The organism is Micromonospora sp. NPDC047740 (assembly GCF_043204735.1).
Lineage (GTDB): Bacteria > Actinomycetota > Actinomycetes > Mycobacteriales > Micromonosporaceae > Micromonospora.
Genome location: NZ_JBIDCT010000002.1, coordinates 288,358 through 508,684, shown reverse-complemented (window position 1 = coordinate 508,684; position 220,327 = coordinate 288,358). Strand labels below are relative to the sequence as shown.

198 protein-coding genes, 7 tRNA genes and 4 pseudogenes (1 of these 209 cut by a window edge) are annotated in these 220,327 nt (G+C 73.3%); 76 read left to right on the top strand and 133 right to left on the bottom strand.

Going from position 1 to position 220,327, the window contains the following annotated elements; translation table 11 throughout:
* Window positions 1-344: 344 nt before the first annotated feature.
* Window positions 345-686: a hypothetical protein gene (locus ACGF4F_RS06950; RefSeq protein WP_393075585.1), complete on the bottom strand. Its 342-nt coding sequence runs from the start codon at window positions 684-686 to the stop codon at window positions 345-347.
* Window positions 687-1,311: 625 nt separating this feature from the next.
* Between ACGF4F_RS06950 and ACGF4F_RS06945 the strand changes: the two genes are divergently transcribed.
* Together ACGF4F_RS06945 and ACGF4F_RS06940 are read left to right on the top strand one after the other, a co-directional pair.
* Window positions 1,312-2,430 carry a tyrosine recombinase XerC gene (locus ACGF4F_RS06945; protein ID WP_393075582.1) on the top strand — a complete coding sequence of 373 codons (1,119 nt, stop codon included), beginning with the start codon at window positions 1,312-1,314 and terminating at the stop codon, window positions 2,428-2,430.
* 88 nt (window positions 2,431-2,518) lie between these two features.
* Window positions 2,519-3,700 carry an aminotransferase class V-fold PLP-dependent enzyme gene (locus ACGF4F_RS06940; protein WP_393075579.1) on the top strand — a complete coding sequence of 394 codons (1,182 nt, stop codon included), beginning with the start codon at window positions 2,519-2,521 and terminating at the stop codon, window positions 3,698-3,700.
* Here the strand turns inward: ACGF4F_RS06940 and ACGF4F_RS06935 are convergent.
* Window positions 3,701-4,198 (bottom strand): annotated as a pseudogene (locus tag ACGF4F_RS06935) (murein hydrolase activator EnvC family protein); the annotation flags it as partial.
* Between ACGF4F_RS06935 and ACGF4F_RS06930 the strand changes: the two are divergent.
* From ACGF4F_RS06930 to ACGF4F_RS06920, 3 genes are all read left to right on the top strand, one after another.
* A complete protein-coding gene (locus ACGF4F_RS06930) occupies window positions 4,180-4,461 on the top strand; it encodes a hypothetical protein (RefSeq protein ID WP_393075576.1) in 282 nt (93 codons plus the stop codon). The pseudogene ACGF4F_RS06935 and the gene ACGF4F_RS06930 sit on opposite strands and share 19 nt — an antisense overlap.
* 62 nt (window positions 4,462-4,523) lie before the next feature.
* Window positions 4,524-5,237: a class I SAM-dependent methyltransferase family protein gene (locus ACGF4F_RS06925; RefSeq protein ID WP_393075573.1), complete on the top strand. Its 714-nt coding sequence runs from the start codon at window positions 4,524-4,526 to the stop codon at window positions 5,235-5,237.
* Window positions 5,234-6,340: a sulfite oxidase gene (locus ACGF4F_RS06920; protein ID WP_393075570.1), complete on the top strand. Its 1,107-nt coding sequence runs from the start codon at window positions 5,234-5,236 to the stop codon at window positions 6,338-6,340. The genes ACGF4F_RS06925 and ACGF4F_RS06920 overlap by 4 nt, the downstream gene beginning before the upstream one ends.
* A gap of 46 nt (window positions 6,341-6,386) precedes the next feature.
* On the opposite strand, the gene ACGF4F_RS06915 is transcribed toward ACGF4F_RS06920, so the two are convergent.
* The 23 genes from ACGF4F_RS06915 to ftsY form a co-directional block, all read right to left on the bottom strand.
* A complete protein-coding gene (locus ACGF4F_RS06915) occupies window positions 6,387-6,710 on the bottom strand; it encodes a DUF2469 domain-containing protein (RefSeq protein WP_007075222.1) in 324 nt (107 codons plus the stop codon).
* On the bottom strand, window positions 6,707-7,621 hold the full coding sequence (locus ACGF4F_RS06910) for a ribonuclease HII (protein WP_393075567.1): 915 nt from the start codon (window positions 7,619-7,621) through the stop codon (window positions 6,707-6,709). Before ACGF4F_RS06910 ends, ACGF4F_RS06915 begins: the two co-directional genes overlap by 4 nt.
* Window positions 7,615-8,100, bottom strand: a complete 486-nt coding sequence (locus tag ACGF4F_RS06905; RefSeq protein ID WP_357433690.1) for an NUDIX hydrolase — start codon at window positions 8,098-8,100, stop codon at window positions 7,615-7,617. Before ACGF4F_RS06905 ends, ACGF4F_RS06910 begins: the two co-directional genes overlap by 7 nt.
* 48 nt (window positions 8,101-8,148) lie before the next feature.
* The gene (gene lepB, locus ACGF4F_RS06900) at window positions 8,149-8,781 is read right to left on the bottom strand and encodes a signal peptidase I (protein WP_357433692.1); all 633 of its coding nucleotides are present in this window, start codon (window positions 8,779-8,781) and stop codon (window positions 8,149-8,151) included.
* On the bottom strand, window positions 8,778-9,659 hold the full coding sequence (gene lepB / locus ACGF4F_RS06895; protein ID WP_393075563.1) for a signal peptidase I: 882 nt from the start codon (window positions 9,657-9,659) through the stop codon (window positions 8,778-8,780). The genes lepB (ACGF4F_RS06900) and lepB (ACGF4F_RS06895) overlap by 4 nt, the downstream gene beginning before the upstream one ends.
* A gap of 193 nt (window positions 9,660-9,852) precedes the next feature.
* Complete coding sequence (gene rplS / locus ACGF4F_RS06890; RefSeq protein ID WP_357433696.1) at window positions 9,853-10,212, bottom strand: 50S ribosomal protein L19; 360 nt, start codon at window positions 10,210-10,212, stop codon at window positions 9,853-9,855.
* A 143-nt stretch (window positions 10,213-10,355) separates the two neighbouring features.
* Complete coding sequence (trmD, locus tag ACGF4F_RS06885; RefSeq protein WP_357433698.1) at window positions 10,356-11,132, bottom strand: tRNA (guanosine(37)-N1)-methyltransferase TrmD; 777 nt, start codon at window positions 11,130-11,132, stop codon at window positions 10,356-10,358.
* A gap of 15 nt (window positions 11,133-11,147) precedes the next feature.
* Window positions 11,148-11,690, bottom strand: coding sequence for a ribosome maturation factor RimM (gene rimM, locus ACGF4F_RS06880; protein ID WP_357433700.1), 543 nt, complete (start codon window positions 11,688-11,690; stop codon window positions 11,148-11,150).
* Window positions 11,690-11,950, bottom strand: coding sequence for an RNA-binding protein (locus ACGF4F_RS06875; RefSeq protein ID WP_172967834.1), 261 nt, complete (start codon window positions 11,948-11,950; stop codon window positions 11,690-11,692). Before ACGF4F_RS06875 ends, rimM begins: the two co-directional genes overlap by 1 nt.
* Window positions 11,925-12,374 (bottom strand): 30S ribosomal protein S16, encoded by a 450-nt coding sequence (gene rpsP / locus ACGF4F_RS06870; protein WP_357433703.1) that lies wholly within the window; start codon window positions 12,372-12,374, stop codon window positions 11,925-11,927. Before rpsP ends, ACGF4F_RS06875 begins: the two co-directional genes overlap by 26 nt.
* Window positions 12,375-12,611: 237 nt before the next feature.
* Complete coding sequence (locus ACGF4F_RS06865) at window positions 12,612-13,232, bottom strand: DUF402 domain-containing protein (protein ID WP_357433705.1); 621 nt, start codon at window positions 13,230-13,232, stop codon at window positions 12,612-12,614.
* A gap of 49 nt (window positions 13,233-13,281) precedes the next feature.
* Window positions 13,282-14,688, bottom strand: a complete 1,407-nt coding sequence (proS, locus tag ACGF4F_RS06860) for a proline--tRNA ligase (protein WP_393075557.1) — start codon at window positions 14,686-14,688, stop codon at window positions 13,282-13,284.
* A gap of 186 nt (window positions 14,689-14,874) precedes the next feature.
* Window positions 14,875-15,954 carry an amidohydrolase family protein gene (locus tag ACGF4F_RS06855; protein WP_357433709.1) on the bottom strand — a complete coding sequence of 360 codons (1,080 nt, stop codon included), beginning with the start codon at window positions 15,952-15,954 and terminating at the stop codon, window positions 14,875-14,877.
* 128 nt (window positions 15,955-16,082) lie between these two features.
* On the bottom strand, window positions 16,083-17,636 hold the full coding sequence (ffh, locus tag ACGF4F_RS06850; RefSeq protein WP_357433711.1) for a signal recognition particle protein: 1,554 nt from the start codon (window positions 17,634-17,636) through the stop codon (window positions 16,083-16,085).
* A gap of 199 nt (window positions 17,637-17,835) precedes the next feature.
* Entirely contained in the window at window positions 17,836-18,492 is a 657-nt protein-coding gene (locus ACGF4F_RS06845; RefSeq protein ID WP_387274363.1) for a response regulator, read from the bottom strand.
* Window positions 18,489-19,616 (bottom strand): sensor histidine kinase, encoded by a 1,128-nt coding sequence (locus ACGF4F_RS06840; protein WP_393075552.1) that lies wholly within the window; start codon window positions 19,614-19,616, stop codon window positions 18,489-18,491. The genes ACGF4F_RS06845 and ACGF4F_RS06840 overlap by 4 nt, the downstream gene beginning before the upstream one ends.
* A 20-nt stretch (window positions 19,617-19,636) precedes the next feature.
* Window positions 19,637-20,458 carry an ABC transporter permease subunit gene (locus tag ACGF4F_RS06835; protein ID WP_357433717.1) on the bottom strand — a complete coding sequence of 274 codons (822 nt, stop codon included), beginning with the start codon at window positions 20,456-20,458 and terminating at the stop codon, window positions 19,637-19,639.
* Window positions 20,448-21,350, bottom strand: a complete 903-nt coding sequence (locus ACGF4F_RS06830; RefSeq protein WP_357433719.1) for an ABC transporter ATP-binding protein — start codon at window positions 21,348-21,350, stop codon at window positions 20,448-20,450. Before ACGF4F_RS06830 ends, ACGF4F_RS06835 begins: the two co-directional genes overlap by 11 nt.
* Before the next feature lie 82 nt (window positions 21,351-21,432).
* Window positions 21,433-23,811: a [protein-PII] uridylyltransferase gene (locus ACGF4F_RS06825; RefSeq protein ID WP_393075548.1), complete on the bottom strand. Its 2,379-nt coding sequence runs from the start codon at window positions 23,809-23,811 to the stop codon at window positions 21,433-21,435.
* 10 nt (window positions 23,812-23,821) lie between these two features.
* Entirely contained in the window at window positions 23,822-24,160 is a 339-nt protein-coding gene (locus tag ACGF4F_RS06820; RefSeq protein WP_198940156.1) for a P-II family nitrogen regulator, read from the bottom strand.
* A 25-nt stretch (window positions 24,161-24,185) separates the two neighbouring features.
* Window positions 24,186-25,487, bottom strand: coding sequence for an ammonium transporter (locus tag ACGF4F_RS06815; protein ID WP_393075628.1), 1,302 nt, complete (start codon window positions 25,485-25,487; stop codon window positions 24,186-24,188).
* Between the two features lie 291 nt (window positions 25,488-25,778).
* Window positions 25,779-26,639 (bottom strand): phosphotransferase, encoded by an 861-nt coding sequence (locus ACGF4F_RS06810; RefSeq protein ID WP_393075545.1) that lies wholly within the window; start codon window positions 26,637-26,639, stop codon window positions 25,779-25,781.
* Window positions 26,640-26,649: 10 nt separating this feature from the next.
* Complete coding sequence (ftsY, locus tag ACGF4F_RS06805; RefSeq protein WP_357433727.1) at window positions 26,650-27,849, bottom strand: signal recognition particle-docking protein FtsY; 1,200 nt, start codon at window positions 27,847-27,849, stop codon at window positions 26,650-26,652.
* Window positions 27,850-27,994: 145 nt separating this feature from the next.
* Here ftsY and ACGF4F_RS06800 point away from each other — a divergent pair, with 145 nt between their 5' ends.
* The 6 genes from ACGF4F_RS06800 to ACGF4F_RS06775 all read left to right on the top strand — a co-directional run bounded on the left by ACGF4F_RS06800 (window position 27,995) and on the right by ACGF4F_RS06775 (window position 34,824).
* Window positions 27,995-29,707 carry an alkaline phosphatase D family protein gene (locus ACGF4F_RS06800; protein WP_357433729.1) on the top strand — a complete coding sequence of 571 codons (1,713 nt, stop codon included), beginning with the start codon at window positions 27,995-27,997 and terminating at the stop codon, window positions 29,705-29,707.
* Between the two features lie 13 nt (window positions 29,708-29,720).
* Entirely contained in the window at window positions 29,721-30,158 is a 438-nt protein-coding gene (locus tag ACGF4F_RS06795) for a MarR family winged helix-turn-helix transcriptional regulator (RefSeq protein WP_241825026.1), read from the top strand.
* A gap of 115 nt (window positions 30,159-30,273) precedes the next feature.
* Complete coding sequence (locus ACGF4F_RS06790; protein WP_393075540.1) at window positions 30,274-31,893, top strand: MDR family MFS transporter; 1,620 nt, start codon at window positions 30,274-30,276, stop codon at window positions 31,891-31,893.
* Between the two features lie 56 nt (window positions 31,894-31,949).
* Window positions 31,950-32,441, top strand: coding sequence for a universal stress protein (locus ACGF4F_RS06785; RefSeq protein ID WP_357433734.1), 492 nt, complete (start codon window positions 31,950-31,952; stop codon window positions 32,439-32,441).
* A 111-nt stretch (window positions 32,442-32,552) separates the two neighbouring features.
* Window positions 32,553-33,083, top strand: a complete 531-nt coding sequence (locus ACGF4F_RS06780) for a DinB family protein (RefSeq protein ID WP_357433736.1) — start codon at window positions 32,553-32,555, stop codon at window positions 33,081-33,083.
* A gap of 259 nt (window positions 33,084-33,342) precedes the next feature.
* On the top strand, window positions 33,343-34,824 hold the full coding sequence (locus tag ACGF4F_RS06775; protein ID WP_393075537.1) for a N,N-dimethylformamidase beta subunit family domain-containing protein: 1,482 nt from the start codon (window positions 33,343-33,345) through the stop codon (window positions 34,822-34,824).
* A gap of 18 nt (window positions 34,825-34,842) precedes the next feature.
* Here ACGF4F_RS06775 and ACGF4F_RS06770 read toward each other — a convergent pair whose 3' ends face one another.
* The 3 genes from ACGF4F_RS06770 to ACGF4F_RS06760 form a co-directional block, all read right to left on the bottom strand.
* On the bottom strand, window positions 34,843-35,460 hold the full coding sequence (locus tag ACGF4F_RS06770) for an HAD family hydrolase (RefSeq protein WP_393075534.1): 618 nt from the start codon (window positions 35,458-35,460) through the stop codon (window positions 34,843-34,845).
* Window positions 35,457-39,053, bottom strand: coding sequence for a chromosome segregation protein SMC (gene smc, locus ACGF4F_RS06765; RefSeq protein WP_357433742.1), 3,597 nt, complete (start codon window positions 39,051-39,053; stop codon window positions 35,457-35,459). Before smc ends, ACGF4F_RS06770 begins: the two co-directional genes overlap by 4 nt.
* A 312-nt stretch (window positions 39,054-39,365) precedes the next feature.
* Window positions 39,366-39,560, bottom strand: a complete 195-nt coding sequence (locus tag ACGF4F_RS06760) for a hypothetical protein (protein WP_073832502.1) — start codon at window positions 39,558-39,560, stop codon at window positions 39,366-39,368.
* Window positions 39,561-39,933: 373 nt separating this feature from the next.
* On the opposite strand from ACGF4F_RS06760, the gene ACGF4F_RS06755 reads away from it, so the two are divergent.
* Together ACGF4F_RS06755 and ACGF4F_RS06750 are read left to right on the top strand one after the other, a co-directional pair.
* The gene (locus ACGF4F_RS06755; RefSeq protein ID WP_393075530.1) at window positions 39,934-41,232 is read left to right on the top strand and encodes a CAP domain-containing protein; all 1,299 of its coding nucleotides are present in this window, start codon (window positions 39,934-39,936) and stop codon (window positions 41,230-41,232) included.
* A 148-nt stretch (window positions 41,233-41,380) separates the two neighbouring features.
* Window positions 41,381-42,250 (top strand): endo alpha-1,4 polygalactosaminidase, encoded by an 870-nt coding sequence (locus ACGF4F_RS06750; protein ID WP_393075527.1) that lies wholly within the window; start codon window positions 41,381-41,383, stop codon window positions 42,248-42,250.
* A 112-nt stretch (window positions 42,251-42,362) separates the two neighbouring features.
* Here the strand turns inward: ACGF4F_RS06750 and ACGF4F_RS06745 are convergent, their stop codons facing one another.
* The 9 genes from ACGF4F_RS06745 to rsmD all read right to left on the bottom strand — a co-directional run bounded on the left by ACGF4F_RS06745 (window position 42,363) and on the right by rsmD (window position 50,135).
* Window positions 42,363-44,582, bottom strand: coding sequence for an MMPL family transporter (locus ACGF4F_RS06745; protein WP_357433748.1), 2,220 nt, complete (start codon window positions 44,580-44,582; stop codon window positions 42,363-42,365).
* Window positions 44,583-44,816: 234 nt separating this feature from the next.
* The gene (mutM, locus tag ACGF4F_RS06740; RefSeq protein WP_357433750.1) at window positions 44,817-45,674 is read right to left on the bottom strand and encodes a bifunctional DNA-formamidopyrimidine glycosylase/DNA-(apurinic or apyrimidinic site) lyase; all 858 of its coding nucleotides are present in this window, start codon (window positions 45,672-45,674) and stop codon (window positions 44,817-44,819) included.
* Window positions 45,667-46,482 carry a ribonuclease III gene (rnc, locus tag ACGF4F_RS06735; protein WP_357433752.1) on the bottom strand — a complete coding sequence of 272 codons (816 nt, stop codon included), beginning with the start codon at window positions 46,480-46,482 and terminating at the stop codon, window positions 45,667-45,669. The genes mutM and rnc overlap by 8 nt, the downstream gene beginning before the upstream one ends.
* Window positions 46,479-47,438: a phosphate acyltransferase PlsX gene (locus ACGF4F_RS06730; RefSeq protein WP_357434295.1), complete on the bottom strand. Its 960-nt coding sequence runs from the start codon at window positions 47,436-47,438 to the stop codon at window positions 46,479-46,481. The genes rnc and ACGF4F_RS06730 overlap by 4 nt, the downstream gene beginning before the upstream one ends.
* A 132-nt stretch (window positions 47,439-47,570) precedes the next feature.
* On the bottom strand, window positions 47,571-47,744 hold the full coding sequence (gene rpmF / locus ACGF4F_RS06725) for a 50S ribosomal protein L32 (protein WP_073832497.1): 174 nt from the start codon (window positions 47,742-47,744) through the stop codon (window positions 47,571-47,573).
* A gap of 5 nt (window positions 47,745-47,749) precedes the next feature.
* The gene (locus ACGF4F_RS06720; protein ID WP_357433754.1) at window positions 47,750-48,313 is read right to left on the bottom strand and encodes a YceD family protein; all 564 of its coding nucleotides are present in this window, start codon (window positions 48,311-48,313) and stop codon (window positions 47,750-47,752) included.
* Window positions 48,314-48,431: 118 nt separating this feature from the next.
* Window positions 48,432-48,929 carry a hypothetical protein gene (locus ACGF4F_RS06715; protein ID WP_073832495.1) on the bottom strand — a complete coding sequence of 166 codons (498 nt, stop codon included), beginning with the start codon at window positions 48,927-48,929 and terminating at the stop codon, window positions 48,432-48,434.
* Window positions 48,930-49,086: 157 nt separating this feature from the next.
* A complete protein-coding gene (coaD, locus tag ACGF4F_RS06710) occupies window positions 49,087-49,575 on the bottom strand; it encodes a pantetheine-phosphate adenylyltransferase (protein ID WP_073832494.1) in 489 nt (162 codons plus the stop codon).
* Entirely contained in the window at window positions 49,572-50,135 is a 564-nt protein-coding gene (gene rsmD, locus ACGF4F_RS06705; protein WP_357434296.1) for a 16S rRNA (guanine(966)-N(2))-methyltransferase RsmD, read from the bottom strand. Before rsmD ends, coaD begins: the two co-directional genes overlap by 4 nt.
* Before the next feature lie 243 nt (window positions 50,136-50,378).
* On the opposite strand from rsmD, the gene ACGF4F_RS06700 reads away from it, so the two are divergent.
* Complete coding sequence (locus tag ACGF4F_RS06700; protein ID WP_357433757.1) at window positions 50,379-51,305, top strand: cell wall anchor protein; 927 nt, start codon at window positions 50,379-50,381, stop codon at window positions 51,303-51,305.
* A gap of 66 nt (window positions 51,306-51,371) precedes the next feature.
* On the opposite strand, the gene ACGF4F_RS06695 is transcribed toward ACGF4F_RS06700, so the two are convergent.
* Genes ACGF4F_RS06695 through ACGF4F_RS06685 form a run of 3 tightly spaced genes read right to left on the bottom strand, consistent with a single transcriptional unit; the run spans window position 51,372 to window position 56,146 of the window.
* On the bottom strand, window positions 51,372-52,304 hold the full coding sequence (locus tag ACGF4F_RS06695) for a serine hydrolase domain-containing protein (RefSeq protein ID WP_357433759.1): 933 nt from the start codon (window positions 52,302-52,304) through the stop codon (window positions 51,372-51,374).
* 36 nt (window positions 52,305-52,340) lie between these two features.
* Complete coding sequence (gene recG, locus ACGF4F_RS06690) at window positions 52,341-54,542, bottom strand: ATP-dependent DNA helicase RecG (RefSeq protein ID WP_357433761.1); 2,202 nt, start codon at window positions 54,540-54,542, stop codon at window positions 52,341-52,343.
* A complete protein-coding gene (locus ACGF4F_RS06685) occupies window positions 54,539-56,146 on the bottom strand; it encodes a DAK2 domain-containing protein (protein ID WP_357433763.1) in 1,608 nt (535 codons plus the stop codon). Before ACGF4F_RS06685 ends, recG begins: the two co-directional genes overlap by 4 nt.
* A gap of 198 nt (window positions 56,147-56,344) precedes the next feature.
* Between ACGF4F_RS06685 and rpmB the strand changes: the two genes are divergently transcribed.
* Together rpmB and ACGF4F_RS06675 are read left to right on the top strand one after the other, a co-directional pair.
* On the top strand, window positions 56,345-56,536 hold the full coding sequence (gene rpmB, locus ACGF4F_RS06680; RefSeq protein WP_073832489.1) for a 50S ribosomal protein L28: 192 nt from the start codon (window positions 56,345-56,347) through the stop codon (window positions 56,534-56,536).
* A 205-nt stretch (window positions 56,537-56,741) separates the two neighbouring features.
* The gene (locus ACGF4F_RS06675; protein ID WP_357433766.1) at window positions 56,742-57,995 is read left to right on the top strand and encodes an ATP-grasp domain-containing protein; all 1,254 of its coding nucleotides are present in this window, start codon (window positions 56,742-56,744) and stop codon (window positions 57,993-57,995) included.
* A gap of 130 nt (window positions 57,996-58,125) precedes the next feature.
* On the opposite strand, the gene ACGF4F_RS06670 is transcribed toward ACGF4F_RS06675, so the two are convergent.
* On the bottom strand, window positions 58,126-58,593 hold the full coding sequence (locus ACGF4F_RS06670; protein WP_357433768.1) for a GNAT family N-acetyltransferase: 468 nt from the start codon (window positions 58,591-58,593) through the stop codon (window positions 58,126-58,128).
* A gap of 62 nt (window positions 58,594-58,655) precedes the next feature.
* A complete protein-coding gene (locus tag ACGF4F_RS06665; protein ID WP_357433771.1) occupies window positions 58,656-59,603 on the bottom strand; it encodes a thiamine-phosphate kinase in 948 nt (315 codons plus the stop codon).
* A 154-nt stretch (window positions 59,604-59,757) separates the two neighbouring features.
* Here ACGF4F_RS06665 and ACGF4F_RS06660 point away from each other — a divergent pair, with 154 nt between their 5' ends.
* Window positions 59,758-59,991: an Lrp/AsnC ligand binding domain-containing protein gene (locus ACGF4F_RS06660; protein WP_073832485.1), complete on the top strand. Its 234-nt coding sequence runs from the start codon at window positions 59,758-59,760 to the stop codon at window positions 59,989-59,991.
* Entirely contained in the window at window positions 59,992-60,618 is a 627-nt protein-coding gene (locus tag ACGF4F_RS06655; protein ID WP_393075514.1) for a DUF3515 family protein, read from the top strand.
* A gap of 104 nt (window positions 60,619-60,722) precedes the next feature.
* On the opposite strand, the gene ACGF4F_RS06650 is transcribed toward ACGF4F_RS06655, so the two are convergent.
* Window positions 60,723-61,823, bottom strand: coding sequence for a D-alanine--D-alanine ligase family protein (locus ACGF4F_RS06650; protein WP_357433773.1), 1,101 nt, complete (start codon window positions 61,821-61,823; stop codon window positions 60,723-60,725).
* Between the two features lie 255 nt (window positions 61,824-62,078).
* Here ACGF4F_RS06650 and ACGF4F_RS06645 point away from each other — a divergent pair, with 255 nt between their 5' ends.
* On the top strand, window positions 62,079-63,404 hold the full coding sequence (locus ACGF4F_RS06645; protein ID WP_357433775.1) for an ATP-binding protein: 1,326 nt from the start codon (window positions 62,079-62,081) through the stop codon (window positions 63,402-63,404).
* Between the two features lie 18 nt (window positions 63,405-63,422).
* Here the strand turns inward: ACGF4F_RS06645 and ACGF4F_RS06640 are convergent, their stop codons facing one another.
* Window positions 63,423-63,653, bottom strand: a complete 231-nt coding sequence (locus tag ACGF4F_RS06640; protein WP_357433777.1) for a hypothetical protein — start codon at window positions 63,651-63,653, stop codon at window positions 63,423-63,425.
* A gap of 275 nt (window positions 63,654-63,928) precedes the next feature.
* Between ACGF4F_RS06640 and ACGF4F_RS06635 the strand changes: the two genes are divergently transcribed.
* Both ACGF4F_RS06635 and ACGF4F_RS06630 read left to right on the top strand, forming a co-directional pair.
* Window positions 63,929-64,774 (top strand): helix-turn-helix transcriptional regulator, encoded by an 846-nt coding sequence (locus ACGF4F_RS06635; protein WP_073832481.1) that lies wholly within the window; start codon window positions 63,929-63,931, stop codon window positions 64,772-64,774.
* A 6-nt stretch (window positions 64,775-64,780) separates the two neighbouring features.
* The gene (locus tag ACGF4F_RS06630) at window positions 64,781-64,981 is read left to right on the top strand and encodes a DUF397 domain-containing protein (RefSeq protein WP_357433780.1); all 201 of its coding nucleotides are present in this window, start codon (window positions 64,781-64,783) and stop codon (window positions 64,979-64,981) included.
* A gap of 19 nt (window positions 64,982-65,000) precedes the next feature.
* Here the strand turns inward: ACGF4F_RS06630 and ACGF4F_RS06625 are convergent, their stop codons facing one another.
* From ACGF4F_RS06625 to ACGF4F_RS06605, 5 genes are all read right to left on the bottom strand, one after another.
* On the bottom strand, window positions 65,001-66,053 hold the full coding sequence (locus ACGF4F_RS06625) for an ROK family protein (RefSeq protein WP_357433782.1): 1,053 nt from the start codon (window positions 66,051-66,053) through the stop codon (window positions 65,001-65,003).
* 438 nt (window positions 66,054-66,491) lie between these two features.
* Entirely contained in the window at window positions 66,492-67,277 is a 786-nt protein-coding gene (locus ACGF4F_RS06620; protein WP_357433784.1) for a putative protein N(5)-glutamine methyltransferase, read from the bottom strand.
* Between the two features lie 280 nt (window positions 67,278-67,557).
* Window positions 67,558-68,673, bottom strand: a complete 1,116-nt coding sequence (locus ACGF4F_RS06615) for a cystathionine gamma-lyase (protein WP_357433786.1) — start codon at window positions 68,671-68,673, stop codon at window positions 67,558-67,560.
* Between the two features lie 9 nt (window positions 68,674-68,682).
* Window positions 68,683-69,690, bottom strand: coding sequence for an NAD(P)H-dependent glycerol-3-phosphate dehydrogenase (locus tag ACGF4F_RS06610; RefSeq protein ID WP_357433788.1), 1,008 nt, complete (start codon window positions 69,688-69,690; stop codon window positions 68,683-68,685).
* A gap of 76 nt (window positions 69,691-69,766) precedes the next feature.
* Window positions 69,767-70,492 carry a lysophospholipid acyltransferase family protein gene (locus tag ACGF4F_RS06605; RefSeq protein WP_357433790.1) on the bottom strand — a complete coding sequence of 242 codons (726 nt, stop codon included), beginning with the start codon at window positions 70,490-70,492 and terminating at the stop codon, window positions 69,767-69,769.
* A gap of 110 nt (window positions 70,493-70,602) precedes the next feature.
* Here ACGF4F_RS06605 and cofC point away from each other — a divergent pair.
* The 4 genes and pseudogenes from cofC to ACGF4F_RS06585 all read left to right on the top strand — a co-directional run.
* Window positions 70,603-71,253: pseudogene (gene cofC, locus ACGF4F_RS06600) on the top strand (2-phospho-L-lactate guanylyltransferase); the annotation flags it as partial.
* 15 nt (window positions 71,254-71,268) lie between these two features.
* Window positions 71,269-71,466 (top strand): cold-shock protein, encoded by a 198-nt coding sequence (locus ACGF4F_RS06595; RefSeq protein WP_241825032.1) that lies wholly within the window; start codon window positions 71,269-71,271, stop codon window positions 71,464-71,466.
* 54 nt (window positions 71,467-71,520) lie between these two features.
* Window positions 71,521-73,815: an RNA degradosome polyphosphate kinase gene (locus ACGF4F_RS06590; protein WP_357433792.1), complete on the top strand. Its 2,295-nt coding sequence runs from the start codon at window positions 71,521-71,523 to the stop codon at window positions 73,813-73,815.
* A 40-nt stretch (window positions 73,816-73,855) separates the two neighbouring features.
* Window positions 73,856-74,737, top strand: a complete 882-nt coding sequence (locus ACGF4F_RS06585) for an NUDIX hydrolase (RefSeq protein ID WP_357433794.1) — start codon at window positions 73,856-73,858, stop codon at window positions 74,735-74,737.
* Window positions 74,738-74,934: 197 nt separating this feature from the next.
* Here ACGF4F_RS06585 and ACGF4F_RS06580 read toward each other — a convergent pair whose 3' ends face one another.
* The 3 genes from ACGF4F_RS06580 to leuC form a co-directional block, all read right to left on the bottom strand.
* The gene (locus ACGF4F_RS06580) at window positions 74,935-75,618 is read right to left on the bottom strand and encodes an HU family DNA-binding protein (protein WP_357433796.1); all 684 of its coding nucleotides are present in this window, start codon (window positions 75,616-75,618) and stop codon (window positions 74,935-74,937) included.
* 171 nt (window positions 75,619-75,789) lie between these two features.
* A complete protein-coding gene (gene leuD / locus ACGF4F_RS06575; protein ID WP_357433798.1) occupies window positions 75,790-76,377 on the bottom strand; it encodes a 3-isopropylmalate dehydratase small subunit in 588 nt (195 codons plus the stop codon).
* A 15-nt stretch (window positions 76,378-76,392) separates the two neighbouring features.
* Window positions 76,393-77,835 (bottom strand): 3-isopropylmalate dehydratase large subunit, encoded by a 1,443-nt coding sequence (leuC, locus tag ACGF4F_RS06570; protein ID WP_357433800.1) that lies wholly within the window; start codon window positions 77,833-77,835, stop codon window positions 76,393-76,395.
* Between the two features lie 49 nt (window positions 77,836-77,884).
* Here leuC and ACGF4F_RS06565 point away from each other — a divergent pair, with 49 nt between their 5' ends.
* Window positions 77,885-78,571 carry an IclR family transcriptional regulator gene (locus ACGF4F_RS06565; protein ID WP_073832469.1) on the top strand — a complete coding sequence of 229 codons (687 nt, stop codon included), beginning with the start codon at window positions 77,885-77,887 and terminating at the stop codon, window positions 78,569-78,571.
* Between the two features lie 175 nt (window positions 78,572-78,746).
* Here ACGF4F_RS06565 and ACGF4F_RS06560 read toward each other — a convergent pair.
* From ACGF4F_RS06560 to ACGF4F_RS06545, 4 genes are all read right to left on the bottom strand, one after another.
* Window positions 78,747-78,822, bottom strand: a tRNA-Glu gene (locus ACGF4F_RS06560).
* Between the two features lie 263 nt (window positions 78,823-79,085).
* Window positions 79,086-79,158: transfer RNA gene (locus tag ACGF4F_RS06555), tRNA-Glu, on the bottom strand.
* 136 nt (window positions 79,159-79,294) lie between these two features.
* Window positions 79,295-79,366: transfer RNA gene (locus tag ACGF4F_RS06550), tRNA-Gln, on the bottom strand.
* 106 nt (window positions 79,367-79,472) lie between these two features.
* Window positions 79,473-80,276 (bottom strand): fumarylacetoacetate hydrolase family protein, encoded by an 804-nt coding sequence (locus ACGF4F_RS06545; RefSeq protein WP_357433802.1) that lies wholly within the window; start codon window positions 80,274-80,276, stop codon window positions 79,473-79,475.
* Between the two features lie 330 nt (window positions 80,277-80,606).
* Between ACGF4F_RS06545 and ACGF4F_RS06540 the strand changes: the two genes are divergently transcribed.
* Window positions 80,607-82,052 (top strand): hypothetical protein, encoded by a 1,446-nt coding sequence (locus ACGF4F_RS06540; RefSeq protein ID WP_357433804.1) that lies wholly within the window; start codon window positions 80,607-80,609, stop codon window positions 82,050-82,052.
* 34 nt (window positions 82,053-82,086) lie between these two features.
* Window positions 82,087-82,977 (top strand): 3-methyladenine DNA glycosylase, encoded by an 891-nt coding sequence (locus ACGF4F_RS06535; RefSeq protein WP_357433806.1) that lies wholly within the window; start codon window positions 82,087-82,089, stop codon window positions 82,975-82,977.
* A 144-nt stretch (window positions 82,978-83,121) separates the two neighbouring features.
* Here the strand turns inward: ACGF4F_RS06535 and arfB are convergent, their stop codons facing one another.
* The 7 genes from arfB to ACGF4F_RS06500 form a co-directional block, all read right to left on the bottom strand.
* Complete coding sequence (gene arfB / locus ACGF4F_RS06530) at window positions 83,122-83,547, bottom strand: alternative ribosome rescue aminoacyl-tRNA hydrolase ArfB (protein WP_357433808.1); 426 nt, start codon at window positions 83,545-83,547, stop codon at window positions 83,122-83,124.
* A 9-nt stretch (window positions 83,548-83,556) separates the two neighbouring features.
* Complete coding sequence (locus ACGF4F_RS06525) at window positions 83,557-83,859, bottom strand: hypothetical protein (protein ID WP_357433810.1); 303 nt, start codon at window positions 83,857-83,859, stop codon at window positions 83,557-83,559.
* 121 nt (window positions 83,860-83,980) lie between these two features.
* On the bottom strand, window positions 83,981-84,841 hold the full coding sequence (locus ACGF4F_RS06520) for a trypsin-like peptidase domain-containing protein (protein WP_357433812.1): 861 nt from the start codon (window positions 84,839-84,841) through the stop codon (window positions 83,981-83,983).
* Between the two features lie 48 nt (window positions 84,842-84,889).
* On the bottom strand, window positions 84,890-85,849 hold the full coding sequence (locus tag ACGF4F_RS06515) for a VWA domain-containing protein (protein WP_357433814.1): 960 nt from the start codon (window positions 85,847-85,849) through the stop codon (window positions 84,890-84,892).
* Window positions 85,846-86,913, bottom strand: a complete 1,068-nt coding sequence (locus tag ACGF4F_RS06510) for a DUF58 domain-containing protein (protein ID WP_357433816.1) — start codon at window positions 86,911-86,913, stop codon at window positions 85,846-85,848. The genes ACGF4F_RS06515 and ACGF4F_RS06510 overlap by 4 nt, the downstream gene beginning before the upstream one ends.
* Window positions 86,910-87,959 carry a MoxR family ATPase gene (locus ACGF4F_RS06505; protein ID WP_073832460.1) on the bottom strand — a complete coding sequence of 350 codons (1,050 nt, stop codon included), beginning with the start codon at window positions 87,957-87,959 and terminating at the stop codon, window positions 86,910-86,912. The genes ACGF4F_RS06510 and ACGF4F_RS06505 overlap by 4 nt, the downstream gene beginning before the upstream one ends.
* A 219-nt stretch (window positions 87,960-88,178) precedes the next feature.
* Complete coding sequence (locus ACGF4F_RS06500) at window positions 88,179-88,718, bottom strand: hypothetical protein (protein WP_357433818.1); 540 nt, start codon at window positions 88,716-88,718, stop codon at window positions 88,179-88,181.
* A gap of 361 nt (window positions 88,719-89,079) precedes the next feature.
* Between ACGF4F_RS06500 and ACGF4F_RS06495 the strand changes: the two genes are divergently transcribed.
* A complete protein-coding gene (locus ACGF4F_RS06495; RefSeq protein WP_393075499.1) occupies window positions 89,080-90,072 on the top strand; it encodes an endonuclease/exonuclease/phosphatase family protein in 993 nt (330 codons plus the stop codon).
* Between the two features lie 45 nt (window positions 90,073-90,117).
* On the opposite strand, the gene cimA is transcribed toward ACGF4F_RS06495, so the two are convergent.
* Window positions 90,118-91,698 carry a citramalate synthase gene (gene cimA, locus ACGF4F_RS06490; protein ID WP_393075496.1) on the bottom strand — a complete coding sequence of 527 codons (1,581 nt, stop codon included), beginning with the start codon at window positions 91,696-91,698 and terminating at the stop codon, window positions 90,118-90,120.
* Between the two features lie 362 nt (window positions 91,699-92,060).
* Between cimA and ACGF4F_RS06485 the strand changes: the two genes are divergently transcribed.
* From ACGF4F_RS06485 to ACGF4F_RS06470, 4 genes and pseudogenes are all read left to right on the top strand, one after another.
* Complete coding sequence (locus ACGF4F_RS06485) at window positions 92,061-92,621, top strand: peroxiredoxin (protein WP_357433822.1); 561 nt, start codon at window positions 92,061-92,063, stop codon at window positions 92,619-92,621.
* Between the two features lie 2 nt (window positions 92,622-92,623).
* Window positions 92,624-93,154 (top strand): carboxymuconolactone decarboxylase family protein, encoded by a 531-nt coding sequence (locus ACGF4F_RS06480; RefSeq protein WP_393075492.1) that lies wholly within the window; start codon window positions 92,624-92,626, stop codon window positions 93,152-93,154.
* An 87-nt stretch (window positions 93,155-93,241) separates the two neighbouring features.
* A complete protein-coding gene (locus tag ACGF4F_RS06475) occupies window positions 93,242-93,700 on the top strand; it encodes a PRC-barrel domain-containing protein (RefSeq protein WP_357433826.1) in 459 nt (152 codons plus the stop codon).
* A 10-nt stretch (window positions 93,701-93,710) separates the two neighbouring features.
* Window positions 93,711-94,508: pseudogene (locus tag ACGF4F_RS06470) on the top strand (tyrosine-protein phosphatase).
* A 171-nt stretch (window positions 94,509-94,679) separates the two neighbouring features.
* On the opposite strand, the gene ACGF4F_RS06465 reads toward ACGF4F_RS06470, so the two are convergent.
* Both ACGF4F_RS06465 and ACGF4F_RS06460 read right to left on the bottom strand, forming a co-directional pair.
* On the bottom strand, window positions 94,680-95,777 hold the full coding sequence (locus ACGF4F_RS06465) for a branched-chain amino acid aminotransferase (protein ID WP_387274256.1): 1,098 nt from the start codon (window positions 95,775-95,777) through the stop codon (window positions 94,680-94,682).
* Between the two features lie 201 nt (window positions 95,778-95,978).
* Window positions 95,979-97,010 carry a 3-isopropylmalate dehydrogenase gene (locus tag ACGF4F_RS06460; RefSeq protein WP_393075488.1) on the bottom strand — a complete coding sequence of 344 codons (1,032 nt, stop codon included), beginning with the start codon at window positions 97,008-97,010 and terminating at the stop codon, window positions 95,979-95,981.
* Window positions 97,011-97,234: 224 nt separating this feature from the next.
* Here ACGF4F_RS06460 and ACGF4F_RS06455 point away from each other — a divergent pair, with 224 nt between their 5' ends.
* Both ACGF4F_RS06455 and ACGF4F_RS06450 read left to right on the top strand, forming a co-directional pair.
* Window positions 97,235-98,110, top strand: coding sequence for an FAD:protein FMN transferase (locus ACGF4F_RS06455; protein ID WP_357433834.1), 876 nt, complete (start codon window positions 97,235-97,237; stop codon window positions 98,108-98,110).
* A 339-nt stretch (window positions 98,111-98,449) separates the two neighbouring features.
* A complete protein-coding gene (locus ACGF4F_RS06450) occupies window positions 98,450-98,806 on the top strand; it encodes a hypothetical protein (RefSeq protein WP_357433836.1) in 357 nt (118 codons plus the stop codon).
* Between the two features lie 60 nt (window positions 98,807-98,866).
* Here ACGF4F_RS06450 and serA read toward each other — a convergent pair whose 3' ends face one another.
* The 5 genes from serA to ACGF4F_RS06425 form a co-directional block, all read right to left on the bottom strand.
* Window positions 98,867-100,465, bottom strand: a complete 1,599-nt coding sequence (gene serA, locus ACGF4F_RS06445) for a phosphoglycerate dehydrogenase (RefSeq protein WP_357433838.1) — start codon at window positions 100,463-100,465, stop codon at window positions 98,867-98,869.
* A gap of 427 nt (window positions 100,466-100,892) precedes the next feature.
* Entirely contained in the window at window positions 100,893-101,906 is a 1,014-nt protein-coding gene (gene ilvC / locus ACGF4F_RS06440) for a ketol-acid reductoisomerase (RefSeq protein ID WP_357433840.1), read from the bottom strand.
* An 89-nt stretch (window positions 101,907-101,995) separates the two neighbouring features.
* Complete coding sequence (ilvN, locus tag ACGF4F_RS06435; RefSeq protein ID WP_073832451.1) at window positions 101,996-102,511, bottom strand: acetolactate synthase small subunit; 516 nt, start codon at window positions 102,509-102,511, stop codon at window positions 101,996-101,998.
* A gap of 80 nt (window positions 102,512-102,591) precedes the next feature.
* Window positions 102,592-104,469: an acetolactate synthase large subunit gene (locus ACGF4F_RS06430; RefSeq protein ID WP_393075482.1), complete on the bottom strand. Its 1,878-nt coding sequence runs from the start codon at window positions 104,467-104,469 to the stop codon at window positions 102,592-102,594.
* A gap of 181 nt (window positions 104,470-104,650) precedes the next feature.
* Entirely contained in the window at window positions 104,651-107,101 is a 2,451-nt protein-coding gene (locus tag ACGF4F_RS06425; RefSeq protein ID WP_357433844.1) for a bifunctional diguanylate cyclase/phosphodiesterase, read from the bottom strand.
* 111 nt (window positions 107,102-107,212) lie between these two features.
* Between ACGF4F_RS06425 and ilvD the strand changes: the two genes are divergently transcribed.
* Together ilvD and ACGF4F_RS06415 are read left to right on the top strand one after the other, a co-directional pair.
* Complete coding sequence (gene ilvD, locus ACGF4F_RS06420; RefSeq protein WP_357433846.1) at window positions 107,213-109,060, top strand: dihydroxy-acid dehydratase; 1,848 nt, start codon at window positions 107,213-107,215, stop codon at window positions 109,058-109,060.
* A 76-nt stretch (window positions 109,061-109,136) separates the two neighbouring features.
* Complete coding sequence (locus ACGF4F_RS06415; protein WP_357433848.1) at window positions 109,137-109,859, top strand: hypothetical protein; 723 nt, start codon at window positions 109,137-109,139, stop codon at window positions 109,857-109,859.
* On the opposite strand, the gene ACGF4F_RS06410 is transcribed toward ACGF4F_RS06415, so the two are convergent.
* From ACGF4F_RS06410 to ACGF4F_RS06390, 5 genes and pseudogenes are all read right to left on the bottom strand, one after another.
* On the bottom strand, window positions 109,848-111,491 hold the full coding sequence (locus ACGF4F_RS06410) for a SulP family inorganic anion transporter (protein ID WP_357434299.1): 1,644 nt from the start codon (window positions 111,489-111,491) through the stop codon (window positions 109,848-109,850). The genes ACGF4F_RS06415 and ACGF4F_RS06410 overlap by 12 nt on opposite strands.
* Before the next feature lie 95 nt (window positions 111,492-111,586).
* Window positions 111,587-111,925, bottom strand: coding sequence for a metalloregulator ArsR/SmtB family transcription factor (locus ACGF4F_RS06405; protein ID WP_357433850.1), 339 nt, complete (start codon window positions 111,923-111,925; stop codon window positions 111,587-111,589).
* A 106-nt stretch (window positions 111,926-112,031) separates the two neighbouring features.
* Window positions 112,032-114,474, bottom strand: a pseudogene (locus tag ACGF4F_RS06400) (glycoside hydrolase family 2 protein).
* On the bottom strand, window positions 114,471-114,611 hold the full coding sequence (locus ACGF4F_RS06395) for a hypothetical protein (RefSeq protein ID WP_357433854.1): 141 nt from the start codon (window positions 114,609-114,611) through the stop codon (window positions 114,471-114,473). Before ACGF4F_RS06395 ends, ACGF4F_RS06400 begins: the two are co-directional and overlap by 4 nt.
* The gene (locus ACGF4F_RS06390; protein WP_357433856.1) at window positions 114,608-117,019 is read right to left on the bottom strand and encodes a GGDEF domain-containing phosphodiesterase; all 2,412 of its coding nucleotides are present in this window, start codon (window positions 117,017-117,019) and stop codon (window positions 114,608-114,610) included. The genes ACGF4F_RS06395 and ACGF4F_RS06390 overlap by 4 nt, the downstream gene beginning before the upstream one ends.
* Before the next feature lie 242 nt (window positions 117,020-117,261).
* Between ACGF4F_RS06390 and ACGF4F_RS06385 the strand changes: the two genes are divergently transcribed.
* Window positions 117,262-117,639, top strand: a complete 378-nt coding sequence (locus tag ACGF4F_RS06385) for a PH domain-containing protein (protein WP_357433858.1) — start codon at window positions 117,262-117,264, stop codon at window positions 117,637-117,639.
* A 45-nt stretch (window positions 117,640-117,684) separates the two neighbouring features.
* Here ACGF4F_RS06385 and ACGF4F_RS06380 read toward each other — a convergent pair whose 3' ends face one another.
* A complete protein-coding gene (locus ACGF4F_RS06380) occupies window positions 117,685-118,614 on the bottom strand; it encodes a 2-hydroxyacid dehydrogenase (protein ID WP_357433860.1) in 930 nt (309 codons plus the stop codon).
* An 83-nt stretch (window positions 118,615-118,697) separates the two neighbouring features.
* Between ACGF4F_RS06380 and ACGF4F_RS06375 the strand changes: the two genes are divergently transcribed.
* Together ACGF4F_RS06375 and ACGF4F_RS06370 are read left to right on the top strand one after the other, a co-directional pair.
* A complete protein-coding gene (locus ACGF4F_RS06375) occupies window positions 118,698-119,873 on the top strand; it encodes a PQQ-dependent sugar dehydrogenase (RefSeq protein ID WP_357433862.1) in 1,176 nt (391 codons plus the stop codon).
* A gap of 95 nt (window positions 119,874-119,968) precedes the next feature.
* Window positions 119,969-121,597 (top strand): metallophosphoesterase, encoded by a 1,629-nt coding sequence (locus ACGF4F_RS06370; RefSeq protein ID WP_357433864.1) that lies wholly within the window; start codon window positions 119,969-119,971, stop codon window positions 121,595-121,597.
* Window positions 121,598-121,601: 4 nt separating this feature from the next.
* Here ACGF4F_RS06370 and ACGF4F_RS06365 read toward each other — a convergent pair whose 3' ends face one another.
* The 3 genes from ACGF4F_RS06365 to ACGF4F_RS06355 form a co-directional block, all read right to left on the bottom strand.
* Window positions 121,602-123,959, bottom strand: a complete 2,358-nt coding sequence (locus tag ACGF4F_RS06365) for a pyruvate dehydrogenase (RefSeq protein WP_357433866.1) — start codon at window positions 123,957-123,959, stop codon at window positions 121,602-121,604.
* Window positions 123,960-124,129: 170 nt separating this feature from the next.
* Window positions 124,130-125,629 carry an Asp-tRNA(Asn)/Glu-tRNA(Gln) amidotransferase subunit GatB gene (gatB, locus tag ACGF4F_RS06360; protein WP_357433868.1) on the bottom strand — a complete coding sequence of 500 codons (1,500 nt, stop codon included), beginning with the start codon at window positions 125,627-125,629 and terminating at the stop codon, window positions 124,130-124,132.
* A 146-nt stretch (window positions 125,630-125,775) separates the two neighbouring features.
* Window positions 125,776-126,879 (bottom strand): hypothetical protein, encoded by a 1,104-nt coding sequence (locus tag ACGF4F_RS06355; RefSeq protein ID WP_357433870.1) that lies wholly within the window; start codon window positions 126,877-126,879, stop codon window positions 125,776-125,778.
* Window positions 126,880-126,981: 102 nt separating this feature from the next.
* On the opposite strand from ACGF4F_RS06355, the gene ACGF4F_RS06350 reads away from it, so the two are divergent.
* The gene (locus tag ACGF4F_RS06350; protein ID WP_357433872.1) at window positions 126,982-127,941 is read left to right on the top strand and encodes a helix-turn-helix domain-containing protein; all 960 of its coding nucleotides are present in this window, start codon (window positions 126,982-126,984) and stop codon (window positions 127,939-127,941) included.
* 7 nt (window positions 127,942-127,948) lie between these two features.
* On the opposite strand, the gene ACGF4F_RS06345 is transcribed toward ACGF4F_RS06350, so the two are convergent.
* The 14 genes from ACGF4F_RS06345 to ACGF4F_RS06280 all read right to left on the bottom strand — a co-directional run bounded on the left by ACGF4F_RS06345 (window position 127,949) and on the right by ACGF4F_RS06280 (window position 145,274).
* The gene (locus ACGF4F_RS06345) at window positions 127,949-129,271 is read right to left on the bottom strand and encodes an Ig domain-containing protein (RefSeq protein ID WP_357433875.1); all 1,323 of its coding nucleotides are present in this window, start codon (window positions 129,269-129,271) and stop codon (window positions 127,949-127,951) included.
* 230 nt (window positions 129,272-129,501) lie between these two features.
* Entirely contained in the window at window positions 129,502-130,977 is a 1,476-nt protein-coding gene (gatA, locus tag ACGF4F_RS06340) for an Asp-tRNA(Asn)/Glu-tRNA(Gln) amidotransferase subunit GatA (protein ID WP_357433877.1), read from the bottom strand.
* 76 nt (window positions 130,978-131,053) lie between these two features.
* Window positions 131,054-131,359 (bottom strand): Asp-tRNA(Asn)/Glu-tRNA(Gln) amidotransferase subunit GatC, encoded by a 306-nt coding sequence (gatC, locus tag ACGF4F_RS06335; RefSeq protein ID WP_148797891.1) that lies wholly within the window; start codon window positions 131,357-131,359, stop codon window positions 131,054-131,056.
* Window positions 131,360-131,500: 141 nt separating this feature from the next.
* The gene (locus ACGF4F_RS06330) at window positions 131,501-133,957 is read right to left on the bottom strand and encodes an EAL domain-containing protein (RefSeq protein ID WP_357433880.1); all 2,457 of its coding nucleotides are present in this window, start codon (window positions 133,955-133,957) and stop codon (window positions 131,501-131,503) included.
* Between the two features lie 164 nt (window positions 133,958-134,121).
* Window positions 134,122-136,275 carry an NAD-dependent DNA ligase LigA gene (gene ligA / locus ACGF4F_RS06325; protein ID WP_357433882.1) on the bottom strand — a complete coding sequence of 718 codons (2,154 nt, stop codon included), beginning with the start codon at window positions 136,273-136,275 and terminating at the stop codon, window positions 134,122-134,124.
* A 155-nt stretch (window positions 136,276-136,430) separates the two neighbouring features.
* Window positions 136,431-137,444 carry an ADP-ribosylglycohydrolase family protein gene (locus tag ACGF4F_RS06320; RefSeq protein WP_357433884.1) on the bottom strand — a complete coding sequence of 338 codons (1,014 nt, stop codon included), beginning with the start codon at window positions 137,442-137,444 and terminating at the stop codon, window positions 136,431-136,433.
* 31 nt (window positions 137,445-137,475) lie between these two features.
* Window positions 137,476-137,844, bottom strand: a complete 369-nt coding sequence (locus ACGF4F_RS06315; protein WP_198940144.1) for a VOC family protein — start codon at window positions 137,842-137,844, stop codon at window positions 137,476-137,478.
* Between the two features lie 36 nt (window positions 137,845-137,880).
* Window positions 137,881-138,885, bottom strand: a complete 1,005-nt coding sequence (locus ACGF4F_RS06310; RefSeq protein ID WP_357433886.1) for a methionine synthase — start codon at window positions 138,883-138,885, stop codon at window positions 137,881-137,883.
* Between the two features lie 568 nt (window positions 138,886-139,453).
* Window positions 139,454-140,527: a tRNA 2-thiouridine(34) synthase MnmA gene (gene mnmA / locus ACGF4F_RS06305; protein WP_357433889.1), complete on the bottom strand. Its 1,074-nt coding sequence runs from the start codon at window positions 140,525-140,527 to the stop codon at window positions 139,454-139,456.
* Window positions 140,528-140,564: 37 nt separating this feature from the next.
* The gene (locus ACGF4F_RS06300; RefSeq protein ID WP_357433891.1) at window positions 140,565-141,740 is read right to left on the bottom strand and encodes a cysteine desulfurase family protein; all 1,176 of its coding nucleotides are present in this window, start codon (window positions 141,738-141,740) and stop codon (window positions 140,565-140,567) included.
* Between the two features lie 189 nt (window positions 141,741-141,929).
* Window positions 141,930-142,889 (bottom strand): electron transfer flavoprotein subunit alpha/FixB family protein, encoded by a 960-nt coding sequence (locus tag ACGF4F_RS06295; RefSeq protein WP_357433893.1) that lies wholly within the window; start codon window positions 142,887-142,889, stop codon window positions 141,930-141,932.
* An 11-nt stretch (window positions 142,890-142,900) separates the two neighbouring features.
* Window positions 142,901-143,680 carry an electron transfer flavoprotein subunit beta/FixA family protein gene (locus ACGF4F_RS06290; RefSeq protein WP_357433895.1) on the bottom strand — a complete coding sequence of 260 codons (780 nt, stop codon included), beginning with the start codon at window positions 143,678-143,680 and terminating at the stop codon, window positions 142,901-142,903.
* A 389-nt stretch (window positions 143,681-144,069) separates the two neighbouring features.
* Window positions 144,070-144,474: a hypothetical protein gene (locus tag ACGF4F_RS06285; RefSeq protein ID WP_357433897.1), complete on the bottom strand. Its 405-nt coding sequence runs from the start codon at window positions 144,472-144,474 to the stop codon at window positions 144,070-144,072.
* A gap of 2 nt (window positions 144,475-144,476) precedes the next feature.
* On the bottom strand, window positions 144,477-145,274 hold the full coding sequence (locus tag ACGF4F_RS06280; protein WP_393075467.1) for a GNAT family N-acetyltransferase: 798 nt from the start codon (window positions 145,272-145,274) through the stop codon (window positions 144,477-144,479).
* A 41-nt stretch (window positions 145,275-145,315) separates the two neighbouring features.
* Here ACGF4F_RS06280 and ACGF4F_RS06275 point away from each other — a divergent pair, with 41 nt between their 5' ends.
* Genes ACGF4F_RS06275 through ACGF4F_RS06265 form a run of 3 tightly spaced genes read left to right on the top strand, consistent with a single transcriptional unit; the run spans window position 145,316 to window position 146,434 of the window.
* Window positions 145,316-145,702 carry a DUF202 domain-containing protein gene (locus ACGF4F_RS06275; RefSeq protein ID WP_357433901.1) on the top strand — a complete coding sequence of 129 codons (387 nt, stop codon included), beginning with the start codon at window positions 145,316-145,318 and terminating at the stop codon, window positions 145,700-145,702.
* Window positions 145,699-145,998, top strand: a complete 300-nt coding sequence (locus tag ACGF4F_RS06270) for a DUF202 domain-containing protein (RefSeq protein ID WP_357433903.1) — start codon at window positions 145,699-145,701, stop codon at window positions 145,996-145,998. Before ACGF4F_RS06275 ends, ACGF4F_RS06270 begins: the two co-directional genes overlap by 4 nt.
* 28 nt (window positions 145,999-146,026) lie before the next feature.
* Window positions 146,027-146,434, top strand: a complete 408-nt coding sequence (locus ACGF4F_RS06265) for a PLD nuclease N-terminal domain-containing protein (protein WP_357433905.1) — start codon at window positions 146,027-146,029, stop codon at window positions 146,432-146,434.
* A 79-nt stretch (window positions 146,435-146,513) separates the two neighbouring features.
* On the opposite strand, the gene ACGF4F_RS06260 is transcribed toward ACGF4F_RS06265, so the two are convergent.
* Both ACGF4F_RS06260 and ACGF4F_RS06255 read right to left on the bottom strand, forming a co-directional pair.
* Complete coding sequence (locus ACGF4F_RS06260) at window positions 146,514-148,136, bottom strand: acetolactate synthase (RefSeq protein WP_357433907.1); 1,623 nt, start codon at window positions 148,134-148,136, stop codon at window positions 146,514-146,516.
* Window positions 148,137-148,249: 113 nt separating this feature from the next.
* A complete protein-coding gene (locus tag ACGF4F_RS06255) occupies window positions 148,250-149,023 on the bottom strand; it encodes an enoyl-CoA hydratase-related protein (RefSeq protein WP_387419928.1) in 774 nt (257 codons plus the stop codon).
* 98 nt (window positions 149,024-149,121) lie between these two features.
* On the opposite strand from ACGF4F_RS06255, the gene ACGF4F_RS06250 reads away from it, so the two are divergent.
* A complete protein-coding gene (locus ACGF4F_RS06250) occupies window positions 149,122-149,640 on the top strand; it encodes a DUF6232 family protein (RefSeq protein ID WP_357433911.1) in 519 nt (172 codons plus the stop codon).
* Here the strand turns inward: ACGF4F_RS06250 and ACGF4F_RS06245 are convergent.
* Window positions 149,586-150,023 (bottom strand): nuclear transport factor 2 family protein, encoded by a 438-nt coding sequence (locus ACGF4F_RS06245; protein WP_357433913.1) that lies wholly within the window; start codon window positions 150,021-150,023, stop codon window positions 149,586-149,588. The two genes, ACGF4F_RS06250 and ACGF4F_RS06245, sit on opposite strands and share 55 nt — an antisense overlap.
* 271 nt (window positions 150,024-150,294) lie before the next feature.
* Here ACGF4F_RS06245 and ACGF4F_RS06240 point away from each other — a divergent pair, with 271 nt between their 5' ends.
* Together ACGF4F_RS06240 and ACGF4F_RS06235 are read left to right on the top strand one after the other, a co-directional pair.
* On the top strand, window positions 150,295-150,777 hold the full coding sequence (locus tag ACGF4F_RS06240) for a DUF6232 family protein (protein ID WP_357433916.1): 483 nt from the start codon (window positions 150,295-150,297) through the stop codon (window positions 150,775-150,777).
* Window positions 150,778-150,823: 46 nt separating this feature from the next.
* Entirely contained in the window at window positions 150,824-151,570 is a 747-nt protein-coding gene (locus ACGF4F_RS06235) for a hypothetical protein (RefSeq protein ID WP_357433917.1), read from the top strand.
* A gap of 38 nt (window positions 151,571-151,608) precedes the next feature.
* Here ACGF4F_RS06235 and ACGF4F_RS06230 read toward each other — a convergent pair whose 3' ends face one another.
* The gene (locus ACGF4F_RS06230) at window positions 151,609-152,061 is read right to left on the bottom strand and encodes a rhodanese-like domain-containing protein (protein WP_357433919.1); all 453 of its coding nucleotides are present in this window, start codon (window positions 152,059-152,061) and stop codon (window positions 151,609-151,611) included.
* A gap of 71 nt (window positions 152,062-152,132) precedes the next feature.
* On the opposite strand from ACGF4F_RS06230, the gene ftrA reads away from it, so the two are divergent.
* Window positions 152,133-153,101 (top strand): transcriptional regulator FtrA, encoded by a 969-nt coding sequence (gene ftrA / locus ACGF4F_RS06225; protein ID WP_357433921.1) that lies wholly within the window; start codon window positions 152,133-152,135, stop codon window positions 153,099-153,101.
* A 4-nt stretch (window positions 153,102-153,105) separates the two neighbouring features.
* On the opposite strand, the gene ACGF4F_RS06220 is transcribed toward ftrA, so the two are convergent.
* Both ACGF4F_RS06220 and ACGF4F_RS06215 read right to left on the bottom strand, forming a co-directional pair.
* On the bottom strand, window positions 153,106-154,005 hold the full coding sequence (locus ACGF4F_RS06220; protein ID WP_357433923.1) for a ribokinase: 900 nt from the start codon (window positions 154,003-154,005) through the stop codon (window positions 153,106-153,108).
* A 17-nt stretch (window positions 154,006-154,022) separates the two neighbouring features.
* Window positions 154,023-154,874, bottom strand: a complete 852-nt coding sequence (locus tag ACGF4F_RS06215; RefSeq protein ID WP_393075622.1) for an ABC transporter ATP-binding protein — start codon at window positions 154,872-154,874, stop codon at window positions 154,023-154,025.
* Window positions 154,875-154,949: 75 nt separating this feature from the next.
* Here ACGF4F_RS06215 and ACGF4F_RS06210 point away from each other — a divergent pair, with 75 nt between their 5' ends.
* Window positions 154,950-155,969, top strand: a complete 1,020-nt coding sequence (locus tag ACGF4F_RS06210; protein WP_393075457.1) for an ATP-binding cassette domain-containing protein — start codon at window positions 154,950-154,952, stop codon at window positions 155,967-155,969.
* Window positions 155,966-156,976 (top strand): ABC transporter permease subunit, encoded by a 1,011-nt coding sequence (locus tag ACGF4F_RS06205; protein ID WP_357433929.1) that lies wholly within the window; start codon window positions 155,966-155,968, stop codon window positions 156,974-156,976. The genes ACGF4F_RS06210 and ACGF4F_RS06205 overlap by 4 nt, the downstream gene beginning before the upstream one ends.
* A gap of 114 nt (window positions 156,977-157,090) precedes the next feature.
* Here ACGF4F_RS06205 and ACGF4F_RS06200 read toward each other — a convergent pair whose 3' ends face one another.
* Window positions 157,091-158,266 carry an ROK family transcriptional regulator gene (locus tag ACGF4F_RS06200; RefSeq protein ID WP_357433931.1) on the bottom strand — a complete coding sequence of 392 codons (1,176 nt, stop codon included), beginning with the start codon at window positions 158,264-158,266 and terminating at the stop codon, window positions 157,091-157,093.
* A 124-nt stretch (window positions 158,267-158,390) separates the two neighbouring features.
* On the opposite strand from ACGF4F_RS06200, the gene ACGF4F_RS06195 reads away from it, so the two are divergent.
* The 4 genes from ACGF4F_RS06195 to ACGF4F_RS06180 all read left to right on the top strand — a co-directional run bounded on the left by ACGF4F_RS06195 (window position 158,391) and on the right by ACGF4F_RS06180 (window position 161,996).
* Window positions 158,391-159,842: a glycoside hydrolase family 3 N-terminal domain-containing protein gene (locus ACGF4F_RS06195; protein ID WP_357433933.1), complete on the top strand. Its 1,452-nt coding sequence runs from the start codon at window positions 158,391-158,393 to the stop codon at window positions 159,840-159,842.
* 516 nt (window positions 159,843-160,358) lie between these two features.
* The gene (locus ACGF4F_RS06190; protein WP_357433935.1) at window positions 160,359-160,862 is read left to right on the top strand and encodes a hypothetical protein; all 504 of its coding nucleotides are present in this window, start codon (window positions 160,359-160,361) and stop codon (window positions 160,860-160,862) included.
* The gene (locus ACGF4F_RS06185; RefSeq protein ID WP_357433937.1) at window positions 160,859-161,356 is read left to right on the top strand and encodes a DCC1-like thiol-disulfide oxidoreductase family protein; all 498 of its coding nucleotides are present in this window, start codon (window positions 160,859-160,861) and stop codon (window positions 161,354-161,356) included. The genes ACGF4F_RS06190 and ACGF4F_RS06185 overlap by 4 nt, the downstream gene beginning before the upstream one ends.
* Window positions 161,289-161,996, top strand: a complete 708-nt coding sequence (locus tag ACGF4F_RS06180) for a TetR family transcriptional regulator (RefSeq protein WP_393075452.1) — start codon at window positions 161,289-161,291, stop codon at window positions 161,994-161,996. Before ACGF4F_RS06185 ends, ACGF4F_RS06180 begins: the two co-directional genes overlap by 68 nt.
* 200 nt (window positions 161,997-162,196) lie before the next feature.
* Here ACGF4F_RS06180 and ACGF4F_RS06175 read toward each other — a convergent pair whose 3' ends face one another.
* On the bottom strand, window positions 162,197-162,862 hold the full coding sequence (locus ACGF4F_RS06175) for a GNAT family N-acetyltransferase (RefSeq protein ID WP_357433940.1): 666 nt from the start codon (window positions 162,860-162,862) through the stop codon (window positions 162,197-162,199).
* 130 nt (window positions 162,863-162,992) lie between these two features.
* On the opposite strand from ACGF4F_RS06175, the gene ACGF4F_RS06170 reads away from it, so the two are divergent.
* From ACGF4F_RS06170 to ACGF4F_RS06155, 4 genes are all read left to right on the top strand, one after another.
* Window positions 162,993-163,688 carry a response regulator transcription factor gene (locus ACGF4F_RS06170; protein WP_357433942.1) on the top strand — a complete coding sequence of 232 codons (696 nt, stop codon included), beginning with the start codon at window positions 162,993-162,995 and terminating at the stop codon, window positions 163,686-163,688.
* Window positions 163,681-164,709: a HAMP domain-containing sensor histidine kinase gene (locus ACGF4F_RS06165; protein WP_357433944.1), complete on the top strand. Its 1,029-nt coding sequence runs from the start codon at window positions 163,681-163,683 to the stop codon at window positions 164,707-164,709. Before ACGF4F_RS06170 ends, ACGF4F_RS06165 begins: the two co-directional genes overlap by 8 nt.
* Before the next feature lie 64 nt (window positions 164,710-164,773).
* Window positions 164,774-164,962, top strand: a complete 189-nt coding sequence (locus ACGF4F_RS06160; RefSeq protein WP_073832407.1) for a DNA repair protein — start codon at window positions 164,774-164,776, stop codon at window positions 164,960-164,962.
* 122 nt (window positions 164,963-165,084) lie between these two features.
* Entirely contained in the window at window positions 165,085-165,603 is a 519-nt protein-coding gene (locus ACGF4F_RS06155; RefSeq protein WP_357433946.1) for a hypothetical protein, read from the top strand.
* Window positions 165,604-165,766: 163 nt separating this feature from the next.
* On the opposite strand, the gene ACGF4F_RS06150 is transcribed toward ACGF4F_RS06155, so the two are convergent.
* The 3 genes from ACGF4F_RS06150 to ACGF4F_RS06140 all read right to left on the bottom strand — a co-directional run bounded on the left by ACGF4F_RS06150 (window position 165,767) and on the right by ACGF4F_RS06140 (window position 168,003).
* A complete protein-coding gene (locus ACGF4F_RS06150) occupies window positions 165,767-166,495 on the bottom strand; it encodes a Clp protease N-terminal domain-containing protein (protein WP_357433948.1) in 729 nt (242 codons plus the stop codon).
* 101 nt (window positions 166,496-166,596) lie between these two features.
* Window positions 166,597-167,817, bottom strand: a complete 1,221-nt coding sequence (locus ACGF4F_RS06145) for a discoidin domain-containing protein (RefSeq protein WP_393075447.1) — start codon at window positions 167,815-167,817, stop codon at window positions 166,597-166,599.
* Window positions 167,818-167,927: 110 nt separating this feature from the next.
* Window positions 167,928-168,003: transfer RNA gene (locus ACGF4F_RS06140), tRNA-Lys, on the bottom strand.
* Window positions 168,004-168,183: 180 nt separating this feature from the next.
* Between ACGF4F_RS06140 and ACGF4F_RS06135 the strand changes: the two genes are divergently transcribed.
* Window positions 168,184-169,767 carry a multicopper oxidase family protein gene (locus ACGF4F_RS06135; protein WP_393075445.1) on the top strand — a complete coding sequence of 528 codons (1,584 nt, stop codon included), beginning with the start codon at window positions 168,184-168,186 and terminating at the stop codon, window positions 169,765-169,767.
* A 74-nt stretch (window positions 169,768-169,841) separates the two neighbouring features.
* Here ACGF4F_RS06135 and ACGF4F_RS06130 read toward each other — a convergent pair.
* Window positions 169,842-169,917 (bottom strand) — tRNA-Lys (locus ACGF4F_RS06130).
* 188 nt (window positions 169,918-170,105) lie between these two features.
* Here ACGF4F_RS06130 and ACGF4F_RS06125 point away from each other — a divergent pair.
* Together ACGF4F_RS06125 and ACGF4F_RS06120 are read left to right on the top strand one after the other, a co-directional pair.
* A complete protein-coding gene (locus ACGF4F_RS06125) occupies window positions 170,106-171,371 on the top strand; it encodes an Ig-like domain-containing protein (protein WP_393075442.1) in 1,266 nt (421 codons plus the stop codon).
* 219 nt (window positions 171,372-171,590) lie between these two features.
* Entirely contained in the window at window positions 171,591-172,889 is a 1,299-nt protein-coding gene (locus ACGF4F_RS06120; protein ID WP_357433956.1) for an Ig-like domain-containing protein, read from the top strand.
* A 100-nt stretch (window positions 172,890-172,989) separates the two neighbouring features.
* Here ACGF4F_RS06120 and ACGF4F_RS06115 read toward each other — a convergent pair.
* Together ACGF4F_RS06115 and orn are read right to left on the bottom strand one after the other, a co-directional pair.
* Window positions 172,990-173,065: transfer RNA gene (locus tag ACGF4F_RS06115), tRNA-His, on the bottom strand.
* Between the two features lie 102 nt (window positions 173,066-173,167).
* Window positions 173,168-173,758, bottom strand: coding sequence for an oligoribonuclease (gene orn / locus ACGF4F_RS06110; protein WP_357433958.1), 591 nt, complete (start codon window positions 173,756-173,758; stop codon window positions 173,168-173,170).
* Between the two features lie 74 nt (window positions 173,759-173,832).
* Between orn and ACGF4F_RS06105 the strand changes: the two genes are divergently transcribed.
* A complete protein-coding gene (locus tag ACGF4F_RS06105) occupies window positions 173,833-175,089 on the top strand; it encodes a glycosyltransferase 87 family protein (RefSeq protein WP_393075437.1) in 1,257 nt (418 codons plus the stop codon).
* Window positions 175,090-175,323: 234 nt separating this feature from the next.
* Here the strand turns inward: ACGF4F_RS06105 and ACGF4F_RS06100 are convergent, their stop codons facing one another.
* The 4 genes from ACGF4F_RS06100 to ACGF4F_RS06085 form a co-directional block, all read right to left on the bottom strand.
* Entirely contained in the window at window positions 175,324-176,325 is a 1,002-nt protein-coding gene (locus tag ACGF4F_RS06100) for a hypothetical protein (RefSeq protein ID WP_393075434.1), read from the bottom strand.
* Between the two features lie 149 nt (window positions 176,326-176,474).
* Entirely contained in the window at window positions 176,475-177,212 is a 738-nt protein-coding gene (locus ACGF4F_RS06095; RefSeq protein WP_393075432.1) for a YcnI family protein, read from the bottom strand.
* 15 nt (window positions 177,213-177,227) lie between these two features.
* The gene (locus tag ACGF4F_RS06090; RefSeq protein WP_393075431.1) at window positions 177,228-178,943 is read right to left on the bottom strand and encodes a copper resistance CopC/CopD family protein; all 1,716 of its coding nucleotides are present in this window, start codon (window positions 178,941-178,943) and stop codon (window positions 177,228-177,230) included.
* A gap of 44 nt (window positions 178,944-178,987) precedes the next feature.
* Complete coding sequence (locus tag ACGF4F_RS06085; RefSeq protein ID WP_357433965.1) at window positions 178,988-179,617, bottom strand: zf-HC2 domain-containing protein; 630 nt, start codon at window positions 179,615-179,617, stop codon at window positions 178,988-178,990.
* 123 nt (window positions 179,618-179,740) lie between these two features.
* On the opposite strand from ACGF4F_RS06085, the gene ACGF4F_RS06080 reads away from it, so the two are divergent.
* From ACGF4F_RS06080 to ACGF4F_RS06065, 4 genes are read left to right on the top strand one after another with little or no spacing between them, the layout of a single operon-like run.
* Window positions 179,741-180,328, top strand: coding sequence for a sigma-70 family RNA polymerase sigma factor (locus ACGF4F_RS06080; protein WP_357433967.1), 588 nt, complete (start codon window positions 179,741-179,743; stop codon window positions 180,326-180,328).
* A gap of 32 nt (window positions 180,329-180,360) precedes the next feature.
* A complete protein-coding gene (locus ACGF4F_RS06075) occupies window positions 180,361-180,885 on the top strand; it encodes a MauE/DoxX family redox-associated membrane protein (protein ID WP_357433969.1) in 525 nt (174 codons plus the stop codon).
* Window positions 180,878-181,594, top strand: coding sequence for a thioredoxin domain-containing protein (locus ACGF4F_RS06070; protein ID WP_357433971.1), 717 nt, complete (start codon window positions 180,878-180,880; stop codon window positions 181,592-181,594). The genes ACGF4F_RS06075 and ACGF4F_RS06070 overlap by 8 nt, the downstream gene beginning before the upstream one ends.
* Window positions 181,591-182,697, top strand: a complete 1,107-nt coding sequence (locus ACGF4F_RS06065; RefSeq protein WP_393075426.1) for a hypothetical protein — start codon at window positions 181,591-181,593, stop codon at window positions 182,695-182,697. The genes ACGF4F_RS06070 and ACGF4F_RS06065 overlap by 4 nt, the downstream gene beginning before the upstream one ends.
* A gap of 6 nt (window positions 182,698-182,703) precedes the next feature.
* Here the strand turns inward: ACGF4F_RS06065 and ACGF4F_RS06060 are convergent, their stop codons facing one another.
* The 4 genes from ACGF4F_RS06060 to ACGF4F_RS06045 are packed head-to-tail and all read right to left on the bottom strand — an operon-like array spanning window position 182,704 to window position 185,423.
* Window positions 182,704-183,477, bottom strand: coding sequence for an ABC transporter ATP-binding protein (locus tag ACGF4F_RS06060; protein ID WP_357433975.1), 774 nt, complete (start codon window positions 183,475-183,477; stop codon window positions 182,704-182,706).
* On the bottom strand, window positions 183,474-184,244 hold the full coding sequence (gene cbiQ, locus ACGF4F_RS06055) for a cobalt ECF transporter T component CbiQ (protein ID WP_393075423.1): 771 nt from the start codon (window positions 184,242-184,244) through the stop codon (window positions 183,474-183,476). The genes ACGF4F_RS06060 and cbiQ overlap by 4 nt, the downstream gene beginning before the upstream one ends.
* A 13-nt stretch (window positions 184,245-184,257) precedes the next feature.
* Complete coding sequence (locus tag ACGF4F_RS06050) at window positions 184,258-184,707, bottom strand: PDGLE domain-containing protein (RefSeq protein WP_393075420.1); 450 nt, start codon at window positions 184,705-184,707, stop codon at window positions 184,258-184,260.
* The gene (locus tag ACGF4F_RS06045) at window positions 184,704-185,423 is read right to left on the bottom strand and encodes an energy-coupling factor ABC transporter permease (protein WP_357433981.1); all 720 of its coding nucleotides are present in this window, start codon (window positions 185,421-185,423) and stop codon (window positions 184,704-184,706) included. Before ACGF4F_RS06045 ends, ACGF4F_RS06050 begins: the two co-directional genes overlap by 4 nt.
* Window positions 185,424-185,582: 159 nt before the next feature.
* Between ACGF4F_RS06045 and bcp the strand changes: the two genes are divergently transcribed.
* The 3 genes from bcp (at window position 185,583) to ACGF4F_RS06030 (ending at window position 186,904) form a co-directional block, all read left to right on the top strand.
* Window positions 185,583-186,053, top strand: a complete 471-nt coding sequence (gene bcp / locus ACGF4F_RS06040) for a thioredoxin-dependent thiol peroxidase (RefSeq protein WP_393075417.1) — start codon at window positions 185,583-185,585, stop codon at window positions 186,051-186,053.
* Between the two features lie 162 nt (window positions 186,054-186,215).
* Window positions 186,216-186,290, top strand: a tRNA-Leu gene (locus tag ACGF4F_RS06035).
* A gap of 83 nt (window positions 186,291-186,373) precedes the next feature.
* Window positions 186,374-186,904 carry a GNAT family N-acetyltransferase gene (locus tag ACGF4F_RS06030; protein WP_393075414.1) on the top strand — a complete coding sequence of 177 codons (531 nt, stop codon included), beginning with the start codon at window positions 186,374-186,376 and terminating at the stop codon, window positions 186,902-186,904.
* A 98-nt stretch (window positions 186,905-187,002) separates the two neighbouring features.
* On the opposite strand, the gene ACGF4F_RS06025 is transcribed toward ACGF4F_RS06030, so the two are convergent.
* Window positions 187,003-187,836 (bottom strand): class I SAM-dependent methyltransferase, encoded by an 834-nt coding sequence (locus ACGF4F_RS06025; RefSeq protein WP_393075411.1) that lies wholly within the window; start codon window positions 187,834-187,836, stop codon window positions 187,003-187,005.
* A 126-nt stretch (window positions 187,837-187,962) separates the two neighbouring features.
* Here ACGF4F_RS06025 and ACGF4F_RS06020 point away from each other — a divergent pair, with 126 nt between their 5' ends.
* Window positions 187,963-189,036, top strand: a complete 1,074-nt coding sequence (locus ACGF4F_RS06020; RefSeq protein ID WP_357433991.1) for an LCP family protein — start codon at window positions 187,963-187,965, stop codon at window positions 189,034-189,036.
* 69 nt (window positions 189,037-189,105) lie between these two features.
* On the opposite strand, the gene ACGF4F_RS06015 is transcribed toward ACGF4F_RS06020, so the two are convergent.
* From ACGF4F_RS06015 to ACGF4F_RS05995, 5 genes are all read right to left on the bottom strand, one after another.
* On the bottom strand, window positions 189,106-190,590 hold the full coding sequence (locus tag ACGF4F_RS06015) for a sugar transferase (RefSeq protein ID WP_393075408.1): 1,485 nt from the start codon (window positions 190,588-190,590) through the stop codon (window positions 189,106-189,108).
* 248 nt (window positions 190,591-190,838) lie between these two features.
* A complete protein-coding gene (locus ACGF4F_RS06010) occupies window positions 190,839-192,065 on the bottom strand; it encodes an endo-1,4-beta-xylanase (RefSeq protein WP_393075405.1) in 1,227 nt (408 codons plus the stop codon).
* Window positions 192,066-192,341: 276 nt separating this feature from the next.
* Window positions 192,342-193,259, bottom strand: a complete 918-nt coding sequence (locus tag ACGF4F_RS06005) for a glycosyltransferase (RefSeq protein ID WP_357433997.1) — start codon at window positions 193,257-193,259, stop codon at window positions 192,342-192,344.
* Between the two features lie 237 nt (window positions 193,260-193,496).
* On the bottom strand, window positions 193,497-195,326 hold the full coding sequence (locus ACGF4F_RS06000; protein ID WP_393075402.1) for an O-antigen ligase family protein: 1,830 nt from the start codon (window positions 195,324-195,326) through the stop codon (window positions 193,497-193,499).
* Window positions 195,323-197,194, bottom strand: coding sequence for a hypothetical protein (locus tag ACGF4F_RS05995; protein WP_393075400.1), 1,872 nt, complete (start codon window positions 197,192-197,194; stop codon window positions 195,323-195,325). The genes ACGF4F_RS06000 and ACGF4F_RS05995 overlap by 4 nt, the downstream gene beginning before the upstream one ends.
* A gap of 254 nt (window positions 197,195-197,448) precedes the next feature.
* Between ACGF4F_RS05995 and ACGF4F_RS05990 the strand changes: the two genes are divergently transcribed.
* The 6 genes from ACGF4F_RS05990 to hutH all read left to right on the top strand — a co-directional run bounded on the left by ACGF4F_RS05990 (window position 197,449) and on the right by hutH (window position 205,426).
* Entirely contained in the window at window positions 197,449-198,294 is an 846-nt protein-coding gene (locus tag ACGF4F_RS05990; RefSeq protein ID WP_357434003.1) for a MurR/RpiR family transcriptional regulator, read from the top strand.
* A 12-nt stretch (window positions 198,295-198,306) separates the two neighbouring features.
* Window positions 198,307-199,962, top strand: a complete 1,656-nt coding sequence (gene hutU / locus ACGF4F_RS05985) for a urocanate hydratase (RefSeq protein WP_393075397.1) — start codon at window positions 198,307-198,309, stop codon at window positions 199,960-199,962.
* Between the two features lie 115 nt (window positions 199,963-200,077).
* Window positions 200,078-201,277, top strand: a complete 1,200-nt coding sequence (locus tag ACGF4F_RS05980) for an allantoate amidohydrolase (RefSeq protein ID WP_393075394.1) — start codon at window positions 200,078-200,080, stop codon at window positions 201,275-201,277.
* Entirely contained in the window at window positions 201,274-202,626 is a 1,353-nt protein-coding gene (locus tag ACGF4F_RS05975; protein WP_393075619.1) for a formimidoylglutamate deiminase, read from the top strand. Before ACGF4F_RS05980 ends, ACGF4F_RS05975 begins: the two co-directional genes overlap by 4 nt.
* Window positions 202,623-203,900, top strand: a complete 1,278-nt coding sequence (hutI, locus tag ACGF4F_RS05970) for an imidazolonepropionase (protein WP_393075392.1) — start codon at window positions 202,623-202,625, stop codon at window positions 203,898-203,900. The genes ACGF4F_RS05975 and hutI overlap by 4 nt, the downstream gene beginning before the upstream one ends.
* Window positions 203,888-205,426 (top strand): histidine ammonia-lyase, encoded by a 1,539-nt coding sequence (hutH, locus tag ACGF4F_RS05965; RefSeq protein ID WP_393075389.1) that lies wholly within the window; start codon window positions 203,888-203,890, stop codon window positions 205,424-205,426. Before hutI ends, hutH begins: the two co-directional genes overlap by 13 nt.
* A 249-nt stretch (window positions 205,427-205,675) precedes the next feature.
* On the opposite strand, the gene ACGF4F_RS05960 is transcribed toward hutH, so the two are convergent.
* The 11 genes from ACGF4F_RS05960 to ACGF4F_RS05910 form a co-directional block, all read right to left on the bottom strand.
* The gene (locus tag ACGF4F_RS05960; protein ID WP_393075616.1) at window positions 205,676-206,956 is read right to left on the bottom strand and encodes a lipopolysaccharide biosynthesis protein; all 1,281 of its coding nucleotides are present in this window, start codon (window positions 206,954-206,956) and stop codon (window positions 205,676-205,678) included.
* Between the two features lie 102 nt (window positions 206,957-207,058).
* Entirely contained in the window at window positions 207,059-208,480 is a 1,422-nt protein-coding gene (locus tag ACGF4F_RS05955) for a hypothetical protein (RefSeq protein WP_393075386.1), read from the bottom strand.
* 323 nt (window positions 208,481-208,803) lie between these two features.
* A complete protein-coding gene (locus ACGF4F_RS05950; protein WP_393075383.1) occupies window positions 208,804-209,760 on the bottom strand; it encodes a glycosyltransferase in 957 nt (318 codons plus the stop codon).
* 54 nt (window positions 209,761-209,814) lie between these two features.
* Window positions 209,815-211,878, bottom strand: a complete 2,064-nt coding sequence (locus ACGF4F_RS05945; protein ID WP_393075380.1) for an acyltransferase family protein — start codon at window positions 211,876-211,878, stop codon at window positions 209,815-209,817.
* A gap of 170 nt (window positions 211,879-212,048) precedes the next feature.
* On the bottom strand, window positions 212,049-212,972 hold the full coding sequence (locus tag ACGF4F_RS05940; protein WP_393075377.1) for an AEC family transporter: 924 nt from the start codon (window positions 212,970-212,972) through the stop codon (window positions 212,049-212,051).
* A 28-nt stretch (window positions 212,973-213,000) separates the two neighbouring features.
* Window positions 213,001-214,179: a mandelate racemase/muconate lactonizing enzyme family protein gene (locus ACGF4F_RS05935; protein WP_393075374.1), complete on the bottom strand. Its 1,179-nt coding sequence runs from the start codon at window positions 214,177-214,179 to the stop codon at window positions 213,001-213,003.
* Window positions 214,180-214,181: 2 nt separating this feature from the next.
* Window positions 214,182-215,735 carry a tripartite tricarboxylate transporter permease gene (locus tag ACGF4F_RS05930; protein WP_393075371.1) on the bottom strand — a complete coding sequence of 518 codons (1,554 nt, stop codon included), beginning with the start codon at window positions 215,733-215,735 and terminating at the stop codon, window positions 214,182-214,184.
* A gap of 25 nt (window positions 215,736-215,760) precedes the next feature.
* Window positions 215,761-216,327: a tripartite tricarboxylate transporter TctB family protein gene (locus ACGF4F_RS05925; RefSeq protein WP_393075368.1), complete on the bottom strand. Its 567-nt coding sequence runs from the start codon at window positions 216,325-216,327 to the stop codon at window positions 215,761-215,763.
* Between the two features lie 2 nt (window positions 216,328-216,329).
* A complete protein-coding gene (locus ACGF4F_RS05920; RefSeq protein ID WP_393075365.1) occupies window positions 216,330-217,340 on the bottom strand; it encodes a tripartite tricarboxylate transporter substrate binding protein in 1,011 nt (336 codons plus the stop codon).
* Between the two features lie 35 nt (window positions 217,341-217,375).
* Window positions 217,376-218,743, bottom strand: a complete 1,368-nt coding sequence (gene gudD / locus ACGF4F_RS05915) for a glucarate dehydratase (protein WP_393075362.1) — start codon at window positions 218,741-218,743, stop codon at window positions 217,376-217,378.
* Between the two features lie 3 nt (window positions 218,744-218,746).
* A protein-coding gene (locus tag ACGF4F_RS05910) for an aldehyde dehydrogenase (NADP(+)) (protein WP_393075359.1) crosses the window boundary here: on the bottom strand, window positions 218,747-220,327 show its 3' portion. 21 nt of this gene lie beyond the right edge of the window; only the last 1,581 of its 1,602 coding nucleotides appear in the window; its start codon lies off the right edge, out of view; its stop codon occupies window positions 218,747-218,749.

Below are 220,327 nucleotides of genomic sequence, written 5' to 3'. Positions count from 1 at the left end.
ACCGGCCCTCACCGCCAACCCACGCCACCGGCATCCTCCCCGAGCCAACCCAAACGTGATGCGCCACAGGGTGAACACCGAAACGCTTCCCGGCCTTGGAGAGCCGAGAACGTTCCACACAGGCCAATCTATGATCATTGATCATCGATAATCAAATCGGTTAGCCTGGAGAGCGTCGCGGCACGCGTCGGGGTGGACCTACGCACGGCCACGCGGAAGCTGTCCATGCTGGAGGAACTGGCGCTGGTGGTACGCCGCGACGCCGGCTACGCCCTCGCGCCGCCCGACAAGCGTGCGGGCCCCGCCGCCAACACCACGAACACGCCGGCGTGACGGAGCCGGTCTCAGTCGCCCTCGAATCGGATCTCGACGTCCCGCCGGTCCAGGCAACGCCGCGCGAGCAGCGCCAACCGACGGATGTGGGTGACCTCTGCGGGCGTCCGGGCCAACTCGGCCAGGCAGCGCAGCTCGGCGAGCAGTTGCTGGGTCGCCTCGGCGTCCACGACCGACTCGCCCAACGGGTCGACGCGATCCAGCAGCGGCGTACGACCCCCGCCCCGCGCCCGCTTGAGCAGGTCGAGCAGCACGTCGTCCGGGTCAGCGACCACCTCCGACGCGACGTACGACGGCCGGTGACATACGGGCCCGGCCCGCACCACCCGGTAGAGCACGGCATCCACACCCACGCTTGCTTCCTCTCCCGGCCGCGTCGCTCGCCCGGATCGACGCCTGTCCCGACTGGCTCACCCTTTCGCGCCGCCGTGCCGGGGAATCACCCCGCCACGGCGCACCCCGGCCGCCACGGCGCAGGCGGCACCTGCCGGCAGCGGCGCGCCCGGCCTTCGAGGGCCTGGCCGGCGCCGCCACTGTCCTCTTCGTATGACCAGTTTCCCGTGCCCAGGCCCCGGTCAGCCACCCCGACCTGCGGCTGGAACCCGCCCGCCCGACGTACGCCGCCGTCCGGGCGGCCCCGGGGCAGGGCAACCACCCGGCCGCCCTGCCAGGTCGGCAGGCCCGGCAGGTCGGCAGGACCGACAGGTCGGCGGCAGGTCGGCCGGTCGACAGGTCGGCAGGTCGGCAGGACCGACAGGTCAGCGGCAGGTCGACCGGTCGACAGGTCGGCAGGCCCGGCAGGCCGGCGGCGGGGCGGGCGGCGTGGGCTGCTCTCCGGCGGTCGCGCCCGTAGGCTGAGCCGGTGTCCGCCGACAGCAGGGGCCGCCGGGGCCGCGGAAGTCTTCCACGGCACGCCGACGCGTCGCCGTCCCGGCTGACCGGGCCCGCGGCGAGGCCGAACTGGGGCCGGAGGTGCCGGTGAGCGGCGAGCGGCGCGGCACCAGGGCGGCACACGAGGCGCTGCCGCCGCAGCTACGGGAGGCGGTGGACGCCTTCGCCGACCATCTGGCCGGGGTACGCAACCGGTCCGCGCACACCGTGCGGGCGTACGTGACCGACCTGGTGTCCCTGCTCGACCATGCGGTACGGATGGGCTGCGCCGACCTGTCGGAGCTGGACCTCGCGGTGCTGCGGAGCTGGTTGGCGAAGCAGCGGACGATGGGCGCGGCACGCACCTCCCTGGCCCGTCGGGCCGCCGCCGCCCGCACCTTCAGTGCCTGGGCCCACCGGGCCGGCCTGCTCACCGCCGACGTGGCCGCTCCGCTGGCCAGTCCCCGCGCCCACCGGGACCTGCCCACGGTCCTGCGGGCCGACCAGGCCGCCGCCCTGATGGACGCCCCACGCGTCCGGGCCGTCGGCCAGGCCGCCGCCCGGGCGGACGCCCCGCACGTCCGATCCACGGCCGAAGGCCCGACCACCGGCGACGGGCCGACCGCCAGCGCCAGTCCGTCGGCGCGCGGGGGCTCGGGCGACAGCCGGGGCGGAGCGGCCGAGGGCACCGCGTCCGGTCAGGAGGGTCCCGGCGGCGAGGACGCGGCGCTGCTGCGTGACCGGGTGCTGCTCGAGCTGCTCTACGGCACCGGGGTGCGGATCAGCGAGGCGTGCGGCCTGGACGTCGCGGACGTCGACCACGCCCGCCGGGTGGTACGCGTGCTGGGCAAGGGCGGCCGGGAGCGCGCCGTGCCGTACGGGGTGCCGGCGCAGCGCGCGTTGGACGCCTGGCTCAGCCGGGGCCGACCGGCGCTGGCCGGCCCGGGCTCGGGGGCGGCGCTGCTCCTCGGCGTGCGCGGCGGGCGGCTCAACCCGACGACCGCGCGGCGGATCGTCGCCGGGTACGCCGATGCCGCTGGCCTTCCCCGCACCACCCCGCACGGGCTGCGGCACTCGGCGGCCACTCATCTGCTGGAGGGTGGGGCGGACCTGCGCGCTGTGCAGGAGTTGCTCGGTCACTCCTCGCTGGCCAGCACCCAGATCTACACGCACGTGTCGGTGGAGCGGCTGCGGGCGGCGTACCGGCAGGCGCACCCGCGGGCCTGACGGCCGGAAAGCTTCCCGCCGCCGCAAGGGCGGCATGCCCTCGCGGCGAACGGCGGGTTGATGATCCACGGCGGGCTACGATCAACGAATGACCGTCCCGCAGCCGCCCGAGCCGATCCCCGGTGCTCGGCTGCTCTTCTCCCTCGATCCGTCGGTCAGCCATCTCAACCACGGGTCGTTCGGCGCGGTGCCGATCGGGGTACAGCGGGCCCAGCAGCGCCTGCGCGACGAGATGGAGGCCAACCCGCTGCGCTTCTTCACCCAGGGCCTGGTCGACCGGATCGCGCACACCCGGCGGCACCTGGCCACCTTCCTCGGCGCCGACCCGGACGGCACCGCGCTGGTGGGCAACGCCACCACCGGTGTGGCGGTGGTGCTCCAGTCACTCGGCCTCCGTCCCGGCGACGAGGTGGTGACCACCGACCACGGGTACGGAGCGGTCGCCTTCTCGGTGGAGCGGGAGTGTCGCCGGACCGGAGCGGTGTCCCGGACCCTGCCGGTGCCGCTGACCGCCACCGACGAGGAGGTGGTGGAGATCGTCCGGGCCGGGCTGCGTCCGGGCCGGACCAAGCTGCTCATCGTCGACCAGATCACCTCGCCGACCGCCCGGCTCTTCCCGACGGCCGCGATCGTCGGGCTGGCCCGGGAGCACGGGGTGCCCGTGCTGGTCGACGCGGCGCACGCGCCGGGCATGTTGCCGATCAGCGTGGCCTCGATCGGTGCCGACTTCTGGGTGGGCAACCTGCACAAGTGGGCGTACGCGCCGCGGGGGACCGCCGCGCTGGTGGTGGCCGGGGCGTGGCGGGAGCGGATCCAACCGCTGGTCGTCTCGTGGGAGCAGGAGACCGGCTTCCCCACCCGGGTCGAGTGGCAGGCGACGCTGGACTACACCGCCTGGTTGGCTGCCCCGGCGGGCCTGTTCACCCTGCGCACCCTGGGCCTGGACCGGGTACGCGCGCACAACGCCGCGCTGGTCGCGTACGGGCAACGGGTGGTCGGGGACGCGCTCGGGGTGGCGCCGGCCGACCTGCCGGAGCCCGGCGGACCGACGGTCGCCATGCGGCTCGTCCCGTTGCCGCCCGGCGTCGCCCCGACGATCGACGCGGCGCGGGAGCTGCGCGCCCGGATCGCGGAACGGTTGGCCGCCGAGGTCTCGGTGGCCTCCTGGCACGGCCGGGGCTGGCTGCGCCTGTGCGGCCAGGTCTACAACACCCCCGACGAGTACGACCGGTTGGCCGCTCGTCTCCCCACGCTGCTGGCCCAGGGCTGAGCCGTTGAGCGGCAGCAGCCGCACCGGGCCGAGCCCGAGGAGGGCCAGCGGATCGAGGTACTCCTCGCCCCGGCGCAGCCCCCAGTGCAGGCACGCCTCGGCGGGGCAGCCGGGATGGCCGGCGAGCAGGGTGCCGATCGGCGTGGCGGCACTGACCGGGGTGCCGGCCGGCAGGCGGGGGTCGACCGGCTCGTAGGTGGTGCGTAACCCGGTGGTGTGTCCGACGGTGACCACGGGCCGCCCGGCCACCGTGCCGGCGAAGAGCACGACCCCGGCGCCGGCCGCACGCACGTCAGCACCCGGGGTGGCGGCCAGGTCGACGCCGCGGTGGCCGGGCAGCCACGGCTGCGGCGGCGGGTCGAACCGGCGTACCGGTCGGGGGGTGCCGGCGAGCGGCCAGCCGAATCGCGCGGCGCCGGACGGCCCGGGAGGCACCCGGTCGGCCGGTGGCCGATGGCCGGCGGCCGGCGGCCGGCAGGATGGGCGGCAGTGGTCGGATCGTCATCCGGTCGGACGAGCCCGCCGGAGTGGTCGGTGAGGGCGATCTCGTCGGCGGCGGCAACTCCCGGTTCATCAGCGGGACGGACGCCGCCCCGGTGGCGGCCCCGGCCGGCCGGGGCCGGACGGCGACCGGGACGACCAGCAGCAGGAGCCCGAGGGCCGCGGTGGCCCGGCGCAGCGGTTTCGGCACGCCGGACACCCTGCCGTCACGATCGGTGTCGCCGCGACCGGCCGGAGCGGTGCCTGTGGACGACTGGTGAGCTGTGGACGGCCCCCCGTGCACGGGACCGATCTGATAATCGACGGCCCCTATGCTGGCCGCGTGACGAAGGACTGGTACGCCTGGCACGCCGACTACGACCAGCCCGGCTCGGCGCTGTCCCGCCGTCTCGCCGAGCTGCGAAGCCGGATCCGGGACGCGCTGGACGCCGCGCCGGCCGGTCCGCTGCGGGTGATCAGTCTCTGCGCCGGCCAGGGTCGGGACCTGATCCCGGTGCTCGCCGCTCATCCCCGGCGGGACGACGTCACCGCCCGCCTGGTCGAGCTGGATCCACGCAACGTCGAGGTGGCCCGGGCGGCCGCCGCCGGGGCCGGCCTGCGCGGGGTGGAGGTGGTGGCGGGCGACGCGGCGCTGACCGACCGGTACGCCGATCTCGTGCCGGCCGACCTGGTCCTGGTCTGCGGCATCTTCGGCAACATCGTCGACGCCGACATCCGGGCCACGGTGCGGCACTGCGCCGCGCTGTGCGCCACCGGCGGCACGGTGTTCTGGACCCGGCACCGCCGCGAGCCGGACCTGGTGCCCGCCATCTGCGACTGGTTCGCCGAGGCGGGCTTCACCCCGGTCGCGGTGAGCAGCCCCGCCGACGAGGTGGGCGTGGGCGTGCATCGGTTCACCGGTATGCCCGACCCGCTGGAGACCGGCGTGCGGATGTTCGAGTTCGTCGGCGACGACCGGCTGACCCGGTCCGGCCGCTCGGTGGGCCAGGCCGCGCCTGCGACCCACCCCCTGACCGATCCGAGGGAGTCGAGATGACCACTGTGGACAACGTCAGCCACCCGTCCCGGGTGGCCGGGCCGGACGAGGCGATCAGCGCCGAAGAACTCCAGTTGGCCGCGCGCAACCACGGGATCCCGCTGGAGGCGCTCCGCTACGACGTGACCCCGGCCGGCCTGCACTACCTGCTCATCCACTACGACATCCCGGACATGGACCCGGCGGCGCACACGCTGACCGTCGACGGGGCGGTGCGGCGGCCGCTCACCCTGGACCTGGGCGCGCTGCGGGAGCGGCCCCGGGTCACCCACCGGGTCACCCTGGAGTGCGCCGGCAACGGACGGGCGTTGCTGCACCCGCGGCCGGTCAGCCAGCCGTGGCTGGTGGAGGCGGTGGGCAACGCGGAGTGGACCGGCACGCCGCTGGCGCCGCTGCTGCGCGAGGCCGGGCTCGCCGCCGACGCGGTGGATGTGGTCTTCACCGGGGCGGACCACGGGGTGGAGCGCGGCGTCGAGCAGGACTACCAGCGGGCGCTGCCGGTCGCGGACGCGCTGCGCGAGGAGGTGCTGCTCGCGTACGAGATGAACGGTGCTCCCCTGCTGCCCCAGCACGGCGCGCCGCTGCGGCTGATCGTGCCCGGCTGGTACGGCATGGCGCACGTCAAGTGGCTGCGGAACGTGCGGGTGCTGGCCGAGCCGTTTGACGGCTACCAGAACGCCGTGGCGTACCGGCTGCGGCAGGACGCCGACGACCCTGGCGTGCCGGTGACCCGGATCGAGCCCCGGGCGCTTGTCCGCCCGCCGGGCTTCCCGGACTTCATGTCGCGTACCCGGGTGCTGCGGCCGGGTCCGTGCACCGTGGACGGTCGGGCCTGGTCGGGGTACGCGCCGGTGACGGCGGTGGAGGTGACCTTCGACGGCGGTACGACCTGGGTGCCGGCGACCGTGGACGGGCCGACCGGGGGTGAGTGGGCCTGGCGGCGGTGGCACGTCGAGTGGCGCCCGACGCCGGGGCGCTACGCGCTGGGCGCGCGGGCGACCGACGCCTCCGGGCGTACCCAGCCGGTCGAGCAGCCGTGGAACCGGGGTGGTTTTGCCAACAACCTGGTGCAGCGGGTCGAGGTGGTGGTGCTGGCGGAGTGATCCGCCGTCGGCGGCGGGCGGCGCGTCGGCCGTCCCGCCGCCCCGGTCAGCCGCCGAATCCGGAGTCTGCGGGAAGCGAGATGTCGGGCTTTTCGAGCTCTTCCACATTGACGTCCTTGAACGTCATCACCCGGACATTCTTGACGAATCGCGCAGGCCGGTACATGTCCCACACCCAGGCGTCATGCATCTCGACCTCGAAGTAGACCTCACCGTCCGAGTTGCGGACGTGCAGATCGACCTGATTGGCCAGGTAGAAGCGGCGCTCGGTCTCCACCACGTAGGAGAACTGGCGGACAATGTCGCGGTACTCCCGGTAGAGCTGCAGCTCCATCTCGGTCTCGTACTTTTCGAGATCTTCCGCGCTCATCGCACTCCGCCTTCCATGACCACATCTTCCCCCACCGGCGCTGGAGGTCGCGGCTGCTCGCCCAACGCCACGCCGACGGTACCCCCTGGCGCGCCGGAACGCTCCATCGGCTCGTCCGGGCTCCCGGCGGGCCCCTCCTCCGGGCCGCCGAAGAGCGCCGCGACGGAGCCGCCGAACAGCGGCTCGTCCGGGCCCGGGCCACTGAACAGCGGCCCCTCCGTGTCGCCGGCCGCCGGCCGCCGCGAGCGGGGCGGCCGCCCGTCCCGGCCGGAGACGGTGGCGACGTTGACGTACGAGAAGCGGTGCTCCCGGCACGGCCCGAGCTCCCGCAGCGCGGCGGTGTGCTCAGGCGTGATGTAGCCCTTGTGCTCGGCGAAGCCGTAGCCCGGGTACCGCCCGTCCAGCTCGACCATGATCCGGTCCCGGGTGACCTTGGCCAGCACACTCGCCGCCGCCACGCAGGCGGCCACCCGGTCCCCCTTCCAGACCGCCAGCCCCGGCACGTCCAGCCCGTCGACGCCGAAACCGTCGCTCAACACGTACTCGGGACGGGTGGTCAGCGAGGCGAGCGCCCGGCGCATGGCGGCCAGGTTGCACACGTGCAGCCCACGCGCGTCGACCTCGTCGGCCGGGATGACCACCACGGCGTACGCCAGGGCCCGCGCCACCACCTCGTCGTAGATCCGCTCCCGGCTGGCCGGGGTGAGCAGCTTGGAATCGGCCAGCCCCTCGATCTCGCCACGGCGCCCCTCGGGCAGCACCGCCGCAGCGGCCACCAGCGGGCCGGCACACGCGCCACGGCCGGCCTCGTCGGCACCGGCCACGTGGCGGAAGCCCCGCCGTTGCAGGGCCCGTTCGAGGGCGTAGAGGCCGCCGTCGCGGCGCACCACCGTACGCGGGGGCGTCAGCACGGCTCACCCCCCGCGGCGGACCGGTCCCCGGCCAGCGCGGCGGCGAGCCGGTCCGGCAGGTCCGGCGGGTAGAAGCGCTCGGCGGTCGCGGACAGCTCCGCCAGCGACCACCAGCGGTGGCCGGACACGCTGGCCCGCTCGACCTCGTCGAAGCCGGTCGTGTCGACCTCCCAGGCGGGCACCCGGACCAGGAAGAACTCCTGCTCCTGGCGGTACCAGACGCCGTCGAACGGGAACTCGACCGTCTCCGCCCAGACCGGCGCGCCCAGCTCCGCCGGGGTGAGCCGCAGCCCGGTCTCCTCGGCCAACTCCCGGGCCGCGCCCGCGGCGGGGCTCTCCCCCGGATCCAGTCCCCCGCCCGGGGTGAACCAGTAGGCGTGCCCCGGTCGGCCCGGATCGGTGCCGGCGAACAGCAGCACCCGGTCGGACGCATCGACGAGCAGCACGCGGGCCGCGCGACGAGGGGTGTAGACGGTCACGGCCCAAGCCTGCCAGACGCGTCCGACGAACGCCCACGCCCTCCGGGGTCAGGGATTGGGAATCCCGTCGAACTGCTTCGGCACGGTGAGCCAGGTCGCCCGGCCGACCGGCCAGAAGATCGTGAAGGCCCGCCCGACCACCCGGTCCTCGGGGATGGTGGCCTCGTTGATGTCCTCGCCGGACTGCTGCCAGTGCTCCAGCGAGTCGCCGGAGGCCTGCCGATGGTCACCCATCACCCAGAGCCGGCCATCCGGCACGGTGATGTCGAAGTCCTGGTCGGCGGGCTTGTTGCCGGGGAAGAGATACGGCTCGTCGAGCGGCTTGCCGTTGATCACCAGCCGCTCCGCGCCGCCGGTGCGGTCGCAGCAGACCACGTGGTCACCGCCGACGCCGATCACCCGCTTGATGAAGTCCTCGCCCTCCGGATTGCCGCTCCAGTCGGTGGGCGCCTTGAAGACGATCACCTCGCCCCGGTGCGGCGAGCGGAAGTCGTAGACCAGTTTGTTGACCAGCACCCGATCGTCGATCTTGAGAGTGTTCTCCATCGACGGGGACGGGATGAAGAAGGTCTGCAGCACGAAGGCACGTACCAGCACTGCGACCAGGATCGCCACGCCCAGGAGGATGGGCAACTCCTTCCAGAAGGAGCTGCGCGGCTTTTCGGTCTGCTCGTCAATCACGGGAGGAGCCTACGTCCCCAGGCGCGGCGCAGTCGCCCCGAACTCGCGAGAACGGAGAGCGTGGCCGTGACCGGGAGGATCAGGACGACGCCGCCCACCGGGTCCGGATCGACGGGCACCGGTCCGGCCGGCGCGGCCTTGGGTTGCGGCAGGTCGGCGAAGGTCTGCGGGACCGGCAGGGTGGCCCACCGCTGCGACGGCCACACGATCATGAAGGCCCGGCCCACGACGTTGTCAATCGGCACCGGGCCCTGGCACCGGGCGTCCTGGGAGACCAGCCGGTGGTCGCCCATCACGAAGATCTGCCCCGGGGGTACGACCACCTCGGTGAACTGCCGGGAGCGGCACTCCTTCGGGTTCGGGGGCAGCTCGACCGGCGAGTCCTCCGACACGTACGCCCGCTCGTCCAACGGCACGTCGTTGACCACGACGCGGCCGTCGTCGCAGCACCAGATCCGGTCGCCCGGAACGCCGATGACCCGCTTGATGAAGTCCTTCTCGCCGGGGCGGCTGATCCCCACCAGGTCGCCGAGGGTGCGGCCGACCTTGCCGGCGAAGTTGGTCGGCGGCGCCGGGGCCTCCTGAGCCACCCACCGGTCGGTGCCCCGGAAGACCACGACCTCACCCCGGGCCGGGTCACGGACGTCGTAGACGACCTTGTTGACCAGCACCCGGTCGCCGATGAGGAGGGTGTCCTCCATCGAGCCGGAGGGGATGAAGAACGCCTGGAGCAGGAAGGTGCGGATCAGCACGGCCAGGCAGAAGGCGACCACCAGGAGCAGGGGCAGCTCCTGCCAGAGGGGCATCTGCCGGCGGGAGCGCCGGGCCCGCCGGCGTAACGGATCGACGGTGCCGTCCTCGTCAAGCATCTGCACCATGCCACTCTCCGGTCCGCGGAAACGACACTACCGCCCGGGAGTCTCGCCAGGAGACCCCACGGGCGGTAGTGGATCGCTGTGCCACCGCGTCGAGCACGCGCGGTGTGCCGTCCCCCTGCTCCCGTACGACCAGGGTAATGCGCTCCGGTCGATACCACATACGGGCAGGTCAGGCGGCGTGGCGCAAGGAAATTCAGCTCGCCGGCTGCTTCTCGCGCAGCTCCTTGATCTTGGCCTTCTTGCCGCGCAGCTCACGCAGGTAGTAGAGCTTGGCGCGCCGCACGTCACCGCGGGTCACGACCTCGATCCGGTCGATCGCCGGGCTGTTGACCGGGTAGGTCCGCTCGACACCCACGCCGAAGCTGACCTTGCGGACCGAGAAGGTCTCGCGCAGGCCGTCACCCTGGCGGCGGATGACGACGCCCTGGAAGATCTGGACCCGGGACCGGTTGCCCTCGACAACCCGCGCGTGCACCTTGACGGTGTCACCGGCACGGAAGTCGGGGATGTCAACGCGCTTCGACTGGGCGTCAAGGGCGTCCAGGATGTTCATCGCTGCGTCCTCGTGAGGCTCACGGCGCACCGTCAGTCGATGCGCGAATGGGTGATTCTGACCCCCGGGTGGTGGCCGGCGACGCCGACCCCGGTCGAGGGTCCTCGCAACCGCCCACGGCGTGGACGGATGCGGCAACCCCCCTACTTTGCCACATCCCCCGGCGACAGCTGAAATCCGCCCCGGTCCAACGCCGCCCGGTCCCGCTTGTCCAGGCTCTCCGGGGGCAGCGTGGCGATCATGTCGGGGCGGCGGGCCGCCGTACGCAGCAGCGACTCGTCGCGCCGCCAGCGGGCGATCTTCCCGTGGTCGCCGGAGCGCAGCACCTCGGGCACCTCGTGCCCGCGCCAGGTCGCCGGCTTGGTGTACATCGGCGCCTCCAGCAGCCCGTGGGCGTGCGACTCCTCGTCCAGCGAGCCGGCGTTGCCGAGCACCCCGGGCAGCAGCCGGGTGACCGCCTCCAGGATCACCAGCACCGCCACCTCGCCGCCGAAGAGCACGTAGTCGCCGAGGGAGACCTCGGTCACCCGCATCCGGGTCGCCGCGTGGTCGAGCACCCGCTGGTCGATGCCCTCGTACCGGCCGCAGGCGAAGAGCAGGTGCGGCTCGGCGGCCAGCTCGTGCGCCATCGCCTGGGTGAACCGGACGCCGGCCGGGGAGGGCACCAGCAGCCGGGGCTCCGGTTCGCCGCCGGCGGGGACGAGAGCGTCCAGCGCCTCACCCCACGGCTCCGGCCGCATCACCATGCCGGGCCCGCCGCCGTAGGGCGTGTCGTCGACCGTGCGGTGCACGTCGTGGGTCCAGGCCCGCAGATCGTGTACGGCCAGCCGCAGGCTGCCGTTCGCCCGCGCCTTGCCGATCAGCGACAGGTCGAGCGGGGCGAAATATTCCGGGAAGATCGACACGATGTCGACGCGCATGACGGCTGGCTCCAGCTACAGGTCGAGCAGGCCGCCGGGCGGGTCGACGACGACGCGACCGCCGGCGAGGTCCACCTCGGGCACGATCGCCTTGACGAACGGGATCAGCGCGGTCCGCCCCTCGGGGCGCCGCAGCACCAGCAGGTCGGAGGCGGGAGCGTGGTCGATCCGGGCCACCTCGCCCAGCCGCTCGCCCTGCCGGGTGACCACCGCGAGGCCGACGAGCTGGTGGTCGTGGAACTCCTCCGGGTCCTCCGGCGGAGCGACGTCGGCGCTGTCCACGCCGACCAGGGTGCCGCGCAGCGCCTCGGCGACGTTGCGGTCCGGCACGCCCTCGAAGGCGACCAGCAGCCGACCCTGGTGCCAGCGCGCCGACTCGACGGTCAACTCGGCCGGCACCCGGTAGGCCCCGGGCTCCGCGGGCGCGACCGCCCCGGAGTCGGTGCGCAGCACCGTCCCCGGGGCGAACCGTGCTTCGGGCTCATCGGTCCGCACCTCCACGGTGACCTCACCGCGGATCCCGTGCGGCTTGCCGACCCTGCCGACGATGAGAAGCATCAGTACGAGTCGACGATGTCGACGCGCACCCCGCGCCCACCGATGGAGCCGATCACCTGGCGCAGCGCCTTGGCGGTCCGACCGGACCGCCCGATCACCGTGCCGAGGTCCTCCGGGTGCACGCGGACCTCGAGCCGCTTACCCCGACGGGAATCGACCATCCGCACCCGGACGTCGTCCGGGTGGTCGACGATCCCCTTGACCAGGTGCTCCAGGGCGGGACGCAGCGCCATGTCAGGCCTGCTCGCCGGACTCTGCACCGGTCTGCTCCTCGGCCTGCGGCGCCTCGGCCGGGGCCTGCGCCTTGGCGGCCTTCTTGGCCGGCGCCGGGGTCTCGGCCACGCCGGCGGCGGCCTTCGCCTCGGCCTCGTACGCCGCCTTGCGGTCGGCCCGCTCCGGGGCGACCTTCAGCGGCGCCGGGGCCGGCAGGCCCTTGAACTTCTGCCAGTCACCGGTCAGCTCCAGCAGGCGCTGCACCGCCTCGCTCGGCTGCGCGCCGACGGACAGCCAGTACTGGACCCGCTCCGACTTGACCTCGATCACCGAAGGGTCCTCCTTCGGCTGGTACACACCGACGAACTCGATCGCGCGACCGTCACGCTTGGTGCGCGAGTCGGCGACGACGATGCGGTACTGCGGGTTGCGGATCTTACCCATCCGCAGGAGCCGGATCTTTACGGCCACAGTTGTTTCGCTCCTGTTGCGATCTCACCGGCCCGTACGGGCGGTGTGCGGGTGAGCGCCGACCGGCACAGTGGGGTTGGGCCGGAGGCTGCTCGGTGGACTGGCGGCGCGCCCGGGTTAGAGGGCGCCGGACGCGCGCCGGATACCAGCGAACCATTCTGCCAGATCCGGCCCCGATCTCTCACACCGGACCCGGACTGGTCACCCGCGTCGACTCCAGCGTGACGCACGACACGCTCAACGCACCGGCGGCCGGTCCCAGCCCGGCGGCAGCCCGTCCGGTACGTCCCATGCGACCGGCGGGGTGAAATCGCACCAGGTGCCGTCGAACGGGAACTCGCCCGACTCGGCGATCCGGATCACCCGCTCCCCCTCGGCCCGGACCGCCTTCTCGTCGGGCACCCAGTAGTCGTCCGGGAAGGCGAGGCGCTCGACGAACTCCTCCTCGTCCTTCCACTCCCAGCGGAGATCCGGGTGCACCACCACGTCGAGGTCCTGGTCCGTCATGTCGACCCCGGCCACCGCGCCGTCGTCCCAGCGGACGGCGGGCTCCTCCAGGTTGACGTACCAGTTCTTGAACCGGCCCCGGTCGTCGCGGAACCACCACACCGAATGGGCGGCACCGGTGGGCAGGAACTTCAGCACCGGCGGCCCGTTCCAGCGGCCCTGGGCGAGCCGGTACGACGAGGTGATCCACTCGGCGAACGGCATGGCCCGCATGCCCAGCCCCGCCTCGGTCACCTCGTTCGCCACCGGCGCGCCCCGGGCGATCCAGAGCAGCAGCCCCCGGTCGTCGTCGCGGACCACCCGGGCCGAGCGGACCCAACCGATCCGCCCGTGCCGCACGTTGCGGTGCATGATCAGCCGACCCGGCGCGAACCGGCCGACCGAGCCGCCCGGGCGCACCTCAGTAGGCGCGGGCGAGGACGGCGATCAGATCCGGCTCGTCCTCGGAGTCCGGCACCGAGCCGTCGGCCCGCAGCAGGCACCGGACGGTGACGCCCTGCGCGTTCGCGTCGGCCTCGCCCTGGACGCCGACCGCCGACCACGGCACCCGGGCCCAGCCGGTAGCCGCCGCCTCGATCGCCTCGGCGAGGGTGGCGACGTCGGTGGTGCGGGACTGCCGGAAGGCCAACGCCTGGTCGTGCAGCGACTGCTGGTCGGCCTCCAGCGCGGCGAGGACCGCGCCGACCACGTCGGCCACCGGCGTCGCGGCCTTCGAGCCGTCCGTACGCCGGACCACCACCGCGTTGCCGGCGGCCAGGTCACGGGGGCCGACCTCGACGCGGACCGGGTAGCCACGCAGCTCGGCGTCAACGGCCCGGCGGCCGAAGGCGGTGTCGGTCCGGTCGTCCAGCGCGACCCGGACACCGGCGTCGCGCAGCGCGTCGCGGAGCTTGGCCGCCGCCTCGGCCACGCCCTCGCCGTCCTTGACGATCATCACGTACGCCTGGACCGGCGCCAGCTTCGGCGGCACCCGCAGGCCGTTGTCGTCCCCGTGGCACATGATCAGGCCGCCGAGCATCCGGGTCGAGGTGCCCCAGGAGGTCGTCCAGGCGTGCTCCCGGCCACCCTCGGCCGAGGAGAAGCTGATGTCGAACGCCCGAGCGAAGTTCTGGCCCAGCTCGTGACTGGTGCCCAGCTGGAGCGCCTTCCCGTCACCCATCATGCCTTCGCAGGTGTAGGTGGCGGTCGCGCCGGCGAAGCGCTCGCGGGCGGTCTTCAGGCCGACCACCACCGGGATGCCGAGCACGTTGACCATCAGGTCCTCGTACGCCTCGTGCAGGATCCGCCGGGCGTAGGCGCGGGCGTCCTCACGGGTGGCGTGCGCGGTGTGCCCCTCCTGCCAGAGGAACTCGCTGGTACGCAGGAAGATCCGCGGGCGCAGCTCCCAGCGGACCACGTTCGCCCACTGGTTGAGCAGCAGCGGCAGGTCCCGGTACGAGTCGATCCACTTGGCCATGAACTCGCCGATCACCGTCTCGCTGGTGGGACGGACCACCACCGGCTCGGCGAGCTGCTTGCCCCCACCGTGGGTGACCACGGCCAGCTCCGGCGAGAAGCCCTCGACGTGCTCGGCCTCGCGCTTGAGGTAGCTCTCCGGGATGAAGAGCGGGAAGTAGGCGTTCTCCGCGCCGGCCGCCTTGATCCGGGCGTCCATCTCCGCCTGCATCCGCTCCCAGATGGCGTAGCCCGCCGGTCGGATGACCATGGTGCCCCGCACCGGGCCGTTGTCGGCCAGCTTGGCCTTGGCGATCAGGTCCTGGTACCAGCGGGGGAAATCCTCCGCACGGGGAGTGAGCACGCGTGCCATGAGCGCACATCCTATGCGCCGGGTGCGCCGCCGCAGCGCCCGGGAGGCCGCCCGCGCCGTGTCGCGTCGCCCCGAGCCCAGCGCCCCGCGCGAAATCCACACAGATTCCCGGAAAGAGTGCCCTTCCGCACCGGACTGAGCACTCTTCCCGGACAGACGCGGTCAGCCAGGCGGCAGGGGACGGGGTCAGCGCAGCACGCGGCCGCGCAGGACGATGCGGGACGGGGTGCGGACCACCCGGAGGTCGCGGCGCGGGTCCTCGGGATAGACGACCAGGTCGGCGAGGCCGCCCTCGACCAGGCCGGGGAAGCCGAGCCACTCGCGGGCGCGCCAGGACGCGGCGGCGAGGACGTCCTCGGTGGACATGCCGGCCCGCTCGTGCAGCAGCAACATCTCCTCGGCGGCCAGCCCGTGGTCGATGCCCCCGCCCGCGTCGGTGCCGACGTAGATCGGCACGCCCGCCTCGTACGCGGCCCGGACCACCTCGGGGAAGCGGTCGCGCAGGGCGAGCATGTGGTCGGCGTACCCAGGGAACCTGGGGCGGGCCTGGTCGGCGATGCCACCGAAGGTCTGAATGTTGATCATCGTGGGGACCAGCGCGGTGCCCTGACGGGCCATCAGGTCGATCAAATCCAGGCTGAGCCCGGTGCCGTGCTCCACCGAGTCCACCCCGGCCCGCACCATGATCTCCACGGCCGACTCGGAGAAGGTGTGCACCGCGGCGCGTGCCCCGGCGGCGTGCGCGGCGGCGACGGCGGCCGTCATGGTGTCCGCGTCCCAGGCCGGGGCCAGGTCACCGACGCCCCGGTCGATCCAGTCCCCGACCAGCTTGACCCAGCCGTTGCCGGCGGCGGCCTGCGCCGCCACCGTCGCGGCCACCTCGGCCGCGCCGACCTCCACCCCGATGTCCCGCAGGTAGCGCTTCGGCGGTGCGACGTGCCGGCCGGCGCGGGCCAGCCGCGGCAGCTCCGGGTCGTCGTCGAGTTCCGGGTAGGGGTACGGCGAGCCGGCGTCCCGGATGGCCAGCACCCCGGCGTCCCGGTCGGTACGCGCCAGCTCTCGGGCCTGGTCAAGCGCGGTGATCGGGGCGCCGCCCCGGGCGATGCCGATGTGGCAGTGGGCGTCGGTCAGGCCGGGAAGCACGAAGCCGCCGTCGGCGACGGTCTCCGCGCCGGGCACCGGTTCGAAGGTGACGCGGTCGCCGACCAGCCACACGTCCCGGACCTCGTCGTCGGGCAGGAGCACACCGCGCACATGCAGAGCCATGTGCACAGTCCTACCCGATCACTCCCCGTCCCGGGCGAGCAGGTCGCCCCGCCCGGTGGTGCGGGCGGGCACGACGACGGCCCCGCCACCACGGGGTGACGGGGCCGTCGGAGGTCGGCGACGCGCGGTCAGCGAGGGTTCTTGTCCCCGCCCTTGCCGAGCTTGTTGAAGTCGATCTTCGGGAGCTTGAAGCCCGGCGGCAGGCCCTGGCCACCGGCCAGGTCCCCCGGGTCCAGGCCCGGCGGGAGCTGCGGCATGCCGCCCGGGAAGCCGCCCGGCAGGCCGGCGCCGGTACGCGGCCGGCCGCCGCCCTTGGTGCCCTTGCGCTTGTTCTTCGGCGACTTGGTCGCCTTGCGCCGGCCGCCTCCGGGCAGGCCCATCATGCCGCCCATCTGCTTCATCATCTTCTGCGCGTCGGCGAAGCGGTTGAGCAGCTGGTTGACGTCCATCACGGTGACCCCGGAGCCGTTGGCGATCCGGGCGCGCCGGGAGCCGTTGATGATCTTCGGGTTGGTGCGCTCGCCGGGGGTCATCGACCGGATGATCGCGGTGACCCGGTCGAAGTGCTTGTCGTCCAGCTCGGCGAGCTGGTCCTTCATCTGCCCCATGCCCGGCATCATGGCCAGCACGTTGGCGATCGGCCCCATCCGCCGGACCGCGATGAGCTGATCGAGGAAGTCCTCCAGGGTGAAGGTCTCGCCGCCCATCAGCTTGGCGGTCATCTTCTCCTTCTGATCGGCGTCGAAGGCCGCCTCGGCCTGCTCGATCAGCGTGAGGACGTCGCCCATGCCGAGGATCCGGCTGGCCATCCGGTCGGGGTGGAAGACGTCGAAGTCCTCCAGCTTCTCGCCGGTGGAGGCGAAGAGGATCGGCTGCCCGGTGACCTCGCGGACGGAGAGCGCGGCACCACCGCGGGCGTCGCCGTCGAGCTTGGAGAGGACCACGCCGCTGATGCCGACACCGTCACGGAACGCCTCGGCGGTGCGGACCGCGTCCTGACCGACCATGGCGTCGATGACGAAGATGACCTCGTCGGGCTGGACCGCGTCCCGGATGTCGGCGGCCTGCTGCATCATCTCGGCGTCGATACCGAGCCGGCCGGCGGTGTCGACGATGACGATGTCCCGGGCGGCCCGCTTGGCGTGCTCGATCGAGTCGCGCGCCACCTGCACCGGGTCGCCGACGCCGTTGCCGGGCGCCGGGGCGTACACCTCGACGCCGGCCCGGCCGCCGAGCACCTGGAGCTGCCCGACGGCGTTGGGGCGCTGGAGGTCGGCGGCGACCAGCAGCGGCTGGTGGCCCTGGGCCTTGAGCCAGCGGGCCAGCTTGCCGGCGAGGGTGGTCTTACCGGAACCCTGGAGACCGGCCAGCATGATCACGGTCGGCGGCTGCTTGGCGAACTGGAGCCGGCGCCCCTCGCCACCGAGGACGTTGATCAGCTCCTCGTTGACGATCTTGATGATCTGCTGGGCCGGGTTGAGCGCCTGGGAGACCTCGGCGCCCCGGGCCCGCTCCTTGACGTTCGCGATGAACCCCTTGACCACCGGCAGGGCGACGTCGGCCTCCAGCAGCGCCATGCGGATCTCGCGCGCGGTGGCGTCGATGTCGGCGTCGGTGAGCCGTCCCTTGCCGCGGAGCTTGGTGAAGATCCCGGACAGGCGGTCACTCAAGGTGTCAAACACACGAACATCCCGTTTGTCGTCTTCGGCGGGCACGATCAGCCAGCGCGCACAAGGCCGGCTACCCGCAAGGGTAACGGTCCCGCCTCCCCACTGCTTCCCGCCAGCCGACCCCCGCGCGAGATCACGCTGGTCCGGGCCGCAGCTCCGCCCGCCCCACGGTGGCCACCGTGGTCCTGCCGGCGCCGAACCCGCCGGACGATCACGAGGCGATCAGCCCCGACTGGTACGCGAAGACCACCAGCTGGGCCCGGTCCCGGGCGCCCAGCTTGACCATGGCCCGGCTCACGTGGGTACGCGCGGTGGCCGGGCTCACCACCAGCCGCTCGGCGATCTCGGCGTTGCTCAGCCCCTCGCCGACCAGCCCCACCACCTCCCGTTCCCGGTCGGTGAGGGTGTCCAGCCGCGGGTGCGGCCGAGGCACCCGGGCCGGCCGGGTGGCGAACTCCCGGACCACCCGCCGGGTCACCGACGGGGACAGCAGCGCCTCGCCCTCGGCGACCAGCCGGATCGCCCGGAGCAGCTCGGCCGGGCGGGTGTCCTTGGTCAGGAAGCCGCTGGCCCCGTGCCGGAGCGCGTCGAAGACGTACTCGTCCAGCTCGAAGGTGGTCAGGACGACCACCCGGGTGCCGGCCAGCCCGGGGTCGGCGACGATGCGTCGGGTCGCCTCGATGCCGTCCACGCCGGGCATCCGGACGTCCATCAGCACCACGTCGGGGCGCTCCCGGCGGGCCAGCTCGACGGCGGCGAGCCCGTCGGCGGCCTCCCCGACCACCGCGAGGTCGTCCTCGCTCTCCACCAGGGCACGCAGCCCGATCCGGACCAGATCCTGATCGTCCGCGAGCAACACCGTGATCATGTGGCCTCCTCCACCGGCAGTGTCGCGTACACCCGGAAGCCGCCGGTGGAGGCGGGGCCGGCGGTGAACGACCCACCCAGCGCGGTGACGCGCTCCCGCATGCCGGCCAGGCCGTAGCCGGCGGTCCGGCCCGGCGGCGCGGCGGCGCCCCGGCCGGTGTCGGTCACCTCCACGGTGACCTCGGTGGGCGCGTACCGGAGGCGGACGATGGCGGTGGCCGGGCCGGCGTGGCGCAGCACATTGGTCAGCGCCTCCTGCACCACCCGGTACGCGGCCAGGTCCACCGCCACCGGCAACGCGCGGGGCTCCCCGTCGACCTCGACGGTCACCGGCACCCCGGCGCCGGCGAGCCGCTCGCGCAACTGCGGGAGCTGGGCCAGCCCGGGGGCCGGCGCCCGCTCGTCGACCGGCTCGTCGCGCCGCACGACGGTGAGGGTGACCCGCAGCTCGTCCAGCGCCTCCTTGCTGGTGCGGCTGATCGCGGTCAACGCCGCCTCGGCCTGCTCCGGCCGCTTGGCCAGCAGGTGCAGCGCGATCTCCGCCTGCATGTGGATGGCGGCGAGGCCGTGCCCGACCACGTCGTGCACCTCCCGGGCCACCCGCAGCCGTTCGGCGTCGGCCAGCCGGCGGGCGTCGTCCACCCGGTTGCGGGCCGCGCTCTCCCGGCCCAGCCGCACCGTGGTGCCCACCGCGAACGGCACGACCACCCAGGCGGCAGCGGGCATCAGGCCGAGCAGGCCGAGTGACCGGACGCCCACGAAGACGTGGAGCAGCAGCACGGCCAGGGCGAGGCCGCAGGCCACCGCCGCGGGCCGCACCGGCCGGTACGCGGCCACCGTGTAAACCGCGACGAGGAAAGAGAGCAGGATGGGCCCGTACGGGTAGCCGAGCACCAGGTACGCCGTGGTCGCCGCGGTGACCACGGCCAGGGTGGCCAGCGGCCAGCGCCGCCGAACGGCCAGGGCGAGCGCGGCCACCACGACCAGCGGGTACGTCGCCCGGCCGGTGCCCACTCCCTGGTTGAGGCCGGCCGGCGCGGTGCCAAACAGGCCGATGACGAGCAGGGCCAGGGCGACCAGGGCGTCGAAGACGCCGTCGCCCCAGCCGCTCCGGTTCCGGTCCACGCCGTCCCTCCCCGCCGGCCTCAGCCGATGTCCCGCCGGCGCAGCAGCGCCCCGCCGATCGCCGCGAAGGCGACCAGGTACGCCGCGACCACGAGGGCCGCCTGCCCGCCCCCGACCGTCGCCGCGACGCCGGGGGTGTCGCCGGGCGAGCCCAGCGCCGCGGCCAGCGACCCGGCGTTCGGGCCGGGCAGCCCCTTCTGCACCTGCGCCACCCAGTCGAGCAGCGGCGCGGCGATCGCGGCGAGCAGGTTCTGCACGGCGAGCATCCACACCAGCCCCAGACCGACCGGGAGCGCCACCGCCCGCAGGGCGACGGCGAGCACGGCACCGAGCATGGCCCACATCGTCGCGATGAGCCACCCCGCGCCGATCCCGGTGAGCAGGTCGCCGGCCGACGGCCAGTGCACCGGCTGCCCCTCGGCGAGCGCGATGAGCACGCTGGCCACCGCCCCGACCGCGAAGACGGCGAGCACCACGGCCAGCGCGGCGGCGGCGAGGGCGAGCAGCTTGCCGGCGTACACCTCCAGCCGGGACGGGCCCTGGGAGAGCACCGTCTTCCAGGTGCCCCAGCCGTACTCGCCGCCGACGGTGAGCACCCCGAGGATCAGCACGATCGAGCCGAGGAAGACCGGCAGGCCGCCGAGCGAGTTACCGACCAGCTGGTCGGGCAGCAGCATGGGCAGGGTCCGGTCGGTGTTCGGCCCGGTCGTCCCGCCGGCGATGCTGGCGTACGGGAAGACGTAGGTGAAGATCAGCGCGAGGACCAGTGTGATGGCCAGCAGCAGCCAGGTCGCCGGGCGGCGGACCAGCTTGATCAGTTCGGCGCGGAAGCTACGCGACATCGGCCGTTCCCTTCTCGATGAGGTCGAAGAAGACCTGCTCCAGGTCCCGTTCGCGGGGGCGCAGCTCGCGCACGGCGAGCCCGGCGCCGACCAGCTCGGTGTTGAGCCAGGCGGCCCGCTCCGGCTCGACGGCGAGCTCCAGCGCGCCGTCGACCACCCGCACCCGCTCGGCGCCGACGAGCGTCCGGACCCGTGCCGCCGCCTCGTCGAGCGGGTCGGCGAGCACCCGCAGCCCGGCCGTGCCGCGCAGCTCGGCGACGCTCCCCTCGGCGATCAGCCGTCCCCGGGAGATCACCCCGACCCGGTCGCAGACCTGCTCGACCTCGCCGAGCAGGTGGCTGGAGACCAGGACGGTGCAGCCGCCCGCGCCGAGCCGGCGGATCAGCGTGCGCATGTCCGCCATGCCGGCCGGGTCGAGGCCGTTGGTCGGCTCGTCGAGGATCAGCAGGCGCGGGTCCTTGAGCAGGGCGGCGGCGACGCCGAGCCGCTGCTTCATGCCCAACGAGTAGCCGGCGTACCGGTCGCCGGCCCGGTCGGTGAGGTCGACCAGGTCGAGCACGAGCGCCACCCGGTCGGCGCCGACCCCGGCGTAGCGGGCGAGCACCGTCAGGTTGTCCCGCCCGGAGAGGTACGGATAGAAGGCGGGCCCCTCGATCAGCGCCCCGACCCCGGTGAGTCGGCCGGCGCCGGGGGGACGGCCGAGCAGCCGTACCGTGCCGGCGGTGGGGCGGACCAGCCCGAGCAGCATGCGCAGGGTGGTGGTCTTGCCGGCGCCGTTGGGGCCGAGGAAGCCGTACACCTCGCCGGGGTGCACGGTCAGGTGGAGATCGTCGACGGCGGTCAGTGCGCCGTACCGTTTGGTGAGCCCTTCGGTGTGCACTGGCAGGTTCATGCCCCGAGACTGCCGCTTCCCGGGTCGCGCAACGTCGCCCCGCGAGCGGCACCTCACCTACGCCCCGGGACGTAGGCGGCGTCTACACGGCGGCGAGGACGGCGGCCTCGACGCGGTCCCGTTCGGCGTCGGAGGGCCAGCCGCCGACCAGGTAGAACGCGTCCACCACGTCGGCGCCGAGGGTGGAGATCCGGGCCGCCCGGACCTGGGCGCCGGCCTCGTCGAGGGCGCAGCTGACCCGGTAGAGCAGCCCGGCCGCGTCGGCGGCGCGCAGCTCCAGCAGCACCGCGTCGGTGGCCGCCTCGCGGTGCCAGACCACCCGCGGCGCGGCGGCACCCTGGCTGCGGGTGGCCAGGGCCCGGCCGCGCAGCCGCTGGGTGACCGAGACGTCGCCGGCGACCGCGCGGCGCAGGTCGGCGGTGAGCGCGATCGGGTCGGGCGCCAGGCCGTAGCGGGGCTGCACCCGGCACTCGACCAGGGCCCGGCCGTCGACCGTGGAGGCGTCCGCGGAGATCACCTCCAGCCGGTGCAGGGCCAGGCAGCCGGCCACCGTGGCGAGCAGGCCGCGTCGGTCCGCCGCCGCCACCGACACCCGGTCCTCCGCCAGGTGTACGACCGGCAGCGGCCCCGCGACCAGCGCCGGATCCGGGGCGGGCGGCGCCGGCACCACGCCGGTGTCCAGCGCGGTACGCACCCGGGCGACCAGCTCGGCGACGAGCCGCCCCTTCCAGTCGGACCAGGCAGCCGGCCCGGTGGCGGCGGCGTCGGCCCGGACCAGGGCGTGCAGCAGCTCCAGGGTGGTGGTGTCGCCGACCTGCTCGGCGACACCGGCGACGGTCTTCGGGTCGGACAGGTCGCGCCGGGTCGCCACGTCGGGCAGCAGCAGGTGCAGCCGGACCAGTTCGCCGATCAGCGCGGCTTCGGCCGCGGGCAGCCCGATCCGGGCGGCCACCGCCTCGGCCAGCGGCGCCCCGACGATGCTGTGGTCCACGAAGGCGCCGGCCGGCTCAGGCCCGCCGGCCCGCCCAGCGGCACCGTCGCCGGGCAGTCCCTTGCCGATGTCGTGCAGGAGCGCACCGAGCAGCAGCAGGTCGGGGCGGTCCACCTCGCGGGTGTGCCGGCTCGCCTCGTACGCGGTCTGCACCAGGTGCCGGTCGAGGGTGAACCGGTGCACCGGGTTGTGCTGGGGCAGGCTGCGCAGCCGGGTCCACTCGGGCAGCCAGCGGTCGACCAGGCCGTACCGGTCGCAGGTTTCCCAGGCGGGCACCAGGCCGGGACCGGCCCCGAGGAGGGTGATCAGCGCGGCCAGGGCGGCCGGCGGCCAGGGCGCGGGCAGCGGCGGGCAGTACGCGGCGAGCCACTCGCAGGTGGCCCGGGCGATCGGGAGCCGGGTGATGGCCGCGGCGGCGGCGACCCGCAGCGACAGGCTGGGGTCGGGCCGGGCGCCGATGGCGGTGCGGGCGAGCACCAGCTCGCCGTCGTGTTCGACGACGTCCCGGGCGACGGGGCGGCGCACCGGCCGGCCGTCGGTGCCCCGGCGGCGCCCGGAGCGGAGCCGGTCGGCGGCCCGCCAGGCGTCGTCGAGGGCGTGGCTGACGGTCCGGGCGTCCCCGGCGACCCGGCGCAGCAACGCGTCACCGTCGTCCACCACGCCCCCGGCGGTGGCGCCGGACGCGTCGAGCTGGAGTTGCCGCAGCCCGAGCAGCCCGGCGACGCCGTCGCGTTCCTGGGCGACGAGCCGGTCGACCCGGCGGCCGACCTGCTGGTGCAGGGCGTCGCGGGTGTCGAGGAGCCGCCGGTGGGCGGCGTGCACGGCGGGGCGCAGCGCGTCGGTCACGCCGGCGGTCGCGATGGCCCGCAACAGGCCGACGTCGCGCAGCCCGCCGGCGGCCTCCTTCAGGTCGCCCTCGAGGAGGAAGGCCAGCTCGCCGTGGGTCTCCCAGCGGGCGGCGGTGATCTCCCGCAGCCGCGGAAGCTGCCGGACGGCGGTGCGCCGCCAGTGGTCGGCGGCGGTGCGGACGAGCTGGTCGGCGAGGGCCGGATCGCCGGCCACGTGGCGGGCGTCGAGCAGGCCGAGGGCGACCTTGACGTCGTCCTGGGCGACGGAGAGCGCCTCGGCGACGGTCCGGACGGAGTGGTCGAGGCGCAACCCGGCGTCCCAGATCGGATACCAGAGCGAGGCGGCCAGCTCGTCGATGCCGGGCACCCCGGCGTGCAGCAGCACCAGGTCGACGTCCCCGTACGGCGCGCACTGCCGCCGGCCCAGCCCGCCGACGGCGACCAGCGCGATCCCCGCCCGCCGCGGAAACACCGACCGCAACCACCGGTCGATCGCCTCCGCCCGCTGCGCCCGCGCCTGGGCCCCGATCCCCCCGGGTACGCCGACGACCTCGTTGACCAAGGGGTCCGCGTCGCCGTTCCCGGGGTGTCCCGACGCGTTCTCCTTGATCAACGAGGTCATCGAGACATCCTCAGAGGGCGTCCAGGCCGCGCTCGCCCGTGCGGACCCGGACGACCTCCTCGACGCCGGTCACCCAGACCTTGCCGTCGCCGATCTTGCCGGTGCGGGCGGCGCCCACGATGGCGTCGACGATCTTGTCGACCTCCATCTCGTCGGTGAGCACCTCCACCCGGATCTTGGGCAGGAACTCGACCGTGTACTCGGCACCCCGGTAGACCTCGGTGTGCCCCTTCTGCCGGCCGTAGCCCTGGACCTCGCTGACGGTCAGGCCGGCCACGCCGAGGGCGTGCAGGGCCTCCTTCACCGCGTCCAGCTGGTACGGCTTGATGACCGCGGTCACCAGCTTCATGTCCATCCCCTCCATCACAGGAACGTTAACCGGCGACCTTCTCGCTGACCGGCGCGGCGGGCTCGTCCGACTCGTCGGTGGGCCCCGGGCCCGGCTTGGCGGCGCCGATCCCGGCCATCGCGAACGCGCCACCGGCGCTGCCGCCCGTGGTGGGCGACAGGTCGTACCCGCTCTCCGCATGCTCGGCGACGTCGATGCCCTCGACCTCCGCCTCGGCAGACACCCGGAACCCGATCGTCTTGTCGATCACGAAGCCGAGGGCGTAGGCGACCACGAAGGAGTAGACCGTCACGATCAACGCACCCAGCGCCTGCTTGCCGAGCAGGGTGGCGTTGCCCCCGACCAGCAGGCCGTCGCTGGTCACCAGCGAACTCACCGAGGCCGTGCCGAACAGGCCGATCCACAGGCAGCCGATCCACCCGCCGACGAAGTGCACGCCGACCACGTCGAGAGAGTCGTCGTAGCCGAGCCGGTACTTCAGGCCCACCGCGAGGGCGCAGACCGCACCTGCGACGAGGCCCAGCAGCACCGCCGCGGCCGGGGTGATGAAGGCGCACGCCGGGGTGATCGCGACCAGCCCGGCCACCGCGCCGGAGGAGGCCCCGACCAGGGTCGGCTTGCCGTCGCGTACCCACTCCACCACGAGCCAGCCGAGCAGCGCGGCGGCAGTGGCCACCTGGGTGTTGATGAAGGCCAGCGCGGTGACCCCGTCGGCGGTCAACTCGGAGCCGGCGTTGAAGCCGAACCAGCCGAACCAGAGCAGCCCGGCGCCGAGCGCGACCAGCGGGACGTTGTGCGGCTTGGCGCTCTCCCGGGGCCAGCCGACCCGCTTGCCGAGGACCAGCACCAGCGCGAGCGCCGCAGCGCCGGCGTTGATGTGCACGGCCGTGCCGCCGGCGAAGTCGAGCGCGCCGATGTCGCCGCCGATCAGGCCGCCGCCCCACACCATGTGCGCGACCGGGAAGTAGACCAGGGTGGCCCAGCCGAAGGCGAACACCAGCCAGCCGGCGAACTTGGTCCGGTCGGAGAGCGCGCCGCTGATCAGGGCGACGGTGATGACGGCGAACATCATCTGGAAGGCGATGAAGACGTAGAGCGGGATGCCGGTCTCGCCCCACAGGTCGCTCTCGCCGACGAACGTCTTGGTGCCCAGGTACTGCCCCAGGTCGCCGATGAACTTGCCGCCCTCGCCGAAGGCGACGGTGAAGCCGTAGAAAAGCCACAGGATACTGATGAGCCCGATGGACGAGAAGCTCATCATCATCATGTTGAGTACGCCCTTGGACCGGTTCAGGCCGCCGTAGAACAGCGCGAGACCCGGCGTCATGAGCAGCACGAGCGCAGACGACAGGAGCAACCAGGCGGTGTTGCCGGTGTCGATCTCCACGCTGCCTCCTCTCGGTGTGGATGTCCTCCTTCCGACTGAGTCCTGGCAGCGTCGCCCGTCAGCCGGTTGCGCGGAAGCTTGCTCGGCGGCTGTTTCCTGCACCGACACCGCTCGATTTCGGGCGGGTGACGGGTTGTTTCCGGCGTGTGAAGAACGCCGATCATGGCCGGGAAAACGGAAGGAGTGGCCGTTCCGGGGAGGAACCGGCCACTCTTTCCGCGGAATGGGAGGTCAGCGCAGGGCATACTCCAGGGCGTGCCGCTCGTAGTCGAGCAGCCGCAGGTCACGCATAGGGCGCCGGAGGTGCCCCTTGTGCACGATCCGGACGAACGCCGGGTCGCCCGCCGCGGCCATCCGCCGGATGCCCTCGACGTGGTCAACGACCCGCTTGCGGATGGTGCGGACCAGCCGGTGCCGGTCGCGCGGGATCAGCCCGTACGCGTCGGCGAACAGCCGCAGCCGGCGGGGCCGGTCCGGGTGCTTCCAGCCCAGCGTGATCGAGTCCCGGTCGGAGAAGATCGGCACCCAGGTCCAGGCCGCGTACGCCACGTCGTAGATCCGCGCGCCGGGCGAGGCCAGGTCGAAGTCGATCAACCCGAGCGTGCCGTCCGGCCGCCAGATCACGTTGTGCGGGGCGGCGTCGTGGTGGCAGATCACCTCGGTGTCCGGCGGGGGCGGGCCGAACGAGCGCCAGACCGCCCCCGGCGGCGGGTTGAAGCCGTACTGGGCGTCGTGGAACATCCGCAACATGGTCGCCACGGTCACCAGGGCCTCGTCGGTGACCCAGTGCGGGGCCAGCGGATACTCCCCGCACTCCCCCTCCAGGTACGACAGGACCTCCCGGTTCCGCTCGTCCATGCCGAGGGCGCGCGGGGCGCCGGTGAAGCCGACGTACTCCAGGTGCCGCAGCAGGGCGTGCACCGAAGGGGTCCACGGGCCGGCGTTGCGCCGGACCGTGTCGCCCACCCGGACCACGGTGCTCACGTTCCCGCCATGCAGCGGGATCTCCTGTGAAGTCACGTACGGTCTCCCGAGGCGCGGCGACGGGTGGCTGGGGTCGCGCCACCCGGCGTAGGCGCGATCGTCGGTCATCACGTCGAGGCTACGCGTCCCGGGCGAGCGGCTCGGTCCCGAGCAGCGCGTCGACGAACTGCACGGGGTCGAACGGGGCCAGGTCGTCCGGGCCCTCGCCGAGGCCGACCAGCTTGACCGGGATGCCGAGCTTGCGCTGTACGGCGATCACGATGCCGCCCTTGGCGGTCCCGTCGAGCTTGGTCAGCACCACCCCGGTGACGTTCACCACCTCGGTGAAGACCCGGGCCTGCTCCAGGCCGTTCTGGCCGGTGGTGGCGTCGAGCACCAGCAGGGTCTCGTCGATCGGGCCGTGCTTCTCCACCACCCGCTTGACCTTGCCCAGCTCGTCCATCAGGCCGATCTTGTTCTGCAGGCGGCCGGCGGTGTCGATCAGCACGGTGTCGACCTTGGTGTCGATGCCCCGCTTGACCGCGTCGAAGGCGACGCTGGCCGGGTCGGCGGCCTCGGGTCCGCGGACGGTTTCCGCGCCGACCCTGCTGCCCCAGGTCTCCAGCTGGTCGGCGGCGGCGGCCCGGAACGTGTCGGCCGCGCCGAGCAGGACGGTGTGCCCGTCGGCGATCAGCACCCGGGCGATCTTGCCGCAGGTAGTGGTCTTGCCGGCGCCGTTGACCCCGACCACCAGGAGCACCCCGGGCAGGCCCACCTTGGGGTCGGCGTTCAGCGACCGGTCCAGCGTCGGGTCGAGGGCGGTGACCAGCTCGGTGGCGAGCAGCGCGCGCAGCTCCCCGGTGGACCGGGTGCCGAGCACCCGGGTCCGCTCCCGGAGCCGGTCGACGATCTCCCGGGTGGCGTCGATGCCGACGTCGGCGGTGATCAGGCTGTCCTCGATCTCCTCCCAGGCGTCCTCGTCCAGGCGCTCGCGGCTGAGCAGGCCGAGCAGGCCCCGGCCGAAGACGTTCTGCGAGCGGGACAGCCGGGAGCGCAGCCGGACCAGCCGGCCGGCGGTGGGCTCGGGCACCTCGAGCGGCACCTCGACCACCGGCGGCACCTCGACCACCGGTGGCGGCTCGACCAGGACCCCGGTGGACACCTCCGCCTCGGGCGCCTGGACCGGTGGGCCGGCCAGGTCCTCCTCAGCCCGGGTCTCGACCTCCGTCCTCGGCAGCGGCGGCCCGGGGCGCCGGCGCAGCCGGGGCACCACGAGGCTGAGGCCGCCGATGATCAGCACGCCGAGCAGGGCGATGATGACGAGGAGGTATTCCTTCATGCCCGAAATCCTGTCAGATGCCGGCGGCGGCGTCCCACTCACCGCCTCCGCACACGGTCGAGCTGCGGGTACGCTCGCCGCAGCCAGGCGTGCCGAACCCGCCGGCCGGGTAGAACAGGTGAGCTTTTTCCCCTCGGAGGTGCCCGTGCCCAGCTCCCGCCTGCTCATCGGTCCGCTGCTGCGGCGGGTCGTCGGCACGCGGGCGACGGTCTGGGTGGAGACCAGCGCGCCCGCGGTGGTCACGGTCCGCACGGCCGGCGGCGCCACGGGCAGCGCGCCGACCTTCTCGGCGTACGACCACCACTACGCGATCGTGGTGGTGGCGGGGCTGGTCCCGGACAGCGCCACGACCTACGAGGTGCTGATCGACGACGAGGTCGCCTGGCCGGTCCCGGAGAGCCGCTTTCCGCCCAGCGTGATCCGTACCCGGGCCGCGGACGACCGGGACCAGCCAGTGAGCCTGATCTTCGGCTCGTGCCGGGAGACCACCCAGCACGCGACCGCCCGGAAGCTGCCCCCGGACGCGCTGGACGCGTACGCCCGGCGGTTGATGGCCGACCCGGACCCGGCCGCCCGGCCCGACCTGCTGGTGCTCCTCGGCGATCAGGTCTACGCCGACGTCACCTCGCCGACCGTGCGCCGGCTGCTCAGGCGGCGCCGGCGCCGGCCGAAGGGCGCCCCGGCGACCCAGGTGGTGAGCTTCGACGAATACACCAAGCTCTACCTGGAGTCCTGGCGCGACCCGGAGATCCGCTGGCTGCTCTCCACCGTGCCCAGCGTGATGATCTTCGACGACCACGAGGTGATCGACGACTGGAACACCTCGGCCTGGTGGCGGGCGGAGATGCGCGAGCAGCCCTGGTGGGCGGAGCGGATCCGCAGCGGGCTCGCCTCCTACTGGGTCTACCAGCACCTGGGCAACCTGTCCCCGGACGAGATCGCCGCCGACCCGGTGTACGCCAAGGTCACCGCCGCGGAGGACGCCACCGGGGTGCTGCACGAGTTCGGCGACCGGGTGGACAAGGAGGCCGACCTCGCGCACGACACCGAGCGCTGGCGGGCCGTGCAGTACCAGTGGAGCTACGCGCTGGACCTGGGGCGGACCCGGCTGGTCATGCTGGACAACCGCTCCAGCCGGGTGCTGGAGTCGGGCAACCGGGCGATGCTGCCGCCGGGCGAGTGGTCCTGGTTCCTCGACCGGGCGCACGGCGTCTACGACCACCTCGTCGTCGGCGCCTCGCTGCCCTGGCTGCTGCCGCCGGGCATCCATCACGTCGAGACGTGGAACGAGCGGCTCGCCGACTCCCGGCGGCCCTGGGTGGCGTCGCTCTCCGAGCGGATCCGGCGGGCCTGCGACCTGGAGCACTGGGGTGCGTTCCGGCGCTCCTTCGACGCCCTCGCCGAGCTGTTCGCCCGGCTGGGCAGCGGGACCCCCGCCGGGCCCGGGGCGCGGGTCGGCGCCGGGCCGGCGTACGCGCCACCGGCCTCGATCAGCGTGCTCTCCGGGGACGTGCACCACTCGTACGTGGCCCGGGCCCGGTTCGCCGACCGGAGCGTCCGCACCCCGGTGCACCAGCTCACCTGTTCCCCGATCCACAATCAGGTGCCGGCGGGGATGCGCCCGCTGATGCGGCTCGGCTGGCACCCCGGGCCGGCCGGGGCCGCCCGCGCGCTGGCCCGCTCGGCCGGGGTGCCCCGGTCGAGTGTGCGGTGGAAGAAGCTGGCCGGGCCGTACTTCGGCAACGCGGTGGCCACGCTGACCCACCGGGGCCGGTCGGCCGAGGTGGTGATTGAGGGCACCACCAGCGACGGCCACCTCCGTACGGTGGCTCGGCAGCAGCTCAGCGACCAGGCGTGAGTACGCTTCCCCCGTGGAGGATCACCTGCCGGAGACCCTGCGCGCGGTGGAGCACGAGTTGACCGCGCTGCTGCGCCGCGGACGGGCGCTGTCCTGGGAGATCGCCCGGGAGGTCCACCCCAACCTGGAGCCGAACGCGTACGGGCTGCTGCTCTGGCTGCGGCGGTGCGGCTCGATCCGGCTCACCGACCTGGCCGCCCGGCTCGGCATCGGCAAGGGCACGCTCAGCCGGCAGATCCACGGCCTGGAGGGGCTGGGTCTGGTCCGCCGTGACCCGGACCCGACCGACCGGCGGGCGGCTCAGCTCAGCCTCACCGAGGAGGGCACCCGCCGGTTCGACGCGGCGCGGGCGGCCCGACTCGGGCAGATCCGGCGCACGATGGAAAGCTGGCCGAAACAGGACGTCGAGGACTTCGCCCGGCTGATGCACAAGTTCAACGAGACCTTCTGATCCGGGGCTCGCCCAGGAATACCTCCGGTCGTCACCCGGTTGTTGCTTGAGGCAACCAAAGTTCTACGGTTGCCTGAGGCAACCCACCCCCGACCTGCTCCCGGAGGCAATCACGATGACCCAGGCGACAGCGCCCACCCGGGCGACCGCCGGCGACATGACCCACCGGCAGATCCTGGAGGCACTCTCCGGCCTGCTGCTGGGCATGTTCGTCGCGATCCTCTCCTCCACGGTCGTCTCGAACGCGCTGCCGCGGATCATCACCGAGCTGCACGGCGGCCAGTCCGCGTACACCTGGGTCGTCACCTCGACGCTGCTGGCGACCACCGCGACCACCCCGATCTGGGGCAAGCTCGCCGACCTGACCAGCAAGAAGGTCCTGGTCCAGCTCGCCCTCGGCATCTTCGTGCTGGGCTCGGTGCTGGCCGGGCAGTCGCAGACCACCGGCGAGCTCATCGCCTGCCGGGTGCTCCAGGGCGTCGGCGCGGGCGGCCTGACCGCCCTCGCCCAGGTGATCATGGCGACGATGATCGCTCCGCGTGAGCGCGGCCGCTACAGCGGCTACCTCGGCGCCGTGATGGCCCTCGGCACCATCGGCGGCCCGCTCATCGGTGGCGTCATCGTCGACACCGACTGGCTCGGCTGGCGCTGGTGCTTCTACGTCGGCGTGCCGTTCGCCGGGCTCGCCCTGATCGTGCTCCAGAAGACCCTGCACCTGCCCGTGGTGAAGCGCCCGGCGAAGATCGACTGGTGGGGCGCCACCCTGATCACCGCAGCCGTCTCGCTGCTGCTCATCTGGGTCACCCTGGCCGGCGACAAGTACGACTGGATCTCCTGGCAGAGCGCGGCCATGGTGATCGGGGCGGTGCTGCTCGGCGCGCTGGCCATCCGGGTGGAGCAGCGGGCCAGCGAGCCGCTGATCCCGCCGCGCCTGTTCCGCAGCCGCACCATCACCCTGGCCGTGGTCGCCAGCATCGCGGTCGGCGTGGGCATGTTCGGCGCCTCGGTCTTCCTCGGCCAGTACTTCCAGATCAGCCGCGGCCAGAGCCCGACCATGTCCGGCCTGATGACCCTGCCGATGATCGGCGGCCTGCTGGTCGCCTCCACGGTCGTCGGCCGGATCATCACCAACACCGGCCGCTGGAAGCGTTACCTGGTCGCCGGCTCGGTCCTGCTCACCGCCGGCTTCGCCACCATGGGCACGCTGCGCGCAGACACCCCGTACTGGCGGATCGCCATCTTCATGGCGCTGATCGGCCTCGGGCTCGGCATGACCATGCAGAACCTGGTGCTCGCCGTGCAGAACACGGTCGGCACGCACGAACTCGGCGCGGCCAGCTCGGTGGTCGCCTTCTTCCGTAGCCTCGGCGGCGCGATCGGCGTGAGCGCGCTCGGCGCGGTGCTCGGCCACAAGGTCAAGGACTACCTCGCCGAGGGGCTGGCCGGACTCGGCATCAAGGCGTCCAGCTCCGGCAGCGGCGGCACCCTGCCCGACGTGCACGCGCTGCCCGCCCCGATCCGGGCGGTCGTCGAGGCCGCGTACGGACACGGGGCCGGGGACATCTTCCTGGCCGCCGCCCCGTTCGGCCTGATCGCGCTGATCGCGGTCGTCTTCATCAAGGAGGTGCCGCTGCGCCGGCACAACGGCGACGCGATCTCGGCCGAGGTCGAGCGGGAGTCGACCGTCGCCGCCAGCGGCGGGGCCTCGGTGGCCCGGACCGGCATCCAGGAGTGACCCATGAGCGAGCGGAGCGAGCGAATCAGCCAGCTCAGCGCGTCGGAGGCGACGGCATGAGCGCATCCGTCGAGCGTGAGGAGTACGGCCCGGAGGCCCGGCCGCTGCCGTTCGAACGCGGCACAGACGGGCCCCGGGTGGTGCTGGTCGGCGTGGACGGCACCCGCACCTCGCTGCGGGCCGCCGCGTACGCGGCCGGGCTGGCCCGCCGGCAACGCTCCGGCCTGGTCGTGGTGTTCGTCAGTTCCCCGACCCCGTACGCCGGGATCATGACCGGGGTGGTGGCCGGGGCGATCCAGCAGACCCACGACGAGCTGGCCGCCGAGCTGCGCGACGAGTGCCGGCGCGGCGCCGAGGAACTGGGCCTGCCGGTCACCTTCCTGTGCCGGCGTGGGGACGCGTACGCCGAACTCTGCGCGGCGGCCGACGAGACCCGGGCCGACCTGGTGGTGGTCGGGGCGTCCGAGCAGGCCGGGCACCGGCTGGTCGGCTCGGTCGCCACCCGCCTGGTGCGCACCGGCCGGTGGCCCGTCGTGGTGGTGCCCTGAGCTGAGCGGAAGGGGGCCCCTCTCCATGCCTGGCGTGGTGAGGGGCCCCTTTCACCGCCGCGGGCGGTAATCGGGTCGCCGGTGTCGGACTCGCTCGCCAGGATGGCGGGCATGACCTGGAGAGCACCGGAGATCACCCGGAAGAACGAGCCCTACGTCGGCGACGAGCGCACCATGCTCGAAGGCTGGCTCGACTACCACCGCGACACCCTGCTGCTGAAGTGCGCGGGCCTGACCGCCGAACAGTTGAAGACCCCGAGCGTCGAGCCGTCCGGCCTCACCCTGCTCGGCCTCGTCCGGCACCTGACCGAGGTCGAGCGCTGGTGGTTCCGGATCCGGGCCGCCGGCCAGCCGCTCGACAGCGTCTACTGCACCGACGCCTCCCCGGACGGGGACCTGGACGACATCGCCGACGCCGACGCGGCGGCCGACTTCGCCGCCTACGCCGCCGAGGTCGAGGCGGCCCGGCAGGCCGCCGCCAACCTCACGCTGGACCAGACGTTCACCCGCCGACGCCGCGACGGCGGCGCCGACGAGATCAACGTCCGCTGGGTGTACGTCCACATGATCGAGGAGTACGCCCGGCACAACGGGCACGCCGACCTGATCCGGGAGCGGATCGACGGCGTCACCGGCGACTGAGCCGCGCGCATCCCCCGACCGGCCACCGGCACCCGACCAACGGGTCTCGTGATCCGCCCCACCGTCCACACTCCACCGGCCCCGGCAACCGGACGTGCGGGTGAACCGTCTGGCTCGGTGGACGGATCGTGGCCGGGCCCGTCCCCGCCGCTCACCCGCCCTCCGCGGGTGCCGCGACGGACACGGGGGCCGCTGAGGCGGGAGCGCGACGATGGTCGACGGGGGATGGCCGACGCATACCCGGAGAAGGAGTCTGGGCATGCTCGGGGCGGTCGGAGCGGCAGTGCTGCTGGGCGGCGAGGCGTGCAACCGACCGTCCCGGCCCACCTCGCCCGCCGACCCCCACTACGCGGGTGACCCGACGGGCCCCGCCCCGACGACCACCCCGGCGCCCGGCTCCGGCCGCCCGGTCACAGTGGCGGAGAATGCTCGGCCCGGCGCCGCCGGCTTCCGCCTGACCGGGCACTGGTTCAGCACGGACGAGGGCGGTGAGATCGCCGGCTACGCCCATGCCACCAGCGTCGCCCCCGGCGAGCAGTTGGCGTTCCGGGTCTCGGTCGCCCGGCCCCAGCGCTACCAGATCACCGTCTTCCGGGCCGGGCACTACGCCGGCAGCGGGGCCCGGGCGGTGATCGTCAGCCCGTGGCTCGACGGGATCCGGCAGGCGGCGCCGGACGTCGACCCCGCCACCGGCGCCGTCTCCTGCGCCTGGCGCACCGGCTGGCGGCTGACCGTCACCCCGGACCTGGTGAGCGGTCTCTACCTGGCCCTGCTCGCCAGCGCCTCCGGGCAGCACCAGTGGATCCCCTTCGTGGTGCGCGACCCGGCGCAGCGGGCGGCCGCGCTGATGGTCCTGCCCACCAGCACGTGGCAGGCGTACAACGGCTGGCCGATGGACGGGCGCACCGGCGCCAACCTCTACCACGGCTACGACGCCGCCGGACGTTGGACCACCGCGCGGCGGGCCCGGGCGGTCAGCCACGACCGGCCGTACTCCGGCAACGGGATTCCGCAGCTCGCCGCCCACGACATCGGCTTCGTCCAGTGGGTCGAGGGGCGGGGCCTCGACGTCACGTACGCCACCAGCGAGGACCTGCACACCGGGCGGGTGGATCCGGCCCGGTACCGGGCCGTTGTCTTCCCCGGCCACGACGAGTACTGGTCGGCGCCGATGCGCCAGGCGGTCGCCGTGGCCCGCAACGGCGGCACCAGCCTGGTCTTCCTGGCCGCCAACAACTGTTACTGGCGGGTCGAGTACGGCACCGGCGACCGGTTGGTCATGTGCGCCAAGAGTTCCGTGCCGGCAACCGGCCCGACCCCGGCCACCACCAAGTGGCGGTCGGCCGGGCACCCGGAGCAGCAGCTGATCGGCGCCCAGTACGTCAGCATCGTGGACGGCTACGCGCCGCTGGTGGTCCGCGCCGGCGGCCACTGGTTCTGGGCGGGCACCGGCGTCCGGGACGGCGACCTGATCCCCGAGGTGGTGTGGGGCGAGGCCGACCAGCGGACGCCCGGGGTCCCGCAGCCCGACGCCGTGGAGCGGACGTTGCTCGCCGACTCCCCCTACTCTCGGCTGGGCGCGACGCACCGGCAGCACACCCACCTCTACCGGGCGTCCTCCGGGGCCTGGGTGTTCATCGCCGGCTCGCTGGGCTGGACCCGGGTGCTCGCCGACCCGGCGGCCGCCGATCCCCGGCTGGCCCGGGCCACCCTGAACCTGTTGCAGCGGGTGGTGCGGTAGCGCGGTGGGCGGCCCGGCTCAGAACGCCAGCGCGGCGCGCAGGTAGCGCAGGTCCCCGGGGCCGGTCCAGCGGTGCGCGGAGAGGCCGGCCACGCGGGCGCCGGAGATCGACCGGTCCTCGTCGTCGACGAACAGCACCCGCGACGGCGATGTCTCCAGCGCCGTACAGGCCGCCTGGAAGTACTCCTTGGCCGGCTTGTTCACCCCGACAACCGAGGAGTTGACCACCGCGTCGAAGTCGTCGGTGAGGCCGAGGGCGGCCAGGTCGGCGTCGAGCTGGTCGGTGGCGTTGGTGCCCAGCCCCACCCGTACGCCCGCCTCCCGCACCTGGCGGACGAAGGCGAGCACCTCCAGGTCGATTTCGCCCCGGTAGCGCTGCCACTGCTCGACCGCGGCGCGGGCCCGTTCGGCACCCACCGACGGGGTGAGCGCGTCCGCCACGCTAACCATCCACTGGGCGTGGCTGACCTGTCCGGTGAGCACCGGCTGGAGCAGCCCCCACGACATGGCGATCTCGCCGAGGACGCCCTCGGTGAGCCCGTACTCCCGCTCGACGCCGGCGGCCACCGCCGGGTCCCACCGGCGCAGCACGCCGTCGAAGTCCACCAGGAGCGCCGTCGCGCGTTCCCGACTCACTCGTCTTTCTCCTGCCCGTCGTCGGCCCGGTTGAGCCGTTGGCTGATCACCTGGGTGACCCCGCTGCGCATGGTCACGCCGTACAGCGCGTCGGCGATCTCCATGGTCCGCTTCTGGTGAGTGATCACGATGAGCTGGCTCTTCTCGCGCAGCTGCGCCAGCAGCGTGATCAGGCGGCCCAGGTTCACGTCGTCGAGGGCCGCCTCCACCTCGTCCATGATGTAGAACGGGCTGGGCCTGGCGCGGAAGATCGCCACCAACATGGCTACCGCGGTCAGCGAACGCTCCCCGCCGGAGAGCAGCGACAGCCGCTTGATCTTCTTGCCGGGCGGCCGCGCCTCCACCTCGACACCGGTGGTCAGCAGATCCTCCGGGTCGGTGAGCACCAGCCGCCCCTCGCCACCGGGGAAGAGCACGGTGAACACCTGCTCGAACTCCCGCGCGGTGTCCTCGAACGCGCTGGCGAAGACCTCCAGGATCCGGTCGTCGACGTCCTTGACCACGGTGAGCAGGTCCCGGCGGGTGGCCTTCAGGTCCTCCAACTGCTCGGAGAGGAACTTGTAGCGCTCCTCCAGCGCGGCGAACTCCTCGAGGGCGAGCGGGTTGACCTTGCCGAGCAGAGCCAGCTCCCGTTCCGCCTTGGCGGCCCGCTTCTCCTGCACCGGCCGCTCGTAGCGGACCGGCTCGGGCAGCGGCAGGCCGTCCTTCTCCGCCGCCGCGACGTCCGCGTCGGTGGGCGGGACCAGCTGGTCCGGGCCGTACTCGGCGATCAGCGTCGCCACGTCGAGGCCGAAGTCCTCGGCGGCCTTCGCCTCCAACTGCTCGATGCGCAGCCGCTGCTCGGCGCGGGCCACCTCGTCCCGGTGCACCTGGCTGGTCAGCCGTTCCAGTTCGGCGCCGAGCCGCTTGGCCGCGCCGCGTACCTCGGACAGCTCGGCCTCGCGGGCGGCGCGGTCGCGGGCCACGGCGTCGCGCTGCTCCTCGGCACGGGCGATGGAGACGGTGAGCCGGGTCAGCGCCTCCCGGGCCCCGCCCACCACGGCCCGGGCGATGGCCGCGCCGCGGGTGCGGGCCGCCCGCCGGGCTGCCGCGCGCTCCCGCGCGGCCCGCTCGGCGTTCGCCTGCCGCGCGAGGGAGTCGGCCCGGCCGGCGATCGAGGAGACCCGCTCCTCGGCGGTACGCACGGCGAGCCGGACCTCCATCTCGTTCTGCCGGGCCTGCGGCACCATCGCGGCGAGCTGGTCGCGCTCCTCGGTGGACGGTTCGGCGTCGATCGGGGTGACCTCGGCCAGCCGCAGCCGCTCCTCCAGCTCAGCCAGCGCCTGCAGGTCGCGTTCCCGGGCCGCCTCGGCGCGGGCCCGGGACTCGCCGAGCCGGTCGGTCTCGGCCTTCGCCGACCGTGCGGCGGCACCCAGCTCGGCCAGCCGCCGGGCGGCGGCGTTGCGGTGGCTCTCCGCCTCCCGCTTGGCGGCGGCGGCGTGCTGTACGGCCTCCTTCGCGACGGCCACCTCGGCGCGCGCCTCAACGAGCTGCTCGCGCAGCTCGGCACTGCTGCGCTCGGCGACGAGCCGGTTGGTTCGGGCCTCCTCGACGGCCGCCTGCACCTCGATGTAGCTCGGCGCCTTGGCCGACCCGCCGGCCGCCGCGTACGCGCCGACCACGTCGCCGTCCGGGGTGACCGCGCGCAGCTCCGGGTTGCCGGCGACCAGCTCGGCCGCGGCCGACAGGTCGTCGACCAGCACCACGTCACGCAGGGCCCGGTGCACCGCCGGGCGGATCTCGGCGGAGCACTCCACCAGGTCGGGCGCCCAGTGGGCGCGGTCGGGCAGTTTCGGGCGTAGCGCGTCGGCCGGGCCGTCCATGCCGGGCCCGGCGGAGCTGCCGACCAGCAGGCCGGCCCGCCCGGCGTCGGAGATCTTGAGCAGGCGCATCGCCTCGACGGCCTCGTCCACGCCGGTGACGGCGACCGCGTCGGCGAGCCCGCCGAGCGCGGCGGCGAGCGCCGCCTCATGGCCGGGCGCGACGGTGAGCAGCCCGGAGAGGCTGCCCAGCAGACCGGGCACCTGGTCGGCGCGGGCCAGCAGCGCCCCGGCACCGTCCTTGCGGCGCAGGCCGAGGGCGAGCGCCTCCTCCCGGGCCTTCCAGGTGGCCGCGTCCTTCTCGGCGGCTCGCTCGGCGTCGGCGAGGCTGCGGACCCCGGCCTGCGCCTTCTCGTGGGCGGCCACCGCCTCGGCGTGCCGGGCGTCGAGGTCGGCGTTGTCCCGGTCCGCCTCGGTGGACTGCTCGGCGACCGCGTCGAGCTCGGCCTGGGCCGTCTCGGCGCGGGCCAGTGCGTCGGCGTGCGCGGCGGCGAGCCGTTCGATCTCCTCGCCGGCGCTGGTGGTGCGCGCCCGGGCCGAGTTGACCTGGCCGGTCAGCCGGGCCAACCCCTCCCGCCGGTCGGCGATGGCCTTGGCCGCCGCGACCAGTTCCCGCTCGGCGGCGGCGAGCTGCCGTTCCAGCTCCTGCCGGTGCTCGACCGCCTCGGCCAGCCGGATCTGGTCCTCGGTGAGCGCCGCGCGCAGCTCCTCCTCCTGCTCGCGGACCCGCTGCGACTCCGCCTCCAGCTGGTCGGGGTCGCGGCCGGGGCGCTCGTCGTCGGGGGTGGCGCTGAGGTGGCGCAGCCGCTCCCGGGCGAGCTGCTCGATGGAACGGAACCGCTCCTGGAGCGCGGAGAGCTTGTACCAGGTGTCCTGGGCCGCGGCGAGCAACGGGGCGTCCTCGGCGAGGGCGGCCTCCAGCTCACCGAGGCGGGCCTGCACCTCGGTGTGCTCCGCCTCGATCTGTTCGCGCCGCTCGCGCAGCGCGGTTTCGTCGGCGATCTCCTTGTCGAGCGTGGTCCGCAGGGTGTGCAGGTCGTCGGCGAGCAGCCGCAGCCGGGCGTCGCGCAGGTTGGCCTGGATGGCGGCGGCGCGGCGGGCCACCTCGGCCTGCCGGCCCAGCGGCTTGAGCTGGCGGCGCAGCTCGGCGGTGAGATCGGTGAGCCGGTTGAGGTTGGTCTGCATCGCGTCGAGCTTCCGCAGCGCCTTCTCCTTGCGCTTGCGGTGCTTGAGGACGCCGGCCGCCTCCTCGATGAACGCGCGGCGGTCCTCCGGTTTGGCGTGCAGCATGCCGTCGAGCCGGCCCTGGCCGACGATGATGTGCATCTCCCGGCCGATACCGGAGTCCGACAGCAGCTCCTGGATGTCGAGCAGCCGGCAGGAGTCGCCGTTGATCTCGTACTCGCTCTCGCCGGAGCGGAACATCCGGCGGGTGATGGAGACCTCGGTGTACTCGATCGGCAGCGCGCCGTCGGTGTTGTCGATGGTGAGGGTGACCTCGGCGCGGCCCAGCGGCGCCCGGCCGGCGGTGCCGGCGAAGATGACGTCCTCCATCTTGCCGCCGCGCAGCGCTTTGGCGCCCTGCTCACCGAGCACCCAGGCGATGGCGTCGACGACGTTGGACTTGCCGGAGCCGTTCGGGCCGACCACGCAGGTGATCCCGGGCTCCAGCTTCAGCGTCGTCGCGGAGGCGAAGGACTTGAAGCCCTTCACCGTCAGGCTCTTGAGATGCACCTTCTCGATCCTCGTCCGGTGGCCGCCGTACCGTCGCCGGCTGCGCGGACCTGGTGAACCCGCAGACTAACCCGCCGCCGGGGAGAGCTTGGTACGCGACCCACCCCGCGCCGGTCATGTCCGGTTCCCGGCGACGTCACGAAACTGCAAGATCGTATTCGCGGCCACGGTCGCCGCCGGCAATTTCCGGACGATCACCAGATCGGAAGATGTGGCGCGAAAAACAAAACCTACGCACAGAGCTGCGCGCCGGCACTACGGTGTCGGCGCGCTTTTTCGGGTGGTGCGATTCAGTTTTCCGACAGCTCGAGATCAGGTCAGTGCGGGCTCGGCCAGTCGGAGGAGGTCGTCAGCCTCCGCCGCAGCCGCCGCAAGCCGATCATTGTCGGCACGCAGACGCGTGATCTCGAACTCCAGTGCCTGAACCCTGGCACGCAGTCGGGTGACCTCGTCGAGCATACGCCGGTCGGGCGCTGCACCTACGTGGCCGTAGAGGGCCTTCGCCATGCTGACTCCTTGATATGCGCTGCCGGAAAGGCCGGCCAACGCGCGCCCATGATGTCCGCGGCTGTCATACCAGCAAAATGCGGGCATGACTGGGCGCGACTGGCGACACCTATATATTGAGCCTTAAACCCCTCCTTCGTCAAGTTCTCGCAGGCCGTAGATCATCTCCATGTCGACCTGTCCACTTGTCGGGGGGCTGCCGTGAGGCGCGGACACGCTCTGTCCGGACGCCTTTACTGTACGCCCGGAAATGTGTGAACGCCTCACCCTCCGTGTCGGGTTCCCCTTAACTCTTTCTTAGCCGCGTTGCCGCAGGTCGCGGCCCACCCGTAGCGTCAGCCCGGCCCGCAACCGAACCGTGGAGGCGACAGGCGTGTATCGCTGGACCGACCCGACCGAACCGGACGGCGTTCCCCGACGCCCCGAGCCGCCGACCGACGAGGGCCCGGCCTGGCTCACCGACCGGCCGGAGCCGCGGTCGGCGTACCTCTTCGGGGACGAGCCGGAGCGGCCGGGCGCGGACCGGACCGACGCGCCGACCGGCGTCTGGCGGGCCAGCGCGCCGGACGCTCCGTGGGCGGACACCGGGTTCGACCCGATGCCGGATCGGACCGAATTCCACCCCGCCGCCGGAGCGGACCGGACCGGCCACGCCCCGCCCGCCGACCAAGCCAGCGGGCACGCCCCGTTCGACCCGGCGACCCACCCGGGCGCACCGATCGCCCCGTTCGACCGGGCCGCCGGCTGGCACCCCACCGCGGAGCCCACCGGCGCCTGGCAGCCGGAACAGGACGCCGGCTGGCGCCCGGCCGGGGAGCCCACCTCCGGCTGGCAGCGGGCGGACGACCCGGCCGCCGGCTGGCATCCGGCGGAGGAGCCCACGGCCGCGTGGCGGCCAGTCACCGACCCCGCCGCCGAGGAGCCGGGCCGGCACCGGCAGAAGCGGCGGTTCCCGCGTCCGCTCCTGGTCGGCGGGGCCGCCGCCGTGGCGACCCTGGTGGCGAGCCTCGGCGTGGCCGCCGCGGTGCTGCCCGGCGGTGACCAGCGGACCGAGTCGACTTCCGCGGAGGAGCCGGTGGCCGCCGCCCCGCTCGTGCCCAGCAGCACCGAAGATGCCCCCGGCGACGCCGTCGCGGCGCCCACCACCCCCACCGCCGCCCCGACCAGCGCCCGGCCGAGCCCGACCCGGACGACCGCCCCGAAGCCGAGCCGGACCACCGCCCCGTCCCGGCAGCTCACGCGCAGCGCCGCACCCCCGGCCACCCGCAGCGCCGCCGCACCGAGCGGCATCAGCGCCGAACTCCAGCAGGTCGTCGACCTGGTCAACAAGGAGCGGGCCAAGGCCGGCTGCAAGGCGCTGACCGTCAACGCCAAACTCATGCTGGCCGCCCAGCGGCACAGCCAGGACCAGGCCGATCACAAGACGATGTCGCACGACGGCAGCGACGGCAGCGACGCCGGCGACCGGCTCGACCGGGTCGGCTACGCCTGGCGGGCGTACGGCGAGAACGTCGCCTGGAACCAGCAGACCCCGGCCGCGGTGATGGACGCCTGGATGAACAGCCCGGGCCACCGGGCCAACATCCTGAACTGCTCCTACACCGACATCGGTGTCGGTGTCGCGCGGAGCAACGGGCCGTACTGGACCCAGGACTTCGGCACCCCGCGCTGACCGGCGCGTCGTGACCGGGTCCGCACTCGTTTGACCGGGTGAGGTACGCCGCGGCCGACTGGCCGTACCGGCCGGACCGGTACGTCCGGGCCGGATCGGCGTACCCGCTGGGGGCGGTGAGGTGCCGCCCGCGACCCGGGAGCTGTCGATGCGGATCCGGCTGGCGCCGGCCGCGCCGCGCACCCGGCCAGCCCGTGTCCTCCCCCGCGGGCTGTGCCGGGGCGTGGCGGCCGTCATGACGGTGCTGCTGCTCGCCCCGGTACCCGGTTGCGAGCGGCCGCTCGTCCCGCCCGGCGCGCCCACCCCGTGGCCCACCGAACTGGCCCGGCGCTGGCAGTGGCAGTGGCAACTCACCGGCCCGCTGGACGTCACCGCCGACGCGGACGTCTTCCTGCTCGACCCGGTCCGCACCACCTCCGCCGAGACAACCGCGCTGCGCGCCCGGGACCGCCGGCTGGTCTGCCAGGTCAGCGTCGGCACCTACGCACCCACCGACCCGGACGCCAACCGCTTCCCGCCGGACCTGCGCGGCAGCCCGGTGACCGACCGCCCGGAGCGCCGTTGGCTGGACGTCCGCCGCTGGGACACGCTGGAGCCGGTGCTCGCCGACCGGTTCCGGCTGTGCCGGGGCAAGGGCTTCGGCGCGGTGGCGCTCGACGACGCCGACGGCTACCTGCACCGGCCCGGCTTCCCGCTCGACTTCGACGACCAGTTGCTGTTCAACCGGCGGCTGGCCGCCCTGGCCCGCCAGCTCGACCTCTCCCCCGGGCTGGTCGGGGACGTGCCGCAGGTGGCCGCGCTGGCCCCCGACTTCGACTTCGCCGTCAACCAGGAGTGCGTACGCCGGCGCGAGTGCGCCAAGCTGCTGCCCTTCGCCGACGCGCACAAGCCGGTCTTCCACGTGGAATACACCGGCACCCCGACCACGTTCTGCGTCACCACAGTCGGCTACGGCTTCGCCTCCATGCGCAAGGACCGGTCGCTGGACGCCTGGCGCGAGCCCTGCCCCCTGTCGTGACCGCCCCGCCCGGCAGCGCCGGTGGCGCGTGGCGGCGGGACGGGTCGGGCGGGCAGGCAGCGGCGGAGGGGCGGGCCGCGGATGCGGCCCGCCCCTCCGCCGGTGGCGTGGGTCAGCGGGCGCCGACCAGTTCCGGGGTGGGGGTGGGCGGATCGGCGGGCGGGGTGGCCGGCCGGGCGCGCAGGAAGCGCGGGGCCCACCAGTTCGCGTCGCCCAGCAGGGTCATCAGCGACGGCAGCACCACCGCCCGGATGATCGTGGCGTCCAGCAGGATCGCTGCGGCCAGCCCGATGCCGAGCTGCTTCATGTCGATGGTGCTCAACGTCGCGAAGATCGAGAAGACCCCGACCATGACGATCGCCGCGCTGGTCACCACGCCCGCCGACGAGGTGATCCCGTAAGCCACCGCGTCGCGGTTCGGCAGGCCGTCCCGGACGCCCTCACGGATCCGGCTGACCACGAAGACGTGGTAGTCCATGGAGAGCCCGAAGAGCACCACGAACAGGAACAGCGGCAGCCAGGTGACGATCGCGTCCATCGAGGTGAAGCCGAGCAGCCCCTCCGCCCAACTGCCCTGGAAGACCAGCACCAGCAGGCCGTACGCGGCGCCGGCGGAGAGCAGGTTCAGCAGGATCGAGGTGAGCGCGACCACCACCGACCGGAAGGTCCAGGCCATCACCAGGAAGGTCAACGCCAGCACGAAGGCGGCCACGATCGGCAGCTTCTCCCGGATGTGCTGCGCGTAGTCCTCGTTGGCGGCCACCGCGCCGCCGACCGCGTACTCGATGCCGGGGATGCCGCGCAGCGCGGCCGGGACCAGGTCCTCGCGCAGCTCGTGCAGCGAGCGCGTGGCCTCGTCGGTGCGGCTGCCGTACGGGGTGGCCACCTCCAGCACCGACACCCGGCGGTCGGCCGACACCTTGATCTTCGGGCCGTCCCCCTCGGCCGGCGCGAAGAGCGGATCGGCGACGGCCCGCCCGGCCAGGTCGGTCAGTGCGGCGTGCACCCGATCGGCCTGCTCGGCCGGCGCCCGCACCGCCACCGTGTGGCTGGTGCCGTTGCTCGGGAAGGCGGCGGTGAGCCGGTCGTACGCCTGCATGGCGGGCGTGCTGCGCGGCACGTCCTCCATGCCGGGAAACTTCAATTGCATGCCCAGCGCCGGGGCGGCCAGGGCGAGCAGCAGCCCGACCGAGACGATCAGGGTGGTCCGCGGGGCCCGCAGCGCGGGCTTCAGCACGGCCGGCCAGAACCGGGGCCGGGCCGGCTGGCCGTGCCGGCCGGTACGCGGGGCGGTGAGCCGCCACAGCAGCGGCACCCGGGGCCGGTCGACCCAGCGGCCGAGCTTGGCCAGCAGCGCTGGCAGCACGGTCAGCGAGCCGAGCACCGCGACCGCGACCACCAGGATCGAGCCGACGGCAAGCGACGAGAAGATGGCGTCCTGGGCGAGCAGCAGCCCGGCCATGGAGATGATCACGGCGGTGCCGGAGACCACCACGGCGTGCCCGGAGGTCTCCGCCGCGACCTCCACCGCGTCGAGTCGGGACCGCCCCTTCGCCCGTTCCTCGCGTTCCCGGCGGACGTAGAAGAGCGAGTAGTCGACGCCGACCGCCATGCCGATCAGCAGGATCACGCTGGCCGTGGTGTCGTTGGCCGGCACCAGGTGCGAGGCCAGCGTGGAGAGCCCCATGGCCGCGGCCACCGAGGAGAGCGCGAGCAGCACCGGCACGCCGGCCGCGATCAGCGCGCCGAACGCGATGATCAGGATGGCCAGGGTGACCGGCAGGCTGAGCAGCTCGGCCCGCTTGAAGTCCTTGCCCAGGGTGTCGTCGAGCGCCTTGTTGATCGAAGGCCCCCCGACCTCCTCGATCCGCAGCGTCGGGTGCGCCTCCTGCACCTTGGCGGTGGCGTCCCGCAGCGGCTGCACCCGGTCGGACGCGGTCTCCGGGTCGCCGGACATGGTGATCGGGAGCAGCAGCGCGCTGCCGTCCCGGGACGGCATCGGCGTACCCACCGAGCCGACCCCGTCGACCTGCCGCAGCCGGGCCGCCGCGTCGTCGGCGGCGGCTTTCGCCGCGGCCTGGTCGAGCGTTCCGGAGCGGGACGTGATCAGCACGTTCTCCGTCGCCGGTTCGTGGAAGCCGCCGCTGTCGACGATCAGCTCGGACCGTCCCACCTCGCCGGTCGCCTGGTCAGCTGCGGTCGCCTCGTTCAGGCCCGCGGCGTTGCCGCCCACGAAGCACACCGCCACGAACACCACCCACAGCGCGATGGCCCGCCACGGGTGCTCCGCACTCCACCGTGCCAATCGCACCGTCACCGGTCGCCTGCCCATACCCGGGTTCCCCCTCCAGACGTCGGCCCCGTGCCGACGGTCTGACGCTAGGGAGCGGGCGACGCCCGGACATCGGGGAACGGCCCCGGCTCGTCCCCCATCCGCCAGAACCCGGCCGGCCGGGCCGCGCGGGCTCAGCCAACCGGACAGAACGGCATTTTCAGGGTACGAGCGGGGGACGCGCCGGAAACCGCCCGGGACGGCACACCGGCGCAACCCCGAGCCGGCTCAGGGTCATCCCCGCAGCGCTCCTCGGGGGCGGGGCTGGCAGCGCGGGCAACTGTACGACGACCGGTTCATGAACGCCTCGCGGCGGATCGGCGCGCCGCACCGCGGGCAGGGCTCCCCCTCCCGGCCGTACGCGTTCAGCGACCGGTCGAAGTAGCCGCTCTCGCCGTTGACGTTGACATACAGCTCGTCGAAGCTGGTGCCGCCCTGCTTGATCGCCTCGCCGAGCACGTCCCGCACGTGCCCGAGCAGCCGGGTGGCCGCCGGACGGGTCAGCGCGTCGGTCGGACGGGCGCCGTGCAGCCTGGCCCGCCACAGCGCCTCGTCGGCGTAGATGTTGCCGACCCCGGAGACCAGGGTCTGGTCGAGCAGCGCCCGCTTCACCTCGGTACGCCGCCGCCGCAGCGCGGCCACGAAGTCGGCGTCGGAGAACTCCGGGTCCATCGGATCCCGGGCGATGTGCGCGATCTCCCCGGGCAGCTCCGCGCCGCCCTCGGACACCGCCAGCCCGCCGAACGTGCGCTGGTCGACGAAGCGCAGCTCCGGGCCGTCGTCGGCGAACCGGAACCGGACCCGCAGGTGCAGTTCGTCGGCCGCCTCGACCGGCTGCAGCAGCAGCTGACCGGACATGCCGAGGTGCCCGACGAGGGCGTCACCGCTGTCCAGCGGCAGCCACAGGTACTTGCCCCGGCGCCGGACGTCGGTGATCGTCCGGCCGGTCAGCACGTCGGCGAAGTGCGCCCCGCCGGGCTGGTGCCGGCGTACGGCCCGGGGGTGGCGCACCTCCACGGAGCTGATCGTCCGGCCGATGACCCACTGGGCCAGCCCCTGCCGGACCGTCTCGACCTCGGGCAGCTCAGGCACGGCCGGCGCCCGCTCCGGCCGCGTCGGCCGCACTGCCGGCGTCATCCGCCGCCCCCGGTGCGCCCTCCGTCGCGCCCAGCGTGGCCTGCTCCTTCTCGGCCTGCTCGGTCAGCATCCGCCAGGCCGACTCGGCGGCCCGCTGCTCGGCCTCCTTCTTGCTGCGTCCCTCGGCGCCGCCGTACCGGTTGCCGGCCACCACCACCCAGGCGGTGAAGGTCTTGAGGTGGTCCGGGCCGGTGCCCTCGATGCGGTATTCGGGAACGCCCAGCCCCAGCGCGGCGGTCAGCTCCTGCAGGCTGGTCTTCCAGTCCAGGGCGGCGCCCCGGCCGGCCGACTCGGCCATCAGCGGGTCGAACAGCCGGTGGATCACGATGGCCGCGGTGTCCAGGCCGTACTGGAGGTAGATCGCGCCGAGCAGCGCCTCCAGGGTGTCGGCCAGGATGCTGGCCTTGTCCCGGCCGCCGGTGGTCTCCTCGCCCTTGCCCAGCAGCAGGTACGCGCCCAGCCCCGCCGGGCCGAGACCGCGCGCCACGTCGGCCAGCGCGCGCATGTTCACCACGCTGGCGCGCAGCTTGGCGAGCTGCCCCTCGGGCAGGTCCGGGTGGTTGTGGAAGAGCGCCGTGGTGATCACCACGCCGAGGACCGAGTCGCCGAGGAACTCGAGCCGTTCGTTGGTGGGCAGCCCACCGTTCTCGTACGCGTAGGAGCGGTGGGTCAGGGCGCGCTCCAGCAGCTCCGGGTCGAGCGACACCCCGAAGGCCGCCTCCAGGTGGCCGACGGGAGCCCGCCGCCGCTTGTCGTTGGTCATGGTGCTACCTCGGTGTCGGTTCGGTCAGGTGCGAGATCGTGCGGCACGCCGTCGAGCAGGGCAGCCACGGTGTCGGTGGCGCCCCGCCGCCACAGGTGGGCCGCCAGGGCGATGCCGGAGGCGACGTCGTCGGGCCGGGCCGCGCCGTGGCAGACGACCACCGTACCGGCCACGCCGAGCAGGGCCGCCGCACGTGGCGCGCCGCCGCTCGCCGGGGGTCCGCCGGCCATCGCGTACGCGCCCTCGATCGCCTTGAGCAGCACGTTGCCGGTGAACCCGTCGGTGACCACGACGTCGGCGCGCGCGCCGAGGGAGACGTCGTACCCCTCGACGAGGCCGACGTAGCGGGCGCCGCACGGCAGGGGCACGGCGGCGAGGGCGGGATCGGCGGCACGGCGCAGCCGGTCACCCTTACCCGCCTCGGTGCCGACGGAGAGCAGCCCGACGCGGGGCGCGGCGACGGCGTGCGCCACGGCGGCGTACGCGGCGCCGAGCACGGCGTGCCGGGCGAGGGTGGCGGGACCGGGTTCCAGCGTGCCGCCGACGTCCAGCAGCACCACCGGTCCGGCGACGGCGGGCAGGGTGGCCACCAGCGCCGGGCGGCGTACCCCGGTCCAGCGGCCGAGGCCGAGCGCGGCGGCGGTGACGGTGGCGCCGGTCGAGCCGGCGGAGACGAGCGCGTCGGCGAACCCGTCGCGGACGGCGTTGACGGCCGCCCGCACGGTGCTCTCGGCGCGGGCGGCGGTGGGATGGTCGGCCATGCCGACGGCGGTCCGCACCGGGCGGACCGTGACGCGGGCGCGCTGCTCGGGGGCGAGCGCGCCGATCAGCCCGTCGGCGACCTCGGTCGGTCCGACGAGCAGCAGGTGCAGGTCAGGGTCGGTGCGTACGGCCCGCAGAGCGCCGTCAACCACGACGGCGGGAGCATCGTCCCCGCCGAGGAGGTCGACGGCGATCCGCGCGGTGCCCGGCTCCGACTGGACGCCGGCCGGGGGCCGGACGGCGGCGGAGGGAGCCGGGGCACCGGGCGTGAGCCAGGGTGCGCGCGCCACCCGACCTGTGGTCGGGGACGTCACTCGGCGTCCAGGTCAGACCTCGAGGACCTGGCGGCCGTTGTAGGTGCCGCAGACGGAGCAGGCGGCGTGCGGCAGCTTCGGCGACTTGCACTGCGGGCAGGCCACGGTCGCGACCGCCGCGGCCTTCCACTGCGCCCGACGGGCCCGGGTGTTGCTGCGCGACATCTTGCGCTTGGGGACGGCCACGGTTGTTACTCCTCTTTACGGGTCAGTTGCGACAGGGCAGCCCAACGCGGGTCGACCTGCTGGTGACTGTGGTCGGCCGGCAGTTCGTCCCAGTGCACCCCGCACTCGGGGCACAGGCCTGGGCAGTCCTCCCGGCAGAGCGGGTTGGTCGGCAGGGTGAGCACCACCGCGTCCCGCAGCGCCGGCTCCAGGTCGATCAGATCGCCCTGCATCCGGCCCACCTCGTCCTCGTCGGTCGTGGTGTCCGTGGTGCTGTTCTCGTACGCGTACAGCTCCTGGATCTTCACGGTCACCGAGTCGTCGATCGCGCGCAGGCAGCGGCCGCACTCGCCCTTGATGGGACCGCTGACGGTCCCGGAGACGAGCACACCCTCGGACACCGACTCCAGCCTCAGATCGAGGTCGAGGTCCGCGCCCGCCGGCACACCGATCAACTCCACGCCGAGGTCCTCCGGTGCCGGCACGACCCGCTTGACCGTACGCAACGCACCAGGCCGACGCGGCAGGTCCCTCGTGTCGAGGACCAGCGGCGACCTGGGGTCGAGTGAAGAAGGCACGTGTTTGGGCATAGTCAGACTCCGGCCGGTGAGAGGCCGACAAAGAAGGTTACCTGGGTGACCGCCGGACCGTCGAACCGGGGCGTCGCCCGCCAGGGTGCCGGCTGTCGGCCGCCGGCCCGGGCATCGCTCAGAAGGGTAGCGGCCGGTCCGCCTCGTCACCGGCGAAGGTGCCGATCTCACGCAGCGCGTGCATCTTGTCCCGGCCGCGCTCGATCGAGGCGAGGGCTCGGGTGAGGAACTGCTCGAAGTTGGCCAGCGCGGTGTCGACGTAGTCGTCCACCTCGTCCCGGAGGCGCTGCGCCTCGGCGCGGGCCTCGGCGATGATCCGGGCGCCCTCGTGCTCGGCCGAGACGGTGATCTCGTTCACCGAGACCAGCCGGGCGTGTTCCGCCTCACCCTCGCTGATGATCCGATCGGCCTCGCGCTTGCCGGCCTCCATGATCTTGTCCCGCTCCTCCAGCAGCGCGGCGGCCCGGCGCAGGTCGGCGGGGAGCTCGGCGCGCAGCTCGTCGAGAGCGGCGATCATCTCGCCCCGGTCGACCATGCAGTTGTTGCGCGACATGGGGACGGAGCGGGCCTGCTCCACCATGGCGATCAGTTCGTCGATGCGATCGAGCGGGTCCACCGGTACCTCACTCCTGTCGTTCGTCGGCCGACCTACATGATGCGGCCTGCGCCCGAATTCGGCGCTGCACACATCATGTCGCGCCCGCTCCACCGCACGCCGATCCACCCCCACCCGGCGCGTCGCGCGCCGCCGGGGGTCTGCCGCGAGGCCAGGGTCAGGGCCGGGCCTGCGGGGCGAGGCGGGCCACCAACTGCTCGCGGACCACGTCGGGGACGTGCGCCGAGATGTCCCCGCCCCACTTGGCCACGTCCTTGACCAGGCTGGAGGAGAGGAAGGAGTAGAGCGGGTTGGTCGGCATGAAGAGGGTCTCCACGCCGGCCAGGCCGATGTTCATCTGGGCCATCTGGAGCTCGTAGTCGAAGTCGCTGACCGCGCGCAGGCCCTTGATCAGCACGCTGGCCTGCTGGGCCCGGCAGAAGTCGACCAGCAGCCCGCGGAACGACTCGACCCGCACGTTGTCGTACGAGGCGGTCACCTGGCGGAGCATGTCGATCCGCTCCTCGACGGTGAACAGCCCCTGCTTCGACTGGTTGACCAGCACGCCGACGATCACCTCGTCGAAGAGCCGGCTGGCCCGGCCGATGATGTCGAGGTGTCCGTTGGTGACCGGATCGAACGAGCCGGGACAGACCGCACGTCTCATGATCGGCGACCGTACCAAAGGGTGGTCTCGCCGTAGCGGCGACTGCGCTCGGGCGTGATGCCTTCCACCCAGGTGACCGGCCCGGTGCGGCTGGCCCGCTCCACGATCACCAGGGCGTCCGGGGCCAGCCAGCCGCCGTCGACCAGCGCGGCCAGCAGCGCGGTGATCTCCTCGTCGGAAACGGCGTACGGCGGGTCGGCGAAGACCACGTCGTACGGCCCGCCGTCGGGCCCGGCGGCGAGCACCCCGGCCACCTTGCCGGTGACCAGGCGAGCGGCCGGGGCGGCCCGCAGCACGGCGATGTTCTCCCGGATCACCCGGGCCGCCCGGGCGTCGGACTCCACCAGCAGCACGTGCTCCGCACCCCGGGACAGCGCCTCCAGGCCGACCGCGCCGGAACCGGCGTACAGGTCGGCGAAGCGTGCGCCGTCCAGATCCAGTTCGGCCTGCACCGCGCTGAACAGCGCCTCCCGGACCCGGTCGGAGGTCGGCCGCGTGCCGGCGCCGGGTGGCGCGGCGATCCGCCGGCCGCCGAGCGTCCCGGCCACGATCCGGGTCACCGTCTGCTCCCGCACATGCCCCAGACGCTACGCGACGCCGGCCCGGGCGACCCGATCCCTACCAGAGGGCGGCCGGGTGGACACTCGCCGTACATTAAGGATCTCGAATTCATAACGAGCGTCTATGAGGCGTCGATCCATGTAACGCCCGACCTGTCGTTGTCGCTAGGGTCTGCCCGGTTGTCGGGCGTGAGGCTCCGGTCCGCCCGGCACACTCCGATTTTCCCCTCATCAGGAGTAGACGTGAACCGTCTGAACCTCCGGCGTGCCCTGGCGGTCACCGCCGGCGCGCTGATCGGCCTGGCCGGTGTGGCCACCATCGCCGGCCCGGCCATGGCCCACCACCCCGAGCCCTCCGGCACCTACTGCGCAGCCCAGGACGGCAAGGTCACCGTCAACTGGTCGGTCGGCAACAGCGAGACCGACATCGCCGGCACCATCACCAAGCTCGAGTCCACCGTGCCGGGTGACGTCACGGGCGACTTGGCCGTCGAGGCGACCCTGCCCAAGAAGGGCGAGGGCACGCTGACCGGCACCCAGACCCACACCTTCACCGGTGAGCTGCCCGAGCTGAAGCTGACCGTGGAGGCACGGTGGGAGCGCGGCGACCGGATCATCACCGAGGCGCGCAGCGTCGTCGCGCAGCCCGCCGGTGACTGCGCCCCGGCCGAGCCGCCGAGCACGCCGGCCTCGCCGGAGCCGAGCGCCAGCCCGGAGTCGCCGGCGTCGCCGGAGCCCACCCCGTCGGCCACCAGCCCGGCGGCCACTCCCTCCGCCCCGGTCGAGCCGGAGGAGCCGGTGTTCCGGCTCGAGGAGACCTGCGACACGATGACCTTCATCGTGGAGAACCCGGCGAAGGGCACCCCCTTCACCGCCACGTTGACCACGGAGAAGGGCGTCACCAAGAAGCTGGTCTCTGAGCCGGGCAAGACCACCTCGGTCAGCTTCGACGCGTACAAGGGCCTCAAGATCACCGTCAAGTACGACGTGGTCGAGGACACCGAGACCGTCGACTACACCCAGCCGAAGGACTGCGCGGGCCAGGGTGGCGGCCTGCCGGTCACCGGTCCGGCGGCCGGCGCGATCGCGGGTGGCGCGGCCGTGCTGCTCGCCGCCGGCGCGGTGCTGTTCGTGATGGCCCGCCGTCGTCGGGTCCGCTTCACCGCCTGATCCCGTTCGGATCTCCCGAGGGCGCGTCGACCACCCGGTCGGCGCGCCCTCGCCGGTTGCCGCCCGTCAGCGGGCGGCGAGGAGCCCGCCGAGCAGGACGGGATCGACCTCGGCCTGGTTAGCCAGCACCACCAGCCGTCGGTCCGAGTCGGGCAGCCAGGCGGCGAACGCCTTGAAGCCCGCATTATCCCCCGAGTGGTGCACCGCCCGCTCCCCGGCCAGCGGCCCGAGGAAGCAGCCGTAGCCGTACGCCTCACCGCCCCGGGTGGCCGCCGCGTGCGGGGTGGTCATCAGCGCCACCGAGGCGGGGGTGAGCAGCCGCCCCCGACGTGGCACGTCGAGCCAGGCGAGCAGGTCGTCGCCGGTGCACCAGACGTCCCCGGCACCCATGCTCACCGTGGCCAGATCCCAGGACGGCACCGGCCGACCGCCCTCGTGTCCGACCGCCACGTCGACGCGGCCCGCTGGGGCGCCGGCGAAGCTGCCGGTCATGCCGAGCGGCCCGAAGACCTCCTCGGCGAGGAACGCGGCGTAGGGCCGGCCGGACGCCCGCTCGACGGCGCGGGCCAGCAGGACGTACCCCGGGCTGCTGTAGTGCCAACCGGCGCCGGGGGCGAACAGCGGCGGCACGCCGGCGAAGACGGCCAGCAACTCGTCCGGCTCGACCGGACGGCCCAGGTCGATCATCGGGTACTCCGGCCAGTGGCCCAGGCCGGAGGTGTGGGTGAGCAGGTGGTGCAGGCTGATCCCGGACCAGTACGGCGGTGGGTGCGGCAGCCAGCGGCTCACCGGATCGGCCAGGCCGAGGGCGCCCCGCTCGGCGAGGAGCAACACCGCCGCCGCGGCCATCTGCTTGCTGATCGAGGCGATTTGGAACCGGGTCGCCCGGGTGCAGGGCAGCCCGGCGCTGTCGTCGGCGGAGCCGATCACCCGGTCGATGACCAACTCGTCACCACGGGCCAGCAGGAGCACTCCACGAGGGATGGGCAGGGTCGACATCGACCGATCCTAGGCACGGCCGGCCGATCGGTGGGGTCAGCCCTTCTCCAGGTACTCCGCGCGTTCCTCGTCGACCAGGGCCGCGACCGAGGCGGCCAGGGCCGGGTGCCCGGCCAGCTCCGGATCCTCCTCGACCAGGGCGATCGCCTCGGCCCGGGCGTCCCGGATCAGGTCGGTGTCCCGCAGCAGCGACAGCAGCCGCAGGTGCGAGCGGCGGCCCGACTGGGTGGCGCCCAGCACGTCGCCCTCGCGGCGCTGCTCCAGGTCCAGCTCGGCGAGCTTGAATCCGTCGGTGGTGGAGGCGACCGCGTCCAGCCGCTCCCGGGCCGACGAGCCCTCCATCGCCTCGGTGACCAGCAGGCACAGGCCGGGCGCCGAGCCACGGCCCACCCGGCCACGCAACTGGTGCAGCTGGGAGACGCCGAACCGGTCGGCGTCCAGCACGATCATCACGGTGGCGTTGGGCACGTTGACCCCCACCTCGACCACCGTGGTCGCCACCAGCACGTCCAGGTCGCCGGCGGCGAAGGAGCGCATGACGGCGTCCTTCTCGTCGGCCGGCAGCCGCCCGTGCAGCACGCCGATCCGCAGCCCGTGCAGCGGGCCCTCGGCGAGCAGCGGCGCCACCTCGGTCACCGCGAGGGGCGGGCGGCGGCCGTTGTCGTCCTCGCGGGGCGGTTCCTCCTCCGCGGCCGGTCCTTCCCCGATCCGCGGGCAGACCACGTACGCCTGGTGGCCGGCGGCGACCTCCTCGCGCAGCCGGCGCCAGGCCCGGTCGAGGAACGCCGGCTTCTCGGCGGCCGGCACCACGTGCGAGGCGATCGGCGAACGCCCCTGCGGCAGCTGGGAGAGGGTGGAGATCTCCAGGTCGCCGTAGACGGTCATGGCCACCGTGCGCGGGATCGGGGTGGCGGTCATCACCAGCACATGCGGCGGCTGGTCGGCCTTGGCCCGCAGCGCGTCCCGCTGCTCCACGCCGAACCGGTGCTGCTCGTCCACCACCACGAGACCCAGGTCGTGGAAGTCGACCCCCTCGTAGAGCAGGGCATGGGTGCCGAGCACAATGCCGGCCCGCCCCTCGGCCACCTCGGCGAGCGCCCGCCGCCGGGCCGCCGCGCCGAGCGAGCCGGTGACCAGCTCCACCCGGGTGGCACCATCGGCGGCGCCCAGCTCGCCGGCCCGGGCCAGCGGGCCGAGCAGGTCGAGCATGCCCCGGTAGTGCTGGGCCGCGAGCACCTCGGTCGGGGCGAGCAGCGCGGCCTGCCCGCCGGCGTCGACCACCTGGAGCATGGCCCGCAGCGCGACCACCGTCTTGCCGGAGCCGACCTCGCCCTGGAGCAGCCGGTGCATCGGGTGGGCGGTGGCCAGGTCGGCGGCGATCTCCCGGCCGACGGCCTGCTGGCCGGAGGTCAGCTCGTACGGCAGCCGGGCGTCGAACCCGTCCAGCAGGCCGCCCGGTTTCGCCGGGCGGGCCCGCGCCGGCCAGGCCGCCGCGCGGTGCTTGCGCTGCACCAGGGTGAGCTGCACGGCGAACGCCTCGTCCCACTTGAGCCGGCGCCGGGCCCGGTAGAGCTCCTCCTTGCTGGACGGCCGGTGGATCTCGCGCAGCGCGGTGCCGATGCCGACCAGGTTCCGGCTCGCCCGCACCGTGGCGGGCAGCGGGTCGTCCGGTGCGGTGAACGTGTCCAGCACCACCCGGACGCAGCGGGCGATCACCCAGGTCGGCACCGCCGCCGCGGCCGGGTAGACCGGGATCAGCGCGCCGGCGAACTCCTCGACCTCCTCGTTGGCCGCCGCCTCGCCGTCGCCCCCCTCCCCGAGCAGCACGTACTCCGGGCCGTTGAGCTGCCGCTTGCCCCGGAACTCGGTGACCTTGCCGGCGAAGAGTCCCCAGCGACCGGGGCGCAGGTCCCGCTCCCGCCACGCCTGGTTGCCGAAGAAGGTGAGGGTGAGCACGCCGCCGGAGCCGTCCCCGACGGTCACCTCCAGCAGGTTGCCCCGGCGCTGGCGCATCGGCCGGACCGCGGTGCGCTGCACCTGGGCCAGCACGGTCACCTGCTCCCCCACGTCCAGCGAGCGGATGTCGGTGTGCTCGCCGCGCTCGTCGTAGCGGCGGGGGAAGTGGTAGATCAGGTCGCCGGCGGTGTGCAGGTCGAGGTGACTGGCCAGGGCCTTGGCGGTCTTCTCCCCGACCAGCTTCTTCAGCGGCGTGTCCACCGTGGCCGGTTCGCTCGTCATTCGACCCCCACCAGGAGCGGATAGTGCGGCTGCCCGCCCTCGTACGCCTGCACCTCCACGAACGGCCAGGACCGCTCGACGTGCTCGCGTACCCGGTCGGCCAGTCCGTCCGGGGCGTCCGCCCCGCACAGCAGGGTGACCAGTTCGCCGCCACCGCCGAGCATCCGGTCGACCACCGCGGTGCAGGTGTCGAGCAGCTCGGCGCCGATCAGGTGCACCTCGCCCTCGACCAGCGCCAGCACATCGCCCGGCCGGCACGGCCCGGCGACCGTGAGCGCCTCCTTGCTGGCGTGGCAGACCTCGGCGTAGCGACAGGCGCCGGCCGCCTCGGCCATGGCGATGACGTCGTCCTCGAAGCGGCGGGACGGGTCGCGGACGGCGAGGGCGGCGAGCGCCTGCACCGGGGACCGGGTGGGCACCACGCTCACCTTCACCCCGAGCCGGTGCGCCTCCCGGGCCGCCGTGCTGGCCACCGACTGGGTGTTGGGGTCGTTGGGCAGCACCACCACCCGGGCGGCCCCGGTGGCGCGGATCGCGTCGAGCAGCTCGCCGGCGGACGGGTTGGCCGGCACCACCCTGGCCCCCTCCGCCCCGAACAGCTCGGCGATGCCGGCGCCGGTGGCCACCACCACGGCCGCCCGGCCGTCGGGCAGCGGGGGCGGCGGCGCCTGGTCGGCGAAGCGGGTCACCGTGATCCGGTGCGGGCGACCGGCGACCACGCCCGCCTCGATCGCCGCACCGACGTCGTTGACGTGCACGTGCACGTTCCATGTCCCGCTGGCTGGGCCGGCGTCACCGACGATGACGAGGGAGTCGCCGAGCGCGCCCAGCTCGGCGCGCAGCCGGACGACCGCCTCCTCGGTGGCGTCGAGCAGGTACTGCACCTCGTAGGCGTACACCGGGGAGCCGGTCTCCCGGGCCGCCGTGGCGGGCGGGCGGACCGCGGGCGACGCGGGCGCCGGCGGCCGAAGGTTCTCCCCGGTGACCACCTCGACCAGCGCGTCCAGCAGCAGGCAGAGGCCCCGGCCGCCGGCGTCCACCACGCCGGCGCGGGCCAGCGCGGGCAACTGCTCGGGGGTACGCGCGAGCGCGCCGGCCGCCCCGGCCGCCGCGGCCCGGGTCACCGCGCCCAGGTCGTCGCTGTCCGCCTGCACGGCGGCGCGGGCGGCGGCGGCGACCACGCTGAGCAGGGTGCCCTCGACCGGCTGGGCGACCGCGGCGTACGCGGCGGTGGTGGCCTCGGCCAGCGCGGCGGCGAGCAGCCGGCCGCGGACCGCCGGGGCGGCGGCGAGCGCGTCGGCCAGGCCCCGCAGAATTTGCGACAGGATCACCCCGGAGTTGCCCCGGGCACCGAGCAGCGCGCCCCGGGCCATCAGCCGCAGCGCGTGCCCGTGCGGGGTGTGCCCGTCCTCGGGGAGGGTCTCCAGGTCCATGGCGAGGGCCTGCTGCGCGGAGGTGAGGGTGAGCACCAGGTTGGTGCCGGTGTCCCCGTCCGGGACCGGGTAGACGTTGAGGTCGTCGATCTCACCCTGGTGTCGCTGGAGGGCGGCCAGCCCGCTCGCGCACCAGCGGCGCACCGCGGCGGCGTCGAGGGTGTCCAGCACGTCGGGAAGCCTACTGGCGCGCACCGACACGCGCCGAGGTCGACCGGTTCCCGTCGGCGTGTCCGACCGGCCGGGGCGGCGGTCCGGGCCCGGGCCGGGCCGGTTGGGCGTACCGGCGAGCCATCGGGTAACCTGGCCAGGTTGCCCGGGCAGCGCCTGGCGGCGACCTCATGAACGTTTCAAACTCAGGAGTATCCCGTGGCTAGCGTGTGCGACGTCTGTGGCAAGGGGCCGGGCTTCGGCCACAACGTGTCCCACTCGCACCGGCGGACCAACCGCCGCTGGAACCCGAACATCCAGTCGGTGCGTACCCCGGCCGGTGGCGGCACCACCAAGAAGATGCAGGTCTGCACCTCGTGCATCAAGGCCGGCAAGGTCACCCGCGCCTGACGCGGTAGCGCCACCCAGAACTCGTCGGTAGCCGGCGGACCGGAAGGGTCCGCCGGCTTCTGTCGTGTCCGAAAGCCGCTTCTGTCGTGTCCGAAAGCCGGAGCTGACGGGTGGCCGAACACCTGGCGACCGGGGGTGTGCGGCCCGATTAGGGTCGTGCTGCGCCGGCTGTCCGGTCCGGCGGCGGGGTGGGGAGGAACGACCGGTGGATCTGGACCTGGGTCGCGACGAGATGGTGGTGATCGGCGCGTCGCTCGGCTCACTGCGGTGGTTCGACCAGGAGCTGCCGGCCGGCAGTGTGGTCCTCGTCGAGGAGCCCGACGTGATCCGCCGGCGGGGCCTCGAACGCCTCACCGCCGAGCTGCCCCTCATCTCCCGGCTGGTGCCGGCCGCGTACCAGACTGGCCTCGACGGCGACGCGCTGCTCGCCCGGGAACCCGGCCTGGCCTCCGCCCGGCTCGTCGTGCCCGGCCTGGAGTACGCGGTCGGCGCCACGGCCCGGCTGGCCGAGCGGCTCGGCCTGCCCGGAGCCGGAGTACCGGCGGCCGATGTCTTCACCGACAAGCACCGGATGCGGCTGCTCGCCGACGCCGCCGGCCTGGCCAACCCGGCGTACGAGCTGGTCGACGACCCGGCGCGGGCGGCGGAGTTCGCCCGGCGCCACGGCGACCGGTGCGTGCTCAAGCCCACCCGCCGCTCCGGCAGCCTCGGCGTGCAGCTGATCGCCGACCCGGCGGAGATCGCCGCCGCCTGGGCGGCCAGCGCCACCCCGCAGGCGCCGGTGGAGGCCGCCGCGGGCCTGCCCACCGAGGTGCTGGTCGAGGAGCTGCTCGCCGGCTCGGAGCACAGCGTCGAGCTGCTGGTCACCGACGGCGAGACGATCTTCGCCAACGTCACCGACAAGCGGATCGTCGGCGGTCGGTTCCCGGTGGAGAGTGGCCACACCGTGCCGTCCGCGCTTCCCGAGGCGGAGCATCGGGCGCTGCGCGACGCCGCCGTCCGGCTCGCCGAGGCGGCCGGCTTCCGCAGCGGCATGCTGCACAGCGAGTGGATCCTGGTCGACGGCGTGCCGACGCTGGTGGAGTGCGCGGCACGGATGCCCGGCGACATGATCACCGCACTGGTCTCGATCGCCTACGAGTGCGGCTTCATCGAGGCGTACCTGCGGGTGCTGCGCGGCGAGCGGCCCGCGCTGCCGGCCCGGCCGGCCGGCGCGGCGGCCGTCGAGTTCCTGGTGGCCTCACCTGGGCGGGTCACCGCCGTGGACGGGGTCAAGGCGGCGCTGCGGGTGCCCGGCGTGCTCGACGTGCAGGTCGAGGTCGCCGTCGGAGACACGGTGCCGGAGCTGCTCTCCTCGGCCCAGCGCAGCGGATACCTGCTGGCCTGGGGCGCCGACGCCACCGGGGCGGAGAGCGCCGCCCGCAAGGCCGCCGACCAGATCCACATCACCGTCGGCTGACCCGCCCGTCGTCGGACTCGCGTCCGACGGGCGATGCCGTCAGGTCGGTGATTCGGCGGTAAACCACGCCGGCCAGCCCCGCCACATCGCCGACCTGCCGCCCGTACTCAGACTGCGCGGGCAGCGGCCGTCAGAGGGTGCGGCCGAAGGAGAGGCAGCCGGGGGCGTCCTTGTAGAAGCCGAAGTTCGGGATCCGCTCGTAGCCGGCCGAGGTGTACATGGAGATCGCCTCCGGCTGCTTGTCGCCGCACTCCAGGACCATCCGCTTGCGGCCCTGCTCCCGCGCCGACCGCTCGACCGCCGCGAGCACCGACCGGGCGACCCCCCGGCCCCGCGCGGCCGGCGCGGTGTACATCCGCTTCAGCTCGGCCGTCTCGCCATCGTCGCCGTGGCTGCGCCAGCCACCACAGCCCACCGGCTGCCCGTCCAGGTAGGCGATCAGGAAGGCGCCCGCCGGGGGCTCGAACTCGGCGGCGTCGACCGGCGTGTCGTCGCCGCTGCCGCCGTACCGCTGGCCGAGGTCGGCCAGGGCCGCCCGGATCAACGCCTGCGACTCGGATGCGTCGAAGCGCCGGGCCCGGATCTCGATCTCACTCACGGATGAAGGGTACGACCGCGGCCGGCCCCGAACCGGGGCCGGCCGGCGACGTCGGTCGCAGATCACTCCGTACGGCGGAAGTGGTCCCAGCCCGTCGGGCCCTCGTACGCGGCGCCGTCCACGGTCACCCCGGCGCCCTCGGTCACCTGCCCGATCGGCCGCCAGCCCGCCGGGAGCGTCGCCGCCGCGGGGAAGGTCGCCGCCAGGGCGTGGTCCTCGCCGCCGGCCAGGATCCAGGAGTACGGGTCGACCCCGAGCGCCTGGGCCGCGTCGCGCATCTGCCGGGGCACCTCGAACGCGTCCCGGGTCAGGTCGATCGCCACGCCGCTGGCCCGCGCCACGTGCCCCAGGTCGGCGAGCAGCCCGTCCGAGACGTCGATCATGGCGGTGGCGCCGTGCCGGGCGGCCTCCGGGCCGGCCGCGTACGGCACCTCGGGTCGGCGGTACGCCTCGACCAGCAGCCGGGGCGTGCGGAAGCCCCGGGACAGCACGGTGTAGCCGGCCCCTGCCCAGCCGGTGCGCCCGGCGAGCGCCACCACGTCGCCCGGGCGGGCCCCGGAGCGGACCACCGGCGGGCGGTCGCCCAGATCGCCCAGGGCGGTCACGGCGATCGTGATGACGGGGCTGGACGACATGTCGCCGCCGACCACGCCCGCCCCGACCAGGGCCGCCTCGGCGCCCAGCCCGTCGGCCAACTCCTCCGCCCAGCTCGTGTCCAGCTCCGCCGGGATGCAGAGGGCGACCAGCAGTGCGGTCGGAGTGGCGCCCATGGCCGCGATGTCGGCGAGGTTGGCGGCCGCCGCCCGGTGCCCGACGTCGCGGGCCCCGGACCAGTCCCGGCGGAAGTGCCGCCCCTCCACCAGCACGTCGGTGGAGGCCACCACCCGCCGGTCCGGCGCGGCGACCACCGCCGCGTCGTCACCGGGACCGAGCAGGCAGCTCTCCCCCTGCGTCAGCCGGGCGGTCACCCGGTCGATCAGCCCGAATTCCCCGACACCCGCGACCGTCATGCCGTCCCCTCGTCGCGCTCACTCGTCACTCGCTTCGCCCACGCCGTGGCCTCGCTCACCGCGTCCAACCGGCCACCGATACGGATCACGGCTGCTCCGTACGGTAGTTTCACCCTTCGGACCGCCCCAGGCGGCGACAGACGGAGGTCGAGTCGTGGTACAGGCGTACATCCTCATCCAGACCGAGGTCGGGCGGGCGCGTGACGTGGCCGGTCAGATCTCGGACCTTGCCGGCGTGGTGCGTGTCGACGCCGTCACCGGGCCGTACGACGTGGTCGTCCTCACCGAGGCGAACACCGTCGACGAGCTCGGCAAACTCATCGTCAGCAAGGTGCAGATGGTGCCCGGCATCACCCGCACCCTCACGTGTTCGGTGGTGCGCCTGTAAGTGGACAAGATCACTACCTCCCCCGCTGCCGACGAGGCCCGCACGGCCGACGAGGCCCCGCGCCGGGACCGGAGCACCCGCGGCGCCGCACTCTGGGCGACGCTGATCGCGGTGCCGGTGACCGTGGCGGTGGCCGGGTTCACCTTCGCCAAGCTGGCCCCGGACGAGCCGGCCGCCGCACCGCAGCCGTCGGCGACCGCCGTGCGGCCGCAGTCGACCGCCCCGGTCGAGATGCCCGCCCCGGCCCTGGCCGAACGGCCGGCGACGCTGTGCCGGGCCCTGCTGTCGCAGCTCCCGCCGAGCGTGCGCGACCTGAAGCAGCGGCCGGTCACCGCCGGCGCCGAGCAGAACGCCGCGTACGGCGACCCAGCGCTGACCGTGGCCTGCGGCGGCACCCCGCCGGTGATCCAGCCCACCGACGAGGTGTGGCGGGTCAACAAGGTCTGCTGGTACGCCGCGCAGGAAGCCGACGGCAGCGTGCTGACCACCGTCGACCGGGAGACCCCCGTCCGGGTCCGGCTGCCCAAGCAGTACGAGCAGCCGCTGCAGTGGGTCGCCCCGATCTCCGACGCCATCGTCGCGGCGGTCCCCTCGGCCAAGACCGTGCCGTCCGGCTGCTCCGGCTGATGTCGCGCCCCTGGGTGGGCGCAGATTCACGGAAAGAGTGGCCTTCCGCGCCGGAACGGCCACTCTTTGCGTGAATCAGGCCGGATCTTGAGCCGCGTGACGGGTCAGCGGCCGGCGCGGCGGAGGGCGGTGCGGATGAGGCGGTTGACCAGCTTCGGATACTCCAGACCGCTGGCCGCCCACATGCGCGGGAACATCGAGGTCGGGGTGAAACCGGGCATGGTGTTGATCTCGTTGAGATAGACGTCCAGCTCCGGTGTGACGAAGAAGTCGACCCGGGCCAGCCCGGAGCAGTCCAGCGCGGTGAACGCGCGGGTGGCGTACTCCTGCACCCGGCGGGCGACCGGCTCGGGCAGATTCGCCGGGACGTCGTACTCGCAGACCTCGTCGGCGTAGATGTACTTCGCCTCGAAGTCGTACCAGTCACGGCCGCCGATCATCCGCACCTCGGCCAGCACCGACGCCTCGGGGGCACCGCCGGCCTCCCCCTCCAGCACGCCGCACTCGATCTCGCGGCCGACGATCGCGCCCTCGACCAGCACCTTGGTGTCGATCTCGCGGGCGGTGGCGACCGCCGCGTCGAGCTGGGACCAGTCGTCGACCTTGGTGATGCCGAAGGAGGAACCGGCCCGGGACGGCTTGACGAAGACCGGCAGGCCGAGGCGCTCCTTGTCCTCCTCAGTCATTGTCATCCCGTTGCGCAGCACCACGTACGGGCCGACCGGGATGCCCTCGGCGACGCAGAGCTTCTTGGTGAACTCCTTGTCCATGGCCGCCGCGGAGGCGAACACGTTCGCCCCGACGTACGGGATGCCGGCCATCTCCAGCATCCCCTGGATGGTGCCGTCCTCGCCGTACGCGCCGTGCAGCACCGGGAAGACCACGTCCACGTCGGCCAGCGCCCGGGGGCCCTGCGTCGGGTCGAGCACCATCAGGCCACCCGCCGCCGGGTCGGCGCGCAGCACCAGTTCCGCGCCGGAGCCGGCAGTGATCTCCGGCAGCTTGCGATCCTGGATGGCCAGTTGGCCCGGATCGCCGCTGGCCAGCACCCACTGGCCCTGCCGGGTGATACCGACCGGGACCACCTCGAACTCATCCGGGTCCAGCGCGGCCAGCACGCTGCCCGCGCTGACGCAGGAGATGCCGTGCTCGGGGCTGCGGCCGCCGAAGACGATCGCCACACGGGTCTTGCCTGGGGTGGTCACTCCGGTCACCTCTTCGTTCGCGACTGCGGCTGGCCGTGCTCGCCGGTGGCGCTCACCCGGTTGACCCTACTGTGCGTGGCGAGCCCGGGCAGCCGATACCCGAGGAGACGGCACCTCGCCGCGCAACCGGTCAACGATCGATAACAGGGAGTAATCGGGCGACCGTCGCAGTCGAACGGCCGCCGCACCGCCGGTGGCGATGCGGCCCGAGAGGGTGAGCGGATCGGGGAGGCAGCGCACTAGGCTGCTCGTCCTGTGAGCTCCGATGCCCTCATCGACAGCCTGCTGGCCGCCCTCGACGCCCGGCCCGACGACCTGCCGCTGCGCCTGCACTTGGCCGGCCTGCTGTTGGACGACGGCCGGGGCGCCGAGGCCATCGCGCACATCGGGCAGGCGCTCGCCCGGGATCCGGCCAACGCGCAGGCCCAGGCCCTGATGCAGCGGGCACTCGGCGCGCCCGTACCTCCGGCGCAGCGCGCGGCGCCCACCGCCTCGCCGGAGCACGACCGCCCGGCGCCGCCCGCCCCCGCCGGCCCGTCCGGGGACGACCGCCCGACGCCGCCGGCGCAGCGCCCGGCGACCGCCGGTCCGTCGGGGGACGACCCGCTGGCCGCGTACGAGCAGGAGTTGGCCGACGTCGTGCCGCCGCGCTTCGCCCGGGCCGGCGACGAGCCGGAGCCGGTCCGCGGCGAGGCCGACCGGGTGTACGACGTGGAGTCCTCCTCGGTCCGGCTGGCCGACGTGGGCGGCATGTCGGCCGTGAAGGAGCGGCTGGAGCTGGCCTTCCTCGGCCCGCTGCGCAACCCGGAGCTGCGCCGGATGTACGGCAAGAGCCTGCGCGGCGGCCTGATGCTCTACGGGCCGCCCGGCTGCGGCAAGACCTTCCTGGCCCGGGCGGTGGCCGGGGAGATGGGCGCGAAGTTCCTGTCGCTGTCCATCGTGGACGTGCTGGACATGTGGATCGGCAACTCGGAGCGGAACCTGCACCAGCTGTTCGAGGCGGCCCGGCGCGATGCCCCCTGCGTGCTCTTCCTCGACGAGATCGACGCCCTGGGCCACAAGCGGTCGCAGGTCTCGTCGAGTTCGATGCGCACGCTGGGCAACCAGCTCCTGGCCGAGCTGGACGGCATGGAGGGCGACAACGAGGGCGTCTTCGTGCTGGCGGCCACGAACACCCCGTGGGACGTCGATCCGGCGCTGCGCCGGCCGGGCCGGCTGGACCGGGTGGTGCTGGTGCTGCCGCCGGACGCCGAGGCCCGTGCGGCGATCCTGGAGTACCACCTGCGCAAGCGGCCGATCGCCAACATCGACCTGCACCGGGTGGTCGCGGCGACCGAGGACTTCTCCGGCGCCGACCTGGCCCACCTCTGCGAGAGCGCCGCCGAGTTCGCGATGGCCGACTCGGTACGCACCGGCCAGGTCCGGATGATCGAGCAGCGAGACCTGGAGCGGGCGCTGAAGGAGGTCCGCCCGTCCACCCGGCCGTGGCTGTCCACCGCCCGCAACGTCGCCATGTTCGCCAACGAGGGCGGCGTCTACGACGACCTGGTCGCGTACCTGAAGCGGCGCAAGCTGTTGTGAGGCCGGGTGGCCGGGGGTTCAGTCCGGTTGCTCCGGGATTCGGGGGCGGCGCCCCACCGCGATGACCTTGACCCGTTGCCGCCCCGCCCGGACCATGCCCAGCGCCATGAAGGCGCCGGCGATCCGGTCCGCCGCCTCCCGGCTGTTCGCGCCGACCACCTGCCGGCGCCGCTCGGGGCTCGTCCGCTCGTTGCGCCCCAACCCTTCCATCGGGCGGACGTCGGTGAGGACCACGAGGAAGCGGGTCATGCCCGTCCACCCCCGCCCAGCGGGCGGCAGCCCGTCACCGTCATGCGATCCCCTCCCCGTGCTCTGGGCGGTAGGGGCACGCGGCGATCGGGTCGTGGGGGGAGTGAAAACCCGATCGCCGCGCGCCCCATCCCCTCCGGTCACTCACCACCACCGTCGCCACGACAACCGGTGGTGAGGACGCGAACACAGATTGACAGGTGGACACGCGTGAATGCAACTCTCATCGAACTTCTCTCATGCGCATCCTCCCCTTGATATGCGACCATCGATGCATGGCGCCGAAGACCGCCCGGGCCCGACGGCTCGGCATCGCCCTGCGTACCCACCGGGAGGCCGCCGGCCTGACCCTCGAGGCCGCGGCCGACGAGATCAACAGCACCCGGAGCACCCTGTCCCGGTACGAGAACGCGCAGACGCTGGTCAGCCCGGCCACCGTGCGCGCGCTGCTCACCCTCTACCGGGTCGGCCCCGACGAGATCGCCGCGGCGGTGCAGCTCGCCAAGGACGCCCGCAAGCCCGGCTGGTGGGTCTCCTACTCGTACCTGCTGGACCGGCGGACCATCGACTTCATCGCCCTGGAGGCGGAGGCGACCGGGATCGCCAACTTCGAGCCCTCGGTGGTGCCCGGCCTGCTCCAGACCGCCGACTACATCCGCGGCGTGATGCGCGGCGGCCCGCACACGCTCAGCGACGAGCAGGTGGAGCAGCGCGTCCACCTGCGCCTCGACCGGCAGCAGCGGCTCACGAGTGACGATCCGCCGATCCTCGACGCCATCATCGACGAGGGCGCGCTGCTGCGCCCGGTCGGCGACCGGTCCGTGATGGAGGGACAGCTACGACACTTGCTGAAGATGGCCGAACTGCCCAACATCACCGTGCAGGTGATCCCTCTCGCCGCGGGCTACCACCGGGGCACCCGGGGCTCGCTGCACATCCTGGAGTTCGCCGACCCCGAGGACCCGATCATCGCCTCGGTGGAGACGGTCGCCGGGCAGATGGTCCTGGACCGGCCGGGCGACCTGCGTACCTGCACCAAGATCATGGAGCACCTGCGGACCGTGGCGCTGAGCCCGCCGGCCAGCCGGGACCAGCTCCTCCGCCTGTTGAACGAGAGGTAGATCCGGATGAACGGCACGAACAGCCCCCGCCCGGCAGCGACCGGCTGGCGCAAGAGCAGCCACAGCGGCGACGAGGGCGCGTGCGTCGAGATGGCGTCGCTGCCCGAGGCCGTCGCGGTCCGCGACTCCAAGGACCCGGCCGGCCCGGTGCTGGTCTTCTCCCCGGCCGCCTGGACGGCGTTCACCGGCGCCCCACCGCGCGGCTGATCCCTGACCCGGCCGCGGGTCAGCCGGCGACCAGCGGGCCGGCGGCGGAGCCGGACCGGACCGCCTCCAGCGCCGCGATGGCCACCCCCCGCGCGCCGGCCATGTCCCGATCCGGCACCAGCGCGAAGGTGGCCACCGCGCGCTGCTCGGCGCGGAGCACCGTGTACTCCCGCACGGTGGCGAGGAACCAGTCGCGGAACTGCGGCGCCGCCTCCACCACGCCACCGCCGACGAAGTACGCCTGCGGGTCGGTGAAGTTCGCCGCGATGGTGAACAACCGGCCCAACGCCATCGCCTGCTGGGTGAACACCTCCCGAGCCAACGGGTCGCCCCGCTCGCCGTAGCCGCGCACCAGCTTCGCCGCCCGGCCCGGCGGCTCGGCCGCCAGCGGATGCCCCGGGAACCGGCCCAGCCAGTACGGCAGCAGGTTCCGCTCGATGGCGGTGAGCGAGGCGACGCTCTCCACGTCACCGGTGAAGCCGCAGGCGCAAACGGGGGGCGCCTGGCCCGGCGCCAGCAGCCCGTCGAGCGGGATGTGCACGTGCCCGAACTCCCCCGCCATGCCGGCCGCGCCGCCGACCACGCGGCCGTCCTCCACCACCCCACCGCCGAGCCCGGTGCCGACGATGGCGGCGACCGAGGAACGGCGCATCGCGTCCACGCCGAAGTGGACGTGGTGCGCGTACAGGGCCGCCGCGTTGCCGTCGTTGGCGTAGACCACCGGGAGGCCGAGCCGGTGCTCCAAGGCGCCCCGCACGTCGTAGCCCCGCCAGGCCGGCTGGGAGAAGTTGGTCGAGCCGCGCGAGGAGATGACCCCGGTGGCGCTCGCCGGGCCGGGGGTGTCCAGCCCGACGGCACGCACCAGTTCCCGAGGCACCCCGGTGCGCGCCACGATGCCGTCGAACGCCCGGGCCAGCGCCTCGATCGCCGCCTCCGGCCCGGCCTGGACCTCGCTCGGGATCTCCACCAGCCGGTCCACCAGGAACCGGCCGTCGACGGTCAGGACGGTGGCGTTGTTGCTGGTGCCGCCGTTGTCGAGACCCACCACCACCGGCACACCCGTGCTGCCCACGGCCACCCCTCCCCACCGAGCCTGGCCCGAGGCTAATTCGCCGTTCAGCGGCCCGCCATGCCCCGGACGGCCACTCGCCATCCGGTCCCCGCTCGACGGAAGCAACTCGCGTGGCCCCTGTTCGGCCGCAGCTCGCCATGGCCACCTGCCCCTCGCAGACGCTACGAACTTGATGTCGAAAATGGATCGGCGCCCGGCGTCGTGCATGGATCGGTGCCGGGGGGCAGGCTCGCCGCCGCGGCTGAATCGTTGACGACATCAAGTTCGTAGCGTCGGTCGGGATACACCGCGCTCGGACCGACGGCACCCTGCCGAGCTGGCTCCACCGGCCGCCGTGCGGGCGTGGCAGACCGACGCCCGGGGCGCCGGGCGGGAACAGAACGACGCCCCACTCCCGTAGCCGCCCGCCGGGCACCGCAGGGCCGGCCCGCGCGGCGCTCAGCCGGGCCGGCGGGCCGTGACGGCCGTGGCGTCCAACTCCTCGTCGTGCACCGCGGTCGGCACCAGGCCCGCGTCGGCCAGCACCCCGCAGAGCTCCTCGGCCTGGCCGGCGCTGGACTCCACGGCCAGGTGCCCGCCCGGGACGAGCCACTCGGCCGCGCCGGCCGCCACCCGGCGCAGCACGGCCAGCCCGTCGTCGCCGCCGTCCAGCGCCATCGGCGCCTCGTAGAGCCGCGCCTCCGCCGGCATCAGGGCCAGCGCGCCGCTCGGCACGTACGGGGCGTTCGCCACCACCAGATCCAGGCGGCCCCGCCACTCGGTCGGGATCGGCCCGAACAGGTCGCCCTGGTAGACGGGCACGCCGAGCGGGGCGAGGTTGCGCCGGGCGCAGGCCACCGCGGCCGGGTCGAGGTCGGCGGCGGCCAGCCAGCGGGGCGCGAGCCGGCCGTGCAGCACCAGCGCGGCGGCGCCGGACCCGCAGCAGAGGTCGAGCACGGCCGGTGCCGGACCGGCCACCGCCGCCGCCGCGGCGACCAGCAGGGCGGTCCGCCCCCGGGGCACGAAGACCCCCGGGTCGACGGCGATCCGCCGACCGCAGAACTCGGCCCAGCCGAGCAGGTGTTCCAGCGGCAGGCCGGCGACCCGGCGGTCGACCAGCTCGGTCAGGGTCGCGGCCGAGTCGGCGGCGGCGATCAGCAGGTCCGCCTCGTCCTCGGCGTAGACGCAGCCGGCGGCACGCAGCCGGGCGACGAGGGCGGGACGGTCGGGAGGGAACGGTGCCATGGCATGCCTTTCGGGAACGCTCGTCGGCGCTCCCGGCGTCGCCTAACCAGGGACGACGCGGATTCGGCGGGGAGCGCCGGTCCTTCGCTGGTGGATCGGGCTCACCTCCTCCGGTCGGGGCCGCGCGGGCCGTGGCTGTCCGTCACCTTAGCGGAGCTGACGCCGGCCGGCCGCCCCGGCACCGGCGCGCTGCGGTGTCAGTCCGCGCCGGGGTCAGTCCGCGCCGACGATCGGGCCGTCCCCGGGGTCGGGCCACGCTGGCGACCGAACCGTGCCGGGGTCAGGCCGCGCTGGCGTCCAGCGCGGCGGTCACGTCGGCGACCAGGTCGGCCGGATCCTCGATCCCGCAGGAGAGCCGGACGAAGCCGGGGGCGGTGTCGTCGCCCCACTGGGCCCGCCGGTCGGCGGTGGTGTGCAGCCCGCCGAACGAGGTGGCGGCGGCAACCAGCCGGGACGCGTCCAGGAACCGGGCCACCCGGGCGGCGTCGCCCAGGTCGAACGAGAGCACCCCGGGCATCCGTCGCATCTGGACCGAGGCGACCGGGTACGCCGGATCCTCCGGCCGCCCGGGCCAGCGCAGGCCGGTGACGTCGGCGCGGCCCGCGAGCAGCCGGGCGAGCGCCTCGGCGTTGGCGGTCTGCCGGGCCAGCCGCAGGTCCACGGTCGCCAGCGAGCGGTGCGCCAGCCAGCAGTCGAACGCGCCGGGAATGCCGCCGGTGGTGGTCCGCCAGGCCGTCACCGGGTCGAGCAGCTCGGCGGAGCGGGTCGCCACGTAGCCGAGCAGCAGGTCGGAGTGGCCAGTGAGCGCCTTGGTGCCGGAGGCGACCACCACGTCGGCTCCGAGATCCAGCGGGCGTTGCCCGAGCGGGGTGGCGGTGGTGTTGTCCACCGCGAGCAGCGCCCCGGCGGCGTGCGCGGCGGTGGCCAGGGCCGGCACGTCGGCCACGTCCAGGCCGGGGTTCGCCGGGGTCTCCAGCAGCACCAGGCGGACACCCTCGAACGAGGGGTACGGCCCGGCCGTCGGCACGAAGTGGACCCGCACCCCGATGCCCTCGAGGGTGGCGGTGGCGAACGCGCGGACCGGGAAGTAGCCGTCGGCGGGGAGCAGCACGGTGTCCCCGGGGCGCAGCAGCGCCAGCAGCAGCCCGGTGATGGCCGCCTGGCCGCTGGCGAAGACCCGGCAGTCCCCGCCCTCCAGCTCCCCGATGGCCGCCTCCAGCAGCCGCCGGGTGGGGTTGTCCGGCCGGCCGTACCCGTTGGGCGCCGCCGCCGGCCCCTCCCACGGGTCCAGGTGGTACGGCGCGGCGAAGACCGGCCCCGGTAGGAACGGTGCACCGGGCGCCGGGGCCGGCAGCCCGGCGTGCACGCTGCGGGTGCCGTCACCCCACTCGCTCATGCAGCCGCCTCACTCGTACGACTCGGGCTTCGCGGTCCGGCTCATCAGCGCGTCCACGGCGAGCCGCGGATCCATCCCCTCGTGGCAGATCCGCTCGATCTGCTCGGTGATCGGCATCTCCACCCCGTGCGCCCGGGCCAGGTCCCGGATGGCCAGGCAGCTCTTCACCCCCTCGGCGGTCTGCCGGGTGGCCGCCTGGGCCTGCTCCAGGGTCTCCCCCCGGCCCAGGTGCTCGCCGAAGGTGCGGTTGCGGGCCAGCGGCGAGGAGCAGGACGCCACCAGGTCACCCATGCCGGCCAGGCCGGCGAAGGTGATCGGGTCGGCGCCGAGCGCCACGCCCAACCGGGCGGTCTCGGCCAGCCCGCGGGTCATCAACATGGCCCGGGTGTTGTCGCCGAAGCCCATCGCGGTGGCGATCCCGTACGACAGGGCGATCACGTTCTTCACGGCTCCGCCCAGCTCGCAGCCGATCACGTCGTCATTGGTGTACGGGCGGAAGTACGACGTCCGGATCGACGACTGGACGAGGGCGGCCCGCCGGCTGTCGGTGCTGGCGACCACGGTCGCGGCGGGCTGCTCGGCGGCGATCTCCGGGGCCAGGTTGGGCCCGGAGACGACCACCACCCGATCGGCGGGCACCCCGGCGGTCTCCATGATCACCTGGCTCATCCGCTTGGTGGTGCCCAGCTCGATGCCCTTCATCAGAGAGACCAGCGTGGCGTCCGGATCCAGGTGGGGGGTCCACTCGGCCAGGTTGGCGCGCAGCGTCTGCGACGGCACGGAGAGCACCACCACCTCCGCCCCGGCGATCGCCTCCTCGGCGTCGCCCGTCGCGGTGACCCGGTCGGGCAGCCGGAGGTCCGGCAGGTAGTCCGGATTGCGGTGCTCGGTGCGGATCGCGTCGGCCACCGACCGCCGCCGGGCCAGGATCGTCACGTCCCGCCCGGCGTCGGCGAGGATCTTGGCGAACGCGGTCCCCCACGACCCCGCCCCCAGCACGGCCACATGCCCGCTCATACCGTCGCCTCCCTACGGTCGGCGACGCCATGAGGCACCACCGCGCTGAGCCGGCCAATTCGCTCGCTGCGCTCGCTCATTCACTCACCTCGCGGGAACGGGCGCGGGCGGGGCGCTCCCAGAGCGGTGGTGGGGTGCCGCCGCGAATCTCGGCGACCAGGTCACGGATCCGCAGCATGATCGTGTCGGTCATCTCCTCCAGCACCGCCCGGGTCGGCGTGGCGCCCGCCCAACGGCTCAGGTCGATCGGGGGCCCGGCGACCACGGTCACCGGGGTCCGCGGGCGCAGCCGCAACCGGGCCGCCCGCGGGTCGAACATCCGCTCCGGCCCCCACATGGCGACCGGGATCACCGGCGCGCCGGTGGCCAGCGCCAGCCGGGCCGCCCCGGTCTTGCCCTTCATCGGCCACAGGTCCGGTTCGCGGGTGGTGGTCCCCTCCGGGTAGATCACCACGGCGCCGCCCTCGCGGACCGCCGCGACCAGCTTGTCCAGCGACCTGGCCGCCTCGACCGAGCCGCGCTCCACCGGAATCTGCCGGCACCGGTGCAGGATCCAGCCGATCACCGGCACCCGGAACACGCTGGCCTTGCCGAGGAACTGCGGCCAGCGCCCGGAGTCGTAGATGAAGTGCGCGGAGACCAGTGGGTCGGCGTGCGAGATGTGGTTGGGCACGATGATCATGCCGCCGTCGCGACGCAGGTGCTCCATGCCCCGCCAGGTGCGCCGCGTCCAGACGTTCAACACCGGCTTGACCAACACCACGGCTAACCGTGGCCAGAATCCCACCTTCCGCCGCGCCACCCTGTCTCCTCCTCGCGCCCCACGCACCCACGCCCCGCGACGAAATCATGCCTGCTCGCCCTGGGTCCGGCCAGAGAGGGTACCGCCGTCCCCACTGGCAGGATGGTCACGTGCCCGAGCCGAGCTGGACCGTGGTGGTGCCGGTGAAACGCCTCGAGGCGGCGAAGAGCCGCCTGCGGGGCGCGCTGTCCGGCGTACCACACGAGGAGCTGGCGCTGGCGCTGGCGGCCGACACGGTCCGCGCGGTGCGGTCCTGCCCGGCGGTCGGCGAGGTGCTGGTGGTGACGGACGACTCGCGGGTGGCGGCGGAGGTGGCGGCGGCCGGCGCCCGGGTGGTGGCGGACCCCGCAGCCGGGCTGAACGCCGCCTTCCGGCACGGCGCGGCAGCCGCCGGCCCGCGCGCCGCGGTCGCCGGGCTCACCGCCGACCTGCCGGCGCTGCGCCCGGCTGAGCTGGCCGCGGCGCTGCGGGCCGTCCGCACCGGCCCGCCGGGGGTACGCGGGTTCGCGGCCGATGCCCCGGCCACCGGCACCGTGCTGCTCGCCGCGCCGCCCGGCGTACCCCTGGATCCCCGGTTCGGCCCGGGCTCGGCCGCGGCGCACGCGGCCAGCGGGGCGCGCCCGCTGCGCGGTGCCTGGCCCACGTTGCGCCGTGACGTGGACGTCTCGGCGGACCTGGCCGCCGCCGCCCGGCTGGGCCTGGGCCCGCGCACCGCCGCGCTGCTCGACGCCCGCGCGGCCGCCACCCCCGGCCGACCTGTCGGGTACGGTGCTGGCATGCAGGGCACGGTGGCCACCTACGACGCGGCGACCCGCAGCGGCGTGCTGCTCCTCGACGACGGCACCGAGCTGGCCTTCCCGGCGCGGGCCTTCGACGCCTCCGGGCTGCGGCTGCTCCGGCTCGGGCAGCGGGTCCGGATCGAGCGGGACGCGGCCGGTGCGGTCGTCCGGGTGACGTTGCCGACGATGGCCTGAGCAACCTGCCCCGAGTTCATTTTCCGTTCACCGGAATCGGGGAATCATGAGGGGGTGAGCACCCCTCGCGAGCAGCCCGAGAGCCCGCCGCACTTCCTGCACCCGACCGCGCCCCGCAACGGCGCCCCGGCCCGCGGCACCGACGGCCGCTTCCGCCGCGTCCGCGCACCCGAGGAGGACCTGCCCGTTGAGGCGTCGGCCCCCGACTCGGCGGGGCTGGAGGAGTCCCTCGACCCGGTCGAGGGGCCGGGTCCGGCGCCGGACGCCGCACCGCCGGCGGCGCAGCCGCTGCCCGAGGATCGTTTCCTCAACCGGGAGCTCTCCTGGCTCGACTTCAACGCCCGGGTGCTGGCGCTCGCCGAGAACCCGCGCACCCCGCTGCTGGAGCGGGCAAAGTTCCTGGCCATCTTCGCCAGCAACCTGGACGAGTTCTACATGGTGCGGGTGGCCGGGCTGAAGCGACGCCTCTCCGCCGGCCTGCCGGTACGCGGGGGTGACCGGCTGCCGCTGCGTACCCAGTTGGAGCTGGTCGCGGAGAAGACCGCGGACCTGGTCGCCCGGCACGCCACCTGCTTCGTCGACGAACTGCTGCCGAGACTGGCCGAGGAGGACATCCGGATCCTGCGCTGGAGCGACCTGGACGACCCGGAGCGGGAACGGCTGCGCACCTGGTTCCGGGAGCACATCTTCCCGGTGCTCACCCCGCTCGCGGTGGACCCGGCGCACCCGTTCCCGTACATCTCCGGGCGGTCGTTGAACCTGGCCGTGTCGGTCCGCGACCCGGACGGCGGATCGGAGCTGTTCGCCCGGGTCAAGGTGCCGAACAACGTACCCCGGTTCGTCCGGGTGGCCCGCGACCAGCCGGGCGTCCGGTTCCTGCCGCTGGAAGACCTCATCTCGGTGCATCTCGGGCAGCTCTTCTCCGGGATGCAGGTGGTGGAGTGCCACCTGTTCCGGGTCACCCGCAACGCCGAGGTCGAGGTGGACGAGGACCGCGACGAGGACCTGCTCCAGGCCCTGGAACGAGAACTGGCCCGGCGCCGGTTCGGTCCCCCGGTACGGCTGGAGGTGGCCGCGTCCATCTCCGACCACATGCTGGAGCTGCTCGTCCGCGAGCTGGACATGGACAGCCACGACGTGCTCCGGGTCCGCGGCCTGCTCGACCTCTCCGCGCTCTGGCAGGTGTACGGCGAGGCCGACCGCCCCGACCTCAAGGACCCGCCGTTCGTGCCGGCCACCCACCCCCGGCTCACCGAGGGCGAGGTGCCCCGCAGCGTCTTCGCCACCCTGCGCGACGGCGACGTGCTGGTGCACCACCCGTACCACTCGTTCGCCACCAGCGTGCAGCGCTTCATCGAGCAGGCCGCCGCCGACCCGAACGTGCTGGCCATCAAGCAGACCCTCTACCGCACCAGCGGCGATTCCCCGATCGTCGACGCGCTGGTCGACGCGGCGGCCGCCGGCAAACAGGTGGTGGTGCTGGTCGAGCTGAAGGCGCGCTTCGACGAGGTGGCGAACATCGGGTGGGCGCGCACCCTGGAGCGCGCCGGCTGCCACGTCGTCTACGGCCTGGTCGGCCTGAAGACGCACTGCAAAACCGCCCTGGTGGTACGCCAGGAGGGCAACCAGATCCGCCGCTACTGCCACATCGGCACCGGCAACTACCACCCGAAGACCGCCCGGCTCTACGAGGACTTCGGCATGCTCACCGCCGACCCGGAGATCGGCGCCGACCTGACCGACCTGTTCAACGTGCTGACCGGCTACAGCCGGCAGACCGCGTACCGGCGGCTGCTGGTGGCCCCGCAGGGCATCCGCAGCGGCCTGATCGAGCGGATCGAACGGGAGGTCGCCCATGTCCGGCTCGGCATGCCGGGGCTGGTGCAGTTCAAGGTGAACGCCCTGGTGGACGAGGAGATCACGGACGCGCTCTACCGGGCCTCCCAGGCCGGTGTCCACGTCGACCTGCTGATCCGGGGCATGTGCACGCTGCGCCCGGGGGTGCCGGGGCTGTCGGAGAACATCCGGGTCCGCTCGATTCTGGGCCGGTTCCTGGAGCACTCGCGGATCTTCCGGTTCGGCAACAACGGCGACGCCGAGTTCTGGATGGGTTCGGCCGACCTGATGCACCGCAACCTGGACCGCCGGGTGGAGGCGCTGGTGCAGGTGAGCGACCCAATCGCCCGGGCCGAGCTCGACCAGGTGCTGACCGCCGCGTTCAGCCCGGACGTGGACGCCTTCGAGCTGGCCGGGGACGGCAGCTGGAGCCGGCGTACGGGCACCGAGGAGGCGCCGCTGACCCACCTGCAGGAGCTGCTGCTGCACCGGGTCGGCGGGACGGCGAGCTGAGCGGCCCACGGCGGGCACGGATCGCGCATACGGTGAGCGGATGACGGACGACGAGCCGGTGCGGATCCGGGCGGCGGGCGGCGTCGTCTGGCGCCCGGCGGCGGCCAGCGTCGAGGTCTGCGTGGTGCACCGCCCCCGGTACGACGACTGGTCGCTGCCCAAGGGCAAGCTGGATCCCGGCGAGCACCCGCTGCGGGCGGCGGTCCGCGAGGTCGCCGAGGAGGCCGATGTCCGGGCCGTGCCGCAGGTCCGCCTGCCGACGATCCGCTACCGCAGCGAGGGCCGGCCGAAGGCGGTCGACTACTGGTCGATGCGGGCCGTGGCGGAGGGCGGCTTCCAGCCGGACACCGAGGTGGACCAGGTGCACTGGCTCCCCGTCGACGAGGCGGTACGCCGGGTCAGCTACCCGCACGACGGCGAGGTGATCGCCGCGTTCGCGGCGCTGCCGCCGGTGACCGCCACCGTGCTGCTGGTCCGGCACGGGCACGCCGGCAGGCGGGGCACCTGGACCGGCCCGGACGCCGGCCGGCCGCTGGACGCGGAGGGCTGGGCCCAGGCGCAGGCCCTGGCCGAGCTGGTGGCCCTGGTTCGCCCGGTACGCCTGCTCGCCGCCTCGGCCCGGCGCTGCGTGCAGACCCTCGACCCGGCGGCCGCCCGGCTCGACCTGCCCATCGAGGTGGCCGGTGACCTGGACGAACCGAAACCCGGCCAGCAACCGGACGAGTGCGTGTTGGCCGCGGCGGCCCGGCTGACTGAGCTGGCCGAGGCCGGCGACCCGGTCGCGGTGTGCAGCCAGGGCAAGGTGATCCCGGGCATGCTGGAGCGGCTGACCGGCGGGGCCGGCGACTTCACCACCCCGAAGGGCGGCGGCTGGCTGCTCGCCTTCACCGGCAGCCGCCTGCTGGCCGCCGACCGGCTGTAGGGGAAGAGCCCCCTGGCTGGCGCCGCCGTTGTGGAGACCCACCACCGGCACGCCCGTGCTGCTCCACGCGGTTGCCGGTGGGTGGCGGGTTCGGCGCGCGGACTGCTCCGGCCGGTCGACCGCGCCGCCGGTCTCCGGCGTACCCATGGAAAAGGGCGCCCACCGCGAGCGGTGGGCGCCCTTTTGGGCCGGTACGGTCAGCGCCGCGTGGCGGTCTTCTTGGCCGGCGCCTTCTTCGCGGGTGCCTTCTTGGCGGCCGTGGTCTTCTTCGCCGCCGTCGTCTTCTTCGCCGCCGTGGTCTTCTTGGCCACCGTCGTCTTCTTGGCGGCGGTGGTCTTCTTGGCCGCGGCGGTCTTCTTCGCCGCGGCGGTCTTCTTCGCCGCGGTCGTCTTGGCCGCGGCGGCCTTCTTCGCCGGCGCGGCCTTCTTCGCCGCGGTCGCCTTGGCCGCCTTCGCCGCCGTGGTCTTCTTGGCGGCACCGGCCGCGGCGGTCTTCTTCGCCGCGGTCGCCTTGGCCCCGGTCGCCTTGGCCCCGGTCGCCTTCGCTCCGGTGGTCTTGGCTGCGGCGGCGGCAATCTTCTTGGCAGCGGCCGTGGCCTTCGGCACCTTGCCGCTGGCCACCATCTCCTTGAAGCCAGCGCCCGGGCGGAAGGTCGGGACGGAGGTCTTCTTGACCTTCACCGCCTCGCCGGTCCGCGGGTTGCGCGCTGTTCGGGCGCCCCGGACACGCTTTTCGAACGCTCCGAATCCGGTGATCGCCACCTTCTCGCCCTTGGTGACCGCCCCCTGGACCTCAGCGAGGACCGCGTCGAGCGCGGCCGTCGCCGTCTTCCGGTCCCCCAGGCGAACGGCGAGCGCCTCGATGAGCTCGGCCTTGTTCACGACTTCCTCCCGATTGTGCAACTGACTCGACGCGAGCCATTCTGCGCGCACGGTATGCCCTGTGCTGCCGGGACACAAACATTCGGTGGAAAAAAGGCCTTGTGTCGTAACGGATTCGCCCCCACCGGCGAACCGGTGGGGGCGAAAACCGATGTGCGCTCGGGCGTACGGCTACGCCACCGAGGGCAGGAACGACGGCCGGGACGCCTCGTACGCGCCGATCTCGGCCTCGTGCCGGAGGGTGAGTCCAATGTCATCCAAGCCCTCCATCAGCCGCCAGCGGCTGTGGTCGTCCAGCGGGAAGGCCCAGGTGGCGTCCCCGGCGCGGACCTGGCGGGCGGTGAGGTCGACCGTGACCGGGGTGGTGGGGTCCGATTCCACGAGATCCCAGAGTTCCGCCACGGCTTTCAATTCCAGCTCGACCGGAAGGAGGCCTTCCTTCAGCGCGTTGCCACGGAAGATGTCGCCGAAGCGAGGAGAGATCACAGCGCGGAAGCCCCAGTCCCGCAGGGCCCACACGGCGTGCTCCCGTGAGGAGCCCGTACCGAACTCGGGGCCGGCGACCAGAATCGACGCTCCCGAATAGGAGGGATCGTTGAGGACGAATGACGGGTCCTCCCGCCACGCGCTGAAGAGCCCGTCCGCGAACCCGGTCCGGGTCACCCGCTTGAGGTACACGGCGGGGATGATCTGATCGGTGTCCACGTTGGACCGGCGCAGCGGCACCGCGGTGCCGGTGTGGGTGGTGAACTTGTCCATCTCTCGGCTGCCCTTCTACAGGTCGGCGGGGGCGGCCAGCCGGCCGACCACGGCGGTGGCGGCGGCGACCGGCGGGGATACCAGGTGGGTACGCCCGCCCCGGCCCTGGCGGCCCTCGAAGTTGCGGTTGGAGGTCGAGGCCGAGCGCTGGCCCGGCGACAGGGTGTCCGGGTTCATCCCGAGGCACATGGAACAGCCGGCGAAGCGCCACTCGGCGCCGGCGTCGGTGAAGACCTTGTCCAGCCCCTCCGCCTCGGCCGCTTCGCGCACGGCGGCGGAGCCGGGGACCACCAGCATGCGTACGCCGTCGGCCACCTGGTGTCCGCGCAGCACGTCGGCGGCGGCGCGGAGGTCCTCCAGCCGGCCGTTGGTGCAGGAACCGACGAAGACCACGTCGACGGCCAGGTCGCGCAGCGGGGTGCCGGGCTTGAGGTCCATGTATTCCAGGGCCCGGCGGGCGGCGGCCCGCTCCGGCTCGGTGACGAACTCCTCCGGGTCCGGCACGGCGGTGCCGAGCGGGGCGCCCTGACCCGGGTTGGTGCCCCAGGTGACGAACGGCGTGATCCGGCTGGCGTCCAGGGTCACCTCCGCGTCGAAGGTCGCCCCGTCGTCGGTGGGGAGCGTCTTCCAGTACGCCACCGCGGCGTCCCAGTCGGCCCCCTGCGGCGCGTTCGGCCGCCCCTTCAGGTACGCGAAGGTCGTCTCGTCCGGCGCGATCATGCCGGCCTTGGCGCCCCACTCGATGGACATGTTGGCGATGGTCATCCGCCCCTCCATGGAGAGGTCGCGGATCGCCTCGCCCCGGTACTCGACGATGTGGCCGCGCCCACCGCCGGTGCCCACCTGGGCGATCAGCGCCAGCACCAGGTCCTTGGCGGTGACGCCGGGAGCGAGCTGGCCGGTGACGTTCACCGCCATGGTCTTCGGGCGGGCCTGCGGCAGCGTCTGGGTGGCCAGCACGTGCTCCACCTCGCTGGTGCCAATGCCGAACGCGAGCGCGCCGAAGGCGCCGTGGGTGGCGGTGTGCGAATCGCCACAGACGATCGTCATGCCGGGCTGGGTGAGACCCAGCTGCGGGCCGATGACGTGCACGATGCCCTGGTTCTCGTCGCCCAGCGGGTGCAGCCGTACGCCGAACTCGGCGCAGTTGCGGCGCAGCGTCTCGATCTGTGTGCGGGAGGTGGGGTCCGCGATCGTGAGCAGGTCGCCGCGCCGGGACCGGAACGCCGGGTCGTCGTACCCGGTCGGGGTGTTGTGGTCCTCGGTCGCGATCGTCAGGTCGGTACGGCGGACCCGGCGACCGGCCAGGCGCAGCCCGTCGAACGCCTGCGGGCTGGTGACCTCGTGGAGCAGGTGCAGGTCGATGAAGAGCAGATCCGGCTCGCCGTCGGCGGATCGGACGACGTGCGCGTCCCAGACCTTCTCGGCCAGGGTCCTCGGTTGAGTGACTCCCACCATCTGGACATCCTAAATTCTGGGAGGTATGTTTCGGCTTGTGGGACACAGTATGAGCGGTGTCGGCGTTCTCGACAAGGCGGTGGTCATCCTGGCCGCCTGTGTCGACGGCGCCAGCCTGGCCGAACTCGTTGAACGCACCAAGCTGCCCCGGGCCACCGCGCACCGGCTGGCGCAGGCGCTGGAGATCCATCGGATGCTGGTCCGGGACACCCAGGGGCGCTGGCGCCCGGGCCCCCGGCTCGGCGAGTTGGCGAACGCCGCGCCGGACGTCCTGCTCACTGCGGCCGAGCCGCTGCTCGCCGCGCTGCGCGACGCCACCGGCGAGAGCGCCCAGCTCTACCTGCGCCGCGCCGACGAGCGCATCTGCGTGGCCGCCGCCGAGCGGGCCAGCGGCCTGCGGGACACCGTGCCGGTCGGCTCGGTGCTGCCCATGACGGCCGGTTCCGCGGCGCAGATCCTGCTCGCCTGGGAGCCGCCCGAGGCGGTCATGCCGCTGCTGCCCCGGTCCAAGTTCACCGGCCGCACCCTGGCCGAGGTACGCCGCCGCGGCTGGGCGCAGAGCGTCGGCGAGCGGGAGGCGGGTGTGGCGAGCGTCTCGGCTCCCATCCGCGACCGTACCGGCCGGGTGATCGCCGCGATCAGCATCTCCGGCCCGATCGAGCGCCTCGGCCGCCGCCCCGGCGAACGCCACGCCATGGCCGTGGTCCGCGCCGGCCAACGCCTCTCCGGCCTCTAACCCCCACCCTGCCCCCTCCCCTCCCCCAATCGCCGCGTTGATCAAGAAGTTTGCGTCGCCGATCGGGGCGTCGGTGACGTAAACCTCTTGATCACCAGGGGCGGGCGGGGAGCGTGAAGGGTGGGCGGGAACGGCGAACGGCCCGCCCACACCAGGTGGGACGGGCCGTTGAGCGTGGTAGCCCCGACCGGATTCGAACCGGCGCTACCGCCTTGAGAGGGCGGCGTCCTGGGCCGCTAGACGACGGGGCCAGGCACTTTTCCTGCTTCACCGCCCTGACGAGCGGTGCGGGGTTAGTCTAGCGGCACGCTCGGCGGGCACGGCAACGGGGATGGCCGCATCCTCCCGCCGCGCCGAGTCCGGCACCGGCAATCTGGGGCTGGCGACAACGCCCCGCTCCGGCGCGAACGACAGGCCGCCCGGTGCGGAGGCCAACGGCCGGCCGGGTACGAGCGGCAACACCGCCGGACACGAAACAGCCCGCCCCACGAGGTGGGACGGGCTGCCGACGACGTAGCCCCGACCGGATTCGAACCGGCGCTACCGCCTTGAGAGGGCGGCGTCCTGGGCCGCTAGACGACGGGGCCAGAACTATCTGCTTCCTCACCCGCTCGGTGAGGAAGCTGCACTCTATCAGAGATCACCTGCCGCCCCTCGCGCGAGGAGCGGAGCAAACTCCGCCAGAATCCAGCGTCCGAGGATTCTCACGAACCCGCGGCTGCGCTGGGGTACCAGGACTCGAACCTAGACTAACTGAACCAGAATCAGTCGGGCTGCCAATTACCCCATACCCCATTGGCCCCTTGCGGCGCCGGGAATGAACTTTACCCTCCCGGTGCCGGCAGGCCAAATCCAACCCCTCGAACCGCACCTGACCTGCGGAAACGAGACGTCGGACGCATCAGGCGACCGGCACCACCGGGTTGGTGAGTTCGCCGATCCCCTCGATCCGCACGGTGACCGTATCCCCGTCGGTGAGCGGGCTAACCCCCGCCGGGGTGCCGGTCAGCACCACGTCACCCGGGAGCAACGTCATCACGTGGGAGATGTACGACACCAGGGCCGGCACGTCGAAGACCATGTCCTTGGTCCGGCCGAGCTGGCGTACCTCCATCTCCTCGGGATCGCGACCCACCTCACAGCGGATCTCCAGGTCGGAGACGTCCAGCCCGGTCGTGATCCACGGACCGAGGGGGCAGAACGAGTCGAAGCCCTTGGCCCGGGTCCACTGCCCGTCGGAGCGCTGGAGGTCCCGGGCGGTGACGTCGTTGGCGCAGGTGTAGCCGAAGATGGCCCGCTCGGCGGCGGCCCGGTCGGCCCGGCGCGCCCCCGGGGCGCCGATCACCACGGCCAGCTCCGCCTCGTGCTCGACCTGCTTGGAGAAGATCGGCAGGCGGATCGCGTCCTGCGGACCGATCACCGAGGTGGACGGCTTCAAAAACAGCAGCGGCTCCTTGGGCACGTCGCTGCCGTGCTCGGCGGCGTGCTCGGCGTAGTTGCGGCCGACGCAGACCACCTTGCTCGGCAGGATCGGTGAGAGCAGCCGCACGTCGGAGAGCGCCCAGCGGGCGCCGGAGAACTGGATCTGCCCGAAGGGGTGCCCGTCGATCTCGGCGATGGTCAGGCCCTGCGGCCCGGCCTCCGGCTCGCCCTCGACGGCCCCGAACGACATTCCCTTGGCATGAGCAAAACGAGCGATACGCACCCGGCCAATCTATCCCCGCCACCGGCCGGCCCACGTCGGGCGCGGCCGGCCCGCCGCGCGGCTCCGCCGGACACCGGCCGCCACGAGCCACCGGCCCGCCTCCGGACCAGGCGGCGGGCAAGCCCGCCGGGCGCCGGGCGGGCCCCGACGGCGTGCGGTTCCGCCGGGCGCCGGAACGTCGCCGGACCGGGCGAGCCAGCGTACGTGGCCGGCGGCGGGCCGGGGCGAAAATGCCGACTTCGTACCCACCCGGCGGGGCCGGGCCCATAGCTTCGGGTCCGGAGGTGCGTTCGTATGCCTGCATCGAGACGGCACCACAGGACCCTGGCAGTGATCGTGAACTGCCTCGGCGTGCTCGCCGCCGTACCGGCGCTGCCCGGCACGGCACCCCGGGCGGCGGCAGCACCCGCCCAGCCGGGACCGGCCGCGGCGGCACCCGCCCCGGCGGAGCGCGCCACGCCGATCCCGACCGGGATGCCCGCGGCGCCGCCCGCGGTGCCGCCGGCGAGTCCGGCCCCGATCCAGATGTCCAAGCCGCCGGTCACCGTGGCGATGACCGCGGCCAACACCCCGGCGCCCGGCTACCAGATCGAGGTACGCAACGCCGGAAACACGCCGGTCGACACGACCGTACGGCAGGAGCTGCCGGCCGGGTCGCAGGCGACCACGGTGACCGCCGGCGGTCGGGCCACCCGCGCGATCGGGTCGTCCGGCGTGAACGAGGTCACCTGGCGGCTGCGGTTGCCGGCGCGGAGCACCACCACGTTGCACACCGCGCTCAGCACGACCACCCAGGGGCGGTCGGTGACCGCGCCGGCCTGCGCGTACGGGACCGACGGGACCCGGCCGTACGACTGCGCCACGGCGACCTGGACGGGACCGGGCGTTCCCGTGGCGAAGGTGACCGCGGCCCCGGTGTGGCGGCGACCGCCGGTGCTGCTGGGCGCGCTCGCCGCGGTCCTGGTCGTCACCGTCGGCGTGCTGTTGTGGTGGTGGCAACGCCGCCGGCAGCGCTCCCGCGTGGCGACGGGCGCCGGCGATCCGGCCCTCGCCCGCGGGGCGGGTGGCCCGGCCAGCCCCGGCCCGGGTGGCCCGGCAAGCCCCGGAGCGGGCGGCCCGGCGGCGGGTGCCCCGGCAACCCGTGGGACGGGCGGTCCGGTGCACCCCGTAGCGGGCAGCCCGGCGGGCCGCGGGACTGTCTACCCGCGCCGGGCCATGCCATCGCTGCCCGGGCAGCGCCGCAAGCCGCCGGTCTGGCTGCTGGTCGGGGTCGCGGCGGCGGTGCTGGCCGGCCTGGTCGGGGTGGGCGCCTGGACGGCCACCCAGCGGGTCTCCGCGATCGACACCAACAAGCAGCCGACCAGCGGCGCGTGGATCGGCCGGAGCGTCACCGGGGCGCTCGGCGTCCCGCTGCGGGAGGCGGCGTTCGAGTTCACCGTCTACCGGGTGGCCTGCGGCACGCAGGGCCTGCCCAGCGCCCAGGCGGGCGGCCGGCAGTGCCTGGCCACGGTCGGGGTGCGCAACCTCACGCAGGGCGAGCAGACCTGGCACGGTCAGCTGCAACGGGCGTACCTGCCGGGCGGCAACTGGGTTGCCGCCGACGAGGACGCCACCCGGGTGGCCAACCTCGGGCGGGACGTCTTCGCCCAGCCGGTCGCCGCGGGTAGCCGGGTGCTCCTGCCGCTGGTCTTCACCGTGCACGGCACCGACCCGCCGAGGCAGTTGGAGCTGCGCAGCGGGGTCTTCTCCGCCGGCGTGCGGGTGGACGTGCCCTGACCCGGGGTCGGGCGGCGGTCGTACCCTGGGGTCCGTGACCGCCGCCCTCGCCCCCGCCACCGTGCTCGACGCGGCCGACTGGCAGGCCCGGCGGCGGGCTCACGAGGAGCGGACGGACGCCTGGCTGACGCCGCACCTGGCCCGCCGGCGCTCCGGGGTGAAGCACCCGGTGGAGGACTTCCTCTTCACCTACTACTCGTACCGTCCGGCGCAGTTGCGCCGCTGGCACCCGGGCGCGGGCGTGGTGCTGCGCGACGCGGACCCGGCCGAGTTCGGTCGGGACTACCGCGCGGGCGCCGACGGCCTCACCCTCGACACCGGGCAGGTACGCGCCCGGCGCGTCGAGTCGATCACCTGGATCCGTACGCTGCTCGCGGCGACCGCCGGCCGGCCGGCCCAGTTCGGCTGCTTCGGCCTGCACGAGTGGGCGATGGTCTACCGGCAGACCCAGGACGAGGTACGGCACAACGCCTGGCCGCTGCGGCTCAGCCCGGCGGCGACCGCCGCCGTGGTGGAGGAGCGGGGCGTGCGGTGCAGCCACTTCGACGCGTTCCGCTTCTTCACTGCGCCGGCCCGGCCGCTGAACCTGCTCACCCCGACCCGGGAGAGCCAGCACGCGCTGGAGCAGCCGGGCTGCCTGCACGCCAACATGGACCTCTACAAGCATTCCTACAAGCTCTCGCCCCTGGTCCCCTCGGAACTCGTAGCCGACTGCTTCGAGCTGGCGAGAGCGATCCGGACCCTGGACATGCGGGCCTCTCCGTACGACCTCACCGAGCTGGGCTACTCGCCCGTCAGAATCGAGACCATCGAGGGCCGGCACGAGTACGTGCTGGCACAGCGGTCGTTCGCGGAACAGGCCGCGCCGCTGCGCACGCGCCTGATCGCGGAGTGCGACCGGCTCCTGGCCGCCTCGGACGGCTGACCAACGCTCTCAGTCACTCAGCTGCCAGAAGCCGGCGCGAGCAGCTGGGCTGTCCGACGGTGCGGGTGGGGAGACGTCGACGGGCACCGGCGCATTCTGGTCGGCGGCCCGGTGGGCCGCAAAATCGTTTCCGCGCCGGGCCGGTCAGTCGCCGTCCATTCGGCGGTCGCGCTTGCGCTGGGCCTGGCGCTTCTTGTCGGCCAGCCGGCGCTCCTTCGCGGCGCGGGACGGGCGGGTCGGGCGGCGGGGCTTGGCGGGCGGGGCGACCGCCTCCCGCAGCAGGCCGGCCATCCGTTCGCGGGCCGCCTCCCGGTTGGCCAGTTGCGCCCGGTGCTCGCTGGCGGTGACGGTCAGCACGCCGTCGACCAGCCGCCCGGCGAGCCGGTCCAGCGCGCGGGCCCGCAGCGGCTCGGGCACGCTCGGTGAGCCGGCCAGGTCGAAGCTGAGCTCCACCCGGGAGTCGGTGGTGTTGACCCCCTGCCCGCCCGGCCCCGACGAGCGGGAGAAGCGTTCCCGCAGCTCGCCGGCGGGGACCACGAGCCGGTCGGTCACCCGCAGTCCGTCGTCCACGCCATGAGGCTATCGCCCGCCCCGGTGACTCGGCGTGGGAGTTACGGTCGGGGTGGGCGTCGGCCCGGCCCGCTCGTGGTCCGACCCGACCGCCGCGTACGCGGCCGCGCCGACAAGCAGCAGGGCGATCACGCCGAGCTTGGTGATGACCGCGCGGATCGCCAGCCAGGCGGTCCGCCGGGTGCCCGGGACGATGTTACGGGCGGTCTTGTAGTCCTTCCAGCCACGCTTCGCGCGGGCGTAGGACGCGCCGACGCCGGCGCCGATGACCAGGCCCACCAGGAGGAGGGCCGCAATGACAGCTTGCTCCACCCACGCCAGTATCCATACTCAGCGTAATATTTCCATGGCCCGATGGTCCCACGCCGGATATCCGACAGTTCACCCCGATGCGGCGCGATGGTCCGGTAGGGCGGCGCAGGTCAACGTCCGGTCAGCCGCCCCGGCCGATGATGGTGTCGGCGGTCTGCTGGACCTGGTCGATCGGGATGGCGAACCCGATGCCGATCGAACCGGTGCCGTCGATGGTGGCGATGGCCGTGTTCACCCCGACCACCTCACCCCGCGCGTTGACCAGCGGGCCACCCGAGTTGCCCGGGTTGATCGAGGCGTCGGTCTGCACCGCGGTGTGCCGGCCGTTGCCGATGCGTACCTGACGGTTGAGCGCGCTGACGATGCCGGCGGTCACCGTGCCGGACAGGCCGAGCGGGGAACCGACCGCGAGCACCGGCTCGCCGACCCGGGTGGTGTTCGGCTTGGCCAGCGGCAGCGGCGACAACCCGGCCGAGGCGGGCACCTTGAGCACCGCCAGGTCGCTGCCCGGCTCCCGACCCACCACCTCGGCGGTGAACCGCCGGCCGTCGGAGGTCTCCACGGTCACCGGACCGGCGCCCCCCTTGGCCAGGATGTGGTCGTTGGTCACGATGTGCTGCTCGTGGTCGATGGCGAAACCGGAACCGCTGGCCGACGCCCCGGACCCGCTGCCGACCATCACCGAGACCACCCCCGGCACGGTCTTCTCGGCCGCGGTGACCAGTTCCGCCGGCACCGGCGCGGCGGACGCCGCCGCGGGCCCGGGCGCGTCCCGGCCGGCCACCCAGCTGCCGGCCGCCGCACCGGAGACCGTCGACAGGGCCACCACCGCGAGCGCGGTCAGCATCCGCCCGCGCCAGCCACGCCGCCCCGGACCCTGCTCGGACCCGGGTACGTCCCAGCGCCCGCGCCCGTCCGGATCCAGCTCGGGCGAGACGAACCACGGGCCGCGTGGCTCGCCGAGTCCGGTCTGCACTGCCATACCTGGCTCCTCACGTGTCGTGCCGTCGTCGCGGACGGGTGGTACGGGTCAGGGCAGCCGGGAGAACCACCGCAGGGATCCGGCGGCCGCACCCATGGCGAAGACCAGCCCCAGGCCGATGAAGCGGGCGGAGATGTCCTGCCGTTCCTTGCGATAGCCGACCGAGGTGCCGATGTCCTCGTAGACGGCGCGCAGCTCGGCGCTGGTGGACGCCTCGTGGAAGCCACCCCCGGTCTCGTCGGCGACCGCCTTGAGGGTCTGCCCGTCCACCGGCACCTGGATCGCCCGCCCGCCCCGGTCGACGAAGCCGGACGGGGTGCCGAAGGAGATGGTGTGCACCGGGACCTTCGCCGCCACGGCCTGGGCGGCGGCCTCCATCGGGTCCATGCCGGAGGTGTTCGCGCCGTCGGAGAGGATGATGATCCGGGCCGGCGGCGGATCCTTGGCCGCCTTGGCGTCCAGGCTCTTCACCGCGCCCAGGGAGGTGCTGATCGCCTCGCCGATGGCGGTGCCCTGGACGCCGGTGATCCCTTCGGCGAGCCGCCCGACGCCGTCGTGCAGCGCGTCCCGGTCGGTGCTCGGCGGGACCAGCACCGCCGCGCTGCCCGCGAAGGCGACCAGCCCGACGTTGAACTCCTTCGGCAAGCCGTCGACGAACCGGCGGGCGGCCTGCTTGGCGGCGGTCAGCCGATCCGGGTCGACGTCGCTGGCCAGCATCGAGGTGGAGACGTCCACCGCGACCATCACGGTGGCCCGTTCCCGGGGCACCCGCACTTCCGCGCTGGGTCGGGCGAAGCCGACCACCAGCAGCGCCAGCATGGCGAGGAAGAGTCCTGCCGGCACGTGCCGGCGCCAGACCGGCCGGTGCGGCGCGACCCGGTCCAGCAGTCGCAGGTTGGTGAACCGGACCGCGTACCGACTCTGCCGGCGCTGCATCATCAGGTAGCCGGCGACGAGCGCGGCGACGCCGAGCAGCAGCCAGAGCCGGGCGGGTGACTGCCAGGTCACGCGGCACCTCCCCGGTTCGGGGCCGGCGCGGCGGCCAGCCGGCGCTGGGCGTGCACGTGCCGCACGATGTCCGCACTCCAGTCCCGGTCGGTACGCAGCGCCAGGTGGTTGGCCCCGCACCGGCGCAGCGTGGCGCGTACCTGGTCGCGTTGGGCGGCGGCGGCCTGCGCGTACCGCTCCCGCAGGGTCCGGTCGCCGGTCCACACCTCGCGCCGCCGGCCGGTCTCCGGGTCGACCAGGGTCACCAGGCCGACGTCCGGCAGTTCCAGCTCGCGCGGGTCGGTCACCTCCACGGCGAGCACCTGGTGCCGGACGGCGAGCCGGCGCAGGAGGACCTCCCAGGGCGGCGCGGCGTCCGGGTCGTCGGGCAGCCCGTCGAGGAAGTCGGAGACCACCACCACCAGGCCCCGCCCCCGGGCCACCCGCCCGACCCCGTCGAGCCCGTCGGCCAGCCCGGGTGGGGCGGCGCCGGCGGCAGGTCGCGACGCGTCGAACTGAGGCCGCCGTTGCGGTGCGGCGTCCGCGGCAGCGGGCTGTCCCGCCACGTCGTATCCGCCGACGCGGGGCGCGGCCAGCAGGGTGCGCAGCAGCCCGAGCAGGTGGGTACGCCCACCCCGGGCCGGGAACCGGCGTACGCCCTCCGGGGCGAGCACCAGCGCGCCGAGGCGGCTGCCGACGCCGGCGGTGAGGAAGCCGACCGCTGCCACGGCGGCCACCGCGAGTTCCCGTTTGTCCAGAGTGGCCGTGCCGTACTCCATGCTGGGACTGGCGTCGACCAGCAGCCAGGTGGTCAGCTCCCGGTCGGCGTCGACCTCGCGTACGTGCGGGACGGTGGTCCGGGCGGTGACGGCCCAGTCCATCCGGCGTACCTCGTCCTCGCCGGGGCGGTACTCGCGGCTGCCGGCCACCTCGCTGCCCGGGCCGGGCAGCAGACCGCGGTACTGGCCGTGCAGCAGCCCGTCGAGCCGGCGGGTGACGGTCAGTTCCAGCCGGCGCAACCGCTCGTCGGGGGCGAGGTCCGCCAGGCCGGGATCGGGCAGGGTCGGTGCGGCCCGGCGCCTCATGCCGCCGCCAGGTCGGGCGCCGTCTCGGGGTGGCCGGCGACCACCCGCGGCGGCGGCACCGCCTCGATCAGCCGGCGTACCACCGCCTCGGCGGAGACGCCGTCGGCCACCGCGTCGAAGGAGAGCACCAGCCGGTGGGCGAGCACGTCGACGGCCAACTCCCGAACGTCCTCCGGAAGCACGTACTCCCGGCCCCGGATGAGCGCCTGGGCGCGGGCGGCGGCGACCAGGCCGAGGGTGGCCCGGGGACTCGCCCCGTACGCCAGCAGCGGCGCGATCTCGGGCAGCCCAAACCGGCCCGGGTCGCGGGTAGCGAGGATGAGCCGGACGACGTACTCGGCGAGCGCGTGGTGGACGAAGATGTCGCTGGCCCGGCGCTGGAGTTCTCGCAGCCGGGCCGGGTCGAGCACCGGCCGGGCCGTCGGCCGGTCGCTGCTCATCCGGTAGAGGATGGCCAGCTCGTCGGCGTCGGTCGGGTAGTCGACCACGATCTTCATGAGGAAGCGGTCCCGCTGCGCCTCGGGAAGCTGGTAGACGCCCTCCGACTCGATCGGGTTCTGGGTGGCGAGCACCAGGAACGGGTCGGGGACGGACCAGGTCCGGCCGCCGATCGAGACCTGCCGCTCGGCCATCGCCTCCAGCAGGGCCGACTGCACCTTCGCCGGGGCGCGGTTGATCTCGTCGGCGAGCACCAGGTTCGCCATGATCGGGCCCAGTTCGACGTCGAAGGCCTCGGTGGAGGCCCGATAGATCCGGGTGCCGACGATGTCCGAGGGGACCAGGTCGGGGGTGAACTGGATCCGGGAGAACGTGCCGCCGACGACGGTGGCGAGGGTCTGCGCCGCGAGGGTCTTCGCGACCCCCGGCACGCCCTCCAAGAGGCAGTGGCCGTCGGCGATCAGGGCGGTGAGCAGGCGTTCGACGAGGCGATCCTGCCCGACGATCACGCGTTTGACCTCGAAGAGGGTCTGTTCCAGCTCGGCGCTGCTCGCATCGGCATCCACCGGGCTGGGCACGCTGGCCAGGGTGTCCGAGATGTCCGTCACGGTGCTTGCTTCCCGAGCCGGCCCGGCGGCAAACGTCGGATTATCGGCCCCTCGGCGGTCGTTCCTGAGCCGGACGGGGAGGACACCCCCAGCCGGGCACCAACCGGGTGAGCGGGTGCGGGCGGCGCAGCTGGGCGCAGACGGGTCGCCGTCGCGGCGGCCGGGGGCGACGAACGGCGCTGGCCCCCGCCGGAGCGGGGGCCAGCGCGGCGGGGCGGGTCAGTTGGCGATGACGATGTGGAACGGCCTGTCCGCGTACCCGCCGGAGGAGCTGCGGGTCTGGACGAAGACCGCGTTCGGGATCAGGGTCCGGGGCGCGGCCGAGATCTCGCCGCCCGGGGGGACGTTGGCCGGGTCGTTGGTGCCGATGGTCGCGTTGTACGCCTTGAGACGCACGTCGTAGTCGAGCGTCACCTGATACTGCCCCGCGAACTGGCCCGGCAGATTGCTGGCGAACTTCGTGACAGCGGTGACGTTGGCCGAGTGCTGGAGCAGGGTGCCGTTGCTGCTGACGACGGCCCAGGCGACCGTGCCGGCGGCGGGCGGGGCGAGGGTCGCCCGCAGCGCGGACTTCGCCGCCCGGGCCTCGGCGGCGGTCACCGGGGGCTGCTGGCCGGGCTGCCGGGCGCCGGGCTGGGCGACCTCGGCCGGAGCCTTCGCCGCCGGGTGGGCGGCGGCCGCGATGCCCCCGCCGGCCAAGGTGAGGGTCAGGACGCCAAGCGCTACCACCGCCGCCTTGCGTCTGAGGAATATGGCCATGACAGGTCTCCCTTTTGTGACCGTGACGAGCTGGCCGACCCGCGATTGACGAGCCGGATGACTACTGCCGGAGAGCCGGGCACAGAAACCTGCGGGCCATCGGGAAGCCCGCGCGTTTTTTCCGCACCGTCAAGGTTGACACTCAACCTTCTGCACCCAGCTTGACCTGGTCTTACTACCGAGAGTCGCGACGTCTCAACCACGTGGAAGTTAGCACCGGAAAATGCTGAGGGTCAATAGCGCCCATTTGCGTGTCGACTCGCGATTGGCGACCCGAAAACTGTGAAAGGTGAATCGGAGACCATTCGTGAAATGGTGATGCGGGCACCGTGGCGGCACCCGGCGCGGTACGGTGACGGCCGTGATCACCACCACGGACGCGGGACGGGCCACCGTCCGGACGCGCCGGATCGCCACCACCGCCTGCTGGCTCACCGTCGCGCCGGTGGCCGCCTGGGCCGTGCTCCGGCTGGCCGGACTGGAGCGCGGGCCGCTGGTGCAGGCGGTCGCCTTCACGCCGTACGTCGCCGCCGCGTCCCTGGTGCCGCTGGTGCTGGCGCTCGCGCTGCGGCGCCGCGCTGCGGCGGTGGTCGCGGCGGTCATCGCGTTGGCGCTGGTCGGGGTGGTGGCGCCCCGCGCGGTCGCCGCCGGGCAGCCCGAGGTCGGTGGCCCCACGCTTCGCCTGCTCACCGCCAACCTGCTGGTGGGCGGCGCCGACCCGGCCAGGCTGGTCGAGCTGGTCCGCGCGCATCGGGTGGACGTGCTGGCCGTGCAGGAGTTCACCCCCGGGATCGCGGCCGAACTGGACCGCCTCGGGCTGGCCACCCTGCTCCCCTACCAGGAGCTCAACCCCGAGGTCGGCACCACCGGCTCCGGGCTGTACGCGCGCTTCCCGCTCAGCGAGGGCGGGTTCCGGCGCAACCCGGGCTTCGCCTTTACCCAGGCGTACGGGACCCTGGCGGTGCCGGGCGCGCCACCCCTGCGGGTGGAATCCGCGCACCCGGCCGCCCCGTACGCCGTCGAGGCGCTCCCCGACTGGTGGACCGACCTGCGGGGGCAGCCGCCCGCCACACCCCGGGGACGGCTGAGCATCCTGGCCGGGGACTTCAACGCCACTCTCGACCACGCGCCGCTGCGGGAGCTGATCGCCACCGGCTACGTCGACGCCGCCGACGCGGCCGGCGCCGGGCTCGCCGGCACCTGGGGCCCGTACGACGGGGACCTGATCCCGCCGGTCACCATCGACCACGTGCTGGTGGACCGGCGCATCGCGGTCCGCTCGGTGGCCGTGCACCCCGTCCCCGGCAGCGACCACCGGGCCGTCCTCGCCGAGCTGCGCCTGCCCGCCGCGTGAGCAGGGGCGTCTGGTTGACCTCAGGCGTTGAGCGGGACCCCCTCCTTACACCCGGGCCCGGTCCAGGCCGTAGGTGAGCGCGTCGACGAGGGCGTGCCAGCTCGCCTCGACCACGTTGGGGTGCACACCGACGGTGGTCCAGTCGCGGCCCGCGCCGGCGGTCTCCACCAGCACCCGGGTCACCGCGCCGGTGCCGTGGCTGCCCTCCAGGATCCGGACCTTGTAGTCGGCCAGCTCGAAGTCGCGCAGCTCCGGATAGTGCCGGGCCAGCCCCACCCGCAGCGCCTCGTCCAGGGCGTTGACCGGGCCGTTCCCCTCGGCGGTGGCGATCACCCGCTCGCCGCGTACCCGGATCTTGACGGTGGCCTCGGAGACCACCGCGCCGTCCTCGCGGTGCTCGACCAGCACCCGGTAGGACTCCAGGGCGAACGGCCGGGGCGCGGCGCGGCCGGGCAGCTCGGCGCGGACCAGCAGCTCGAACGACGCGTCGGCGGCCTCGAACGACCAGCCGCCGGCCTCCAGCTCCTTGACCCGCCTGGTGACGGTGGACAGCGCCTCCGGATGGCCGGCCAGGTCCAGCCCGAGCTCACGGCTCTTGAGCTCGATGCTGGCCCGGCCGGCCATCTCGGTCACCAGGATCCGCATGTCGTTGCCCACCACCGACGGGTCCACGTGGTTGTAGAGCAACGGGTCGACCTTGATCGCGCTCGCGTGCAGCCCGGCCTTGTGGGCGAAGGCGGCGGCCCCGACGTACGCCTGGTGGGTGTCGGGGGCGATGTTGGCGATCTCGGCGATGGCGTGCGAGACCCGCACCATCTGTTCCAGGCAGCCCTCCGGCAGGACGGGCAGCCCGAGCTTGAGCTGGAGGTTGGCGACCACCGCGAAGATGTCGGCGTTGCCGGGGCGCTCGCCGTACCCGTTGGCGGTGCCCTGGAAGTGCCGGACGCCGGCCTCGACCGCGGCGATCGTGTTGGCCACCGCGCAGGCGGTGTCGTTCTGGCAGTGGATGCCGAGCAGCTCCGGCGCCACGCCGGTGCGCGCGGTGACGTCGGCGATGGCGGCGGTGATCTGGGACGGCAGCATCCCGCCGTTGGTGTCGCAGAGCACGAACCGCTCGGCGCCGGCGGCCAGCGCCGTCTCCAGCACCGCCGCGGTGTACGCCGGGTCGTGCCGGTAGCCGTCGAAGAAGTGCTCCCCGTCGACGAAGACCCGCCGGCCCTGCCGCACCAGGTGCGCGACCGTGTCCCGGACCATCGCCAGGTTCTCCTCGGCGGTGGTGCGCAGCGCCCGCTCGACGTGCCGCAGGTCCGCCTTGGCGACCAGGGCCACCGCCGGGGTCTCCGCGTCGAGCAGCCCGCGCACCTGCGGGTCCGCGTCGACCGCCGCCCCGACCTTGCGGGTGGCCCCGAACGCGACCAGGATCGCGTGCTTCAGCTTCAGCTCGGTGCGCGCGCGCCGGAAGAACTCGGTGTCCTTGGGCACCGCGCCGGGCCAGCCGCCCTCGATGAAGCCGACCCCGAGGTCGTCCAGCAGGCGGGCCACCGCCAGCTTGTCGACCACCGAGTAGCTGAGCCCCTCGCGCTGGGCGCCGTCGCGCAGCGTCGTGTCGTACACCTGGAAGGTCATGGGAGTCCTCTTCTCGAGCCTTGAGGGGAGCAACAAAAAGACCCCCCGCGGATGCGGGAGGTCTGCGCGCTCGGCGAGAGGGAAGCCGGCGCGCTAGTTGCCAATAATCAGGGCGGAGCTGGTCACGGTCCGTACTCTGCCACCCCGATCCTGGTTTTGGGAGGCATAATCCACATGCCGGGACGGTGACGGAGGGTGTTAGCACCCGATTGAGGGACGACCTGCGGCAGAACCCCCCCGGCTCGTGATCGACTTCACAAGTCATCCGGCCGCTATCAAGCGGAAACGACGCTGCGGCAATATCTGGAACCGATCCAGTTACCGGCCTCGCGCCGCTGACAAGCCTTTGTCAAGGAGGACCTGTGCTCACTGTCGGTGACCGCTTCCCCGAGTACGAACTCACCGCCTGCGTGTCGCTGGACGCCGACAAGGCGTTCGAGACGATCGACCACAAGTCCCACCAGGGCAAGTGGCGGGTGGTCTTCTTCTGGCCGAAGGACTTCACCTTCATCTGCCCCACCGAGATCGCCGAGTTCGGCCGTCTCAACGGCGAGTTCGCCGACCGGGACGCCCAGGTGCTCGGCGTCTCCGTGGACAACGAGTTCGTCCACTACGCGTGGCGCAAGGACCACCCGGACCTGCGCGAGTTGCCCTTCCCGATGCTCAGTGACATCAAGCGCGAGCTGACCGCCGCCTGCGGCGTGCTCGGCGCGGACGGCGTCGCGCAGCGGGCCACCTTCATCGTCGACCCGGACAACGAGATCCAGTTCGCCATGGTGACCGCCGGCTCGGTCGGCCGGAACGTCTCCGAGGTGCTGCGGGTGCTGGACGCGCTGCAGACCGACGAGCTCTGCCCGTGCAACTGGAACAAGGGTGGCGCGACCCTGGACGCCAACGCGCTGCTCGCCGGCGCCGGGGCCTGACCATGGGCCTGGACGCGGTCAAGGCGGCTCTGCCCGAGTACGCCAAGGACATCCGGCTCAATCTCGGCTCCACCATCACCACCTCGACCCTGAAGCCGGAGCAGGCCTGGGGCACCGCCCTGGCCTGCGCGGTGGCGGCCCGCAACCCGGCGGTGCTCAGGGAGATCGCCGCCGAGGCGGCCGGTCACCTGACGCCGGAGGCGGTCGAGGCGGCCAAGGGCGCCGCCACCATCATGGCGATGAACAACATCTACTACCGGGCCAAGCACCTGATCGGCGACGAGCAGTATGCGTCGCTGCCGGCCCGGCTGCGGATGCAGATCATCGCCCGGCCGGGGGTGGAGAAGGGCGACTTCGAGCTCTGGTGCCTCGCCGTCTCGGCGATCACCGGCTGCGGGGTCTGCCTGGAGTCGCACGAGAAGACCCTGCGCAGCGCCGGGTTCAGCCGCGAGCAGGTGCACGAGGGGCTGCGCATCGCGGCCGTCGTGCACGCCGCCGCGGTGGCTCTGGACGCGGAGGCCGCCCTGTCCTGAGCGGTCGGTGTAGCGACCTCCGCACCCGGGTACGAAGGATGCGACAGCGCACATCCCCCGAGAAAGTCGAGAAAGGGAGTGAACGCCATGGAGCGGCTCGACCCTCGAACGACCCACGGGACGCCGGACCCGCTCACCTACGGTGATCAGAGCGCCTTCGTGGGCGGCACGCCCGCGGGACGCTTCGACCCGTGGAGCTACCGGGACGGGGCCGGGGTGACCGGTATCGACCTGGTCGGCTACAAGGTGGAGGCGACCGACGGCGGGATCGGCAAGGTGGACCGGGCCAGCCACGAGGTGAACTCCAGTTACCTGGTGGTCGACACCGGGCCGTGGATCTTCGGTAAGAAGGTCATGCTGCCGGCCGGCACCGTCAACCACGTCGACCACGACGAGCGGAAGGTATACGTCGACCGGAGCAAGGACCAGATCAAGGCCGCGCCCGAGTACGACGAGAGCACCGACACCGATCCGGCGTACCGGGACAAGCTCGGCGGGTACTACGACGACACCTACTCGTCGATCCCGCCGGGTACCGCCCGGTGACGGAGGGCGCCTGCCACTGACGGCCGGCGGGGCACATCGGGGCCCCGCCGGCCGTTACCGTGTCAGGGGTGGACGCCACGGACACCCCTCAGCGCAACCCCTTCCCCGCCCTGTTCAACTTCCGCGACGTGGGCGGGCTGACCGGCCACGACGGGCGGACCGTCCGCCGGGGCCGGCTCTACCGCTCCGACTCCCTGCACCGGATCGACGAGACCGACCGGGAAATGTTCACCGCCTCGGCATCCGTACCGTCATCGACCTGCGCCGCCCCACCGAGGTGGCCCGCGACGGCCGGGTGCCCGCATATGACGGCCTGACCTACCGGCACATCCACCCCGAGCACGACGACTGGGCCGGAATCCCCTACGACCCGCAGGAGAGCCTGCCCCGCTGGCTCGCCGACCGGTACGCGGCCCTGGCCGAGACGGGCACCGCCGGGCTGGCCGAGGCGATCGGGCTGATCGCGGACAGCGCCACCGCGCCGGTGGTGGTGCACTGCGTGGCCGGCAAGGACCGGACCGGGATCGTCTGCGCGCTCACCCTCGCGGTGCTCGGCGTGGCCGACGAGGACATCGTCGCCGACTACGCGTTGAGCACCGAGGCGTCCGAGCGGTTCAGCGCCTGGGTCGCCGCAGCGCTGCCCGAGGCCGCGCAGCCGCCCCGCCCGTACCTCGCCTCCCCCGCCGAGGCGATGACCATCTTCCTCACCGAGCTGCGCGCGGGCCACGGCTCCGTGGAGGGCTACCTGCACCACGCCGGCCTGACCGACGCGCAGCTGACCGCCCTCCGCGCCCACCTCCTCGCCTAACCCCCCACCCCAGATCTTGATCAAGAAGTTTGCGTCTGATTCCGGCGCGCCGACGCAGACTTCTTGATCAACGACAGGGTTCCGCCGGAAGCAGGCCGACGGTGGCGGGCACGACGAGATACGGCCGGCACCGCCGGAGACGGTGCCGGCCGTGCCGGATCCAGGGGCAGGTCAGAGGACTCGCTGCACCCAGCCGTGCCGGTCCTCGGCGCGGCCGCGCTGGATGTCGACCAGCCGCTGCCGCAGGGCCATCGTGGAGCGCCCGGACTCCCCACCGCCGATGAGGAACTCGCCGTCGGGGAAGCGCACCCCGCCAATCGGGGTGATCACCGCGGCGGTGCCACAGGCGAAGACCTCGCGCAGCCGGCCGCTGGCCGCGTCCGCCTGCCAGTCGGCGAAGCTGACCGGCCGCTCCTCGACCCGGTGCCCCGACTCGGCCGCCAGGGTGAGGATCGCGTCCCGGGTGATGCCCGGCAGGATGGTGCCGGTCAGCGGCGGGGTGACCAGGGTGTCGTCGTCGTAGACGAAGAAGACGTTCATGCCGCCCAACTCGTCGACGAAGCGCCGCTCCACCGCGTCCAGGAAGACCACCTGGTCGCAGCCCGCCTCGATCGCCTCGGCCTGGGCCACCAGCGAGCTGGCGTAGTTGCCGCCGCACTTGGCCGCGCCGGTGCCGCCCGGGGCCGCCCGGGTGTAGTCCGGGGAGACCCAGACCGTGATCGGCTTGACCCCGCCCGGGAAGTACGCCCCCGCGGGCGAGGCGATCACCGCGTAGAGGTACTCGTTGGCCGGCCGCACCCCGAGGAAGACCTCGCTGGCGAACATGAACGGCCGCAGGTAGAGGCTGCCGTCCTCGGCCTCCGGGATCCACTCCCGGTCGATCTCGACCAGCCGGCGCAGCGACTCGACGAAGGTCTCCGTCGACAGCTCGGGCATCGCCAGCCGCCGGGCGGAGGCGGCGAAGCGGGCGGCGTTCGCCTCGGGGCGGAACAGGGTCACCGACCCGTCCGCGCCCCGGTACGCCTTCAGCCCCTCGAAGATCTCCTGCGCGTAGTGCAGGACGGCGGCGGCCGGGTCCATCGGGATCGGCGCGCGCGCCTCCACCCGGGGGTCGTACCAGCCCTTCCCGTCGGCGTACCGGATCGTCACCATGTGGTCGGTGAACACCCGACCGAACCCGGGGTTCGCCAGCAGGGCGGCCCGGTCGGCGGCGGATACCGGCGCGGGATTCGGACGGATCTCGAAATCGAGCTTGTCACCACCGCTCATCGCGCTGACCTCCCTGCGGGTCCACGGCATGCGTTGTCGCAGGCCGACGTCATTGGTGCCAGAAACTTACCCCGAACGGTCGTTCAGCGGATAGCTCCTGCCCGCCACATCGAGCGCACCGAACGGCGACTCGGGATGGGCGGGCGGAGCGGGCCCGGGGACGGGTCTGGCGGCCCGACGCCGGGCCGTGGACGGCCCTGGTCAGGCTACGGCGTAGCCGGCGAGCCGGTCGCCGACCTCCTCGGTGCGCAGCGGCGCACCCGGCGTACGGCCGGCCAGCTCGGCGCCGACCGCGGCGGTGACCCGCGCGGCGGCGTCGGCGTGCCCGAGCTGGTCGAGCAGCAGCGCGGCCGAGAGCACCGCGGCGACCGGGTCGGCGACGCCGCGGCCGGCGATGTCCGGCGCGGAGCCGTGCACCGGCTCGAACATCGACGGGTAGCGCCCCTCCGGGTTGATGCAACCGCTGGCCGCCAGGCCGATGCCGCCGGTCACCGCGGCGGCGATGTCGGTGAGGATGTCGCCGAACAGGTTGTCGGTGACCACCACGTCGTACCGCTGCGGGTTGGTCACCAGGAACATCGCGGCGGCGTCGACGTGCTGGTACTCGGTGGCCACGTCGGGGTGCTCGGCGGCGACGGACTCGAAGGTGCGCGCCCACAGCGAGCCGGCGTGGGTCAGCACGTTGGTCTTGTGCACCAGGGTGACCTTGCGGCGCTCCCGGCGGCCGGCCCGGGCAAAAGCGTCCCGGATCACCCGCTCGACGCCGTGCCGGGTGTTGAGGCTCTCCTCGGTGGCCACCTCGGCCGGGGTGTTCCGGTGCAGCGAACCGCCGGCGCCGGCATACAGGCCCTCGGTCCCCTCGCGGACCACGACCAGGTCGACCTCGCCCGGCTTGACGGCGGCCAGCGGGGCGGACACGCCCGGCCAGAGCCGCGACGGGCGCAGGTTGACGTACTGGTCGAAGGCGAAACGGAGCTTGAGCAGCAGGCCACGCTCCAGCACGCCCGGCGGCACGGTGGGATCGCCGACCGCGCCGAGCAGGATCGCGTCGTGCCCGGCCAGCTCGTCGAGGACCGAGTCGGGCAGCACCTCGCCGGTGCGGTGGTAGCGGGCGGCGCCGAGGTCGTACTCGGTGGCCGTCACGCCGGGGAGCACGGCGTCGATGACCTTGCGGGCCTGCGCGACCACCTCGGGTCCGATCCCGTCTCCGGCCACCACCGCGATCCGTGCCACCACACGCTCCTCAACTCGTCGGTCCCGGCAACGGTACGCCGTCGTCCCGGTTCCCGGTACGCGCCTTCCAACATTCGGGATATCCGGATGCTCAGGAGTCTCCCAGGTGGCATTCATGGTGCAGTCATCTCCGCTGCCTAGGGTCGGAGACGTCCGGGTCGGACGGGGGCCCGGGACCGGCTTCGCCGCGGCGCTGCGGCGTCGTCAGCGAGGGAGCGGATGCGATGCGGATCGACGAGCAGCGACCGGCCCGGTGGGCCGACGAGCAACCCCGGACCCGGTGGATCGACCAGGCCGCCTTCCGCAGCCACCGCCCCGACCTGCGCCTCGGCGCCCGCAGCCACCGGCTGGACCGGGCCGGCGGCACCGCGGTCGACCGGATCAGCGTCCGGCACACCGTCCGCACCTCCACCGCCGAATACTCTCTGCTCTTGAACGCGCCCGAGTGGCTGGGCCACCGGGGCGTCGGCGAGGCGATGCGGGACGCGGTCGCCGAACTGCGCGCCATCGACCTCACGTACGGGCCGAACCAGCCGGACAGCCTGGTGTCGAAGCTGCGGCGGGGCGAGATCAGCCCCGAGTCGTACCCGCCGCTGGCGGACCTCGTGAACCGCTGCGCCGCGATGCGGGCGGCGACCGACGGGTGGTTCGACGCCTGGGCGGTGCCGGGCGGCTTCGACCCGGGTGGCCTGCTCAACGGCTGGGCGGTGGAACGCGCCGCGGCCCGGTTGCGCGCCGCCGGCGTCCACGACTACGCCGTGCTCTGCGGCGCCGACCTCACCGTACGCGGGCACGCCGCGCACGGCGGCCCGTGGCGGGTGGCCGTGCACCATCCCACGGACGCGCAGCGGGCGCCGCTGGTGCTGGAGATGACGGCCGGCGCGGTGGGCACCTCCGGGGTGTCCGGACGCCAGGGGCACGTGGTGGACCCGCACACCGGTGAGCCCGCCGACCAACTCGTCGCCGCCACCGTGGTGGGACCGGACCTCACGGTGGCCGACGCCTACGCCACCGCCCTGTACGCCGCCGGGCCGGCCGGGCTGGCCTGGTTCCGCAACGGTTCGGACTACCGGGCGCTCTTCGCCCACCGCCGGCGCTGAACGCGTCGACACTCGACACCCGTCGCCCCGTCTTCGCACCCGGGACGCGGGCCGCGATCGGCCCCCACGGTCTCGGCAACGACCGTGGGGGCCGGTCAGCGACGAGTGCGCGTGGCTCGCGCAACCGAGGGGTGCGGACCTGATTGGGCCGGGCGTCCGACCGCGCCACCCGAAGACGGGCCGGAGTCTCAACTCAGTCCGTGACCGCACAGGTACGCTAGCCAATCGACGTAACTCGACGCAAGAGGCTCCACAGCGGACCGTCATCCCAGCCCGCGCACACTGGCCAGCGGCGGGGCAGGCGTGACGGCGCGGACCGGGGATGGCACGCTGTCCGCCGTGAGTTTCGATCTGAGCGTGTGGGCCCTGCCGGCCGGAGCCACGCCCGACGACGTACGGGCGGCGGTGCAGCGGTGCCGCGAAGGACGGCACGGCGAGCGTCACCCCGACCCGAGGGTGGTCGGTTTCTACCGGGCGATCACGGCCGCCTATCCCGACCGCCCGGCCCGCCCGGGCACGCCCTGGGCGGTCGCCCCGCTGCACGCGGCCGCCGACCACGTGGAGATGAACCTCATCCCCACCTGCGAGGACCAGGTGCTGCTCGACATCGAGCGGCTGGCCGGCGAGCACGACCTGATGCTCTACGACGTCCAGGACGGCACGGTCTACCCGCCGCCCACCCGCGTCACCCGCTGATCGCCGGGTACGACGAGGGGCCCGGCCGTGCGGCCGGGCCCCGGGTTCGTCGTGTGTGGACTACTCGTCGCGCAGGTCGGCCGCGCTGGCCGCGACCGCGCCGATCGAGTCGGCGGCCGAGCTGAGCAGGTCCGCGCCGAGCGCCTGGTCGACGGTAAGCGTCATCAGCGTCTCGCCACCGGCCTCCCGACGGGCGACCTGCATGGCGGCGATGTTGACGCCGGCCTCGCCGAGCAGGGTACCGACGGTGCCGACCACGCCCGGCCGGTCGACGTAGCGCAGGAAGACCAGGATGCCCTCCGCGCCGATCTCGACGTCGAAACCGTCCACCTCGGTCAGCTTGAGGACGTCCCGGGCGCCAGCCTGGGTCAGGGTGCCCGAGACGCTGACCGTCCGCCCGTCCGGCAGGGCGCCGCGTACGGTCACCAGGTTGGGGTGGTCGATCGTCTCGGCCTGCGCGGTCAGGGTCACCTCGACCCCGCGCTCGGCGGCCAGGTGCGGCGCGTTGACGTAGGTGACCTGCTCCTCCACCACCGAGCTGAACAGCCCCTTGGTGGCGGCGAGCTTGAGCACCGACACGTCGTGGTTGACGATCTCGCCGCGCACCTCGACGGTGACGCTGGCGGCCACCCCGCCGGCCACCGCGGTGAAGGCCCGGCCCAGCTTCTCGGCCAGCGGCAGCAGCGGCCGGACGTCCTCGGCGACCACCCCGCCGGCCTGCACGTTCACCGCGTCCGGCACGAACTCGCCCTGGAGCGCCAGCTTGACGCTCTTGGCCACGGCCAGGCCGGCCTTGTCCTGCGCCTCGTGGGTGGAGGCGCCCAGGTGCGGGGTGGCCACCACGTTGTCGAAGGCGAACAGCGGCGAGGAGGTGCAGGGCTCCTTGGCGTAGACGTCGATGCCGGCGCCACCGACCCGGCCCTCGGCGATCGCGTCCGCCAGCGCCTGCTCGTCGACCAGGCCACCCCGGGCGGCGTTGACGATCCGCACGCCCGGCTTGACGATCGCCAGTTCCTTCTCGCCGATCAGACCCACCGTCTCCGGCGTCTTGGGCAGGTGGATCGAGATGAAGTCGCTCTCCCGCAGCAGCTCCTCCAGCCCGACCAGGCGGACGCCGAGCTGGGCGGCGCGGGCCGGCTGGATGTACGGGTCGTACGCGATCAACCGGGTGCCGAAGGCGGCGATGCGCTGCGCGAAGAGCACGCCGATGCGGCCGAGGCCGACCACGCCCACGGTCTTGCCCTGGAGCTCCACGCCGGTGTACTTGGACCGCTTCCACTCCCCCGCCTTGAGCGCCGCGCTGGCGCTGGCGGTGTTGCGCGCCACGGCGAGCAGCAGCGCGACGGCCTGCTCGGCGGCGGAGACGATGTTGGAGGTGGGCGCGTTGACGACCATGACGCCCCGGGCGGTGGCGGCCGGCACCTCGACGTTGTCCAGGCCCACGCCGGCCCGGGCGACCACCTTCAGGCGCGGCGCGGCGGCGATCGCCTCGGCGTCGATCTGGGTGGCACTGCGTACGATCACCGCGTCGGCCTCGGAGAGCGCGGACAGCAGGGCCGGACGGTCGGTGCCGTCGACGTGGCGCACGTCGAAGTCGTGCGCAAGCACCTCGATGGCGGCAGGGGCGAGTTCTTCGGCGATCAGTACGACAGGATTCATCGGTCCTCGTAGACGCTCGTATGCGGTCGGCCTGGCACGCCCGGACGCCGCGCTGCGTCCTGCGCTGAACCGTGCCGTGGCCGTTCGGTGCCGGCTACGCACCTATCAGCGATCGTAGGGTGCACCCCGGCCAGCATGTCCCGGAGTATGGGGTGAGCGCCCTCACACAGCCATCCGTATCGCGCTGCCGCGCCGGCTGGCCCGGCCCGCCCCGTTCCGGAGCGGCCCGCGGCTGGCCGAGGCGTTGGTCACCCGGTCCCAGCAGGTGAGCCTCCGCCGGCACGGCCCGGCACACAGCCGCCGCCGCGATCCGCCCGCCCCCGTCCACGACGAGGCCGTCCCGATCGAGGAGCGGGCGGGATGACGGCAGTGGCCGCGTCCGGCGCCGGGGAGAGCGCCGGGCGCGGCCACCCGGTTGCCGGAGCCGTCAGGCGGTCTCGGTGATGGGCCGGTCGACCCAGCTCATCATGGCGCGCAGCTTCTGCCCGGTCTCCTCGATCGGGTGCGCCGCGCCCTCGGCCCGCCACTTGGCGAAGTTCGGCCGGCCGGCCTCGTCCTCGGCGACCCACTCGCGGGCGAACTCGCCGGACTGGATCTCGCCGAGGATCTTGCGCATCTCCTCCTTGACCCGGGAGTCGATGACCCGGGGGCCGCGGGAGAGGTCGCCGTACTCGGCGGTGTCCGAGATGCTGTAGCGCATCCGGGCGATGCCGCCCTCGTACATCAGGTCGACGATGAGCTTCAGCTCGTGCAGGCACTCGAAGTAGGCCACCTCGGGGGCGTACCCGGCCTCGGTGAGCACCTCGAAGCCGGTCTGCACCAGCGCCGCGGCACCGCCGCAGAGCACCGCCTGCTCGCCGAACAGGTCGGTCTCGGTCTCCTCGGTGAAGGTGGTCTTGATCGCGCCGGCCCGGGTGCCGCCGATCGCCTTCGCGTAGGCCAGGGCCAGGCCGAAGGCGGTGCCGCTGGCGTCCTGCTCGACGGCGACCAGGCAGGGCACACCCTTGCCGTCGACGTACTGGCGGCGGACCAGGTGACCCGGGCCCTTCGGCGCGACCATCGCCACGTCCACGTCGGCCGGCGGCTTGATCAGGCCGTACCGGATGTTGAAGCCGTGGCCGAAGAAGAGCGCCTTGCCGGGGGCGAGGTTGGGCGCGATCGCCTCGGCGTACAGGCCGCGCTGGGCGGTGTCCGGCGCCAGGATCATGATCACGTCGGCCTCGGCCGCCGCCTCGGCCGGCGTGAGCACCCGCAGGCCCTGCTCCTCGGCCTTCGGCCGGCTCTTCGAACCGGCGGGCAGGCCGATCACCACGTCGACGCCGGAGTCGCGCAGCGACAGCGCGTGGGCGTGGCCCTGGCTGCCGTACCCGATCACGGCGACCTTGCGGCCCTGGATCAGACCCAGGTCGGCGTCGTCGTCGTAGTACACCTCAACGCTCATTTACTTCCCTTTCGTACGGCGGTGCCCGGCGGCCCGTCGTGGACTTGTGCGGTGGTTCCAGCGGCGCGCGGCGCCGGCACGGTCGGGTCTCAGGCGGCGCGCAGCGCCGGGCCGGCGGTGATGGAGCGCGAGCCGCGCCCGATCGCCACCGTGCCGGACTGCACCATCTCCTTGATGCCGAAGGGTTCGAGGTCGCGCAGCAGCGCGTCGAGCTTGTCCGGGGTGCCGGTGGCCTCGATGGTCAACGTGTCCGGGGCGACGTCGACCACCCGCGCCCGGAACAGGTTCACCGTCTCCAGCACCTGGCCACGGGCGTTGCGGTCCGCGCGGACCTTGACCAGCAGCAGCTCCCGGGCCACCGAGACCTGCGGGTCCAGCTCAACGATCTTGAGTACGTTGACCAGCTTGTTGAGCTGCTTGGTCACCTGCTCCAGCGGAGACGACTCGGCGTTGACCACGATGGTGATCCGGGAGACGTCCGGGTTCTCGGTCTCCCCCACGGCGAGGCTGTCGATGTTGAAGCCGCGCCGGGAGAACAGCCCGGAGACCCGGGCCAGGACACCCGGCTTGTTCTCCACGAGCACGGACAGCGTGTGCATGGTCATGCCACGACCTCGCTCCGCTCGGTCGCGTCATGACGCGACATGGGGCTGAGTTCGATGATTCGCTCGCTGCGCTCGCTCATTTACAGTTCGTCCTCGTCGAAGGCGGGGCGGACGCCCCGGGCGAACATGATCTCGTCGTTGCTGGTGCCGGCGGCGACCATCGGCCAGACCATGGCGTCCTTGCCGACCACGAAGTCGATGACCACCGGGGCGTCGTTGATCGCCATGGCCGCCTCGATGACCTTGTCCACGTCGGCGGCGCTCTCGCAGCGCAGGCCGACGCAGCCCAACGCCTCGGCGAGCTTGACGAAATCCGGGATGCGGTGCTTGTGGGTGCCCAGCTCGGTGTTGGAGTAACGCTCCCCGTAGAACAGGGTCTGCCACTGCCGGACCATGCCCAGGTTGCCGTTGTTGATCACGGCGACCTTGATCGGGATGCCCTCGAGCGCGCAGGTGGCCAGCTCCTGATTGGTCATCTGGAAGCAGCCGTCGCCGTCCACCGCCCAGACCGTGGTGTCCGGCTTGCCGACCTTGGCGCCCATCGCCGCCGGGACGGCGTATCCCATGGTGCCGAGGCCCCCGGAGTTGAGCCAGGTGTACGGCTTCTCGTACGAGATGAACTGGCTGGCCCACATCTGATGCTGGCCGACGCCCGCCACGTAGACGGTGTCCGGGCCGGCGATCTCGCCCAGCCGCTTGATCACGTACTGCGGCGACAGGGTGCCGTCGGCCGGCTCCTCGTATCCGAGCGGGTACCGCTGGCGCAGGTCGTCGAGCTGGTTCCACCAGTCGCCGAGGTCGGCCGCCGGTCGGGCCGCCTGCTCGGTGGTGACGGCGGCGATCAGCTCGTCGATCACGTGCCGGGCGTCGCCGACGATCGGCACGTCCGCGTGCCGGTTCTTGCCGATCTCGGCCGGGTCGATGTCGGCGTGCACCACGGCGGCGTCCGGCGCGAAGGAGTCGAGGCGACCGGTGACCCGGTCGTCGAAGCGGGCCCCGAGCGCCACGATCAGGTCGGCCTTCTGCAGGCCGTAGACCGCGGCGACGGTGCCGTGCATGCCGGGCATGCCCAGGTGCTGCCGGTGCGAGTCGGGGAACGCGCCGAGCGCCATCAGGGTGGTGACCACCGGGATGCCGGTCAGCTCGGCCAGCCGGCGCAGCCCCTCGGTGGCGCCGGCCTTGAGCACGCCGCCGCCGACGTAGAGCACCGGGCGGCGGGCGGTGGTCATCAGCCGGGCCGCCTCGCGGATCTGCTTGCCGTGCGGGTGCAGGGTCGGTCGGTAGCCGGGCAGGTCGAGGGTGGGCGGCCAGGCGAAGGTGGTCTGCGCCTGGAGGACGTCCTTGGGGATGTCCACCAGGACCGGGCCCGGCCGGCCGGTCGCGGCCAGGTGGAACGCCTCGGCCAGCACCTGCGGGATCTCGTCGGCGGTCTGCACCAGGAAGTTGTGCTTGGTGATCGGCAGGGTGATGCCCTGGATGTCCGCTTCCTGGAAGGCGTCCGTGCCGATCGCCGGACGCGCGACCTGGCCGGTGATCGCCACCATGGGCACCGAGTCCATGTACGCGTCGGCGATCGGGGTGACCAGGTTGGTCGCGCCCGGGCCGGAGGTGGCCATGCAGACCCCGACCTTGCCGGTCGCCTGGGCGTACCCGGTGGCGGCGTGGCCGGCGCCCTGCTCGTGGCGGACCAGGATGTGCCGGACGGCGGAGTCGTAGAGCGGGTCGTACGCCGGCAGGATCGCGCCGCCCGGAATGCCGAAGACGACGTCGACGCCGAGGGCCTCAAGTGACCGCACCAGCGATCCGGCGCCGGAGACCTGCGCCGAGGCGGGCTGCCGTACGGCCGCGGTGGACCCGTTGCGGGGGGTGGTGGCGTGGTCGGCGGCAGCGGCCGGCTCGGTGGCCGGGCGGGCTCGCCGGACGGAGTGGGCGAGGGTCTCGGGCGTGGGTCTCGTCATGGCGGTTCAAGCCTTCGGCTGGAGTGGGTGATGCGTTTCTCAGGGTGGAACGCGGGCGTCCCGGCGATGGTCCGACGGCAACAAAAACGGCCCACGTGCAGATGCACGGGGCCAGCGCACTCTCGCTCAGGGAGAGTGCGCTCAGGTAAGTACTCGCAGCGACCGGTTCGACGACATGTGGCTAAGCCTGACGCATCTCACGCGATGAGTCAACTGATCCCACATTTTGGTTAACGGACCTCGGCGTGTCGGCACCCGACGCGCCCCCGACAGCCGGTGCGACCTGCGCAGATCCCTCGTTCGGGGGACGCGGGACGGGCACCGACGCCGGTGGATCTGACCGGAGCCGGGGCAGCAGCGGGGAGGCCGGGCGGACCGGCGCGGGCGGCGGGGCCGGCGGCACCGAGGTGGGCCGGGCGCCGGGCGAGGTGGCCGCCTCCAGCATCGCCTCCAGGTGCTCGGCCGGCACCCCCCAGCCGAAGAGCGCGCCCTGCCCGAACCGGCAGCCGGCGGCCACCACCGCAGCCAGCTCCGTGGGGGTGGTCACACCCTCGGCGATCACCTCCAGGCCGAGCTGGTGCCCGAGGCGCATGACGATGTCCACCATCGGGGCGAACGCCGGGCCGTCCCGGCCGACCGGACGGACCGGCTCGTGCTCGGCGACCAGACTGTGGTCGATCTTGAGGATGTCGATCGGGAGCCGGCGCAGCTGCCCCAGCGAGGAGTAGCCGGCGCCGAAATCGTCCAGCGCGATCCGCACGCCGGTGCGCCGCAGCGCGGCCAGCCGGCGGATCAGCTCGTCCAGGTCGGTGGCGACCGCGTGCTCGGTGACCTCCAGCACCAGCCGCTGCGGCGGTACGTGGTGGGCGCGCAGCGCGTCGGCGACCTGGACCACGTACTCCGGGGCGTGCAGCTCCCGGGGCGAGACGTTGACCGAGACCCAGACGTCGTGCCCGTCGGCCAGCCAGCGGGAGAGCTGGTAGCAGGCCTGGTGCAGCACCCAGGCGCCCAGCTTCGAGATCATCCCGCACTCCTCGGCCAGCGGGATGAACTCGTCCGGCCGGACGTTACCCAGTTCGGGGTGGTGCCAGCGGAGCAGCGCCTCGGCGCCGACCGGCCGGACCGACGGCAGCGAGGCCACCGGCTGGAACGCCAGGCGCAGCTCGTCGCGCTCGATCGCGCCGCGCAGCTCGTGCTCGAGCATGGTGCGCCGGCGCAGCAGTTGGTCGTACGTGGCGTCGTAGCGCTCGACCCGGTTCTTGCCCCGCTGCTTGGCGTAGCGCAGCGCCAGGTCGGCGTTGCGCAGCAGCAACTCGACGTCGGTCTCCCCGCTGCTGCGGGCCACCCCGATGCTGACCGAGAGGAAGACCGGCCCGTCCGCCTCCTCGTACGGGCGGCCGAGCACCCCGAGCAGCCGCTCGGCGACCGGCCCGGCGTCGCTCGCGCCGTGCATCAGCACCGCGAACTCGTCGCCGCCGAGCCGGGCGGCCAGATCGCCCGGGCGCAGATTGCCGCGCAGCCGCCGGCCGACCTCGGCCAACACCGCGTCGCCGACGTCGTGCCCACGCATGTCATTGACGTTCTTGAAGCCGTCCAGGTCCAGCCCGAGCAGGACGCAGGGGACCCGGGCCTCGGCGCAGCGGTGCAGCGCCCGCAGCAGGCCACGCCGGTTGGCCAGGCCGGTGAGCGGGTCGGTGTGCGCCAGCTCACGGAAGTGGGCCTCCCGCTCGGCCAGCCGGTCGGCGTAGTTACGTACGTCGTTGAGGGCGAGATATTGCCGGGCCACCAGGGCGAAGCCCTCGACGCTGCCGGCGACGATGCCCATCGCGTCGAACCCGCCGCCCTGGACCAGGTGGTACATCGCCGACGCGGCCATCGCGAACATCGGCACGAAGGCGTACTCGCCGTCGCGGCGGATCAGGTCGACGTTCACCTGCCCGGGCAGGTCGACCCGGTGCACGGCCAGGGCGATGGCCAGCAGGCCCGCGGCCAGCACCGCGGCGCCGGCGTGCACCATCACCGGACCGCCCTGACAGAGCCCGGCGGAGACACCCAGCCCGCCGCCGGTCATCCCGGTCAGCCCGGCCCCCAGCAACGCGAGCCGGCCGCGCGGCGGCGCGGCCCGCAGCACCACGATCAGGGTCAGCCCGGCGGTGACCGCCGCGCTCACCGTGGCCAGCCCGATGGGTACGCAGGCGATCGGAGTGGCCGCGCCGAGCAGCCGGGTCGGCGGGCTGAACAGGACCCAGCCGACGAACCAGAGCGCGCTAGCCATGATCAGGCCGTCGAGCAGCAGCCGGGCGGCCGCCGTCCGGGTCGCCGCGGCGCCGGGCAGCCGGAGCAGCGCGACGCCGAGGGTGAGCGCGCTGAGCGTGCTGCCCACCGACACCAGGGTCGCCCAACCGGTCCGCTGCCCCTGCTCGTGGGCCCAGTGCGGCGTGGCGACCAGCGCGGCGGCCACCCCGACGAGGAGGGTGAGCAGGGCGATGCCGGCGGCCGCGGCGAGCAGCAGGTGGGCCTGCCGGTGGGGCCCGACCCGGCGGCGGGCCGACCCGGCGAGCAGCGCGGTACCGGCGGCGGCGGCGAGCCCGCTCAGCACCGCGACGGTGACCATCCCCGGGGACGACTGCACGACCTCAACTGTGCCGGATGTGAGCACCCCGTGGGGTGCCGGGTGTGCATCTGTTGGGACACGGCGCGCGCGGCCGCCGGGTGCTGCGGCGGCGGTGTCAGACTGGTAGTCATGCCTGAGCTGCGGTCGAGGACCTCCACCCACGGTCGGACGATGGCCGGCGCCCGGGCCCTGTGGCGGGCCACCGGGATGACCGACGACGACTTCGGCAAGCCGATCGTCGCCATCGCCAACAGTTTCACCCAGTTCGTCCCCGGTCACGTACACCTCAAGGACCTCGGCGGCCTGGTCGCCGACGCGGTGGCGGAGGCCGGCGGGGTGGGCCGGGAGTTCAACACCATCGCCGTGGACGACGGCATCGCCATGGGCCACGGCGGCATGCTCTACTCGCTGCCCAGCCGGGAGCTGATCGCCGACGCGGTGGAGTACATGGTCAACGCGCACTGCGCGGACGTCCTGGTCTGCATCTCCAACTGCGACAAGATCACGCCGGGCATGCTGCTGGCCGCGCTGCGGCTCAACATCCCGACCGTCTTCGTCTCCGGCGGGCCGATGGAGGCCGGCAAGACGGTGGCGATCGAGGGCGTGGTCCACTCCAAGATCGACCTGATCGACGCGATGATCGCCGCGTCGAACGAGTCGGTCACCGAGGACCAGCTCGGCCAGATCGAGCGCTCGGCCTGCCCGACCTGCGGCTCCTGCTCCGGCATGTTCACCGCCAACTCGATGAACTGCCTCACCGAGGCGATCGGCCTGGCGCTGCCCGGCAACGGGTCGACCCTGGCCACCCACGCCGCGCGCCGGTCGCTGTTCGTCGAGGCCGGCCGCACCGCGGTGGCGATCGCCAAGCGCTGGTACGACCAGGACGACGCCTCGGTGCTGCCCCGGTCGATCGCCAGCCGGGCGGCCTTCGAGAACGCCGTCGCGCTCGACGTGGCCATGGGCGGCTCGACCAACACGGTGCTGCACCTGCTCGCCGCCGCCCGGGAGGCGGAGCTGGACTTCGGGGTGGCCGACATCGACGCCATCTCCCGCCGGGTGCCCTGCCTGGCCAAGGTCGCGCCGAACTCGCCGCAGTACCACATGGAGGACGTGCACCGGGCCGGCGGCATCCCCGCCATCCTCGGCGAGCTCGACCGGGCCGGCCTGCTGCACCGGGACGTGCACGCGGTGCACTCCCCCAGCCTGCAGCAGTGGCTGGCCGACTGGGACGTGCGGGGCGGCTCGGCCACCCCCGAGGCGGTCGAGCTGTTCCACGCCGCCCCCGGCGGGGTGCGCACCACCGAACCGTTCTCCACCACCAACCGCTGGTCGTCGCTGGACACCGACGCGGCCGGCGGGTGCGTGCGGGACCGGGAGCACGCGTACAGCGCCGACGGCGGGCTGGCCATCCTGCACGGCAACCTGGCGCCGGACGGCTGCGTGGTGAAGACCGCCGGGGTGCCCGAGGAGTGCCTGACGTTCCGCGGGCCGGCCAAGGTCTATGAATCGCAGGACGACGCGGTGTCGGCGATCCTGGCCAAGGAGGTCGTCGCCGGGGACGTGGTGGTGATCCGGTACGAGGGCCCGAAGGGCGGGCCGGGCATGCAGGAGATGCTCTACCCGACCTCGTTCCTCAAGGGCCGCGGGCTGGGCCGCTCCTGCGCGCTGCTCACCGACGGCCGGTTCTCCGGCGGCACCTCCGGACTGTCCATCGGCCACGTCTCCCCGGAGGCCGCCTCGGGCGGCCTGATCGCGCTGGTACGGGAGGGCGACGAGATCGTCATCGACATCCCGGCCCGGTCGATCCACCTCAACGTGCCCGAGGAGGTGCTCCAGGCCCGCCGGGTCGCCGAGGAGAAGCGGGACCGGCCATACACCCCGGCCGACCGGCAGCGGCCGGTGTCCGCGGCGCTGCGCGCGTACGCCTCGATGGCCACCTCGGCCAGCGACGGCGCCTACCGCCGGGTGCCGGAGTAGCAGGAGGGTCCCCGGTCAACGCCTGCGGCATGGCAGGGGCCCCTTCCGAACGCCATTCCCGATAGGGTCGCACGTCGTGAAAGCGACCATGAGCTACGCGCGACGGATCCGGCCCGTGATCGACCGGGTGTACGTGGGTGCCCGCTGGGCGGCCCGGGCCCGGATGGAGGCGTTCTACGCGGAGCGGGGCGCGGACCTCGGCGCGGAGAACAGCTTCTACTCCGGCGTGCTGGCTCGGCCCATGCCGGCCGATGCGCTCGCTGACGGACTCGCCTACACCGACGGCGACATGAGCCGCGAGCTGGCCCAGGGCGTGCTGAAGGTGGACGCCGAGGGCACCTGGCACCTGACCGAGCTGGGCCGGGAGCTGGCGCTGTACGCGCAGCGGGCGACCGCCGAGGCCGCCGAGGAGCTGTGGTCCGCCGGGCCACCGATGCTGCCCGGCCTGGCCTCGGTGCCCCGGCTCGCCGAGCTGGTCGGCCGGGTGCTGGCGCACGGGCTGGCCACCGGCGGGCCGGCGTTCCGCGCCATGACCCCGCCGTACGAGCCGGACGACGCCTCGCCGGCGCTGCTGCTCACCACCCGGCTCGGCTCGCTGCGCCACCACCGGGCCGACGCGCACCGGGCGGCGTGGCGGGCCGCCGGGCTGACCGCCGAGCAGATCAAGGCGCTGCCCGACGGGCCGGAACGCGCGGCGATCGAGGCCGACACCGACCGCCGGGACGCGCCCGCGTACGCGGTGCTCACCGAGGACGAGCGGGGTGAGCTGCTCGCTGGGCTGGGCGCGCTACCGAGCTGAGGGCGCGGGCCCGAGGGCGACCGTGCGGGCGTACCGGATGGCGGCTGGGGTGTCCGGGAAGACCAGGCCCGCGCGGCGCAGCTCGTCGGCCACGCCCAGGGCGTCCAGCACCTGGTCGTGACCGGGGGTGATGCCGGAGAGCAGCACCACGATCCCGCGCGCCCGGAGCCGGTCGATGGCGTCGCCCAGCACCTGCGCACCGGTGGCGTCCATGGTGGACACCCGGGACATCCGCAGGATGACCACCCGCACGTCGGCGACGTCGGACAGTTCGAGCAGGAAGGTGTGCGCGGCGGCGAAGAAGAGCGGCCCGTCCAGCCGGTAGGCCACGATGTGCTCGGCCAGCAGGGCGTGTTCCTCGGCGCTGTGCTCGCCCTGGTCGAGCGGGACCTGCTCCAGCCGGGCGCTGCGGGCCACCGCACGCAGGGCGAGCACGACCGCCACGGCGAGGCCGACCGCCACCGCGGTGACCAGGTCCCAGATCACCGTGACGGCGAAGGTGAGCACGAGCACCACCGCGTCGCCACGGGTGGCCCGGGCGATCGCCCGGAGCGAGCCGGCCTCCACCATCCGGACGGTGGTGGCCAGCAGCACCCCGGCCAGGGCGGCCAGCGGGATGCGACCGACCAGCGGGGCGGCGGCCAGCACGATCGCCGCGAGGGCGACCGCATGGGCCAGCGCCGCCAGCTTGGAGCCCGCACCGGCGCGGACGTTCACCGCCGTCCGGGCGATGGCGGCGGTGGCCGGGATGCCGCTGAACAGCGGCGACGCCAGATTGGCCAGGCCCTGCCCGAAGAGCTCCCGGTCCGGGTCGTGCCGCTGGCCGACGGTCATCCCGTCCGCGACGGTGGCCGAGAGCAGGCTCTCCAGCGCGGCGAGCGCGGCGACCGCGAGCGCGCTGGGCAGCAGCACCCCGATCGCGCCGAGGTCGAGGAAGCCCAGCGAGGGGGCGGGCAGGTGCTGCGGCAGGGCGCCGATCCGGATCAGGTCGACCGGGGCGAACTCGGCGAGGGCCGTCGCCGCACCGACCCCGAGCAGCGAGAACGGTAGTCCGGGCCGCCACCGCGAGCCGAGCAGCATGAGCGCCGCGACGCTGAGGGCCACGGCCACGGCCGCTGGACGGGGGTGTGTGACGAACCGGGCGACGGCGTCCGCGGCCACCGCCCAGACCTTGTCGCCGTGGGCGTCGGTGATCCCGAGTGCGGCGGGCACCTGCTGGAGCGCGATGACCACGGCGATGCCGGCGGTGAAGCCCTCGATCACCGGGGCCGGCAGGTAGCGGACGTACCGGCCGAGCCGGGCGAGGGCGAGGGCGATCAGCACCAGCCCGGCCAGCGCGCCGACCATGAGCACCCCGCCGGCGCCGAAGCGCTGCACCACCGGCACCAGCACGACGGTCATCGCCCCGGTGGGGCCGGAGACCTGGAGGTTGGACCCGCCGAACACGGCGGCCACCGCCCCGGCGACCACTGCGGTGACCAGCCCAGCCTGCGCGCCCAGGCCGGAGGTGACACCGAACGCGAGGGCCAGCGGCAGCGCCACCACGGCGACGGTCAGCCCGGCGAGCAGGTCGCGGCGGGGTGAGCGGCGTACGGCCGCCCAGTCGGCCCGGCCGGGCAGCAGCCTGAGCAGGCGTGCCGCGACCTGGCGGCCGGCCCGCCGTACGCCGTGCTTGCGACTGGCGTCTGCGGCGGCCGGGGTGGTGTCCCGGCCCAGTGCTGCCGCGTTCACCGGTCGGTCCCGGAGGCGCGCAGTTCGTCGAGGAGGGCGTCCCGGTCGGTGAGGACCGCGCCGAGGATCCGCCGACCCGCAGCCAGCAGGTCGGCCACGTCGGGAGTGCTGAGGGAATAGATGACCAGCGGCCCGTCCCGGTAGGAGGTGACCATGCCGGCCCGGCGCAGCACGGCGAGCTGCTGGGAGAGGTTGGACGCCTCGACGTCGATGGCGGCGAGCAGGTCACGGACCGGCTTCGGCCCGTCCTGGAGCAGTTCGAGCACCCGGATGCGGACCGGGTGCCCGAGGGTGCGGAACAGCTCCGCCTTCGCCTGATACAGCGGCACCGACACGGCAACCCCTCCCAAAGCCCATGAAGACTTTAGCACTTGCAGAAACCTTCAAGTCGAGGTCGCAATCTCGGGCAGGGCCCGCACGACGGCGGCCAGCCCTTTCCCTTCACATGTCGTTGACGCAACGCAGCACCGGTCGGGTGGTCAGCGCGGCCGGGTCGAGCGGCACGTCCGCGCGCACGGTGAACGCCGCCGAAGCGCCCGGCAGCAGGGTGACGAGAGCCTGGTCGACCTCCGCCGACGGGTGCAGCCGGTCCGGGAAGAGCGTCAGGTCGCGCAGCACCGTCCGGGCGCTCACCTGCACCAGCTGACCGCCGTCGACCGGCTCGACCGTCGCGTCCAGCTCCGCCGCCGGCCACTCGATCTCGCGGTCCTCGGCGAAGAACCAGATCGCCCGCTCCGCCGAGTCCCAGGGCTCGGCGACGAGCAGCTCTCGCCGAGCCTCGTCCGGCCGCGCCAGCTCCGCCGGCAGCGCCACCACGGTCGAGGAGTACGCGGGAACATCGAGCTCCACCGCGGTCGTCGCCCTCGACTCCCACCCCAGGGTGAGCCGGGTGACCATGGCCGGCACCTGCCACGCCTCGCCGGTCTCGTTCACCGCCACCAGGGCCAGCCCCCCCGTCCCGCGGCTGCACGGTGAGCAGCCGGTCGGCGTACGCCCGGCGCAGCGCGTACCAGAGGGGCTTGCGGCGGCCGTCGCCGTCGACCGCCGACCACGAGGTGACCGGCCAGCAGTCGTTGAACTGCCAGACGACGGTGCCCATACACACCGGCCGGTGGGACCGGAAGTGCTCCACCCCGAGCTGGACGGCCCGGGCCTGGTTGAGCTGGGTGAGGTAGTGCCAGTCGTCGAAGTCGGCGGGCACCGGCAGGTGGGCGTCCAGCCCGCGCCGCAGCTTCAGGTCCCCGTCAATCGCCTTCTGGTGGTGGACCATGCCGGGTGAGTCGGGCGCCAGCGGGTTGTCGGAGAGAGCCCGGCGCAGGGTCGCGTACGCCGGGGGCCCCTGGTAGCCGAACTCGGCGACGAACCGCGGCACGTACTCCCGGTACTTCCGGTAGTCGTCGGTGTTCCACACATCCCAGATGTGCGTGGTCCCGTACGCCGGGTCGTTCGGGTGCACGTCCTCCCGGCCCGACCACGGGCTGCCCGGCCAGTACGGCCGGGTCGGATCCAGCTCGCCGACGATCCGGGGCAGCAGCACCAGGTAGTAGCCGCGCCCCCAGGTCCGCCCGGCGAGCGGTTCCTGCCAGTCCCAGTCGTGCCAGCCCCAGATGTTCTCGTTGTTGCCGGTCCAGAGCACCAGCGACGGGTGGGCGGCCAGCCGGGTCACCTGCTCCCGCGCCTCGGCCTCGACCTCGGAGCGGAACGGCTCCTCCTCCGGGTACGCGGCGCAGGCGAAGAGGAAGTCCTGCTGCACAAGCAGGCCAAGTTCGTCGGCGAGTTCGTAGAAGTCCGCCGACTCGTACCGGCCACCGCCCCAGACCCGCAGCAGGTTGACGTTCGCCCCGACCGCCTGGGCGAGGCGTTCGGCCAGCCGCTCCCGCGTGACGCGGTTGGGAAGGGCGTCGTCGGGGATCCAGTTGACTCCCCGGACGAAGACCGGCATCTCGTTGACGTGCAGGGTGAACGCGGAGCCGTGCGCGTCGGGGGCGGTGTCCAGGCGTATCGAACGGAAGCCGATCCGGCGGGACCAGCCGTCCAGCGCCCGGCCGTCCGCGGCGCGCAGGGTCACCTCGAGGTCGTAGCGCGCCTGCTCGCCGTACCCCACCGGCCACCATCGCTCGGGGTTGCGGACGGTGAGGGCCATCACGGCGCTGCACTCCCCCACCGGGACGGTGACCTCGGTGGCGCTGCCACCCACGGTGGCCTGCACGGTGACCGGCGCGTTCGCCACCCGCTCCACCTCGACGTGCAGCTCCACCCGGCCGGTGTCGCCGTCAACCGTGGCCAGCGGGCGGACGGTGGCCAGCCGGGCGACCGACCAGGCGTGCAACCCGATCTCCTGCCAGATGCCGGCGGTCACCAGCGTGGGACCCCAGTCCCAGCCGAAGTTGCAGGCCGTCTTGCGGATGAAGTGGAACGGCTCCGAGTAGGCGTTCGGCCGGTCACCGAGCCGGTCCCGGTGCGCCTCCGCGTAGCGGTACGGCGAGTCGAAGCGGACGGTCAGCGTGTTCGAACCGCCCCGCAGCAGCGGCCCGACGGCGAACCGGTAGCTGCGGTGCTGGTTCTCGGTGCGGCCGACCTCGCTGCCGTTGAGGGTCACCGTGGCGACCGTGTCCAAGCCGGCGCAGACCAGGTCCACCCGCTCGTCGTCGCCCGGCCACCAGTCGAAGGTGGTCTCGTAGACCCAGTCGGTACGCCCGATCCAGCCCAGCCGGGTCTCGTTGTCGTCCAGGAACGGGTCGGGGATGAGGCCGGCGGCCAGCAGGTCGGTGTGCACGCAGCCGGGTACGGTGGCCGGCACCGCCACCTCGGCGACCTCCGGCGGCACCTGCGGGCCGGGCGCGGCCCGCAGCACCCAACCCTCGTGCAGCGCTCGACGGCTCACGGCTTCACCGCGCCTTCCATGATTCCTCGGACGATCTGGCAGCCACCGATGAACAGCATCACCAGCCGGGCGAACGGTGGCAATGCACGCGCCTGCTGCTGGACGGTGCAGCGGCCGACCATCGCCGGCCGGGTCATCGCGGGGTGGAGGGGAACTCCTCGAACCACGCCTCCACCCGCTCGGCGGTGGCCGGGCGGGCGAGGGCGAAACCCTGGCCGTAGCGGCAACCGGCGCGGCGGGCCCCGGCCACCTGCGCCTCGGACTCCAGTCCTTCGACCACCACCTCCAGGCCCAGCCGGTCGCCCAGGTTGGCCACCACCTCGATCAGCGGGCGCTGCCCCTCGGTGGCCGGACCGACCAGGTGCGGGCCGACCTTGAGCAGGTCGATCGGCAGCCGACGGAGCTGGGCGAGGGAGGCGTGCTCGGCCCGGAAGTCGTCCAGCGCGGTCCGCACCCCGAGGGAGCGCAGGCCGGCGAGCCGGGCCACCACGGTGGACAGTTCCGCCCCGACCGCGGGTTCGGCCACCTCCACCACGAGGCGTTCCGGCGGCACGTCGTACGCGGCCAGCGCGGTCGCGGTGCGGGTGACGAAGTCCGGCGCGGCAAGCTCCCGGGGCGTGACGTTGACGGCCATCCACAGCTCCCGGCCCCCGTCGGACCAGGCGGCGAGCTGCCGGCAGGCTCGGTCGAGCACCCACCGCCCCACCTCGCCGACCAGGTCGAGATCCGCCGCGACGGGCAGCAGTTCGTCCGGCAGCACCGTGCCCAGCACCGGGCTGCGCCAGCGCAGCAGCGCCTCGGTGCCCACCGGGTGCCGGTCGGCCAGGGCCAGCACCGGCTGGAAGACCAGATCCAGCTCGCCCCGGGCGACCGCGCCGGGCAGCTCCCGTTCCAGGTCCAGCCGGCGGACCAGCTGCTCCTCGAGGTAGGCGTCGTACCACTCGACCCGGTCGCGGCCGAGCTGCACCGCGCGGCGCCGGGCCAGGTCGGCCTGGCGCAGCACGTCCTCCGCGTCGCCGCCGGTGGTCTCGGCCAGCCCGACGCTGACCTGGAGCCGGATCGCCCCGGCGGGCCGTGGGTAAGGTGCGGCCAGCGCGGCCAGCAGCCGGGTGCCCAACGCGTACGCGAGCACCGGCCCGACGTCGGTCAGCACGGCGAACTCGTGATCGGCGAGGCGGGCCACCAGGTCGGCGCTGCCGCAGCCGGCCCGGATCCGGCCGGCGACCTCGACCAGCACCGGCGCCTCCACGGCCCGGCCGTCCGGCGCGTGCAGGTCGATGACCAGCAGCGCGCCACCCGTCCGCCGGGCCAGCCCGCGTAGCAGCCCGGGCCGGTCGACCGGGGCCACGGCGGCCGCCGGGCCGGCCGGCGGGTCGTCGCCGACCAGGTCGCGCAGTCGCGCCTCGCGGGCGGCCAGCCGGGCGACGCGCCGTCGCTGGTCGGCGGCGGCGAGCAGTTCCCGGAGCACCATCGGCGGGATGACCGCCAGCCCCAGGGCGATCGCGGTGCCGGTGAACTCGCCCACCGTCCACAAATGATGACCGGCCGCGAGCGCCGCGATGCCGGCCGGCGCGGTCAGCCCTGGCCAGGCGACCGGGAACCCGCCGGGTCGGGGTCGCTCCCCGGTGGCGCTGCGCCGGGCGCCGCCGGCGGTGAGCAGCGCGCCGACCAGCAGCAGGGGCGCGACGCCCAGGACGGCGCGGTCCGGCGCGCGGTAGGCGAGCAGCACCACGAGGAGGGCCAGCCCGGCGAGGGTGGCCGCCGCACCGGCTTGGCAGCGCGCCGCGCCCGGGCGGCGACGCCGGTCCGCCAGCGCGGCCACCAGCAGCACCGCCAGCCCGGTCGCGCCGGCGACGCTCGCGGTACGCGCCACCGACGGCACCTCGCCGGGCGGCAGCAGCACCCAGCCCGCGAAGACCAGGCTGACGCCGAGCCCGAGGACGTCGACGACCCGCCGGAGCCGCTCGGCCCCGGTGAGCCGGGAGCGGCCGGGGAGCCGGAGCAGGGCCACGGCGTACAGCGGGGCGGTGACCGCGAGGCCGGCCAACGCGACCGGCAGCCGGTGCGCCGGGTCGGTCAGCGGCAGCACGGCGATGGTCAGCCCGGCGGCCAGCACCGCGGCGTCGAGGATGGTGGCGACCCGACGGGTCAGCGCGGCACGCCGGGCCTGCCGACCGGTCCGCGCCCCGGCGGGGCGGGCCGGGTCGCGCACCGGCGGGTTCGGCCCGTGCTGGCCGGCCGGGACCAGATCGCCTTCGGCGCGGCGGGTCGGGTCGTCGGCTCCCGGTAGGCCCGGTCCGGCGGGGCAGGTCGGGTCGGGGGCCGGCGGCAGGCCCGGCCCAGCCGGTGTGGGCGGGGCGCTGGCCAGCCAGGCGAGCCGCACGCAGGCCAGTGCGCAGCCACCCGCCACGGCGAGCGCCACGCCGGACAGGGCCGGGACGAGGCCGGCGGCCCCGGCGAGGACGAACAGCGTGCCGGCGAGCGCCACGACGAGGTCGGCGAGCGGTGGCCGGCGATGATCATCGGCGGGGTGGGTGACGGGCACGGCGGACGCCTTCGTGAGGGGGACACGGGGCGGGAGCGACTGCGGACGGGCGGGGTCAACGGTGGGCGGCGGCGACGGGCATGACCAAGGCCGGGCGGGAACCGGCACGGCCACGCCGAGAAACGATCCCGGACAGGGCTGGTTACGCCATGCCGCCCGTGATGCCGCTCACATCTATGCCACCCGCCACCGGCCTCCCGCCCGGCCGGCACCCGCCCGGCCAGGGGTGCGATCATCGGAGGGTGAGCCGCGCCGACACCATCCGTTTCCGCCACAACCAGGCGATCCTGGTCGCCGCGATCGTCGCGTTCCTCGGCGCGCTACCCCTGGCCACCGCCCGCTGGTGGCTGCTCTGGGTCCTGCTGATCCCGCTGGCGGTCGCGCTCTGGGCCTGGCGGGGCGGCACCGACGCGGACCCCCGCGAGCTGCGGCTGCGGGCACTCGCCGGGCAGCGGCGGATCCCCTGGGCGCGGGTCGCCGAGCTGACCGCCGACGCGCGGGGCCGGGCGGTCGTCCGGCTCGACGACGGCGAGCTGCTGGTGCTCCCCGCGGTACGCGCCGCCGACCTGCCCCGGCTGATCTCCGCGACCGGGCACGAGCTGTCCGACACCGCCGGCTGAGCCCGACCCCGGCGGGAACGGCCGGGACGGGCTGAGCCGGCCCGGTCAGTAGCCGTCCACCACCCGGTTCACCAGCGGCTCCCCGGCCACGAACCGGCGCACCTGCTCGCCCACCAGCCGGTACGCACGCGGCAGCAGGCCGCGGACCGAGCCGGCGACGTGCGGGGTGAGCAGGACGTTCGGCAGCTCCCACAGCGGATGGTCGGCGGGCAGCGGCTCGGGATCGGTGACGTCCAGCGCGGCCCGCAGCCGGCCAGAGGCCAGCTCGGCGACCAGCGCCGGCGTCCGGGCCACCGGGCCGCGGGCGGCGTTGACCAGCAGCGCGCCGTCCGACATCGCGGCGAGGAACTTCTCGTCGACCAGTCCCCGGGTCTGCTCGGTCAGCGGCACCAGCAGGACCACCACGTCCGCCTCGGGCAGCAGGGTGGGCAACTCGTCCACCCCGTGCACCCCCTCGGCGGGGCGCGCGGTCCGGGCGACCAGGGTGAAGGTCACCTCGAACGGGGCCAGCCGGGCCTGCACCGCGGCCCCGATCGACCCCGCCCCGACGATCAGCACCCGCTTGCCGGCCAGCTCGTCGGTCGGGGCCACCGCGTCATACGCCCACTCCCGGCGGGCCTGCGCCCGGGCCAGCGGGCCGAAGCCGCGCAGCACCGACAGGATGGCGGTGACCACCCACTCGGCGGTGCTGGTGTCGTGCACGCCGCGGGCGTCGCAGAGCGTCACCCCGGCGGGGATCTGCCCCACCCAGGCGTCCGCCCCGGCGGACAGGAGCTGCACCACCGCCAGGTCGGGAAGGTCGGCCAGGAGCGGGGCGGCGGCCGGACCGGCGGAGAGGAACGGCGGCACCCAGAACCGCACGCCGGCCGGGGAGGACGGGAGCCGGGCGGGGTCCTCCAGCAGCTCCACGGTGACGCCCGGAGGCAGCTCACCGAGGAGGGCGGGACCGGCCCGGTGCGGGATCCAAACCTTCACGATCGCCGACGATAGTCGCCGACGGGCGCGGCCCTGCTCGCGGTGGCCGTCCGCGCGGCCTCAGCCCGGCTACCCTGGGTCGGGTGAGCGCGCCTCCCCCGTACCCCCGCACCGGTCGCCGTCGGGCGGCGCTGGCGGCGTCCTGCGCGGCGCTGCTGCTGGGCACCGCCGGCTGCGCCTTCGGCGAGCCGGATCCCGACCCGGCCGGCCAGCCGCCCAACCTGCCGACACCGTCGGCGACCGCCAGCCCGGGCGGCGCCGGCCAGCAGGTGGTCACGACGGTGCTGGCCAAGGGCCTGGCGGTGCCGTGGGCGATCGCGTTCCTGCCCGACGGTGGCGCCCTGGTGACCGAGCGGGACAGCGGCCGGATCCTCCAGGTCGGCCCGGAGTCCGGGCCGGAGGGGATGAACGTCACCGTGGTGCAGAGCGTGCCGGACGTCGCGCCCGGCGGCGAGGGCGGGCTGCTCGGCATCGCCGTCTCCCCGTCGTACGCGAAGGACCGCACGGTATTCGTCTACTACACCGCCGCGCAGGACAACCGGATCGCGAAGCTGGAGCTCGGCGGGCGGCCCACCCCGATCCTCACCGGCATCCCCAAGGCCGGCAACCACAACGGCGGCGGCCTCGGCTTCGGCCCCGACGGCTACCTCTACGTCAGCACGGGCGACGCCGGGAACACGGCCAACGCGCAGGACCCGAAGAGCCTCGGCGGCAAGATCCTGCGGATCACGCCCGACGGCAAGCCGGCTCCGGGTAACCCCACCGCCGGCTCCCCGGTGTGGTCGCTCGGGCACCGCAACGTCCAGGGCTTCGCCTTCACGCCGGACAAGCGGATGTACGCCGTCGAGTTCGGCCAGAACACCTGGGACGAGATCAACCAGATCAACAAGGGCGGCAACTACGGCTGGCCGCAGGTGGAGGGGCGCGGCGACGACAAGCGCTACGTCAACCCGGTCGTGCAGTGGCGGACCGGCGAGGCCTCCTGCTCCGGGCTGGCCGCGGCGGAGCGCCTGCTGGTCACCGCGTGCCTGCGCGGGCAGCGGCTCTGGCTGGTCGAGCTGGCCCCGGCCGGGACCGTCCTCGGCCAGCCCCGCGAGCTGCTGACCGGCAAGTACGGCCGGCTCCGGGCCGCCGCGGTCGCCCCGGACGGCTCGGTCTGGGTGACCACCTCCAACCGGGACGGCCGGGGCAAGCCGGTCCCGGAGGACGACCGGATACTGCGGCTGGTCTTCGCCGACGGCGGGGCCGGACGCAGCTGACCGGTCACGCCGGCCGGCACCGACCGACAGGTGAGAATGTCCGGGCATGGCCCGGGTTTACCAAGATCCAGCATTGGGCAGGTCAGAATCTGAGCATGGACGGCCAGGAGAACGAGCAGCGCAGGACCGGGGACGAGACGGCCCCGGCGATCGGGCGCGCCCGCCGCTGGGCGTCCCGACGGTGGTGGCCGGGACGGCCGAGTGTCCGACTGCGCCAACTCGGCGCGGTGCTGGCCCTGCTCGTGGTCACCCTCACCGGGATCATCGCCGGCACGTACGCCGGTGGGCACGTGGGCACCGACATCGGGCCGTTCCGCGCGCACCTGAGCCTCAGCCCGTCGCTGAGCGGTGGCACCACCATCGACATCCCGCCGCTGGGCGCGTTGAAGCTGGACAGCCACAACGGACCGACCTACCTGACCGTGGAGCTGGGCGCGCTGGACCAGCGGCGGACCGAGGCGCTGATCGACGACCCGGCGAGCATCAGCCGGGCCAGCCAGTCCGCCGTGGAGGACGTCCGCACCGGCGTGATGCGCCTCGGGCTGAAGACGCTCGCCTCGGCGGTGCTGGCCACCCTGCTGCTGGCCGGGCTGGTCTTCCGGGACGTACGCCGGATGGCCTGGGCCGGCGGCCTGGCGCTGGTGGTCACCGCCGGGAGTCTCGGGCTGGCCGCCGCCACCGTCCGCCCGCAGTCGATCGAGGAGCCGCGCTACGAGGGGCTGCTGGTCAACGCGCCAGCGATCGTCGGTGATGCGCGGCGGATCGCCAACGACTACACCAAGTACGCCGAGCAGCTCCAGCGGCTGGTCGGCAACGTCAGCAAGCTCTACACCACCGTCTCGGCGCTGCCGGTGTACGAGCCGGCCCCCGGCACCACTCGGGTCCTGCACGTGTCCGACATGCACCTCAACCCGACCGGCTGGTCGCTGATCCGGACCATCGTCGAGCAGTTCGGCATCGACGTGGTGATCGACACCGGCGACATCACCGACTGGGGCAGCGAACCGGAGGCGTCCTACGTCGGCTCGATCGGCCTGCTCAAGAAGCCGTACGTCTACATCCGCGGCAACCACGACTCGGCGCGGACCGCCGCGGCCGTGGCCAATCAGCCGAACGCGATCGTGCTCGACAACTCCACGACCACCGTGTCCGGGCTGACCATCGCCGGCATCGGCGACCCGCGGTTCACCCCAGACAAGGAGACCTCACCGGCCGGCAGCGGGCTCACCGCGCAGGTCGCCGACCAGGTGATCGGGGTCGGCGAGCAGCTGGCCACCACGGTGCAGAACTCGCCGACCAAGGTGAACATCGCCCTCGTGCACGACCCGGCCTCGGCCGGGCCGCTCTCCGGCACCTGCCCGCTGGTACTGGCCGGGCACCTGCACGAACGGCAGGTGCTGAAGCTGCCGCAGTCGCCGGGCAAGGAGCCGACCACGCTGATGGTGGAGGGCTCCACCGGCGGCGCCGGGCTGCGCGGCCTGGAGGGCGAGAAGCCCACCCCGCTGACCATGACGGTGCTCTACTTCGACCAGCAGAAGCTGCTCCAGGCGTACGACGAGATCACCGTGGGCGGCACCGGCCAGTCGCAGGTCAACCTGGCACGGCACGTGATCAGCGACCCGGCGAAGGGCGACCAGGTGCCGGTCACCCCGACTCCCACCCGGGGCGCCCCGGTGCCGTCCGGTCCGACCCCGGGCAGCCCGACCGCGAGCCCGACCCGCTGAGGCGTCAGCGCAGCGAGAGCGCGGCCAGGGCGGCGTTGACGATGCTGCCCGGCAGCAGGTCGTGCAGCTCGTACAGCTCGTGGACGCTGCCCGACTGGCCGAACTCGTCCACCCCGAGCGGCACCGCCGGGGCGCCGAGCGCCGAGCCGAGCCAGGCCATCGCGTGCGAGGCGGCATCGTGCACGGTCACCACCGGCACCCGGTCGGCGAAGGCCGACCGCAGCGCGCCGGGCACGCTCGGCACGGTCGCCGTCCGGACGCCCTGACGCAGGGTCCGCTGCCAGGCCCGGTAGAGCCGGTCCAGCGAGGTGACGTCCACGACGTGCGCGGCCACCCCCTCCTCCGCCAGCTCCGCGGCGGCCGCCAGCACCTCGGGCAACACCGCGCCGGAGGCGGCGAGCTGCACGACCGGGGCGTCGACCAGCTGGGGGTACGCCTCGTGCGCGTCCACCAGCCGGTAGGCCCCGGCGACCACCTGCCGGCGCAGGACCGCGTCGCCGATCCGGGCCCGGGCCGCCTCGAAGGGCGCCTGGTCGACGGGGCGGGTGCTGAGCCGGAAGTAGTACGCCCCGTCCTCGGTGGGCGCGGCGGTGGCGGCGGGTGCGGCTCCCCCGGCGATCTGGCCGAGCGCGTCGCAGAGCAGCCAGTCGAGGCTGCCGGCGTACGCGGGCTCGATGAAGGTGACGCCGGGCAGCTCCAACCCCACCGAGGCGGTGATGGTGGACTGGTGGGCGCCGCCCTCCGGGGCGAGGGTGATGCCGGACGGGGTGCCGGCGACCACGAACCGGGAACCCGAGTAGGTGCCGTAGAGGAAGGCGTCCAGGCCGCGCAGCACGAACGGGTCGTAGACCGTGCCGACCGGCAGCAGCGGCTGGCCGGACAGGTCCCAGGACAGGCCGAGCTGGCCGAGCAGCAGGAACAGGTTCATCTCCGAGATGCCCAGCTCGATGTGCTGGCCCGCCGGGCTCTCCGTCCAGCGCAGCATCCGGTCCTCGGTCCAGGAGCGCTGCGCGGTGGGGGCGAAGACGCCGGTCTTGTTGATGAACCCGGCCAGGTTCGTCGAGGTGGCCACGTCGGGCGCGGTGGTGACCAGGTAGGGCGCGACGTCGGCGTCCCGGGCCAGGTCGACCAGCACCCGGCCGAAGACCTCCTGGGTGGAGACGGGCTTGTTGGCGCGTACCTTGGTGGTCTCCGGGACGGTGACCCCCAGCGCCCGCTCGCGCGGCGCGCGGGACAGCGCCTCCCGGCGCTCGCCGGCCCGGATGCCGGCCGGGGAGGCCGGGTCGAGGCGGTCCCACTCGGTCTCGCGGGTCAGGCCGTGCGCGGCGCGCAGCGCGTCGACCTGCTCGGTGCTGAGCAGCGCCGAGTGGTTGCGCGGGTTGCCGGCGATCGGCAGCCCCCACCCCTTGACCGTGTACGCGAAGACCACGCTGGGCCGGTCGGTGACCGCGTCGCACTGGGTGTACGCGTCGAGCATCGCCTCGAGGTCGTGCCCGCCGAGGTCGGTGACGAGCGGGCCCAACTCGTCGTCGGGGATGTCGGCCACGAAGGCGGACACCTCGGCCGGCGCGCCGTCGAGGAACTGCTTGCGCAGGGCCGGCCCGGCCAGTCCGAACAGCGACTGGTACTGCTCGTTCGGCATCAGGTCGATCCAGTCGCGCAGCGCCTCGCCGCCCGGCCGGGCGTACGCCTCGGCGAGCTTGCGGCCGTACTTGACCTCGACGACGTGCCAGCCGGCGGCCTCGAACTGGCCGCGCCACTGGTTGATCCGGATGCCCGGGACGACCCGGTCCAGCGACTGGCGGTTGAAGTCGACCAGCCACATCACGTTGCCCAGCCCGGTGGTGGCCGGGTCGGCGACGGCCTCCCAGATGTTTCCCTCGTCCAGTTCGGCGTCCCCGATCAGCGCGATGAACCGGGAGTGCGGACGGGCGCCGAAGTGCGCGTCGACGTAGCGGCGGGTGACCGCGGCGAACAGCGGCGCGGCGGCGCCCAGGCCGACCGAGCCGGTGGAGAAGTCCACCCCGTCCGGATCCTTGGTCCGCGACGGGTAGGACTGCAGGCCGCCGCGCGCCCGCAGCTTCGGCAGGTACGACCGGTCCAGGTTGCCGAGCAGGTACTGGATGGCGTGGAACACCGGCGAGGCGTGCGGCTTGACCGAGACCCGGTCCTCGCCGTCCAGGTGGGCGAACCAGAGCGCGGTCATCGCGGTGACCAGGGAGGCGCTGGACGCCTGGTGGCCGCCGACCTTCACCCCGTCACCGGTGTTCCGGTCGTGGTTGGCGGCGTCCACGATGCGGGTGGCGAGCCAGAGCACCCGCCGCTGGATCTCGTCGAGGACGTCGAGGTCGTGCTGGTTCACGGTGACTCCATCCGGGCGTCGCCGTTGACGCCCTTCGCGGGGGGTGCGCGGGTCGGCGCGCTAGCCGGGGGGATACGGGAAGGGCCGCCGCCGGATCGCGACGGCGGCCTTCACGGGGGTGTCAGGCGGGGATCCCTGCTGAGCACCAGGCGTCAACAGGGCCCTTCGCCTCAGCCCTGGACGCCGAGGCGCGCCAGGATCAGCTCGCGGACGGTCCGGGCGTCCGCCTGGCCGCGGGTGGTCTTCATGACCGCGCCGACCAGGGCGCCGGCCGCGGCGACCTTGCCGCTGCGGACCTTGTCGGCGACCTCCGGGTTGGCGGCGATCGCCTCGTCCACCGCGGCGGTGAGCGCGCCGGTGTCGGAGACGACCTCCAGGTTCCGGTTGGCCATGATCTGGGTCGGCGAGCCCTCGCCGGCCACCACGCCCTCCAGGACGGTACGGGCCAGCTTGTCGGTGAGCTTGCCGGCGTCGACCAGGCCCTGCAGCTCGGCGACCTGCGCCGGGGTGGCCCCGGCGTCGGCCAACTCGACACCGGTCTCGTTGGCCCGCCGGGACAGCTCACCGAGCCACCACTTGCGGGCGGCGGCCGGGGTGGTGCCGGCGGCCACGGTCTGCTCGATCAGCTCGACCGCGCCGGCGTTGAGCACCGACTGCATGTCCAGGTCGGACAGACCCCACTGCTCCTGCAGCCGGCGGCGGTGCAGCCGGGGCAGCTCCGGCAGGGCGGCCTTCAGCTCGGCCACCCAGGCCGGGTCCGGCGCGAGCGGGACCAGGTCGGGCTCCGGGAAGTACCGGTAGTCGGTGGCGGTCTCCTTGGACCGGCCCGGCGTGGTGTCGCCGGTGTCCTCGTGGAAGTGCCGGGTCTCCTGGGTGATGCTGCCGCCGGCGTCGAGCACCGTGGCCTGGCGCAGCATCTCCGAGCGGACCGCCCGCTCGACCGAGCGCAGCGAGTTGACGTTCTTGGTCTCGGTGCGGGTGCCCCACTCCTCGCCCGGCTTGTTCAGCGAGGTGTTGACGTCGCAGCGCAGCGAGCCCTCCTCCATCCGGACGTCGGAGACGCCCAGCGAGCGGATCACGTCGCGCAGTTCGGCGACGTACGCCCGGGCCACCTCCGGCGCGAGCGCGCCGGTGCCGGGGATCGGCTTGGTGACGATCTCCACGAGGGGGATGCCGGCCCGGTTGTAGTCGACCAGCGACTCGGTCGCACCGTGGATCCGGCCGGTGGCGCCGCCGACGTGCAGCGTCTTGCCGGTGTCCTCCTCCAGGTGCACCCGCTCGATGCCGATCCGCACGGTCTCGCCGTTGACCTCGACGTCCAGGTAGCCGTCGACGCAGAGCGGCTCGTCGTACTGGCTGATCTGGAAGTTCTTCGGCATGTCCGGGTAGAAGTAGTTCTTCCGGGCGAACCGGCACCACTCGGCGATCGAGCAGTTCAGCGCGAGGCCGATCCGGATCGTCGCCTCGATGGCGGCCTTGTTGGCCACCGGCAGCGAACCCGGCAGGCCCAGGCAGACCGGGCAGACCCGGGTGTTCGGCTCGCCACCGAAGTCGGTCGGGCAGCCGCAGAACATCTTGGTGTTCGTGCCCAGCTCGACGTGGGTCTCCAGGCCGATCACCGGTTCGTAGCGCGCGACGACCTCGTCGTACGCGGGCAGTGTCGTCGTCATCTGAGCTCCAGGCGCGATCCGGACGGAACCGGTCCAGCCTAGTCGGGCCGGCGGCGGTCACCTCGCCCGGGTTTCCACCCGGGCCGGTGCGTGTCCGGTCCGGCCGGGCGCCCGCCCGAGGTGTGGTCCCCGGGCGGGCCCCGAGGTCAGCGCTCCTCGACCAACCCGAGGTACATCACCTGCGGGTCGACCGGATTGAAGGCGAGACCGGCGATGCCGTCGTGGGAGTTGTGCTGCGAGGTCAACCGGCCGGTCGACGCGTCGTACCGGTAGAGATCGGTGCCGTAGCCACCGAACCACGTGCCGTAGGCGAAGTACAGCACGTCCGGGTCCACCGGGCTGGGCCACAACGGGGTGCCGTTGATCAGGGTCGCCTGCGCGCCGTCGAGCGCCGACACGAAGCTGCGGCCCCCGTCGGTCGAACGCCAGATGTGCCGCGCGGAGTTGTCGTTCTGGCTGAGGTCGTAGCCCTCCAGCCACACCGTCCGCGGATCCGCCGGCGAGAAGGCGACGGAGAAGCCGTTCGCCTGGGGGGTGGCGCCGACCCCGGCCGACCGGGTCCAGCTGCGGCCGCCGTCGAACGTGACGTAGCTGCCGTGGCCCATGGTGCCCACGATGAGGTGATCCCGGTCGGCGGGATCGACGGCCGCCTGGTAGACGAACTCGTCCTGGCCGGCCGGCACCCCGACGGCGGCCCAGGTGGCACCGCCGTCCTGGGAGTCGTAGACCTGCCCGGCCTTGCTAACGGCCCGCAGGTCCCGCGCGTCGGTCCGGTCCACCGCCAGTCCGACCACGCCGTCGCCTGGGACCGGGCCGGCCACCTCGGCGACCTGGTCGCCCTGCACCCGGTAGATCGGCTGATCGTTCACGCCGTACGCGTAGGCGTTCCCGTCCGGCCCGGCGGCGAGGAAGTACGCCGCCAGGCTCAGCCCGGTGTCGGCGATCTGCTGCCAGGTGCAGCCGGCGTCGGTGGACCGCTGGATCGCCGTCTTCGAGATGGCCACCAGCGTGTTCGCCGTGCTCAGGGCGACGAGCCTCGGGTAGGCGACCGGGGTGAGGGGGGTCGTGGTGCGGGCCAGGACGCCACCGTCGTTACGCGTGAAGGTGACCGAGCCGTCGCCCTGCACCATGCCGCACTGCGGGCGGTGCCACCCGTCGGCAGCGGCCGCGGGCGCCACGGTGGCGAGGTTGACGGCACCGGCGGCCGTGACGGCCAGCGCGAGTACACCGCTGAGTCGGGAGAAGATCATGAAGCATGTCTAGACGTGGACATGCACCGATCGCCACAGTTTCGGGTGTCCGAGCCCGGCCATGGCCTGTGTCGGACACCCGCGAGGCGGGAAGGGGCTCGGATGTTCGAGTCGTTGGGTCTGACCCCGGTGGAGGAATCGGTCTACCTGGCCCTCCTGCACCGACGGCAGTCGAGCGTGCCGGAGTTGGCCCGGCAGGTCGGGGAGAGTGTCCGGGTGGTCCGCGCGGCGACCGAACGCCTGGCGGAACTCGGCTTCGTCAGCCGGCTGGTCGGTGCCGGCACCCGGCTGCTGCCGACCCGCCCGGACGTCGCGGTGAACGCCCTGGTCGTGCGGCGCACCGAGGAGTTCACCCAGGTACGCCGAGCCGCCGAACGGATGGCGGAGGAGTTTCCGCAGGAGCTGCCGACCAGGCCGGACGAGCTGCTGGAGATCGTCACCGGCCGGGCTGCCGTCGAGGCCCAGTTCGTCCAGCTCACCTACGGCGCGACGAAGGAGCTGCTGGTCCTGGATCGCCCGCCGTACGCCCAGGAGGTGGCGTCGGCGAACGTGTCCGAGAACGAGCTGCTCGGCCGGGACGCCAGCGTGCGGGGCATCTACGCCCCCGAGGCCTTCGAGCTGCCCGGCGCCTACGAGCAGGCGATGGCGGCCGTCGCGGCCGGGGAACAGGCGCGGGTGCACACGGACGTGCCGCTGAAGCTGGCGATCGGCGACCGCTCGGTGGCGCTGCTGCCGCTGGCCAGCGAGCGGGCCATGGACGCCGCGCTGGTGATCCGCGCGCCCATGGTCGTGTCGGCGCTGGTGAAGCTCTTCGAACTGCTCTGGGCGCAGGCCACGCCGCTGCCCGCCTGGGACCCGGAGCAGCCCGCGACGGGGGCCGACGAGCCGGATCTGCGGCTGCTGGGCCTGCTCGCCACCGGGCTCAAGGACGAAGCCATCGCCCGCGAACTCGGCGTGAGCGTACGCACCCTGGGACGCCGCTCGTCCGCCCTGCTGGCCGCGCTCGGCGCCCGTACCCGCTTTCAGGCCGGGCTGCAGGCCGGGCGGCGGGGCCTGGCCTGACCGGGCGTCACCCGCGGGTCAGGGATCGCCGGCGGCGCTCGTAGGCCAGGAGGAGGAGCATCCCACCGACGGCGATCACCGCGACACCCAGCAACAGCATGGTTCGCGTGTCGGATCCGGTGACCGGGAGCCCGGGCCCGGCCGTCGCCGACGGCGACGCCGATGACGGGGACGGCGATGCCGATGACGTGGGCGTCGGGGACGGCGAGGACGGCGCTGCGTCGATGACGAGAGTGACCTCGTCGGTGGCGCTCGACGCGGTGCCGGTCGCCTTCACCGTGAAGGTGAAGCTGCCCTCGGCCTCGGGGGTGCCGCTGAGCACGCCGTCCGGGCCGAGGTCGAGCCCGTCGGGCAGGTCACCGGCGTCCAGCTTGAAGGTGATGTTGGAGTCGCCGGTGGCGGTGAACCGGAACGAGTAGGCCTCGCCGACCGCGCCCTTGGGCGGCGCTCCGGACGTGATGGTGGTGGCCGGCTTGGCGATGACGACCGTGACGTCCTGCTCGGCGTAGAAGCCGTGGTCGTCACTCATCCGGATCTCGAACGAGTAGCTGCCCGTCGCCGTCGGCGTTCCCGAGAGCGTCCCCGCCGACGCCAACGCCATCCCCGGCGGCAACGCACCCGCCCGCAACGACAGCGTGTACGGCCCGGTGCCGCCGGAGGCCTTGAAGGTGTGCGTGGGGTACGGCTGCGCGGTGTACCAGGGCGAGGTGGGCACGCCCGAGGTGATGGTGATCGTGGGCGGCACCACCTCGACGGTCACGTCCTGCTCGGCGTAGAAGCCGTGGTCGTCACTCATCCGGATCTCGAACTGGTAGCTGCCCGGCGTGGTCGGCGTACCCGAGAGCGTCCCCGCCGACGCCAACGCCATCCCCGGCGGCAACGCACCCGCCCGCAACGACAGCGTGTACGGTGCCGTGCCACCCGACGCCGTGAACGTGTGCGTCGGATACGTCTCGTAGGCGGTGACCCGGGAGGCGGGGGTGCCTGAGGTGATGGTGATGGTCGGTGCCACCACCTTGACGGTCACGGTTTGCTCGGCGAAGTCGCTGTTCGCGTCCGTCATCCGGATCTCGAACGTGTACTCGCCCGGGGTGGTCGGCGTACCCGAGAGCGTCCCCGCCGACGCCAACGCCAGGCCCGGCGGCAACGCACCCGCCCGCAACGACAGCGTGTACGGCGCCGTGCCACCCGACGCCGTGAACGTGTGCGTCGGGTATTCCTCGTAGGCGGTGACCGGGGACGCCGGCGGACCGGAGGTGATGGTGATCGTCGCGGCAGCCGCTGGCTGTGCCGTGCCGAGCAGCACCAGCAGGAGTGCCGATACGATCATTATCGGTCGCAGCGTCTTCATCGCCCGTCCAGGATTCGATCAAGGTAAGCCGGGGATTCGCGTTCACCAGCGCGAAGCGACCTTATCCAATCAGGACAGCCAGGAAGGCGTAATGGACCGAACGGTGACCGCGTGTTGCCGATCGGTGTTGGCTTCGGCTGCCGCGGCGCCCGTTCCCGGACGTGACCGCGCCCCTCGCGGGGCGGCCGGTCGGCCGCCCCGCGGGCGGGTCACAGGGCCGGCGGGGCGAACGTGCCGACCGTGGACTCCAGCGCGGCGGCCACCCGGTACATCCGGTCGTCCGCCATCGTCGGGGCCATGATCTGCAGACCCACCGGAAGCCCCTCGGAGAGGCCGCACGGGACCGAGATGGCCGGCCCGCCGTACAGGTTGGTCGGGATGGTGAACAGGTCCGCCAGGTACATCTGGTACGGGTCGGCGGTACGCGCCCCGATCGGGAAGGCCACGAACGGGGTGGTCGGCGAGATCAGCGCGTCCACCTGCTCGAACGCTGCGGTGAAGTCCCGGGTGATCAGGGTGCGGACCTTCTGCGCCTGCCCGTAGTAGGCGTCGTAGTAGCCCGACGAGAGCGCGTACGTGCCGATCATGATGCGCCGCTTGACCTCCGGGCCGAAGCCGGTCTCGCGGGTCAGCGACATGACCTCCTCCAGCGACCGGTTGCCGTCGTCGCCGACCCGCAGGCCGAACCGGACGCCGTCGAACCGGGCCAGGTTGGAGGAGCACTCGCTCGGCGCGATCAGGTAGTAGGCCGGCAGGGCGTACTTGAAGTGCGGGCAGGAGACCTCGACGATCTCGGCGCCCAGCTTCGCCAGCGCCTCCACCGACTCGCGGAACGCGGCCATCACGCCCGGTTCGGCACCCTCGCCGGTGAACTCGGTGACCACACCGAGCTTCACGCCGGTCAGGTCGCCGGTCGCGCCGAGCTTCGCCGCACCCACCACGTCCGGCACGGCGACCGGGATGGAGGTGGAGTCGCGCGGGTCGTGCCCGCCGATCACCTGGTGCAGCAGCGCGGCGTCCAGCACCGTACGGGCGCACGGACCAGGCGTGTCCAGAGACGAGGAGAACGCGACCAGGCCGTACCGGGAGGTGCCGCCGTAGGTGGGCTTGGCGCCGACCGTGCCGGTGACCGCACCGGGCTGGCGGATCGAGCCGCCGGTGTCCGAGCCGATCGCCAGCGGCGCCTCGAACGCGGCCAGCGCGGCGGCGCTGCCGCCACCCGAGCCGCCCGGGATCCGGGTCAGGTCCCAGGGGTTGTGGGTCGGACCGTAGGCCGAGTATTCGGTGGAGGAGCCCATGGCGAACTCGTCCATGTTGGTCTTGCCGAGCATCACCGTGCCCGCGTCGCGCAGCCGCTGCACGATCGTCGAGTCGTACGGCGGGCGCCAGCCCTCCAGGATCTTCGACCCGACCGTGGTCGGCACACCCTTGGTGGTGAGCACGTCCTTCACGGCGACCGGCACGCCGGCCAGCGGGCCCAGTTCCGCGCCGGCGGCCCGGCGCTCGTCGACGGTGCGGGCGGCCGCCAGCGCGCCCTCGGTGTCGACATGCAGGAAGGCGTGGACCTGGTCCTCCACGGCGGCGATCCGGTCCAGGTGGGCCTGGGTCACCTCGACGGCGGAGGTCTCCCCGCTCGCCACGAGCCCCGCGATCTCGCTCGCGCTCAGCTTGATCAGGTCGCTCATGCCGACACTCCGCTTCGCTCCGTGCCGCCATGAGGCACCACCACGCTGATCCTGATGATTCGCTCGCTGCGCTCGCTCATGAAGCCACATCCTCATCCAGGATCCGCGGGACGCGGAACCGCTGCTCCTCGGCGTCGGGCGCACCCGACAGCGCCTCCTGCGGGGTCAGGCACGGCGCCACCACGTCCTCGCGTAGGACGTTGGTCAGCGGCACCGAGTGGGAGGTCGGCGGGATGTCCGCCGCGGCGACCTCGCCGACCTGGGCGACCGACTGGAGGATCACGTCCAGCTGACCGGCGAAGGTGTCCAGCTCCTCCTCGGTGACGGCGAGCCGCGACAGTCGCGCGAGGTGCGCGACCTCCTCGCGGGAGATGGCGGCCATCGGGTGCCCCCTTCGTGGCTGTCCTGCTGCGTCTTCGGTGTGCCGGCCGCGCGTTCGTCGGTGGCGATGACGCGCGGTGACCGCAGCGAGTCTATTGTCCTGCGGTCGGGTCGGCGCCTCCGACTCCCCCTCCCGGCCCCGTCACCGGGCCGGTCGGCGCGGCCCCTCCGCTTCCGCGGCCGACACCGGGTGGACCGGACGGTAGCGGGACAGCCAGGTGACCAGCTCCTCGGCCGGCATCGGGCGGGCGTAGAACCAGCCCTGGGCCACGTCGCAGCCGGCGGCGTGCAGCAGCCGCCAGGTGCGCTCGTCCTCCACGCCCTCGGCCACCACGCGCAGCCCGAGCGCCCCGGCCAGCTCGATCATCGACCGGACGATCGCCGCGTCGTCCGGGTCCTCCGCCATCCCGAGGACGAACGACCGGTCCACCTTCACCTCGGACAGCGGCAGCCGGCGCAGGTGCTGCAACGACGAGTACCCGGTGCCGAAGTCGTCCAACGCGATGCCGACGCCAATGCGATGCAGCTGGGAGATGCTGGCCAGCACCCGCCGCGGGTCGGCCATCAGGGCGCCCTCGGTGATCTCCACCTGGAGCCGGTCCGGCGGCACGCCGTACCGGGCCAGCCGGTCGGCGATCTGCTCGGCGATCTCGCCGGTGTGCAGGTCACGGACGCTGACGTTGAGCGCGGCGCGCAGCGTGAGGCCGGCCGCCGACCACTTCGCCAGCTGCTCCGTCACGTCGTCCACCACCCGGCGGGTGAGCAGCCGCATCACCGCGCTCTGCTCGGCGACCTGGATCAGCTCCCCCGGGTCGACCATGCCGCGGCGCGGGTGTCGCCAGCGCAGCAACGCCTCGACCCCGACGACCTCGCCGGTCGCGATGGCGATCTGCGGCTGGTAGTACATGGTGATCTCGCCCGGATCCCCGGCCGGGTCGTCCCCGCCGCCGACGTTGCGGACCGGGCCCTCGCCGAGCGCCTCCGGGAACCGGTCACCCGCGGCGCCCACCGACGCGTTGGCGCCGACCGTGCGGGCGGCCCGGCGGCGGATCGGATCGGCGTTCGTGACGATCCGGTTGATCAGCTCGTCGTCGTGCCGCAGGTCGACCCGGGCCGGTCGGCGACGCAGCCGCCACCGCCCCGACCCCTGGCCCGGCCGGGCAGCGACGCCGCGCCGGCCGCCGTTGCGGGCTACGCCGTCGGCCCGAGCCGGGGCGGGCAGGCCGGGCGCGGCGGCGAGGGCGGCGCCGTCGCCCCCGCGTACGCCGGGCGGCGCCGCGACGGGCGGGGTCGGCGTGCACTCCAGCACCCGGCGCAGGTCGGCCAGGAGGCCGAGCCGTTCCGCCGAGTTGTGGTCGGACTCGGCCGCGTAGACGGCGACGGTGTCGTTGCGGTGCTTGGCGTCGTACATGGCCACGTCGGCGTGGCGCATCAGCGTGGCGAAGTCCTCGCCGTGCTCCGGGAACATCGCGACACCGATCGAGCCGCCCACGTCCAGCGGCAGCCCGTCCAGCGGGACCGGCTCGGCGAGCGCGGCGACCACCCGGTCGGCCAGTTCCCGGGCCTGGTCGGCACCGGTGAGCCGGGGTACGACGATGGCGAACTCGTCGCCGCCGAGGCGGGCCACCAGGTGATCCTCGTCCACCACGTCGGTCAGCCGGGCGCTCACCTCGACCAGCAGCCGGTCCCCCACCGCGTGCCCGAGGGCGTCGTTGACGTGCTTGAACCGGTCCAGGTCGAGCAGCAGCAGGGCGAGGTGGGCGTCCGGCTCGCTCCGGGCGGCGCGCTCGGCGTGCAGGTGCACCTGCTCGGCCACTTCGGCCAGCAGCGCCTTGCGGTTGGGCAGCCCGGTGAGCGGGTCGAGGGCGGCCAGTTGCTCCTGCTCAGCGGAGAGTCGGGCCATCCGGTAGACGGCGAAGAGCGGCACCAGCACCAGCGGGATCAACGCGGCGCTGGCCCGGGCGGCGGCGACCAGCACCGGGGCGAGCAGCAGCAGCGAACCGGTGGAGAGCAGCTCGTAGGCCAGGCCGAGGCGGACCCGGGGCCACCAGCGGGCGCCGAAACGCAGCCGGATCGCGAAGGTGACCAGGCCGTAGTTGACCGTGAACCAGGCTGCGGCGGCACCGCCCACCGCCGCGACGTCGGCCCAGTGCAGCCGCCCGCCGTCGAAGAGGTCGCCGGCACCGAGCCGGGTGACCAGGTACGCGGCACCGAGCGCGCAGGCGTACTGGGCGGCGTTGAAGCCGGTCCGCCAGAGGGCGTATCCGAGCCGCCAGCCGGAGACGGCCACCGCCACGGCCTGCACGGCGACGGCCGGGCCGAGCCCCCAGCCGAGCAGGATCGCGAAGGTGAAGCAGGTCGACGGGAAGACCGCCGAGGTCCGGCGCCGGCCGGGCGGGACGAACGGGCGGGCGTCACAGGCGACGGCGAGCGCCGCCATGGTCCAGAAGGCCGGCGGCATGTCCGACAGCCGTTCCGGCAGCCCGGCCAGCGGACCGGCCGAGACGAGCACGGCCAGCACCCCGACCACGGCGACGAAACCGAAGAACGGCGTACCCCGCCCAGGCGGCACGGAGTTACGCGGGTCGCCGGTCTCCATCGCACCTCCCGGGAGCGGCCCTCCGGCGTGCGCCGTCACACGCCGTACGCCAATGAAACGCCCTCAGGGCCCGATTCCCGCCACGACAGTCACGAATCGGTCGTAGTCGTAATTAACTTGGTATCCGCGCCTCGACCCCGCGGAGATCCACTTCGAGCCCGCCCTCACTCCTCGACGCGGGCCACCGCCCGGGCCGCGTCCGGGCCGGACTCCAGCAGCACCCGGAAGCCCTCCTCGTCGAGGACGGGCAGCTTGAGGCTGGCCGCCTTGTCGGCCTTGGACCCGGGGTTCTCCCCCACCACGACGAAGCCGGTCTTCTTGGAGACCGAGCCGGTGACCTTGCCGCCCCGGCTCTGGATCGCCTCGGACGCCTGGTCGCGGCTGAACCCGGCCAGGGTGCCGGTCACCACCACGGTCACCCCTTCGAGGGGGCGCGGCCCCTCCTCGCCGGCCTCCTCGGCCATCCGCACGCCGGCCTCGGCCCACTTGCGCACCACCTCGCGGTGCCAGTCGACGGCGAACCACTCCTTGATGCTGGCGGCGATGGTCGGGCCGACCCCGTCCACCGAGGACAGCTCCTCCTCGCTGGCCGCCTCGATCGCCGGGACGGACCGGAAGTGCCGCGCGAGGGCCTGCGCGGCGGTCGGGCCGACGTGCCGGATGGAGAGCGCGACCAGCACCCGCCACAGGTCCCGCTCCTTGGTCACGGCCAGGCTCTCCAGCAGCTTGGTGGCGTTGCTGCCCAGGGTGCCGTCCTTGTTGACGAAGAACGGAGAGCGGGCCAGCTGCTCGGCGTCCAGCTGGAACAGGTCGCCCTCGTTGGTGATGATCTGCGCGTCGAGCAGCGCGGCGGCGCTCTTCTCGCCGAGCACCTCGATGTCGAGCACCTTGCGGTCGGCCAGGTAGACGACCCGTCCGCGAATCTGGCCCGGGCAGGTACGCGCGTTGGGGCAGCGGATGTCGACGTCACCCTCCTTGGCCGGCGCGAGCGGGGTGTCGCAGGCCGGGCACGTGGTGGGCATGACGAACGGGTGGGCGTCGGCGGGGCGCAGGTCGACCACCGGGCCGAGCACCTCGGGGATGACGTCGCCGGCCTTGCGGAGCACCACGGTGTCGCCGATCAGCACACCCTTGCGCTCTACCTCGCGGGCGTTGTGCAGGGTGGCGTACGCGACGGTGGAGCCGGCCACCTTGACCGGCTGGAGGACGGCCCGCGGCGTCACCCGGCCGGTCCGCCCGACCTCGACGTCGATGTCGAGCAGCTTTGTGTTGACCTCCTCCGGCGGATACTTGAAGGCGATCGCCCAGCGTGGCGCGCGGCTGGTCGAGCCGAGCCGCCCCTGGATGGAAACCGGGTCGACCTTGACCACGACGCCGTCGATCTCGTGCTCGACGTCGTGCCGGTGCTCGGCGTAATAGGCGATGTACTCGGCCACCCCGGCGAGGTCGGGCACCACCCGCCAGCGGTCGCTGGTGGGCAGCCCCCATGCCTTGAGCGCCGCGTACGACTCGGACTGCGCCGTCGGCTGGAAGCCGTCCCGGGCGCCGATGCCGTGCACCACCAGGCGCAGCGGGCGGGAGGCGGTGATCCGGGGATCCTTCTGGCGCAGGCTGCCTGCGGCGGCGTTGCGCGGGTTGGCGAACGGCGCCTTGCCCTGCTCGACCAGGCCGGCGTTGAGGTCGGCGAACGCGGCGACCGGGAAGTAGATCTCGCCGCGCACCTCCAGGAGGTCGGGCACGTCCGGGAAGTCGTCGGACGGGGTCAGCCGGGCCGGCACGTCCCGGATGCTGCGCACGTTGGCGGTGACGTCCTCGCCGGTGCGACCGTCGCCCCGGGTGGCGGCCCGGACCAGTCGGCCCTTCTCGTAGGTCAGGTTGATGGCCAGGCCGTCGACCTTGAGCTCACAGAGGTAGGGCGCCGGGCCGCCGGCGTCCCGCTCGACCCGCTCGGCCCAGGCGGCCAACTCCTCGTCGGCGAAGGCGTTGTCCAGCGAGAGCATCCGCTGGGCGTGGGTGACCGGGGTGAAGTCGGTGGAGAAGGTCCCGCCCACCCGCTGGGTCGGCGAGTCGGGGGTGCGTAGCGCCGGGTACTCCTCCTCCAGCGCCTCGAGCTCGCGCAGCAGCTTGTCGAAGTCCGCGTCCGGGATGGTCGGCGCGTCGAGCACGTAGTAGCGGTACTGGTGCTCGGTGAGCTCCTGGCTCAGCGTGGCGTGCCGCTCCCGGGCCTCCGGGGTCGGCTCGGCGCCCGCCGCCGCCTCCTGGGCGGGGCTGACCGTCTGGGGAACCGCGTCCTCGGACCCGCTGCCGCTCTCGGACACCCTAGTCGACCTCCCGTGATCGTGTGACCTCCGCACCGTAGCGGGCAGGGCTGACAACCGTCCTCCCACCCGCCCTGACCAGGCACGCGACACCAGCATGCGCCGAGCCCCCGGCCCCCGACCACCCGCCGGTTCACCGGCCGGGGGCGGGCCGGTCAGTCGTGGGGGGTGGCGAGGGTGGTGAGCTGGTCGGCGTACTCGATGCGGGTGGACCAGTCGGCGGGCCACGCGGACATGCCACGGGCGGCGCCGAGGAAGGCCCCGGCGAGCGCGGCGATGGAGTCGGAGTCGCCGGCGGTGGTGGCCGCCCGGGCCAGCGCGCCGACCGGGTCGTCGGCGTGCCGCAGCGCGCAGAGCAGCGCGGTCGCCAGGGCCTCCTCGGCGATCCAACCCTCCCCGGTGAGCCGGCACGGGTCGCCGCCGTCGTCCGGCCGGGCCAGCGCCGTGTCGAGCCGGCCGAGTACCCGCAGGCACTCGTCCCACCCCCGGGCGATGAACTCCTCGGGCGTCGCCTCGCCGGGGCGCTGCCACAGGTCGCCGAGCCAGTCGGCGCGGTAGACCGTCCGCTGCTCCCGGGCCCGGGTGGCGAGCAGGTCGGGCAGGTCGGTGAGCGCGGCGCCGTCGCGCAGCAGCCGGACCGCGTACGCGGTCAGCTCGCTGGCCGCCAGGCCGGTCGGGTGCCCGTGGGTCAGGCCGGCCTGGAGCTGGGCCAGCCCGGCGAGCGTGTCGAGGTCGACGTCGAGCAGCCCGACCGGGGTGACCCGCATGTTCGCCCCGCAGCCCTTCGAGCCGGCGACCGTCGCCTGCTGCCAGCGGACGCCCCGGTCCAGCTCGGCGCAGGCCCGCAGGCAGGTCATCCCCGGCGCGCGGTTGTTGTCCGGGCTGACCGCCCAGGCGAGGAACCGCTGCCGCAGCAGCGGCTCCACCACCCCCGGCGTGTACGCGGGCGCGTCGTGCAGCGCCCAGGCCACCGCGAGCGCCATCTGGGTGTCGTCGGTGACCAGCGCCGGGTCGCCGGTCAACTCCCGCGGGCCGGCCGGGCCGTAGCGGCGGACGATCTCGGCGACGGTCAGGAACTCGGTGGGCCGGCCCAGGGCGTCGCCGTAGGCGAGACCGAACAGCGAACCGGAGGAGCGGCGCGGCGAAGAGTCGATCACGGTGGCGATCATGCACCGCCGCCGCAAGCCGCGCCGCTCGCGGTCAGTCCCAGCAGAGGCAGAACGGATGCCCGGCCGGGTCGGCGTAGACCCGGAAACCCTCACCCTCGCCGGGCAGCCGCCGCGCCCCCAGGGCCAGCGCTGCCTTCTCCGCGGTCTCGATGTCGTCCACCGTCACGTCGAGGTGGAACTGCTGCGGCCGGTCCGGGTCGGGCCAGTCCGGCGCGCGCAGGCCGGGCGCCTGCTGGAAGGCGATCCGCGGCTGGTGCCCCGGCGGACCGCCGAGCACCACCCATTCGTCGCCGTCGGAGTTGTCCTCGATCAGCGGGAGGCCGAGCAGCTCCGCGTAGAAGCCGGCCAGCGCGCGCGGATCGGGGCAGTCGATCACCACGGAACGCAGCTGTCCAATCATGCCGGTCATCCTGCCCGGTAGGTGCGACAGGAAACCTCAGTCCTCGGCCAGCCGTCGGCCGGCGTCCCGGCACGCCGCGAGGACCGCCCGGGCGTACGCCGGGGCGGCCCCGGCCAGGCCGCAGGCGGGGGTGACCACCACCTGCTCGGCGAGCCGGCGGCGGGGGAAGCCTAGTTGGTCCCAGACCCGGCGTACCCGGTCGGCGACCTGGGCCGAGGTGGGGGCGCGACCGCCGGGCGGCGGCAGCGCGGGCGCGGCGCCGGCCAGCAGCCCGAGCCCGGCGTCGATCGCCTCGCCGAGCGGGTCCAGGTCGGTGACCAGTCCGAGGTCGAGGGCGACGCCGGCGGCCCCGGCGGTCCGGATCAGCTCCAGCGGCACCTCGGGCGCGCAGCAGTGCAGCAGGGTCGGCACGCCGGTCGCCTCGATCACGTCGCGCAGCAGCGCCCTGGCGACCTCCGGTTCCACCGCAGGGTAGGTGCCGAAGCCACTCTCGGTGGGCACCCGGCCGGCCAGTACCGCCGGCAGGGACGGCTCGTCGAGCTGGAGCAGCACCGACGCCCGGGGCAGCCGCCGGGCCACCGCCTCGACGTGCCCGCGCAGCCCCTCGGCGAGCGAGCCGGCGAGGTCCCGCACCGCGCCCGGGTCACGGATCATCCGGCCGCCGATCGGCAGCTCCACCGACGCGGCCAGGGTGAACGGGCCGGCCGCCTGGACCTTGACCGGGCCGGCGTACTCCTCGGCCTGCTCGGCGAGCTGGTCGAGGTCGCGCTCCATCAGGTCGCGGGCGCGACGCAGGTCCTTGCCGGGGCGCGGCGCGACCCGCCAGCGGGCCGCGAACAGCTCGACCGGCAGCTCGACGAGCAGCCCGGCGGTCCGGCCGATCAGGTCGGCACCGGGACCCCGGGCGGGCAGCTCCGGCAGGTGCGGCAGGGCGGGCAGCTCGCCGAGCACGATGCGCTGCGCCTCGGCGATGTCGGTGCCGGGCAGCGAACCGATGCCGGTCGCCGCCCCAGCGGGCCAGGGCCAGGGCTGATCACTCACCGCCGCAGACTATCCGCTGCCCGGCCCGCTTCCGGCGGGGACGCCGCCCCGGGCGAAGAACGGCACGCCAGCGGTGTCCACGTGGCCGGCACGCAGCCCGAATTAGGGCGTGTCTCCCGGATCTCGTCGAGCCGAGACGAGGCCCAGGCGGCGATCCGACAACGCCGCCGGGCGCCGCCTGGGCTCGTCGCAGGCCGGCGAAGATCCGGGAGACGCGCCCTAGTCCCCGCAGCCGCTTTCGAGCTGACATCACGAACGACTCAGCGCCACCGCCGCACGACCCGACCAGGCCTCCAACCCTGACACCCGCACCCGCACCCGCCGGCACCCGCACCCGGCAGCGGCAGCGGCAGCGGCAGGCTGAATCGTTTATGACATCAGCTCGAAAGGACGCGCAGGCACAGTCGCCGGCGCGAGGAGGGCTTCGGGGCGCGACGGCCGGCGGCACCGAAAAGACCAGGGCCAGAGCTATGGTCACCGCCGACCGACCACGCCGGACGCCCAGTGCCCATCGCGGAATGCCGAAACGCGCACCGACCGCGAGAGCTTGAGCGGGAGCAGCGGGGGCTCAGCCGGTGATGGTGGCGGAGCCGAGCACCACGTCCCCGGCCGGGTCCGGCCGGTATGCCACCACGGCCTGCCCGGCGGCGACCCCGCGTACCGGGCGCCGCAGCTCGGCGTGCAGCCCGTCGGCGTCCAGCGACACGGTCGCCGGCACCACGTCGCCGTGCGCCCGCAACTGCACCTCGCACTCGACCGGGCCGGCAGGCCGCTCGCCACCGGTCCACACCGGGCGGGTGGCCCGCACCTGGGAGACCTCCAGCGCCTCGGCCGGCCCGACCGTCACGGTGTTGGTCTTCGGGGTGATGGAGAGCACGTAGCGGGGGCGGCCGTCCGGGGCGGGCCGGTCCAGGTGCAGGCCGCGCCGCTGCCCGACGGTGTACTGGTAGGCGCCGGTGTGGCTGCCCACCACCGCGCCGGTGAGCGCGTCGACCACCTCGCCGGGGGCCTCGCCGAGCCGCTCGGCCAGGAAGCCCCGGGTGTCGCCGTCGGCGATGAAGCAGATGTCGTGCGAGTCCGGCTTGTCGGCCACCGCGAGGCCGCGCCGGGCGGCCTCCGCGCGTACCTCGGCCTTGGTGGAGTCGCCGAGCGGGAAGATCGACCGGTCGAGCTGCGCGCGGGTCAGCACCGCGAGGACGTACGACTGGTCCTTGGCCAGGTCGACGCTGCGCCGCAGCAGACCGTCCGGGCCGAGCCGGGCGTGGTGGCCGGTCACCACCGCGTCGAAGCCGAGCGCCACCGCCCGGTCCAGCACCGCGGCGAACTTGATCTTCTCGTTGCAGCGCAGGCACGGGTTCGGGGTACGTCCGGCCGCGTACTCGGCGACGAAGTCGTCCACCACGTCCTCGTGGAAGCGGTCGGCCAGGTCCCAGACGTAGAACGGGATGCCGAGCACGTCGGCGGCCCGACGGGCGTCCCGGGAGTCCTCAAGGGTGCAGCAGCCCCGGGCACCGGTGCGGTAGGTCTGCGGGTTGCGGGCCAGCGCCAGGTGCACCCCGGTCACGTCGTGCCCGGCCTCCACCGCGCGCGCCGCCGCCACCGCGGAGTCCACCCCGCCCGACATCGCCGCCAGAACCCTCACCGGCTCACTCCCCTCGTCCTCACCGAGGGTATCCGGGTCAGCGGGGGGTGCGGAGAGCGGCCGCGCGGCGGGCTCGCTCCACGGCGGCCGGCAGCGCGGCGATCAGCGCGTCGACCTCCGCCCGGGTGCTGGTGTGGCCGAGGGTGAACCGCAGTGACGAACGGGCCCGGTCGTCGTCGGCGCCCATGGCCAGCAGCACGTGCGAGGGCTGGGCCACCCCGGCCGAGCAGGCCGAGCCGGTCGAGCAGGCGATGCCCTGGGCGTCGAGGAGGAGCAGCAGCGCGTCCCCCTCGCAGCCGGGGAAGGAGAAGTGCGCGTTGCCGGGGAGCCGCTCGACCGGGTCGCCGTTGAAGATCACCTCGGGGACCGCCTGCCGGACCCGTTCCACCAGCTCGTCGCGGAGGGCGGCGATCCGGGCCGCGTACTCCTGCTGGCCCTTCACGGCGGACTCGACGGCGACCGCGAAGGCCACGATGCCGGCGGTGTCGAGGGTGCCGGAGCGGACGTCGCGCTCCTGGCCGCCGCCGTGCAGCACCGGGGTGGCGGCGACGTCCCGGGCCAGCAGCAGGGCGCCGACACCGGTCGGACCGCCGAGCTTGTGCCCGGTGACGGTGAGGGCGGACACTCCGCTCGCGGCGAAGTCGACCGGCACCTGCCCGACCGCCTGGATCGCGTCGGTGTGGAACGGCACCCCGTGCTCGGCGGCGACCGCGGCCAGTTCGGCGACCGGCTGCACGGTGCCCACCTCGTTGTTGGCCCACATGGTGGTGACCAGGGCCACCCGCTCGCCGTGCGCGGCCAGCTCGGCGCGGAGCCGCTCCGGGTCGAGCCGGCCGGCGGCGTCGACGGGCAGCCAGCCGACCTCGGCGCCCTCGTGGCCGGCGAGCCAGTCCACCGCGTCCAGCACGGCGTGGTGCTCGACGGCGCTGGAGACCACCCGGGTCCGCTCGGCGTGGGCGGTGCGGCGGGCCCAGAAGATGCCCTTCACCGCGAGGTTGTCACTCTCGGTGCCACCCCCGGTGAAGATCACCTCGGAGGGGCGGGCACCGAGGACGGCGGCCACCCGCTCACGGGACTCCTCCACCCGCCGCCGGGCGCGCCGGCCCGTCGCGTGCAGCGACGACGCATTGCCCACCTCGCGGGCCGTGGCGAGGTACGCCTCGAGTGCCTCATCGAGCATCGGGGTCGTCGCCGCGTGATCCAGGTATGCCATCCCGCTCAGCCTAACGGCCCAGCGCCGTGCCGCCGGACGCCGGACCGCCCGTCGATCCCGGGCCACGCCGGATGTTCCCAGTCGGTACGCTGAACGGGCCCACGTCGCCGACAACTCGCCGAGGGCAACCCTGACGGGCTGATCGGCGGGCCGGCTCAGCTCCCCGGCCCGCCGATCAGCTCCCTTCGGTCACTTCCGCTTGCGGATCTCCTCCGCGGCCTGCGGGACGACCTTGAACAGGTCGCCGACCACGCCGAAGTCGGCCAGCTCGAAGATCGGCGCCTCGGCGTCCTTGTTCACCGCGACGATGGTCTTCGAGGTCTGCATGCCGGCCCGGTGCTGGATCGCGCCGGAGATGCCCAGCGCGATGTAGAGCTGCGGGGAGACGGTCTTGCCGGTCTGGCCCACCTGGAACTGGTGCGGGTAGAAGCCGGAGTCGACCGCCGCGCGGGACGCGCCGACGGCGCCGCCGAGCAGGTCGGCCAGCTCCTCGACCAGCTTGAAGTTGTCCGCGTTGCCGACACCGCGACCGCCGGAGACGACGACCGAGGCCTCGGTGAGCTCCGGGCGGGAGCCCTTCTGCTCGGCGACCCGCTCCACGACCTTGGCGAGCTTGTCGGCGTCGGTGACCGACACGGTGAGCTGCTCCACCGCCGGGCTGGCCGGGGCCGGGGCCGGGGTGAGCGAGTTCGGCCGGACGGTGACCAGCGGCAGCCCCTTGGTGACCTTGGACTTGACGATGGTGGAGCCGGCGAACGCGACCTGGGTCGCGGTGCCGTCGGCGGCGAGGGCGACCACGTCGGTCAGGATGCCGTTGTCCAGCTTGACCGCCAGGCGGGCGGCGATCTCCTTGCCCTCCTGCGACGAGGCGAGCAGCACGGCGGCCGGCTGCACCCGCTCGACCAGCTCGGCCACCACGGTGGCCTTCGGGGCCACCAGGTAGCCGTCGATCTCCGCACCCTCGGCGGCGTAGATCTTCTCCGCGCCGTACTCGCCCAGCTTGGCGCTCAGCGCCTCGGCGGCACCGGCGCCACCGAGCACGACCGCGCTCGGGGTGCCCAGCTCGCGGGCGAGGGTGAGCATCTCCAGGGTGACCTTCTTGACGCCGAACTCCCGGGTGGCTTCGACGACGACGAGAACCTCAGACATGTCCAGACCTCTCACACGAACTTCTCGGTGGCGAGGAACTCGACCAGCTTCACGCCGCCCTCGCCCTCATCGGTGATCTTCTCGCCGCCGGAGCGCGGCGGGCGCTTGGTGTGCTCGAGCACGGCGCTGGTCGCGCCGTCGAAGCCCACCTCGGCGGGGGCGACGCCGAGGTCAGCCAGGGAGAGCGTCTGCACCGGCTTCTTCTTGGCGGCCATGATGCCCTTGAAGGAGGGGTAGCGCGGCTCGTTGATGGTGTCCCAGACGGAGACCACGGCCGGGGTGGCGGCGGTGACCACCTCGTAGCCCTCCTCGGTCTGCCGCTCGACGGTCAAGGTGGAGCCGTCGACGGTGAGCTTGCGCGCGCCGGTCAGGGCGGCGACCCCCAGCCGCTCGGCGATCATGTGCGGGAGGACCTGGACCCGGCCGTCGGTCGACTCGGCACCGCAGATCACCAGGTCTGCGCCGAGCTGACCGAGGGCGGCGGCGAGCACCTTGGAGGTGGCCACGGCGCAGGACCCGTGCAGGGCGTCGTCCACCACGTGCACGGCCTTGTCCGGGCCCATGGAGAGCGCCTTGCGGATCGACTCGGTCGCCCGGTCCGGACCCATGGTCAGGATGGTGACCTCGCCGCCGTGCGCCTCCTTGATCTTCAACGCCTCCTCGATGGCGTACTCGTCCATCTCGTTGATGACGTTGTTCGCCGAACCGCGGTCGACGGTGTTGTCGTCAGGACGCAGGTTGCGGTCCGCGCCCGAATCGGGCACCTGCTTGACGAGTACGACGATGTTCATCGCGCTTCGACGACCCTCCTGTTTGGTGTAGCGATCACTCGCCCGGTCACGGGCGCAGCCTCCCGCGTGACTTAACGATCGGTCAACTGCGGGCTGCTGTGCGGTTGCCCACGGGACCTATGTTACCCACAAGTAGCATCGCCCCTCCGGGCGCTCAGAGTGACACAGGTCACCGGGCGCCCGAGTGCCGGGTAGGCTCACAAACCGGGAGGTGAGGCATATGTCCGAAAACGGCGTATCACCGGGTCGGCGCGACCCGGCGGGAGGCCTGCGCACCTCCCGCCGGCCCTGCCGCCGGATGATCCCGGACACCTACCGGTGCGCCTGCGGCCGCGTCCGCGACCGCTGTGTCCGGGCCAGCGTCCGCGCGCTCTGGTCCGCCGAGCCGGTCAGGCGGGCCCGGCCAGCGCACCCCTGATCTTGTCGATCACCGCCGCCTCACTGGTCGACTTCCCCCGGTGGGCCTGCGCCACCCGCTCCGCCGCGGCCAGCACCACCGACCGGTACGTCTCGACGTCCGCCGGCGACTTCGCCCGCAGGATCTCCACCGCGCGGCGCAACGCGGGCAGCACCGTCGCCTCGATCTCCAGCGCGGAGTCCCGGGGCAGTTGCGGCAGCCGGCCCGCGGTGAGTGCCTCCTTCACCACCCCGCTGGCGCCGCCGAGCGCCCCGGACGCCGCGAAGCTCTCCCGCACCAGGGACAGCATTCCCGGCTCGGCGTTGGAGACCAGGAAGACCGCGCCGAAGGCTCCGGTCCTGAGGGTCAGCCGCTCGTCCTCCGTCAACGGTTCCATGATCACGGAGTGTAGACGTACGGAGTGGTCGTGGTGACCGCGACAAGCCCCAGCCGCTCCAGGATCGGGCGGCTGTCCGGCGAGCAGTCGACCTGCACCAGCGTCTTGCCGCGCTGCTCGGCCAGCCGCGCCCGGTACGCCACCAGCGCCCGGTAGATGCCCTTGCCCCGCCACTCGGCCAGGGTCGAGCCGCCCCAGAGCGTGGCGAAGCTGGTGTCGGGCAGATAGCGCACCCAGCCGGCGCTGACCACCACGCCGCCCGCCTCGGCCACCACCACCGTGATCGACTGCGGGTCGGCCTCGATCTCCTTCGCCAACCCGGTGACCAGGTGGCTCCGGTCGTCGTTCCAGACCGCCTCCTCCATCGCGGCGATCCGCTCCAGGTCCTCCCGGTCGGTCACCTCACGCAGGCGTACCCCCTCGGGCAGAACCGGGACGGCGGCGGCCAGGGCCGCGACCGGACCGACCACGACGGTCTCCAGATCCTCCGGCACGAAGCCGGCAGCGCTCAGCCGGTCGCCCAGGTCGGCCGGCTCGTCGTGGCCGTTCAGCTTCCACTCGACCGCCTCGCCCCGGCCGCGGAAGAACTCGACCTGCCGGGCGATCAGCGCGTCCAGCTCCGCGCCGGCCAACCCGTCGAGGGTCCGGTACGTGATGAACCCGCGATGGTCCAGGCCGACGATGCGGACCAGCGGGCCGTCCCGCTCGACGGTCACACCGGCCCGCGGCGGGTTCGGGATCTCCGGGCGGATCTGTGCGTCATAGGCATCGCGCAGGCTGCGCGCGTCAAGATCAGTCATCCCCCCAGGCTAGGCACCGGGTAAAGCGGATAATCGACGACATGTGGGAGGCGATCAGGCGCTGGTTCGACCCGCGCGAGCTCCGATCGGTCGGCACCACGCCCGACTACCGCTTCTCCCTGGCCAACGAGCGGACCTTCCTGGCCTGGCTGCGTACCGGCCTGGCGCTGATCGCCGGCGGGCTGGCCGCCGCGCAGTTCCTGCCCCCGCTCCCCCTGGCCCACCTGCGCGAGGCGATCGCCATCGCACTGCTGCTGCTCGGCGGCACAGTCGCGGTCCGCGCGGTCGACCACTGGGCGCGTACCGAGCGGGCGATCCGGCTGGGCGAGGAACTGCCCGCGTCCCGCTTCCCGGCGATCCTGGCCCTCGCCGTCGCCGTCGGCGCGCTGCTGCTGGTGGTCGCGGTCCTCGCCCGGGCGATCCGGTGACCGGCGACCCCGGACTCCAGCCGGAACGGACCCGGCTGGCCTGGCGGCGTACCCTGCTGACCCTCACCGGGGTCACCGTGCTGCTGGTCCGGCTGGCGCTCACCGGCGGCGCCACGGGCGCTGCGCTGGCCGGGCTCGCCGTGCTGGCGTGGCTGGGCGCGCTCGCGGTGAGCTGGCGGCGGGCCACCGGCACCGGGGCATGGCGGCCGCCGCGCTGGTCGTTCCCGCTGACCGCGCTGACCGCTGCCGGTCTCGCGCTGCTCGGCGTCGTGCTGGTGGTGGCCGGGCTGCGCTGAACGGCGTCAGTGGTCCATGATGTCCGGCATGTATCGCCTGTACGGGCTCCTCTTCCTGGCCCAGATCGTGCTCGCCGTCTGCGCACTGATCAGCTGTCTCTCCGCCGAGGAGGGTGAGATCCGGGCGCTGCCCCGCATCGCCTGGGTGCTCATCATCCTGTTCTTCCCGCTGATCGGTTCGGTCGCCTGGTTCGCCGCCGGGCGGGAGCAGGCCGGTCGCCGGCCCCGCACCGCCTGGCCGATGGGGAACGGCTTCTCGGAACAGGACCGCCGCCGGCCGGTGGCGCCGGACGACGACCCGGCGTTCCTGTCCTCCCTGGCCGAGCGGTCTCGCCGCGACGACCAGGAACTCCTCCGGCGCTGGGAGGACGACCTGCGCCGGCGCGAGGAGGAGCTGCGCCGCCGGGAGGGCGACCGGGACCGGCCGGAGGTCTGAGCCCCGCTGGTAGTCCGCTCACCCGACGACCCGACCGCCGTCGCCGGTCACTCCGGCGACGGCGGTCGCCGGCCGTGGGTCAGGCCAGGTTGGACGAGCGGGGGTACGCGTCGGACGGGTCGGTCAGCACGTTGACCAGGTACGGCACGCCGGCGTCGAAGGCGCGGGTCAGGGCCGGGCCGAGGTCGGCGGCCTTCTCCACCGTCTCGCCCGCGCCACCGAGTGCCTCGACCACCTTGTCGTAGCGCAGCCCGGGCTGGAGGTCGGCGGCCACGTCGTAGCCGTACATGGCTCGCATCGGGTGCTTCTCCAGCCCCCAGATGCCGTTGTTGCCGACCACGATGACCACCGGGAGCCGCTGCCGGACCAGGGACTCCACGTCCATCAGCGAGAAGCCGGCGGCGCCGTCGCCCATCAGCACGCAGATCTGTCGGTCGGGGTGGCTGACCCGGGCTCCCATGGCGTAGCCCATGCCGGTGCCGAGGCAGCCGTACGGGCCGGGGTCGAGCCAGGTGCCGGGCTGCGCCGGCTCCAGATACTTCCCGGCGTACGACACGAAGTCGCCGCCGTCGCCGATGGTGATCGCGTCGGCGGCGAGCACCCGGCGCAGCTCGCCGTAGACCCGGGCCGGGCGGATCGGGTCCGTCTCGGCGGCCATCTCCTCGGCGTCGCGGGCCTTCGCGGCGTCCTCCGCGGTGCGCAGCTGGGCGATCCAGTCGGCGTGGTCGGCCCGGTCGCCGGAGTGCTCGGCGAGCGCGGTGAGGATGAGCCGCAGGTCGCCGGCGGGGCTGACGGCCGGCTGGACGTGCCCGGCGCGCTGGCTGGGCGCGTCCACGATGTGGACGACCGGGGCGTCGCCGAAGTCGCCGAAGCTCAGCCGGAAGTCCAGCGGGGTGCCGACGACCACGACCACGTCGGCGCCCTTGAGGGCGACCCGGCGAGCCTTGGCGAAGGCCAGCGGGTGCTCCGGCGGCAGCGCGCCCCGGCCCATGCCGTTGGTGAAGACCGGCACCTGGAGGGACTCGGCGGCGGCGCGCAGGGCCTCGGTGGCGTCGCCCGCGTACACGTCGGAACCGGCGATGATCACCGGGCGGGCGGCGCCGGCGATCAGGCCGGCGGCCCTGGCGACCTCGTCCGGATCCGCCTCCAGCGGGGCGACCGGGGTGACGGCCGGCAGGTCGGCCTCGCCGACCGAGAAGACCGCTTCGAGGGGGAAGTCGAGAAACACCGGGCCGCGGTGCGGGGTGAGCGCCGCGGTGAGGGCGGCGGTGACCGCGCGCGGGATGTCGTCGGCGCTGAACACCGTCTCGGCGTGCTTGGTCACCGGGGCGACCAGGGGCAGGTGATCCATCTCCTGCAGGCTGCCGGAGCCCCAGCGGAACTGCGGGGCCCGCCCGCCCAGCACCAGCACCGGCGAGGCGTTGAAGAAGGCGCTGGTCAGCCCGGAGACACCGTTGGTCACGCCGGGGCCCGCGGTGAGCACGGCCAGGCCGGGGCGGCGCTGGAGCTTCGCCACCGCCTCGGCGGCGAAGACGGCGGACTGCTCGTGCCGGACGTCGTAGATCGGGAATCCGGTCCGGTGCGCGGCGTCGTAGAGCGGGAAGACGTGCCCGCCGGAGAGGGTGAACATCTCCCGTACGCCGTGCGCGCGCAGCGCCGCCAGCGCCAGTTCCCCGCCGTGCCCCTCGACCCGTTCCGTCATCGCCACTCCCCTTCGTCCCAGGACCGGAGTCACACGTTACTGACCGGTAGGCGGAATGTGAACCGGCCTCGGGCCGGCGACGGAGGTGCGCCGCCGACCCGGGGGCAGGCGGCTCAGCGGCCGGTGAAGTCAGGCTTGCGCTTCTCGACGAACGCGGCCATGCCCTCGCGCCGGTCGTCGGTGGCGAAGAGCGCCGCGAAGAGCTGGCTCTCCCAGGCCAGGCCCGAGTTGAGGTCCATGTCCAGGCCACCGTCGACGGCCAGCTTGGCGGCCCGCAGGGCCTGCACCGGGCCGGTCAGGAACGGCTTCACGTAGGCGACGGCGGCGTCGTAGACCTCGGCGGCCGGGACCACCCGGTCGGCCAGGCCGATCCGCAGCGCCTCCTGCGCGTCGACCATCCGGCCCGTCATGATCAGGTCCTTGGCCCGCGCCGGGCCGACCAGCCGGGCCAGCCGCTGGGTGCCGCCGGCGCCCGGGATGATGCCGAGCTTGATCTCCGGCTGGCCGAGCTTCGCATCCTCGGCCACCACCCGCCAGTCACAGGCCAGGGCCAGCTCGCAGCCACCGCCGAGGGCGTACCCGGTGATCGCGGCGACCACCGGCTTCGGGATCCGGGCGATGGCGCCCAGCGCGCTGGAGAGGTCGGCGGCGCGGGCGGCCATGTCCACGTAGGACATGTCGGCCATCTCCTTGATGTCCGCGCCGGCGGCGAAGACCTTCTCCCCGCCGTACACGATGACGGCGCGGACCTCGGCGTCCGCGGTGGCCTCGGTCGCGGCGGCGCGCAACTCCTCCTGCACCTGGGTGTTGAGCGCGTTCATCGGCGGCCGCTCCAGCCGGATGGTGCCGATGCCGTCCTTCACTTCCAGCCTGACGAACTCGCCCACGCTGCCCTCACTTCCTCGTCGAAGTCGCGTGCCAACCTTACGGCCCGGGTCGTTGGGGCAAGTAGTCTGGTAGCTGCCCTGCCACCGGGAGTAAGGCCATGATCACGTATTACGACGACAGGTCCGTGCAGGTCACCTCGACCGCCGTGCGCGTCGACGGCCGGGCGTTCCCGCTCGCCGAGATCAGCGTGGTGTGGCACCGCCGAGGCAGCCGCTCCTGGCGGGTACTGGCCGGCCGGGGCGCCATCGGAGCGGCCCTCGCCGGCCCCGTGGCGGCCGCCGTGCTCGGGGTCGCGCTGGCCATCTGGCTGCGGCCCGCGCCGGTGGTGACGATCGCCATCGTGGGCGCCTCCGTGCTCGTCGGCCTCGGGGTCGGGCCGCTCGCCGACGTCCTCTTCGAACACCTCGACCGCTCCTACGACCGGGGCAGCCGGGAGCTGGAGATGTGGGCGCGCTGGCGGGGCCAGCCGGTGCGGCTGCTGCGCAGCGGCGACGCACTTCGCTTCGGCCAGATCTACCGGGCGGTGCAGCGCGCCATGGAGAGCGGGCAGGTGCCCCGCCGTCAGAAGGCGATCGGCTCGTCCGGCAGCAGCCCCAGGCCGCGCAGCAGGCCGTAGGTGTCCTGCTCGCCCCAGAACTGGACGATCCGCCCGCCGGCCAGCCGGTACATCTTGCAGGCGCTCTGCACGGTCGTCGCCCCCGTGGCGTCCCGCCGGTACGTCTGCGCCAGCGAGACGACCACCCGGTCCTCCGCCGCGAAGAGCTCCAGGATCTCCTGGCTGATGACGGTCAACCCGGGCGAGGAGACGGCGGCCTCGGGGTAGTGCCGGCCGCGCACCGCCGTGCCCGAGCCGTAGATCTCCACGTCCTCCGCGACCACCTCGGCCAACTCGGCCAGGTCCTTGGTGACGAACGTCCGCAGGTACCGACGGACCACCTCGACGTTGCGCTCCTGCTCGTTGAGGCCCGCCGGGGCGCCGGCGTCGTTCCGGTCCGTCATGCGCTCGGACGCTACCCGGCCGATCGTGTTTCCGTTGTCCCCGCGGCCGGTCGGGGTTTGGAGCCGGAACCCCGAGCCCGGACCGCAGGCACTCCTGTTCGCCCCCCTTTGGAGCTGATGTCGCAGACGATTCGGGCCCGCAGCCGCGCTCGGGCGTGACATCGCAAGCGATTCAGCTCCAAAGGGGGTGCGCAGCCATCGGGCCGCCGCCGCCCCGCCGACGCGGCTCTCGCCAGCACCGGGACTTGAAACCGGGTGGTTAGGCTGAGTGATGACTTTCTATTACCGGGACGACGCGGTACAGGTCACCTCCGAGGCCATCCACGCGGGCGGGCACGTCGTCATCCTCGCCGACGTCACGTACGTCTGGCACGCGCGCGGACCAACCACCCTGGCCGTCCGGTCCCGGGTCCTCGGCCGCGGCGTCCTGGTCCTGCTCCTGTCGCTGCCGCCGCTGGTGGCCGTGGTCTGCGTACTGTCCCTCGCCTGGGCCGCGCAGGACCGGGGCAACTGGCAGCTGGCCCTGGTCGTCCTGGCCGGCTGCGCGATCGCCGCGCTCGCGCTCACCCCCTTTCTGGAGGTGCCGCTCGGCTGGCTGGACCGCTCCTACGACCGCGGCAACCGGGTGCACGAGCTGTGGGTGCAGCACCACGGGCGGGAGGTGATGCTGCTGCGGACACCGGACGCGCTGCGGTTCGGGCAGATCTACCGGGCGGTGCAGCGCGCCGTCGAGCAGCAGGGGGAGCGCCGCTGACCGCTCCACCCGGCGATGCTGGTCGGGGCAACGCACACTGGTGGGCATGGCGATTTCCCTCCCCCGCCCCGGCGCCGTCGTCGGGCTCACCCGTTCCGCCCTGGACCAGGCGCTCGGCTCGGCCGCCGCGTTCGCCGCCGTGCCGTCCCGTGCCTTCGCGGTGCTCGACGACGTGGAGGTGCTGCTGCGCCGGATCAACGGGGTGGTCGACCGGATCGAGGGCACGCTCGACCGCACCGACCGGGTGCTCACCGACGCGGAGGCCGCGGTCCGGGAGGTCGGGGTGATCAGCGCCGCCGCCACCGGGGCCATCGAGACGGCCACCGAGGTCGCCACGGCCGCCGCCGCGGTGGTCGGCGAAGCCGAGCGGGTCTCCGCCGCCGCCGGCGTGGTGGTCGGCGAGGCCGACCGGGTGGCCCGGACGGCGGGCGCGGTGGTGGCCGAGGCCGAAGCGGCGTCCGGCACCGCCACTGAGCTGCTGGCGGCGTACGAGCCGGCGCTGCGGCGGGCCGCGCCGATGGCGGCCCGGTTCGTCGAGCAACTCACCCCGGAGGAGGTGACCGCCGCGATCCGGCTGGTCGACGAACTGCCGAAGCTGAAGGAGCACCTGACCTCGGACGTGCTGCCGATCCTGGCCACTTTGGACCGGGTCGGCCCCGACCTGCACGACCTGCTCGCCGTCACCCGCGACCTCAAGCTCGCCGTCGCCGGCATCCCAGGCCTCGGCATGCTCCGCCGCCGCGGCGAGCGCCTGGTCGACGACCCGACCGACCGGGACGCCGCAGCCAACTGACCGGGCCGACCGGGAGCTGCGGCCGAACGCACCGGGGCTCAGCAGTCGCAGGTCACGGCGGCGCGGGGCGCGGTCAGCTCGTCCACCCGGCGGCGGACGGTCCCCTCCGGGGTTACCACCGGCAGGCCCTCCCGTGCCCAGTACTCGAAGCCGCCGATCATCTCCTTCACCCGCCAGCCGAGCCGGGCGAACTCCAGCGCCGCCCGGGTGGCCCCGTTGCAGCCCGGCCCCCAGCAGTACGTCACCACCGTCGACCCGGCCGGCACCACCTCGGCGGCGCGGGCGGCGATCTCGGCCGTGGGCAGGTGCACCGCATCCGGCAGGTGCCCCTGCCGCCAGGCCGCGGCCCCGCGCGAGTCGACCACCACCAGGTCGGGCGTGCCTGCCGTCAGGGCGGCGTGCACGTCGCTGACGTCGGTCTCGAAGCTGAGTCGGGCGAGGAAGTGGGCGGCAGCGGTCGCCGGGGCGGCCGGCGGTACGGAGAACGTCATGCCCCGATCCTGCGGCTCCGGCCGGCAGCGGCGGGAGTGGCGTGATCGTCGTCCTTCGCTAAGATCCCGCCATGGCTCCCGTGGACCGTACCGTGGCGGTGCTGGCGTACCCGGGGATGTCGGTCTTCGAGACCGGCATCGTGACCGAGGTGTTCGGGCTGCCCCGCCCCGAACTGGAGGTCGACTGGTACCGGCTCACCGTCTGCGCGGAACGCCCCGGGCCGGTGCCGGTCGTCGGCGGGGCCGCCCTGCACACGCCGCATGGCCTGGCGACCCTCGCCGAGGCCGGCACGGTGATCCTGCCCGGGGTGCCGGACGTCACCGCCGACCCTTCGCCGGAGCTGGTGGCCGCGTTGCGTCGGGCGCACCGGCGAGGCGCCCGGCTGATGTCGATCTGCTCCGGCGCGTTCGCCCTCGCCGGGGCGGGTCTGCTCGACGGCCGGCGGGCCACCACCCACTGGCGGTACGCGGACCTGCTGGCCCGCCGTCACCCGGCGGTCACCGTCGACCCGGACGTGCTCTACCTGGACGATGGCGACATCCTCACCAGCGCGGGCAGCGCCGCCGGGCTGGACCTCTGCGTGCACGTGGTCCGCCGCGACTTCGGGGCGGCGGTCGCCAACGCGGTGGCCCGTCGGCTGGTGATCCCGCCGCACCGGGAGGGTGGGCAGGCCCAGTTCATCGAGGCGCCGGTGAGCGTCGACCCGGACGACGACCGGATCGCCGCCAGCATGGCCTGGGCGGTCCGCCACCTGGCCGAGCCGCTGACCGTGGCGGCGCTGGCCCGGCAGGCGCACATGTCGACCCGCAGCTACCTACGGCACTTCGCCCGGGCCGCCGGCGCCAGCCCGATCCGCTGGCTGATCGACCAGCGGGTGCGGGCCAGCCTCGCCCTGCTGGAGACGACCGATGCACCGGTGGCGGAGATCGCCGCGGCGGTGGGCTTCGACAGTCCGGTCACCTACCGGCACCACTTCGGGCGGGCGATGCGCACGTCGCCGTCGGCGTACCGGCGGGCGTTCCGGGCCGGCGTGGCGTAGCCGGTCAGGCCGGCGGGGTGTACAGCTCGTCGATCTCCACCCGACGGGGCATCGCCACCGACGCGCCGAGCCGGCGTGCGCAGGCCGCGCCGGCCGCCGCCGCCCAGTGCACCGCGTCGACGAGGTCCCGGCTCTCGCCCCAGCCGACGGCGAGCGCGGCGGTGAAGGCGTCCCCGGCGGCGGTCTCGTCGACCACGTCGACCTTCACGGCCGGGACGTGCACGGACGTGCCGTCCCGGTCGCCGTACCAGGCGCCGTCGGCGCCGAGGGTCAGCACCGCCCGGGGCACCAGGTCGAGCAGTGCGTCCGGCTCGTCCCGGCGCCGTCCGGTGAGGGCGTGCGCCTCGGTCTCGTTGACCACCAGCAGGTCCACCGCGGCGAGCAGCTCCGCCGGCACCGGTCGGGCCGGCGCCGCGTTGAGCACCACCCGGGTGCCCGCCGCCCGGGCCGCAACGGCCGCCTCGGTCACCGTCTCGACCGGCACCTCCAGCTGCGCGACCAGCACGTCCGCTGCGCGTACGGCGTCCAGCTCGCCCTGGGTGAGGCCGGTGAACGCACCGTTGGCGCCGGGCGTGACCAGGATGGCGTTCTCCCCCGCACCACCCACCATGACCAGGGCGACGCCCGAGGCCCCGTACACCACCCGGAGCTGGCTGGTGTCGACGCCGGCCGCGGTGATGCGGGCCTTGAGGGTGACCCCGAAGGCGTCCGAGCCGATGGCGCCGAGAAAGAGGCAGGAGGCGCCGGCGCGCACGGCGGCGATGGCCTGGTTGGCGCCTTTGCCGCCGGGCAGCATCACGAAGTCGCTGCCGAGCACGGTCTCGCCGGGGCGGGGCAGCGCGGCGGCGGTGCCGACCAGGTCCATGTTGGCGCTGCCCACCACGGCGACCCGGGTCTGCGGCACGGTGGCCCCTCCTCCAGTCACGCGGCCCGGGCGGTCCACCGGTCGCCGGTGCGCTGCACGACCAGCGGCAGGCCGAAGGTCTTCGACAGGTTGTCGGCGGTGAGCGTGTCGGCGAGCAGACCCTGGGCCACCACGCCGCCCTCGCGCAGCAGCAGGGCGTGGGTGAAGCCGGGGGGGATCTCCTCGACGTGGTGGGTCACCAGCACCAGCGCCGGGGCGTCCGGGTCGTACGCCAGCTCGGCGAGCCGGGCGACCAGGTCCTCGCGCCCACCCAGGTCGAGCCCGGCGGCCGGCTCGTCGAGGAGCAGCAGCTCCGGGTCGGTCATCAGGGCGCGGGCGATCTGCACCCGCTTGCGCTCCCCCTCCGACAGCGTGCCGTACGCCCGCTCGCCGAGGTGGCCGACGCCGAGCTGGCGCAGCAGCGACTGGGCGCGCAGCTCGTCGGTGCGGTCGTAGTTCTCCCGCCAGCGGCCCACCACCGACCAGGCCGCGGTGACCACGACGTCGGCGACCCGTTCGTCGCCGGGAATCCGCTCGGCCAGCGTGGCGGTGGAGAGGCCGATGCGGGTCCGCAGCTCGTTGACGTCGGTGCGGCCGATCCGCTCGCCGAGGACGTGCGCGGTGCCGGTGGTCGGGTGCAGCCGGCCGGCGGCCAGGTTGAGCAGGGTGGTCTTGCCGGCGCCGTTCCCGCCGAGCACCACCCAGCGTTCGTCCAGCTCGACCCGCCAGTCGAGGTCGTGCAGCAGCGCGGTGCCGGAGCGTTTGACGCCGACCCCGTCGAGGCTGACCACCACATCCAGGTCATGAGTCACCGGTCCATCCAACCACGCAGCCCGTGCGCTGCCCCCCACGGGCGGGGTCACCGCCATAGGGTGGGGCACCGTGTCGTTGGTCACCACACCCGGAGGATGGTTCATGCCCGACGCCTGCCAGGAGCCGCAGGGATGAGCGCGGTCATCGAGATCGCCGGTCTCCGCAAGACGTTCCACACCCTGCGCCAGGGGCGCCGGGTCGCCGCCGACGGTTTCGACCTGCTGGTCGAGTCGGGGCAGATCCACGGTTTCCTCGGGCCGAACGGCTCGGGCAAGACCACCACGCTGCGCGCCCTGCTCGGGCTGGTGCGGGCCGACGCCGGCCGGATGAGCGTGCTCGGGGCCAGTTCCCCGCAGCGGCTGCCGGAGGTGGCCGGGCGGGTCGGCGCGATCGTCGAGAGTCCGCAGTTCTTCGGCAACTTCACCGCCCGCCGTACGCTGCGGCTGCTCGCGGTGGCCGGGGGCGTGCCCACCGGCCGGGTGGACCAGGTGCTGGAGCAGGTCGGCCTGCGGGATCGGAGCGAGGAGCGGGTCAAGGGCTACTCGCTGGGCATGAAACAGCGGCTGGCCGTCGCGTCGGCGCTGCTCAAGAGCCCGGAGCTGCTGATCCTCGACGAGCCGGCCAACGGGCTGGACCCGGCCGGTATCCGGGAGATGCGGGACCTGATGCGCACCCTCGCGGCGTCCGGGGTGACCGTGCTGCTGTCCAGCCACATCCTGGCCGAGATCCAGCTGATCTGCGACCACGTGACGATCATCAGCCGGGGCCGGCGGGTGGCGTACGGGCGGGTGGAGGAGGTGCTGGACGGCTTCGACCAGCACGAGTGGCAGGTCCGGGTGGCCGAGCCGGAGCGCGCCGTGGAGTTGCTGGCCCAGGCCGGCATGTCGGTCACCGCCCATCCCGAGCACCTGTTGGTCGCCGGGGTCGACGACCCGGAGCTGATCAGCCGCACGCTGGGCGAGCAGGGTCTCTGGGTGCGGGAGCTGATCCCGCTCCGCCCGGACCTGGAGAGCGTCTTCCTGGAGCTGACCGGCACGACCCCGCACCCCACGGTGCCCCGGCAGGTGGACGGGTCACTACGCCCACCGGCCGGATCGGACGACGTGGTGATCGACCTCGACGCGCGCGAGAGCCAGGAGGTGGACGCGTGAACCTGGTCCGTGCCGAGTTGGAGCGGCTGACCGCCCGCCGCTTCGTGCAACTGATGGTGGTGCTGCTGCTGGTCGCCTTCGCGGTGACCGCGGGGACCACGCTGGCCGGCTCACACCAGCCCTCCGCCGAGGAGTTGAGCCGGGCCCGGGCGCAGGCCGCGGAGCAGATCGCGCAGCTGGAGGCGGCGCACGATCGCTGCCTCGCCATCAAGGCCGGGACCGTGGAGCCGCAGGAGCACGACTACGTGCCCAAGGACTGCGCCGAGGTGGACCCGGGGCGGATGGAGCGGTTGCCGACCACCTCGGACTACCTCAGTGGAGTGTTCGTCTTCGCCACCGAGGCCAAGCCGCTGCTCTACTTCCTGATCGCGTTCCTGGTGCTGTTCGGCTTCCTGGTCGGGGCCTCCTACATCGGCGCCGATCTGAACTCGGGCGGCGTGGTCAACCTGCTGCTGTGGCGACCCCGCCGGTGGGCGGTACTCGGCGCCAAGCTCGGCACGCTGCTCGCCGGGCTGCTGGTGTTCTCCGCAGTGGCGTCGGCGGCGTATCTGACGGTGTTCTGGCTGATCGGCCAGACGGTCGGTTACCCCGGCCCGATGGACGGGTCGTTCTGGGCGTCGCTGGGCGCCCAGCACGGGCGGGGGATGGCGCTGGTGCTGATCGCCGCGGCGGTCGGCTTCGCCATCGCGACGCTGGGCCGGCACACCGCCGCGGCGCTCGGCACGGTGGCCGCGTACCTGGTGGTGTGGGAGCTAGGGGCGCGGCTGGTGCTGCAGATCCTCGACGCGGCCCGTCCGGACCAGTGGATGCTCTCCAGCTACCTGGGCGCCTGGCTCAGCGGTGAGGTCGAGTTCTGGGACCGCAGCGCCTGCCACGGCGACATCTCCGGCTTCTGCGAGGGCCTGTACACCCTGACCTGGCGGCCCGGGCTGGCGGTGCTGCTCGGGTTGGCCGTGGTGCTGGTCGGGGCCGCGTTCGCCGCGTTCCGCCGCCGTGACCTGATCTGAGCCGGGCCGGTGCGGCCCGCGGCGACGGGGGCCGCACCGGCAACTCCTTGCAGACGATCGCCAGCTCGTGAAGAATTCCTTCACATGGCGGCGTGGGCGACGACGGGCGGACGGTCAACCGACCGTCGAGCCGAACACCTCGTCGCGCACCGCGTCGAGCGCGGTGCGCAGCGCCCCGCGCAGGATCGGCTCCTCGGTGAGCCCGGTGGTGACCACCCGCGGCCGGACCAGGGTGATCGCCGCCACCTCGTGCTGCACCCGCTCGGCCAGCGCCGCCCCGCCCGCCTGCCCCACGTCGCCGGCGAGCACCACCAACGGCGGGTCGAGCACCACGCAGGTGCTGGCCACCCCGAGGGCCAGCCGCCGGGCCAACTCGTCCAGCATCGGCCCGCCGGCCGTGCCGGCGGCGATGGCGGCACGCACCGCGTCGGCCGCACTCTCCGCGGCGAAGCCCTGCTCGGCGGCCACCGCACGGACCGCGTCGGCGCCCGCGAGCTGCTGGAACGCCGGCTTGGCCCGCTTCGAGACGTCCCGCGGAATGGGTACGCCGGGCACCGGCAGGTAGCCGATCTCGCCGGCCGCGCCGCTGCTGCCGTGGTGCAGCCGGCCACCGAGCACGATCGCCAGGCCGACGCCGGCGCCCACCCAGACCAGGACGAAGTCCGAGACGCCCTGCGCCGCGCCGGACTGGGCCTCGGCGACGGCGGCCAGGTTGACGTCGTTCTCGAAGACCACCGGGGTGTGCAGGTCCTCGCGGAGCGCGGCGAGCAGGCCGCGGTGCCAGCGCGGCAGGTTGAACGCGAAGGTGATGTCGCCGGTGCCCGGGTCCACCAGGCCGGGGGTGCCGAGCACGATCCGCCGTACGCTCGACAGCTCCGCGCCGGCGCTGCTCGCCGCCTCGACCACCGCGTTGTGCACCACGCCCACCGGGTCGTCGGTGTCCTTCGTCGACTGCTCGACCCGGCCGATCACCGCCCCGGTGATGTCGGCGCAGGCCGCCACCACCCGCTCGGCGTCGACGTCCACGCCGACCACGTACGCGCTGCCGGGCCGGACCGCGTAGAGCTGGGCGTTCGGGCCCCGCCCGCCGGCCTGCTCGCCGACCCGGGTGACCAGGCCGCGCTCTTCCAGCCGCTCGACGAGCTGGGACGCGGTCACCTTGGAGAGCCCGGTCAGCTCGCCGAGCCGGGCCCGGGTGAGCGGCCCGCGTTCGAGGAGCAGTTCCAGCGCCGCGCGGTCGTTGAGCGCCCGCAACAGGCGGGGGGTGCCGGGCAGCCGGGTCGCACTCATGCCAGGTCCTCTATTTTCAGTAAAGTTTGCTAACCACAAAAAGTCCTGCCGAGGGGTGTCCGCTAGCGTATCGGCCGCTCCGATCCGGAGTCGTCGGACGACCCGGCAGGGAAAGGGGAAACTCGTGGGCCTGGATCCAGGACTCCGTCGGCTGGCGCTGGGCACGTTGCTGGCCGCGTACCCCGGCCCGGTCCCGCCCGACTGGGCGGTGGACCTGCTCGCCGAAGGGCTCGCCGGGCACACCCTGTTCGGCACCAACATCCACGACCCGGCCCAGGTGGCGGCGACCACCGCCGAGCTGCGCGCCGGCCGCCCGGACGCGATCATCGCGATCGACGAGGAGGGCGGCGACGTCACCCGGCTGGCCCACGCCACCGGCAGCCCGTACCCGGGCAACGCGGCGCTCGGCGCGGTCGACGACGTGACGCTGACCCGCCAGGTGTACGCGGCGATCGGCGCCGAACTGGCCGCGCTCGGCATCACCCTCGACCTGGCGCCGACGGTCGATGTGAACACCGCCGACGAGAACCCGGTGATCGGCACCCGCTCCTTCGGGGCCGACCCACTCCGGGTGGCCGCCCACTCGGCCGCCGCAGTGGCCGGCCTCCAGTCCGCCGGCGTCGCCGCCTGCGCCAAGCACTTCCCCGGCCACGGCGCGACCGTCGCCGACTCGCACTACGAACTGCCCACCGTCGACGTGCCCCCGGCGGTGCTGCGCGCGCGGGACCTGCCGCCCTTCGCCGCGGTGGTCGACGCCGGGGTACGCGCCGTCATGACCGCGCACATCCGGGTGCCGGCGCTGACCGACGACGGTCCGGCCACGTTCAGCCGGGCCGTCCTGGTCGACCTGCTGCGCGGCGAGTACGGCTTCACCGGCGCCGTGATCACCGACGCGCTGGAGATGAAGGGGGCCGCGCTGGCCGCGGGCGGGGTCGGTCCGGCCGCCGTACGCGCGCTGGCCGCCGGCGCGGACCTGCTCTGCATCGGCGCCAAGGTGGACGCCGACCTGGTGGAGTTGGTGGTCGAGGAGATCGTCGGCGCGCTCGGCGACGGTCGGCTGGACCGGGCCCGGGTCGAGGAGGCGGCGGGCCGTGCCGCCGAACTGGCCGCCTGGACCGGGACGGCCGGCACGCCGACCAGCGGCCCGGACGGCCTCGGCTACGCCGCCGCCCTGCGCGCGGTACGCGTCGAGGGCGACGTCACCGGCCTGACCGCGCCGCTGGTGGTGCAGGTGCACGCCGCCTCGACCATCGCCGAGGGCCGGGTGCCGTGGGGGCTCGGGCCGCACCTGGCCCGGGCCGAGGAGGTCCGCGCCGTCGCGGGCGAGACCGACCCGGACGAGCTGCGCCGGCGGGCCGGGGACCGACCCATCGTGCTGGTCGGCCGCCACCTGCACCGGCTGCCCGGGGCGCGGGAACTGGTCGAGGCGCTGGCTGCCGCGCACCCGGTGACCGTGGTGGAGATGGGCTGGCCGGGTGCCTGGCGGCCCGCCGGCGCCCGCGCCTTCGTCACCACGTACGGCGCCAGCCACGCCAACGGCCGGGCCGCGGCGGAGGTGCTCGGCCTGACCGGCTGAGCCGCCCCACCGCGGCGATCGCCCGCCGAGCGCGGGCCGGGCCCTCCGCTCGGCGTCGTTGTGTCGGACGCCCCCGCCGGGCGCTGCCCACACGGGCGCCCGCCCGGTGAGCGTTCGTGGGCGACGGACTGGTGACTGTGCGGCCCTACAGAGCTGATGGCGCAAACGATTCAGCCCGGTCGCCCGGGCCGAGTCGTTCACGCCATCAGCTCGAAAGGGCCCGACGAGGACCACCTCCGCCGGACCGATCCGTTCACGTCATCAAGTTCGTAGCGCCGGGCAGGCAGCTCCGACGGCATGCTTTCCGACTTCGCCGACCGCCGGCTCCCCTTCGCAGCGTCGCGGCGGGGCCCTTCGACGGGATCGGTTGCGCCTTCCCGACCGCCGCCTCCCCGGCGCGGCCGGTGGTTCGGCCGCGCGGTCTCGCGTCGACGCCGCCCCTCTCTTGAACACGTTCAAATCCTGTCGTACGCTGAGCGCGACCTCGATTTGAACGCGTTCAAGAAGGGCGACGAGATGGACGTGAAGGTCTGGATGTACCTGGCCTACCTCGCGGTCAGCATTGGTCTGACCGTCTGGGTGGCCCGGGCGCTGTCCCGCAACGGGTTGGTCTTCCTGGAGGACGTCTTCGCCGACAAGCGGCTGGCGGACGCGGTCAACAGCCTGCTGGTGGTCGGCTTCTACCTGCTCAACCTCGGCTACGTGACGGTGGCGATGAAGGAGGCCGACGCGGTGGGCACCACCAGCCAGGCGCTGGAGGAACTGTCCATGAAGGTGGGGTGGGTGCTGCTGGTCCTCGGCGCGCTGCACTTCTTCAACGTGTTCGCGCTCGGCCGGTACCGGCGCGGTCGGCTCCGCCAGCAGGCGGCCGCCGCCCACCCACCGCTCGCCCCGGTGGGCTACCTGCCCGCGCAGCCCGGCGCCCGGCCGGTCAACCCCGCGGGCTTGGCGCCCCAGGCCGGCCCGACACCATCCAGCGGGCCCACGCCACCGGCCGGCCCGACGCCACCGGTGCGATGACGCTCGTACCAGGCGGACCGGCGGATCCCACCGGGCACGGGGCCGGTGGGATCCGCTGGTTCACCGTCCTCTACGACGCGCACTGCCCGCTGTGCCGGGCCGCCCGGCAGTGGCTCGCGTCGCGCGCTCAGCTCGTACCCCTGGAGTTCGTGCCGGCCGGCTCGGCGGAGGCCCGGCGGCGCTTCCCCGGGCTGGACCACGACGCGACCCTGCGGGACCTGACCGTGGTGGCCGACACCGGCGCGGTGTACGCGGGCGACGGTGCCTGGTTCGCCTGCCTCTGGGCGCTGGCCGACCACCGCCGGACCGCGGACCGGCTGGCCCGCCGCGACCTGCTGCCGCTGGCGCGGCGGGTGGTGGCGACCGCCTCCTCGGTACGCGAACTGGTCCGCCAGCCCTGGCCGGACCCGGGATACGGTGACCACGATGACCGAGCAGACTGCGTCGACGACCGGTGCGGATGGCCCGACCACCGGGGCGACGGCCCGGGGTGAGCAGACCCGGCAGCTGATCCTGGACACCGCGATGCGGCTGTTCCGCGAGCGGGGCTATGCCCGCACCACCATGCGGGCGATCGCCCAGGAGGCTGGCGTGGCGGTGGGCAACGCCTACTACTACTTCGGCTCGAAGGAACACCTGATCCAGGAGTTCTACGCGGGCACCCAGCACGAGCACCGGGCGGCGGCCGCGCCGACGCTGGCCCGGGAGCGGGAGTTCGCCGCCCGGCTGGCCGGGGTGCTGCACGCCGGGGTGGACGTGCTGACGCCGTACCACTCGTTCGCGGCCACCTTCTTCAAGACGGCGGCGGAGCCGACCTCGCCGCTCAGCCCGTTCTCGTCGGAGTCGTCCGAGCCACAGGAGGCGTCGATCGCGCTCTTCCGCGAGGTGCTGGAGGGCTCCACCGCCCGGGTGGACGCCGAACTGCGGCCGGCGCTGCCGGAGCTGCTCTGGCTGGCGTACATGGGCGTGGTGCTCTACTGGGTGCACGACCGCTCGCCGGGGCAGGTGAAGACGCGGCAGTTGATCGACGGTGCGGTGCCGCTGGTCGATCGGCTGGTGGGGCTGTCCCGGCTCCGGGTGCTGCGCCCCGTGACCCGCCAGGTGCTCACCCTCATCCACACGCTGCGTCACTGACCAGCGAAGGCCGCCAGCTCCGACTAAACCGCAGGTCAAGTCCATTACCGGACAGCACCCAACCGCCGATCACCCCTTGCTACGGCAGCAGGCCAACACTTAGCGTTACCCGTGACGGGGCCTGGGAGGAGAGGCTGCGGACCGTGGATCCGGCCCGGGATTCACGGTCCGCGCCCACCCGTATCCGCGCCCACCGGTGGTCAGCGGGGGAAGACGCCGTACGAGGTCCAGCCCCGGTCCGGGAAGCCGGCCGCCTCGGCCACCCGGGCTGAGGCGTGGTTGTCGAAGTTGTGCAGATAGGTGGGCACCGCTCCCTCGTCGAGCACCCGCCGGGCCGCCTGCGCGACCAGCCGCCGGGCCAGCCCTCGTCCCCGGGCGCCCGGCACCGTGCCGACGGCCAGCTCGTGCCCGTACGTGTCGTGCCGCTTGATCCCCGCGCCGGCCAGGTACCGCCCGTCGGCGTCGCGTACCACCAGCACCTCCCCGTCGAAGAGCCGCAGCCAGGGCGGCAGACCGGGCGCGGTCGGCGGGATCCACTCGCCGGCGTCGGGCAGCGGTGCCGGGGCGGTGCTCCACCGGAACCTGCCGGCGTGGGTGGTGAACTCCGGCAGCCCGACCGCCGCCGGCAGGGCGGGCAGCAGCTCGTCGAGCGGCCGCGCGGACCCGAGGGCCCGGACCGCGGGCACCCGGTCGGGTGGCACCGAGAGGATCGCACAGTCGGGCGACGCGACAGCGAGGGCGGGCCGCAGCCGGCCGTCCCAGGCCGGCCGGGCCCGGCGGTGCGAGCGGACCACGTGCAGCCCGGGCCCGGCCGGCCACTGCCCCAGCCAGGTCGCCAGGTGCAGGAACAACCGCCGGTCCAGCACGCGGCACACCTCCTCGCCTGGCCGCCACGCTTGTCGTGATCACGGTACGCCCGCCCCGGCCGTAAGTAACTCGCAATAGATCCACTAACCGGTCCGTCGATACGCTGACCCCCACGACGGGAGGTACGCGGTGGCGCAGCGGGTACTGGTGGTCGACGACGACCGGACGGTCGCCGACGTGGTCTGCCGCTACCTGGAGCACGCGGGCTACGAGGTGAGCCACGTCGGGGACGGGGCCGCCGCGCTCGCCGCCGTGGCCCGGCACCCGCCCCAGCTGGTGGTGCTCGACCTGATGCTGCCGGTGCTGGACGGGCTGGAGGTGTGCCGACGGCTGCGCGAGCGGCCGGACAGCTTACCCATCGTCATGTTGACCGCGCGCGGCGACGAGGCCGACCGGATCCTCGGCCTGCAACTGGGCGCGGACGACTACCTGAGCAAGCCGTTCTCCCCCCGGGAACTGGTGCTGCGGGTCCGCTCCGTGCTGCGCCGGGTCGGCGGCGAGCCGCCCGGCGTACCCGCCGAGGTGCTGACCGACGACGGCCTGGCGGTGGAGACCGGGCCCCGGGTGGCCCGGCTGCACGGCCGGGAGCTGACCCTGACGCTGCGCGAGTTCGACCTGCTGGCGCACCTGATGCGGCACCCGGCGCGGGCGTTCCGAAGGGCCGAACTGCTGGAGCGGGTGTGGGGCTGGAGCTTCGGCGACCAGTCCACCGTGACGGTCCACGTGCGACGACTGCGGGAGAAGATCGAGGCGGACCCGGCGAACCCGCGCCGGATCGTCACCGTCTGGGGCATCGGCTACCGCTATGAGCCGGGCGATGCGTGACCTGGCGCTGATCTTCGGGGTGGCGCTGGTCGCGGCGCTCGGCGTCGGGCTGGTCGGCGCGATCGCCCTGCGGCTGTTGCGTGGGCGGTCGATCATCGGACACATCGTCGTGCTGCTGACCGTCACGGTGAGCGCGGTGGTGGCCGGGGTGGCGGTGGTCGCCGAGGCGATGTTCCTCTCCCCGCACGACCTGGAGGTGGTGCTGATCACCGTCTCGGCCGCCGCGGTGGTGAGCCTCGCGGTCGGCTGGCTCTTCGGCCGCCGGCTGGCCGCCGCCGCGGTCTGGGCGGACCAGGCGCGGGAGCGGGAGCGGCGGATCGAAAAGGGCCGCCGGGACCTGGTCGCCTGGGTCTCGCACGACCTGCGTACCCCGCTCGCCGGCCTGCGGGCGATGGCCGAGGCGCTGGAGGACGCGGTGGTCCACGACCCGGGGACGGTGGCCGAATACCACCGCCGGATCCGGTTGGAGACCGACCGGATGACCCGGCTGGTGGACGACCTGTTCGAGCTCTCCCGGATCAACGCGGGCGCGCTGCGGCTGTCGCTGTCCGCGGTGCCGCTCGGCGACGTGGTCTCGGACGCCCTGGCCAGCACCGCGCCGCTGGCCGCCGCCCGGCGGATCCGGCTGGTGGCCGCCGAGTCGGGCTGGCCGACGGTGGCCGCGAGCGAGCCGGAGCTGGCTCGGGTGGTGGGCAACCTGCTGCTCAACGCGGTCCGCTACACCCCGGAGGACGGCACCGTACGGGTGGATGCCGGCCGCGACTCCGACATCGCGTGGCTGGCCGTGACGGACACCTGCGGTGGCATCCCCGAGGGGGACCTGCCCCGCCTGTTCGACGTGGCGTTCCGGGGTGAGCCGGCGCGGACCCCGAGCGCCGGCAACGGCGGCGTCGAGGGATCGGGCGGGCTGGGGCTGGCCATCGTCCACGGTCTGATTGACGCGCACGGCGGGCGGGTAGACGTACAGAACGTCGCCGGCGGCTGCCGATTCGTCGTCCGGTTACCGGCGACGGGAACCTGACGCATCGACGCTGCGTCATATCCATTTCCATACATGGACAAATTTCTTTGGGACGGTAAGGGTCATGCCGAATCAGCCGAATGACCGGTACCAGCAGGAAATTGAGCGCAGCTGGCCGGCTGCCGGGCCGGCCGAAGGGTTTCCGGCGCAGCCGGCCCACCGGGAGGCCCGGAGCGCCGGCCAGCTCTCCTGGGCGGAGCTGAACGCGCTGCCGGCCGGCACCTCGACCCGGCACGGCCTCAACAGCCGCTGACGTCCGGCCCGCCGGACGGGGCGGCGGCGACACACCCGGGCGCTCCACCCGGGATCTTCGCACATGTGTGCGGTAGCGTCTTGTGGTCCGAATCCCGGTCTACGACAGGAGAAGCTCCGCGCATGGGCAAGAAGACGATCCACGTCTCCGACTTCAGTGGCACGGTGCTGCGCGCCGACGACGAGGTGGTCAAGGTCGTCGTGCTGGAGCACCCTGACCTGGTCGCCGGGCCCGTGCAACTGGACGCCACTCCCGTCGAGGTGGAGAGCATCGACGACGCGGCGCTCGACGTGGCGGTGGTCGAGATCCACGACAAGCACGGCGGCGGCGAGCCGCGCCGGGTGGTGCTGACCGCCAGCGAGTTCGACGCGATGGCGACCGACGTGCCGATGGCGCAGCTCCTGCGTACCGCCGAGCGGGTCAAGCCGCCGAAGGCACGGCGGAGCGCGGAGAAGGTCGACTACGGCACCATCGAGCACGCCGGGAAGCCGCATCGCGGCCGGGTCACCGAGGAAGAGGCCCGGCTGGTGCGCGAGCGCCTCGACGAGGTCAACAAGCGACTCGCCGACGCCGGCATCCGCCAGATCGACCCGGCCGACCCGGAGCACGCCGAGCGGTACGGCTTCCCCATCGCCGACTGACAGCCCCGCCACGCCGGGTACGCGCCCCGAGCCGCGTACCCGGCCGGCGGTACCCGTGCCGTCGGTGCCCGCCATGGGCACCGTCGTGCCAGCTCCGACTCTGCCGGCCGGGAATCGTCCGGGGCTCCCCCCAGGCGGGGGAGCCGGATCCCCCGCGGGCGGATCAGCGCCGCCGCGCGATCTCGGCGAGGGCGCCGCTGACCGCTGCCTCCATGGTGGTTTTCTCCAGCCCCAGGCCGGTCAGCACCCCGTCGCCGCCCTCCTCCTCGATGAGAGCGAGCAGGAGGTGCTCGGTACCGATGTAGTTGTGGCCGAGCCGCAGCGCCTCCCGGAAGGTGAGCTCCAGGACCTTCTTGCCGCGCGCGTCGTAGGGAATCAGATCCGGGAGCTGGTCGGCCTTGGCCGGCAGAGCCGCGGTGAGCACCTCCCGCAGCCGCTCCTGGGGTACGCCCTGCGCCTCGATCAGCCGGGCGGCGAGCCCGTCCGGCTCGGCGAGCAGGCCGAGGGCGAGATGTTCCGGACCGATCTCGGCGTTGCCGGCGGTACGCGCCTCCTCCTGCGAGGCCAGCACCACGTTGCGCGCCCGCGTGGTGAAGCGGCCGAACCCGGCGTTCGGGTCGAGCGCAGCGGCCGTCTCGGCCTTCGCCGCGGACCGCTTCTGGGCGGCCTGCTTGCTGACCCCCATGCTGCGGCCGATCTCCGTCCAGGAGGCGCCCGAGCGCCGGGCCTGGTCGACGAAGTGGCCGATCAGGTGGTCGGCGATGTCGCCCAGGTGGTCGGCCACCAGCACGGCGTCGGCGAGCTGGTCCAGCGCGTCGGCGTGCGCCTTCTTGATGCCTTCGATCAGGTCGTCGAGGCGTACGGGATGGGTCATCTTCAAAGGCTCCGTCATACGTCAACCATAAGTTGACGGCCGCCCAGCGTCAACCACTGGTTGACGGGGTGGGAGCGCAGCCGGCCCCCCGGCTTTTCAGCCGGTCGGGTCAACGGCGGTTACGACCACACCGCAAGTTCGTTCAGCTCGGCTATCTCATAACCGCGCTGCTGGGACAGCCGGACGTACCTGGCGTTGACTCCGGCCGGCAGGGCGACCTTGAGGAAACGCGACCAGCTGGCCTCGGCCCGTTGCGACCAGGCGCTTCCGTCGTCGCTCGTTTCGATCACGACCGGGCTGGAAGCGGACAGGCCATGCGCGAAAACCGCCGCGACCGGACGGCGGGCACCGAGGTCGATCTGCAGGAAGATATTGGCTTGGCAGGCTTTTGCCGAGCTGGTCGGCTGAGGGGTTGACGGGACCTCGGAGCCGTTCATTGGCTGGCACCCCTGGTGCCGATAGGACGGTCCGTACGCGCCGTCGGTCAGGGAACACGGTACGAGGGGTATCGGCCGGCCCCGCTGGTCGGCGACCGCGCACTCCTGGTCACGTGACCGGGGCGGCCCGAGAGCCCCGACCAACCCGACGCGCTGACTGTCATGGAGCGTGGTGAAGGTCGTGCCGTTGTCCCTGACCTGGGCGGTGGCAGTGAGGTAGAGGTAGCCCCGCAGATCCCCGATGGCCCGCGCGTCCAACGCCTCGCCCGGCCGCACGTCCTCGGCCTCCCACACCACGTCGTTGGCTTCGTTGTCGGCGACTGCGGTGGCCTTGTACCGCGGGGATGCTCGATCCGTCAGGGCTGGACGGCCCGACCACTTCACGCTGACCTCTCTGGGGTCTGGACGTACGGCCAGGTCCGCCGGCTCCCAGAAGGCAAGCGCCGGTACGACGAGCTGGGTGCGCTGGATCTTGAACCGGGCATGCAGCGCCGGCCCGCTCGCCGTATCGCCAGGAAGTTGGGCGCTGAGCCCCATGGTCGACGCGGTATTGAACGTGCCCTGGGTATCCCGACCGGTGAGCCGGAACGTGTACGTGCCGGCACTGTCGGTCTTCGCCTTACGGACGCCCTTGCACACGTCCACGGCGCGAGCCAGACACAGCAGCCCAAGACTCGTGACCGTGGCCAAGATGCCGCCGACGACCTCTGCGGCGTCCGGTTCCTTGTAGAGCACGACGCTCACCCCGGCCGCCGGTGCACCGTCGGATCGAGTCAGCCGCCCGGAAACAGTCACCTCGGCGTCGTCAGGAACCTTGCTGGCCGTACAACCCGCGACGAGCAGGGCAACCAGGGTGAAAGAAGCGACCAGCCGGCGGCGAAGAATGGGACCGGAGGCTCGCATGACGGAATCGTATAGTGAAATGCGTTTCCACCGCTCTCACCCCGCGATGGATGCTCAGCGGAAAGCGGTCAGGCCCGGTCCACGTGGTCCGGGCCTGACTGTGTTACTGCTGGTGCGCCGCCAGGGACTCGAACCCCGAACCCGCGGATTAAGAGTCCGCTGCTCTGCCAGTTGAGCTAGCGGCGCTCGCTGGCAACGGGGAGAAACGGTAACACGCCCCCGACCGGAGACGGCGGGAGTACCCGCACCCGCTACGGGCGGATCACCCGTGGGTGCAAAGCCAGGAAACCGACCTTGCGGCGTTCCTATGCTGGTCCCGGCCGGCGCATGCGGGTCAGGCGACCGAGGCTGGGGAAGGACGATGTCATGGCCATGCTGAGCCGCCGGGACATGCTCAAGCTCGGCGTCCTGGGGACCGCCGCGGCGACGTTACCGTTCGAACGCGGCGCCACGGCGGCCAACGGCGTGAGCCGCATCGCGGAGAGCAGGCTGCCCGCGCCCTTCACCGTTCCGTTCGCGTCGCCGCCGGTGGCGAGGCCGGTCTGGCGGGCCACCGACGACGGCTACGACTTCTACGAGATCAAGCAGCAGGCCACCCAGGCGGAGGTCCTGCCCGGGTACAAGAGCGACCTCTGGGCCTACAACGGGGTCCCGGCCGGCCCGACGATAAAGGTGCGGCGCGGGCGGCCCGCGGTGGTCCGCCAGATCAACAACCTGCCCGGCCGGCACCCGACGCTCGGCTACCAGGTGATGACGTCGACCCACCTGCACGGCTCGGGCTCGTTGCCGCAGTACGACGGATATGCCAACGACGTCACCGGGCCGGGCCAGTGGAAGGACTACCACTACCCGAACCACCAGGATGCTCGGACGCTGTGGTATCACGACCACGGCCTCCACCACACCGCGGAGAACGCCTACATGGGCCTCGCGGCGATGTACATCATGACCGACGAGTTGGAGCAGGGCCTGCCGATCCCGCACGGCGACTACGACGTGCCGCTGATCATCCAGGACACGATGTTCGACGAGCGCGGCAGCATGATCTACGACGACCACGGCCACTCCGGGCTCTACGGCGACGTGATCCTGGTCAACGGCAGGCCCTGGCCCGTGATGAAGGTGGAGCGCCGCAAGTACCGCTTTCGTTTCTTGAACGCCTCGCTGTCCCGCGGGTACACCTTCCGGCTCAGCACCGGTGACCCGTTCTGGATCATCGGCACGGACGGCGGCCTGATGCAGTTCCCTCAGCGGACCACGACGTTCCGGCAGAGCATGGCCGAGCGGTACGAGGTCGTCATCGACTTCGCCACGTACCGCACTGGTGAGCGGATCGTCCTGGAGAACCTCGGGGTGCAGAACGCCGTCGACTACGACGGCACCCGGAACGTGATGGCCTTCGACGTGGTCGGCGATGCCACCGATCTGCGCGGCAACGCGATCCCGGACCTGCTCAACCCGAAGCCGCCGGCGATGGACCTGGTCGAGACGCCGAACCTGAGGACCCGCCGGTTCGAGTTCGTGCGGGCCGACGGCCAGTGGGCGATCAACGGCAAGACCTGGCACGACGCGGCGGACTCCGGGTACGAGTACGTGTGGGCGGACCCGGGCCTGAACGACACCGAGATCTGGGAGTTCGTCAACACCTCGGGCGGCTGGTTCCACCCGGTGCACGTCCATCTGATCGACTTCAAGATCCTGGATCGCAACGGCAAGCCGCCGTTCGACTACGAGCTCGGTCCCAAGGACACCGTGTACGTGGGCGAGAACGAGACGGTACGGGTCATCGCAAGGTTCGGGCCGCACCAGGGCAAGTACATGATCCACTGCCACAACCTGGTGCACGAGGATCACGACATGATGGCCCAGTTCCGGGTGGGGCCTCCCGGCGGGGGCGATGACCCGGTCAAGGCCGCCCCCTGCCGTGACCTGCCCGCCCCGGAGTTGTGACGGCCGAAACCTTCACGTCCCCAGAAATGACGTCTGGGCACCCATCCGTTGAGGATGAATGCCCAGATGTTTGCTGGTGCGCCGCCAGGGACTCGAACCCCGAACCCGCGGATTAAGAGTCCGCTGCTCTGCCAGTTGAGCTAGCGGCGCTCGCTGGCAACGGGGAGAACATTAGCACGGCCCCCGACCCGGGTTCCAATCCGATCCCGGGCTCCCCCCTTCGGCCGAGCTTAACGGGCAGAACCGTACAAAATCTCCCGCCCGCAGGCGCAAGGGGCCCAACGCCATGGCAGCGATACGGCACGATGTGCGCCAGGCACGCGAGAACAGAGGTGGGGATGGGCAGGTTCGGGCGGGCCGGGGCGATGCTGGGCGCTCTGGTTCTCACGGCGTCGCTGGCACTGACCGGCTGCGGGGGCGACGAGAAGAAGCCGGCAGCCGGGGCTGACGGGCAGCAGCAGGTCGTACCGGGCGCCATAGCGGGCAGCCCGACCAGCGAACCGGCGGGCACAGCTGCGGCACCGTTGAAGGTGAACCCGACCGACGGGTCGGACAAGCGCCCGGTCAGCACCGAGATCAGCGCGACCGTTCCCGGCGGCGGGAAGGTGTCGGAGGTGGTGCTCACCGCGGCGAACGGCACCACCGTGGCGGGCCGGCTGCGGCGCGACGGCTCTTCCTGGGTGCCCTCCGCCCCGCTGAAGTACGCCACCCGGTACACCGCCACGGTCACCGGCACCGGCACCGACGGCCAGACCCACCAGGGCACCAGCACCTTCACCACGATGGCCAAGCCGAAGTCGATGATCGGCTCCGGGCTCTACCTGTTCAGCGGCAAGACGTACGGCGTGGCGATGCCGGTGGTCGCCGAGTTCTCGCCGGGCATCCCGAAGAAGGACCGGGCCGCGGTGCAGAAGCGGATGTTCGTGCAGACCGATCCGCCGCAGCCGGGCGCGTGGCACTGGGTCGACAACGGCACGCAGGCGTACTACCGGGCACCGGAGTACTGGAAGCCGGGCACCACGATCACCGTACGGCTGGCGCTGGCCGGGATCCCGCTGAGCAACGGCCGCTACGGCAACGTCGACCGGAGCGCGACCGCGAAGATCGGGCGCGCCTTCGAGATGAAGGTCGACAACGCGACCAAGAAGATGAGCGTGTACGAGAACGGCGCCCTGGTCCGCACCCTGCCGGTGAGCCTCGGCAAGAAGAGCACCCCCTCCTCCAGCGGCACCATGGTGGTGATGGAGAAGAAGGAGTCGACGGTCTTCGACACCCGGGACGACCCGGACCCGCAGAACCGGTACGTCACGAAGATCGACTTCGCTCAGCGGATCACCTGGGGTGGCGAGTACATCCACGCCGCGCCCTGGTCCGAGGGCGTGCAGGGGCGTCGGAACGTGTCGCACGGCTGCGTGAACGTCTCGATGGCGAGCGGACGGTGGCTGTTCGGCCAGACCCTGGTCGGCGACCCGATCACCGTCCGGGGCACCGAGCGGAAGCTGGCGCCGGGCAACGGCTGGACGGCGTGGAGCATGAACTGGTCGCAGTTCGTCGCGGGCAGCGCGCTGCCGGTGCCCGACGGGGGTTCGGGACCGGCCTTCTGAATGATCGGCGGCGGCGCGGTGGCACCCGCCGGGCCACCGCCTGCGGCCGTCAGGCCGCGCCGGACCGAGGCAGAGACGAGCCCGGTTCATGAAGCGCCGTAACATACCCGAATCGTTACGTCGCGCCCGGCGTGTTTCGGTTCACTTCCGGCAACGGGTAAGGGTACCCGCGCGTCTGTAGAGGACGATGGGACCGGGGATGACGACTGTGGGGGAACCATGCGAGCTAGCCAGGATGAGTTGATCCGGCGCGGCACCGCCCGGCGCGGCACGGGGCGCCGGATGTTCGCTGCCGCGGTGCTCGCCGCCGCGATGGCGCTGACCTCCGCCTGCACCGGCGGCGGTGGCGGCGGCGACAAGCCGTCGAGCTGGCATGGCGGGGAGGAGGGCCCGAAGGCGGCCGCCACCATCAGCGAGCCCGTGGCCGACGCCAAGGACGTGCCCGCCTCGACCGCCATCACCTTCACCACGAAGGAGGCGAAGGAGACCGCCGTCGAGCTCAAGGACTCCGCCGGCACGGTCGTCGAGGGCGCGCTCGCGGAGGACGGGAAGAGCTGGCTCCCCGCCGGTGCCCTGAAGTACGGCGAGACGTACACCGCGACGGTGACCGCGACCGGCGACGACGGCAAGCCGGCGACGGCGACCAGCACCTTCACCACCATGGCCAAGCCGGGCAAGCAGGTCCGGGTCAGCAGTTTCCTCGCCGACAACCAGGTGGTCGGCGTGGGCATGCCGCTGATCGTCAGGTTCAGCCGGGCCATCCCGCAGGACTACCGGGACGACGTGCAACGCCGGATGACGGTCACCGCGAAGCCGGCCCAGGAGGGCATCTGGCACTGGGCGAGCCCCACCGAGGTGCGCTACCGGCCGAAGACGTTCTGGCGGGCCAACAGCACGGTGTCGTACCGGGTGCAGGCGGGCGGGCTCCCGCTCGGCGACGGCTGGTACGGCCGAGCCGACCTGACCGTCGACATCAAGATCGGCCCGTCGTTCGTCATGACCGTCGAGAACCGCACCAAGCGGATGACGGTCACCAAGGACGGCAAGGTGATCCGGACGATCCCGGTGAGTCTCGGCAAGAAGACCACCCCGTCGTCCAGCGGCACCATGGTGGTGATCGAGAAGCTCCGCAAGACGGTCTTCGACACCCGCGAGGAGCTGGGCCCGGAGGAGGGCTACCGCACCGACATCGACTTCGCCCAGCGGCTCACCTGGGGCGGCGAGTTCATCCACGCCGCGCCCTGGTCGGAGGGGGTGCAGGGCCGGGTCAACGTCTCGCACGGCTGCGTGAACGTCTCGATGAAGGAGGGCGCCTGGCTCTTCGCCAACACCCGGATCGGCGATCCGATCACGGTGAAGGGCACCGAGCGCAAGCTCCAGAACGGCAACGGCTGGACCGACTGGAACATGAGCTGGGACGAGTACGTCAAGGGCAGCGCTCTGCCGTACGAGCCGCCGGCGCAGCCCGGTGACGACACCAGCCCGAGCGCGGACCCGAGCGCCACGCCGAACGCCTGACCAACGCGTACCCGGAGCCCCTTCCCGACGGAGGGGGCTCCGGCGCTTCTCGGCCCTGAAACGGCTGAGGCCCCCTCCCGGAAGAGGGGGCCTCAGTTGCTGGGGTGACTGATGGGAATTGAACCCACGACAACCGGGACCACAACCCGGTGCTCTGCCAACTGAGCTACAGCCACCATGCTCTCCGCGCCGGTCGACCCGGGCGGGGCGCGGACTAATAATAGCCACACCCCTGCCGTCCCCGTCCACCGGGTTCCGGTCGGCCGCCGGGCGGAGGCTCAGAGCTGGGCGGCGATCGCCTTGGCGCTCTCCACGTCCGGGCCGGGCAGCGGGACGAAGATGGTCCGCCGGTAGTACTCCAGCTCCCGGATGCTCTCCCGGATGTCCGCCAGGGCCCGGTGGGCCAGCCCCTTCTGCGGCTGGCCGAAGTACACCCGTGGGTACCAGCGCCGGCAGAGCTCCTTGATCGAGGAGACGTCGATCATCCGGTAGTGCAGGTGCGCGTCGAGGCGGGGCATGTCCCGGGCGATGAACCCACGGTCGGTGGCGATCGAGTTGCCGCACAGCGGCGCGCTGCCGGAGTCCTTGACGTACGTGGTGATGTAGTCGAGCACCATGTCCTCGGCCTCGGCGAGGGTGACCGTGGAACGGCGGGCGGCCTCGGTGAGCCCGGACTTGGCGTGCATGGTCTGCACGATCTCCGGCATCCCGTCCAGCGCCGCGTCGTCGGCGTGGATGACCACGTCCACGCCCTCCCCGAGCACGTTCAGGTCGGGGTCGGTGACGAGCGCGGCGACCTCGATCAGCGCGTCCCGGCCGAGGTCCAACCCGGTCATCTCACAGTCGATCCAGACGAGAAGATCAGCCACCGGATCAGACTACGCGCCACCGATCCGCCCGCGCCTCGGCACCATGGCAGAGATGGACCAGTAGGGTTTGCCCCGTGCCAGCCGAACCTGTCGCACCACCCGCCGTCACCGAGGACGATCCGGGCGGCCGTACGGCCCGTCGGCTCGTCACGGTGGTGGCGCTCGCGGCGGTGCTGCCGGCGCTCTACCTGCCCGGCACGGTCCACGACTTCTTCGACCTGAAGATCTACATGCGGGCGATGGACTGGTGGGCGGCCGGCCACCCGCTCTACGACTACGTCCAGCCGGACCGGGTGCAGGGGGCGCTCTACTTCACCTACCCACCGTTCGCCGCGCTGCTGCTGCGGCCGTTCGCGCTGTTACCGCTCGGCGCCACCGTGACCATCTTCACGGTGCTGACCGTGCTGGGCGTGGTGGTGACGACCCGCTGGCTGGTGATCCCGGTCATCAAGCGGCACGACCTGCCCCGGCTGTTCACCCTCACGGTGGCCGTGCTGCTGGTGTTCGCGGTGGAGAGCACCCGGGAGACCCTCACCTTCGGGCAGATCAACATGCTGCTGGTGGTGCTGATCCTGGCCGACCTGCTCTTCGCCGTACCCGGGGGGCGGTCCTGGGCCGGGGTGGGCGTGGGGTTGGCGGCGGCGCTCAAGCTCTTTCCCGGCATCTTCGTGCTCTACCTGCTGGCCACCCGGCGCTGGCGGGCGGCGGTGGTCGCCTCGGCGACCGCGGCGCTGGCCACCCTGCTGGCCGCGGCGGTGGCGCCGAGCGACTCGTGGCGGTTCTGGACCCACGAGCTGTGGGCGACCGACCGGGTGGGTCGCACCGACTACACCGGGAACCAGTCGCTGTTCGGCCTGCTCAGCCGGATCACCGCCCCGGAGAAGCCGGCTCAGCTGCCCTGGCTGCTGCTGGTCGTCGTGGTCGCCGGGTACGGGCTGTGGCGGGCCGCCCGCGCCGCCCGGGCCGGGGACGCGTTGGTCGGGGTCACCCTGACCGGCCTGGTCGGCGGCCTGGTCAGCCCGATCACCTGGACGCACCACCTGTACTGGTTCATCCCGGCGGTGGTGGTGCTGGTCGACTCGGCGCTGGACGCCGACCGGGGCACGGTGGCGGGTGCCCGGCGGCGCCGCTGGCAGCTCAGCGTCGCGATCGGCGGCGCCTTCGTGATCATCTACGGGGTGGTCACCTTCCTGGACTGGGGGGTGGCGCCGGCGCGTACCGACAGCTTCGGCGAGTTCGTCGCGCGCAACGCGTACGTGCTGCTCAGCCTGGTGCTGCTGGCGGCGCTGCCAACCCGGCGGCCGGCCAGGGACCGGACCGGGGCAAGCTGAAACTTGCACCAAATGGACAGACATCGCGACCAGCGGCGTTCGGCGCTAATCTGGTCACAACTACCTCAAGTTTCTCCCAGGTAGCACCGATTCCCCCGGTGACGGTGGCCCTCCGCGTCGGCAGCGCGGAGGGCCACCCGCCGTTGTCGGCCTGACACAGGGCCGGTTTCCCGAAACCACGCCCCAGGCAGCCGGCCCGAGGGGGTGGCGACACCACGCCGCAGGAAGCCGGCGCTATCCGTCGGCGGGCTCCAGCGCGTCCGGCCCGGCGTCCAGCGGCGACGCCGCCCGTGGCGGGACCTCCACCGGACGGGGGGCCGCCGGCATGGCGGCCGGGGGCCAGGACCACGCCGGATCGGCGGGCAGGTCCGCCAGGGTCTTCGGGCGCCCGCTCGGCACCGGGCCGATCGCGGCCCGGGACCGCGCGGTGGGCGCCGAGCCGACGGCGACCAGCTGCCGCTCCGGCCAGGCCGGCCGCTCCCCCACCCCGTCGGGCGTACCCAGCCCGCTGAGCGAGCTGACCCCGAGCCGTCCGGCGAGCACCGGCACCTGGTCAGGCTCGACGACGAAGACCACCTCGCGCGGGCGGACCGGGCGCAGCAGGAGCAGCACGGCGAGCACCACCAGCAGCACCCCACCGGCGAGCAGCGCCCACGCCATCCCGGGGAACCAGCCGGCGCGCAGCTCGGCACGCAGGTCCAGGGCGAGGTCGGCCCGCGCGTCCGGCCGCATCACCACCAGGCTCAGCGACCGGCCGGCCAGCTCGGCGGGGCTCCACTCCAGCGCGCCGATCCCCTCGCGTGCCCAGAAGCCCTGCTCGGCGGGGACGGTGGCGGCGGTGCCGGCGGTGGCCGGGCCGGCAGGCTCCAGGCGGACCGGCAGCGGGCCGCGGGCCAACGCGACCCGGCTGACGGTGGCGTGCGGGGCGGCCGCCAGCCAGCGGGCCACCTGGTCGGCCGGGGCCAGGCCGAGGAAGGCCGGCCCGTCGGCGGTCCGCGCGATCAGCCGTAGGCGGGCCTGTGCGGTCCGGGCGAAGGGCGCCTCGGCGCGGAGCAGGTCGTCCACGTCGGTGACCACGACGGCCTGCCCGGGCGTGCGGATCGTCTCGAAGCGGGCGCCGAAGCCGCCGTCCGGGTTCGCGTGCCGGGCCGCGGTCCAGAGCCCGGCCCCCACGAGGAGCGCCGGGATTCCCACAGCCAACAGCAGCATGCCGGCGATCGTTCGCACGAACCGCATTCGCGTCCTCTCCCTCGGTAGCCAACCACCCGCCGACCTTACCGACGCGAACCGCACAATCGCCGGATATCCACGGCAAGCACCCCCAGGACCGCAGAAAGCACGCCGGCCCGTCGGAAGATCCGACGGGCCGGCGGCACCTGCGCAGGTCAGGACTTCGGCGTGGGCTCCCGACGGGTACGCAGGAAGGCGAGCCCACCGAGGACCAGACCGGCGAGGCCGGCGACCAGACCGACCACGCCGAGGGCCGTGCCGGCGCTCCCGTCGGAGTCGTCGTCACCGCCGGACGCGGCCGGCGAGGCGTTCGCGGCCACGTTCGCCGCCGGCGAGGCGGACGGCGACGCGGCGGTCAGCTTAAGGACCGGGGCCGGGTGCTCCGGCTCCTCCTTGCCCGGCGTCGGTACCTCGATCCAGCGGGACACATTACCGTCCGAGTAGGTCTGGATCACCTTGAACACCATCTGGTCGACCTGCGGCAGCGGCCCCATCGACACCGGGAACTCCTGGAACTCGCCCGGCTTGACCCCGCCGCCCGACGCCGCGGTGAAGGTCAGCTTGGCCACCGCCTCGGTGAGCTGGCTGCCGTGCACGTCGATCGGCGGGTCGACCTTGCGCTTCTCCGCCTGCACCGTCCACCCCGGCACCGGCATGGTGGAGACCGAGCCGACCGGTGCGTCCTCCGGCAGGAAGACCTCCACCTTGGTGGTCGAGGCCGTGTCGCTCTCGTTCGGCACCCGGAAGGCGAAGCGGCCGTAGCCACCCTGGGTCGCCTCCTTCGGGTTGACCGTGACGTGCGCCGAGGCCGGCCCGGCGAGGCCGAGCACGGCGGTGGCGACGGCGGCGAGGGCGAGCGCGGCCGCGGTGGCGGGACGCCGAAGACGGAACATGGGCGGAAGCCTCTCCTACTTGATCGGCACGGTGGCGGTCACCGTGGCCTGGTCGATGTCGGACGTGCGGACGGTGAATCGGAACACCCACTGCCCCGCCGCCGGCAGGTTGATCTCACCGGTGGCGTGGTTGTCGGTCAGCGGCAGCAGCGGGATCTCGATCGGCTCGATCCCGGCCGACGGCAGCGCGGCGGTGGCCTTCCACTCCTGCACCGGCTGCGGTCGGTTGTCGCTGGTGTACGCGTACAGGTGCATCGAGTTGTTGCCGCGCTGGGCCGGGTCCAGCTCCACCTGCAGCGAGTAGAGCGGGCTGGTCAGCGTGGTGGAGAAGTAGCCGGTGGGTGTACCGGCCACGTTGGCGGCCTCGGTGCGGGCCGGCGTGGTCTGCACCAGGTTGGCCGTGACGCCGAGCACCACCGCGGTGATCGCCAGCTCGGCCACCACCGCCCGGCGCATCGAACCGGGCCGGCCCGCCGCGGTGCGCCGCCGCACCAGCGACCGGGAGTACGCGGCCACCCCGATCACCAGCACGAACAGAGCGATCTTGGCGAGCAGCAACTGCCCGTACGTGGTGTCGAAAAGCGCCTGCGGGGTGGCCACCTCGATCAGCCCCTGCACGGTGCCGGCGAGCAGCAGCGCCGCGACCGCCAGGGCCGCCCAGCGGGACCAGATCGGCAGGATCGCGTCCAGCTCCCGCTCGTCGGCCCGGCGCAGCAGGAAGACCGCGAGCATCACCAGGCCGCCCAGCCAGACGGCCATGCTGCCCAGGTGCACCGCGTCCACCACGACCGAGACCGCCGGCACCGGCGAGGCGGCCGGGTGGCCGGCCAGCGGCCAGGTGAACAGCGCCGCCCCGCCGAGGATGGCCAGGATGATCCCGTCGGTCCGGCCGACCGGCCCGGCAAAGAGCGGCCGCAGCAGGAACGCCGCCGCGGCGAGCAGACCGAGCCGGACCAGGTGCGCGGTGCCGTACGCACTGCCCAGCACGTCGCCGAAACCGGACCCGGTGACGGCGAACAGGCCACCACCGGCCGTGTACGGCACCTGCAACCACAGCTCGGCCACGGTCGCGACGGCCAGCAGGCCCAGGCCCGACCAGGCCAGCCGGGCCGGCCCGCGTCGGGACAGCCGGCGCGGCCAGAGCAGGGCCAGCACCAGGGCCGGGCCGACCAGCAGCAGCAGACCCAGGTAGCCGACGTACTTCGCCACCTTCACCGCGTTCTCCACCACCGGATTCGCGCGGCTGTCCGTACCGGTGTCGGTCGGTGGCGTCGACGGGGCGCCCACCGAGTAGGTGAAGGCGCCGGAGACCGGGTGGCTGTCGGCGGAGATCACCCGGTAGCTGACCAGGTAGGTGCCACGCGCGCCGGACGGGTCGACCGGGATGGTCACCACCGTGTCCTTGAACGTCGGCTCGCCCCGGTCGGCCCGGGAGCCGTCGGGGGCGATCACCCGGATCTTGCCCGGGACCTTGCGGACCCCCTCGCTGAAGGTCAGCACCACCTCGGCCGGCGCGCCGGGCACCACGGCGGAGGCGGTCGGGCTGGTGCTCACCAGCACCGCGTGGGCGCTGGCCGGGGTGGCCGGGGCGACCAGCAGGGCGACCAGGACGACCAGCAGGCCGGCGACGATCCCCAGCCGGGCGGCCCAGTGGCGGTCGGCGGCGGCCCGTCGGTCGGCCCGGCGGCGGTCGGCGGCGGGCACGGGCCGGCGGCGTACGGCAGCAGTCATGACCAACATGCTTCCCGACGCGACCGGCGATCGGCGACCCCTGATCATCCGCGTCCGGCGGCGAGCGCGGTGGAGCGGGGCCGGTCCGGCTCGCCGCTGACCCGGCCCAGCGCCCAGAGCAGGCCGGCCTGCACCACGGCGGCCAGGTGGCCCAGCTCGTGCACGGCGGCGGTGGTCGACGCGGCGATGTCCACCAGGCTGGTGCCGGCCAGGCAGACCGCCAGCACCAGGGCCACCGGCAGGAACGCCCGGGCCCGCTCCGGCCGCCAGGCGGCGAGCGCGAAGCCGACCGCGAGGGCCGCGTCGAAGGAGGCCATCTCCCGGCTGGTGTGCGGGTCCGCGTCGACGCCCAGCCCGGCCAGCAGGATCGGCAGCGCGATGGCGAACTGCGCCGCCGCGGCCACCGCCACGGCCACCCGGAGCACCTGGCGCCGGGCCCGCCCGGCGGCCGCGGCACCGGCCCGCGCCGCCGCCCGGTCCGCGGCGACGGCGGCCAGCACCGGGGCGGTCAGATCGGGTACGTCCACCGCCTGCAACCGGGTGAGCCGGGTCACCCGCTCGGCGTGGGCCAGCCAGGAGCGGCAGCCCGGGCAGGACCCGGTGTGCGCCTCCAGGGCCGCCGCCGGGGCCTGCGGGTCCTCCCCGTCCAGCCGGGCCGAGAGCGCCACGCGCACGTCGTCGCACGTCATGAGCGGGTAGTCGGAGAGCCGAGGGGAAAAGTTCCCGACGTGGGCGGGACCACGGAAAGGGCCGAAGGACCCTGCCCGACCCCGGTACGCCGCGTAACCTCGTCAGTCGTGATCCCCGCCCCGCGCGACAGCTCCGCCGGCCACCGTGCGGCGGGGCTCGACGCTGCGCCGGATCCGGCGACGCACTGGGCGCTGGCCGCCCGCGACGGCGATCCGGTGGCCCAGGCCGCCTTCGTCCGGGCCACCCAGGCCGAGGTGTGGCGCTTCGCCGCCGCCCTGGTCGACCCGGACAGTGCCGACGACCTGACCCAGGAGACGTACCTGCGGGCGTTCCGGGCGCTGCCCGCCTTCGAGGGACGGTCCACCGCGCGTACCTGGCTGCTCGGCATCGCCCGGCGGGCCTGCGCCGACCACCTGCGCACCGTGGTCCGCCGGCGGCGGCTCGACGAGCGGCTCGCCGCGCACGCGGCCACCGAGCGGCCGTACCCCGACCCCGCCGGGCAGCTCGGCGCCACCGACCTGATCCGCCGGCTGCCCGCCGAACGGCGCGGCGCGTTCGTGCTCACCCAGCTGCTCGGCCTGTCCTACGCCGAGGCCGCCGCCGTGGAGGGGGTGCCGGTGGGCACCATCAGGTCCCGCGTCGCCCGGGCCCGCAGCGAGCTGATCGACGCCGTCGGCGACGCCCTCGCCGGATGATGGCGGAACTTTTCTCGGATCCGGGGCGACCAATGACCGTGACCGCACCGAGCACCCGGGCCATCCGCTGGCCCGCCGTCCGACCCTGGCTCGGCATCGCCGTCCGGCTCGGGCTGGCCGCCGTCTGGTTGTTCGCCGGCGCCACCAAGGTCGGCGACCTGGCCGCCTCCGGTCGCGCCGTCAACGCGTACCAGGTCATGCCGTACGAGGTGGCCACCGTGATCGGCGCCGCGCTGCCCTTCGTGGAGCTGGCGCTCGGCGTACTCCTGCTCGTCGGGCTGGCCAGCCGCCTGGTCGCCGGCGTCTCCACGGCGCTGCTGGTGGTCTTCATCACCGGCATCGCCTCGGCCTGGGCGCGCGGCCTGGCCATCGACTGCGGGTGCTTCGGCAGCGGCGGCCAACTCGCCGCCGGGCAGGCCCCGAGCTACCTCCCGGAGATCCTCCGGGACCTGGGATTCCTGGTCATGGCCGGATTCCTGCTGATCTGGCCCCGCACCCCGTTCTCGGTGGACGGCTGGCTGGCGGGCGCGGCACCCGAGGAGGGCGAGGATGAGTAGTCGGAAGGGCCAGAAGAAGGCGGCCCAGGTGGTCCGCGCGCAGATCGCCCGGGAGAAGCGGCGCACCCGCACGATCATCACGTCGATCGCCGCGGTGGTGGTGCTGGTGATCGCCGGGCTGATCGGCTGGGCCGTCTACTCCAGCCAGCAGTCGAAGACATTCACCGCCCCGCCCGGCGCCAACGCCGGCGGCACCGGCATCCTCGACGGGAACGGCCCCGTCACCATCGACCTGTACGAGGACTACCTCTGCCCGGTCTGCAAGCAGTTCCAGCAGGTCAACGGGGCGACCATCGACGAGTTGGTCAGGGACCACAAGGTGCGGGTGATCTTCCACCCGGTGGCCTTCCTGAACCGCTTCTCCACCACCCAGTACTCCACCCGCGCCTCGGCCGCCGCCGGCTGCGCCGCCAAGGGCTCGAGGTTCAAGGAGTTCACCAACGAGCTCTTCGCCAAGCAGCCGCCGGAGGGCAGCGCCGGGCTGAGCGACGCCGAGCTGATCGACATCGGCGCCGGCGTCGGGCTGAACCGGGACGACTTCGGCGCGTGCGTCAACAACGGCACGTTCAAGGCGTGGACCGCACACGTCACGGACGACGCCAGCAAGTCGGGCGTCACCGGCACCCCGACCATCAAGGTCAACGGCAAGGAGCTCACGGACAAGAGCCCCGAGGGGATCAAGGCAGCGGTGGCGGCGGCCGGCAAGTGAGCCCCCGACCGCTGCGCCGGGCGGCGGTGGTGCTCACCGCCGCTCTCACCGCACTCCTCGCCCTCGCCGCCCCGGCCGCCGCGCACGGGGCGGACGCCCCCGACGGCACCAACTACCGGGCCGCGGTGATCGAGCTCAGCCCCGCCCCGCCCGGACTCACCGCCCGGATGGTCGAGGCGGGCGCCCGGCTCGAGCTGACCAACCACACCGGGCGGGACGTCGAGGTGATCGGCTACTCCGGCGAGCCGTACCTGCGGATCGGGCCGGGCGGGGTATATGAGAACACCCGCTCCCCCGCCACCTACCTGAACCGGACCATCGCCGGCGACACCCAGCTCCCCCCGCAGGCCGACCCGGCGGCGACGCCGACCTGGCAGCGGATCTCCGCCGGGCCGACGGCCCGCTGGCACGACCAGCGCACGCTCTGGCTGGAGTCGGCGCCGCCGCCGCAGGTCACCGCCGACCCGGCCCGGGAGCAGCAGGTCCGCGCCTGGGTGGTGCCGCTGCGCACCGGCGACCAGCCCATCGAGGTACGCGGCACGCTGGACTGGGTGCCGCCGCCGGACGCCTACCCGTGGTGGGTGGCCGCCACGCTCGGCTTCCTGCTGATCGGCGCGGCGGGGCTGGTCCCCGCCGGCTCGACGGCCGGTACGCGCTCGTTGCGGGCGGCGGGCGCGCTGCTCGCCGCCGGCGGGCTGGCCACGGTGGCGCTCACCGTCGGCCGGGCGCTGGACGCCGGGGCCGCCGGCGCCGGTGGGGTGCTGCTCGAGCTGGTCAGCGGGCAGGTGTGGACGCTGCTCACCGGGCTCGGCGCGCTCGCCGCCGGCGGATACGCCCTGGCTCGCCGGGAGGCCGCCGACTTCGCGCTCGCCCTGGCCGGGGCCTGCCTGGCCCTCTTCGCCGGGGTGGCGAACCTGGCCGTGCTGTCCCGCTCGGTGGTGCCGGTGCTGTGGCCGGCGGGCCTGGCCCGGGTGCTGGTGACGGTGATCCTGGCCACCGGGGCGGGTGCGGTCGCCGCCGGCGTCCTGCGCCTGCACGCCGCCTCCCGCGCCGCGCGGCACACACCGGGCGACCCACGCCCCACCGCAACGCTGGCCCGGTGAGGTGGGTCAGGCGGGGCGGGCTGCGGTGCGGGGGTCGAAGCCGTAGGGAAGCTCGAGGCGGTGGGCCGCCAGCAGGGCGTCGTCGGTGAGGATCTCGGGCGTGGGGGCGTCGGCGACGATCCGGCCGGCGTCCAGGATCACCGAACGGTCGCAGAGTTCCGCCGCGTACGGCAGGTCGTGGGTGACCATCAGCAGGGTCACCGGCAGCGCACGCAGGATCTCCGCCAGCTCCCGCCGGGCGGCCGGGTCGAGGTTGGACGACGGCTCGTCGAGGACCAGGATCTCCGGGTGCATGGCGAGCACGGTGGCCACCGCCACCCGGCGGCGCTGCCCGAACGAGAGGTGGTGCGGCGCCCGGTCCCGGTGCTCGCTCATCCCCACGGCGGCCAAGGCCTCGTCGACCCGGGCTGCCAGCTCCGCCCCGCGCAGCCCCAGGTTGGCCGGCCCGAACGCGACGTCCTCGGCGACGGTGGGCAGGAACAGTTGATCGTCCGGGTCCTGGAAGACGATGCCCACCCGGCGGCGGATCTCGGCGAGGGTGTCCCGGTCCCGGCCCACCGTCAGGCCGCCGACGCTGACCGTCCCCTCCGTCGCGGTGAGGATGCCGTTGAGATGCAGCACCAGCGTGGTCTTGCCAGCGCCGTTCGGCCCGAGCAGCGCCACCCGCTCCCCGCGCGGCACGGTCAGATCCACCCCGTGCAGGGCGACGTGGCCGTCCGGGTACGCGTACCGGACGCCGCGTACGTCCAGCGAGGGAGGTGTCTGCACGTGCCCGATCATCTCAGGACGACCGCGACGGCGGCGATGGTGGCCGCAGCCAGCGGCACCGTCGCGGCGGCCACCCACTGCCCGGCGGTGGCCGCGCCGGCGCCCTGCCACACCGCCGGCATCCGCCCGGTGTAGCCACGGGAGACCATCGCCAGGTAGACCCGCTCGCCACGTTCGAAGGCGCGCAGGAAGAGCGCGCCCACCCCGGCGGCGAAACCGCGGAGCTGCCAGAGGAACCGTGGATCGTCGCCCCGGGACACCCGGGCCACCCGCATCCGCCGGGCCTCGCCCACCAGCACGTCCAGGTAGCGCAGCATGAACGTGGCGATCTGGGTGAGGATCTGCGGGCAGCGCAGCCGGTCCAGGCCGACGATCAGGTCACGCGTCGTCGTGGTCGCCGCCAGCAGCAGCGACGCGAGTACGCCGAGCGTGCCCTTGGCCAGGATGTTCCACGCGCCGTGCAGCCCGTCGACGGACAGGCTCAGCCCGGCCACCTCGACCCGCTCCCCGGTGCCGAGGAACGGCAGCGCGAAGGCGAAGAGCACGAACGGCAGCTCGATCAGCGCCCGGCTGAGCAGCCAGCGCGGCCCGACCCGGGCCAACGCCGCCACGGCGGCGACCAGCAGGGCGTAGGCGCCGAAAGCCCAGTACGCCTCCCGGGGCGTGGCGACCACCGCGACGGTGAAGAGCACCATCGCGGCGATCTTCACCTCCGGCGCGAGGCGGTGCACCGGTGAGGCGCACTCGCGATAGAGCACGTGCACGTGCCCGGCACCCATGACGGCGGGTCCCTCAGCGGGTGCCGGCGGGGCGCGCGCCGGCGTCCCGTGCCGCCGACCCGGTCCGGGCGCCACCGGCCGGATCGGTCGGGACGCCGTTGGCCGGATCGGTGAGGGCGCCGTTGGCCGGGCCCCGGCGGCGGGCCAGCCAGAACAGGCCGCCGCCCAGGGCGAAGGTGAGCAGCACGCCGATCACGCCGGAGATGCCGGTCGAGAGGAACCCGTTGCCGACGCCCCGGACGCCGTAGTCGGCCAACGGGCTGTCGGCCAACTCGTGGTCCTTGGCCTGCTGGGCCGGGCAGCTCCCGCCGGTGATCTCGTCCTCGGCGTTCACCGTGCAGCCCTTCAGCAGCGACGAGTCGAGCCCGTCCGGGTGCGACGAGGCGTAGTTGCTCACCACGCCGGCGAGCAGCAGGGCGACCAGCAGGCCGCCGAGGATGAAGGGCCAGGGACGCTTGCTCATCGGACACCTCCGGCGGCCGGGACGGCGGGAGCCGGCACAGCCGGCTTGCGGGCGCGCAGCGCGTACACCAGATCGGGACGGACCTTCGCGACGGTGACCACCGTGGTCGCGGTGATCAGGCCCTCGCCGATGCCGATCAGCAGGTGGACGCCGGCCATCGTGCCGGCCAGGCCGGCGAGGTTGCCGCCCAGGTCGGCGGTGCCGCCCAGCCAGTACTGCAGGACGAAGCCCTGGCTGGCGACCACCACGCTGACCAGCGCGGCGACGAAGCCGGTGACGCCGAGACCGGCCGTGGTGCGCGGCAGCACCCGCAGCAGCAGCGCGATCAGCAGGTACGCGGCGGCGGTGCCGAGGATCGCCATGTTGGTGATGTTGAGGCCGAGCATGGCCACCCCGCCGTCGCCGAAGACGAGCGCCTGCACGACAAGGACCACGGCCACGCAGAGCGCCCCGACCCACGGCCCGACCAGCAGCGCGGCGAGGGCGCCACCGAGCAGGTGGCCACTGACGCCGGCGGTGAAGATCGGGAAGTTGAGCATCTGCACGGCGAAGATGAACGCGGCCACCAGGCCCGCCATGGGGGCCAGCCGGTCGTCGAGGTCGCGGCGCCCGCGCAGCACGCAGAAGGCGAGCACGGCGAGCGCGAACGCGGCGAAGATCGCGGCGACGGGACCGTCGATGATCCCGTTCGAGATGTGCATCGCCAGTGTGTCCACTCGACCTCCCCGGACGCGGCGGGACGATCCACGCCGACACGGTCAGCTTATTTGCGACGACCTGTTGTTGCCAATCCCTTGCAACAAGCCATGGTGACCATCACGCCACCGCGCGTCGCCACCGTCCCGGTCCGGCCATGCGGCGGTATCGTCTGCGCCATGACCGACCGCCTCAGCCCCGGCGACCCCGCCCCCGAATTCACCCTCCCCACCGACAGCGGCGGGAGCCTCTCCCTGGCCGACCTGCGTGGCCGCAAGGTCATCCTGTACGCGTACCCGGCCGCCATGACGCCCGGCTGCACCAAGCAGGCGTGCGACTTCCGCGACTCGCTCGCCTCGCTCCAGTCCGCCGGCTTCGAGGTGGTGGGCATCTCGCCGGACAAGCCCGAGAAGCTGGCGAAGTTCCGCGACCGGGACGCCATCACCTTCCCGCTGGTCGCCGACACCGACAAGGCCGTGCTGACCGCGTACGGCGCGTACGGCGAGAAGCAGCTGTACGGCAAGACGGTGACCGGGGTGATCCGCTCGACCTTCGTCATCGACGAGGATGGGAAGATCGAGCGGGCGCTCTACAACGTCAAGGCCACCGGGCACGTCGCCAAGCTCCGCCGGGACCTCGGCCTGGACTGAACCTGTCCAGACCGCCACCTACTCCGGCAACCGCCTGGCGGCTGTGGTGGCTCCGGATGTGGTCTACGATCCGGAGGCTGTGACACCGACCGGCTTCCCCGATCGGCAGACGCCTGCGGCGTAGGCCAGAATGGCCGTGGAAGACGACAGTGTTCACGTGAAGGGGCCGTAGCCCAACTGGCAGGAGGCATGCGGTTTAGGTCCGCACCAGTGCGGGTTCGAGTCCCGCCGGCCCTACGTCTCCATGGCGCCGCGTCAGCTGGTGTCGTGAAGGTCACGAAGGTGGGTTCACGCCGCGCCATTCCCGCAGGATGGCGGGCGTGAACCTGCGCTTCGTCCTCGACCCCGAACTCACCCCCGAGTTGCGCGAGCAGATCGTCGCGCTCTGGGTGGACGTCACCAACGCCGGCGGCGCGGTCGGCTTCGTCGCCCCGGTGACGGCGACCGAGGTCCAACCCCTCGCCGAGGAGACCTTCGCGGGTCTGGCCGACGGGCCGGACCGGCTGCTGGTGGGCTACGCGGGGGACCACCTGGTCGGCATCCTGATCATCTCCGACAACCGGTTCCACCTGAAGACGCACTGGCGGGTGCTCAAGCGGGTGATGGTCCATCCCGACACCCAGGGCCGGGGGTACGGCGCGGCGCTGATGCGCGAGGCCGAGCGGATCGGCCGGGAGTTGGGCCTGGCGGCGCTGCACGTGACGGTGCGGGACGGCCTGGGTCTGGGCGCGTTCTACGGCCGGCTCGGCTACCGGGAGGTGGGCCGGCTCCCCGCCGCGCTGCGCCTCGTCCCCGGCGACGAGCGGGACGAGGTCTTGATGTGGCTCGACCTGGGCACCGCAGCGGCCTGACCATTCCGGCAATGTCGGCAGCCGCAGCCGGGCGGTCGATGCTGCCGGAGCTCTGGCGGCCCGGACAAGCGGCCTGACCGAGAGTTAAGGCGCGACCGTCACCAGGCGACGCCGATCCCGTCGCCGGGGTACCAGTGCCGGGCCGGGGTCTCCCGGTATGCGAGGAACCGGCGACCGGTGCGTTCGGCGTGCTGGGCGAGGACGTTGGTGATCGTGGCGTTGTCGGTGAGCAGCATCGCCGCGGGGGCGAGTTGCGGCTCGATCGCGGCGAACTCGCGCTGCTCGTGCCCCCGGCTGTGGTCGCTGTCGTGCAGGAAGAGGTCGACCGGCCGGTCCAGTGCGTTGATGGAGGCGATGGAGTCGCCGATGACGAGGTCGACCACGTCGGCCCACGGGGTGGTTTTGGCGAGGTAGCCGGCCTCGGGGTTGATGTCGAGCGAGGTGAGGCGGCCGGGGTGCCCTTCGGCGGTGTTGCGCAGCAGGGCGGCGGCCAGGACGCAGCTGCCGAGGCCCTTGTCCACGCCGGTCTCGACGACGTGGGCGGGTTTGCGGGCGCGGACGATGGCGTACCAGCCGATCCGGCGGGCGTAGCGGACCTGCCGGTCGGCCAGGCCGCGCCGGGACGCGGTGACGGTGGCGGTCTCGATGTGCCCGCGCAGCTTGTCGTCGCCTTCGAGTTCGGCGAACCAGCCGCGCACCTGCCCGACGGGGACGTCGCAGACGACGCTGACGAACCAGGCGAGGTGGTGCTGGCTCAGGCTGGTCAGGTCGTACGTGTAGTTGTGATGCTCGCGAGAGGTGAGCAGCCAGCGGGCGGAGGCGCGCAGCACCTTGCCGTCGTGCCGGGCGACCTTGGCCAGGCGGGTCGGGAAGGCGGCGACCGGGGCCAGCCGGGTGCGGGCGATGGCCCGACGGAGCTTCGTTGCGTCCACCTGTGCGGTTTTATCAGGTTGGGGTGGCGACTGGCGAGGAAAGTTTTGTCGCCAACCGGGTGGCCGGCAGGTGGCCGGTCGGACGAGGGTCCGCGCGGCAGAGCGTGAGTAAGTAGCATCGCCCGCATGTTTCCTGGCCAGCAGCACGCCGATCAGCCGGCGTACGTGGATCCAACCGGCCCGACCCAGGTTCCGTCCGAGGTGGAGCCTGCCGCGCAGAAGCGTCCCCGGCGTCGCTGGCGGCGCGTCCTGCTCATCACCTTCCTGGTGGTGGTGCTTTTGGGTGGTGGCGGCCTGATCGCCGGTGGCATCTACCTGAAGTCGGTGGAGTCCGGCATCGACCGGGTCGACGCCTTCACCGGGGTGCCCGAGGCGGAGCGGCCGGCGGCCGGCGCCCAGGGGGCCCAGAACCTGCTGATTCTCGGCAGCGACTCGCGTGACCCGGAGAAGACCGAGGGGTCGCGTACGGACTCGATCATCGTGGCGCACCTTCCGGCCGACCGGTCGAGCGCCCAGCTGATCTCCATCCCCCGGGACACGTGGGTGTCGGTGCCGCGATCGGCGGACGGCCAGCACGGCGGTCGGGAGGCGAAGATCAACGCCGCTTTCGCCTGGGGCGGTGTACCGCTCATGGTGCAGACGGTGGAGAAGTTCACCGGGGTCCGGATCGACCACGTGGCGATCATCGACTTCGCCGGCTTCAAGGAGATCATCGACGCGCTCGGCGGTGTGACCGTCGACGTGGAGAAGTCGTTCAAGTCGATCCACCCGCCGTACCGCTCCTTCCAGGCCGGGCCGCAGCAGCTTGACGGCGAGGCGGCGCTGGACTACTCCCGCCAGCGCAAGCAATTCGCGGACGGTGACTTCGCCCGCATCCGCCACCAGCAGCAGGTCATCAAGGCCATCCTGGACAAGGCCGCCTCCGGTGGCATCCTCACCAACCCCGCCAAGTTGAACTCGTTCGTCAAGGCGACGTCGAGTTCGGTGTCGGTGGACAAGGGCATGTCGTTGCTCGACATGGGGACGCAGATGCGCGGGGTGCGGGGCAGCAACCTGTCGTTCCTCACCAGCCCGACCAAGGGCACCGGCCGGAAGGGCACCGAGAGCGTGGTGCTCGCCGACACCGCCCGGGCGAAGGCCTGCTACGACGCGGTGCGCCGGGACGCGGTGGAGGAGATCAAGCAGTACGCCCGGAAGTGACCGCCCCGGTGGGCGGGACGACGACGTGAACGGGGCGGCAGGGTCGAGTGATCCTGCCGCCCCTTGGCGTCAGTAGGCGCCGCGCCGAGCCAGGACCACGCTCACGGTCCGCCACAGGATTCCGAGGTCGTAGGCCAGAGACCAGTTGTCCACGTAGTGCAGGTCCAGGCGTACCGCGTCGTCCCAGGTCAGGTCCGACCGGCCGGAGATTTGCCAGAGCCCGGTGATGCCGGGCCGCACGAGCAGGCGTCGACGCACATCGCCCTGGTAGTCGTCATCCTCGGTGGGCAGCGGCCGCGGACCGACCAGCGACATCTGGCCCATCAGCACGTTGATGAGCTGGGGTAGCTCGTCCAGCGACAACGCGCGGAGGTGGCGGCCGATCGGCGTGACCCGGGGGTCGTCCTTCATCTTGAACAGCAGCCCGTCGCTCTCGTTCTGGTCCTGCAGGGCCTCGAGCCGCTGTTCCGCATCGGTGTACATGGTCCGGAACTTCCAGACCTTGAATGCCTTGCCCTTGTGCCCGATGCGGGTCTGCCGGAACATCACCGGCCCCGGGTCGGTCAGCTTGATGGCCAGCGCGATGCCGAGCAGCACCGGGCTCAGCAGAATCAGGCCGACCAGGGCGGTGAACCGGTCGAGGGTCGCCTTGGCCACCAGCGACAGGCCCGACAGCGTCGGCTCCTCCACGTTGAGCAGGGGCAGGCCCTCCACCGGACGCACGTGGATGCGCGGGCCGGTGACGTCGGTGACCTGAGGCACCACCACGAGGTCCAGCCCGGTGCCCTCGATCTGCCAGGCCAGCTTGCGCAGCTCGTACGACTCCAGGCTGGCTGGACCGCAGACGGCGATGGTGTCTGCGCCGATTTCCTGCACGAGCGGCACCAGTTCCCAGCCGACGTAGACCGGCACAGGTGCGGTCACCGTCTCCCCGGGGCGCGGGTGGTGCGGCAAATGGATGGCGATCGGGTGCAGCCCAGCGGCGGGATTGCGGATCGCCACGTCGTAGAGCGCCATCGCGTCGGAGAGCTTCCCGACGAGGAGGATCTTCTGCGACGCGTGCGATCCGTGTCGGCGCAGGAAATGCAGCACGGTGCGGGCCACGAAGCGGCCGATCAGCGTGTAGCCCAAGGCTGCCAGCACGACCAGGAGCACCGTCAACCGGGACAGGTCCTTCTTGAAGCCGAGCGCAAGCAGGGACACGGTCGCGGCCATCGCGATGTCGGCCCGCACCACCCGCTTGAGTTCCTCGGTGCCGATGCCGAGCGCACGGCGGTCGTACGCACCGCAGGCGGCGAGCAGCAGGACCCATCCCACCGGGATACCGAGGTTGGCCACCAACACGAAGACCCCGTCGACCCCGCCGGGCGCCGCCGGGTTCCGGAAGCCGGCGTCGGCCTCTTCAAGCAGGTCTATCGCGGTCCGGCTGGCCGCCAGCGCGGCGAGCAGGTCGAGCAGCAGCAGCCAGAGCACGTACGGCCGGTGCCAGCTCACACGTGGGGTGGCCGGGCGCCCAAAGGCCGACCGGGCAAAGCCGTTCGACGGTGTTATCACGCCGGCACCGTGGTTCGCCGCCGTATTCGACGGCGCGGACGGTGCGGGCGATCGGGTATCCAGGGACACGATCTTCCTTCCTACGTCAGCCCCCGTCGGCAGATCGCGACGTGCACCTTATGCCTGGCCAGTTTCGCTGACCATTGGCGGTTCGGTGGATTGTGTGTGGTGGAGCGGCCCACTCGGTGGGCGAGCGCGACTGCGGATCACTGCGATCCGGACACCTGGCGGCCGGCAAGCGCCGCGGGTCAGCCCGGCGAGGCCGACTCTCGCTCGCGCAGCTCCGCCACCAGCGCCCCGTGAGCCGGCTTCGGCCGCATGCCCATGTCGAACACACAGGCGGCGCCGTACCCCTGGTAGCGGTGCGGGATCCAGCTGCCGGCGTCGGTGAAGCCCCAGACGGTGAACGACTCGCAGGTGGGCACGGCGAGGCAGGCGGCCAGCACACGCTGGTACAGCGACGCCTGGCTGACCAGCTTCTCCGGAGTCGCCGGCAGCTTCAGCCGGACGTCCAGCTCCGTGACAGCCACCACCACGCCGAGGGCGGCGAAGCGGCGCAAGTTGCCCAGGATGTCGGTCGGGGGCTGGTCCGCCCGGAGGTGGCTCTGGAAGCCCACTCCCTGGATCGGCACGCCCTGGGCGCGTAGGTCACGGACCAATCGCCACAGGGCGTCCGACTTCTTGGTCCGGCCCTCAGTGCCGTACTCGTTGATGAACAGTCGGGCGTCCGGGTCGGCCTCGCGCGCCCAGCGGAACGCGTCGGCGATGTATCCGGGCCCGAGTTTGCGCAGCCAGATGGTGTCGCGCAACGAGCCGTCCTCGGCCAGTACCTCGTTCACCACGTCCCAGGCCCAGACCCGGCCCCGGTATCGGGATGCCACGGTGGTGACGTGCTTGCGCAGCACCGCGCGCACCTGGGACGGCGACCACGACTCGTCAATCCACGACGGGAGGCTGCCGTACCACACCAGCGTGTGGCCGTACACGGCCTGTCCGTTGGCCTCGGCGAACTCGACCAGACGGTCGGCGGCGCCCCAGTCGTAGTGGTCCGGCGCGGGCTCCAGCACCGACCACTTCATGGCGTTCTCGGGTGTGATCGCGTTGAACTGCGAGGCCAGGGTGGTGCGGTACCGCTCGTCCTCGGCCAGCAGGCGGTCGTCAACGGCCGTGCCCATCCGGACGTTCGGCAGTGCGAGGCCGCGCAGGGTGGGCTCCGAGGCCGAGGGCGCCCGCCATGCGGGGGCATTCACGTGCGGCTCGTCAGTATCGGCGGAACGGCCTCGGACACAGGACACCGCGACACCGAGCAGGAGCGTCACCACCGCCGCCAGCGCCATCCAGCGGCGTGCCCGACGGACCCGGCCGGCGGGTGACGGTGGCCCGGCCACCGCAGTCGCCGATGATCGCGCCTTCGGGCCGGCGGTCTCGCTCGGCACGGTGGCGGGCACGGCACCGCCATGGGCGCTTTCGGCCATTACCATCCTCAGGTGATGCAGCGACTACGGCATGACGGATTAATCCGGTCGGCCACCCCATCCTAGGGCCGGGCCCGGATCGGCGTCCGCGCTGGCTTGCCGCGTCGGCGCTTCTCCCATCGCGGACGGCCCCCGCATCTCCGTTCGTGGCCCGGGCGGGCCGGCGGTCTGGCGTCGCCGACGGCGTACCGCCCGAGAGGGTGCGCCGCCCGGAGAATACGCCGCCGCGCCGGACGCGCTGCCGGCTGGCGGCACCGCGGGGCACCGGGGTCGGCCTCAGCGGTCGAACGACGTGACCAGTGCCTTGCCGACTTCGCTCACGCCACGGAGCGCCACCACCGCCAGCGCCAGGCCCGGTATCCGGGGCCGCGTGTAGGTGGTGATGAGCCGGTGCCACACCGAGAGGCCGGCGAGCCGCTTGCGGCTGATGTTGTCGCCGTGCCGGTGGAAACGCACGACCGGGTACGCGAGATGTACGAGCCGCACGTCACTCGCCAGCGCCCGCAACACCAGCTCGACGTCCACCTTGATGGGCGTGTTCTCGTCATACCCGCCGAGACGAACGAGCAGTTCCCGGTCGATCGACATGCCGGAGTGCTTGAACGGCAGGCGGGGCCGGGTCAGGACGGACCAGAGCATCCGCCGCGCGGAAGGGTAGGCGGGCAACCGGATGATCCGGCCCGCGGTGCCGACGAGTTCCTCGTAGTCGGTGTAGATCCACTGCGCACCCGTCCGGCTGAGGAACTCGTGAATCCGGTGCAGACCATCCGGCGCGAGTTCGTCGTCGGAGTCGAGGACGGTGATGTAGCGACCCCGGGCAACCTTCAGCGCGGTGTTGCGGGCGGCGCTGATGCCCGACGGGGGCTGCCGCACCAGCCGGATGCGGTCGTCGGCGAGAAGGCCCGCCTCCGCCAGCCCTTCCTGGACCGGCACGGCGGAGCCGTCGTCGACGATGACCACCTCGAAGTCGTCAAACCCGTTGTCGAGGATGCTGCGCACCGACTTCACCAGCAGAGCCGGTCGGTTGCGCACCGCGATGCAGACCGAGATGCTCGGTGGAGCGGGATTTGCCGGGCTGGCGGCGTCGGCGGCGATCGGCGCCGGAATGCCCGGAGGTCGGGGCCCGTACGACGGAGCAGGCTCCAGGATCTTGTTGGGCGGCTCCGTCGGGATAGTGGGCGGGGACGCCATCATGGACGCTCGGCACCCACCGCGACCGGGCCCAGCACCCCCTTGGCGCCCCGGGACAGCGCCTCGTCTAGTGCCTTCATACTCTCCGCCACCCCCGTGTGCGTTTGTCGTCTCGACGTGATCCAACCCGGTGATCGGTGGTCACACCGATGTGCCGCCCGGCCAGCCAACTGCAATCGTGCGACATCACGGAGTTTAAGCAGCGGAAGGCTGATCCGAATACCATCCGAAAGGGCCGTTCTACGTGCGTGTCTGGCCACTGCCGTCCCGGGGGGCGGCGCCGCCACTGCGCCGGATCTGCCGGGCGAAAGCCAGGATCTCGTCAGCGGTGAGGAACTCCGTGTCCAGGTCCCCGACGTCCGGCGCGCCGCCGTCGGCACCCCGCTGGGCGCGGATCCGCCGGGCGAGCGCGAGGATTTCGTCGGTATCCAGGATCCGGGTGTCGATTTCTCGGACATCCGACGGGTCGCGAACGACCGGCAACATCGCGGTGGGCGCGTTGTAGAGCGAGGCCTGTTCCTCCCGCGACCGGCGGCACGTCCACCACGCGAGGCCGAGAACGGTCCACAGCAGGGCCGGGAAAATGGGATCCTCGAAGGCTGGCGAGCGGAACGCCACGAGCCCGGCGAAGAGCATCGCTCCGATGCCCCACAGCAGGGCCGCCGCCGGCGGCGACTGCCGCGAGCCCCGCCGGCCCCCTCGCGTCGCGCGCACGAGTGGCTGCACGATGAAGAAGAGCCAGACGAGGAACGCGATCAGCCCGAAGGCACCGGCCTCCATGACCAGGTGCAGCCAGAACGATTCGATCTGGACCGACTGCGCGCCGTACCCGTCGAAGCCGTCCGGCCCGAACTTCGGGTTCTTGTGCCAGTCGGGATCGTTCTTCTCGGCGACGACCCCGCCGAACTGGCCGATACCGAAGCCGAGCAGCGGCTGCCGGGGCAGGATGTCGGCGGCCGGCTCAAGGTGGCGCACCTGGATCTCGCGCACAGTGGTGGGCGATGAGGCCGAGGACGGCGTGCCGGCGGCGACCGCGGGAGCGCCGGTTTTCGACGGGAGCGGGGACGCCGCGGACGGCCGGGAGGCGGGTGCCGGGGAGACCGCGGGATCGGGTGACGTCGGTGTGGTCGGCCGCTCTTCGCTGCCAGCCGGCTGTTGGTGGCCCGTGAAGGGGTTGCCCATGTGCCGCGCCCACTCGTCGGGCCGGAGCGCGACCTGCACCACGGTGCAGAGCACTACGACGAGGCAGACGGCGAGCACCCGGCGGGCGCTGACCCGCACCAGGACGGCGATCAGCACCCCGGCCACCAGGACGCCGAGCAGCGAGGCCACGGACTGGGTGGCCGACAGGGCCAGGGCGATCATCGCGGCCACCGCCCACCAGGCGCGGCGGACCCGCTGCTGCACCGCTGCCCAGGCCATGAAGCCCAGCATGGTGAGGCCGAGCAGATGCGCGAGGTGGTCCGGGTGCGATTGCAGGCCCTGGGCCTGGCTCTGGTCGGCCCAGGTGAGATCCACCCACCCCAACGCGCGGTAGGCCGGCGGGCCGACCACCGTCTGCACCAGCGCAAGGAACACGTTCAACCCGACCACTGCGGCCACCACCAGCAGCAGTCTGCGGAGCACGGCGGGTCGTAGGTCGGCCGCCCGCAGGGCGTAGAAGACCAGAACGCCCCGGAAGTAGACGAAGAGTGCCTCGCTCATCAGGCTCGGCGAGGAGTCGTTGACCAGCCCGGCGAGGACCATGACCAGGCCGAGCACGAGCAGCGCCAGGTCGGCGGCGGTCCGGAACCGGTCCCACAGCCGGTCAACCACCACCTTGACCACGCTGAGCGCGGCCAGCCCCAGGTAGAGCAAGGTCTGGAGCTGATCGGGCCATCGAGGCGCGCTGTCGAGGGCGCGGGCCTCGTCGTCGGTGGGCCCGCTCAGGACCTCGGCCCATGTCTCGAAGAGCACGTGCACCAGCAGGATCCCGACGACCAGCACGATCGCGGTGGAGAGCAGGTGCGACAGCGGTCGCGGCGACTCGACGGGACGACGGCGGCCGGTCGACGAGGTGGCGGTGCTCACGCACGCCGCCGGAGCAGCGCCGCGACGAGCAGCACGAGCACGACCAGCAGCGCGGTCCCGGCACCGGCGAGCAGCCACCGAGCCCAAGCCGGCACGCCGGCCGGGTCCCCCTCCAACTGCTGCCGGATGGCAGCGTTCTGCCGGTACCCGTCGGCCAGTCTGTTGTCCGGCGACTGTTGGACGACCCTGGCGAGGTCGTCAGCCGCAGCGCCGAAGCGGCCGGTGAAGTAGGCGTCGAGAGCAGTACGGTAGAGCCGGTCCGGCTCTCCGAGGGCGGGTCGCACGCCGCCCTCGGTCAGCAACCCGTCGAACGCCGATGCCGGCAGCACCAACCGGTTCGCCCGATCGGGGCTGGCCAGATCCTGGTCGATCATGCCCACGACGCGTCCGGACGGGTCGATTGCCACACCCCCCTGCGAGGTGGCGCCGAGGTCGTCACCCATCCGCTGCATCGTCAGGGCGCCTCGCCGGCTGGTGCCGGCGACCTTCACCACCTTGGCCTGCGGACGGTACGTGGCAGCGCGGAGGTCGGTGTCGCTGGTGGCGAAGGCGACCACCAGCAGCGTCCCGCTCTCCGTCGCGGCCGCCGTCGGCACGAGTTCCACCGTCGGCAGACTGCCCTTGGCGAGTTTGACAAGCGCGAGGTTGCCGCTGTCGACGGCCTGTCCCTTGACCACTTGGACGGGAACGGCCGGTTCAGCCTTGGTGTTTCCCTTGGCCTCGTTCAGCTGGGCGTAGATCCTGGCGCTGGCCGCGGTGCCCGGCCCGGTGCCGGTGAAAACAGTCTTCTCCAGGTTGGTGGTGATGAAGCTGGCCATCTGCCCCGCGGCGAGCTTGCCCTCGCGGACCATCGTCCTCGCCAGGGCGTCGAGCGCGCTTCGCCGCACGGTCTCCTCCCCAGGCTGCACACACGAACTGCTGGTGAGGGCGTGGCCGTCCGCGTTCACCACGAAACCGGTGCAGCGGCGGTTGACGAACAGCGGAGTGGCGCTCAGCGGCGCGTTGGTGTCCCGATCGCGCAGGAGGCCGGTGAAGATCGCCTCGATGAAGACCAGCGACGGCCCGGCGACGGCGAGCGCCCGCTCCTGCGGGCTGGACGGCGGGAACTGCGCCCACGGACGCAATCCGGGTTCGGCCGGGGACTCGGCCGGAAAGTTCTCGACCAACGCCGGGGCCGTCCGGTCCTCACCACCGGAGATCCCGACCCCGACCCCACCGACCGCCGCGACCATCGCGAGCAGCAGGGCAGCGACCGCGAGCCAGGTAACGGCGCCGCGTCGAGCCGCCGCGGCGGTCGAAGGCTGGATGCGGGGCGGCGACACGGCGAACGGATCGGCCGGCGCCGGGTGGGCGGGGGCCGGTCCGGGCGGGGCGGGCGAAGTCGGCACGGCCTGCGGTTCGGGCTGCGGCTGCTGCGGAACGGTGGCGTGCATCGCCCACGGCAGCTGCGGCGGGCCGGAGACCGGGGCGGGAGCGCCGGACACCGGGGCGCCGGACACCGGCCGCGGGGGCGTGGCGACCGTGCCGGTGGCCGGGATCAGGACGTCGGATCGCGACTCGGCGGAGTGCAACTCCATGCCGAGGGACTGGAACAGGCGCTGCGCACCCATCCCCTCCTGGGCCGGGTACGCCACCCAGGGCTGGGCCGCTGCGAGGTCCGCTTTGACGTACCGCTGACCGCCCGGCGCCTGCGCCATGGCGTTCGCCGCGTTGGCGAAGGCCTCCCGCCAGGGCTGATCGGTCGCCGCCGCGCCCTCGAGCAGGGCCAACGTCACCAGCCGATCCTGCCCGTCGACGGCCCACCACGCCGTGCCGACCTGACAGACGCCCAGCGCCTCGGTGAACCTGTACGGCCCGACCGACTGCATTGCCCACTCCTCTGTTCACCCCGCCGTGCGGATAGTACAGAGAAGCCGCCGACCATTCCGTCCGCCGGTCACCCGTTCGACAGCAGGCCAACGCGGCGCGACTGCCACACTGCGCCAGAGAGTGGCCGGAGCGTGACAATGCGCTCAGGAAGGAGGCTTCGGTCCTCCATGGACACCCGGGTCAGGCAGGTCGGAGACAGCCGTGGGGTGGGACCGCCGTTGCTTCTGAAAGTTTTTATGCATAGAGTCGCGCCATGAATGAAAGCGGTGCGGCACCCACCGACCGCCTGCTCGACCTGTTCCACGGCGTACGGCTCACCCCCACCCAGCGCCGGATCGCGCACTGCCTGGTGCAGCACGCGGGCGCGGCGGCGTACCTGTCCGCGGCGGAGGTCGCCGAGCTGGCCGGGGTCAGCCAGCCGTCGGTGACCCGGTTCGCCATGGCGCTCGGGCACGACGGCTACCCCGCGCTGCGCCGCCGGCTGCGGGAGCTGACCACCGGCGCCGCCGACCCGGCCGACGCCGGCAACGCCCTCCAGCGGGCGGTCCGCGCCGAGCTGGGCAACCTCGACCGGCTCGCCACCCAGCTCGCCGACGCCGGCCGGATCGCCGAAGTGGGGAAGCTGCTCGCGGCCAGCCGGCCGCTGCCGGTGCTCGGGCTGCGTGCCGCCGCGCCGCTGGCCGCGTACTTCGCGTACTTCGCCGCGAAGGTGCACCCGGACGTGCGGGTCCTCGACGACGGTGGCAGCCTCCTCGCCGACCGGCTCGAACAGGCCGCCGCCGCCGGGGCGACCGCGCTGCTCGCGTTCGTGCTGCCCCGCTACCCCCGGGAGACCCTGGACGCGCTGCGCGAGGCCCGGGACGCCGGGCTGACCGTCGTCGCGATCACCGACTCCCCGGTGAGTCCGGCCACCGACCACGCCGAGGTGGTGCTCCCCGCCGCCGTCGGCACCGACCTGGTCTTCGACCTGCACACCGCGCCGATGACCCTGGCCATGGTGGTGCTCCAGGCGATCTGCGACGCCGCCCCGGCCGAGACCCAGGCCCGACTCGAGGCGTTCGAGTCGTCCGCCGCCCGCCGTCAGTTGTTCCTCGGCTGAGAGGAGTAGGAAATGCACCAGCCCGTCCGCGCCGCCCGCGGCACCGCACGCACCGCGAAGGGGTGGCCGCAGGAGGCCGCGCTGCGGATGCTGATGAACAACCTCGACCCGGACGTGGCCGAGCGCCCCGAGGACCTGGTGGTCTACGGCGGCACCGGCAAGGCCGCGCGGGACTGGCCGTCGTACCACGCCTTGGTCCGGACGCTCACCGAGCTGCGCGACGACGAGACGATGCTGGTGCAGTCCGGCCGTCCGGTCGGCGTCATGCGCACCCACGAGTGGGCGCCCCGGGTGCTGCTGGCCAACTCGAACCTGGTCGGCGACTGGGCCACCTGGCCGGAGTTCCGCCGGCTGGAGCAGCTCGGCCTGACCATGTACGGGCAGATGACCGCCGGCTCCTGGATCTACATCGGCACCCAGGGCATCCTCCAGGGCACCTACGAGACGTTCGCCGCCGTCGCGGCCAAGCGCTTCGGCGGTACCCTGGCCGGCACGCTGACGCTGACCGGCGGCTGCGGCGGGATGGGCGGCGCGCAGCCCCTCGCGGTCACCATGAACGGCGGCGTCTGCCTGATCGTGGACGTGGACCGTAGCCGGCTGGAGCGCCGGGCGCACGACCGCTACCTGGACGAGATCGCCGACTCGCTGGACGACGCGGTCGAGCGGGTGCTCGCCGCGAAGCGGGACCGCCGGGCACTCAGCGTCGGTGTGGTGGGCAACGCTGCCACCGTCTTCCCGGAGCTGCTGCGCCGGGGCGTCGCCATCGACATCGTCACCGACCAGACCAGCGCGCACGACCCGCTGTCGTACCTGCCGGAGGGGGTGGAGCTGGCCGACGCCCGCGACTACGCGAAGGCGAAGCCGGCCGAGTTCACCGACCGGGCCCGGGCGTCGATGGCGAAGCACGTCGAGGCGATGGTGGGCTTCCTCGACGCGGGTGCGGAGGTCTTCGACTACGGCAACTCGATCCGTGGCGAGGCGAAGCTCGGCGGCTACGAGCGGGCGTTCGACTTCCCCGGCTTCGTGCCGGCGTACATCCGGCCGCTGTTCTGCGAGGGCAAGGGCCCGTTCCGCTGGGCGGCGCTCTCCGGCGACCCGGCCGACATCGCGGCCACCGACCGGGCCATCCTCGACCTGTTCCCGGAGAACGAGTCCCTCGCCCGGTGGATCCGGATGGCCGGCGAGCGGGTCGCCTTCCAGGGCCTGCCGGCACGGATCTGCTGGCTCGGCTACGGCGAGCGGGACAAGGCCGGGGTGCGGTTCAACGAGATGGTCGCCGCCCGCGAGCTGAGCGCGCCGGTGGTGATCGGCCGGGACCACCTGGACTGCGGCAGCGTCGCGAGCCCCTACCGGGAGACCGAGGCGATGGCCGACGGGTCCGACGCGATCGCCGACTGGCCGCTGCTCAACGCGCTGGTCAACACGGCCAGCGGGGCGTCCTGGGTGTCGATCCACCACGGCGGCGGGGTGGGCATCGGCCGGTCCATCCACGCCGGCCAGGTCTGCGTCGCCGACGGCAGCGCGCTGGCCGGGCAGAAGATCGAACGGGTGCTCACCAACGACCCGGCCATGGGCGTCATCCGGCACGTCGACGCCGGCTACGACGACGCCCGCGAGGTCGCCGTCCGCACCGGCGTCCGGGTGCCGATGGCGGAGGGAACGGCGTGAGCGCGAGGAGTGCAGCGCAGCGGAGCCCCGCAGTCGCGAACAACCGGGGGTACGGCGTGAGCGCGAGGAGTGCAGCGCAGCGGAGCCCCGCAGCCGCGAACAACCGGGGTGCGGCGTGACGGACCTGGTGGCCCGGTTCCGGAAGCTGTGGGACGAGCTGGCCCCGGTCGGGCGCGACGCGGGCAGCGGCGGCTACCTGCGGTACGCGCTGACCGAGCCGGAGCTGCGGCTGCGGGCGTGGTTCCGCGAGCAGGCCGAGCAGCGGGGCATGCCCGTGCAGGAGGACGGCAACGGCAACCTCTTCGCCTGGTGGGGTGACCCGGTGGCGGGCGGGGCGGTGCTCACCGGCAGCCACTTCGACTCGGTGCCGCACGGCGGCGCGTACGACGGGCCGCTCGGCATCGTCAGCGCGTTCCTCGCCGTGGACGAGCTGCGGGCGGCCGGCGTCGCCCCGGTCCGCCCGGTGGCGGTGGCCGCGTTCGTGGAGGAGGAGGGGGGCCGGTTCGGCGTACCCTGCCTGGGGTCGCGGCTGCTCACCGGCGAGATCGCGGTGGACCGCGCGGCCGGGCTGCGCGACACCGACGGGGTGAGCTTCGCCGAGGCGCTGGGCGACCGGCCGGCGGGCGCCGACCCGGCACTGCTCGGCCAGTTCGCGGCCTTCGTGGAGCTACACGTCGAGCAGGGCCGCGCGCTGGTCGACCAGGCCGCGCCGGTCGCCGTGGCCAGCGCCATCTGGCCGCACGGCCGCTGGCGCTTCGACTTCCACGGCGAGGGAAACCACGCGGGTACGACCCGGATGGCCGACCGCCGCGACCCGATGCTCACCTACGCGTTCACCGTGCTGGCGGCGAACAAGGAGGCCCGGCTGCGCGACGCGCACGCCACGGTCGGCCGGGTGGCCGTCGAGCCGAACGCCACCAACGCGATCCCGTCCCGGGTGACCGGTTGGCTGGACGCCCGGGCGGCCGAGCCGGAGACGCTGCACGGCCTCGTCGCGGCGGTGCGGGACAAGGCCGCCGAGCGGGCGCGGCGGGACGGCACCGAGCTGACCTGCACCGAGGAGTCGGCGACCCCGCTGGTGGCGTTCGACGGCGGGTTGGCCGACCGGCTGGCCCGGCTGCTCGACGCGCCGGTGCTGCCCACCGGGGCGGGGCACGACGCGGGAGTGCTCGCCGCGCACCTGCCCACCGCGATGCTCTTCGTCCGCAACCCGACCGGGGTGTCACACTCCCCCGCCGAGTCCGCCACCGACGCCGACTGCGCCGCCGGGGTGACCGCCCTGGCCCGGGTGCTGGAGGAGCTGGCATGCCGCTGACCCGCTGGCTGGCCGAGTACGCCTGGCTGCCCGACCACGCCGAACCCACGCCCGACGTGCTGATCGAGGCCGAGGGCGGCCGGATCACCGCGGTCACCCCGCTGGTCGGCGGCGGCACGCCGACCGCCGGGGTGAAGGTGCTGCACGACGCGGTACGGCTGCCCGGGCTCACCCTGCCCGGCCTGGCCAACGCCCACTCGCACGCGTTCCACCGGGCACTGCGCGGGCGTACCCACCGCGGGCGGGGCGACTTCTGGAGCTGGCGGGAGGTCATGTACGACGTGGCCGCCCGGCTCGACCCGGAGTCCTACCTGGCCCTGGCCCGGGCCGCGTACGCGGAGATGGCGCTCGCCGGGATCACCTGCGTCGGCGAGTTCCACTACCTGCACCACGCGCCGGACGGGACGGCGTACGACGACCCGAACGCGATGTCGGCGGCGCTGGTCGAGGCGGCCGCGCATGCGGGCATCCGGATCACCCTGCTGGACACCGCGTACCTGACCGCGGGGGTGGACGGCGCGCCGCTGGCCGGGCCGCAGCGGCGGTTCGGCGATGGGGACGCGCTGCGCTGGGCGGAGCGGGTCAGCGGGTTCACCCCGGGCAACGACCACGCCCGCGTCGGTGCGGCGATCCACTCGGTGCGCGCGGTGCCGGCGGAGCAGCTCGCCACGGTGGCCGGCTGGGCGGACCGCCAGGGCCGGCCGCTGCACGTGCACCTGTCCGAACAGCCGGCCGAGAACGACGCCTGCCGGGCCGTGCACGGCTGCACGCCGACCCGGCTGCTGGCCGACCACGGGGTGCTCGGCCGGCACACCACCGCCGTGCACGCCACCCACCCGACCAGCGCCGACATCACGTTGCTCGCGGAGAGCCGGACCGGGATCTGCCTCTGCCCCACCACGGAGCGGGACCTCGCCGACGGGATCGGGCCGGCCCGGCGGATGGCCGAGGCGGGCAGCCCGCTCAGCCTCGGCAGCGACAGCCACGCCGTGGTCGACCTGTTCGAGGAGGCCCGCGCCGTGGAGCTGGACGAGCGGCTGCGGACCCGCAGACGGGGGCACTTCACCGCCGCCGAGCTGCTCACCGCCGCCACCGTCGGCGGGCACGCCGCGCTGGGCTGGGGTGACGCCGGCCGGCTGTCGGTCGGCGACCGGGCCGACCTGGTCACCGTACGGCTGGACAGCGCCCGGACCGCCGGGGTGCCGCCGGTCGGGGCGTTCTTCGCGGCCACCGCGGCGGACGTCACGCACGTGGTGGTCGACGGGCGGACGGTGGTCGCCGACGGCCGGCACCGCACCGTCGACGTGCCCACCGAGCTGCGCGCCGCCATCGAGGAGGTGACCTCATGACCGGCTTCCGGGAGCGGCCGGTGCGACCGGGCGACCGGCTGCGGCCGGCGGTGCGGAACTCGGGCAGCCTGCTGGTGGACAACATCGGGGAGTTGGTCACCAACTGCTTCGGGGCGGGCGAGGGCGGCCCGCTGGGCATCCGGCGCAACGCCGCCCTGCTGGTCGAGGACGGCGTGGTGGCCTGGGTCGGGTCGGCCCGCGACACCCCGGCCGCCGACCGGCGGATCGACGCCGAGGGAGCGGCGGTGCTGCCCGGCTTCGTGGACAGCCACGCCCACCTGGTCTTCGCCGGGGACCGGGCCGTCGAGTTCGCCGCCCGGATGGCCGGCGAGCCGTACACCGGGGGTGGCATCCGCACCACCGTCGGCGCCACCCGCGCCGCCCCCGACGACGAGCTGCGGGCCACCGTGCAGCGGCTGCGCACCGAGGCGATGCGGCAGGGCACCACCACCATCGAGATCAAGAGCGGGTACGGGCTCACCGTTGCCGACGAGGCCCGCTCGCTGCGGATCGCCGCCGAGTTCAGCGAGGACACCACGTTCCTCGGCGCGCACGTGGTCCCCGCCGAGTACGCCGACCGCCCCGACGACTACGTGGGCATGGTGTGCGGGCCGATGCTGGCCGCCGCCGCCCCGTACGCCCGCTGGATCGACGTGTTCTGCGAGCGGGGCGCCTTCGACGTGGACCACGCCCGGGCGATCCTCGCCTGCGGGCAGGCGGTCGGGCTGGGGGTGCGGGTGCACGCCAACCAGCTCGGCCCCGGTCCGGGCGTGCAGCTCGGGGTGGAACTCGGCGCGGCCAGCGTGGACCACTGCACCCACCTGTCCGACGCCGACGTCGAGGCGCTCGCCGCGCAGCGGGTCGACTGCATGTGCGCCGAGGGCGGGCACACCGCCACCGTCGCCACCCTGCTGCCCGGCGCGGAGTTCTCCACCCGGTCGCCGTATCCGGACGCCCGGCGGCTGCTCGACGCGGGGGTGACCGTGGCGCTGGCGACCGACTGCAACCCCGGGTCGTCGTACACGTCGTCGATGCCGTTCTGCATCGCCCTCGCCGTACGCGAGATGCGGATGACCCCGGCGGAGGCGGTCTGGGCCGCGACCGCCGGCGGGGCGGCGGCGCTGCGCCGCACCGACGTCGGGCGGCTGACCCGGGGCGCTCGGGCCGACCTGATGATCCTCGACGCCCCCTCCCACCTGCACCTGGCCTACCGGCCTGGTGTCCCCTTGATCCGCCAGGTTCTGCACGATGGAGTGCCGCAATGTCGACCGTAAGCATTCAGCCCACCGGGGTCTACCCCGCCGACGTGCTCGCCGTGGCCCGCGGCACCGCCAAGGTCGTGCTCGACCCGGCCACCGTGGACGCGATGGCGGCCAGCCGGTCCATCGTGGACGGCATCGAGGCGGCCGGCCGGCCCGTCTACGGCGTCTCCACCGGCTTCGGGGCGCTCGCCAACACCTTCGTGGCGCCCGAGCGGCGGGCCGAGCTGCAGCACGCGCTGATCCGCTCGCACGCCGCCGGGGTGGGCGCGCCGATGCCCCGCGAGGTGGTCCGGGCGATGATGCTGCTGCGGGTACGCTCGCTCGCCCTCGGCCGCTCCGGGGTCCGGCCGCTGGTCGCCGAGGCCCTGGTGGACCTGCTCAACCACGAGGTCACCCCGTGGGTGCCCGAGCACGGCTCGCTCGGCGCCTCCGGTGATCTGGCCCCGCTGGCGCACTGCGCGCTGGTGCTGCTCGGCGAGGGCTGGGTGCTCGGCCCGGCCGGGGAGCGGATCCCCGGCGGTGAGGCGCTGCGCCGGGTCGGCCTCGCCCCGATCGAGCTGGCCGCCAAGGAGGGGCTGGCGCTGATCAACGGCACCGACGGCATGCTCGGCATGCTGCTGCTGGCCATCCACGACGCCCGGCACCTGTTCACCATGGCCGACGTCACCGCCGCGCTGGCGATCGAGGCGATGCTCGGTTCGGAGCGGCCGTTCCTGCCCGAGCTGCACGCCATCCGACCGCATCCGGGCCAGGCGGAGTCGGCGGCGAACATCCATCGGCTGCTGCAGCAGTCGGCGGTGATGGACTCGCACCGGGACGACCTGGCGCACGCGGTGCAGGACGCGTACTCGATGCGGTGCGCTCCGCAGGTGGCCGGGGCAGCCCGGGACACCCTGGACTTCGTCGCGACCGTCGCCGGCCGGGAGCTGCTGTCGGTGGTGGACAACCCGGTGGTGCTGCCGGACGGGCGGGTCGAGTCGACCGGCAACTTCCACGGCGCGCCGCTCGGCTTCGCCGCCGACTACCTGGCCATCGGCGCGGCCGAGGTGGGCGCGATCGCCGAACGCCGGGTGGACCGGCTGCTCGACGTCACCCGCTCCCGGGAGCTGCCCGCGTTCCTCTCCCCCGACGCCGGGGTCAACTCCGGGCTGATGATCGCCCAGTACACGGCGGCCGGGATCGTCGCCGAGAACCGGCGGCTGGCCGCGCCCGCGTCGGTGGACTCGCTGCCCACCAGCGGCATGCAGGAGGACCACGTCTCGATGGGCTGGGCGGCGGCCAAGAAGCTGCGGACCGTGCTGGACAACCTGACCAGCCTGCTCGCCGTGGAGCTGCTGGCCGCCGTACGCGGGCTCCAGCTCCGCGCGCCGCTGACCCCGTCGCCAGCGGGCCGGGCGGCGCTGGCCGCGCTGCGCGAGGTGGTGGGCGAGCCGGGACCGGACGTGTTCCTGGCCCCGCTCATGGAGGCCGCCCGCGAGGTGGTGCGCGGTCCCGAGCTGCGCGCGGCGATCGAGCGGGAGGTCGGCCCGCTCGGCTGACCGGATCCCGGCCGGGCGAGTCCACCCTGGAAGGATGGAGCAAAGCACCCAGGCTCGCTGGCGCCGCACCGGTGGCGCCGGCTGGTCTGGCCGGCCGTCATCGGGTGCGCCCTGGTCGCGGCGGCCGCCCGCCCGCTCACCGGGCCGGCGGCCGCCGCCGTCCTGCTGCCCGACGCCTGGCTGGTGACCCGGTGACCGCCACGGACGCAGATCATCGCCGGTTTCGTGGCGATCTGGTACGGCTGAAGATCAGCTTCTGGCGAAGGTCCGCCGGATCTCTGCCCAGGACGGGAGCTCGGCGTCCGCAACGACCTTCCGCTTCGCCTTTGCCCAGAACAGGGTGAGCAGTATCGCCTCGGACAACACCGTCGCCCAAGCGGCGCCGGCGGCGCCGAACAGCGGGATCGCGGTGGCCAGCGCGGCCAGGAAGGCGAGCGATCCCAGCCCCTGATACAGCACCTTCTGCCGCACCAGCCCGTTGCTGGTCAGCAGCGATTCGACACTGGCTGCGCCGAAGCGGAGTGGGATCGCAATCGCGAGGACGGCCATCACCGGGACGGACGCACGGTACTGCGAACCGAAGATCAGCGGAATGGCAAACCGGCCCGCGACCGCAACCACCACGCCGAGCAGCACCCCGAGACCGATCATCCCGATCGTGCCGGCCCGGTATGCGATGAGGACCGCGTTGCGGTTGGAGCGGGACCACCGGTGCAGTTTCGCCAGGAAGTACTGCTGATACACGATGCGTGGCAGGAGATAGATCGCGGTCAACAGGGTCATCGGCACCGCGAGCACCGCGGCGTCCTCCGGGCTCAGAAACTCGGCGGAGGTGACGACGCCCAGGTTCATGCCCAGCTGATAGAACAGGCTGCCGAGCAGGAACAGGCCGGTACCGGCGACGAGGTGATCCACCCGGGGTCGGCGGGTGGAAGGACGGGGTGCCGGTGGGTGGCCCTCCAGCGTCGCTCGCCCGTGCCAGAACGGCGCGATCACCAGGACGCTCATGACCACCGTGACGACAGCCACGAGAGCGTAGCCCAGCGCCACCATGAGCGCCGACAGTCCGAGGATCCCGGTCAGTAGCGCCACGAGGAGTCGACCCACCTGCGGCGCAAGTTGCAGCGCCGCGAGCTGCCCGTAGGCACCCCGCAGTTGGAGGGCCGCCCCGGAGAGCGCCATGGCGACGAGCGACAGGATGATCGGGGCGAGCGCGATGCGTAGCCCGGCGTCGGCAGGTTCATCCAGTTCGACCAGGCCCCAGCCGACCAGCGCCGCGACCAGCAGGCCGGAACTGACGGCGACCAGCACGATGGACGGCCGCACCCAACGGAACGCCCTTGGCCCTTCCCGGCCGAAGCGCTGCAACCAGAAGTCAGCGACCCCGAAGGTGGCCAGTGGCGCGGCCAGCGTCACCAGCGACATGACCGACATGAAGGCACCGAACTGCGCCTGCGGCAGGCTACGGGCGAGCAGCACCTGGGTGACGAACGCGGTCAGCGTGACGCCGGCTTGACTGACCCCGAGCATGCCCAACTGCCGGAGGCGGCGTGCCATGCCGCTTCCAGACCGGCGCGGTGTCGCCGTGCTGCTCCGCAGGTCAGTTTCGATCATCGCGAGCCACCCGGGCGTTCATTTGCGTTCACCGCTGGCCTCCGTCGCCATGGCGCCCGGCACCGTCACGCGGGGGAAGGACGCGACTATCAGCATGAGGCAGAGGAAGAACAACCACATGAAGTACGAGTAGGAGGTCGGCTTCTGGGTCAGGGCGTTGACGGCCACCAGCGCGAAAAGGACCGTCAGCATCCACCTCGCCTCGACCCCGACAAGACGTCTCGTCAGCCGCCAGAGGTTGACGAAGACCACCGCCATGAGAACGATCCCGAGGAATCCCCAGACCACGAAGACCCGCAACGGGTCCAGATGCGTGTTCCACGGTTCGTAGCCCAGTCCGATGAGCCAGATGTCCGGGGTCGCGTCCTGCCACACCTCCGCTACCCGGAACCAGATCTGCCCGCGGCCGTGCAGGAACTCGTCGTTTGCCGGGTTGAGCGAGCCGACCCGGGTGAGGACGAACAGCGCGCGGTCGAGCAGGTACGCCCCCCAGCGGATCGCCGACACGATCACCAGCGCGACGAGAACGACGGCCCCCCAGACGGCGGTACGGAACGGCAGATTGGATATCTGTCGAGTGAGCTCAGGGAGCCGGCGCATCTCGAACGCCACTATCACGAACAGCACGCAGACAATGGTTATCCGGTGGGTGCTGACGACCGAGGTGGCTACCAGCAGGGCGAGCACGGCGTAACGGGCCAGGGGGCTGAGCCGGAGCCGGTCACCGGCGGCGTAGAGAATGAACACCGCGAAGATCAAAAGGCGACCGAGCGACGCCGGATGAAAGTAGCCGCCGGATGCCCGCCCGACTCTTCCGGTCGGCTCGTTGAAGAAGTAGGTGTAGTCCACGACGCCGGCGACCTGCAGCCAGGCGATCACACAATGCACGACGGTGCCGATGACCACGAGGAGAAGGAACCAACGCAGCCGATCGAGGGAGAACCATTCCGGCTTGACGAGCATGACCGCCAACAACGCGACCGGAGCGAACCCGACCGCCAGCTGAGCAGCCGCCGTAATGATCCCACCTTCTGGCCGAATGTACGGCCCGAAGATTTCGCGTACGTGGGTCGTGGTGAAGATCTGAAGGAAGTCGTCCCGGGCCGAGACGGCCAGCAGGTCGATTACCGAGAACAGGCCGATGAGCAGCAGCGCGGCGAGTGCGGGTGTCAGACCTCTCGGCAGCCGCTTGGACATCACCGCCACGGCGACAAAGGCGCCTGCCATGAGAAGGGCACCGATCACCGTCGCCACCATGCCGGCGTCCACGGTATCCTCGGGGACCTTCGCGCCGAATACGTCGATGAATGGCTTTACGCCAATCACCGCCATGGCGAGCACGACCATGATCTGGGTGGCCGTAGACCAAGAAGAACGCCCGGCCGGGACACCATCCGAAGAACGGTGCCCGGCGGTGGCGGAGAACGCGGTGTTACCCATCAGACGCCAGCCACTTCCCATCGTCCGGATGGCCACCACATTTCGAGGCATATGTCCATCTTGCGATCTCCTCCGCGCTACATTCTCGGGCACTATACGGGAAGGACACGACCATCAGAGATCGCCTCCGTCGGCTGCGAACCAACGGCGATCACCCCGACTGGTGGCAATTTCTCCCCCTTTCACGCAAGCTGGCCGGGCGGCCAGTCAGACGGTCCGGGGCAGCCGATGGACCGACCCGGCCGGGCGCGCGGGAGCCGCGCGCCTCAAGCACTACCGCCAGAACTCGGCAGCGCCGAGGAGGGCGAGCCCGCCAGCCATCGTCACGGTGCCACCTCCGCCGGCAGAGCCGACGCCAGCTCCGCCAGTTCGGCCGCCGTTCGGGCCGTCCAGGCGGTCCGGGCCGCCGCGATCCGCGCTGCCCTGGTCGGATCCTCATCCAGCGCCTCACGGATACCAGCAGCCAGCGCCACCGACTCGTTCGGCACCAGCGTGGCGAAGCTGCCGAACAGCTCCTCGGTGGTGCTGGTCCGGGACAGGACCAGCGGTCGACCTGCGCTGAGCGCCTCGCAGGCCCCGCTCGGCTGACACCCCTCCCGGTCGGTGAGGACGACGACGGCGCGGGATCCGGCCAACGCCGCCTCGTAGTCCGGGAGGTCGAGGAAGCCCAGCGTCCGCAGGTTGGGCAGTCGCGCCGCCCGCTCGCGCAACGGCTCGGGAAGCTTGTGCAGGGGAGCGGTGGTGGCGAAGCCGACGTCCGGCAGCGCCTCGATGGCGTCGATGAGGACGTCCATCGGCTCGTCCGGCGCGGCCGTCGCGACGATGAAGACCCAGTCACGGGGCGACGCCGGGGGGATCTCCCGGAGCGGATCATGCACCACCAGCGTCCGCAGCCCCGGGAAGGCGGCGCGAGCGATCCGATCCGCCTCCCGGTTGTGGGTCAGCACCAGGCGCGCCCCGCGAAGCACCTGCTCGGTGCCGGGAACCCGCCGCCACCAGGACTGGAACTGACCGTTGTGCGCGTCGACGACGTACGGCACGCCGGCCAGGTGAGGCGCGAGCGCGGTGAAGTGGGGCTGGGTCTGAGCGATGACGTACCGCGGTCGCTCGGCCCGGATCCGGGCCAGGTCCTGCCGGGCGTGCGCGAGGTAGTCACCGGGCCGCAACAGCTTGCCCTTCGCCCGGTGCGGCCGCCACACCATCTCCGCACCGAGCGCCTCGGCGAGCACGTCCGAGCGCCGCTGATAGCGCTTCCACGAGATGAACAGGGGCGGGGTCATCGGTGATCACCATTCCTTACGGCGCCGGGTCCCAGCAGGGACGGCAGTGAGGGGTTACGACGCGAGGGCACCGGTGATCCGCTCGACCAGGTGCGGGCCCAGGGTACGCGCGTAGGTCGCGGTGATGTGGTGACTGTCCCGGTAGACGATGACGTTACCGATCACCAACGGGCACTCGGTCTCGGTGCAGAACAGGTCGGTGAGGTCGACGACGCGGACCTTGCCGTCGGTCCGCCGCGCGGCGTCCGCAAGAGCGTCGCGGGTGCCGAGCCCGGCCTTGCGGTCGACGGCGCACCGGGTCGGATCCCCGCCGTTCGCCGCGTCGTCGACGAGACAGCTCATGTCGTCCTCGCCGAGCCCCGGATTGTCCGCCACCACGACGATCCTGGTCCCCCGCTCCAGCACCGGCTGCCACGCGTCGAGGTACCCGCGGATCTGCCCGTCCGCGGTCGGTCGATCGCCGCTGGCGCTCCGCCTCCCGGTGACGATGACAAGGTCGTACTTCGGGCCGGTCCCCAGCCGCTGCGCCATGGCGTGCCGCCGCGCGTAGCACGGGTCGGCCTGGTCGGCGGCGTCCACCTTCGCCCAGATGCACCCACGGGCGACATAGGTGTCGACAGTCCAGTTGTGGGCTTCGAGGTGACCCTCGATCGCCGGGATGAGCATCGCGGCGTGCGAGTCGCCGACGAGGGCGACCTTGGTCGCGTCCGGCCGCTGGGAGCCGATGCGACACGACGAGAGGTCGGCCGCCGGCTTCTGGTCGTAGCACCGGTACGCGGAGCCGGTGTCCTTGGTGAGCGTCGACATCTCGGGGTACAGCTGCGAGCCGAGGGGGCCGTCGGCACAACGTTCAGCCGCGAGCATGGCCTCCGCCCCCAGGCAGGGTGTCCCGCCGGCCAGGAGCTGATCGAGGCGCGAGTTGTTGGCCCGGCTGCTCTGCTCGAGCAGCTGGTTGCCGACGAAGACGACGGACAAGACCATCACCATCGAGACCGCGGCGGCGCCGTACTGCGGCCAGAGTCGGCGCCCGCCGGCGAACGCGCGGAACCGTACCGGGTCTTCGACGAAGCGCTTGGTCAGCGCGGCCAGCGCCACGACACCGGCGATGGCGAGGAACTTCACCGGCCAGGTCATCTTGTCGCCGGTCGCCAGCGCGAAGATCACGATAGGCGGCCAGTGCCAGAGGTAGACGGAGTAGGACCAGTCGCCGAGCTTCTGCACCGGCGCTGACTTCATCAACCCCAGCGGCGACCACCGCAGTGCGGGAGCGCCCGCCCAGATGGCGCAGAGTGTGCCGACGACCGGCAGCGCCGCCGCGTAGCCCGGGAACGGGGTGGTGGCGGCGTCGAGGGCGAACGCCGCCACGCCGATCATGAGCAGTCCCAGCCAGGAGACGGCCGCCCGGGTACGGTCGCCGGACAACCGGCCGAACGCCGGCAGCGTCGCCAACAGCGCTCCGGCCCCGAACTCCCAGGCCCGGGTGGGCGTGACGAAGTACGCGGCGGCGCCGTTCGCCGACGTCTCGTAGACGGAGTAGGCGAAGGATGCCAGGACGATCACGGCGAGCGTGACCCGGATCGCGCCGATCGGGTTCGCCTGCCGGATCCGGCGGGCGACCATGATCGCGATCACGATCAACAGGGGCCAGACCAGATAGAACTGCTCCTCCACGGAGAGCGACCAGTAGTGCTGCACCGGTGACTGGACGTTCTCCGCGGCGAGGTAGTCCACCGCGTCGTGCGCCAGCTGCCAGTTTTCGGCATAGACGGTCGCTGCCGCGATCTCGCGGAGGATCTGCGGCCAGTAGAGCTGTGGCACCCAGATGAACACGGCTGCTGCGGTGGCGACGAGCACGAGCAGGGAAGCCGGCAGCAGACGCCGGATGCGGCGGGCCCAGAAAGCACCAAGTCGGACCGAGCCCGATTTCTGCACCTCCCGCACCAGGTGTGCGGTGATGAGGAAACCACTGATGACGAAGAAGACGTCGACACCGACGTAGCCGCCCGGAATCCGGTGCGGCCAGAAATGGAACAGCAGCACCAGCAGCACGGCGAGCGCCCGGAGCGCCTGGATCTCCGGCCGCAGCACTCCGCGGGGTGTGTCCCTGGAGACGTTCACTGATCCTCACAACGACCGTACGGGCAGGGGTTCAAGCCACTGCTGGCCGCAGCGGTATGGCGGCGGTGAGCGTATCGGGTCGCGCCTGCCAGCACTGCCCCGGACCGAACTGTCGGGCGTGCGGCCCGGATTGCCGTCCCGACCGCCCGGCCTCCCGCGAGGCACCCGGGTCAGGTGGCCAGCACCGCCACGCCGATCAGCACGGGCAGCGCCGCCACGGTCGACAGCAGGACCGAGTCCCGGGCCAGGACCGTGCCGCGCCCGTAGTGGGCCGCGTAGACGAAGACGTTCTGCGCGGTGGGCAGCGCGGCGGTGATCGTACAGGCCAGCACGAGCACGTGCGGCAGGCCCAGCGCGAACCGGGCGACCAGGTAGGCCACCACCGGTTGGGCCACCGCCTTGAGCGCCACCGCGAGCCGTACCTCCGGCCCGGTGTCGCCGGAGCCGGGCACCGGGGCGCCGTGCAGCGACAGGCCGTACGCGAGCAGGGTGGCCGGCACGGCCATCGCGGCGACCAGTTCGACGGGCCGCATGAGCGGCTCCGGCGGCATCCAGTCGGTGAGGCTGACCACCAGGCCCAGGACGCAGGCGATGGTGATCGGGTTGGCGAGCGGCTGGGTGACTGTCGCGAGCAGCGAGCGTCGCCGTGGCCCGGTCGCGTTATCCAGGACCACGAACGCCAGCGGCGCCATCACCACGAGCTGGAACATCAGCACCGGCGCCACGTAGGAGGCGTCACCCAGCACGTACACGGCGATCGGGATGCCGATGTTGGCCGCGTTGACGTACGACGAGGCGAGCGCGCCGATCGTCGTCTCGGCCACCGGCCGGCGCCACCACAGCTTCGCGATCAGCACGAACAGGGTCGCCACGGCGGTCGCGCTGACCAGCGTGACGACCAGGACGGACGAGATGACCGCGTGGATGTCGGCCCGGGCCACCGTGGTGAAGAGCAGCGCCGGGGTGGCGACGAGGAACGCCACCCGGGACAGCACGCCGCCCGCCTCCGGGCCGAGCACCCCGCCGCGCCCGAGCAGGTAGCCGACGGCGATCACGGCCACGATGACGGCGAAGCCGTTCAGCACACCCTGCACGTGGGCCTTTCTCCGCCTGCCGGGCCGGTCAGGGCCGCGCGCCGGTCTCCGTCCGGGCCACCGTCCAGGCCTCGGCCTGCTCGCTGAGCGTGACGCCGAGGCCGGGCCGGTCGGGGACGACCATCCGGCCGTCCCGCAGCTCCAGCCGCTCGTTGAAGAGCGGCCCCAGCCAGTCGAAGTGTTCCACCCAGGTCTCCCCCGGGTACGCGGCGGACAGGTGCAGGTGGATCTCCATGGCGAAGTGCGGGGCCATCGACAGTCCCTTGTGGTCGGCCAGGGTGGTGATCCGCAGGAACTGGGTGATGCCGCCGACCCGGGGCGCGTCCGGCTGGATGAAGTCCACCGCGTCGGCCTCGATCAGCCGCCAGTGCTCGGCCGGGCTGGTCAGCATCTCCCCGGTGGCGATGGGGGTGTCCAGGGTGGCGGCCAGCCGGGCGTGCCCCTCGACGTCGTACGCGTCCAGCGGCTCCTCGATCCAGACCAGGTTCAGCGGTTCCATGGCCCGGCCGAACCGCTGGGCGGTGCGCCGGTCCCACTGCTGGTTGGCGTCGATCATGAGGGGGAACCGGTCGCCGAGCGTCTCCCGGACCGCGGTAACCCGCTTGAGGTCGGCCGCGGTGTCCGGCTGCCCCACCTTGATCTTGATGCCGCCGATGCCGCCGGCGACCAGCGCCCGGGCGTTGTCCAGCACCTCCTCCAGCGGGCTGGACAGGAAGCCGCCGGAGGTGTTGTAGCAGGGCACCGAGTCGCGGTGGGCGCCGAGCAGCTTGGCCAGCGGCAGGCCGGCCCGCTTCGCCTTGAGGTCCCACAGGGCGATGTCGAGCGCGGCGATCGCCTGGGTGGCCAGGCCGCTGCGGCCGACCGAGGCGCCGGCCCAGACCAGCTTCTGCCACAGCCGGGCGATGTCGTTGGGGTCCTCGCCGACAAGCTCCGGTGCCACCTCGGCGGCGTGGGCGAACAGGCCCCGGCCGCCGGCCCGCTTCGAGTAGCTGAAGCCCAGGCCGTGGTGGCCGTCGGCGGTGACCACGTCGGCGAAGAGGAACGCCACCTCGGTCAGCGGCTTCTGCCGGCCGGTGAGCACCTTGGCGTCGCTGATCGGGGTGCGCAGCGGCAGGTACACCAGGCGCAGGCCGACCCAGGCGATGCGGTCGCCGGAGGCGGCAGGGGACGAAGCGGCGGCCGGGTGCGCCGGGGCGGGAGAGGTCACCATCACTCCTCGGTTCGGGTGGCGGCGACGGCGAGGCCGCCGTCTGGGGTGGTCACCTGGTGCTCGACCTGGGCGGCCTGCCGGCCGCGGACGGCCCGCAGCGCCGGTACGACGACCACGGTCAGCACCAGCAGGGCGACCAGCGCCGCCGAGACGGGACGCTGGACGAAGCCGGTGAAGTCGCCCTCGAAGAGGCGCATCGATCGGCGGAACGACGACTCGAGCAGCTCGCCGAGGACGAACGCCAGCACGAACGGGCCGGGCTCGAAACCGAGCTTCTTCATCCCGTAGCCGACCAGGCCGAGCGCGACCACGAGGAACATGTCGAAGACGTTGTTCCGGATGCTGTAGACGCCGACCATGGTGATCAGCACGGTGAGCGGGGCCAGGATACCGGCCCGTACCCGCAGCAGGCGGACGAAGACGCCGATCAGCGGGATGCTCAGCAGCAGCAGGAAGATGTTCCCCACGTACATGGAGTTGACCACGCCCCAGAACACGTCCGGGTGCTCGGTGATGAGCTGCGGCCCGGGCGGGATGCCCTGCAGCAGCAGCGCGCCGAAGAGCACCGCCATGGTCGCGTTCGCCGGTACGCCGAGGGTCAGCAGCGGGATGAAGGACGAGGTCGCGGCGGCGTTGTTGGCGCTCTCCGGGCCGGCGACGCCCTCGATGGCGCCCTTGCCGAACCGGGACGGGTCCTTCGCCGCCCGCTTCTCCACGGCGTACGCGACCAGCGAGGACATGGTGGCGCCCCCGCCGGGGAGCACCCCGAGGACGAAGCCGACCACGGAGCCGCGCAGCACGGCCAGCCGGGACCGCAGCCACTCCGGCCGGGTCGGGATCGCTCGCCCGAAGGACAGCACGGCCGGTTGGGGTCGCAGCCGGTGTTCCAGGTTGTAGAGGATCTCCCCCACCCCGAACAGCCCCATGGCGACGATGACGAAGTCGATGCCGTCGGCGAGCTGGTCGCTGCCGAAGGTGAAGCGGGGGGTGCCCACCATCGGGTCCAGGCCCACGGTGGCCAGCAGCAGGCCGACGCCGGCGGCGGCCACGCTCTTGACCAGGGAGCCGCTGCCGAGGGTGGCGACCATGAAGATGCCGATCAGCGCCAGCAGGGTGTACTCGGCCGGTCCGAACTGCAGGGCGAAGTCGGCGACCAGCGGCGCGATGAGGGTGAGCAGGATGATCGAGGCGGTGCCGCCGATGAACGAGCCGATCGCGGCGATGCCCAGCGCCGAACCGGCCCGGCCCTTGCGGGCCATCTGGTAGCCGTCGAGCGCGGAGACCACGGTCGACGCCTCGCCGGGCAGCCGGAGCAGCACCGAGGTGATGGTGCCGCCGTACTGGGCGCCGTAGAAGATGCCGGCCAGGAGGATGACCGCCGCGGCGGGCTCGATGCCGTACGTGACCGGCAGCAGGATGGCGATGGTGGCCGCGGGTCCCAGCCCGGGCAGCACCCCCACCAGCATGCCCAGCGTCACGCCGAGCAGGCAGTAGAGCAGGTTCTGCGGTTCGAACACCACCGCGAACCCGGACAGCACGGGGGTCAGGTCCATGGTGGATCTCCTCTCTGGCGGAGGGTCAGATGACGATCAGGTGGGGCAGCGGCACCCCGAGCGCGGTGATGAAGAGCCCGTACAGGGCGGCCGTCGTGAGCACCGACACCAGCGCGGTGGTGCGCCATCCCTCGCGCCCGAAGAACCGCAGCCAGAGCACCAGCACCAGCACGGTGGGGATCTCGAAGCCGACGAGCTCGAACAGGAACGCGTAGAGGGCGAGACTGGCGGCGCCGACGAGCACCACGCCGGCGCCCCGGGTGAAGGCCTCGGTGTCCGTCGTCCCGCGGGCGCGCAGCACCAGGGCCACCCCGCTGACCAGCAGCAGCACCGCGACGATCGTCGGCCACAGGCCTGGGCCGGGCTCGGTCAGCGTGCCGAGCCCCAGCCCGTGGGCCAGCCAGAGGGTGGCCAGCCCGAGCAGCACTGGCACCGCGCCCGCCACGGTGGCGAGGACCGGGCCGCCCGGGGAGATCTCCTCCCCGGGCGGCGCGGTCGCGGGCTCCGCGGCCTCCTGCGGCACGGCGGCCGACCCGCCCGGCGTCTCGGGCGGTACGGCGTCGGCCCGGGCGGCCGGTCGGGTGTCGCTCACCGTCATTTCCCGGATCCGAAGGTGAGGCCGAACTTCTTGCTCAGGTCGGCGTACTCCTTGGCGGCGTCGGTCAGGTGCTGGCGCGCCTCCTGGTCGGAAACCTCCCAGCGCTCCATGTAGTTGTCCTTGAGGAACTTGTCGTACGCGGCGTCCTTGCGTGCCTCGGCGAAGGAGTCGGTCAGCTTCTTGGCGACCGCGTCCGGCAGGCCGGTGGGCGCGACGATGAAGCGGCGCTGGTCGACCACCACGTCGAAGCCCTTCTCCGGGGCGGTCGGCACGTCGGGCAGGTAGCTGCTGCGCTTCTCGGAGAAGATCGCGAGCGGGCGGAACTTGCCGGCCTTGATCTGCGGCATGGTCTCGGCGAGGGAGCCGGAGAGAACGTCCACTTGCTTGCCGAGCAGGGCGGTCGCGGCCGGCGCGCCCCCGTCGAAGGGCACGTCGGTGGCCTTGACGTTGGCCGCCTTGAACAGCAGGGCCTGGGAGAGCTGGGCGCCGGTGCCCACGCCGGTGGTGGCGTACCGGAGGGACGGGGCCTTGAGCAGGTCCTCCAGCGTCTGGTACGGCGAGGCCGCGTTGACCACGAGGACGTAGTCCTCCTGGGTGAGCGTGGTGAGGATGGTCATCTTGTCCGGCTGGATGGCGGTGGGGTCCTGCACGGCCAGCGGGGTGATCGCGAAGAGCGACTTCACCAGCAGGGCGATGTTGTAGCCGTCCGGCGCGGACGCCAGCACCTCCTTGCCGCCGACGGCGCCGTTGGCGCCCGGCTTGTTGGTGACGACCACCGACTGTCCGAGCGGCTTCTCGGCGGCCTTGCCGATGGCCCGGCTGATCAGGTCGCCGCTGCCGCCCGGGGCGAACGGCACGGTGAACTGGACCGCGCGGGTCGGGTAGTTGCTGTCCGCGGCGTCCTTGCCGCCCTGCACGCCGGAGCAGGCGGCGACCGGCAGCACGGCGAGCGCGGCGAGGGCGGCCAGCAGCCGGCGGCGGGACGGGGACGGGAGGGGGGATCTCATGACGACTCCTCGTGCGTGTGTGGGGGTGGTGGGGGTCAGCCCCGGACCAGGCACGGACGTTTGGGGTGGAACGTCCAGTCGGGGATGAGGTAGCGCATCGCCTCGGCGTCGTCGCGGGCGCCGAGGCCGTGTTCCAGGTAGAGCTGGTGGGCCGCCTCGACCCGGTCCAGGTCGAGCTCGACGCCGAGGCCCGGCGCGGTGGGGACCGCGATGGCGCCGTCGGCGATGGTCAGCGGGTTCTTCGTGAGCCGCTGGCCGTCCTGCCAGATCCAGTGGGTGTCGATGGCGGTGATCTCGCCGGGCGCGGCGGCCGCGACGTGGGTGAACATCGCCAGCGACACGTCGAAGTGATTGTTGGAGTGCGAGCCCCAGGTCAGCCCCCAGGCGTCGCACAGCTGGGCGACGCGCACCGAGCCGGCCATGGTCCAGAAGTGCGGGTCGGCCAGCGGGATGTCGACCGCGTCGGCGCGGATCGCGTGGCCCAGCTCCCGCCAGTCGGTGGCGACCATGTTGGTGGCCGTACGCAGGCCGGTGGCCCGGCGGAACTCGGCCAGCACCTCGCGGGCCGAGAAGACCCCCTCGGCGCCGCACGGGTCCTCGGCATACGCGAGCACGTCGCGCAGCTCGCGGCAGAGCGCGACGGCGTCCCGGAGGAGCCAGCCGCCGTTGGGGTCGAGCGTGATCCGGGCGTCCGGGAATCGGCCGGCCAGCGCCCGCACCGCCTCGGCCTCGACCGGGCCGGGCAGCACCCCGCCCTTGAGTTTGAAGTCGCGGAAGCCGTAGCGGGCCCGGGCCGCCTCGGCCAGGGCGACGACGGCCTCCGGCGTCAGCGCCTCCTCGTGCCGCAGCCGCAGCCAGTCGTCGGCCGCGTCCGGCTCGCTCCGGTACGGCAGGTCGGTCCGGTTGCGGTCGCCGACGAAGAACAGGTACCCGAGGGTGGGCACGCTGCTGCGCTGCTGGCCGTCGCCGAGCAGGGCGGCCACCGGCACCTCCAGGTGCTGGCCGAGCAGGTCCAGCAGCGCCGCCTCCAGCGCGGTCACCACGTGCACGGTGGTCCGCAGGTCGTACGTCTGCGCGCCTCGGCCGCCGGCGTCGCGGTCGGCGAAGCGTGCCCGGACGGCGGCCAGCACGCCGTGGTGCTGCCCGACGGGCCGGCCGAGCACCAGGTCCCGGGCGTCGGAGAGGGTCTGCGTGATGGCCGGGCCGCCGGGCACCTCGCCGACGCCGAGCCGTCCCTCGCTGTCGGTGAGGAGCACCAGGTTGCGGGTGAAGAAGGGGGCGTGCGCGCCGCTGAGGTTCAGCAGCATGGAGTCGTGCCCGGCGACCGGCACGACCCGCATCCCGGTCACCACGGGGGTGCGGGGCGGGGTCACGGTGGGCACCTCGGCAAGTTGGCTGGTCATGGCTCAGTCCCGTCCCGGATGGCCGTCGACGCGTCGCCACAGCCCCAGCGGATTGTCGTCGGCGAGTTCGGCGGGCAGCAGGTCGGCCGGCACGTTCTGGTAGCTCACCGGACGCAGGAAACGGTCGATCGCCAGGGTGCCCACCGAGGTGCTCCGCGGGTCGGAGGTGGCCGGGAAGGGGCCGCCGTGGACCACGGCGTGCCCCACCTCGACCCCGGTGGGCCAGCCGTTGACCAGCACCCGGCCGGCTTTGAGCTCCAGCTCGGCGAGCAGTCGGCGGGCCTGCGGGTGGTCGGCGGGGGCCGCGTGCACGGTGGCGGTGAGCTGCCCGTCGAGCCGGTCGACGATCTCCCGCAGCTGGTCGTCGCCGGTCACCCGGACCACCACGGTCACCGCGCCGAAGACCTCCTCGCGCAGAGCCGGCTCGGCCAGGAACGTCGCGCCGTCGGTGACCAGCAGGCCGGTCCGGCCGGCGCAGGCGATGCCCGCGTCCGCGGCGCCCCGGGCCACGGCGCGTACCCCGTGGAGCGCGGCCAGTCGGTCGACGCCCCGGTCGTACGCGGCGTGGATGCCGGCGGTCAGCATCGGCGCCGCCGGGACGCCCCGGACGGCCTCGGCGGCGGCCGCGACGAACTCGTCGAACCCGTCGCCGTCGGGCAGGAAGACCAGGCCGGGGCTGGTGCAGAGCTGGCCGACGCCGACGGTCACCGAGCCGATCAGGGCGGCGCCCAGCTCGGCGCCCCGCTCGGCCAACGCGCCGGGCAGCACGAACACCGGGTTGACGCTGGACATCTCGGCGTACACCGGGATGGGTTCTGGGCGGGCGGCGGCTGCGGCGACCAGGGCCAGCCCGGCGGCGCGGGAGCCGGTGAACCCGACCGCCCGGATCCGGGGGTGGCGGACCAGGGCGGCGCCCAGCCCCGGGCCGTCGCCGTACAGCAGGGAGAAGGTGCCTTCGGGCAGGCCGTGCTCGCGTACCGCGGCCTGGACGGCCCGGCCGACCAGCTCGGACGTGCCGGGGTGGGCCTCGTGCGCCTTCACCACCACGGGGGCGCCGGCGGCCAGCGCCGAGGCGGTGTCGCCGCCGGCGACGGAGAAGGCCAGCGGGAAGTTGCTCGCGCCGAAGACCGCGACCGGGCCGAGCGGGACACGACGCTGCCGCAGGTCCGGTCGGGGCAGCGGGACCCGGTCGGGCTGGGCGGGATCGATCCGGACGTTGAGCCAGTCGCCGTCGCGGACGACCGAGGCGAAGAGCCGGAGCTGGTTGCAGGTACGGGCTCGTTCGGCGAGCACCCGGGCCGCCGGGATGCCGGTCTCGGCCACCACCCGCTCGATCAGGGTGTCGCCGAGCGCCTCGAGGTTGGCGGCGATGCTCTCCAGGAACGCGGCCCGGGTCGCCAGGTCGGCGTGCCGGTAGCCGTCGAACGCGGTCCAGGCGAGTTCGGCGGCGCGGTCGACCTCGGCGGCGCCGCCCAGGCCGTACGCCGGTTCCAGCGTCCGCCCGCTACGCGGGTCGACGGCCCGGACCTCGCCCTCGTTGCCGTGGACCTCGGCGGAACCGATCAGCATGGCGCCGGTGAGCGG

Excerpts from the sequence above, each read along its gene's own strand:
- gatB (WP_357433868.1), bottom strand. The coding sequence starts at position 125,629 with ATGACGACGACACTGCCCGCGTACGACGAGGTCGTCGCGCGCTACGAA.
- ACGF4F_RS06165 (WP_357433944.1), top strand. The coding sequence starts at position 163,681 with ATGCGTGACCTGGCGCTGATCTTCGGGGTGGCGCTGGTCGCGGCGCTC.
- ACGF4F_RS06455 (WP_357433834.1), top strand. The coding sequence starts at position 97,235 with ATGCGGATCGACGAGCAGCGACCGGCCCGGTGGGCCGACGAGCAACCC.
- ACGF4F_RS05995 (WP_393075400.1), bottom strand. The coding sequence starts at position 197,194 with ATGCAGTCGGTCGGGCCGTACAGGTTCACCGAGGCGCTGGGCGTCTGT.
- ACGF4F_RS05920 (WP_393075365.1), bottom strand. The coding sequence starts at position 217,340 with ATGAGATCCCCCCTCCCGTCCCCGTCCCGCCGCCGGCTGCTGGCCGCC.
- recG (WP_357433761.1), bottom strand. The coding sequence starts at position 54,542 with ATGACGAGCGAACCGGCCACGGTGGACACGCCGCTGAAGAAGCTGGTC.
- ACGF4F_RS06430 (WP_393075482.1), bottom strand. The coding sequence starts at position 104,469 with ATGACGAGACCCACGCCCGAGACCCTCGCCCACTCCGTCCGGCGAGCC.
- ACGF4F_RS06190 (WP_357433935.1), top strand. The coding sequence starts at position 160,359 with ATGGACGTGAAGGTCTGGATGTACCTGGCCTACCTCGCGGTCAGCATT.
- ACGF4F_RS06835 (WP_357433717.1), bottom strand. The coding sequence starts at position 20,458 with ATGTCGCGTAGCTTCCGCGCCGAACTGATCAAGCTGGTCCGCCGCCCG.
- ACGF4F_RS06250 (WP_357433911.1), top strand. The coding sequence starts at position 149,122 with ATGATCACGTATTACGACGACAGGTCCGTGCAGGTCACCTCGACCGCC.
- ACGF4F_RS06610 (WP_357433788.1), bottom strand. The coding sequence starts at position 69,690 with ATGAGCGGGCATGTGGCCGTGCTGGGGGCGGGGTCGTGGGGGACCGCG.
- ACGF4F_RS06785 (WP_357433734.1), top strand. The coding sequence starts at position 31,950 with ATGAGCGCATCCGTCGAGCGTGAGGAGTACGGCCCGGAGGCCCGGCCG.
- hutH (WP_393075389.1), top strand. The coding sequence starts at position 203,888 with ATGTCGACCGTAAGCATTCAGCCCACCGGGGTCTACCCCGCCGACGTG.
- ACGF4F_RS06615 (WP_357433786.1), bottom strand. The coding sequence starts at position 68,673 with ATGAGCGAGTGGGGTGACGGCACCCGCAGCGTGCACGCCGGGCTGCCG.
- lepB (WP_393075563.1), bottom strand. The coding sequence starts at position 9,659 with ATGGTGCAGATGCTTGACGAGGACGGCACCGTCGATCCGTTACGCCGG.
- ACGF4F_RS06665 (WP_357433771.1), bottom strand. The coding sequence starts at position 59,603 with ATGACGGTCGCGGGTGTCGGGGAATTCGGGCTGATCGACCGGGTGACC.
- ACGF4F_RS06845 (WP_387274363.1), bottom strand. The coding sequence starts at position 18,492 with ATGATCACGGTGTTGCTCGCGGACGATCAGGATCTGGTCCGGATCGGG.
- ACGF4F_RS06760 (WP_073832502.1), bottom strand. The coding sequence starts at position 39,560 with ATGGCGAAGGCCCTCTACGGCCACGTAGGTGCAGCGCCCGACCGGCGT.
- ACGF4F_RS06920 (WP_393075570.1), top strand. The coding sequence starts at position 5,234 with ATGACCACTGTGGACAACGTCAGCCACCCGTCCCGGGTGGCCGGGCCG.
- ACGF4F_RS06265 (WP_357433905.1), top strand. The coding sequence starts at position 146,027 with ATGTATCGCCTGTACGGGCTCCTCTTCCTGGCCCAGATCGTGCTCGCC.
- ACGF4F_RS06855 (WP_357433709.1), bottom strand. The coding sequence starts at position 15,954 with ATGGCTCTGCATGTGCGCGGTGTGCTCCTGCCCGACGACGAGGTCCGG.
- ACGF4F_RS06745 (WP_357433748.1), bottom strand. The coding sequence starts at position 44,582 with ATGGGCAGGCGACCGGTGACGGTGCGATTGGCACGGTGGAGTGCGGAG.
- ACGF4F_RS06010 (WP_393075405.1), bottom strand. The coding sequence starts at position 192,065 with ATGGCCGAAAGCGCCCATGGCGGTGCCGTGCCCGCCACCGTGCCGAGC.
- gudD (WP_393075362.1), bottom strand. The coding sequence starts at position 218,743 with ATGACCAGCCAACTTGCCGAGGTGCCCACCGTGACCCCGCCCCGCACC.
- ACGF4F_RS06355 (WP_357433870.1), bottom strand. The coding sequence starts at position 126,879 with ATGATCTTCTCCCGACTCAGCGGTGTACTCGCGCTGGCCGTCACGGCC.
- ACGF4F_RS06750 (WP_393075527.1), top strand. The coding sequence starts at position 41,381 with ATGCGGATCCGGCTGGCGCCGGCCGCGCCGCGCACCCGGCCAGCCCGT.
- ACGF4F_RS06790 (WP_393075540.1), top strand. The coding sequence starts at position 30,274 with ATGACCCAGGCGACAGCGCCCACCCGGGCGACCGCCGGCGACATGACC.
- ACGF4F_RS06820 (WP_198940156.1), bottom strand. The coding sequence starts at position 24,160 with ATGAAGCTGGTGACCGCGGTCATCAAGCCGTACCAGCTGGACGCGGTG.
- ACGF4F_RS06280 (WP_393075467.1), bottom strand. The coding sequence starts at position 145,274 with ATGACTGATCTTGACGCGCGCAGCCTGCGCGATGCCTATGACGCACAG.
- ACGF4F_RS06775 (WP_393075537.1), top strand. The coding sequence starts at position 33,343 with ATGCTCGGGGCGGTCGGAGCGGCAGTGCTGCTGGGCGGCGAGGCGTGC.
- ilvC (WP_357433840.1), bottom strand. The coding sequence starts at position 101,906 with ATGAGCGTTGAGGTGTACTACGACGACGACGCCGACCTGGGTCTGATC.
- ACGF4F_RS05950 (WP_393075383.1), bottom strand. The coding sequence starts at position 209,760 with ATGACCCCGCCCCTGTTCATCTCGTGGAAGCGCTATCAGCGGCGCTCG.
- ACGF4F_RS06635 (WP_073832481.1), top strand. The coding sequence starts at position 63,929 with ATGGCGCCGAAGACCGCCCGGGCCCGACGGCTCGGCATCGCCCTGCGT.
- ACGF4F_RS06780 (WP_357433736.1), top strand. The coding sequence starts at position 32,553 with ATGACCTGGAGAGCACCGGAGATCACCCGGAAGAACGAGCCCTACGTC.
- rplS (WP_357433696.1), bottom strand. The coding sequence starts at position 10,212 with ATGAACATCCTGGACGCCCTTGACGCCCAGTCGAAGCGCGTTGACATC.
- ACGF4F_RS06090 (WP_393075431.1), bottom strand. The coding sequence starts at position 178,943 with ATGACTGCTGCCGTACGCCGCCGGCCCGTGCCCGCCGCCGACCGCCGC.
- ACGF4F_RS06510 (WP_357433816.1), bottom strand. The coding sequence starts at position 86,913 with ATGAGGCGCCGGGCCGCACCGACCCTGCCCGATCCCGGCCTGGCGGAC.
- ACGF4F_RS06695 (WP_357433759.1), bottom strand. The coding sequence starts at position 52,304 with ATGTCGACCCTGCCCATCCCTCGTGGAGTGCTCCTGCTGGCCCGTGGT.
- ACGF4F_RS06145 (WP_393075447.1), bottom strand. The coding sequence starts at position 167,817 with ATGCGAGCCTCCGGTCCCATTCTTCGCCGCCGGCTGGTCGCTTCTTTC.
- ACGF4F_RS06245 (WP_357433913.1), bottom strand. The coding sequence starts at position 150,023 with ATGACGGACCGGAACGACGCCGGCGCCCCGGCGGGCCTCAACGAGCAG.
- ACGF4F_RS06475 (WP_357433826.1), top strand. The coding sequence starts at position 93,242 with ATGGAGCGGCTCGACCCTCGAACGACCCACGGGACGCCGGACCCGCTC.
- ACGF4F_RS06825 (WP_393075548.1), bottom strand. The coding sequence starts at position 23,811 with ATGACCTCGTTGATCAAGGAGAACGCGTCGGGACACCCCGGGAACGGC.
- cimA (WP_393075496.1), bottom strand. The coding sequence starts at position 91,698 with ATGACCTTCCAGGTGTACGACACGACGCTGCGCGACGGCGCCCAGCGC.
- ACGF4F_RS06395 (WP_357433854.1), bottom strand. The coding sequence starts at position 114,611 with ATGACCCGGCCGGCGATGGTCGGCCGCTGCACCGTCCAGCAGCAGGCG.
- ACGF4F_RS06185 (WP_357433937.1), top strand. The coding sequence starts at position 160,859 with ATGACGCTCGTACCAGGCGGACCGGCGGATCCCACCGGGCACGGGGCC.
- ACGF4F_RS06075 (WP_357433969.1), top strand. The coding sequence starts at position 180,361 with ATGACCGTGACCGCACCGAGCACCCGGGCCATCCGCTGGCCCGCCGTC.
- ACGF4F_RS06275 (WP_357433901.1), top strand. The coding sequence starts at position 145,316 with ATGTGGGAGGCGATCAGGCGCTGGTTCGACCCGCGCGAGCTCCGATCG.
- ACGF4F_RS06235 (WP_357433917.1), top strand. The coding sequence starts at position 150,824 with ATGGCGATTTCCCTCCCCCGCCCCGGCGCCGTCGTCGGGCTCACCCGT.
- ACGF4F_RS06215 (WP_393075622.1), bottom strand. The coding sequence starts at position 154,874 with ATGGCGGTGACCCCGCCCGTGGGGGGCAGCGCACGGGCTGCGTGGTTG.
- coaD (WP_073832494.1), bottom strand. The coding sequence starts at position 49,575 with ATGAGACGTGCGGTCTGTCCCGGCTCGTTCGATCCGGTCACCAACGGA.
- ACGF4F_RS06200 (WP_357433931.1), bottom strand. The coding sequence starts at position 158,266 with ATGAGTGCGACCCGGCTGCCCGGCACCCCCCGCCTGTTGCGGGCGCTC.
- ACGF4F_RS06295 (WP_357433893.1), bottom strand. The coding sequence starts at position 142,889 with ATGTCTGAGGTTCTCGTCGTCGTCGAAGCCACCCGGGAGTTCGGCGTC.
- ACGF4F_RS06180 (WP_393075452.1), top strand. The coding sequence starts at position 161,289 with ATGACCGAGCAGACTGCGTCGACGACCGGTGCGGATGGCCCGACCACC.
- ACGF4F_RS06005 (WP_357433997.1), bottom strand. The coding sequence starts at position 193,259 with ATGATGGCGTCCCCGCCCACTATCCCGACGGAGCCGCCCAACAAGATC.
- ACGF4F_RS06370 (WP_357433864.1), top strand. The coding sequence starts at position 119,969 with ATGGACGGCCAGGAGAACGAGCAGCGCAGGACCGGGGACGAGACGGCC.
- ACGF4F_RS05930 (WP_393075371.1), bottom strand. The coding sequence starts at position 215,735 with ATGGACCTGACCCCCGTGCTGTCCGGGTTCGCGGTGGTGTTCGAACCG.
- ACGF4F_RS06480 (WP_393075492.1), top strand. The coding sequence starts at position 92,624 with ATGGGCCTGGACGCGGTCAAGGCGGCTCTGCCCGAGTACGCCAAGGAC.
- ACGF4F_RS06830 (WP_357433719.1), bottom strand. The coding sequence starts at position 21,350 with ATGAACCTGCCAGTGCACACCGAAGGGCTCACCAAACGGTACGGCGCA.
- trmD (WP_357433698.1), bottom strand. The coding sequence starts at position 11,132 with ATGCGCGTCGACATCGTGTCGATCTTCCCGGAATATTTCGCCCCGCTC.
- hutU (WP_393075397.1), top strand. The coding sequence starts at position 198,307 with ATGCACCAGCCCGTCCGCGCCGCCCGCGGCACCGCACGCACCGCGAAG.
- ACGF4F_RS06720 (WP_357433754.1), bottom strand. The coding sequence starts at position 48,313 with ATGCCCAAACACGTGCCTTCTTCACTCGACCCCAGGTCGCCGCTGGTC.
- ACGF4F_RS06240 (WP_357433916.1), top strand. The coding sequence starts at position 150,295 with ATGACTTTCTATTACCGGGACGACGCGGTACAGGTCACCTCCGAGGCC.
- ilvD (WP_357433846.1), top strand. The coding sequence starts at position 107,213 with ATGCCTGAGCTGCGGTCGAGGACCTCCACCCACGGTCGGACGATGGCC.
- ACGF4F_RS06465 (WP_387274256.1), bottom strand. The coding sequence starts at position 95,777 with ATGAGCGGTGGTGACAAGCTCGATTTCGAGATCCGTCCGAATCCCGCG.
- ACGF4F_RS06585 (WP_357433794.1), top strand. The coding sequence starts at position 73,856 with ATGACGGACGACGAGCCGGTGCGGATCCGGGCGGCGGGCGGCGTCGTC.
- ACGF4F_RS06050 (WP_393075420.1), bottom strand. The coding sequence starts at position 184,707 with ATGAGCAAGCGTCCCTGGCCCTTCATCCTCGGCGGCCTGCTGGTCGCC.
- ACGF4F_RS06350 (WP_357433872.1), top strand. The coding sequence starts at position 126,982 with ATGTTCGAGTCGTTGGGTCTGACCCCGGTGGAGGAATCGGTCTACCTG.
- ACGF4F_RS06060 (WP_357433975.1), bottom strand. The coding sequence starts at position 183,477 with ATGATCGGGCACGTGCAGACACCTCCCTCGCTGGACGTACGCGGCGTC.
- ACGF4F_RS06160 (WP_073832407.1), top strand. The coding sequence starts at position 164,774 with ATGCCGAATCAGCCGAATGACCGGTACCAGCAGGAAATTGAGCGCAGC.
- ACGF4F_RS06500 (WP_357433818.1), bottom strand. The coding sequence starts at position 88,718 with ATGGCCATATTCCTCAGACGCAAGGCGGCGGTGGTAGCGCTTGGCGTC.
- ACGF4F_RS06620 (WP_357433784.1), bottom strand. The coding sequence starts at position 67,277 with ATGGCACCGTTCCCTCCCGACCGTCCCGCCCTCGTCGCCCGGCTGCGT.
- ACGF4F_RS06125 (WP_393075442.1), top strand. The coding sequence starts at position 170,106 with ATGGGCAGGTTCGGGCGGGCCGGGGCGATGCTGGGCGCTCTGGTTCTC.
- rnc (WP_357433752.1), bottom strand. The coding sequence starts at position 46,482 with ATGACCAACGACAAGCGGCGGCGGGCTCCCGTCGGCCACCTGGAGGCG.
- ACGF4F_RS06630 (WP_357433780.1), top strand. The coding sequence starts at position 64,781 with ATGAACGGCACGAACAGCCCCCGCCCGGCAGCGACCGGCTGGCGCAAG.
- ACGF4F_RS06120 (WP_357433956.1), top strand. The coding sequence starts at position 171,591 with ATGCGAGCTAGCCAGGATGAGTTGATCCGGCGCGGCACCGCCCGGCGC.
- bcp (WP_393075417.1), top strand. The coding sequence starts at position 185,583 with ATGACCGACCGCCTCAGCCCCGGCGACCCCGCCCCCGAATTCACCCTC.
- ACGF4F_RS06135 (WP_393075445.1), top strand. The coding sequence starts at position 168,184 with ATGGCCATGCTGAGCCGCCGGGACATGCTCAAGCTCGGCGTCCTGGGG.
- ACGF4F_RS06210 (WP_393075457.1), top strand. The coding sequence starts at position 154,950 with ATGAGCGCGGTCATCGAGATCGCCGGTCTCCGCAAGACGTTCCACACC.
- ACGF4F_RS06100 (WP_393075434.1), bottom strand. The coding sequence starts at position 176,325 with ATGCGGTTCGTGCGAACGATCGCCGGCATGCTGCTGTTGGCTGTGGGA.
- ACGF4F_RS06285 (WP_357433897.1), bottom strand. The coding sequence starts at position 144,474 with ATGGAACCGTTGACGGAGGACGAGCGGCTGACCCTCAGGACCGGAGCC.
- ftrA (WP_357433921.1), top strand. The coding sequence starts at position 152,133 with ATGGCTCCCGTGGACCGTACCGTGGCGGTGCTGGCGTACCCGGGGATG.
- hutI (WP_393075392.1), top strand. The coding sequence starts at position 202,623 with ATGACCGGCTTCCGGGAGCGGCCGGTGCGACCGGGCGACCGGCTGCGG.
- ACGF4F_RS06070 (WP_357433971.1), top strand. The coding sequence starts at position 180,878 with ATGAGTAGTCGGAAGGGCCAGAAGAAGGCGGCCCAGGTGGTCCGCGCG.
- ACGF4F_RS06315 (WP_198940144.1), bottom strand. The coding sequence starts at position 137,844 with ATGATTGGACAGCTGCGTTCCGTGGTGATCGACTGCCCCGATCCGCGC.
- rimM (WP_357433700.1), bottom strand. The coding sequence starts at position 11,690 with ATGCTTCTCATCGTCGGCAGGGTCGGCAAGCCGCACGGGATCCGCGGT.
- ACGF4F_RS06300 (WP_357433891.1), bottom strand. The coding sequence starts at position 141,740 with ATGGCATACCTGGATCACGCGGCGACGACCCCGATGCTCGATGAGGCA.
- ACGF4F_RS06260 (WP_357433907.1), bottom strand. The coding sequence starts at position 148,136 with ATGACGGAACGGGTCGAGGGGCACGGCGGGGAACTGGCGCTGGCGGCG.
- ACGF4F_RS06865 (WP_357433705.1), bottom strand. The coding sequence starts at position 13,232 with ATGCACCGCAACGTGCGGCACGGGCGGATCGGTTGGGTCCGCTCGGCC.
- cbiQ (WP_393075423.1), bottom strand. The coding sequence starts at position 184,244 with ATGGGTGCCGGGCACGTGCACGTGCTCTATCGCGAGTGCGCCTCACCG.
- ACGF4F_RS06815 (WP_393075628.1), bottom strand. The coding sequence starts at position 25,487 with ATGACGCCGGGTCTCGCGCTGTTCTACGGCGGCCTGAACCGGTCCAAG.
- ACGF4F_RS06330 (WP_357433880.1), bottom strand. The coding sequence starts at position 133,957 with ATGGAGACCGGCGACCCGCGTAACTCCGTGCCGCCTGGGCGGGGTACG.
- proS (WP_393075557.1), bottom strand. The coding sequence starts at position 14,688 with ATGGCACGCGTGCTCACTCCCCGTGCGGAGGATTTCCCCCGCTGGTAC.
- ilvN (WP_073832451.1), bottom strand. The coding sequence starts at position 102,511 with ATGACCATGCACACGCTGTCCGTGCTCGTGGAGAACAAGCCGGGTGTC.
- ACGF4F_RS06640 (WP_357433777.1), bottom strand. The coding sequence starts at position 63,653 with ATGACCCGCTTCCTCGTGGTCCTCACCGACGTCCGCCCGATGGAAGGG.
- ACGF4F_RS05960 (WP_393075616.1), bottom strand. The coding sequence starts at position 206,956 with ATGCTCGGGGTCAGTCAAGCCGGCGTCACGCTGACCGCGTTCGTCACC.
- ACGF4F_RS06320 (WP_357433884.1), bottom strand. The coding sequence starts at position 137,444 with ATGATCGCCACCGTGATCGACTCTTCGCCGCGCCGCTCCTCCGGTTCG.
- ACGF4F_RS06565 (WP_073832469.1), top strand. The coding sequence starts at position 77,885 with ATGAGCGGTGTCGGCGTTCTCGACAAGGCGGTGGTCATCCTGGCCGCC.
- ACGF4F_RS06020 (WP_357433991.1), top strand. The coding sequence starts at position 187,963 with ATGTTTCCTGGCCAGCAGCACGCCGATCAGCCGGCGTACGTGGATCCA.
- gatA (WP_357433877.1), bottom strand. The coding sequence starts at position 130,977 with ATGAGCGACCTGATCAAGCTGAGCGCGAGCGAGATCGCGGGGCTCGTG.
- ACGF4F_RS06095 (WP_393075432.1), bottom strand. The coding sequence starts at position 177,212 with ATGTTCCGTCTTCGGCGTCCCGCCACCGCGGCCGCGCTCGCCCTCGCC.
- ACGF4F_RS05955 (WP_393075386.1), bottom strand. The coding sequence starts at position 208,480 with ATGGGTAACACCGCGTTCTCCGCCACCGCCGGGCACCGTTCTTCGGAT.
- ACGF4F_RS05990 (WP_357434003.1), top strand. The coding sequence starts at position 197,449 with ATGAATGAAAGCGGTGCGGCACCCACCGACCGCCTGCTCGACCTGTTC.
- ACGF4F_RS06595 (WP_241825032.1), top strand. The coding sequence starts at position 71,269 with ATGCAGGGCACGGTGGCCACCTACGACGCGGCGACCCGCAGCGGCGTG.
- leuD (WP_357433798.1), bottom strand. The coding sequence starts at position 76,377 with ATGGACAAGTTCACCACCCACACCGGCACCGCGGTGCCGCTGCGCCGG.
- ACGF4F_RS06915 (WP_007075222.1), bottom strand. The coding sequence starts at position 6,710 with ATGAGCGCGGAAGATCTCGAAAAGTACGAGACCGAGATGGAGCTGCAG.
- ACGF4F_RS06520 (WP_357433812.1), bottom strand. The coding sequence starts at position 84,841 with ATGGCAGTGCAGACCGGACTCGGCGAGCCACGCGGCCCGTGGTTCGTC.
- ACGF4F_RS06155 (WP_357433946.1), top strand. The coding sequence starts at position 165,085 with ATGGGCAAGAAGACGATCCACGTCTCCGACTTCAGTGGCACGGTGCTG.
- ACGF4F_RS06940 (WP_393075579.1), top strand. The coding sequence starts at position 2,519 with ATGACCGTCCCGCAGCCGCCCGAGCCGATCCCCGGTGCTCGGCTGCTC.
- leuC (WP_357433800.1), bottom strand. The coding sequence starts at position 77,835 with ATGGTGGGAGTCACTCAACCGAGGACCCTGGCCGAGAAGGTCTGGGAC.
- ACGF4F_RS06290 (WP_357433895.1), bottom strand. The coding sequence starts at position 143,680 with ATGAACATCGTCGTACTCGTCAAGCAGGTGCCCGATTCGGGCGCGGAC.
- ACGF4F_RS06930 (WP_393075576.1), top strand. The coding sequence starts at position 4,180 with ATGGGCGGCAGTGGTCGGATCGTCATCCGGTCGGACGAGCCCGCCGGA.
- ftsY (WP_357433727.1), bottom strand. The coding sequence starts at position 27,849 with ATGAAGGAATACCTCCTCGTCATCATCGCCCTGCTCGGCGTGCTGATC.
- serA (WP_357433838.1), bottom strand. The coding sequence starts at position 100,465 with ATGAATCCTGTCGTACTGATCGCCGAAGAACTCGCCCCTGCCGCCATC.
- ACGF4F_RS06230 (WP_357433919.1), bottom strand. The coding sequence starts at position 152,061 with ATGACGTTCTCCGTACCGCCGGCCGCCCCGGCGACCGCTGCCGCCCAC.
- ACGF4F_RS06810 (WP_393075545.1), bottom strand. The coding sequence starts at position 26,639 with ATGACCGACGATCGCGCCTACGCCGGGTGGCGCGACCCCAGCCACCCG.
- ACGF4F_RS06345 (WP_357433875.1), bottom strand. The coding sequence starts at position 129,271 with ATGATCGTATCGGCACTCCTGCTGGTGCTGCTCGGCACGGCACAGCCA.
- ACGF4F_RS06150 (WP_357433948.1), bottom strand. The coding sequence starts at position 166,495 with ATGACGGAGCCTTTGAAGATGACCCATCCCGTACGCCTCGACGACCTG.
- gatC (WP_148797891.1), bottom strand. The coding sequence starts at position 131,359 with ATGGCCGCCATCTCCCGCGAGGAGGTCGCGCACCTCGCGCGACTGTCG.